The 230686-nt window shown below is 46.7% G+C and carries 193 protein-coding genes and 18 tRNA genes (2 of these 211 only partly in view); 101 read left to right on the forward strand and 110 right to left on the reverse strand.

What is annotated here, in order from left to right; translation table 11 throughout:
* Positions 1 to 279, reverse strand: partial view of a DUF6942 family protein gene (locus tag KDN34_RS07840; RefSeq protein WP_212596313.1) — the 5' portion only. Its footprint begins 168 nt before the window's first position; the window shows 279 of its 447 coding nt (coding positions 1-279); its start codon is at positions 277 to 279; the stop codon falls past the left edge of the window.
* Positions 280 to 463: 184 nt separating this feature from the next.
* Between KDN34_RS07840 and KDN34_RS07845 the strand changes: the two genes are divergently transcribed.
* On the forward strand, positions 464 to 721 hold the full coding sequence (locus KDN34_RS07845; protein WP_212596314.1) for a hypothetical protein: 258 nt from the start codon (positions 464 to 466) through the stop codon (positions 719 to 721).
* A 42-nt stretch (positions 722 to 763) separates the two neighbouring features.
* On the opposite strand, the gene KDN34_RS07850 is transcribed toward KDN34_RS07845, so the two are convergent.
* The 3 genes from KDN34_RS07850 to KDN34_RS07860 all read right to left on the reverse strand — a co-directional run bounded on the left by KDN34_RS07850 (position 764) and on the right by KDN34_RS07860 (position 3060).
* Positions 764 to 840: transfer RNA gene (locus tag KDN34_RS07850), tRNA-Pro, on the reverse strand.
* A 150-nt stretch (positions 841 to 990) separates the two neighbouring features.
* Positions 991 to 2772, reverse strand: coding sequence for a DUF3413 domain-containing protein (locus KDN34_RS07855; RefSeq protein WP_212596315.1), 1782 nt, complete (start codon positions 2770 to 2772; stop codon positions 991 to 993).
* A 75-nt stretch (positions 2773 to 2847) separates the two neighbouring features.
* On the reverse strand, positions 2848 to 3060 hold the full coding sequence (locus KDN34_RS07860; RefSeq protein WP_212596316.1) for a YejL family protein: 213 nt from the start codon (positions 3058 to 3060) through the stop codon (positions 2848 to 2850).
* A 78-nt stretch (positions 3061 to 3138) separates the two neighbouring features.
* Here KDN34_RS07860 and yejK point away from each other — a divergent pair, with 78 nt between their 5' ends.
* The 3 genes from yejK to KDN34_RS07875 all read left to right on the forward strand — a co-directional run bounded on the left by yejK (position 3139) and on the right by KDN34_RS07875 (position 6463).
* Positions 3139 to 4167, forward strand: coding sequence for a nucleoid-associated protein YejK (gene yejK / locus KDN34_RS07865; RefSeq protein ID WP_212596317.1), 1029 nt, complete (start codon positions 3139 to 3141; stop codon positions 4165 to 4167).
* Between the two features lie 524 nt (positions 4168 to 4691).
* Positions 4692 to 5576, forward strand: a complete 885-nt coding sequence (locus KDN34_RS07870) for a 6-pyruvoyl trahydropterin synthase family protein (protein WP_212596318.1) — start codon at positions 4692 to 4694, stop codon at positions 5574 to 5576.
* 8 nt (positions 5577 to 5584) lie between these two features.
* Positions 5585 to 6463: a M23 family metallopeptidase gene (locus tag KDN34_RS07875; protein WP_212596319.1), complete on the forward strand. Its 879-nt coding sequence runs from the start codon at positions 5585 to 5587 to the stop codon at positions 6461 to 6463.
* An 86-nt stretch (positions 6464 to 6549) separates the two neighbouring features.
* On the opposite strand, the gene KDN34_RS07880 is transcribed toward KDN34_RS07875, so the two are convergent.
* From KDN34_RS07880 to KDN34_RS07890, 3 genes are all read right to left on the reverse strand, one after another.
* Complete coding sequence (locus tag KDN34_RS07880; protein WP_212596320.1) at positions 6550 to 7830, reverse strand: NAD(P)/FAD-dependent oxidoreductase; 1281 nt, start codon at positions 7828 to 7830, stop codon at positions 6550 to 6552.
* 266 nt (positions 7831 to 8096) lie between these two features.
* Positions 8097 to 8675 carry a VOC family protein gene (locus KDN34_RS07885; protein WP_212596321.1) on the reverse strand — a complete coding sequence of 193 codons (579 nt, stop codon included), beginning with the start codon at positions 8673 to 8675 and terminating at the stop codon, positions 8097 to 8099.
* Positions 8675 to 9169 carry a L,D-transpeptidase family protein gene (locus KDN34_RS07890; RefSeq protein ID WP_212596322.1) on the reverse strand — a complete coding sequence of 165 codons (495 nt, stop codon included), beginning with the start codon at positions 9167 to 9169 and terminating at the stop codon, positions 8675 to 8677. Before KDN34_RS07890 ends, KDN34_RS07885 begins: the two co-directional genes overlap by 1 nt.
* 134 nt (positions 9170 to 9303) lie before the next feature.
* Between KDN34_RS07890 and KDN34_RS07895 the strand changes: the two genes are divergently transcribed.
* Positions 9304 to 10164, forward strand: coding sequence for an ion transporter (locus KDN34_RS07895; RefSeq protein ID WP_212596575.1), 861 nt, complete (start codon positions 9304 to 9306; stop codon positions 10162 to 10164).
* 67 nt (positions 10165 to 10231) lie between these two features.
* Positions 10232 to 11644, forward strand: a complete 1413-nt coding sequence (locus tag KDN34_RS07900; protein ID WP_212596323.1) for an MATE family efflux transporter — start codon at positions 10232 to 10234, stop codon at positions 11642 to 11644.
* Between the two features lie 9 nt (positions 11645 to 11653).
* Here the strand turns inward: KDN34_RS07900 and KDN34_RS07905 are convergent, their stop codons facing one another.
* Genes KDN34_RS07905 through KDN34_RS07920 form a run of 4 tightly spaced genes read right to left on the reverse strand, consistent with a single transcriptional unit; the run spans position 11654 to position 14917 of the window.
* Positions 11654 to 12553 carry an ABC transporter ATP-binding protein gene (locus KDN34_RS07905; RefSeq protein WP_212596324.1) on the reverse strand — a complete coding sequence of 300 codons (900 nt, stop codon included), beginning with the start codon at positions 12551 to 12553 and terminating at the stop codon, positions 11654 to 11656.
* Positions 12550 to 13389, reverse strand: coding sequence for an ABC transporter permease subunit (locus tag KDN34_RS07910; RefSeq protein ID WP_212596325.1), 840 nt, complete (start codon positions 13387 to 13389; stop codon positions 12550 to 12552). The genes KDN34_RS07905 and KDN34_RS07910 overlap by 4 nt, the downstream gene beginning before the upstream one ends.
* A 35-nt stretch (positions 13390 to 13424) precedes the next feature.
* Positions 13425 to 14051 (reverse strand): YceH family protein, encoded by a 627-nt coding sequence (locus KDN34_RS07915; RefSeq protein ID WP_212596326.1) that lies wholly within the window; start codon positions 14049 to 14051, stop codon positions 13425 to 13427.
* A 35-nt stretch (positions 14052 to 14086) separates the two neighbouring features.
* Positions 14087 to 14917, reverse strand: a complete 831-nt coding sequence (locus KDN34_RS07920) for a CvfB family protein (protein WP_212596327.1) — start codon at positions 14915 to 14917, stop codon at positions 14087 to 14089.
* Between the two features lie 672 nt (positions 14918 to 15589).
* Between KDN34_RS07920 and speE the strand changes: the two genes are divergently transcribed.
* The 5 genes from speE (at position 15590) to KDN34_RS07945 (ending at position 20540) form a co-directional block, all read left to right on the forward strand.
* Complete coding sequence (gene speE, locus KDN34_RS07925; protein WP_212596328.1) at positions 15590 to 16465, forward strand: polyamine aminopropyltransferase; 876 nt, start codon at positions 15590 to 15592, stop codon at positions 16463 to 16465.
* A 26-nt stretch (positions 16466 to 16491) separates the two neighbouring features.
* Positions 16492 to 18402, forward strand: a complete 1911-nt coding sequence (gene speA / locus KDN34_RS07930) for a biosynthetic arginine decarboxylase (RefSeq protein WP_212596329.1) — start codon at positions 16492 to 16494, stop codon at positions 18400 to 18402.
* 48 nt (positions 18403 to 18450) lie between these two features.
* A complete protein-coding gene (locus tag KDN34_RS07935) occupies positions 18451 to 19380 on the forward strand; it encodes an adenosylmethionine decarboxylase (protein WP_212596576.1) in 930 nt (309 codons plus the stop codon).
* Between the two features lie 11 nt (positions 19381 to 19391).
* Positions 19392 to 20030 carry a pyridoxamine 5'-phosphate oxidase gene (gene pdxH, locus KDN34_RS07940; RefSeq protein ID WP_212596330.1) on the forward strand — a complete coding sequence of 213 codons (639 nt, stop codon included), beginning with the start codon at positions 19392 to 19394 and terminating at the stop codon, positions 20028 to 20030.
* Between the two features lie 162 nt (positions 20031 to 20192).
* Positions 20193 to 20540 (forward strand): DUF3802 family protein, encoded by a 348-nt coding sequence (locus tag KDN34_RS07945; protein ID WP_212596331.1) that lies wholly within the window; start codon positions 20193 to 20195, stop codon positions 20538 to 20540.
* Between the two features lie 15 nt (positions 20541 to 20555).
* Here the strand turns inward: KDN34_RS07945 and KDN34_RS07950 are convergent, their stop codons facing one another.
* Both KDN34_RS07950 and acs read right to left on the reverse strand, forming a co-directional pair.
* Positions 20556 to 23159 carry a PAS domain-containing protein gene (locus tag KDN34_RS07950; protein WP_212596332.1) on the reverse strand — a complete coding sequence of 868 codons (2604 nt, stop codon included), beginning with the start codon at positions 23157 to 23159 and terminating at the stop codon, positions 20556 to 20558.
* Positions 23160 to 23301: 142 nt separating this feature from the next.
* A complete protein-coding gene (gene acs, locus KDN34_RS07955) occupies positions 23302 to 25257 on the reverse strand; it encodes an acetate--CoA ligase (RefSeq protein WP_212596333.1) in 1956 nt (651 codons plus the stop codon).
* Between the two features lie 303 nt (positions 25258 to 25560).
* Here acs and KDN34_RS07960 point away from each other — a divergent pair, with 303 nt between their 5' ends.
* A complete protein-coding gene (locus tag KDN34_RS07960; RefSeq protein ID WP_212596334.1) occupies positions 25561 to 28989 on the forward strand; it encodes a hybrid sensor histidine kinase/response regulator in 3429 nt (1142 codons plus the stop codon).
* Here KDN34_RS07960 and KDN34_RS07965 read toward each other — a convergent pair.
* Both KDN34_RS07965 and KDN34_RS07970 read right to left on the reverse strand, forming a co-directional pair.
* On the reverse strand, positions 28976 to 29728 hold the full coding sequence (locus tag KDN34_RS07965; protein WP_212596335.1) for a phosphatase PAP2 family protein: 753 nt from the start codon (positions 29726 to 29728) through the stop codon (positions 28976 to 28978). The genes KDN34_RS07960 and KDN34_RS07965 overlap by 14 nt on opposite strands.
* 445 nt (positions 29729 to 30173) lie before the next feature.
* On the reverse strand, positions 30174 to 31073 hold the full coding sequence (locus tag KDN34_RS07970) for a LysR substrate-binding domain-containing protein (RefSeq protein WP_212596336.1): 900 nt from the start codon (positions 31071 to 31073) through the stop codon (positions 30174 to 30176).
* Positions 31074 to 31184: 111 nt separating this feature from the next.
* Between KDN34_RS07970 and KDN34_RS07975 the strand changes: the two genes are divergently transcribed.
* Both KDN34_RS07975 and fghA read left to right on the forward strand, forming a co-directional pair.
* Positions 31185 to 32309 (forward strand): S-(hydroxymethyl)glutathione dehydrogenase/class III alcohol dehydrogenase, encoded by a 1125-nt coding sequence (locus tag KDN34_RS07975; protein ID WP_212596577.1) that lies wholly within the window; start codon positions 31185 to 31187, stop codon positions 32307 to 32309.
* A gap of 10 nt (positions 32310 to 32319) precedes the next feature.
* Positions 32320 to 33162 (forward strand): S-formylglutathione hydrolase, encoded by an 843-nt coding sequence (gene fghA, locus KDN34_RS07980; RefSeq protein WP_324033598.1) that lies wholly within the window; start codon positions 32320 to 32322, stop codon positions 33160 to 33162.
* A gap of 56 nt (positions 33163 to 33218) precedes the next feature.
* Here fghA and KDN34_RS07985 read toward each other — a convergent pair whose 3' ends face one another.
* The 3 genes from KDN34_RS07985 to ppsR form a co-directional block, all read right to left on the reverse strand.
* Positions 33219 to 33884 (reverse strand): response regulator transcription factor, encoded by a 666-nt coding sequence (locus KDN34_RS07985; protein ID WP_212596337.1) that lies wholly within the window; start codon positions 33882 to 33884, stop codon positions 33219 to 33221.
* Between the two features lie 380 nt (positions 33885 to 34264).
* Positions 34265 to 35329, reverse strand: a complete 1065-nt coding sequence (locus tag KDN34_RS07990; RefSeq protein WP_212596338.1) for a 3-deoxy-7-phosphoheptulonate synthase — start codon at positions 35327 to 35329, stop codon at positions 34265 to 34267.
* A gap of 186 nt (positions 35330 to 35515) precedes the next feature.
* Positions 35516 to 36328: a posphoenolpyruvate synthetase regulatory kinase/phosphorylase PpsR gene (gene ppsR / locus KDN34_RS07995; RefSeq protein ID WP_212596339.1), complete on the reverse strand. Its 813-nt coding sequence runs from the start codon at positions 36326 to 36328 to the stop codon at positions 35516 to 35518.
* Positions 36329 to 36451: 123 nt separating this feature from the next.
* On the opposite strand from ppsR, the gene ppsA reads away from it, so the two are divergent.
* The 3 genes from ppsA to KDN34_RS08010 all read left to right on the forward strand — a co-directional run bounded on the left by ppsA (position 36452) and on the right by KDN34_RS08010 (position 42586).
* Entirely contained in the window at positions 36452 to 38821 is a 2370-nt protein-coding gene (ppsA, locus tag KDN34_RS08000; RefSeq protein ID WP_212596340.1) for a phosphoenolpyruvate synthase, read from the forward strand.
* A gap of 98 nt (positions 38822 to 38919) precedes the next feature.
* On the forward strand, positions 38920 to 41967 hold the full coding sequence (gene ydiJ, locus KDN34_RS08005; protein WP_212596341.1) for a D-2-hydroxyglutarate dehydrogenase YdiJ: 3048 nt from the start codon (positions 38920 to 38922) through the stop codon (positions 41965 to 41967).
* Between the two features lie 202 nt (positions 41968 to 42169).
* On the forward strand, positions 42170 to 42586 hold the full coding sequence (locus KDN34_RS08010; protein WP_212596342.1) for a MarR family winged helix-turn-helix transcriptional regulator: 417 nt from the start codon (positions 42170 to 42172) through the stop codon (positions 42584 to 42586).
* Between the two features lie 38 nt (positions 42587 to 42624).
* Here KDN34_RS08010 and KDN34_RS08015 read toward each other — a convergent pair whose 3' ends face one another.
* Entirely contained in the window at positions 42625 to 42957 is a 333-nt protein-coding gene (locus tag KDN34_RS08015; RefSeq protein WP_212596343.1) for a hypothetical protein, read from the reverse strand.
* Positions 42958 to 43142: 185 nt separating this feature from the next.
* Positions 43143 to 44180, reverse strand: a complete 1038-nt coding sequence (locus tag KDN34_RS08020; RefSeq protein ID WP_212596344.1) for a Glu/Leu/Phe/Val dehydrogenase dimerization domain-containing protein — start codon at positions 44178 to 44180, stop codon at positions 43143 to 43145.
* Positions 44181 to 44409: 229 nt separating this feature from the next.
* On the opposite strand from KDN34_RS08020, the gene KDN34_RS08025 reads away from it, so the two are divergent.
* Positions 44410 to 44844 carry a DUF4826 family protein gene (locus tag KDN34_RS08025; protein ID WP_212596345.1) on the forward strand — a complete coding sequence of 145 codons (435 nt, stop codon included), beginning with the start codon at positions 44410 to 44412 and terminating at the stop codon, positions 44842 to 44844.
* A gap of 54 nt (positions 44845 to 44898) precedes the next feature.
* Here KDN34_RS08025 and rnt read toward each other — a convergent pair whose 3' ends face one another.
* Positions 44899 to 45567 (reverse strand): ribonuclease T, encoded by a 669-nt coding sequence (gene rnt, locus KDN34_RS08030; RefSeq protein WP_212596346.1) that lies wholly within the window; start codon positions 45565 to 45567, stop codon positions 44899 to 44901.
* A gap of 144 nt (positions 45568 to 45711) precedes the next feature.
* Between rnt and KDN34_RS08035 the strand changes: the two genes are divergently transcribed.
* The 15 genes from KDN34_RS08035 to KDN34_RS08105 all read left to right on the forward strand — a co-directional run bounded on the left by KDN34_RS08035 (position 45712) and on the right by KDN34_RS08105 (position 53558).
* Positions 45712 to 46587, forward strand: a complete 876-nt coding sequence (locus KDN34_RS08035) for a flagellar protein MotY (RefSeq protein WP_212596347.1) — start codon at positions 45712 to 45714, stop codon at positions 46585 to 46587.
* Between the two features lie 985 nt (positions 46588 to 47572).
* On the forward strand, positions 47573 to 47974 hold the full coding sequence (gene ybgC, locus KDN34_RS08040) for a tol-pal system-associated acyl-CoA thioesterase (protein WP_212596348.1): 402 nt from the start codon (positions 47573 to 47575) through the stop codon (positions 47972 to 47974).
* The gene (gene tolQ / locus KDN34_RS08045) at positions 47964 to 48653 is read left to right on the forward strand and encodes a protein TolQ (protein ID WP_212596349.1); all 690 of its coding nucleotides are present in this window, start codon (positions 47964 to 47966) and stop codon (positions 48651 to 48653) included. Before ybgC ends, tolQ begins: the two co-directional genes overlap by 11 nt.
* Positions 48650 to 49093 carry a protein TolR gene (tolR, locus tag KDN34_RS08050; RefSeq protein ID WP_189615354.1) on the forward strand — a complete coding sequence of 148 codons (444 nt, stop codon included), beginning with the start codon at positions 48650 to 48652 and terminating at the stop codon, positions 49091 to 49093. The genes tolQ and tolR overlap by 4 nt, the downstream gene beginning before the upstream one ends.
* Positions 49094 to 50056, forward strand: a complete 963-nt coding sequence (gene tolA / locus KDN34_RS08055; protein WP_212596350.1) for a cell envelope integrity protein TolA — start codon at positions 49094 to 49096, stop codon at positions 50054 to 50056.
* A gap of 9 nt (positions 50057 to 50065) precedes the next feature.
* Entirely contained in the window at positions 50066 to 51391 is a 1326-nt protein-coding gene (gene tolB, locus KDN34_RS08060) for a Tol-Pal system beta propeller repeat protein TolB (RefSeq protein ID WP_212596351.1), read from the forward strand.
* Positions 51392 to 51414: 23 nt separating this feature from the next.
* Positions 51415 to 51954, forward strand: a complete 540-nt coding sequence (pal, locus tag KDN34_RS08065; RefSeq protein ID WP_212596352.1) for a peptidoglycan-associated lipoprotein Pal — start codon at positions 51415 to 51417, stop codon at positions 51952 to 51954.
* 12 nt (positions 51955 to 51966) lie between these two features.
* Entirely contained in the window at positions 51967 to 52719 is a 753-nt protein-coding gene (gene ybgF / locus KDN34_RS08070) for a tol-pal system protein YbgF (protein ID WP_212596353.1), read from the forward strand.
* 150 nt (positions 52720 to 52869) lie between these two features.
* Positions 52870 to 52945, forward strand: a tRNA-Lys gene (locus tag KDN34_RS08075).
* Between the two features lie 25 nt (positions 52946 to 52970).
* A tRNA-Lys gene (locus KDN34_RS08080) sits at positions 52971 to 53046 on the forward strand.
* 31 nt (positions 53047 to 53077) lie between these two features.
* A tRNA-Lys gene (locus KDN34_RS08085) sits at positions 53078 to 53153 on the forward strand.
* Between the two features lie 36 nt (positions 53154 to 53189).
* Positions 53190 to 53265, forward strand: a tRNA-Lys gene (locus KDN34_RS08090).
* Positions 53266 to 53294: 29 nt separating this feature from the next.
* Positions 53295 to 53370, forward strand: a tRNA-Lys gene (locus KDN34_RS08095).
* 15 nt (positions 53371 to 53385) lie between these two features.
* A tRNA-Lys gene (locus KDN34_RS08100) sits at positions 53386 to 53461 on the forward strand.
* A gap of 21 nt (positions 53462 to 53482) precedes the next feature.
* Positions 53483 to 53558: transfer RNA gene (locus KDN34_RS08105), tRNA-Lys, on the forward strand.
* A 95-nt stretch (positions 53559 to 53653) separates the two neighbouring features.
* On the opposite strand, the gene KDN34_RS08110 is transcribed toward KDN34_RS08105, so the two are convergent.
* Both KDN34_RS08110 and KDN34_RS08115 read right to left on the reverse strand, forming a co-directional pair.
* Positions 53654 to 53911: a GrxA family glutaredoxin gene (locus tag KDN34_RS08110; RefSeq protein ID WP_212596354.1), complete on the reverse strand. Its 258-nt coding sequence runs from the start codon at positions 53909 to 53911 to the stop codon at positions 53654 to 53656.
* A gap of 78 nt (positions 53912 to 53989) precedes the next feature.
* Positions 53990 to 55744 carry a DEAD/DEAH box helicase gene (locus KDN34_RS08115; protein WP_212596355.1) on the reverse strand — a complete coding sequence of 585 codons (1755 nt, stop codon included), beginning with the start codon at positions 55742 to 55744 and terminating at the stop codon, positions 53990 to 53992.
* A 249-nt stretch (positions 55745 to 55993) separates the two neighbouring features.
* Between KDN34_RS08115 and pheS the strand changes: the two genes are divergently transcribed.
* The 3 genes from pheS to ihfA are packed head-to-tail and all read left to right on the forward strand — an operon-like array spanning position 55994 to position 59671.
* Positions 55994 to 56974 (forward strand): phenylalanine--tRNA ligase subunit alpha, encoded by a 981-nt coding sequence (gene pheS, locus KDN34_RS08120; protein ID WP_212596356.1) that lies wholly within the window; start codon positions 55994 to 55996, stop codon positions 56972 to 56974.
* Between the two features lie 15 nt (positions 56975 to 56989).
* On the forward strand, positions 56990 to 59377 hold the full coding sequence (gene pheT / locus KDN34_RS08125; protein ID WP_212596357.1) for a phenylalanine--tRNA ligase subunit beta: 2388 nt from the start codon (positions 56990 to 56992) through the stop codon (positions 59375 to 59377).
* Between the two features lie 3 nt (positions 59378 to 59380).
* The gene (ihfA, locus tag KDN34_RS08130; protein ID WP_212596358.1) at positions 59381 to 59671 is read left to right on the forward strand and encodes an integration host factor subunit alpha; all 291 of its coding nucleotides are present in this window, start codon (positions 59381 to 59383) and stop codon (positions 59669 to 59671) included.
* A gap of 495 nt (positions 59672 to 60166) precedes the next feature.
* Here the strand turns inward: ihfA and KDN34_RS08135 are convergent.
* The 3 genes from KDN34_RS08135 to KDN34_RS08145 all read right to left on the reverse strand — a co-directional run bounded on the left by KDN34_RS08135 (position 60167) and on the right by KDN34_RS08145 (position 60455).
* A tRNA-Met gene (locus KDN34_RS08135) sits at positions 60167 to 60243 on the reverse strand.
* A gap of 28 nt (positions 60244 to 60271) precedes the next feature.
* A tRNA-Met gene (locus KDN34_RS08140) sits at positions 60272 to 60348 on the reverse strand.
* A gap of 30 nt (positions 60349 to 60378) precedes the next feature.
* Positions 60379 to 60455 (reverse strand) — tRNA-Met (locus KDN34_RS08145).
* A 239-nt stretch (positions 60456 to 60694) separates the two neighbouring features.
* On the opposite strand from KDN34_RS08145, the gene rlmKL reads away from it, so the two are divergent.
* The 4 genes from rlmKL (at position 60695) to rmf (ending at position 67029) form a co-directional block, all read left to right on the forward strand.
* Entirely contained in the window at positions 60695 to 62872 is a 2178-nt protein-coding gene (rlmKL, locus tag KDN34_RS08150) for a bifunctional 23S rRNA (guanine(2069)-N(7))-methyltransferase RlmK/23S rRNA (guanine(2445)-N(2))-methyltransferase RlmL (protein WP_212596359.1), read from the forward strand.
* 14 nt (positions 62873 to 62886) lie between these two features.
* Positions 62887 to 64806 carry an ABC transporter ATP-binding protein gene (locus KDN34_RS08155; RefSeq protein ID WP_212596360.1) on the forward strand — a complete coding sequence of 640 codons (1920 nt, stop codon included), beginning with the start codon at positions 62887 to 62889 and terminating at the stop codon, positions 64804 to 64806.
* A 29-nt stretch (positions 64807 to 64835) separates the two neighbouring features.
* Positions 64836 to 66674, forward strand: a complete 1839-nt coding sequence (locus KDN34_RS08160) for a DUF3466 family protein (RefSeq protein ID WP_212596361.1) — start codon at positions 64836 to 64838, stop codon at positions 66672 to 66674.
* A 178-nt stretch (positions 66675 to 66852) separates the two neighbouring features.
* Positions 66853 to 67029: a ribosome modulation factor gene (gene rmf / locus KDN34_RS08165; protein WP_212596362.1), complete on the forward strand. Its 177-nt coding sequence runs from the start codon at positions 66853 to 66855 to the stop codon at positions 67027 to 67029.
* 57 nt (positions 67030 to 67086) lie between these two features.
* On the opposite strand, the gene fabA is transcribed toward rmf, so the two are convergent.
* Both fabA and KDN34_RS08175 read right to left on the reverse strand, forming a co-directional pair.
* A complete protein-coding gene (fabA, locus tag KDN34_RS08170) occupies positions 67087 to 67602 on the reverse strand; it encodes a bifunctional 3-hydroxydecanoyl-ACP dehydratase/trans-2-decenoyl-ACP isomerase (RefSeq protein ID WP_212596363.1) in 516 nt (171 codons plus the stop codon).
* Between the two features lie 73 nt (positions 67603 to 67675).
* A complete protein-coding gene (locus tag KDN34_RS08175) occupies positions 67676 to 69265 on the reverse strand; it encodes a Lon-insertion domain-containing protein (protein WP_212596364.1) in 1590 nt (529 codons plus the stop codon).
* A 215-nt stretch (positions 69266 to 69480) separates the two neighbouring features.
* Between KDN34_RS08175 and KDN34_RS08180 the strand changes: the two genes are divergently transcribed.
* The 9 genes from KDN34_RS08180 to rplY all read left to right on the forward strand — a co-directional run bounded on the left by KDN34_RS08180 (position 69481) and on the right by rplY (position 75911).
* A tRNA-Ser gene (locus KDN34_RS08180) sits at positions 69481 to 69570 on the forward strand.
* 262 nt (positions 69571 to 69832) lie between these two features.
* A complete protein-coding gene (uvrY, locus tag KDN34_RS08185; RefSeq protein ID WP_212596365.1) occupies positions 69833 to 70477 on the forward strand; it encodes a UvrY/SirA/GacA family response regulator transcription factor in 645 nt (214 codons plus the stop codon).
* Positions 70478 to 70576: 99 nt separating this feature from the next.
* Entirely contained in the window at positions 70577 to 72406 is a 1830-nt protein-coding gene (uvrC, locus tag KDN34_RS08190) for an excinuclease ABC subunit UvrC (RefSeq protein ID WP_212596366.1), read from the forward strand.
* Positions 72407 to 72453: 47 nt separating this feature from the next.
* Positions 72454 to 73002 (forward strand): CDP-diacylglycerol--glycerol-3-phosphate 3-phosphatidyltransferase, encoded by a 549-nt coding sequence (pgsA, locus tag KDN34_RS08195; RefSeq protein ID WP_212596367.1) that lies wholly within the window; start codon positions 72454 to 72456, stop codon positions 73000 to 73002.
* Positions 73003 to 73143: 141 nt separating this feature from the next.
* Positions 73144 to 73219 (forward strand) — tRNA-Gly (locus KDN34_RS08200).
* A gap of 6 nt (positions 73220 to 73225) precedes the next feature.
* Positions 73226 to 73299 (forward strand) — tRNA-Cys (locus KDN34_RS08205).
* 129 nt (positions 73300 to 73428) lie between these two features.
* Positions 73429 to 74802 (forward strand): L,D-transpeptidase family protein, encoded by a 1374-nt coding sequence (locus tag KDN34_RS08210; RefSeq protein WP_212596368.1) that lies wholly within the window; start codon positions 73429 to 73431, stop codon positions 74800 to 74802.
* 151 nt (positions 74803 to 74953) lie between these two features.
* A complete protein-coding gene (locus KDN34_RS08215; protein ID WP_212596369.1) occupies positions 74954 to 75502 on the forward strand; it encodes a DUF882 domain-containing protein in 549 nt (182 codons plus the stop codon).
* A gap of 121 nt (positions 75503 to 75623) precedes the next feature.
* Positions 75624 to 75911, forward strand: coding sequence for a 50S ribosomal protein L25 (rplY, locus tag KDN34_RS08220; RefSeq protein WP_212596370.1), 288 nt, complete (start codon positions 75624 to 75626; stop codon positions 75909 to 75911).
* Between the two features lie 67 nt (positions 75912 to 75978).
* On the opposite strand, the gene tamB is transcribed toward rplY, so the two are convergent.
* Both tamB and KDN34_RS08230 read right to left on the reverse strand, forming a co-directional pair.
* Complete coding sequence (gene tamB, locus KDN34_RS08225; RefSeq protein WP_212596371.1) at positions 75979 to 79794, reverse strand: autotransporter assembly complex protein TamB; 3816 nt, start codon at positions 79792 to 79794, stop codon at positions 75979 to 75981.
* Positions 79791 to 81596 carry an autotransporter assembly complex protein TamA gene (locus KDN34_RS08230; protein WP_228730457.1) on the reverse strand — a complete coding sequence of 602 codons (1806 nt, stop codon included), beginning with the start codon at positions 81594 to 81596 and terminating at the stop codon, positions 79791 to 79793. The genes tamB and KDN34_RS08230 overlap by 4 nt, the downstream gene beginning before the upstream one ends.
* Before the next feature lie 246 nt (positions 81597 to 81842).
* Here KDN34_RS08230 and KDN34_RS08235 point away from each other — a divergent pair, with 246 nt between their 5' ends.
* The 3 genes from KDN34_RS08235 to hrpA all read left to right on the forward strand — a co-directional run bounded on the left by KDN34_RS08235 (position 81843) and on the right by hrpA (position 87295).
* Positions 81843 to 82808 (forward strand): isoaspartyl peptidase/L-asparaginase family protein, encoded by a 966-nt coding sequence (locus KDN34_RS08235; protein ID WP_228730478.1) that lies wholly within the window; start codon positions 81843 to 81845, stop codon positions 82806 to 82808.
* A 94-nt stretch (positions 82809 to 82902) separates the two neighbouring features.
* Positions 82903 to 83316: a CBS domain-containing protein gene (locus KDN34_RS08240; RefSeq protein WP_212596373.1), complete on the forward strand. Its 414-nt coding sequence runs from the start codon at positions 82903 to 82905 to the stop codon at positions 83314 to 83316.
* Between the two features lie 97 nt (positions 83317 to 83413).
* Positions 83414 to 87295 (forward strand): ATP-dependent RNA helicase HrpA, encoded by a 3882-nt coding sequence (gene hrpA / locus KDN34_RS08245; protein WP_212596580.1) that lies wholly within the window; start codon positions 83414 to 83416, stop codon positions 87293 to 87295.
* 28 nt (positions 87296 to 87323) lie between these two features.
* On the opposite strand, the gene KDN34_RS08250 is transcribed toward hrpA, so the two are convergent.
* Both KDN34_RS08250 and KDN34_RS08255 read right to left on the reverse strand, forming a co-directional pair.
* The gene (locus KDN34_RS08250; RefSeq protein ID WP_212596374.1) at positions 87324 to 87707 is read right to left on the reverse strand and encodes a VOC family protein; all 384 of its coding nucleotides are present in this window, start codon (positions 87705 to 87707) and stop codon (positions 87324 to 87326) included.
* 120 nt (positions 87708 to 87827) lie between these two features.
* Positions 87828 to 89555, reverse strand: a complete 1728-nt coding sequence (locus tag KDN34_RS08255; RefSeq protein WP_212596375.1) for a DUF885 domain-containing protein — start codon at positions 89553 to 89555, stop codon at positions 87828 to 87830.
* Between the two features lie 174 nt (positions 89556 to 89729).
* On the opposite strand from KDN34_RS08255, the gene KDN34_RS08260 reads away from it, so the two are divergent.
* The 3 genes from KDN34_RS08260 (at position 89730) to KDN34_RS08270 (ending at position 93724) form a co-directional block, all read left to right on the forward strand.
* Positions 89730 to 90362, forward strand: coding sequence for a glutathione S-transferase (locus KDN34_RS08260; protein WP_212596376.1), 633 nt, complete (start codon positions 89730 to 89732; stop codon positions 90360 to 90362).
* Positions 90363 to 90540: 178 nt separating this feature from the next.
* Positions 90541 to 91572: a GGDEF domain-containing protein gene (locus KDN34_RS08265; RefSeq protein WP_212596377.1), complete on the forward strand. Its 1032-nt coding sequence runs from the start codon at positions 90541 to 90543 to the stop codon at positions 91570 to 91572.
* Between the two features lie 514 nt (positions 91573 to 92086).
* Positions 92087 to 93724, forward strand: coding sequence for a lactate permease LctP family transporter (locus KDN34_RS08270; protein ID WP_212596378.1), 1638 nt, complete (start codon positions 92087 to 92089; stop codon positions 93722 to 93724).
* A 342-nt stretch (positions 93725 to 94066) separates the two neighbouring features.
* Here the strand turns inward: KDN34_RS08270 and KDN34_RS08275 are convergent, their stop codons facing one another.
* From KDN34_RS08275 to rmuC, 12 genes are all read right to left on the reverse strand, one after another.
* The gene (locus KDN34_RS08275) at positions 94067 to 94225 is read right to left on the reverse strand and encodes a YqaE/Pmp3 family membrane protein (protein ID WP_212596379.1); all 159 of its coding nucleotides are present in this window, start codon (positions 94223 to 94225) and stop codon (positions 94067 to 94069) included.
* Positions 94226 to 94339: 114 nt separating this feature from the next.
* Positions 94340 to 94867 carry a hypothetical protein gene (locus KDN34_RS08280; RefSeq protein ID WP_212596380.1) on the reverse strand — a complete coding sequence of 176 codons (528 nt, stop codon included), beginning with the start codon at positions 94865 to 94867 and terminating at the stop codon, positions 94340 to 94342.
* Between the two features lie 271 nt (positions 94868 to 95138).
* Complete coding sequence (locus KDN34_RS08285) at positions 95139 to 95963, reverse strand: mechanosensitive ion channel family protein (RefSeq protein WP_212596381.1); 825 nt, start codon at positions 95961 to 95963, stop codon at positions 95139 to 95141.
* A 311-nt stretch (positions 95964 to 96274) separates the two neighbouring features.
* Positions 96275 to 97279, reverse strand: coding sequence for a D-alanine--D-alanine ligase (locus KDN34_RS08290; RefSeq protein ID WP_212596382.1), 1005 nt, complete (start codon positions 97277 to 97279; stop codon positions 96275 to 96277).
* 199 nt (positions 97280 to 97478) lie between these two features.
* Positions 97479 to 99482, reverse strand: coding sequence for an exodeoxyribonuclease V subunit alpha (recD, locus tag KDN34_RS08295; protein WP_228730458.1), 2004 nt, complete (start codon positions 99480 to 99482; stop codon positions 97479 to 97481).
* A complete protein-coding gene (recB, locus tag KDN34_RS08300; RefSeq protein ID WP_212596383.1) occupies positions 99482 to 103186 on the reverse strand; it encodes an exodeoxyribonuclease V subunit beta in 3705 nt (1234 codons plus the stop codon). Before recB ends, recD begins: the two co-directional genes overlap by 1 nt.
* Positions 103179 to 106658, reverse strand: a complete 3480-nt coding sequence (gene recC, locus KDN34_RS08305; protein ID WP_212596384.1) for an exodeoxyribonuclease V subunit gamma — start codon at positions 106656 to 106658, stop codon at positions 103179 to 103181. Before recC ends, recB begins: the two co-directional genes overlap by 8 nt.
* A gap of 111 nt (positions 106659 to 106769) precedes the next feature.
* A complete protein-coding gene (locus tag KDN34_RS08310; protein ID WP_212596385.1) occupies positions 106770 to 108818 on the reverse strand; it encodes a transglutaminase family protein in 2049 nt (682 codons plus the stop codon).
* On the reverse strand, positions 108805 to 109794 hold the full coding sequence (locus KDN34_RS08315) for a DUF58 domain-containing protein (RefSeq protein WP_212596386.1): 990 nt from the start codon (positions 109792 to 109794) through the stop codon (positions 108805 to 108807). Before KDN34_RS08315 ends, KDN34_RS08310 begins: the two co-directional genes overlap by 14 nt.
* A gap of 6 nt (positions 109795 to 109800) precedes the next feature.
* Positions 109801 to 110706 (reverse strand): AAA family ATPase, encoded by a 906-nt coding sequence (locus KDN34_RS08320; protein WP_212596387.1) that lies wholly within the window; start codon positions 110704 to 110706, stop codon positions 109801 to 109803.
* Positions 110707 to 110816: 110 nt separating this feature from the next.
* On the reverse strand, positions 110817 to 112715 hold the full coding sequence (locus tag KDN34_RS08325; RefSeq protein WP_228730459.1) for a transglycosylase SLT domain-containing protein: 1899 nt from the start codon (positions 112713 to 112715) through the stop codon (positions 110817 to 110819).
* Between the two features lie 65 nt (positions 112716 to 112780).
* Positions 112781 to 114265 (reverse strand): DNA recombination protein RmuC, encoded by a 1485-nt coding sequence (gene rmuC / locus KDN34_RS08330; protein ID WP_212596389.1) that lies wholly within the window; start codon positions 114263 to 114265, stop codon positions 112781 to 112783.
* Positions 114266 to 114473: 208 nt separating this feature from the next.
* Here rmuC and msrP point away from each other — a divergent pair, with 208 nt between their 5' ends.
* Complete coding sequence (gene msrP, locus KDN34_RS08335) at positions 114474 to 115499, forward strand: protein-methionine-sulfoxide reductase catalytic subunit MsrP (RefSeq protein WP_212596390.1); 1026 nt, start codon at positions 114474 to 114476, stop codon at positions 115497 to 115499.
* The gene (msrQ, locus tag KDN34_RS08340; RefSeq protein ID WP_212596391.1) at positions 115499 to 116095 is read left to right on the forward strand and encodes a protein-methionine-sulfoxide reductase heme-binding subunit MsrQ; all 597 of its coding nucleotides are present in this window, start codon (positions 115499 to 115501) and stop codon (positions 116093 to 116095) included. Before msrP ends, msrQ begins: the two co-directional genes overlap by 1 nt.
* A 3-nt stretch (positions 116096 to 116098) precedes the next feature.
* On the opposite strand, the gene KDN34_RS08345 is transcribed toward msrQ, so the two are convergent.
* From KDN34_RS08345 to KDN34_RS08355, 3 genes are all read right to left on the reverse strand, one after another.
* A complete protein-coding gene (locus KDN34_RS08345) occupies positions 116099 to 117415 on the reverse strand; it encodes a diguanylate cyclase (RefSeq protein WP_212596392.1) in 1317 nt (438 codons plus the stop codon).
* Between the two features lie 176 nt (positions 117416 to 117591).
* Positions 117592 to 118413: an ABC transporter substrate-binding protein gene (locus tag KDN34_RS08350; RefSeq protein ID WP_212596393.1), complete on the reverse strand. Its 822-nt coding sequence runs from the start codon at positions 118411 to 118413 to the stop codon at positions 117592 to 117594.
* A gap of 279 nt (positions 118414 to 118692) precedes the next feature.
* Positions 118693 to 119007, reverse strand: a complete 315-nt coding sequence (locus tag KDN34_RS08355) for a hypothetical protein (protein ID WP_212596394.1) — start codon at positions 119005 to 119007, stop codon at positions 118693 to 118695.
* A 191-nt stretch (positions 119008 to 119198) separates the two neighbouring features.
* On the opposite strand from KDN34_RS08355, the gene KDN34_RS08360 reads away from it, so the two are divergent.
* Together KDN34_RS08360 and KDN34_RS08365 are read left to right on the forward strand one after the other, a co-directional pair.
* Positions 119199 to 119693, forward strand: a complete 495-nt coding sequence (locus KDN34_RS08360) for a putative 4-hydroxy-4-methyl-2-oxoglutarate aldolase (RefSeq protein ID WP_212596395.1) — start codon at positions 119199 to 119201, stop codon at positions 119691 to 119693.
* A 35-nt stretch (positions 119694 to 119728) separates the two neighbouring features.
* Positions 119729 to 121567, forward strand: a complete 1839-nt coding sequence (locus tag KDN34_RS08365; protein WP_212596396.1) for an AsmA family protein — start codon at positions 119729 to 119731, stop codon at positions 121565 to 121567.
* Between the two features lie 130 nt (positions 121568 to 121697).
* On the opposite strand, the gene KDN34_RS08370 is transcribed toward KDN34_RS08365, so the two are convergent.
* The 13 genes from KDN34_RS08370 to KDN34_RS08430 form a co-directional block, all read right to left on the reverse strand.
* Entirely contained in the window at positions 121698 to 121889 is a 192-nt protein-coding gene (locus tag KDN34_RS08370; protein ID WP_212596397.1) for a DUF2897 family protein, read from the reverse strand.
* A gap of 14 nt (positions 121890 to 121903) precedes the next feature.
* The gene (gene kdsB, locus KDN34_RS08375) at positions 121904 to 122641 is read right to left on the reverse strand and encodes a 3-deoxy-manno-octulosonate cytidylyltransferase (protein WP_212596398.1); all 738 of its coding nucleotides are present in this window, start codon (positions 122639 to 122641) and stop codon (positions 121904 to 121906) included.
* 71 nt (positions 122642 to 122712) lie between these two features.
* On the reverse strand, positions 122713 to 123783 hold the full coding sequence (kdnB, locus tag KDN34_RS08380; RefSeq protein ID WP_212596399.1) for a 3-deoxy-alpha-D-manno-octulosonate 8-oxidase KdnB: 1071 nt from the start codon (positions 123781 to 123783) through the stop codon (positions 122713 to 122715).
* A gap of 20 nt (positions 123784 to 123803) precedes the next feature.
* Positions 123804 to 124991, reverse strand: coding sequence for an 8-amino-3,8-dideoxy-alpha-D-manno-octulosonate transaminase KdnA (gene kdnA / locus KDN34_RS08385; RefSeq protein ID WP_212596400.1), 1188 nt, complete (start codon positions 124989 to 124991; stop codon positions 123804 to 123806).
* A 268-nt stretch (positions 124992 to 125259) separates the two neighbouring features.
* Positions 125260 to 125886 (reverse strand): carbonate dehydratase, encoded by a 627-nt coding sequence (gene can, locus KDN34_RS08390; RefSeq protein ID WP_212596401.1) that lies wholly within the window; start codon positions 125884 to 125886, stop codon positions 125260 to 125262.
* A gap of 122 nt (positions 125887 to 126008) precedes the next feature.
* Complete coding sequence (locus tag KDN34_RS08395; protein ID WP_228730460.1) at positions 126009 to 126725, reverse strand: M15 family metallopeptidase; 717 nt, start codon at positions 126723 to 126725, stop codon at positions 126009 to 126011.
* Positions 126719 to 127849, reverse strand: a complete 1131-nt coding sequence (dapE, locus tag KDN34_RS08400; protein ID WP_212596402.1) for a succinyl-diaminopimelate desuccinylase — start codon at positions 127847 to 127849, stop codon at positions 126719 to 126721. The genes KDN34_RS08395 and dapE overlap by 7 nt, the downstream gene beginning before the upstream one ends.
* Positions 127846 to 128202, reverse strand: a complete 357-nt coding sequence (locus KDN34_RS08405) for an arsenate reductase (protein ID WP_212596403.1) — start codon at positions 128200 to 128202, stop codon at positions 127846 to 127848. The genes dapE and KDN34_RS08405 overlap by 4 nt, the downstream gene beginning before the upstream one ends.
* 115 nt (positions 128203 to 128317) lie before the next feature.
* Complete coding sequence (gene crr, locus KDN34_RS08410) at positions 128318 to 128827, reverse strand: PTS glucose transporter subunit IIA (RefSeq protein ID WP_212596404.1); 510 nt, start codon at positions 128825 to 128827, stop codon at positions 128318 to 128320.
* A gap of 91 nt (positions 128828 to 128918) precedes the next feature.
* Positions 128919 to 130628: a phosphoenolpyruvate--protein phosphotransferase gene (ptsP, locus tag KDN34_RS08415; protein WP_212596405.1), complete on the reverse strand. Its 1710-nt coding sequence runs from the start codon at positions 130626 to 130628 to the stop codon at positions 128919 to 128921.
* Positions 130629 to 130637: 9 nt separating this feature from the next.
* Positions 130638 to 130895: an HPr family phosphocarrier protein gene (locus tag KDN34_RS08420; RefSeq protein WP_212596583.1), complete on the reverse strand. Its 258-nt coding sequence runs from the start codon at positions 130893 to 130895 to the stop codon at positions 130638 to 130640.
* 55 nt (positions 130896 to 130950) lie between these two features.
* A complete protein-coding gene (locus KDN34_RS17490; protein ID WP_324033600.1) occupies positions 130951 to 131151 on the reverse strand; it encodes an ACT domain-containing protein in 201 nt (66 codons plus the stop codon).
* A gap of 273 nt (positions 131152 to 131424) precedes the next feature.
* Positions 131425 to 133059 carry a methyl-accepting chemotaxis protein gene (locus KDN34_RS08430; RefSeq protein WP_212596406.1) on the reverse strand — a complete coding sequence of 545 codons (1635 nt, stop codon included), beginning with the start codon at positions 133057 to 133059 and terminating at the stop codon, positions 131425 to 131427.
* Positions 133060 to 133321: 262 nt separating this feature from the next.
* Between KDN34_RS08430 and KDN34_RS08435 the strand changes: the two genes are divergently transcribed.
* From KDN34_RS08435 to KDN34_RS08450, 4 genes are all read left to right on the forward strand, one after another.
* Positions 133322 to 133981 carry a DUF3334 family protein gene (locus KDN34_RS08435; protein ID WP_212596407.1) on the forward strand — a complete coding sequence of 220 codons (660 nt, stop codon included), beginning with the start codon at positions 133322 to 133324 and terminating at the stop codon, positions 133979 to 133981.
* Positions 133982 to 134056: 75 nt separating this feature from the next.
* Complete coding sequence (locus KDN34_RS08440; protein ID WP_212596408.1) at positions 134057 to 135271, forward strand: RsmB/NOP family class I SAM-dependent RNA methyltransferase; 1215 nt, start codon at positions 134057 to 134059, stop codon at positions 135269 to 135271.
* Positions 135272 to 135384: 113 nt separating this feature from the next.
* A complete protein-coding gene (locus tag KDN34_RS08445; protein WP_212596409.1) occupies positions 135385 to 136215 on the forward strand; it encodes an AraC family transcriptional regulator in 831 nt (276 codons plus the stop codon).
* 84 nt (positions 136216 to 136299) lie between these two features.
* Positions 136300 to 136953: a LysE family translocator gene (locus KDN34_RS08450; protein WP_212596410.1), complete on the forward strand. Its 654-nt coding sequence runs from the start codon at positions 136300 to 136302 to the stop codon at positions 136951 to 136953.
* Here KDN34_RS08450 and KDN34_RS08455 read toward each other — a convergent pair.
* Entirely contained in the window at positions 136950 to 137369 is a 420-nt protein-coding gene (locus tag KDN34_RS08455; RefSeq protein WP_212596411.1) for a secondary thiamine-phosphate synthase enzyme YjbQ, read from the reverse strand. The two genes, KDN34_RS08450 and KDN34_RS08455, sit on opposite strands and share 4 nt — an antisense overlap.
* A gap of 157 nt (positions 137370 to 137526) precedes the next feature.
* Here KDN34_RS08455 and KDN34_RS08460 point away from each other — a divergent pair, with 157 nt between their 5' ends.
* The 5 genes from KDN34_RS08460 (at position 137527) to KDN34_RS08480 (ending at position 141992) form a co-directional block, all read left to right on the forward strand.
* Complete coding sequence (locus KDN34_RS08460; protein ID WP_212596412.1) at positions 137527 to 137805, forward strand: peptidylprolyl isomerase; 279 nt, start codon at positions 137527 to 137529, stop codon at positions 137803 to 137805.
* A complete protein-coding gene (locus KDN34_RS08465) occupies positions 137805 to 139490 on the forward strand; it encodes a VRR-NUC domain-containing protein (RefSeq protein WP_212596413.1) in 1686 nt (561 codons plus the stop codon). Before KDN34_RS08460 ends, KDN34_RS08465 begins: the two co-directional genes overlap by 1 nt.
* A gap of 144 nt (positions 139491 to 139634) precedes the next feature.
* Entirely contained in the window at positions 139635 to 140243 is a 609-nt protein-coding gene (locus tag KDN34_RS08470; protein ID WP_212596414.1) for a hypothetical protein, read from the forward strand.
* A gap of 126 nt (positions 140244 to 140369) precedes the next feature.
* The gene (locus KDN34_RS08475) at positions 140370 to 140756 is read left to right on the forward strand and encodes a DUF302 domain-containing protein (protein WP_212596415.1); all 387 of its coding nucleotides are present in this window, start codon (positions 140370 to 140372) and stop codon (positions 140754 to 140756) included.
* A 243-nt stretch (positions 140757 to 140999) separates the two neighbouring features.
* A complete protein-coding gene (locus KDN34_RS08480; RefSeq protein ID WP_212596416.1) occupies positions 141000 to 141992 on the forward strand; it encodes a D-cysteine desulfhydrase family protein in 993 nt (330 codons plus the stop codon).
* 163 nt (positions 141993 to 142155) lie between these two features.
* Here the strand turns inward: KDN34_RS08480 and hypA are convergent, their stop codons facing one another.
* From hypA to hyaA (KDN34_RS08550), 14 genes are all read right to left on the reverse strand, one after another.
* Positions 142156 to 142503, reverse strand: coding sequence for a hydrogenase/urease nickel incorporation protein HypA (gene hypA, locus KDN34_RS08485; RefSeq protein WP_212596417.1), 348 nt, complete (start codon positions 142501 to 142503; stop codon positions 142156 to 142158).
* Entirely contained in the window at positions 142503 to 143510 is a 1008-nt protein-coding gene (gene hypE, locus KDN34_RS08490) for a hydrogenase expression/formation protein HypE (RefSeq protein ID WP_212596418.1), read from the reverse strand. The genes hypA and hypE overlap by 1 nt, the downstream gene beginning before the upstream one ends.
* A 2-nt stretch (positions 143511 to 143512) precedes the next feature.
* Positions 143513 to 144637 carry a hydrogenase formation protein HypD gene (gene hypD, locus KDN34_RS08495; RefSeq protein ID WP_212596419.1) on the reverse strand — a complete coding sequence of 375 codons (1125 nt, stop codon included), beginning with the start codon at positions 144635 to 144637 and terminating at the stop codon, positions 143513 to 143515.
* Positions 144630 to 144872 (reverse strand): HypC/HybG/HupF family hydrogenase formation chaperone, encoded by a 243-nt coding sequence (locus KDN34_RS08500; RefSeq protein WP_212596420.1) that lies wholly within the window; start codon positions 144870 to 144872, stop codon positions 144630 to 144632. Before KDN34_RS08500 ends, hypD begins: the two co-directional genes overlap by 8 nt.
* Positions 144872 to 145633: a hydrogenase nickel incorporation protein HypB gene (hypB, locus tag KDN34_RS08505; protein ID WP_212596421.1), complete on the reverse strand. Its 762-nt coding sequence runs from the start codon at positions 145631 to 145633 to the stop codon at positions 144872 to 144874. The genes KDN34_RS08500 and hypB overlap by 1 nt, the downstream gene beginning before the upstream one ends.
* A 53-nt stretch (positions 145634 to 145686) precedes the next feature.
* On the reverse strand, positions 145687 to 148083 hold the full coding sequence (gene hypF / locus KDN34_RS08510) for a carbamoyltransferase HypF (protein ID WP_212596422.1): 2397 nt from the start codon (positions 148081 to 148083) through the stop codon (positions 145687 to 145689).
* Between the two features lie 3 nt (positions 148084 to 148086).
* Positions 148087 to 149886: a NiFe hydrogenase gene (locus tag KDN34_RS08515; protein WP_212596423.1), complete on the reverse strand. Its 1800-nt coding sequence runs from the start codon at positions 149884 to 149886 to the stop codon at positions 148087 to 148089.
* 2 nt (positions 149887 to 149888) lie between these two features.
* The gene (locus KDN34_RS08520) at positions 149889 to 150488 is read right to left on the reverse strand and encodes a HyaD/HybD family hydrogenase maturation endopeptidase (RefSeq protein ID WP_212596424.1); all 600 of its coding nucleotides are present in this window, start codon (positions 150486 to 150488) and stop codon (positions 149889 to 149891) included.
* Between the two features lie 16 nt (positions 150489 to 150504).
* The gene (gene cybH, locus KDN34_RS08525) at positions 150505 to 151173 is read right to left on the reverse strand and encodes a Ni/Fe-hydrogenase, b-type cytochrome subunit (protein ID WP_212596425.1); all 669 of its coding nucleotides are present in this window, start codon (positions 151171 to 151173) and stop codon (positions 150505 to 150507) included.
* A gap of 12 nt (positions 151174 to 151185) precedes the next feature.
* Positions 151186 to 152889: a nickel-dependent hydrogenase large subunit gene (gene hyaB / locus KDN34_RS08530; protein WP_212596426.1), complete on the reverse strand. Its 1704-nt coding sequence runs from the start codon at positions 152887 to 152889 to the stop codon at positions 151186 to 151188.
* A gap of 3 nt (positions 152890 to 152892) precedes the next feature.
* Entirely contained in the window at positions 152893 to 154032 is a 1140-nt protein-coding gene (gene hyaA / locus KDN34_RS08535; RefSeq protein ID WP_212596427.1) for a hydrogenase small subunit, read from the reverse strand.
* Between the two features lie 467 nt (positions 154033 to 154499).
* On the reverse strand, positions 154500 to 155171 hold the full coding sequence (gene cybH, locus KDN34_RS08540; protein ID WP_212596428.1) for a Ni/Fe-hydrogenase, b-type cytochrome subunit: 672 nt from the start codon (positions 155169 to 155171) through the stop codon (positions 154500 to 154502).
* Between the two features lie 12 nt (positions 155172 to 155183).
* Positions 155184 to 156887, reverse strand: a complete 1704-nt coding sequence (locus tag KDN34_RS08545) for a nickel-dependent hydrogenase large subunit (protein ID WP_212596429.1) — start codon at positions 156885 to 156887, stop codon at positions 155184 to 155186.
* A gap of 3 nt (positions 156888 to 156890) precedes the next feature.
* Positions 156891 to 158027, reverse strand: a complete 1137-nt coding sequence (gene hyaA / locus KDN34_RS08550) for a hydrogenase small subunit (RefSeq protein ID WP_212596430.1) — start codon at positions 158025 to 158027, stop codon at positions 156891 to 156893.
* 389 nt (positions 158028 to 158416) lie between these two features.
* Here hyaA (KDN34_RS08550) and KDN34_RS08555 point away from each other — a divergent pair, with 389 nt between their 5' ends.
* Together KDN34_RS08555 and KDN34_RS08560 are read left to right on the forward strand one after the other, a co-directional pair.
* Positions 158417 to 159076, forward strand: a complete 660-nt coding sequence (locus tag KDN34_RS08555; RefSeq protein ID WP_212596431.1) for a response regulator — start codon at positions 158417 to 158419, stop codon at positions 159074 to 159076.
* 3 nt (positions 159077 to 159079) lie between these two features.
* Positions 159080 to 160471, forward strand: a complete 1392-nt coding sequence (locus KDN34_RS08560; RefSeq protein ID WP_212596432.1) for an ATP-binding protein — start codon at positions 159080 to 159082, stop codon at positions 160469 to 160471.
* 7 nt (positions 160472 to 160478) lie between these two features.
* Here KDN34_RS08560 and nikR read toward each other — a convergent pair whose 3' ends face one another.
* Entirely contained in the window at positions 160479 to 160892 is a 414-nt protein-coding gene (nikR, locus tag KDN34_RS08565) for a nickel-responsive transcriptional regulator NikR (RefSeq protein ID WP_212596433.1), read from the reverse strand.
* Between the two features lie 331 nt (positions 160893 to 161223).
* A complete protein-coding gene (gene asnS / locus KDN34_RS08570) occupies positions 161224 to 162624 on the reverse strand; it encodes an asparagine--tRNA ligase (protein WP_212596434.1) in 1401 nt (466 codons plus the stop codon).
* Positions 162625 to 162828: 204 nt separating this feature from the next.
* On the opposite strand from asnS, the gene KDN34_RS08575 reads away from it, so the two are divergent.
* Complete coding sequence (locus KDN34_RS08575; protein WP_212596435.1) at positions 162829 to 163167, forward strand: hypothetical protein; 339 nt, start codon at positions 162829 to 162831, stop codon at positions 163165 to 163167.
* On the opposite strand, the gene KDN34_RS08580 is transcribed toward KDN34_RS08575, so the two are convergent.
* Complete coding sequence (locus KDN34_RS08580; RefSeq protein ID WP_212596436.1) at positions 163143 to 163742, reverse strand: CoA pyrophosphatase; 600 nt, start codon at positions 163740 to 163742, stop codon at positions 163143 to 163145. The genes KDN34_RS08575 and KDN34_RS08580 overlap by 25 nt on opposite strands.
* Before the next feature lie 3 nt (positions 163743 to 163745).
* Positions 163746 to 165149, reverse strand: coding sequence for an aminodeoxychorismate synthase component I (pabB, locus tag KDN34_RS08585; RefSeq protein ID WP_212596437.1), 1404 nt, complete (start codon positions 165147 to 165149; stop codon positions 163746 to 163748).
* Positions 165150 to 165343: 194 nt separating this feature from the next.
* Between pabB and KDN34_RS08590 the strand changes: the two genes are divergently transcribed.
* The 5 genes from KDN34_RS08590 (at position 165344) to KDN34_RS08610 (ending at position 175420) form a co-directional block, all read left to right on the forward strand.
* On the forward strand, positions 165344 to 166864 hold the full coding sequence (locus tag KDN34_RS08590) for a fumarate hydratase (protein WP_212596438.1): 1521 nt from the start codon (positions 165344 to 165346) through the stop codon (positions 166862 to 166864).
* Positions 166865 to 166946: 82 nt separating this feature from the next.
* Entirely contained in the window at positions 166947 to 169007 is a 2061-nt protein-coding gene (locus KDN34_RS08595) for a S9 family peptidase (RefSeq protein WP_212596439.1), read from the forward strand.
* Between the two features lie 596 nt (positions 169008 to 169603).
* Positions 169604 to 171268: a glucan biosynthesis protein G gene (locus KDN34_RS08600; RefSeq protein WP_212596440.1), complete on the forward strand. Its 1665-nt coding sequence runs from the start codon at positions 169604 to 169606 to the stop codon at positions 171266 to 171268.
* 20 nt (positions 171269 to 171288) lie between these two features.
* Entirely contained in the window at positions 171289 to 173490 is a 2202-nt protein-coding gene (mdoH, locus tag KDN34_RS08605) for a glucans biosynthesis glucosyltransferase MdoH (protein ID WP_212596441.1), read from the forward strand.
* 163 nt (positions 173491 to 173653) lie between these two features.
* Complete coding sequence (locus tag KDN34_RS08610) at positions 173654 to 175420, forward strand: acyl-CoA dehydrogenase C-terminal domain-containing protein (RefSeq protein ID WP_212596442.1); 1767 nt, start codon at positions 173654 to 173656, stop codon at positions 175418 to 175420.
* Positions 175421 to 175453: 33 nt separating this feature from the next.
* On the opposite strand, the gene dacB is transcribed toward KDN34_RS08610, so the two are convergent.
* On the reverse strand, positions 175454 to 176941 hold the full coding sequence (gene dacB / locus KDN34_RS08615; RefSeq protein ID WP_212596443.1) for a D-alanyl-D-alanine carboxypeptidase/D-alanyl-D-alanine endopeptidase: 1488 nt from the start codon (positions 176939 to 176941) through the stop codon (positions 175454 to 175456).
* Complete coding sequence (locus KDN34_RS08620; RefSeq protein WP_212596444.1) at positions 176931 to 177095, reverse strand: hypothetical protein; 165 nt, start codon at positions 177093 to 177095, stop codon at positions 176931 to 176933. Before KDN34_RS08620 ends, dacB begins: the two co-directional genes overlap by 11 nt.
* Before the next feature lie 321 nt (positions 177096 to 177416).
* Between KDN34_RS08620 and pssA the strand changes: the two genes are divergently transcribed.
* Both pssA and KDN34_RS08630 read left to right on the forward strand, forming a co-directional pair.
* Positions 177417 to 178724 (forward strand): CDP-diacylglycerol--serine O-phosphatidyltransferase, encoded by a 1308-nt coding sequence (gene pssA, locus KDN34_RS08625; protein WP_212596445.1) that lies wholly within the window; start codon positions 177417 to 177419, stop codon positions 178722 to 178724.
* Between the two features lies 1 nt (position 178725).
* On the forward strand, positions 178726 to 179529 hold the full coding sequence (locus tag KDN34_RS08630; RefSeq protein ID WP_212596446.1) for a tRNA-uridine aminocarboxypropyltransferase: 804 nt from the start codon (positions 178726 to 178728) through the stop codon (positions 179527 to 179529).
* A 4-nt stretch (positions 179530 to 179533) separates the two neighbouring features.
* Here the strand turns inward: KDN34_RS08630 and KDN34_RS08635 are convergent, their stop codons facing one another.
* Positions 179534 to 180229 carry a tRNA/rRNA methyltransferase gene (locus tag KDN34_RS08635; RefSeq protein ID WP_212596447.1) on the reverse strand — a complete coding sequence of 232 codons (696 nt, stop codon included), beginning with the start codon at positions 180227 to 180229 and terminating at the stop codon, positions 179534 to 179536.
* A 207-nt stretch (positions 180230 to 180436) separates the two neighbouring features.
* On the opposite strand from KDN34_RS08635, the gene dmeF reads away from it, so the two are divergent.
* The 3 genes from dmeF to KDN34_RS08650 all read left to right on the forward strand — a co-directional run bounded on the left by dmeF (position 180437) and on the right by KDN34_RS08650 (position 183724).
* Positions 180437 to 181510, forward strand: a complete 1074-nt coding sequence (dmeF, locus tag KDN34_RS08640; protein WP_212596448.1) for a CDF family Co(II)/Ni(II) efflux transporter DmeF — start codon at positions 180437 to 180439, stop codon at positions 181508 to 181510.
* A gap of 18 nt (positions 181511 to 181528) precedes the next feature.
* On the forward strand, positions 181529 to 181957 hold the full coding sequence (locus KDN34_RS08645; protein WP_212596449.1) for a MarR family winged helix-turn-helix transcriptional regulator: 429 nt from the start codon (positions 181529 to 181531) through the stop codon (positions 181955 to 181957).
* 141 nt (positions 181958 to 182098) lie between these two features.
* Positions 182099 to 183724, forward strand: a complete 1626-nt coding sequence (locus tag KDN34_RS08650) for a phosphoethanolamine transferase (protein ID WP_228730461.1) — start codon at positions 182099 to 182101, stop codon at positions 183722 to 183724.
* 60 nt (positions 183725 to 183784) lie between these two features.
* On the opposite strand, the gene KDN34_RS08655 is transcribed toward KDN34_RS08650, so the two are convergent.
* The 4 genes from KDN34_RS08655 to KDN34_RS08670 all read right to left on the reverse strand — a co-directional run bounded on the left by KDN34_RS08655 (position 183785) and on the right by KDN34_RS08670 (position 188947).
* Positions 183785 to 186475 carry a bifunctional acetate--CoA ligase family protein/GNAT family N-acetyltransferase gene (locus tag KDN34_RS08655; RefSeq protein WP_212596451.1) on the reverse strand — a complete coding sequence of 897 codons (2691 nt, stop codon included), beginning with the start codon at positions 186473 to 186475 and terminating at the stop codon, positions 183785 to 183787.
* A 777-nt stretch (positions 186476 to 187252) separates the two neighbouring features.
* Positions 187253 to 187329 (reverse strand) — tRNA-Val (locus KDN34_RS08660).
* An 18-nt stretch (positions 187330 to 187347) separates the two neighbouring features.
* Positions 187348 to 187424, reverse strand: a tRNA-Val gene (locus KDN34_RS08665).
* A 158-nt stretch (positions 187425 to 187582) separates the two neighbouring features.
* A complete protein-coding gene (locus KDN34_RS08670; RefSeq protein WP_212596452.1) occupies positions 187583 to 188947 on the reverse strand; it encodes an MATE family efflux transporter in 1365 nt (454 codons plus the stop codon).
* A gap of 28 nt (positions 188948 to 188975) precedes the next feature.
* On the opposite strand from KDN34_RS08670, the gene KDN34_RS08675 reads away from it, so the two are divergent.
* Positions 188976 to 189596 carry a riboflavin synthase subunit alpha gene (locus KDN34_RS08675; protein WP_212596453.1) on the forward strand — a complete coding sequence of 207 codons (621 nt, stop codon included), beginning with the start codon at positions 188976 to 188978 and terminating at the stop codon, positions 189594 to 189596.
* 11 nt (positions 189597 to 189607) lie between these two features.
* Here the strand turns inward: KDN34_RS08675 and KDN34_RS08680 are convergent, their stop codons facing one another.
* The gene (locus KDN34_RS08680; protein ID WP_212596454.1) at positions 189608 to 189808 is read right to left on the reverse strand and encodes a CPXCG motif-containing cysteine-rich protein; all 201 of its coding nucleotides are present in this window, start codon (positions 189806 to 189808) and stop codon (positions 189608 to 189610) included.
* A 395-nt stretch (positions 189809 to 190203) separates the two neighbouring features.
* Here KDN34_RS08680 and thrS point away from each other — a divergent pair, with 395 nt between their 5' ends.
* The 4 genes from thrS (at position 190204) to rplT (ending at position 193325) form a co-directional block, all read left to right on the forward strand.
* Positions 190204 to 192132, forward strand: a complete 1929-nt coding sequence (thrS, locus tag KDN34_RS08685; protein ID WP_212596455.1) for a threonine--tRNA ligase — start codon at positions 190204 to 190206, stop codon at positions 192130 to 192132.
* 3 nt (positions 192133 to 192135) lie between these two features.
* Positions 192136 to 192678: a translation initiation factor IF-3 gene (infC, locus tag KDN34_RS08690; RefSeq protein WP_212596584.1), complete on the forward strand. Its 543-nt coding sequence runs from the start codon at positions 192136 to 192138 to the stop codon at positions 192676 to 192678.
* A gap of 77 nt (positions 192679 to 192755) precedes the next feature.
* Positions 192756 to 192950: a 50S ribosomal protein L35 gene (gene rpmI / locus KDN34_RS08695; protein WP_011759880.1), complete on the forward strand. Its 195-nt coding sequence runs from the start codon at positions 192756 to 192758 to the stop codon at positions 192948 to 192950.
* Positions 192951 to 192965: 15 nt separating this feature from the next.
* Positions 192966 to 193325 (forward strand): 50S ribosomal protein L20, encoded by a 360-nt coding sequence (gene rplT / locus KDN34_RS08700; RefSeq protein WP_133039520.1) that lies wholly within the window; start codon positions 192966 to 192968, stop codon positions 193323 to 193325.
* Positions 193326 to 193437: 112 nt separating this feature from the next.
* Here rplT and ttcA read toward each other — a convergent pair whose 3' ends face one another.
* The 4 genes from ttcA to KDN34_RS08720 all read right to left on the reverse strand — a co-directional run bounded on the left by ttcA (position 193438) and on the right by KDN34_RS08720 (position 197803).
* Positions 193438 to 194385 (reverse strand): tRNA 2-thiocytidine(32) synthetase TtcA, encoded by a 948-nt coding sequence (gene ttcA / locus KDN34_RS08705; RefSeq protein WP_212596456.1) that lies wholly within the window; start codon positions 194383 to 194385, stop codon positions 193438 to 193440.
* A 70-nt stretch (positions 194386 to 194455) separates the two neighbouring features.
* On the reverse strand, positions 194456 to 195385 hold the full coding sequence (uspE, locus tag KDN34_RS08710; protein WP_212596457.1) for a universal stress protein UspE: 930 nt from the start codon (positions 195383 to 195385) through the stop codon (positions 194456 to 194458).
* Between the two features lie 97 nt (positions 195386 to 195482).
* Entirely contained in the window at positions 195483 to 196226 is a 744-nt protein-coding gene (etrA, locus tag KDN34_RS08715; protein WP_212596458.1) for an FNR family transcription factor, read from the reverse strand.
* Positions 196227 to 196586: 360 nt separating this feature from the next.
* Positions 196587 to 197803 (reverse strand): IS3 family transposase gene (locus KDN34_RS08720; protein WP_407695771.1). Its coding sequence is split into 2 segments (ribosomal slippage): positions 196587 to 197488 and positions 197488 to 197803, totalling 1218 coding nucleotides; the frame shifts between segments, so codons are not numbered across the junction.
* Positions 197804 to 197961: 158 nt separating this feature from the next.
* On the opposite strand from KDN34_RS08720, the gene KDN34_RS08725 reads away from it, so the two are divergent.
* On the forward strand, positions 197962 to 198174 hold the full coding sequence (locus KDN34_RS08725; RefSeq protein WP_212596459.1) for a hypothetical protein: 213 nt from the start codon (positions 197962 to 197964) through the stop codon (positions 198172 to 198174).
* Between the two features lie 373 nt (positions 198175 to 198547).
* On the opposite strand, the gene KDN34_RS08730 is transcribed toward KDN34_RS08725, so the two are convergent.
* Positions 198548 to 198637, reverse strand: a tRNA-Ser gene (locus KDN34_RS08730).
* A 196-nt stretch (positions 198638 to 198833) separates the two neighbouring features.
* Here KDN34_RS08730 and punR point away from each other — a divergent pair.
* The 6 genes from punR to KDN34_RS08760 all read left to right on the forward strand — a co-directional run bounded on the left by punR (position 198834) and on the right by KDN34_RS08760 (position 201946).
* Positions 198834 to 199736 (forward strand): DNA-binding transcriptional activator PunR, encoded by a 903-nt coding sequence (punR, locus tag KDN34_RS08735; RefSeq protein WP_212593436.1) that lies wholly within the window; start codon positions 198834 to 198836, stop codon positions 199734 to 199736.
* Between the two features lie 129 nt (positions 199737 to 199865).
* Positions 199866 to 200525 carry a Bax inhibitor-1/YccA family protein gene (locus KDN34_RS08740; RefSeq protein ID WP_212593437.1) on the forward strand — a complete coding sequence of 220 codons (660 nt, stop codon included), beginning with the start codon at positions 199866 to 199868 and terminating at the stop codon, positions 200523 to 200525.
* Positions 200526 to 200586: 61 nt separating this feature from the next.
* Positions 200587 to 200976, forward strand: a complete 390-nt coding sequence (tusD, locus tag KDN34_RS08745; protein WP_212593438.1) for a sulfurtransferase complex subunit TusD — start codon at positions 200587 to 200589, stop codon at positions 200974 to 200976.
* The gene (gene tusC, locus KDN34_RS08750; protein ID WP_212593439.1) at positions 200976 to 201332 is read left to right on the forward strand and encodes a sulfurtransferase complex subunit TusC; all 357 of its coding nucleotides are present in this window, start codon (positions 200976 to 200978) and stop codon (positions 201330 to 201332) included. The genes tusD and tusC overlap by 1 nt, the downstream gene beginning before the upstream one ends.
* On the forward strand, positions 201329 to 201613 hold the full coding sequence (gene tusB / locus KDN34_RS08755) for a sulfurtransferase complex subunit TusB (RefSeq protein WP_212593440.1): 285 nt from the start codon (positions 201329 to 201331) through the stop codon (positions 201611 to 201613). The genes tusC and tusB overlap by 4 nt, the downstream gene beginning before the upstream one ends.
* Before the next feature lie 3 nt (positions 201614 to 201616).
* Positions 201617 to 201946, forward strand: coding sequence for a TusE/DsrC/DsvC family sulfur relay protein (locus KDN34_RS08760; protein ID WP_212593441.1), 330 nt, complete (start codon positions 201617 to 201619; stop codon positions 201944 to 201946).
* 181 nt (positions 201947 to 202127) lie between these two features.
* Here the strand turns inward: KDN34_RS08760 and serS are convergent, their stop codons facing one another.
* The 6 genes from serS to lrp all read right to left on the reverse strand — a co-directional run bounded on the left by serS (position 202128) and on the right by lrp (position 208952).
* Positions 202128 to 203414, reverse strand: a complete 1287-nt coding sequence (gene serS / locus KDN34_RS08765) for a serine--tRNA ligase (protein ID WP_212593442.1) — start codon at positions 203412 to 203414, stop codon at positions 202128 to 202130.
* Between the two features lie 18 nt (positions 203415 to 203432).
* Positions 203433 to 203807 (reverse strand): fluoride efflux transporter CrcB, encoded by a 375-nt coding sequence (gene crcB, locus KDN34_RS08770; protein WP_212593443.1) that lies wholly within the window; start codon positions 203805 to 203807, stop codon positions 203433 to 203435.
* Positions 203800 to 205131: a replication-associated recombination protein A gene (locus tag KDN34_RS08775; RefSeq protein ID WP_212593444.1), complete on the reverse strand. Its 1332-nt coding sequence runs from the start codon at positions 205129 to 205131 to the stop codon at positions 203800 to 203802. Before KDN34_RS08775 ends, crcB begins: the two co-directional genes overlap by 8 nt.
* Before the next feature lie 3 nt (positions 205132 to 205134).
* A complete protein-coding gene (gene lolA, locus KDN34_RS08780; RefSeq protein WP_212593445.1) occupies positions 205135 to 205752 on the reverse strand; it encodes an outer membrane lipoprotein chaperone LolA in 618 nt (205 codons plus the stop codon).
* Positions 205753 to 205771: 19 nt separating this feature from the next.
* Positions 205772 to 208276, reverse strand: coding sequence for a DNA translocase FtsK (locus tag KDN34_RS08785; RefSeq protein ID WP_212596585.1), 2505 nt, complete (start codon positions 208274 to 208276; stop codon positions 205772 to 205774).
* A gap of 184 nt (positions 208277 to 208460) precedes the next feature.
* On the reverse strand, positions 208461 to 208952 hold the full coding sequence (gene lrp / locus KDN34_RS08790; protein ID WP_212593446.1) for a leucine-responsive transcriptional regulator Lrp: 492 nt from the start codon (positions 208950 to 208952) through the stop codon (positions 208461 to 208463).
* 179 nt (positions 208953 to 209131) lie between these two features.
* Here lrp and ald point away from each other — a divergent pair, with 179 nt between their 5' ends.
* Complete coding sequence (gene ald / locus KDN34_RS08795) at positions 209132 to 210247, forward strand: alanine dehydrogenase (RefSeq protein WP_212593447.1); 1116 nt, start codon at positions 209132 to 209134, stop codon at positions 210245 to 210247.
* A 149-nt stretch (positions 210248 to 210396) separates the two neighbouring features.
* A complete protein-coding gene (trxB, locus tag KDN34_RS08800) occupies positions 210397 to 211350 on the forward strand; it encodes a thioredoxin-disulfide reductase (RefSeq protein WP_212593448.1) in 954 nt (317 codons plus the stop codon).
* Positions 211351 to 211403: 53 nt separating this feature from the next.
* Here the strand turns inward: trxB and KDN34_RS08805 are convergent, their stop codons facing one another.
* From KDN34_RS08805 to astE, 9 genes are all read right to left on the reverse strand, one after another.
* Positions 211404 to 212231, reverse strand: coding sequence for a glucosaminidase domain-containing protein (locus KDN34_RS08805; RefSeq protein ID WP_212593449.1), 828 nt, complete (start codon positions 212229 to 212231; stop codon positions 211404 to 211406).
* Between the two features lie 151 nt (positions 212232 to 212382).
* Positions 212383 to 213576 (reverse strand): amino acid aminotransferase, encoded by a 1194-nt coding sequence (locus KDN34_RS08810; RefSeq protein WP_212593450.1) that lies wholly within the window; start codon positions 213574 to 213576, stop codon positions 212383 to 212385.
* Positions 213577 to 213845: 269 nt separating this feature from the next.
* Positions 213846 to 213933 (reverse strand) — tRNA-Ser (locus KDN34_RS08815).
* Between the two features lie 166 nt (positions 213934 to 214099).
* Positions 214100 to 216079 carry a methyl-accepting chemotaxis protein gene (locus tag KDN34_RS08820; RefSeq protein WP_212596586.1) on the reverse strand — a complete coding sequence of 660 codons (1980 nt, stop codon included), beginning with the start codon at positions 216077 to 216079 and terminating at the stop codon, positions 214100 to 214102.
* Between the two features lie 139 nt (positions 216080 to 216218).
* Positions 216219 to 217286 carry a quinolinate synthase NadA gene (gene nadA / locus KDN34_RS08825; protein WP_212593451.1) on the reverse strand — a complete coding sequence of 356 codons (1068 nt, stop codon included), beginning with the start codon at positions 217284 to 217286 and terminating at the stop codon, positions 216219 to 216221.
* A 144-nt stretch (positions 217287 to 217430) separates the two neighbouring features.
* The gene (locus KDN34_RS08830; RefSeq protein WP_212593452.1) at positions 217431 to 218972 is read right to left on the reverse strand and encodes a dihydrolipoyllysine-residue acetyltransferase; all 1542 of its coding nucleotides are present in this window, start codon (positions 218970 to 218972) and stop codon (positions 217431 to 217433) included.
* Positions 218973 to 218981: 9 nt separating this feature from the next.
* Positions 218982 to 219959, reverse strand: a complete 978-nt coding sequence (locus KDN34_RS08835) for an alpha-ketoacid dehydrogenase subunit beta (protein ID WP_212593453.1) — start codon at positions 219957 to 219959, stop codon at positions 218982 to 218984.
* Positions 219960 to 219961: 2 nt separating this feature from the next.
* The gene (locus KDN34_RS08840; RefSeq protein ID WP_212593454.1) at positions 219962 to 221140 is read right to left on the reverse strand and encodes a thiamine pyrophosphate-dependent dehydrogenase E1 component subunit alpha; all 1179 of its coding nucleotides are present in this window, start codon (positions 221138 to 221140) and stop codon (positions 219962 to 219964) included.
* Positions 221141 to 221294: 154 nt separating this feature from the next.
* Positions 221295 to 222323 carry a succinylglutamate desuccinylase gene (astE, locus tag KDN34_RS08845; protein WP_212593455.1) on the reverse strand — a complete coding sequence of 343 codons (1029 nt, stop codon included), beginning with the start codon at positions 222321 to 222323 and terminating at the stop codon, positions 221295 to 221297.
* 151 nt (positions 222324 to 222474) lie between these two features.
* Between astE and msrA the strand changes: the two genes are divergently transcribed.
* Positions 222475 to 222954 carry a peptide-methionine (S)-S-oxide reductase MsrA gene (gene msrA / locus KDN34_RS08850; protein WP_212593456.1) on the forward strand — a complete coding sequence of 160 codons (480 nt, stop codon included), beginning with the start codon at positions 222475 to 222477 and terminating at the stop codon, positions 222952 to 222954.
* An 87-nt stretch (positions 222955 to 223041) separates the two neighbouring features.
* On the opposite strand, the gene pgm is transcribed toward msrA, so the two are convergent.
* On the reverse strand, positions 223042 to 224694 hold the full coding sequence (gene pgm / locus KDN34_RS08855; protein WP_212593457.1) for a phosphoglucomutase (alpha-D-glucose-1,6-bisphosphate-dependent): 1653 nt from the start codon (positions 224692 to 224694) through the stop codon (positions 223042 to 223044).
* A gap of 36 nt (positions 224695 to 224730) precedes the next feature.
* Positions 224731 to 225285, reverse strand: a complete 555-nt coding sequence (gene seqA, locus KDN34_RS08860) for a replication initiation negative regulator SeqA (protein ID WP_212593458.1) — start codon at positions 225283 to 225285, stop codon at positions 224731 to 224733.
* A 292-nt stretch (positions 225286 to 225577) separates the two neighbouring features.
* Here seqA and KDN34_RS08865 point away from each other — a divergent pair, with 292 nt between their 5' ends.
* The 5 genes from KDN34_RS08865 (at position 225578) to efp (ending at position 229281) form a co-directional block, all read left to right on the forward strand.
* Entirely contained in the window at positions 225578 to 226360 is a 783-nt protein-coding gene (locus KDN34_RS08865; protein WP_212593459.1) for an alpha/beta fold hydrolase, read from the forward strand.
* 227 nt (positions 226361 to 226587) lie between these two features.
* Positions 226588 to 226866 (forward strand): LexA regulated protein, encoded by a 279-nt coding sequence (gene ybfE, locus KDN34_RS08870; RefSeq protein ID WP_212593460.1) that lies wholly within the window; start codon positions 226588 to 226590, stop codon positions 226864 to 226866.
* 56 nt (positions 226867 to 226922) lie between these two features.
* Positions 226923 to 227450: a flavodoxin FldA gene (gene fldA / locus KDN34_RS08875; RefSeq protein WP_212593461.1), complete on the forward strand. Its 528-nt coding sequence runs from the start codon at positions 226923 to 226925 to the stop codon at positions 227448 to 227450.
* Positions 227451 to 227510: 60 nt separating this feature from the next.
* A complete protein-coding gene (gene earP, locus KDN34_RS08880; RefSeq protein ID WP_212593462.1) occupies positions 227511 to 228671 on the forward strand; it encodes an elongation factor P maturation arginine rhamnosyltransferase EarP in 1161 nt (386 codons plus the stop codon).
* A gap of 46 nt (positions 228672 to 228717) precedes the next feature.
* Positions 228718 to 229281, forward strand: a complete 564-nt coding sequence (gene efp, locus KDN34_RS08885) for an elongation factor P (RefSeq protein ID WP_212593463.1) — start codon at positions 228718 to 228720, stop codon at positions 229279 to 229281.
* Between the two features lie 92 nt (positions 229282 to 229373).
* On the opposite strand, the gene KDN34_RS08890 is transcribed toward efp, so the two are convergent.
* A protein-coding gene (locus KDN34_RS08890; RefSeq protein ID WP_212593464.1) for a Na+/H+ antiporter NhaC family protein crosses the window boundary here: on the reverse strand, positions 229374 to 230686 show its 3' portion. Its footprint extends 70 nt past the window's final position; only the last 1313 of its 1383 coding nucleotides appear in the window; its start codon lies beyond the right edge, outside the window; its stop codon occupies positions 229374 to 229376.

Consider the following 230686-nt stretch of genomic DNA (forward strand, 5'->3'; position numbering starts at 1 on the left):
CTTGCCACTTATTAACTGGGTCCCAGTCGATGGATACCAGGCGATAGGTTCAGTTACCAGACACACAATGTTAAACAGGTTGTTCTGTAAAAATGACTTCCAGTCATCAGTCGGCGCAAAAATTTTAGCGGCTATCACCAGGATTTTACGCCAGTGATTCGAATTAACACCGATAATCTCCGTGGCAGCATCCCGTTGTTGCCAGTGCCACTGTTCCGGCACAACAGGAGAGTGTGGTAAATAGATGATGTTGGGGGCTTGTGGATCACCAAGTAACATGTGAATTAACTCAGTTATAATTTGCGGTCACGTCTTATAAGACAGAAACCCAATTAAACATTGCATCATTTCTACCACATTTTCTGATAGAAAAGTTTCATAAAAGCGCAACCATTACTCCTTAATCTAGATGTTCCGGCTAAGCTTGATTGGGGGAAGCTTGGCAAAGATAAGGAGCATTTTTATGAAGCGCAACATCAAATACGGTTTGATGGCTAAAGGTTGTAAGGTGCCGCTGGGGTATTTTCTTAACGGGTTATTTTATGAACGTGCCGCTAACCATGGAACCGCTCAAGGCTTTGTTGATGAAAAAGGCTATTTTTATGCAGCTACCAACGGACTCCTTGCTAAACACACTCGTCCAACCGCCAAAATAGAAGGTTTGACCTATATTCGCTTAGCCGATATTGCAGAGTTTGAACTAGTAATGTTTGATGCTTAAAAAAACGAAAACCCAATCAAAATGATTGGGTTTTGTTGTATTTGGTCGGTATGAGAGGATTCGAACCTCCGACCCCTGACACCCCATGACAGTGCGCTACCGGGCTGCGCTACATACCGAATGTGTTGTTTTTACCGCGAACAGCGCAAGGGTCGCGTCAACGAGGCAGAACTTTACCAAGAGCCAAGTGACAGTGCAAGCAACAAATTGGTAGCGAGGATTCAACTGCCTAGTTTGTGCACTTTATTGTTACAGAACCGAAAATGACGCTAGTGGCTATATAGCCTGCGGCCTTCTCGCATAACTTCAATCATCTCTGGAACGCTCATTTTTTTACGCAATCGATGACGGTAATTCTCGTCATAAATACGATACTTACCATGCCGGTCTATCACGGTAATTTCATGTTGCTGATAGATCGCGAATACTCGGTTATCCCCAATATAGAGCCAAGTCTGGTCATCGGGTTGGAGTAGGTGTCGGCCAGCACTGTAGTCTGTTGCTGGGTTAGTACAACCCAGTACCTGAGTCATTAATGTGGGTACTATCCCGTAATGGCTAGTACGGTAATTAACTTTAGTGCTGATAGTCACTGGCCAATGAATCACCAAGGGTACCTGCACATTTTCTGGAGATACGTTGCGCCGGGCTTCATCTGTATTGCTGGTGAATAACTTGCCACTGACACCTGTCACCACAATGATGGTATTAGTTGGCAGTGTTTGCAGTAATGCTTGTAACTGTTGATCCACAAAATTTAAAGACTGACGATACTGGTTGAATAGCACTTTTTCAGCAGGTTTCAGTGGTTCTGCCGGTTTAACGGTTTGGATGCCAAGAAATCCAACTGGAGTATCGTAGTCCTCAGGTGATTTCAGATTCAATAGCGCAAACCAAGGCCCTTGCTGCTGAGTGCGCCATTTTTCGAAGCTACTGATAGTCTTAATGTCACTCTGTGCTTTGCCGGTATCATCCGCCGCCAGATAGGGTTGGAAATCATTAAAAATTGCTTTAGGTTTTGCGTCATTCATTCCTGAGATAGTGGTAAACAACCCTAATTGATATCCTTGTTGTTTCAGCGTTTGGGTGAGTAGTGGGCTGGTGAAATTCAGATCCACTGCATCAATGTAGCTACCCTGTAATCCATACAGCAATGAAAACATACCGCTACTATATTGATTCCCGCCACTAAGATGATGGGTAAACAATTGATTCTGCTGACTATAGTGATAGAAAAATGGCATTGTCTGCTCATCTACTAAGTCGGCACGGAAGCTATCAATTGCGACTAACAAAACATTAGGATGCTGATCAATATGGCACTGTAATGGTTGTTGTGGGTAATTCAGATTACGTTCTACCTTGATATCAGGCGTATTACTGCCATCAATACCATGGCTTTCCATAAACGTTCTGGCCGTTGCTGGATAGGATATTGGATAAGTATCATCAAAGCGGGTAATTTCAGTGACATCAGCCGCGTCTGCCCAGATATGGATCAGATGACTGCTCACAAAGCAAAGCCCGATAAACATCACTAATTTATTACCCCAATTCCGGCGCTGGATACGTTCAATGCGCTTCCATAACCAGTTCGCGGCAATCAATTCCACTACCAGAATCACGATCGGAGTAACTACAAAATATGGGCCCTGTAACAACCCATTGAGATCGGCCCATGCTAAATCAAAAGCAAACGGATTGAGATGCATACCGTAGTCCTGGTAGACAACGGTATCATAAAGTAAGGTGCATAAACCGATGCTGGCAATAACCGCCGCATAACCACGCAAAATCCTGGAATAAGGCAACAATAGTGTTATTGGGAACAACAACACCAGATAAACGATAAATGCCAGAAAACTGAAGTGGCCGATGGTACTAATGGTCAAATAGCCCCACCCAATCAAGGAGTCGGGGAAACCGGGAGACTGTAAATAACGGATCCCGACGATCATCGCCAAGATACCGTTGAAGAAAGCAAACCAGTGTCCCCAGTTGATTAAGCGGGATACCCGATCTCTTCCACGTTGTATTTTCTGCTCCACCATTCAGCTTCCGCTTGTTTCGAGTTGCTTGTATATCTTACGTTTTTTTGAGTAAAAGATACCAGTATTTACCGTAAGTTACCGTAGGGATTGTGTTAATGCCTTGGCAAATTGTTCAGCAAGTGGCTGACGGGACTCTTTGCTGACCTGAGTTGACAGCAAATGGGAAACGGCATTGCCCAACGCCATAAGGCTTAAATCTGTGGGGGCCTGATGTTTTTCCAGCACTGCCAGCAGTTCGGCAATTAGGGTTTCAACTTCGGCATTGCTGTATTTGGATTGAATAGGCATATTAAAAAATGTTTCACTCAAGGATAGAATAGCGGCATATAATACCGGATTTACCACAGAGTAGCACTACGAAGCCCCATGAGTATTCACGTCGAACAAGCCATTATTCACGCTATCACCCAGAATAAAGAAGGCCAGTTAAGCTGCCGATTACGGCCTCAGCCCTTGTTAAACGGTACTGCAGTAGAAGCCATGGTGGATGAGTTGCACCAGACTTACTCATCAAAAGCCGGCAAGGGATTTGGTTTTTTCGGCGTTAATGGCGATGACGGCGAGGCGAATCCCGCATTCAAGGATGCCTTGCAGTCTTATCTGAGCAATGAGTTGGGCTTTGTCGAATTCTCGGCATCTGCTGGTAAGTTACTGCAAGAAGAGTTATCTAAATATGACTTCAGTCAAGGCGGTTTTCTATTATTGGCGCTGTATCAGCACATGGCGACTGATTATCTGTTTGTGGCGTTGCTAAATGCTAAATCGTCGATGACCGTGCTGGATGATATGGAACTTACGCAAAATGACCATCTGGATCTGGCGAATTTGCAGTTGGCTGCCCGTATTGATTTAACTGAATGGCAGCGCGATAGTGAGTCCCGCAAATATATCTCATTTGTTCGCGGTCGCGCCGGCCGTAAAGTTGCGGATTTCTTCCTGGATTTTATGGGATGTGTTGAGGGGATAAATGCCAAGCAGCAAAGCAAGCAATTGATGCAGGCAGTAGAAGATTATGTTGCTGAAGGTGATTTGACCAAGGATGAACGTCAGGAATGTCGCAATCGGGTCTTTGAATATTGTCAGGAACAGGTGGAAACCGGCATTGATGTGCAACTGAAAGATCTGGCAGACGAATTGGCCGAATCCGGGATGGAGTCGTTCTATGACTTTGCCGTGCAAGGCGAATATGAGCTGGAAGAGAATTTCCCGGCAGATAAGTCAACGTTGCGTCAACTGAAGAAGTTTTCCGGGACTGGCGGTGGGGTATCATTGAGTTTTGATAGCACCCATCTCGGTGAGCGAGTGATATACGATCCGGTATCTGACACCATTTTGATAAAAGGTGTGCCAGCAAACTTGAAAGATCAGCTCGACCGTCGTTTGAAAAGTAATTAACAGACTGAAAAATAAAGCGCTGTGAAGGCGCTTTATTTTTACCTAGTGGGCGGCAACTTAATGGCCGCAATTAAACGGCAAGCGATCACCCATGTGTTTTCGATAATATGATCTCCACCCAATCGCTGGATGTCGTTGGCCGATGGCTGTCATGCACGTTGGTTCATGCAAGTTTTGATGGTCAGATGACATGTGAATTGACTTGCAAGGTGTTCATCATCACTGTCATTTACGCGCCGATGATGTGAACAGACTTGCGTGTTAATATTGGTGCCTTTTTGAGTCAGTCGGCTGTTTAGTTCGCTAGCTAACCAATTGTGTAAGCATATAAAGGGTTTCATCGGGTACCGAGATACGTTAATAATGGTCATCGATGAAATAGACGTAATAACGGCTGATAAATTCAGCGGCTGTTGGCTTAAAACATCGAGAAACATGTGGGCAAGGCAGACGCTAGCGTTGCGGTCTGCCGCGACTATATTCTTTAAAATCAGGGTGGACTGTATTTCTGCTCGGGAGAATCAATGCAACTCTTTGTAAAAGATTTAACGGTGATCGATTTTTCTTATCTATGTCCTTTGCGTGGCATGGTCGGAGAAAGTTGGATCGTCGATGTTTTGCTGGAAGGCGTGCTAGATCAGCAAAATATGGTACTCGATTTCGGCAAGGTAAAACGCACAATTAAACAAGTGATTGATCAAGTAGCAGATCACCGGCTGCTCATTCCTACTGCTTGCGGTGATTTACGTTGGCAGCAACAGAATGATACCGTTTGGATCGATTTTGCCAGTCGTAAAGGGACTATTCATCTGGGATGTCCTGCGGAAGCGTTCGCGTTGGTCCCAAATGAACTGATTGACTTTGATAGTGTGAATGATTTTCTTATCAATGCATTACGTGATGTACTGCCAGAAAACGTCGATAACATCAGCCTCACATTACGTAGCGAATTGCTTGACGGCCCATTTTATCATTACAGCCATGGCTTAAAAAAACACGACGGTAATTGTCAGCGTATTGCCCATGGGCATCGCAGCCCGGTAAAGGTATTTGAAGATGGTGTTGCTGCACCAGAATGGGATCGGTACTGGGCTGAGCGTTGGAAAGATGTGTATCTCGGCAGCGAGTCCGATATGGTGCCGATTGAACAATTGACTATGTCTCCGCAGTGTCGTGTGACTGATGATTCCCATTATGGATTTTGTTACACCGCACCTCAGGGAGAGTTTCAACTGGCGATGCCGAAGGGCTGTTGTGATCTGATCCCGCATGACACTACCATAGAGCTGCTAGCACAATTTATGGCTGATACGCTTTCGGCAAAAATGCCTGGTCGGCAGTACCGTGTCATGGCATTTGAAGGTATCGGTAAAGGTGCTATCGCGGTCGCGGGAACTGAAAAACATTAAAAGACAGTATGGGGTTTCGAGTGCAGGTTTTATCAACAATACGTCGCGGCTTAGTTAGCGCAATCATACTAAGTCTGCCGGTTCTGGCTCAGGCTCAAAACATCTCACAGCCTGCTATCAAATTGATAGGAAAAATGGAGCAGGGGGCACTGCTCCGGGGATCGGTAACGCCTGGTAGTCAACTGATGCTGGATGGTCGTGCGATTCAGGTGAGTGCTGAGGGAAATTTTGCCTTTGGCTTTGAACGAGAATCGCCGCTCAATCATACGCTGAGCGTCACGTATCCAGATGGCCATGTTGCGACCCAGCAGCTCAATATCGCTGAGAGACAATACCGTATCTCCTCAGTGAATGGGATCAGCAAGAAAATTATGGAGCCAGATCCCAAAGATGTGGCTCGTGCGGCTGAAGATAGCAAGATGGTCAAGGCGGCGAGGGCAAGGACTTCAGAGGAAAGTGGCTTTGCTTCCGATTTTATCTGGCCGCTTACGGGCAGAATTTCGGGTGTGTATGGCAGTCAGCGAATTTATAATGGTAAGGCAGGTAACCCGCATTATGGGGTTGATATTGCAGCAAAAACAGGCACAGTTGTCGTTGCTCCGGCTGCTGGCGTGGTATCGCTAGCAGTACCTGATATGTTTTACTCTGGGGGTACCATGATTATCGATCATGGCTATGGTGTCAGTTCTACCTTTTTACATTTAAGTAAACTTTACTTGAAACCCGGTACTCGCGTGAAGCAGGGCCAGCCTGTCGCAGAAGTCGGTGCTACAGGGCGTGCCAACGGCCCTCATCTTGACTGGCGAATTAACTGGTACCAAATGCGTTTAGATGCTGCCACGGTAGTGCCAGCGATGAAGGATGCATTGAAAACCGCGCAAAACTGAAAGACTTCATCCACTGAACATTTAAGTCTCTTGATGAAAAAGGCCCATTGCGATTTAACCGTCACTGTGGGCCTTAGGTGCTTCAATCAGTCTTCGTGCTTATCGGTGCGGTGAATACCAACGGCACCTAACACATATTTCTCATAAATCGGTTCGCTAGTACCTCGGCGTACTTTGTACATAAAGTACTTCTCAAAAGCGATTTTGGCCAGGTGTACCCATTTACCCATAGAGGTCCAGTTGGCGTTTCGCGGTGGGTTTTGCGGCAGTGCGACGAATGCGGCACCTTTGTCTCCCATGTCTGCCAGGCAGATAGCATTCAGCGTTGGAATGGTGGAGGGCTCTTCGCCTTTAATGGCCGACAACATGTTATCGACAATGGCTGTTGTCATGGATTCAATCATAAAGCCAGTTTTTGGGACGCCAACAGGGACAGGGGTTGACTCCATCGGAGGCAATGCCACGCAAACGCCAGCAGCATAGATTTCAGGGTAGGCCACAGAACGTTGGAATTTATCAGTTAACACAAACCCTTTGTCGTTACATAGTTTAGGTACCGCCGCAATGGCTGGGCTACCTTTAAACGGTGGCAACATCATGGACATTTTAAAGGGTAGTTCGTGAGTAAATTCCACTTCCCCTTTGCGGTTCAATTCTTCAACATGCATCAGACCATCTTCAACACTGACGGTTTTAGCATTACAAATCCACTTAATGTCACGTTTGCGGCATTCATGTTCCATTAAGCCCTTGGAGTCACCAACCCCGCCAAGCCCCATGTGACCAATGTAAGGTTCACTGGTGACGAACAGCAGCGGTACTTTTTGTCGGATTTTGGCCGCGCGCAGAGCACTGTCTAACGAGAACAGGTACTCATAGGCCGGGCCAAAACAACTGGCCCCCTGAAAAGCACCGACGATTACCTGTCCAGGTTCTTGCTGTAATTTTTGGTAGGCATCAAAGGCTTTTTCAGCATGTTCAGCAGTACAGATTGATTGAGTAAATTTATGCGGACCGCTGCCGGGAATGGCATCAAAGTTCAGTTTAGGACCCGTACATATCACCAGGTAATCGTAGGATTGCTGAGAACCATCGCCCAAGGTTAGCTGTTTATTCTCAGGATCAATTTCAGACACTCCGGCGGCTGAAAAGGCGATTTTGCGCTTGCCGAGATAAGTCTCCAAAGGCAGGCAAATATCCTTGGTTTTACGTTCACCCAGCGCAACCCATGGATTCGATGGTACAAATTGAAAATCTGGTCTTTCATTGATCACCATCACTTCACTATTGGCAGGGAGCCGCTGTTTAAGTTCAAACGCTGCCGATACGCCCCCGAGCCCGGCACCAATTACCACGACTTTGGTCATTATTATCCTCTCTTTTTTATTGCCCTGAGGGTATAGCGACAGGGCTGGATGACTTATCCATAAGATAAATCTAATGGATTAGATACAGATTAGCGGATGGATGACGCTATGCAAGTCATTTTGTTAGTTTGTTGTACTAAAGTCGTAGGCTGAATGGGAGAAATGCGTCTTTGAATGCCAGCATCGGCGGGACTATTCGCTGGCACTGCATTGGAAAGGTGAATACTGGTAATTAGCAATGTGCTTGGTATCGAGCTGGGAGCAGATCAGTCGATATCTGCTTTTTCGCTGTTAATGATCGTTTCAATGCTGTGTGGATGCACCTTGACACATAGATGCTTGAACTTAAAGGCAATAGTTGGATTCGCTAGCCGTTCATCTGCCCCGGCAGGACTGCTGAATTTTATCGAAATTTGCGGATTCTTATTGAGTGACGTTTCTAGGTTCGGTACTGTCGCGAACAGTACCTGTTGTAATGCTTCGCAGGTTTCGGCGTGACAAGGCAACACCAGCTCTATGTGTTCCCAGCCTTGATTACGATCATTTGTCTCTTTGGGATAGGGCAGTTCCAGGTAGGGAATTTGATAATGACCTATCGACATTGGCTGTTGCAGACGGATGAGCAGGATAGGACGGCCATTAATCTGCTTATCTGATATCAAGGTGCCATGTTGGAGAAAATGGTCCCGCAATTCATCAGCCAAAGCTACTGAGTTGACCCGTAACGCGAGGTGATCACATTCATGCAAAACATTAAGCCCCAGTTGCTTGACGAAGCTCAGAATGTCACGGGAAAAGTCCGAATATGACGCCATTAGTGTCTTATAGTCGATGACCTTGTCCATTATGGCCAAATCTCGATCGGTGTTCCTGGTTCAACTAACTTCCAGATCTCATCCATGTCTTTGTTAGTAACCGCAATACAACCGTTGGTCCAGTTATACTGCTGCGCTTCTTCGGGCGTTAAATCGGTATGCGGATTCTGGCCATGGATCATGATCTGGCCTCCGGGATTTATGCCGAGTGCTTTGGCGCGGAACAGATCTTCATCGTTAGGATAAGAGATATGGATAGCGCGGTAGTAACTACTGTTCGGCTTTTTGTAATCGAGAATATAACGGCCCTCGGGGGTACGCTGATCGCCTTCTTTTAGCTTATGTCCCCGTGGCATATCACCCATGGCAATATGGTATTCGTGAAGGATTTTTCCATGACTCATCAACCGTAGTTGTGATAATGATTTTTTGACAACGACCAGGTCGACCTGTGGTTGGGCTAACAACGAGAAACTACAGAAACTGAGTGCTGCAATTAACAGCAATTGAATGCGCTTTACCATGGATTAATTGTTATTTTTAACGGCTTCGAACTAATGTTCGCATCATAACCGAAAACTCGGTAACTATTGAAGCACTGGCTGAAGAATGTATGATCCGCTGGCGTGTGTTGGACGATAACCTAGGGAGTTTGTGGATGACTCAGGAACATCAGGATAGTACTTCTCCATTACGACTAAAGCTGCGTACTATCATTTTTGGCACAGATACCCCGGCTGGCAGGGCATTTGATATTGCACTGATTGTCTGCATTATCCTTAGCGTTGCGTTGGTGTTTTTGGATACTGTGCAGCCAGTCCATCGGCAATACGGACAAATCATTCTTGGATTTGAATGGTTTTTTACCATAGTGTTTACCATTGAATATGGTGTTCGACTCTACAGCTCCGCTAACCCTCTGAAATATGCCTACAGTTTTTATGGGCTGGTGGATCTGCTCAGTGTCTTACCCAGTTATTTAGCGTTGTTCGTGCCCGGCGCCAATTTAACGCTGGTTATCCGTGTGTTGCGGCTATTCCGTATATTTCGAGTGCTGAAGCTGTTGCGTTATCTCAGCGAAGGCAACATGTTGTTGCGGGCAATGATGCAGTCTAGTCGCAAGGTATTCATTTTTTTCTTTTCTGTTAGCCTGATTATTATGGTACTCAGCGCAGTGATGTATGTTGTTGAGGGCCCTGCTAACGGCTTTAGCTCCATTCCTAAATCGGTGTACTGGACCATCGTGACAATAACCACTGTGGGTTATGGCGATATCACGCCAAAAACTCCACTTGGTCAGGCCATCGCCGCTTTTACCATGTTACTGGGTTACTCAATTATTGCGATTCCCACAGGCATTTTAACTGCCGAAATCGGCCAGGAAATAGGGCGGGTACGCGACTTACGCCGTTGTGCTAACTGCTTGAAAACTGGTCATGATCATTATGCTAATTATTGCAGCCATTGCGGAAGTGAACTGGAAGCTTCCACGGTCGTAAAAAAGGATTCTCGTGAGTAAAGCTGCTTCGATACCCACCACTCGGGCCAAGTTTGTTGAGGGGAACATCCTCAGGCATATCCTCGTAATGAGTTCCACTGCGGCTATTGGCGTGTCAGCGCTGTTCTTAGTGGATCTGCTGGATATGTTTTTCCTCAGTATGCTTGGCGAGCAGGAGTTGGCTGCTGCCGTTGGCTACGCTGGGACAATTTCATTCTTTACCACGTCGATTGGTATCGGGCTCTCTATCGCCTTAGGAGCATTAGTCTCCAGAGCAATTGGTGCCCGCGAGATTGACAAAGCCAAGCGACTTCTGATTAATGCGGCGGCGGTGACATTGGTGATGTCGGCACTGACCGCGGCGATAGTCACCAGTTTTATCCCTGAATTACTCTCGTTGGTAGGGGCAAGCGGCCATACCGCAGAACTCGCCGCAAGTTATTTGTATATTTTGGTACCGTCGTTACCCATCATCTGTTTAGCCATGGCATTTGGCGGCGCATTACGCGCGGTCGGCGATGCCAAACTCTCTATGTGGTCAACCCTGGCGGGCGGCGCTGTCAATGCGGCGCTAGATCCTCTGTTCATTTTTGTGTTGGGATTAAATATCGAAGGGGCGGCCTTTGCATCGGTACTGGCGCGCCTGACTGCGTTGGTTATTGCTGCCAGAGGCGTATTTGGCAAACACCAGTTATGGGGCGGATTTGAATGGCACGCACTGCGACAGGATTTACCTGTTATCTTCGCCATTGCCGGGCCGGCGATGTTGACCAATGTGGCGACGCCGATCGGTAACGCATTCGTAACCCGAGCGGTGGCAGATTTTGGCGACAGTTTTGTGGCGGGATGGGCCGTCATAGGCCGCTTGATCCCGGTGACTTTTGGTATGATCTTCGCGCTCAGCGGGGCAATCGGTCCCATTGTGGGACAAAATTTTGGTGCCGGCGCCTATGAGCGTTTGCGCGAAAGTCTGACGCGGGCGCTGCAGTTTTGCTGTAGTTATGTGGTAATCATGTCCCTGATATTGCTGCTGCTGAAAGATTGGATTGTTTCCCTGTTCGCTATGGAAGGCCAGGCTGCCGATCTTATCCGCTTTTTTTGCCAATACATGGCCGTATTTTTCTTGTTTAATGGCGCCTTATTTGTTGCGAATGCGTCGTTCAATAATCTCGGAAAAGCCAAATATTCGACCGTATTTAATATTGGCAAGGCGACACTTGGCACCATCCCTTTTGTTTGGTTGGGGGGGAGTTGGGGCGGTGTATACGGTGTGTTGATTGGTCAGGCTGTTGGCGCAGTGCTGTTTGGCGTCTTGGGGGTAATAACCGCCTACAAATTAGTGGCGAAAGTGACTGCAGCAGGTAGAAAACAACTGGGGACCATTTTAGACGAAGCTGGATTAGCGCCTGTCGCGGCAACCCCAATGTCTTCATCGCGTGTGCCAATGGCATTATTGGCAGAAGAAGCTGAAGTTGCCGCTGAGGAGCGGCGAAATGAATGAGCAGATCGGTTAAGAGAACAGCTGATCTTCGAGCGTTCTGCCATTGAGCAACATACGATATTGTAGACGCTGCTGCTTAAGTAACTGCAGTAGCTGAATGTCCAGTTCAGTCGCTTTTTCCGGTAAATATTGCAATACCAGAGTGTGTTTGCCGCTGAATTGGATGGCCTCTACTCCAGGTAAATGCTGCAAATGAGCCTGAAGCGCTGACATATCGCACGGGTGCATCTGTAATGTCAGGTAAGCTTGTTGATCTGGCGCGCTAAGATCCACAGCTTGGCTGAGTTTACCGTGGTCCAGATATAACACTTTGCCACAGAGTTTTTCCAGTTCTTCCAGATTATGGGAACTGATTAGGAAGGTGATATCAGGTGATAGATCCGCGACCAGTTCCCGAATATTCCGGGCGTTGACTGGGTCTAGTCCTGCGGTAGGCTCGTCTAACAACACCAGTTTAGGGTTACCGATAAGCGCTTGTGCAATGGCTGCACGTTTGCCCATGCCATGGCTTAAGGCTTTGGGCAGTGAATTAATGGCGTCACTTAACCCCACCAGCGCCAGAACGCGTAGCGCTTCTGCGTCGGCCGATTTACCAGAAAACCCATGTAACCGCGCATATAAAGCCAGTTGAGTTAATAAACTGAAATCTGGATCCAGTACTGCATCCTGAGTCAATGCTGCCACTTTACCTAATAAGGTGGAACTACCGGGTTGTTCACCAAAAACACTAATCTTGCCACTGGAGGGCTTAATAAACCCAAGTAACAGGCTCATAAGTGTGGTTTTCCCCGCGCCGTTGGGACCAACCAGTGCAATAGGACTACCCGTCTCTAAGGTCAGATCAACATTATCCAGTGCGAGTTTATTACCGTAACGTTTACTCAGGCCACTACATCGCAACAGGTTCATAAATCGCTCCGCTTGATAATCAGTAAACCCAATGCCAGATATGCAACACATTGAATAACCGGTAATGGTGCACTGCTGCTGGCTGCCATTGGGCTTGCGGTGACTAAACCATCAGTTTGCATGCCCGGAACTAAATACTGCAGAAACCCTAAGGCGGGCATAGCGTAATCCAGTAGCGGAAGAACAATCGCTGACACCGTAAAAAACAGCACTGCATAGATGGTCGCTTGGCGGTTCGAGGTTGCTACCAGCGACAATACTGACATCAAGGCGGTATATGGCAGCAAAATAATCAACAAGTTGACAGAAACCCAGAACGCATCGGTCATGGAGTTCGCTGCAAGCGTCGGGTCACGTAAAGACGCCAGCACAATGGTGGCAACGACTGTCAACAACACTAATAACAATTGGATGAGCATCATTCCGAGAAAACGTCCGAAGAACAATGCTTCACGGCTACAGTGCAGTGTTAGAAAGCGCAGTGTGCCCCGTTGACGATCTGCGGCAAATTGACCTGCCGCCAGTAAAATGCAGAACATAGGAAAGAGATAGAGCGATGCACTCCAATATACTGCCAGTTCTGGGACCGACCAGTTAAATAGCTGCGTTAAAATTTTGCTGTCAATTGAAGCGGCGAGATTGCGGATATTGGGATCGGTAATCCATTGTGCCGCGCTTTTTACTGGATAGGCCAGGATTAACAACCACAACAATGCAAACGTTAGCAGCGCCATCAGTCCGCGACGTTGTAACAGTAATCTTTGTAACTCAAACACTGCCAGCTGACGGGTATTATGCCATTGTCCTGGATGTGTATGTTGCGAGGTGCGCGCCATGAGAACCCTTAAAATTAGGTTGGAAGCGAGTTGGCTCAGCTGATAGCTTGTTGCAGCTGTGCAACCAGTTGTTCGAGTGACGCGACTTGTTGTTCCAGTTGCCGCACCCGGAGCTCAAGTGGATCACCACTTGCCGCACTGGTTACCGCTTGGGGTAAAGCTTCGACTGTATCACTGAACAGTTCGGTAAATCGTACTTCACGCTTACCAGCTTCCCGCGGCAGTTGCTGCAATAGCGACTTGTCGAGTAACGATTGCAGATTAGCTTCAACTTCTTCGATATCCCGAAATTCATACAAGCGCTGAGCGCGAGCTCTTAGCTCGCCTGCGGTTTGCGGCCCTCGCAGCAACAGCAGACATACAATGGCAAGCTGTGATGCGGGAAATTGCAGTTCCGAAAATTCAGTATTACAAAAACGGTGGCGATATTTGCTGACTCTGCTGCCAAAACCACTTTCTTCGGTGATGAGTCGTTTTTGTTGCAAGCGCACCAATCCGTCCAATACCTCACTATCGGCGAGGTTCATCACCGGCTCTCTAGACGTTTTCTGGTTGCAGGCGAGTGTCAGTGCGTTCAGTGATAACGGGTACTGCTCTGGTGTGGTAATCTCTTTTTCCAATAAGCACCCAATAATACGCGCTTCAATACTATCCAACGTCATTCGCTATCCTTGATTAATTGGCTAAGTGAAGAAATTCAGACTGACCGAATACCGTCATCATCGATTGTTAGTTTGCCAGCCTTGAATAAACCACCGATCGATTTTTTAAAGGCCTTTTTGCTCATTCCCAGTTCAGCGTATATCACTTCGGGGGCAGTTTTATCACCAAATGGCAGATATCCGCCAGCGGCTTCGAGTTTGCGCAGGATTACCTGTGCTTGTTTGTCGAGCTCTTGACGATCACCTTTTTGTAGCGTCAGATCCAGCTTGTTATCGGCGCGTACCCGTTTAATAAAACCTTTCAGCTTTTGGCCAAACCGTAATTTACGAAAGACTTCATTTTGATATATCACCCCCCAGTGGCGGTTATTCACTATCGCCTTATAACCCAAATCTGAGGTTCCGGCGATAATCAGATCAACTTCCTGACCTTCTTTATATCGTGCCGGAGCTTGATCAATAAACTTATCCACTTTTGCAGAAGCGACAATCCGCTCATCAGCATGATTAAGATGCACATATACCAGATAACTGTGGCCTTCTTCCGCCGGTTTTCGTTGCTCGCCAAAAGGCAGTAACAGATCTTTATCTAGCCCCCAATCAAGGAAGGCACCATAGCGTCCGGTCGCGACTGTTTTGAGGTAGGCAAATTCTCCAACCTGCGCGAACGGGATTTGGGTGGTCGCAATCGGGGTGTCATCAGAGTCTAGGTAAAGAAATACTTCCAACTGGTCGTCGACTTGACAATCTTTAGGCACATATTTTCTCGGGAGCAGCACTTGGCCTAGCTCTCCTGCATTTAAATACACCCCAAAATCTACCTGCTTGATTACTTGTAGCGTGCAGCGCTTTCCTAACTCGGCCATGAATTTTGTCATCTAGTTGGCAATAAACGGCAGAATTATACCGTAAGCCAGTGCATTGTGCGCGGATGTATCACTGCGTTGGCGAATTCGTCAGCAGATAATCGTTGGTAACCCTCTGACGAACCGTCATATTTGGGTAATTGTTTGACGGTGAATAAACATGTAACATTATGAATTCAAATAGAAATTATAATCTGATTTAGTTGAACCATCAGCCGTAAATTGTTACTGTGTTAAAAATCGAGCAAGAAACTGATATTCCTGCTTGCATTCTCATACGTAGCAGGGTTTAATTGCGCCGTTTTGCAGGTATGAACCATTCATGCATTTGCACAGCGTGGGTAGTTAGGTTTTATGGTTTATGAGTCATTAACCGTGACTTAGTGTTTCGACTAACACGGGGTTAAGAGGGTCTTTAGCTAATGCACAACCATTTACTTGCCGCATCTTTCCGGAAGGTGCCGGAGAACCTGTTTCCAATTAGCTTCAATTATGATGATTTGGGGCTGAAACACCTTACGCTTATCCGCATTAATTCTGGCCGTGAAGAGGCCAACAATCCCAACTGATTTCGTCGCTTAGTCTGCGACTGGATTTACCCGGCATTCCACGGCGGAAGTGGCTGGGAAAGCTTATTTGTCTCATTAAACCCGTTGTGCTGGATTAGGTTAGATGCAAGGGAAACAACAATATTTTGAAACACTGCATACCGCTTATGGTCAATATTTTGAGATCGATAAAGTGCTGTATGAACAGAAAACACCACAGTGGCATCTGAGTATTTTTGAAAACCGTCAGATGGGACGGGTGATGGCGCTTAATGGCGTGATTCAGACTACCGAACGAGATGAGTTTGTCTACCATGAGATGATGACCCATGTGCCAATACTGGCTCATGGCGATGCCAAAAAAGTGCTGATTATCGGTGGCGGTGATGGCGGGATGCTTCGGGAAGTAGTGAAGCATCACAGCCTGGAATCGATAACCATGGTCGAAATTGATGGCGATGTGGTGGAGATGTGCCGTCAATATTTACCGAAGCATTCTTCCGGGGCATTTGACGATCCGCGCGTGCAATTAATCATCGGTGATGGTTTGGCTTTTGTGCGGGATTGTCAGGAATTATTTGATGTGATTATTTCTGATTGCACTGATCCTGTGGGGCCGGGTGAAGTGTTGTTCAGTTCGGAATTTTATAAGAATTGTAAACGCTGTCTTGCGGATAAAGGCATATTTGTCGCGCAAAACGGCGTGCCGTTCATGCAGTTAGCGGAAGTACAAAATACTGTGCGCCGCATGAGCGCATATGTGAAAGACTGTTGGTTCTATCAAGCCGCTGTGCCTACTTATGTCGGCGGCAATATGGCATTTGCCTGGGCCACAGATGATCAGGAAGCCCGTCAGTTACCGCTGGCGGTATTGCAGGAGCGTTTTCAACGGGCCGCGATCAGCACTCGTTATTACACCCCAGCACTACATCAGGCAAGTTTCGCCTTGCCTGCGTATGTTGAACAGGCGGTGGCGTCAGCAATGACGGTTGCCCGATAACCCATTTTTGTAAGGCTGATAATAGAATGAGTGATTGGTCCATTGATGATGCTCGTAACGGTTATAACGTTGCGTACTGGAGCCAAGGTTTCTACGGTGTGAATGATCAGGGTGAAGTGACAGTTTCCCCTGATCCGGCAAGTGGCAACCGTATTAGTCTTAATGAACTGGCGAAAGACATGGTCAAGGCGGGTGTAAGCCTGCCAGTACTGGTTCGTTTCCCGCAAATTCTCTGCCATCGGGTGGATAACCTGTGTCAGGCGTTCAATCAGGCTATTGAGCGTTACGAATATAGTGCTGACTACCTGTTGGTCTATCCGATTAAGGTGAATCAGCAACAGGCGGTGGTGGAAGAGATCCTCGCCAGTCAGGTGAGCAAAACTGTACCGCAACTTGGTCTAGAAGCGGGTAGTAAACCTGAGTTGATGGCGGTACTGGCAATGGCACAGAAGGCCAGTTCTGTGATTATTTGTAATGGATATAAAGACAAAGAATATATCCGGCTAGCATTGATTGGTGAAAAACTTGGCCACAAAGTTTACATCGTGCTAGAAAAGATGTCTGAGCTGAAAATTGTACTGCGGGAATCAAAAGAACTGGGCGTAAAGCCTCGTCTCGGGCTGCGTGCTCGTTTGGCATTTCAGGGCAAAGGCAAATGGCAGGCTAGTGGTGGCGAAAAATCTAAATTCGGCTTGTCCGCCGCACAGGTGCTGAAAGTTGTGGATGAGCTGCAACAAAATGAGATGCTCGATTCACTGCAGTTATTGCATTTCCATCTCGGTTCGCAGATCGCCAATATCCGTGATATTCGCCATGGTGTCGGTGAAGCCGCACGTTTTTACTGTGAATTAAGACAGTTAGGTTGTGGTATCAACTGCTTTGACGTCGGTGGCGGCCTGGCGGTGGATTATGACGGTACTCGTAGTCAGAGTAATAACTCCATGAACTACGGCTTAACCGAGTACGCAAACAATATTGTCAGTGCGCTTAACGATGTGTGCCAGGAATATGATCAGCCCGTACCGCGGATTATTTCTGAATCTGGTCGTTACTTAACTGCACACCATGCGGTGCTGATCTCCGACGTAATCGGTACAGAAGCTTACGTACCAGAAGAAATCGTTGAGCCAGAAGAAGATGCGCCGCAACTGTTGCTAAACATGTGGCAATCCTGGTGTGAGATCAGCGAACGTGGCGATTCCCGAGCCTTAATCGAAATTTTCCACGATACACAGTCGGATTTGGCAGAGGCACATTCATTGTTTGCCCTGGGACAGCTGAGCCTTGAGCAGCGTGCCTGGGCGGAACAAACCAATCTGCGTGTTTGCTATGAGTTACAGGGAATGATGAGTGCTAAAAATCGCTATCATCGCCCGATTATTGATGAACTCAACGAGAAATTGGCCGACAAGTTCTTCGTTAACTTTTCTCTTTTCCAGTCATTGCCCGATGCTTGGGGGATTGATCAGGTTTTCCCAGTCTTGCCGTTGAGTGGTTTAGACAAACAACCTGAACGTCGAGCCATTATGCTCGACATTACCTGTGACTCGGACGGGACAGTGGATCAGTATGTGGATGGACAGGGGATTGAAACTACGTTGCCTGTGCCTGCCTGGAGTGCTGAGAGTCCTTATCTGATCGGTTTCTTTTTGGTCGGCGCCTATCAGGAGATCCTGGGCGACCTGCATAATCTGTTTGGTGACACCAATTCTGCGGTGGTGCGAGTTGATGAAAATGGTTTGCCAAATATTGAAACCGTTTTAGCCGGTGATACAGTAGCGGACGTATTACGCTACGTGAATTTGGATGCGGTTTCCTTTATGCGTACTTACGAAGAACTGGTAAATACCCATATCGACGAAGATGAGCGTGCTTCTATTTTGGAAGAACTACAGTTGGGGATTAAAGGGTATACCTATCTGGAAGATTTCTCATAAGCAGGACGAATGACAGCAGGCCTGAGTGCCTGCATCAGGTTAGCAAAGATGTTTTTTGAAGGTTCAGAAAAAAAAATCGAAGTCATAGTGACGCCAGCTACGCCTTCGCTGCGATCACTGGGCCGGCCGTTCTGGGAAGGAATGGTTGCTAAGGCTCATGCGGAAATTCTGTCATCAGTCAGTAATGATTATTGTGATGCGTATCTGTTGAGCGAATCCAGCCTGTTTGTTTGGGATAATCGATTTCTGATGTTAACTTGCGGCACCACAACTCTAGTGAATGCCGCAACACATTTTATTGATGAGCTTGGTGAACAAGCGATTGCTTTTGCCAGTTATCAACGTAAGAACGAATATCTGTCTCATCTGCAAGCCACCAGTTTTACAGATGATCTGCAGCTATTGCGTAAAAAAATATCGGGTAAAGCGTTTCGAATTGGCCATCTTGATTCTCATCACCATTATATTTTTTACACCGACAAACCCTATGAAGCCGACACCTCAGATATCACCAACGAACTGCTGATGTATCATATTAGTGGTGATGCTGCAGATTACTTGCGTTCAGATAAACAAGATATTGCTGGTGTGCGGGCCACCTTGGCGTTAGCAGAGATGTTGCCTGGGTTCAGCTTTGACGATTTTCTGTTTGAACCGTTTGGCTACTCAGTTAACGGTATTCGTGGGCGTGAATATATCACTATTCATGTAACGCCTCAGGAAAACAGCTCTTATGTGAGTTTTGAGACTAATTTGGATATGTCACAGCAACCACTGGATATTTTCGCCCGCTTATTGGGAACGCTTGATCCCGGTAGTTGGGATGTCATCCATTTTAATGCACCTCATAGCAGTTGTGGTTTTCCGGCACATATCTGCCTCGGAAGTGCCAATATTCAGTTAGAACATGGTTATCAGTTGCACTTCAGCCATTATCAACAGCTATATCATGAAAAGCTGTTGCCAGAAGCCATCTAAGGAGAATTTGCGTGTCTGATTTAAGCGATATCCGTCGTGAATACACATTAGGTGGACTCCGCCGGGCTGATCTTGCTGCCGATCCGATGGTTCAGTTTGAATTGTGGATGCAGCAAGCCAAAGACGCCCAGTTAACGGATCCGACTGCGATGGTTGTTGCAACCGTTGATGAAAACGGTCAGCCGTTTCAACGAATTGTGCTATTGAAACGTTTTGATGAAAAAGGTTTTGTATTTTTTACCAACCTAGAAAGCCGTAAAGCTACGCAGATAGCGGGTAATGCCCACGTGAGTCTGTTATTTCCGTGGCATCCATTGGAGCGTCAGGTCGCAGTTACCGGCAACGCAGAACCATTGTCAGCCGCTGAAGTATTAAAGTATTTCCTGACGCGTCCGAAAGAAAGCCAGATTGCTGCGTGGGTTTCTCAACAATCCAGTAAAATTTCCGCCAGGCAGGCACTGGAGTCAAAGTTTGCTGAGATGAAAGCTAAATTTTCACGTGGAGAGGTACCACTGCCAAAGTTTTGGGGGGGATACCGCGTAACACCTTCCAGCGTGGAGTTTTGGCAAGGTGGTGAACACAGATTGCATGACCGCTTTTTATACACAAGAAATGGGCTAGGTTGGGATATTGATCGACTTGCACCATAAGCAAAACTACCAGTAAGGTTGTTGCAAAATGGTTATAATGAAGCGGAAATAACATTTAGCGCAAATTCTTAGCAGCTGACAGTTTCATAATCGGCTAGCTATGGTTAATCTTAGCGCTGCTAATAATAATTATACATCTGAGTAGCAACAGCAGGTAGTTCAATGGTAACCGACAAAGAAGGCTATGCTCAGCTTATTCAATACCTGACAGAACATCTTGGACTGTTTGAAAACGCCGGTAGCGGTGTTGATGGCAGCACAGTGATGGAACTGTTTGAAGATTTACTTGCTGCGCAAATCATTGTGGTCTGTGGTCAAAATCCAGAGTTATCGTTCTCACAGCGTAATACCATCATTCGCGAAGTGGATGCCATTATGTATGATTTGGAAGAGATCCTTGCAGGTTGTGGGCGTCAGCAGGTAAATCGCGAACAAAGTTATTTCATTACAGAGTTTACCGGATTGGTTAAAAATCTGTTTGATCATGAGATTGCTCAATTAGTCCGTTAAGCATCCGGCTGGTGGTTATTCAGGTTGGATTGCTGGCAATTGAATAGTGATACAGCATCCTTTCGTTGGCGCACATGCAAGAGAGAGCGCGCCGTTCAGTTGGGTGTTAAGATAGTGATATACGGTCGCTAGCGTACCGTTGGTCGAATGCTGTTGCCACTGTTGCTGGATGGCCGCAACTTGTGATTGCGTCATCCCGTTGCCATTGTCTGTCAGACGGATAAGCACGTGACCATTGTTTTCTGTCAGCGCAATACGTAATTGTTTATCATGTTGCGAAGTGGGGAAGGCGTCGTTAGCTATATTGCTGATTAGTCTATAAAAAACAATTAAATGTTGCCAACTCTTGCCTGCTGCCAGTAGGCGCAAATCTTTATCAACTTCAATAAGAACCTCCACAGTCGCCAGTTCTGGCGCCATAAAGATCAGTAAATCATCAAAAAATTCGGCTATTGCTAAAGATTGAATTTCATTTCGTTGATAATTTACCAATGGCAAAAGATGCCGCAAGGCTTCTGCTTGTTGCAATGCCAATGGGATCGCTTCGTCTGAAGCGTGATGGTATAGCGCAGCAGAAAGTTGATCTAAACGTTTACTCAAGGTCGATATTAATAAAGTCAGTAAACGTGGCAGGGGTTGCTCGAGATGATGTAATCGCTCAATTTCTTGTTGTAACTGGTGCTCCTGCTGATTTGCCAGCTGTTTCTCTTTGGCAAAATAGCGCTGTTGCATTTTTTGCTGTTGTATTTGTTGGAGCAAAGCGTCTAACTGCTGCTGTAGTTTATCGATTTCTCCTTGTAGCTGTACTTCGCTACGCTTGACGCCACTGAGATCAAAACCGATAGCGCCAATTCCATTAATTTCACCCAACTCATTTTTAAGCGGAAAACGGGTAACAAAAAATGGTCGGTTGCCGCCATGATGTATATGCAAAGGTTCTTCGGCGCTAAACGGTGCTCGTGATTGTAATACGCGTTGTTCGTGTTGTACTGTTAGCGGAAATTCTAATGCGGGAAATATCTGCTGATCGGTGTGACCTAACAACTGTTCACGCTCACGCCCCAATAATTCACAATATTTATCATTTACCCAGATGTAGCCACCATTCAGGTCTTTCATATGAATAATATGCTGCGAGAATTTCTGCAGGGCACCAAGCTGTTCGGTAAGATTCAGTAACTTAATTTGTGCTGATTCTTGTACTTGCAACTGTTGTTCTAAGGCAAGGTTCTCGGCATAGAGGCCGGACATTTCGGTTTCTAATTGCCTCACTCTCTCCAGAAAACTACCGGCTAATTCACCAAATTCATCATGCCGTGTGTTTTGTAATAACTCCAGTTCCGCTAAGTTCTGCATTTTTAGGGTACTGGCCATTTTGGTGATGGGGGCAATGAAGATGCGTTTTTGTATCAGGGATAATAACAGCATTGCTAATAACTGAATGATAACCAGAAACAAACCGACTTTACCGGCTAACAGATAGGCGTTGTGATGTAGTTGTGATAACGGCGTGACCACGAGAATTTTCCAGAAAGTATCTGGCATCAAAAATACCGATACTAAGGCATCTTCGCCGAGTAATGGATCATGTTGGATCTCGACTAAATCCACTAATTCTGCCGCTTTAGGCCAGTGCTGAGGTCCATTCTGCACAATCGCTTGCATCAGCTTATTCGGATCATTGATCAGCGACGGCAATTTTCGTAGTTGTTGCTCAGTGAACAAAGGATGCTTTTGTGCTTGTACTATGATGGCATCGTCTGCAGTTTGTAATGCCGATTTAAATACAGAAAATGCGGGAATTTTAGCACTCAGGATTTGGATATCATTTACCTGTGACGGAGTGATTTGGAGGTGCTGCTGCAAACCCTGAGGCAGCGATAACAATTGGTTACGGTAATCTAACGCAATAATATAGCCACTGAGATCTCGCGAAAGGCCATGAAAGAGTTCGTTGATGCCGGCAAGACTGATATCAATGGTGGCTGCACCAATAAATCTGTGGTCTGCGCGGATGGGAACTGATGCAGTCACCATCGCAGTACCGGTCACCGGGTCTCTGTAGGCAGGGGACCAGAACGCCACATTGGCAGGATATAGGTGAGTAGGGCGATACCATTCTTCATTATGGTAGGGAGTTACCGCATTGCGGTTGTAATCTGTGGTTTGTATTAACGTGTTATTGGTATCGCGAAACCAGAACAAACTTTTTGATGACAGCGTATTTTCATCTCGAGGTTCTGGCCAGATCCCGCCACCGGCTAACAGGTCGTTAGGGTGTTTTCTATCGAGTAATGCTGGAATGACTTTTTGTAATTCCTGCAGCTGTTGTGGTTGTTGCAAATACTGTCCGGCGACGCCTGCCATCGAAACCGCAATAGCTTCATATATTCCACTGATCTCTTGCAGACGGGATATCACTACCTGCCCGTAGGTTCGGTTTAATTCTTGCTGTTGCTGTAATAATTGATCTCTTTGGATAAGCCAAAATACGCCTATAGTGCTGGCAATAATGATGAAGGCGATAAACAACTGTACCCAAACAAATTTGGCAGACAAGCTGTTACGCCAGAGGTGTCTGGTATTCCCACTAAATTTGAAGGTAGGCAGCTGTGTCATGTAAAAATCCGTTTTAGCGGCAGCAACAATCGACATATTCATCATAGCGCTTGACCAATTGAATTGTCATTATTTGAACAAATTCAATTTGTTTGCACAGAAAAAAGCCCCTCACTAGGAGGGGCTAAAACAGGAAGAAGAATTACTCGGGTCGATTGAGTCGGGTTTCAATCAGAGTATCAATCACGGCTGGGTCAGCCAAGGTTGAAGCATCACCAAGGTTGGTAATTTCGTTTGCAGCAATTTTACGCAGGAATCGCCGCATAATTTTTCCTGAACGCGTTTTTGGCAAGCCTGTTGCCCACTGGATCAAATCTGGTGTGGCTAACGCGCCAATCTCTTTGCGTACCCATTGACGGAGTTCCTGACGTAGCGCCTCGGAAGGTTCGGTATCTTTGGTAAGCGTTACGTAGGCATAGATACCTTGACCTTTAATATCATGGGGATAACCAACTACCGCAGCCTCAGCCACTAAATCATGAGCCACTAACGCACTTTCGATTTCAGCGGTTCCCAGTCTGTGACCTGAAACGTTGATCACATCGTCAACCCGGCCAGTAATCCAGTAATAACCATCCTCATCACGACGAGCGCCGTCGCCGGTAAAGTACATGCCGCGGAAAGTTTTAAAGTAAGTCAGAACAAAACGTTCGTGATCTCCATAGACGGTGCGCATCTGACCTGGCCATGAATCGAGTATCACTAGGTTTCCTTCGGTCGCCCCTTCCAGGATTGTGCCATTGTTATCTACCAATGCTGGCTGCACGCCGAAGAATGGACGAGTGGCTGAACCGGGTTTGGTATCTGTTGCACCAGGCAACGGCGTAATCAAAACACCGCCAGTTTCCGTCTGCCACCAGGTATCGACGATAGGGCAGTGCTCATGACCAATAACTTCATGATACCAGCGCCATGCTTCTGGATTGATAGGTTCACCCACAGAACCCATGATGCGCAAGGAATCGCCTTTATAACCATCAAACTGTTCTTTCCCTTCAGCCATTAACGCACGAATGAGGGTCGGCGCAGTGTAAAGAATATTAACTTTATGCCGATCAATAATTTCGCCGAGTCTGGCAGGAGACGGCCAGTTGGGGACGCCTTCATGGATAAGCACTGTGGCGCAGTTTGCCAGAGGACCGTAAACCATGTAGCTGTGGCCCGTAATCCAACCTACGTCAGCAGTACACCAATAGATTTCACCCGGTTTATAGTCAAACACGTATTCATGGGTCATCGAAGCGTACACCAGATAGCCACCCGTGGTGTGCAACACACCTTTCGGATTGCCCGTTGAACCTGAGGTGTACAGCAAGAATAACGGATCTTCTGCCCCCATCTCTTCGGGTTCGCTAAATTCAGATGCGGTTTCGGTCAGTGAATGCCACCAGACGTCACGTCCTTCCTGCCACGCAACATCTTTGCCTGTGCGCTTTAATACAATAACTTTTTCAACAGTCGTCACGTCAGGTTTTGCTAATGCTTCATCAATGTTGCGCTTAAGCGGGATGGTGCGGCCCGCTCTGACACCTTCGTCGGCAGTAAGTATCACTTTGGAGCGGCCATCTTTAATTCGTGATGCAATGGAATCCGGTGAAAATCCGCCGAAAACTACCGAATGAACCGCACCAATTCGGGCACAGGCGAGCATCGCAATTGCCGCTTCGGGTACCATAGGCATGTACATGGTAACGACATCACCGCGGCGTACGCCTTGGCTACGTAACGCGTTAGCAAATTTACAGACTTCGACATGCAATTGTGCATAGGTCAGTGTTTTCTGCTGTTTGGCATCATCACCTTCCCAGATAATGGCAATGCGGTCGGCGTTCTGCTCCAGATGACGATCAACGCAGTTGACACAAGCATTCAGCGTGCCGTCATAGAACCAATTGATGGATAAATTGTGATCATCAAAAGAGGTTTGCTTAATTTGGGTGTAGGGCTTTATCCAGTCGATACGCTTTCCGTGTTCACGCCAAAATCCATCTGGATTAACGACGGATTCCTGATACATCTTTTTATACTGCTCATCATTGACCAGCGCACTGGAAGCAATTGCTGCGGGCACTTTATAAATGGCTTGTTGATTGCTCATGGATACTTCCCGTTGTTTTTGTGACTTGACGCAAAGTATGGGATGCAACCTTGTTACGCCTCTATTAGACATTGGTCTAGATAAATAAAAATGTTAAAAATCATCATGTTAATCATCTAATTAAAACGCGGTTAGTCTGTTACGTAACATTTTTAGATGTTGTCTTCATGACTTCTGAATGACGAGGCAAATATAAAAGTAAACAAGCAGTTGTAGCAATGTTGGTGTTTTTGAGGGACTGGGGTAGGCTAGTGCAGGCTGAATGTATCAAGGTCTGTAGTTAACGGCCGTAAGAGAACTACCATGAATCTGACAATGTTAGTGGCGGTTATCGCCATTTGTTACGTGTGCCTGCTGTGTGTGCTGGCGTGGGGGGCTGAACGCTGGTTTAGTAACCTCACTAAAAAATTACAAAACTGGATTTACGCTTTCAGTTTGGCAGTTTATTGCTCTTCATGGAGTTTTTTAGGCACAGTCGGTCAATCAGCTAAAGATTTTTGGTCTTTCTTACCGATTTTTCTGGGTCCCATATTGGTGTTTATTCTGGGGTTCGGCTTATTGCGTAAAATGGTGATGGTTTCAAAAGAACAAAATATCACCTCTGTGGCCGACTTTATCGCCGCGCGATATGGCAAATCTCAGCCACTCGCGGTTGTTGTCACCTTGATTGCCTTATTCGGCATCATGCCTTATATCGCTCTGCAACTAAAAGCCATGGTTTATGGCCTGAACCTGTTTCAACCCAAACAAGCGGAATTTGATGGTACCTGGTTGGCATTGCTGATCAGTTGCTGGCTAGCGTTATTCGCGATTTTGTTCGGTACTCGTAAGCTGGATGCGACAGAACATAATCCCGGCATGATGTTGGCGATCGCCTTTGAGTCGTTTGTAAAATTAACCGCATTTCTGATCATCGGTGGTGTAGTCGTCTTTGGCGTATTCGGCGGTTTTGGTCCGTTGTGGGAAAAAGCCAGCCTAGCGGGCGTGATCCAACAGCCCAACATGAGGCTTGAGTATATTGTGCCGGAGTTGTTGGTCGGGATGGCGGCTTTTTTGTGTATGCCTCGGCAATTTCACGTAATGGTCGTTGAAGCTCACGGTGATAAGAGTCTGCGTCGTGCCCGCTGGGTATTTCCATTATATCTGTTGGTGTTTGGCCTATTTGTTGGCCCGATGGCGTTGGCGGGTAAGTTAATGCTGGGCGATTCGGTCGCGCCCGATACCTATGTGATCAATCTGCCTTTATCCATGGGAAGTGATTGGTTAGCCGTGATCGCCATGTTGGGCACAATGTCAGCTGCTACCGGTATGGTGATCGTGGCTGTCGTCACCATCAGTGTGATGATCTCTAATGAATGGTTGGTGCCAGTATTGTTGCGCACCGGGCAGATAAAACGGAGTAACTTCAGTAAGTTTTCCACCCAGCTATTGTACGTCAGGCGTATTGCCATCGTATTAATTGTCGCTTTCGGTTATACCGCATACTTAAGCTTCTCCGACAACGAATCTCTGTCACATATGGGAATGCTGGCTTTTGGCGCTTTTGCGCAATTGGCACCAGCATTAGTGGGGGGGCTTTACTGGAAGCGCGGTAATCGTTCTGGGGTGATGTTGGGCATGGCGGTTGGCTTCGGTGTTTGGGGCGTTCTGTTATTCCGAGATGCAGCTATTACCGGCGATTTATTTACTACCGGCTTACATGCATTTACTAACGTTTCTCCAGACGTAGTGGATATTCTTATCGCCTTAGCAGCTAATCTGGCCTGTTATGTCTTGGGTTCTATGTGGTTTCGCGCCGGGGTGGTTGAGCGTATCCAGGCCAGTGCATTTGTTACCCCCGGACTGATGCGGAGCAGTGGTAATCGACGTGCAGTGCAGATAAGTCAACAGGATCTGTTAATTCTGGCCAGTCGCTTTGTTAGTCCCACCCGTGCCTATGAAAGTTTTTCCCGGTTTTCTCCCGAGGCGGTGCGCAGCGATAGCTGGAATAAATCGGCATCGACCAACTTAATCAACCATACCGAACATCTGTTGGCAGGGGTGCTGGGGGCGTCTAGTGCTTCGGTGGTTATGGATTCAGTGCTGGAAGGTCGAGACTTGGCCTTGGATGAAGTGTTCAGCTTGGTGGACGATGCCTCATCACAGGTGCTGCTTAGCCAGGATATGTTGCGGGCCGCAATTGAGCATGCCAATGAAGGAATGAGTGTTGTTGATAAAGACCTCAATCTAGTGGCCTGGAACCATCGTTATGAGGATTTATATCGTTACCCGCAGGATTTCCTGCAGCCAGGAATGTCAATTGCGAAAGTGATCCGGTTTAATGCGGCGCGCGGTTATTGCGGCCCAGGCAATATTGATGAACATGTTGAACGACGTATGCAGCATATGCGCAATGGAACAGCGCATATGTCGGAACGTCAGCGCAAAGATGGCAAAGTGATCAAAATTCAAGGCAACCCGATGCCCGATGGCGGTTTCGTTATGACATTCACCGACATCACCCAATATCGACAACAGCAAAAAGCCTTACAGGAAGCCAACGAAAATCTTGAGGCGAGAGTCCGGGAACGTACTTACGAGCTGGCATTGCTGAATAGCCAGCTGCTGGAAGCAAAAGCACATGAAGAGATGGCCAATGCGTCAAAAAGCCGATTCTTAGCGGCGGTGGGCCATGACTTGATGCAGCCACTCAATGCTGCGCGGTTATTTACCGCATCGCTGAGCCAGCATCCGAAACTGGAGCAGGATGTGAGCATGACGTTGGAACACATCAATAGCTCTCTGAAAACAGCCGGGGAATTGCTCACCGATCTGCTGGATATCTCTCGTCTGGACTCAGGCAAGGTGGATGTTAATCGTAAGGATTTTGCGATATCCGAAATTTTGAATGGTTTGGCGGTAGAATTTGACGCCATGTCCAAAGATAGTCATATCCGGTTTGCGGCTGTAGCCAGTAATGTGACAGTTAATTCCGATCCAGCACTGCTGAGACGAATTATTCAAAATTTCCTGACCAATGCATTTCGATATGCGAAAGGTGGCAAAGTCTTGCTCGGTTGCCGCCACCGTGCGCAAAATCTGGAAATCCAAGTGCTCGACACCGGGTGTGGTATCGAGGCGAGCCAGTTAAGGGAAATTTTTCACGAATTTAAACGACTCAATAATCCACAGAGTAAGAGTGTTAACGGGCTAGGTTTAGGTTTAGCGATTGCTGATCGTATCAGTAAAGTGTTGCAGCATGAGATTAAAGTATTCTCCATTCAGGGCAAAGGATCGGTATTCTCTATTTTGGTGCCATTAGGTAATAGCCGCAGCATTCCTAAACCTCGCAGTATTACTAACGCCTTTCGCACTCTCACCGGGGTTAAGGTTCTCTGCATCGATAATGAAGAAAGTATTCTGGCCGGACTGGAAAGTTTGTTGACCCGTTGGCAATGTGAAGTCGTTTGTGCCAGTGATATCAGCGATGCGCGCATCAAGTTAGGACTGAAAGGGATGGCGCCTGATATCGTGCTGGCCGATTATCATCTGGATAATGACCGCAATGGTGTCGATGCTATGGATGAAATTCGGACGCTATATGGTGACAAGTTGCCGGGTATTCTGATCACTGCCAATACCAACAAAGCGCTGATTGAAGATGTGGAGCGCCGCGGTTATCACTATATGTCGAAGATGATCAAACCGGCAGCGCTAAGAGCATTGATCTCGGGACTGGTTAAACGTTCATAGAGATGGCATCTGCTGTGTTGCTCTGAGATGCTTGGCGATGGCGCCAAGGTTTATAAACTAAACCGTAACTAATGGTACAGATCATCCAGCACAGTAAAAGACTGGTGAGATCATGGGTCAGAAAGTGGGCTCCACGCAGCTCCTGGCAGATGGCAAAAAGGGTGCCCAGGATGATGGCAAAACTCAGGAATTTCATTTTCATTCTGGGCATATGCTGCACAGCAAAATAGTACAAAGCTACCCAAGCAAAAGCGCCACTACTATGACCGCCAGGGAAACATTGTCCTAAGTCCAGTGACGAAAACACGCTGTCCGGAAATGGGATCCAAGGTTTGCTTCCACCAAACTGCAGCACATCCCATGGACAGCTGACATTACTGTATTCTTTGCCAAAGCGTACCAACAGAATTGAAATGGCAACATTGGCGAACAACAGTATCAAGTCTTTGCGCCATGGCTTGATCGACGCTTTAAAAAAGCTGGCGATCAATGTCACTATCAGCGTTAACGACAAAAGCGTAACCACATGTCGTCCACCGTTATGCAAGATATGTTCTAAAAAGAAGTTATGTCTTAATGCCCAACCGGGTTGACTTCCTTCCTCACGAAACAGCCATTCCGCGATATATAAATCTGCTTTGGTGAGATGTAACACAATCAACACCAACAAACCGCAGGCTAAAGGCAGTAAAAGATGTCGGTATAACCAGCTATGAAAAGGCAGAGCATATGGAGGCATATTTTCAACAGATTGGAGTGATAAAGCGCTGACGATTATTAGTGTTATAGCTTAACAATTGCTTAAGACTAGGTTACAAAAGCGTCAGCGTTATAATTACGTCGAATACGCATGCCTCGCTACATTCACGCCGAGATTATTTAAGGTTGTTGAAATTATTCTCAATCAGTCATGTTTCCAAGTCGTGCCCAATGACATTGCACAATCGAGTAGTCTTGCGGAAACGGATTTATTTGCCGTGGGTATGAATGGTAAATATTTAAGTATCAAACAGTTAAAATTTATGCGGTATCCGGGTTAAAAAATTACCCTTGCATTTGAAGCACATTAATTAGGCGGTGACATCAGTTTTCATTAGATAGAAAGTGGTGGAACGATAAATAAACCATATTAACAATGGGTCAAGTAATGTCGGAGTTATTCAGTTATTAACCCCCGCTTTAGCTTAGGCAAACGTCGCTGGAGTAGCTGTATCCTTACTCAAGCCTTGTTGCAACCAATCGAGCAACAAACTCACTTTTGGCGAAAGATGACGATTTTGCGGATAGAGCCCCCAGACACCCTCAGGTTCGGCCCGATAATGTTCTAAAACAGTCACGAGCGTACCGTGTTGCAGATCAGCATGCACATAATAATCCGGCAATTGCACCAGTCCGAGGCCTTTACGGGCTGCATCACGCAACCCAATCCCGGAATTGCATTGTAATCGTCCATTTACCCGCCAGGTACGTTCTTGTCCCTGTTCTTTAAAGCGCCAATATGGATGATTTCCCACCAGACATTGATGTTGTTGCAGCTCGGATAAACTGTGCGGGACACCATACTGAGACAAATAGTTGGGACTTGCGCAGACATAATTACAGCGAGTGGCGAGTTTTCGTGCCATTAAGCTGGAGTCGGTCAAGTTTCCTAACCGAATCGCCAGATCAAAACCTCCCTCAATGAGATCTAAGGTCTTGTTGGTTAACTCTAAATCTAATTGTAATTTATGATATTTCAACAAAAAATCATTGAGTAGCGGTAACACAAATTGCTCGCCGTATGTGACCGGCGCGGTGAGCCGTAACAAGCCTTGCGGTTCCTGTTTTAAGCTTCCTAAGGTGCGTTCAGCTTCTTCAATGCCATCTTGCAATGCACGGCAATGGCGATAGTAAAGTGTTCCTTCTTCGCTCAGCGTCACTTTACGGGTGGTACGATAAAACAGTTTTGTTGCTAATCGCTTTTCGAGCGCGCTTACCTGACGACTGACCTGTGCCGTTGAAACATTTAGCCGGGTCGCTGCCTGAGTAAAACTCTGACTTTCTGCGACGGCGATGAATTCGCAGATACCTTCCCAATGATTCATTATTACGTATATGTAAAAGTGATTTGTAGTTTGACTAGATTATCTTGTTATCTGAAATAAATAAAATCAAAAACCACTACGGAAATTTGGTGCAACAACAGAGGAGCAATGATGAGCGCGCAATTTATCAAATCTAAAGCAGCAGTCGCGTGGGGGCCTGGCGAACCGTTAAAAATCGAAGAAATAGACGTGATGTTGCCCAAAAAAGGTGAAGTGTTAGTGCGGATTGTCGCCACAGGTGTCTGCCATACCGATGCTTTTACATTAAGTGGTGACGACCCAGAGGGGGTTTTCCCGGCGATCCTCGGCCACGAAGGTGGCGGTATTGTGGAAATGGTGGGTGAAGGGGTTACTAGTGTAGCTGTCGGAGATCATGTCATCCCGTTGTACACTGCCGAATGTGGTGAATGTAAGTTCTGTAAATCCGGTAAAACGAATTTGTGTCAGGCGGTAAGGGAAACGCAGGGCAAAGGCTTGATGCCTGATGGTACGACTCGCTTTTATAAAGACGGAAAGCCAATTTTCCACTATATGGGTTGTTCAACGTTCTCTGAATATACCGTGCTACCGGAAATTTCCTTGGCCAAAGTGAATAAGACTGCGCCACTGGAAGAGATCTGTTTGCTCGGTTGTGGTGTCACCACGGGCATGGGGGCGGTGATGAACACCGCAAAAGTGGAAGCGGGGGCAACTGTTGCCATTTTTGGCCTGGGTGGTATCGGTCTGTCAGCCATTATTGGCGCTACGATGGCGAAAGCCAGCAGGATCATTGGTATTGATATCAATGAAAGTAAATTTGAACTGGCGAAAAAGCTCGGGGCAACCGATTGCATTAACCCGAAAAACTACGACAAACCCATTCAGCAAGTGATTGTAGAACTGACTGATGGGGGTGTTGATTACTCTTTTGAATGTATTGGTAACGTTAACGTGATGCGTTCCGCTTTAGAGTGTTGTCATAAAGGTTGGGGGCAGTCAGTGATCATCGGTGTCGCCGGGGCTGGCCAGGAAATTTCGACCCGACCGTTTCAACTGGTTACTGGTCGTGTCTGGAAAGGCTCGGCATTTGGCGGCGTAAAAGGGCGTTCAGAACTGCCTGGTATAGTTGAAAGATATCTTGCTGGTGAGTTTAAGTTGGATGACTTTATCACTCATACCATGCCACTTGAGCAGATCAACGATGCATTTGACTTGATGCATGAGGGTAAGAGTATCCGCAGCGTCATCCACTACTGATATCGGAGGCATTATGCTGGAACATATCAGCAGTAATAAGTCGTTTTCAGGGTGGCACAAACAATATCGCCATCATTCGCGCGCGTTAAATTGTGACATGCGCTTTGCGATCTACTTACCACCTCAGGCGAATGAAAAGTCCGTTCCGGTATTGTATTGGCTTTCTGGACTCACCTGTACGGATGAGAACTTCATGCAGAAAGCGGGGGCACAGCGTGTTGCAGCGAGCTTGGGTATTGCAATTGTTTGTCCAGATACCAGTCCCAGAGGTGAAGCTGTCGCAGATGCTAAGGATGGCGCATATGATTTAGGACTTGGGGCGGGTTTTTATGTCAATGCCACACAATTGCCTTGGTCCAGTCATTATCGCATGTACGATTATGTGGTGTCGGAGTTACCGGAACTGATTGAACAACACTTCCCTGTAAGTGACAAACGGGCAATCGCCGGACACTCTATGGGGGGCCACGGTGCACTGACTATCGCCTTGAAAAATCCGCAACGTTACACCAGTGCCAGCGCATTTGCGCCGATTTGTCATCCGATTGCTTGCCCTTGGGGACAAAAAGCATTTACCGCTTATCTTGGTGACGATCGTGAACTGTGGAAGCAGTACGATACTGTCGAATTGCTTAAACAAAGCACCGCAGAATTGCCGTTAAAAGTTGATCAAGGCGAAAATGATAGCTTCTTAGCCGAGCAGTTATTGCCAGAAAGTTTGGTGATGGCAGCCCAAAAGGCTGGAATTGTCCTCGATTATCAGAGCCATGCGGGGTACGACCATAGCTACTACTTTATTGCGACCTTTATAGAGTCACATTTGCAATTTCACGCACAATATCTTGCTAAGTAGCGAATATTAATTGCAAAAAGGCTCCCCAAGGGAGCCTTTTTTACTGAAATGGATTACTAATTTAACTCAACTTTTTCCATATCTAGCTGCTGCAGCGCAATAACGGCTTGGGTGCGATTACGTACCCCAAGCTTACGGAAAATTGCCGTGGCATGTGCTTTGATAGTCGCTTCTGACACCCCCAGATCGTAGGCAATCTGTTTATTCAACAGACCTTCAGCAAACATCTGTAGCACGCGGTATTGCTGCGGCGTCAATTCAGACAACTTGCCGGCCATTTTTTCTGTATCGTTGTCGTCGTTAATTTCTATCAGCTCGATACCAGCAGGTAACCAGATATCTCCCATCATTACATCAGTAATGGCGGCCGTGAATGTTTCCATAGAGGCTGACTTGGGAATAAATCCGGCACTTCCATAATGCAACGCCCGACTAATCGTCGCGTTATCTTCGTGCGCAGAAATAATAATGACGGGGAGTTCAGGGTAGTGAGATCGTAAATGAATCAGTGTGGAATAGCCGTGTGAACCTGGCATCTGCAAATCCAGCAATACCAGATCGTAATTGGGCTGTTCGGCATCTAATAGTTGTTGTAATGCATCGGCACTGTCGGCTTCAAACCATTGAGTATTGTTGAATCCTGGAGTCAGTGCTTGTCTTAATGCGTTACGAAATAACGGATGATCGTCGGCAATGATGATGTTCAGATTTTCTGGCTTCATGGCAGTTATTCTTTAGTGTGCGCACATGTAAGTGCAACCACTGTAACAGAAAACGAAAAGTATTTCCTATTGCTTTATCAAGCAGTAAGAGTCTGTAATAACAACTTAGACTTTAGTTGAGTTTGTTCTTTAAAGAAAGGTTTTTATGAATTGAGCACACTGTTTGAGGATGACTGAAATATCGCGATAACGGTTGCTGAAGAAAAATACCTTTGAAACCGGGTTCAGTAATCGACAACCGCATCATCATGGCTATGCAATTAATCGATGCGATTGATAAACAGATGAATTAACCTGAGTTGCAGCATTATTTCGAAATTGAAAAATAAAGATAAAAGCCTGACATTAACGCTAGGCTCTTGGTGAAACGCGGTATTCTATTATTTCTGCAACTTTAAACGCCGGGTTCTGGCTGCATCGGCTAACGCCATTATCAAGCGCTCCGAATCTTCCCAGTTGAGACAAGCATCGGTGATACTTTTGCCATAAACTAATGCCTGGCCAGGTATTACCTGTTGACTGCCTTCTTCAATAAAGCTTTCGATCATCACGCCTGCAATGGCCGTTGAACCTGAACACAACTGCTGCATGATATTATCAGCCACTTCAAGTTGTTTACGGTACTGCTTTTGGCTGTTGCCATGACTGAAATCGATAATAATACCTGAGTGGATCCCCACTTCTTCAAGCTTAGCTTTGGCTTCGTTAACGTACTCTTCAGTATAATTGGGCGACTTGCCACCCCGTAAAATGAGATGGCCATATGGATTACCGTGGGTGCGGTATACCGACATATAACCATCTTTATCGGGTGAGTAAAATATATGTGGAACTCTTGATGCACGTACTGCATCTACCGCTATTTTAACATTACCATCGGTGCCGTTTTTAAAACCCACAGGACAGGAGAGGGCTGATGCCATCTCACGATGGATTTGACTCTCGGTGGTTCTGGCACCAATGGCACCCCAGGTAATAAGATCGGCAATATATTGCCCGTTCACCATATCAAGAAACTCGGTAGCGATAGGTAGTTTCAATTCAGTGATACGCTGCAGTATCTGTCGGGCCATGCGTAGCCCTTTATTAGGACTAAAACTGCCATCCAGGTCTGGGTCGGAGATAAGCCCTTTCCAGCCTACAATTGTTCTGGGTTTTTCAAAATATACTCGCATCAGGATACAAAGATCCTCTTTGAGTTCGTGATGTAATTTCGCTAAACGCTGAGCATAATCCAGGGCGGCATCGGTATCATGGATTGAACAAGGTCCAATAATTACCAATAACCGAGGGTCATTACCTTCAATGATGGCGGCAACTTCATTGCGTTGTTGTAAAAGGTAATCCGCGGCTTCCTGAGTGAGAGGGTACTCAGAGGCGAGTTGCGAAGGTGAAATCACCTTACATAATAAGGATGAGCGTAATTCGTCTGTTTTAATTGTCATAGGTACTACCACAGAACTAAAAGTGATTATGGATCTTATTATTGGACGTTAACGACTTGTAAGTCGTTAACGTCTATTTTTTGCATAATGACAGATAAATTCAAAGTTGTAACTAAATAACAGTTATAAAAGATGGCTAGTTTTTAACAATATCCAGATCATTTTGGCCAAATTTATGATAAATCCTTAAAACATATGGCGTTCTAATCCTATCGTATCGAGGATCTTTGTCGCAATTTCTTCAACGGACTGGTGGGTGGTATCAATGTAAGGAATTTTCTCTTTACGAAACAACATTTCGACTTCCTTGACTTCTACACGACATTGTCTCAACGAAGCATAACGGCTGTTTTCTAGTCGACTTTCACGGATTTCATGTAAGCGAGCGGGATCTATGGTTAATCCAAATAGCTTATGTTTATTTCTTTTTAGCACTTCTGGTAACTTAAGATTATCCATATCCTCTTGAATAAAAGGATAATTTGCTGCTTTAACCCCAAACTGCATAGAGAGATATAAGCTAGAGGGTGTTTTCCCACAGCGTGACACTCCCACCAGAATAATATCGGCCTCATCCATATGTTTCAGCGTTTGGCCGTCATCGTTCTCCATAGCGAAATTAATTGCCTCAATACGGGCATCATAACTTGCATTTAACATACTATGAGTTCGGTGCATGCTTGGCATGGCCTGCACTCCTAGCTGACTTTCCAGTGGCGCCACAAAGGTATTCAAAAAATCATAATCCAGCCCCTCGCTGGAATAAATGATGTCGCGGATCTCCGATTTAACAATTGAATGGAAGACTAAAGGACGCTGTCCTGTTGTAATAAAACTATCATTAATAAGTTTTTTTACAGCCTCAGCTTTGACAATTGTTTCCACAAATGGAATCGTAACTGAATCAAATTTAAGGGGAAATTGGGAAAGCACCGCATGTCCAAACACCTCTGCCGTGATGGCAGTACCATCCGAAATATAATACACTTTTGGTGCCATACCTACCTCATGTAGTAATTAAATTACAAACAAAATTATACATTTACGCTCTTTTCTGTGAAGTGTAAAATGCTTGGGCCCCATTTTGAAGGGCCACTTAAATAAACTTGCGGAGATAGAACTGTGCAGCAATATGTACTCTGGTATCAGGAATTAGGCATGGAGGATGTCAGCAAGGTTGGCGGTAAAAACGCTTCCCTTGGTGAAATGATAAGTAACCTGGCCAACGCCGGTGTTCAGGTACCCGGCGGCTTTGCGACCACCTCTTACGCTTTCAATCAATTTCTCGAGCAAAGCGGAGTCAACCAAAAGATATATGACATTCTGGACACATTGGACGTTGATGATGTCAATGCATTGGCAAAAGTTGGTGCACAAATAAGACAATGGGTCATAGAAACACCTTTCCAACCTGAGTTGGAACAGGCTATCCGGGATGCCTATGACAAATTGGCCGCTGAAACAACTGAAGCGTCTTTTGCCGTTCGTTCATCAGCTACTGCAGAAGACATGCCCGACGCATCTTTTGCTGGTCAGCAGGAAACCTTCCTGAACGTTAAAGGTTTTGATGCTGTACTGGTAGCAATTAAACACGTTTATGCTTCTTTATTTAACGATCGTGCAATTTCTTACCGTGTGCATCAGGGCTATGACCATCGCGGTGTTGCTCTGTCAGCTGGCGTACAGCGCATGGTGCGTTCTGACAAAGCAGCTTCAGGTGTAATGTTTACCATCGATACCGAATCCGGTAACGATGATGTGGTATTTGTGACCTCCGCATTTGGTCTGGGTGAAATGGTAGTACAGGGCGCGGTTAACCCTGATGAGTTTTATGTTCACAAGCCAACTTTGAAGGCCGGTCATCAGGCGGTGGTTCGCCGTAATATTGGTAGCAAACTGATCCAGATGGTTTACTCCGATGACCAGTCTCATGGTAAGCAGGTGAAAATCGAAGATGTTGCGCCAGAAAAACGCCGTCAGTTCTCTATCACCGATGAAGAAGTGATGGAGTTAGCTAAACAAGCACTGATTATCGGCGATCACTATGGCCGTCCAATGGACATCGAATGGGCGAAAGATGGTAACGATGGCAAGCTATATATTGTGCAAGCTCGCCCCGAAACTGTTCGTTCTCGTGAAGATGTGCAGACCATTGAGCGCTACCACCTGAAGACTCGTGGTGAAGTGATCTGTGAAGGTCGCGCTATCGGTCACAAGGTCGGTGCCGGTGTCGCTAAAGTGCTGCATTCACTGGACGAGATGGATAAAATCCAGCCTGGCGATGTTTTGGTAACCGACATGACTGACCCAGATTGGGAACCAATCATGAAACGCGCCAGTGCGATTGTGACTAACCGTGGTGGCCGTACTTGTCACGCAGCAATTATCGCTCGTGAACTTGGCGTGCCTGCTGTTGTTGGTTGTGGTGATGTAACTGACAGAATCAAAAATGGTGAAGAAGTCACTGTCTCCTGTGCTGAAGGTGATACCGGTTACATCTACAAAGGCAAACTGGAATTTGACATGGTTTCTAGTCGTGTAGATGCCATGCCTGAACTGCCAATGAAGATTATGATGAACGTAGGTAACCCCGACCGTGCATTTGATTTTGCGCGCTTGCCTAACGCAGGGGTTGGCTTGGCACGTTTGGAATTTATCATCAACCGTATGATTGGTATCCATCCAAAAGCATTGTTGGAATTCGATCAGCAAGATGCTGCACTGAAAGCCGAAATCGAAGAGATGATTGCCGGTTATGGTTCTCCGGTTGAATATTATGTGGCCCGTCTGACTGAAGGTATCGCTTCTATTGCTGCAGCGTTCTATCCGAAGAAAGTGATTGTGCGTATGTCTGACTTCAAGTCTAACGAATATGCCAACTTGATCGGTGGTGACCTTTATGAACCTGACGAAGAAAACCCAATGTTAGGTTTCCGTGGTGCTAGCCGTTACGTGTCAGAATCTTTCCGCGATTGTTTTGCACTGGAATGTGACGCCATCAAGCGTGTTCGTAACGATATGGGATTGAAAAACGTAGAAGTGATGATCCCATTTGTTCGTACACTGGATGAAGGCCGCAAGGTTGTTGAACTGTTGAAAGAACAAGGTTTGGAACGTGGTAAAGATGGTTTGCGCGTTATTATGATGTGTGAAGTACCATCAAATGCGATTCTGGCTGACCAATTCCTGGAAATTTTTGACGGTTTCTCAATTGGTTCTAATGACTTGACTCAGTTGACTCTGGGTCTGGATCGTGACTCCGGCATCATCAGTCATCTGTTTGATGAACGTAACGAAGCTGTGAAAGCCTTACTGGCACTGGCAATAAAAGCCGCGAAGAAGAAAGGTGCTTATGTTGGTATTTGTGGTCAGGGTCCTTCAGACCATGCCGATTTTGCTGCTTGGCTGGTAGAGCAGGGTATTGATACCGTATCTCTGAACCCCGATACAGTAATCGATACTTGGTTATATCTGGCTGAAGCTCAAAGTTAACCGCTTCACAAATCTATAACAGCCTAGAAGAAGCCGCTTTTTAGCGGCTTCTTTTTGTTTATAATGGCTCGAAAACACATAAAAAAGTGAGAGAAGGAATGTTACCCCTGTTATCCCACCAGCAAGCACTGGAACCTGTTTATCTGGATTATCTGGCAGCACTGGAACAAGCCGGTTTTACCGGTGATATTGATAAACGATACAGTGCACGACTGGCGCAGGCGACAGACAACTCTGTATACCAGTTTTTGCCGCAAGCTGTGATATATCCACGGCACACAGTAGATGTGCAATTGGCGTTAAAAGTTGCATCAAAACCGGAATTTCAACAGGTGGTATTCAGTGCTCGTGGGGGCGGAACCGGGACCAACGGCCAGGCGCTCACTCATGGCATTGTGATGGATCTGTCTCGTTATATGAACCGCATTCTGGAAGTGAATGCTGAAGAAGGCTGGGTACGTGTCGAGGCGGGTGTCATAAAAGATGCACTCAATGATGCATTACGACCACATGGGTTGTTTTTTAGTCCGGATCTATCTACGTCCAATCGTGCAACCTTAGGCGGAATGATCAGCACTGACGCTTCAGGGGCAGGTTCATTAGTGTACGGAAAGACCTCAGACCATGTGCTCTCTCTCAAAAGCGTGTTGATTGACGGTAGTTTGTTGGAAACTGATCCGCTAAATGCCGAAGACATTCCTGAAGTTACTGATACGGCTTCATTAGGTGAAAAAGTCATTGCCGAAGTCGCTCATCGTTGCCGTGCAAAGCGCTCATTGATTGAAGCGCGTTTTCCCAAGTTGAATCGCTTCCTGACTGGCTATGATCTGAAAAATGTCTGGAATGAAGATCTTACACAATTCAATCTGTCTCGTATTCTTACTGGTGCCGAAGGCACTTTAGCGGTCGTCACCGAAGCTAAGCTTGACGTAACCCCGTTGCCGTCCAGTCGGTTACTGGTAAATGTAAAGTACGATAGTTTTCAATCAGCTTTGCGGCATGCCCCTGATCTGGTGAAGGCAAACGCAACAGTTGTAGAAACAGTCGATTCCAAAGTATTAAATCTGGCTCGCGAAGACATTATCTGGCACTCAGTTTCATCTCTCATTCAGGACGTTCCTGGAAAGGTGATTGACGGTCTGAATATGGTGGAGTTCGCTGGTGATGAAGCTAGCGTTCAGCAGCGGGCAGATGCCCTGACTCAAATCCTTGAACAACAAATTGCATCTGGTGAAAAAGGGGTCTTAGGGTTCCAGTTAACCAAAGATCTGCCGTCAATTAATAAGGTTTACGCGATGCGTAAAAAGGCTGTCGGCTTGTTAGGTGCGACTAAAGGTCGCCGTAAGCCAATCGCCTTTGCTGAAGATACGGCGGTCCCTCCGGAAAAGCTCGCGGATTACATTATGGAATTCCGTGCATTGCTAGACAGTCACCATCTGCAATATGGCATGTTTGGCCATGTTGATGCCGGTGTGCTGCATGTGCGGCCAGCGTTAGATATGTGCGATCCACATGATGAGCAACTGCTGCGACAAGTTTCTGATGAAGTCGCTGCACTGACGCGCAAGTATGGCGGCTTGATGTGGGGCGAACACGGTAAGGGGGTGCGCGGTGAATATGGGCCAGCGGTATTTGGTGACGAATTGTATGGTGAGTTGCAGGATATTAAGGGACTCTTTGATCCGCATAATCGCCTTAATCCAGGCAAATTAGTGGCTCCCAAAGATAGTGGCCCTATGCTGTATAACGTTGATAGTACTAAGCGCGGGAGTTTTGATCGGCAGATCCCGGTTAACGTACGTGACGCTTTTCCCGATGTGATGGATTGCAATGGTAACGGCTTGTGCTTCAACTACAGTCGTTTTTCACCTATGTGTCCTTCATTCAAAGTTACAGGTGACCGTATTCATTCACCAAAGGGCCGCTCAAGTTTGATGCGGGAGTGGTTACGATTGCTGGAAGCGGAAGGTGTTGATATTCCTGCGCTGGTCAAGGCTAAACCGCAGAGTGTGCTACAACGGTTGCAAAACACCTTGTCAAAAGATCGCGAATATGATTATTCCCACGAAGTTATGGAATCAATGAAAGGCTGCTTGGCATGTAAAGCTTGTTCCGGCCAGTGCCCCGTGAAAGTGGATGTCCCCAAGTTCCGTGCGCAGTTTTTTAGTATTTATTACCAGCGCTATATGCGCCCAGCAAAAGATTATTTAGTGGGCAGCATAGAAGACTCTGTGCAATTAATGGCGAAGGTACCTAAATTATCGAACTTCGCAGCGCAGAATCCGCTTAGCAAGTGGGTGATAAAAAAGGCGTTGGGTTATGTGGATGCGCCTGCATTATCGGTCCCTACGCTGAAAGAGCTGCTGGACGCGCATTCTTGCCGGGGTTATGACCTTAATGCGTTGTCGGCTATTCCTCATGAGCAAAGACAAAACTATGTGTTAGTTGTGCAGGATCCTTTTACGACATTCTATGATGCTGAATTGGTCTACCACTTTATTCGGTTAGTTGAACAATTGGGATTCAAGCCAGTGTTGTTGCCATTTAAACCGAACGGCAAGCCAGCTCACATAAAAGGTTTCTTAGACAAATTTGCGAAAACAGCACAGTCTGCTGCGGATTTTCTTAATCAGTTAGCGTCGTTGGGCATTCCAATGGTGGGAGTTGATCCAGCATTGGTGTTGGTTTACCGCGACGAATATAAAGTAGAATTGGGTAAAAATCGCGGAGACTTCCAGGTGTTGCTGTCTAATGAATGGCTGCTGCAACAGCTGGAAAAATTGCCAAAATTGCCTGAAACTAGCAAAAGCTATACGTGGTTCAGCCACTGTACTGAATCCAGTGCGAAACCCGCGACCCCGAAGGATTGGCAGACATTATTCGCCAGATTTGGTGCCAAGATGGATAGTATCAATCTTGGGTGCTGTGGTATGGCGGGTACTTACGGCCATGAAATCGAAAACCTGGAACGTTCAAAGGCCTTGTATGAAATGTCATGGGAAGAGGCGATTAACAGTATTCCGCATGAACAGATCTTGATTTCTGGCTACTCATGTCGCAGTCAGGTGAAGCGTTTGTCCGGATTCCGCGCTAAACATCCGGTAGAAGCGTTACTGGAACTGCTTATTCAACAGAAAGCACAGTAATATCAAAACATTAAAGCCGGACTGATGAAGCATTTGCTTTCTCCGTCCGGTTTTTTATTGGAATATCATCAAAATTTTTCTTTTGTATATAAAACAAAGTGCTTTGCTGTTCATGACATCGAATTAATCTGTACCCCTAGTGAAATATGTCGCGGATGGTAGTATTAATAAAGTACCGACCCCGAAGTACAGGAGGTGTTGTTTGAACCGCAATGAAAGTTTGGCCTATCTGGTATCGCACCTTAACCTTGACTTGCAGAACGAACTGGATAGCCGCCTGAAGTATTATCAGATTGATATCAAGCTCTGGCCTGTGTTGTTTGCGCTGTGGCAGGAAGAAGGGATAAGTCAGACAGAGTTGTCACGGCGATGCGACGTGGCAAACTACACTATGACACGATTACTTGACCAACTGCAGGGGCTTGGCTTGATTGTTCGTCATCAGGAGGAGGATAACCGTCGCACCTTTCTGATCTATCTGACCGATCAGGCTAAGGCGATGGAACAGGATTTAATCCGTGAAGCGGAGCGGGTTAATGAGCGTTTTTTGGAAAAGCTGGACGAGCAGGAAAGAGCGATGTTGATGGCATTGCTTAACAAAATCAATCACCGGGAATGACACTTATCATCCCGGTCTGTTCCGAGCTGTGTTGACACTTAGATATAAGCAAATAACAAACAAGATAGTCCCGCTAGTAACAACAACTGATAACCGTAGAGATACTTGTTCGCTTCAGAGTGTTTAAGGCTGGCAATCAGCTGCTCTTGCCGATAGATACGACATAATGTTTGATTGCAGGTCGGATCAGAAATCAACTGACAACGGCAACACTCACCATTACTGAGTTGAAATCGGTGTTCGCTTTGGGGCGAAAAACTGAACTTTCGTGATACCACCTGGCCATCTACACATAACTGCTCCAATCCAGTCCAGTCGCTGGCTTGTAGCTCGACCAAATGTTGGTTCACATCGTAGCTGAAACGTACCATCCTCATAGCTCCGTCAGGGGGACGATAGTGTTAAGTGAAGCAGACGACAAACAGCTTTGCCATTAACAGCAAATGAACTTTATATTGCATGGTGTTATCTGGTTGGAACGGATAGGAAAATTTTCTGGTCAAACCAGCATCCGGCACCGTGCGTGGAACGTGTGCCGGGATCTAAGAAAGTGACATTAACCTGCAGCGTGATTGATGATATTGCGCGCCATTTCATCCGCTATTTCAGCTGTCGGGCGGTTTTGTTCGTCCGCCTTTTGAAAAATAGTCAATAAAGTATCGTAAATCTGTTCGACTTTAGCGGTGGCCTGCTTAACATCATAATTGCTTTCAAATGAAACGTTAATTATTCCGCCGGCATTGATCACATAGTCCGGAGCGTAAAGAATGCCCTGTTGCTTAAGTTGCTCGCCGTGCCGCGGTTCTGCCAACTGATTATTGGCACATCCAGCGACTATTTTGGCCTTCAGTAATCGCAACGTAGCGTCATTGATGGTGGCACCTAAGGCGCAGGGGGCATAAATATCCACATCTTGATCATAGATTTCTTGCGGAACAACGCTGATAGCATTGAACTCTTGAGCCACTTTCTCCAAAGCTTGTTGGTGAATATCAGTAATGATAAGTTCTGCGCCTTCCTGATAAAGATGTCGGCACAGATGATATCCAACATGACCTATCCCTTGAACCGCCACCTTTAGCCCTTTAACATTGTCGCGTTTGAACTGATGCTTAACCGCGGCTTTAATGCCAAGAAATGTCCCTAATGCCGTAAAGGGAGATGGGTCTCCGCTTTTCCCCTCCAATCCAGCGACATAAGGCGTTTCTTCACTGGCAATTTTAATATCGGCTGGTGATGTACCCACATCTTCTGCAGAGTAGTAACTGCCGCCAAGCTTGTTAACAAACTTTCCGAACGCACGAAACAACGCTTCTCGGTTATCCGTACGACTGGGATCCGCAATAATAACGGCTTTGCCACCCCCCATAGCTAATCCGGCGAGCGCATTTTTATAAGTCATGCCTTTCGAAAGCCTTAATACGTCGGTAAGGGCTTCGTCATCAGAGTGATAGTTCCACATACGACAGCCACCGAAGGCTGCGCCAAGGTGGGTGTTGTGTACGGCGATAATGGCCTTTAGACCACTAGCTTCATCATGACAGAACACCACCTGTTCATGTCCGTCATAAGCGGGATGATTAAATACAGCCAAGGTGCTTCTCCAAAGTGATATTTGAATATATGCCCCATCGTTGCAGGGCTTTTGTTGTGATATTGCATTCAGAACGATAGCATCCACTACTTAAGCCAACAAAGTAGGCGAGCAGAACACTATATCAGTGACTGGAAATATACCTTTCCAAGTTGGTACTTAAAATGGACTGTCACCTTATGGCATGATCCGTTCTTTGAACTGCAACAGAAAAAGTTAAGGAAGAAGTATGACTGAGCCATCCGCCACACCAGATGCTGCTGCCCAAGAAGCTATGCGCACGCAGTGGGTCCGCGAGCAGTTTCAGAAAGCTAATCGCTTTTTAGCGGAAAAAGGTATTGTCCCGTCTAAAGTGATTGCGGAAGAATGCCGCTATTTAGCGCCATTGGTGGCCTTGTGGAAACTGGAATCAAGCATCCCCAGTAAAAAAACATACTGGGTGATAGGCGGCGATTTACCGGCTGACTTCATCGAAGTTACTGCGGCAAAGGACGCCAGAGAAGCAATGCGGCATTTCTCATTCAGGTGGCAGATGCAAGCTGAAGGTCTGCTACAGAGCTCTACTGTAGATGCGACGCAGGAAAAATTTGCACAACTATTAATCTCCCGCGCTGAAAGTTTGTATCAATTACAAAATGACGATAGTTTCTGGCAACAAAACTGATTAGCCAAATAAAACACCCGCAATTGCGGGTGTTTTCACTTTATTGAACTGATGTTATGCCGCGTGTTCGTCTTCGTCACTCTGTTCATCATTTTCGACCGGCCAGCCACCAAGGGCTTTCCAGCGATTTACGATATAACAAAATAATTCAGCAGTACGTTCAGTATCATACAATGCTGAATGTGCTTCTTTATTGTCAAAAGCTATTCCTGCAAGAGAACATGCTTTAGCCAATACCGTATGGCCTAATGCCAATCCAGCAAGAGTTGCAGTATCGAATGTTGCAAACGGATGGAAGGGGGAACGTTTGATCCCGGTGCGTTCGATGGCTTTACTGACAAAGCCATGATCAAATGCTGCATTATGCCCGACTAATATTGCGCGATGGCAACCTGTGTCTTTCAACCCTTTACGGATTGCCTTGAAAATTTCTTTAAAAGCTTCTGCTTCATCGACAGCGCCGCGGAGCGGGTTGTATGGGTCGATACCGTTAAACGCCAGTGCTTCTGGCTCAAGATTTGCGCCCTCAAATGGCGCTATATGGAAATGTACAGTTTTATCCACGACTAACTGCCCATTTTCGTCCATTTTTAATAAGGTGGCTGCAATTTCCAGTAGGGCATCAGTTGCGGCATTAAATCCCGCCGTTTCGACGTCTACCACAACCGGATAATACCCTCGAAATCGATATTTGAGCTGGTTACTCGAGGTAGGGTGACTCATGATATATCTCTATACAAATGCAAGGCGGGTATTATGCGCAATCGTGACAGGCGTGTCATGTCTGATTGCTGAATTTATCGCCTAAAGGTTTCTGATTCTTCACCGATAACATCAGTATGACCAAAGAACTGACGAGTTTTTTCCATGTGGTATAGAGTGCTTTTGCTATCATCACTTTCGATATTGCCGCTGACGACTTCTGCTGAATTGCGGCATTATGTGGCGTCATTGGATCAATCCCAGTGGAAGTTACTAAAGAATTCGCCCGTGGCCTGCACTTTAGAGCACGACATTCCATCCTATGGCCGCGCAGTATTTAGTAGCCGAGCCGGTAAAGAACTGAATTTACAATTTACTTTGGATATGTGGCAAAAGCCGGACGCGGTTACCGATGCCCGTTTATTGAGTAAAGCGCCTATGTGGCGACCAGGGGTAATGTCTCGTACAATCACTGACTTGCATTATCAGAAGTATTTTAATGGTGAAGTACCCAAAAGAGCAGCATGGACTATGCTCAATGAACTTGAGCGAGGTATGGAACCAACATTTTATTACACCGACTGGAACGATAAAGACAGTACTGTAGCTGTCGGCTTGTCATCGGTGAACTTTCGCGGAGAGTATGCAGACTTTAAACAATGTCTGGCTAACTTGTTGCCCTACAGTTTTGATGATATCGCCTTTACTGTATTGACGTATGAATCCGGTGGCGCAGAGCTTACCCGCAGTTCAAAAGCCCAATTAGCCAGAGTGCAACAGTATCTGAAATATGACCAAGAGGTCGAGCTGGTGTTGATAGATGGATACACAGACAGTTTTGGTGGGCGTAGCATCAACCAGAAGGTTTCTGAAAAACGCGCGGATGCAGTAAAGCAACTGTTTGTCTCAGAGGGGATCGCGGCCAATCGAATTAAAGCTGAAGGGCATGGTGAACGACGGCATGTTGCATTGAATACCTCAGATAGTGAGCGTGAACGTAACCGTCGGGTAGTTATCAGAATAACTAAGCCAGAAGAATAATGGTCAATTTATATGAATAAAAAATCTGGCTAAATGCCGGATTTTTTATTTGGAGTGACAATAAAAAATAAAAAGCCCATTCGTAATGAATGGGCAAAAAAAATACAGTATTGCAATCAACAAATTGAAGGAAGGAAGTCAAGCATAAGAACCAAACTGATATCACTGAAAACACACCAGTTTGAAAACTCCTTTTGTCCGGTAACTCAATAAACAAGCTTCCAGAACATGTGAATTATTCTAGGGGTAAGTCGAAATTTCGGCAAGCGAGAAAAATTGCTGTTTAAGATAAAAAAAACTAATAACCAGAAGGTGATACCTGTCACTAAATCATAATGGAAACCATAAAAATGGTGTTTTAATCATAACTGATGCATATATTTTCACTGAAATTCCCTTGCCCACAAATTATCGGAAGACACGAGTTAGCAGAGTGATGTTATATAACCTGTAAATATGCGGCAATTAACTTTGAAAGATATCATTTACAATTTTGTAACTTTTTTGGCATCAGAAAATATATTCAATTTAAAAATCAATATCAGGATAAAAATTAGGGTTGGTTTCTATTTCAATGGAGTTAATTTACATAAATGTTAATGTTTAGCAATAAACTGTGAGCGATGGCTCAATGAATTAGCGGCGCTAGGCTAAGCATCATCTAAATTGCTCTCCAATAAAAAACATAATCTCCTTGCCATTTTATCGTTACGGTCATCTGCCGATCTCTGTTTACTTTTTTGGTAATAAAGACTTACGGAAACCGGGGACTATGCCTGGATCGTTGCAGCTGATGCGATTTTTTCTTAGCGGTTTGTCAAGTTCTTCCGCGTCAATTGGGGCAACAAAAGCAACTGATTAAGCTGCGGTTAAGTTACCAAAAATTAAATTGAGATGTCGAAGCCGTTTGCTTTGCCGGCCATTCACAAGCGTGAGCCGGATCGGTATAGTAGTGGGCATTTGTGGCAGGAAATCAGTAGGATCTATGTTTCGCTGGCCTATTACCGTCTATTACGAAGACACCGATGCTGGTGGGGTGGTTTATCACTCCAATTACCTCAAATTTTTTGAGCGCGCACGCAGTGAATGGCTGCGGGCAATGGGAATTTGTCAGAGTGAGTTGCTGAAGCAGGATTTAGCATTTGTTGTACGTAAAGCAGAACTCGATTTCTGCCATGCTGCTCGTTTTGAACAACAACTTTGCGTAGAGAGCTGGATCTCGGAGTTGAAACGGGCATCGCTGGTGTTTGAACAGCAACTTGTTGATGAAAATGGTATCTGTTATTGCAAGGCTTCAATTAAAATAGCTTCAGTTTCGTTGAGCAAGATGAAACCACAAGCTATTCCCGAACCGATTTTGCAGGAGTTTAAAATAGGTGAACGCTGATATTTCTTTTATAGGGTTGTTTTTACAGGCAAGTTTGTTAGTCAAACTGGTCATGCTCACCTTGTTATCGCTATCAATCGTTTCTTGGGCCGTTATCATACAGCGTCGAAAAGTGTTGAGTGATGCAAAGCATAGGGCCGAACAATTTGAAGAAAAATTCTGGTCAGGTGTAGATCTCAACCGCTTATATCATGATTTGGCCGCCCGCCAAGACAGCAATACTGGGCTGGAAATCATGTTTGTGTCAGGGTTCAAAGAATACGCACGTCTTAGCAAAATCAGTAGCCGAGCGCCAGAAGCAGTGATGGATGGCAGCTATCGCGCCATGCGGATTGCGTTATCAAAAGAACTGGAAGAGCTGGAAACACATCTGCCATTACTGGCAACCATTGGCTCTACGAGCCCTTATATCGGCTTGTTTGGCACCGTTTGGGGGATCATGAATGCCTTCATTGCACTTGGTGCCGTTCAAAACGCTACGTTAGCAATGGTCGCCCCCGGGATTGCAGAAGCCTTGATTGCGACTGCCATGGGCTTGTTTGCCGCGATCCCCGCGGTCATCGCCTATAACCGTTTTTCCACCAAGGTAGAAAAGTTGGAATCTCATTACGCCAACTTTATGGAGGAATTTTCTAATATTCTCCATCGCCAGGCATATACCGAGAAGGACCCCGCATGAATCAGGGATATCAGCGTAAACGCCGGCGCCCGGTAGCTGAAATCAACGTGGTTCCCTACATCGACGTGATGTTGGTGTTGCTAATCATTTTCATGGTGACCGCGCCGATTGTGTCACAGGGTGTAAAAGTAGACTTGCCCCAAGCGACTTCAGAGCCATTGCCTGCCGATAGCAAACCGCCGGTGATCGCCTCGATTGATGCTGAGGGTGAATACTTTCTGGATGTCGGTGGTGCGCCAAGTAACGAACCGCTAGATTTGGATGATGTTGCGACTCGGGTGGCGGCAATCATTCAGCTGGAACCAGATCGACCTGTTGTCGTCAAAGGTGATAGAGCCATTCCGTATGAGAAGGTTATCCAGCTAATGGTCACGTTGCAGAAGGCTGGCGTGCCTTCAGTGGGTCTGATGACAGATTCACCGGACGAGGAGAAGAAGTAAGTGGCCGGGCAAGCTGATTTTAAACTACCGCTGATTATTTCTGCGGTATTGCATATCGGTGTGATTGCTGCACTGGCATTGAATGTAGACTTCAACAAGAAGCCAACAGATACCATGATGTCAGAGTCCAAAGCCCCGCCGGTACAAGCGGTAGTGGTCGATCAACAAAAAGTTGATGATTATGTGCAGAAATTGAAGGCGGATAAAGCAGCGGCTGTGCGTAAAGAACACGAACGACAGGCTGAACTCGAACGCCAGGCAGATTTGGCTAAACAAGCCCGTGAGCAAGAGCAGGCGCGTATTCAGAAATTGGCTGAAGAGCGTAAACAGCAAGAAATTGAAGCCAAACAAGCTGCCGATATGGCAAAAGCGGCACAGCTAAAAGCGCAACAAGAGCAAAAGCGGGCTCAACAGGCTGAAGCTGATCGTAAGCTCAAGGAACAACAACGTCAGCAGGCAGAAGCAGCCGCCAAAGCCGCTGAAGAAAAACGTAAAGCGGAAGAAGTCGCGGCGAAAAAGGCCGAAGCCGACCGCAAGGCTCGTGAAGACGCTGCCAGAAAGGCTAAAGCAGAAGCGGATCGTAAAGCAAAGGCCGAAGCAGAACGTCGGCGTCAAGAACAGGAACTGGCTGACGCTATGGCTGCCGAACAATCTGCCGTTTCTGCGGCGCGTAACAAGCAGTTACAAAGCGAGTTAAGTAAATATAAAGCCATGATTACATCTACTATTCAGCGCAATCTGGTACTTGATGAAGCAATGCGCGGCAAGAGTTGTCACGTCGAAATTAAGCTCGCGTCTGATGGCTTTGTGACCAGTGTGCAGACGACCGGTGGCGATCCAGTGGTTTGCCGTGCAGCCAAGGCTGCAATTAATAAAGCGGGGCGGTTGCCAGTTTCGCAAGAACCGGATGTCTATCAGTTGCTGAAAGATATTAACCTGGAAGTTAGACCGGAATTCAATTAGAGGAGTCCCATGAAATATTTTGCTCAAGGTCTGATGGTTGTAATAGCGCTGCTGACATTACCGGCAAGAGCGGCATTGGACATTGTGATTACTGAAGGGGTGGATGCTGCCAGGCCGATTGCGGTCGTCCCATTTGTATGGCAAGGCGTTACACCCCCACCGAGTTCAATATCTGACGTAGTTGAGTCTGATCTAACGCGAAGCGGTACCTTTAAGCCGTTGGATGAAACCGGGCTCGGACAACGAAGCATTGGGCAGATCGGTGATTTTAATATTGACGACTGGCGTAATGTTTCGGCAGAAGCGGTATTGATGGGAACCATCAAGCCTTATGGTCAGGATCAGTATCTGGTGAGCTTTGATCTGGTGGATTTAGTCAAAGCCCAAATGCAGGCCAAAGGGCCACAGCCTAAAAGCGAGTATCTGTTAGATAGCCGCCAGACGGTGATTAGTGCTGCACAATTCCGCCAATATGGGCATCGTATCAGCGATATCGTCTATGAAAAACTGACCGGTATTCGGGGTGCGTTTTTGACACGTATTGCTTATGTGGTAATAGACCGAAGCCAGCCAAATCCTTATCAACTGATGATTGCTGATTACGACGGTTACAATGAGCAGATGTTACTGCGTTCACCAGAACCGTTGATGTCACCGGCTTGGTCGCCTGATGGACGTAAATTGGCATATGTCAGCTTTGAAAACAAAAAAGCCGAGATCTTTATTCAGGATATCTACAATCGTACTCGTCAGAAGATCACCAGTTACCCTGGTATTAACGGTTCACCGAGTTTCTCACCTGATGGACGTAAGTTGGCGATCACCCTATCAAAAGATGGACAACCAGAAATTTACGTTGTCGATATCGCGACTGGGGCGTTAACCCGTATCACAAACCATTACGCGATTGATACCGAACCATCATGGTTTCCTGATGGTAAATCGCTGGTATTTACCTCAGAACGAGGTGGGCGGCCACAGCTATATCAGTTTGAATTAGCTTCTAAAAAAATTACTCGTTTAACATTTGATGGTGAATGGAATTTAGGCGGCGAGGTCACGCCAGATGGTCGCAGTTTGATTTTTGTCAATCGTACCAATGGTAAGTTCAACATCGCCAGAATGGATCTACAAACCCGTTTTATGCAGGTCCTAACCTCAACCCGATTGGATGAATCACCCAGTGTGGCTCCCAACGGGACTATGGTGATTTATGGCACAACTTATGGCAATAAACAGGTGCTAGCGGCTGTGTCAGTAGACGGACGATTTAAAGCTAGATTGCCGATGGGACAGGGGGAAGTTAAATCTCCAGCCTGGTCCCCATTTTTATAATTGAATGAGAGAAGGATTTAATCATGGAACTCCAAAAGTTGCTTAAGGCTATGGCAATATCTCTGCCCCTAATGGCATTGGGCGCCTGTAGCTCTACTTCTGATTCCGAAACAGCCGCCGGTACTGGTACTACTTCAGGTAGTGGCCAATATGGTGCTAATGGCGGCGTGGAAATGGGTGGCGCTTCTCAGATGTTAAGCCCTGAAGAGCAACAGCGTCAGAAATTTGAAGAATTGCGTAAAGATAGCATCATCTATTTTGACTTTGACCGTAGTGAAATCCGGGCAGACTTTGCCGATATACTGCAAGCTCATGCAGATTATCTAGTGAGTCATCCAAACGTAAAAGTGTTGATTGAAGGCCACACCGACGAACGTGGTACGCCTGAATACAATATCGCATTGGGTGAGCGCCGAGCTAAAGCCGTTGCCAAATATCTGCAAGGTCTGGGCGTATTGCCAAGTCAGATGAGCATTGTAAGCTATGGTGAAGAAAAACCTGCCGATATGAGTCACACCGAAGAGGGTGAAGCGAAGAATCGTCGCGCAGTATTGGTTTACTGAGGATAAGCGTAAATGAAGATCAGGCTAATTGCAGCAGCAACGCTGTTGCTTCCCTTCTGTGCCGCGACGGCTGCAACTCCTGCACCGGTACAAGATTTGGGAACCGGTGTTACTGGCAGTGACAGTGACCGCATTGCAAGATTGGAGCGCATTATCAAAGCGAGGCAGGAAGCTGAGATTGATATGCAACGACGGTTGGATGCACTGCAGCAAGAAGTGTTAGATCTGCATGGAACAACAGAGCAGCAAAACTATCAAATCAATCAAATGCTGCAACGTCAGCGGCAATTATATGATGAGATTAGCAAGCTTAGCAGTCAGCAGACGAGCAATGTAGCTAATGCAGTTCCAGCGCAACCAGCAGCGGCGAGCAGCGGCTCCTCTTTATCGGAAACCGACAGTTATCAACGTGCGGTCGATCTGGTGTTAAAAGCGCGGCAGTATGATGCCGCCATTCCGGCGTTTAAGGAATTTATCAGTCAGTATCCTAATTCCGGTTTTGCAGACAATGCAAATTACTGGCTTGGGCAACTCCTTTATAATAAAGGAGATTATGTGCAGGCCAAAACGGCCTTTGAAAATGTAGTCAATAATTTCAAAGCGTCTGATAAACGGCCTGACAGCCTAGTCAAACTGGGGCTGATTGCTGAAAAAAACAATGACAAAGCCACTGCAAAATCCCGTTACCAACAAGTGGTTAAAGAGTATGCAAACAGCGCTGCGGCAAGCATTGCAAAGCAGCAGTTGGCGGCAATTAAACCATGATTTAACTAAAAAACATTCACCCAGACTGTTTTTCAGGCAAACGGGAAAAAAAGCCGAATTTGGACTTGCATGAGAAACGGAAAGCGGTATTATAGGCGCCCACAGCGCGGGACAGCAGTTTTTGCTTACTGCGCTGTGTTTTAACTGAAAGGGTCGTTAGCTCAGTCGGTAGAGCAGTTGGCTTTTAACCAATTGGTCATAGGTTCAAATCCTATACGACCCACCATTCAGTTAACCAACAACAAAGCAGTGGGTCGTTAGCTCAGTTGGTAGAGCAGTTGACTCTTAATCAATTGGTCATAGGTTCGAGCCCTATACGACCCACCACTGATTTGATACATGCTGTAAATCCAGTAGCGGGTCGTTAGCTCAGTCGGTAGAGCAGTTGGCTTTTAACCAATTGGTCATAGGTTCGAATCCTATACGACCCACCATCAAATCAGCAGGTACACAGTTAATATTCCGAAGTTGGGTCGTTAGCTCAGTCGGTAGAGCAGTTGGCTTTTAACCAATTGGTCATAGGTTCGAATCCTATACGACCCACCAGCTAAATATTAATTGCGTATCGTATTTTTGGGTCGTTAGCTCAGTCGGTAGAGCAGTTGGCTTTTAACCAATTGGTCATAGGTTCGAATCCTATACGACCCACCAAAATCCCACAAGTGTGGGCCGTTAGCTCAGTTGGTAGAGCAGTTGACTCTTAATCAATTGGTCATAGGTTCGAGCCCTATACGGCCCACCAAATCTCCTTCATTCCTTATGCGGGTCGTTAGCTCAGTCGGTAGAGCAGTTGGCTTTTAACCAATTGGTCATAGGTTCGAATCCTATACGACCCACCATTTTCTGTCTGAATGCACTCAGTCGCTATCAAGATTCTTTTGCAAAATAAAAAAGCACCCGAAGGTGCTTTTAGAAGCCAATATGTGGAATTCGCTTAAAGCAAAGCATTCTCACGAACGTAGGCTTCGAAGTCGGTACAGCCGCCGATATGTTCCTTATCAATGAAGATCTGCGGTACAGTTTCTACTGGCTTGCCGACAGTTTTTTCTAAATCCGCTTTGGTAATACCTTCTTCATAGATATCAACATATTTGTAGCTAAAATCGTCACGCGCTTGAGTCAGCTGATCTGATAACTGTTTGGCTCTTACACAGTAAGGACAGCCGGGACGACCGAAAATAACAACGTGCATAATAACTCCCTTCACTAACAATGCTGCCGTTATAACACAGTGTTTAGGGTTGCAGAAGTGGTGTTACGCATACTTCTGTCAACAATATGTTTGTTCAGTCTGGTAACGCCCGTGGTAATCAAAATATTTTTCCAATAACACCCAGTGTTTCCCCTGCTTTTTTAATAACAAAAGATCCGGGGAACGCCATCTTGTTGAGTGCGCTAATAATTCTTCTGAGTTGCGAAAAGAAGGCAGGGGGAGCCCTGGGGTTTTATCGTGCGGGTATAGAAATACTGCACATAACGCTTTGCGTTGAGCCGCTGTTGTTAAGCGAAAATGTTCATTAAAGTGATTACCATCAAGATCAATATACTCAACGGTCAGCCCTGAGGTGGTTGCAACGAGTTGCATCTGCTGCACACGAAACAGATGATGATGTTTTTGTTCTAACACTTCTTTGAGGCGCTTGTCGGGGTCAACCAGCTGTGAATGACATTCAACGCAGGCTCTTGCCGCGATATCATTTTCTGCCCCGCAATCAGGGCATAAACGCGCCCTAAAACGATAACTACATTGTTGTGATTTTGAAGCCCTAGCCACAAGTCCCTGACAACGTCTGCCAAAATGCTCAAGGATTTCCCCTTGATTACTGGTCTTACCCCAGAAAATATTGGCAAAACCACATTCAGGGCACACCACTTGTACTGGCACGGTGTCGGCTGTTGGGCGCGGCTGACTGATCTGCGGACTATAGAGATCAAAACCGTTGGCCGCATAATCGATGATCAGGCAATCCTGCTTTCCTTCATATAGCCGCAGCCCCCGGCCGACCATTTGCTGGAAAAGTCCTACAGATGCCGTCGGCCTCATGATCGCAATCAGATCGACGTGAGGGGCGTCAAATCCCGTGGTAAGTACCGATACATTCACTAAAAATTGCAGCTGTTGCTGTTTAAACTTACCGATGAGCGTATCTCGTTCGGCACCCGGCGTGTCTGCCGTAATTAGCGCGGCGGTTTCCGGAAGTAGCGCGATTATTTCCTGGGCATGGCGCACTGTCGCCGCAAATATAATTACGCCGCGACGACTTTTCGCCAACTGCATTAGCTGCGTCACAATGGCTGAGGTTGCCCGACCACTATGATCGAGTAACGAGTCGACTTCGGCAGCATTATAATTGCCATGATTGTCCGGCTTTAATTGACTGAAATCATACTGTGCAGATAACCCATCCAATAATCTTGGCGGTGTCAAATATCCCTGTTTGATTAACGGGCGTAACGGTAATTCGAAAATGCAGTCGTCAAAAATGCCCGCATCAAGGTTGCCTACCCGACCATGATAATGACGTTTGTATATCCAGCCGCTGCCAAGTCGATAGGGGGTTGCGGTGAGCCCCAGAAGATGCAGTTTGGGATTATGCTGGCGCAACTGTTGTAATAATTGATGGTATTGACTCTGATCGTCGTCGCTGACTCGGTGGCATTCATCAATGATAACCAGTGAGAACGCTTGGCTGAATGCTTGTGGATTGCGCGCTGCTGACTGAATCCCCGCCACTACTACTTTACCGCTACTGAGTTTCTGATTTAACCCGGCTGAATAAACGCTAATATCGTCTGTTAGCAGTGATGCTTTATCAGCATTTTGTGCGACCAGTTCTTTGACGTGCGTTAATATCAACACTTTCCCGCGGGCAATTCGTGCAAGCTCAGCAATTACAATGCTTTTACCTGCTCCCGTTGGCAATACGATTACAGCACTGCCATGCTGATGGCGAAAGTAACTAATTGCCGCATCCACAGCGCCTTGTTGATAGTCACGTAACTTTATGGAATGACTGTCTGACATCGTTAAAAGATACACTTTGAGAGAACTGCAGCATACCACACTGCAGCCGGTTGCTTTGCTACATGTCGGTGATTGCACAAAATTTATCAAACTTTTTGGGCCGCAGTTGTTTCAGGCGTTTTTTACTTTGCTAAAATGGCATCCTCACTGGTCAAATTCCTGTGATTAAAGTAAAATTTGCCTCTTTTTTATGTGACAAACGAAGATACCTTACGCAGCCTAAAAGGCCGCCATGCACTGGAAGGGAAGATGCAGCAGTTAACAGAGATCGTACAACAGGCCTTAGCCGCCATCGATGGGGCCGATGATCTGAAAATTCTCGATGAAATCCGTGTCGATTACCTTGGTAAAAAAGGCAAAATTACCGACATGATGAAACTGATGGCTACTTTAAGTCCGGAAGAAAAACCGGCTTTTGGGCAGCAAGTGAACCTCGCTAAACAGCAGGTGCAGCAATATCTGTCTCAACGTCTCGAAAATCTCAAAGCCGCTGAGCTTGAAGCCAAACTTAGTGCTGAGAAAATCGATGTGACTTTGCCTGGAAGAACACTGGGCAATGGCGGATTGCACCCTGTGACTCGCACTATTGAACGTATTGAAGCCTTTTTTGGGGAATTGGGGTTCAGTGTGGTTCAAGGGCCAGAGATCGAAGATGGGTATCACAACTTTGATGCGTTGAATATTCCTGCACATCATCCAGCCCGTGCTGACCATGACACCTTTTATTTCAACCCTGAAATCGTATTGCGTACGCAGACTTCAGGGGTGCAAATTCGCACGATGGAAGTAGAAAAACCGCCATTGCGAATTATCTCTCCGGGACGTGTCTACCGTAATGACTACGATATGACTCACACCCCGATGTTCCATCAGGTTGAAGGCTTGATGGTTGATGAGAACGTCAGCTTTACTCAGTTGAAAGGTATTTTGCACGATTTCCTGCGCAACTTCTTTGAAGAAGACCTGGAGATCCGTTTCCGTCCATCTTATTTCCCATTTACTGAACCTTCTGCAGAAGTCGACGTTAAAGGTAAGAACGGTTGGTTGGAAGTGTTGGGATGCGGCATGGTACATCCTAATGTGCTGCGCGGTGTAGGTATTGATCCTGAAAAATACTCTGGTTTTGCTTTTGGTATGGGCGTTGAGCGTTTGACGATGCTGCGTTATGGCGTGACCGACTTACGTGCCTTCTTCGAAAACGATCTACGTTTCCTCAAGCAATTTAAATAACGGAGTTCAAGTATTATGAAATTCAGTGAATCCTGGCTTCGTGAGTGGGTTAATCCCGCGGTTAGCCGTGATCAGTTAGCTCAGCAAATCACTATGGCTGGGCTTGAAGTTGATGAAGTTGTTGCAGTCGCTGGCAGCTTTTCTGGCGTAGTCGTGGGGGAAGTCGTTGAATGCGCTCAGCATCCAGATGCTGACAAACTGCGCGTAACAAAAATAAACGTTGGCGGCGAAGAGCTGCTGGATATCGTTTGTGGTGCTCCAAACTGTCGTCAAGGGTTAAAAGTGTGTGTAGCCACTGTAGGTGCAGTGCTGCCAGGCGACTTTAAAATTAAAAAAGCCAAACTGCGCGGACAGCCATCCAACGGCATGCTGTGTTCTTACAGTGAGTTGGCGATTGATATTGAAAGTGACGGTATCATTGAGTTACCACTAGACGCGCCATTAGGTGTTGATGTTCGCAAATATCTTGACTTGGATGATGCGGTCATTGATGTGGATTTGACGGCTAACCGTGCGGACTGTCTCGGCATGGTCGGTATTGCCCGCGAAGTCGGTGTGCTCAATCGTATGGCTGTGACCGAGCCAAGTTGGCAATCAGCGGCGGCGACGATTGATGCTAGTGTCAGTGTTAAGGTGCTGGCCAAAGACGCTTGTCCTCGCTATCTCAGCCGTGTTGTGAAAAATGTTGATGTCAAAGCTGCCACTCCGGCATGGATGGTGGAAAAGTTGCGTCGTAGTGGTATTCGCTCCATCGATCCTATCGTGGATATCACCAATTTTGTGCTGGTGGAATATGGCCAGCCGATGCATGCGTTTGATTTGGAAAAGATTGATGGCGATCTGACTGTTCGCTTGGGTGATGGTAAAGAACAACTGACATTGCTTGATGGTAGTGAAATCACTGTGCCCGCTGACACACTGGTGATTGCCGATAACAATAAGGCCCTTGCACTCGCCGGGATTTTTGGCGGTGAGCATTCAGGCGTTTCCGCAGAAACCCAGGATATCGTGCTGGAATGCGCATTTTTTGCGCCTTTGGCAATCATGGGTAAGGCTCGTAACCTCGGCTTGCACACCGACGCCAGCCACCGTTTTGAACGTGGTGTCGATCCTCAGTTACAGCACAAAGTGATGGATCGCGCAACGCGTCTGATCCTAGATATTTGCGGTGGTGAAGCCGGCGTCATTGTTGAAGCGAAATCTGAGGAATATTTACCTCAACCGGTAGAAATCACATTGCGTCGCAGTAAGCTCGATAAGTTGCTGGGGCATCATGTGCCGGATAACGATGTGGCGGAAATTCTTGCGCGTTTGGGCTTCGTCGTTAAAACGATTGAATCCGGGTGGCAAGTCACTACGGCAACTTACCGGTTTGATATGGCGATTGAAGAAGATCTTATCGAAGAAGTTGCGCGAATTTACGGTTACAACAGTATTCCTAACGAAGCGCCTTTGGCACGTTTGAACATGACACGTCACAGTGAAGCCAATGTCAAATTAGCAAAAGTGCGAGATCTGTTGACGGCAAGAAGTTTTCAAGAAGCTATTACTTATAGTTTTGTTGACCCTAAATTGCAGCAATTGGTACATCCTCAGCAACAGGCATTGGTATTACCCAATCCGATCTCGAGTGAAATGTCAGCAATGCGGCTTTCACTGTTCACTGGATTGTTGGGAGCAGTGGGTTATAACCAAGCCAGACAACAAGGCCGAGTCAGGTTATTTGAAACTGGTTTGCGCTTTATTCCTGATGATTCAGCGGAAATGGGTGTGCAGCAGCAAGCGGTGTTAGCCGCAGTGATTGCCGGACCGCAGAGTGATGAACACTGGACGATTGAATCAAAATCGGTAGATTTTTTCGACTTAAAAGGTGATTTAGAAGCGCTTATTGGCTTGACAGCATCAGAGGCTGAATTTAGCTTTAGAAGTGCTTCGCACTCTGCGCTGCATCCAGGACAATGTGCTGAAATCCTGAGGAATAATCAGGTCGTTGGGGTCATCGGTGCCGTTCATCCTGCGTTAGAAAAGCCGTTCGGTCTGAATGGTAAAACTATCGTGTTTGAACTGCAGTTAGATGCCTTATTACAAGGCGCTGTACCGCAAGCAAAGGCCATTTCGAAGTATCCGGCTAACCGCCGAGATATCGCTGTTGTGGTCGATGAAGCCGTTATTGCTGAAAATATCCTGTCAACGATAAAAAAAGTTGGCGGAAATCAGTTGGTTGGCTTAAACTTGTTTGACGTATACCGAGGCAAGGGTGTTGAGCCTGGCAAGAAGAGTCTGGCGATAGCACTTACGTTACAAGATAACGCTCGTACCCTTGAGGAAAAAGAGATTGCAGCGACTGTTGAGTCGGTAGTTTCAGTCCTTAAGTCCGAGTTCAACGCATCGTTGAGGGATTAAAGTATGGCACTTACCAAAGCCGAAATGGCAGAGCATCTTTTCGAAACACTCGGAATTAATAAACGGGTCGCCAAAGATATGGTAGAAGCGTTTTTCGAGGAGATCCGGTTAGCGCTTGAAAATGGCGAACAGGTAAAATTGTCTGGTTTCGGTAATTTTGATCTGCGGGATAAAAACCAAAGACCTGGTCGTAATCCTAAGACCGGTGAGGATATCCCAATTTCTGCTCGTAGAGTCGTGACTTTCCGCCCAGGACAGAAATTGAAAAGCCGTGTAGAAGCTGCCAACAAATAAAACCATTCGGCGGCGGTTATAGCGCTAAATCTCTGGTAGACAAAGGCCACCATCGGGTGGCCTTTTCTTTTAAGAAGTTACTAATAGGGTCTTGGCACGTTTCATCTCAGTATGTTACCTAGAACGTCGGCTTATTATCGTGACATACCTGTGGCTGAGGCTTTCTGGAGACCTCTGGAAATGCCCTCGGTTCAAAGAGAAAGGGAACTTTAGCTTGTTCCAACAAATGAATTACCGTTCTATTTGTAGTGAACTCCGTTGCACTCCTCATCGTTTTTCACAACTCGAAGAAAGTACTGCGCCATGAGGGCTTTAAAACTCACCATTGTTATGCGCCTATGACGTCGGCATCCGCATAGTTACGGCTAATCTGAATCTGATTGTCTGCGGTATCGTCCATTGTTGTTTCTGCAGGGGGAAGTATTCGCAGAGTAAATATCAAAATATCTCGTTGATTTACAATGATATTGATTTCAATGGTGAGAAAATAAAGATTGGTTGCGGGAGCTGGATTTGAACCAACGACCTTCGGGTTATGAGCCCGACGAGCTACCAGACTGCTCCATCCCGCGACTGAGGATTATCGGTATGTCATATCATTGGTTGCGGGAGCTGGATTTGAACCAACGACCTTCGGGTTATGAGCCCGACGAGCTACCAGACTGCTCCATCCCGCGACTGATTTGATATAACACCTAGACAGAAACTGGTTGCGGGAGCTGGATTTGAACCAACGACCTTCGGGTTATGAGCCCGACGAGCTACCAGACTGCTCCATCCCGCGACTGTCTAAGTGGGGCGCACTATAGCCGTCTGCGATCCGCATTGCAAGGAGAGCTTTTGAAAAAAGTCACAAGCGTATAATTTTAATACGATTAAAGTACGCCTTTTGTGCAATTGTGGTTTATTTGCACGTCTGGGCATTTTTAGTATGTCGTCTACTTTCATCTGCCCTAACAACTTATCTTTTATGCCGGTGACAGGGTATAATAGCGGTTTTGTTGAAATTGCTTGGTTGATTGCATGTTGAATTGTTTTGCCGCTGTGCCTAAAGGGTTTGAATACACCCTGGCTCAGGAGATGCTGGCGCTGGGTGCGACGGATGTTAAAGAGTCTCAGGCCGGAGTCTACTTTACCGCCTCACTTGAACAAGTGTACCGCATTGTATTGTGGAGCCGTCTGGCGAGCCGGGTACTTATCCTGTTACATCAAGCCAGTTGCGAATCGGCTGAACAATTATATACAGCTGCCTATGCTATTGACTGGCCAGCACACTTCAGTAACCGCAGCACCTTTAGCATCGACTTTCACGGCATGGGCGGGTTTATTAATAATACCCAGTTCGGTGCCTTAAAGGTGAAAGATGCTGTGGTCGACCGTTTTCGCAATGCCGGTTTAAACCGGCCGGATGTAGAGCGAAATCAAGCGGATATTCGTATTGATGCGCATTATCGAAATAATCAGGTCACCATAGCGCTGAATGTTTCCGGGCCAGCATTGCATCAACGTGGTTATCGCCATGGTACTGGCGAAGCGCCCCTGAAGGAAAATCTTGCCGCAAATATGTTGCTGCGCACGCAGTGGGACAAACAGAGCCCCGTGGTCGATCCGTTCTGTGGTAGCGGTACCATCCTGATTGAAGCCGCCATGATGGCAGCAGACATGGCGCCAGGTTTGCTGCGTCAACGTTTCGGCTTTGAAGCCTGGTTACAACATGATCATGGCTTGTGGCAATCGATATCGGAAGAAGCGAAGGCCAGAGCGACTGTTGGTGTTCGCCGTTGTGAAGCTCGCTTTTTTGGTTCTGACATTGATTCCCGTATGGTAGCTTTGGCGAAACGCAATGCCGAGAATGCTGGTGTTGCCGAATTAATTCAATTTAACGTTGCCAACGCGCTGGACATTATGCCTCCGGCGACGGCGGGAATATTAGTGTCCAACCCACCATATGGTGAGCGATTGGGTAACGTTACCTCGTTACTGCAACTTTACTTTCAGTTCGGCGAACATCTGAAGAAGGATTTCGGTGGCTGGCAAGTGGCTCTGTTATGCAGTGAAGCCGAGCTATTATCAGCATTAAAGCTCAAAGCTGATAAACAGCTGAAGATGTACAACGGTGCATTGGAGTGTGCCTTTCATTTGTATACGCTGCATGTGAAAACTCCACAACGTGCTGCGGTAATGGCGCAACACTCAGGCGAAGCGCTCAGCGAAATTGCGGCTTCTTTTGCCAACCGGGTCAAGAAAAACCTGAAGCAGTTGGATAAGTGGGCCCAGAAAGAAAATATTGATTGTTACCGCGTTTATGACGCGGATATTCCAGAATACAATGTCGCCATTGATAAATATCAGGACTATCTGGTCATTCAGGAATATGCCGCGCCAGCCACTATCCCGGAAGCGGTAAGTAAACGTCGTCTGACTGACATTCTGTTGTCATTGCCGGGCGCCGCGAATATCCCCGCTGATAACATTATTCTAAAAACTCGCGAACGCCAGAAGGGCAGTAATCAGTATCAGAAATTGGACGGTGAAAGATTGGAGTTGGTGGCCAATGAATACGGTGCCCGATTCAAATTAAATCTGACAGATTATCTCGATACGGGGCTGTTTTTGGACCATCGACTCATTCGTAAGTTGGTGGGTAGCAAATCTCAAGGACGCGATGTGTTGAACTTGTTTGCCTATACCGGAACCGCGTCGGTGCATGCAGGTTTAGGCGGTGCCAAGTCAGTCACAACCGTTGATATGTCGAATACCTATCTGAACTGGGCCAAAGACAACTTTATGCTTAACAGTCTGACTGGGCGTCAGTATCGGTTTGAGCAAGGTGATTGTCTGCAGTGGATCCGCGATTGTCGGCAGAAGTTCGACCTGATTTTTATCGATCCGCCTACCTTCTCCAATTCCAAACGGATGGAGGATTCATTCGATGTGCAACGGGATCATGTGCAGCTGTTGCTATCTTTGGCGAAGTTGCTGAATCCCGGTGGCGAAATAGTATTTTCCAACAACAAACGTAAATTCAAAATGGATCTCGAAGCACTGCAAGCGACAGGATTGACTGTGGAGAATATGGATGAGCGTATGTTGCCACAGGATTTCCGTCGTAATCCGCATATTCATAATACCTGGCTGCTAACGAAACAGGATGAATCGGTATCAGTAGGTTTTGCTTGGCCTAAACAGGCTAAGCATTAAGACAGGAGCAAGTTTTGAGTCTGGTTCGTATTAATAATGGCTCGTTAGCCTATGGTTATATTCCGTTGTTGGAACATGCTGATTTCACCATAGAAGCCGGCGAGCGGGTATGTATTGTCGGCCGTAATGGTGCGGGTAAATCCAGTCTGCTGAAGATAATCAGCGGCGATGTATTGCTGGATGATGGCGAATTTAATATCGCGACAGATGTAAAAGTTAGTCGTTTGCAGCAAGACCCACCGAAAGCGGAAACGGGGACCGTTTATCGATATATCGCTGCGGGTTTGGCTGAGATAGGTGAACTTCTTGATCAGTATCATGAATTGTCGGTAGCCATCGCCACGATGAACGGTTCTGAGCAGGAGCAGGGGCTTGCTAGGATGGCTCGGCTGCAAGAACAACTAGATATTCATGATGGTTGGACGCTGGACAGCCGTATTCTGCAAACCTGCAAACTGTTGGGCCTAGATGATAAGACGCTTTTGTCAGAATTGTCCGGTGGCTGGCAACGAAAAGTGGCCTTAGCCAGAGCGTTGGTAAATGAGCCAGATCTGTTGTTGCTTGATGAGCCCACTAACCATCTGGATATCGATACCATTGAATGGCTTGAACAATTTTTGTTGAGCTTTAAAGGTGCAATAGCTTTTATCAGTCATGACCGTGGTTTTATTCAACGTATAGCGACCCGAATTGTCGATTTGGATCGTGGCGTTGCGACCTCTTGGCCAGGTAACTACCAGCAGTACCTCGACGGTAAGCAGGAATGGTTACGTGTTGAAGAAGAAAAAAACGCACAGTTTGATAAGAAACTTGCTGACGAAGAAACCTGGATCCGTCAGGGGGTTAAGGCTCGCCGTACCCGCAATGAAGGGCGTGTTCGTGCGTTAAAAGCGTTACGGATGGAACGTCTTGCGCGCATTGAACGTCAGGGCAACGCCACGATGAATGTCAGTGATGCAGAGCGCAGTGGCAAACTGGTGTTTGAAGTAAATGAATTAAACTATCGGTGGGCCGACAAGGATTTAGTGCGAGATTTCAGCACTCGTGTGATCCGGGGAGACCGTATTGCATTGATTGGCCCTAATGGCTGTGGCAAATCCACACTGATCAAATTGTTGATTGGTCAACTGCAACCTCAAAGCGGCTCCATTCGCACTGGGACAAAGCTTGATATTGCATATTTTGATCAGTATCGAGAAGCCTTGGATGAAGAAAAGACCGTAGAAGATAATGTGGGTGATGGCAAAAGCACCATCACCATTAATGGCAAAGATCGACATATTCTCAGCTATTTGCAGGATTTCTTATTCTCTCCTGCTCGAGCCAGAACACCAGTCAAAGCGCTGAGCGGTGGTGAGAAAAACCGCCTACTGTTAGCTCGTCTATTGTTGAAACCCGCGAATTTGATAATCCTCGATGAACCGACAAATGATCTTGATATTGAGACACTTGAATTGTTAGAGTCTCTGCTCACTGAATATCAAGGTACGTTGCTGCTGGTAAGCCATGACAGAGCGTTTATCGATAATACGGTAACCAGTTCCTGGTGGTATGCCGGTAATGGTCGATGGAGCGAGTATGTCGGCGGTTATCAGGATGCAGTTGCCCAAGGCGCGAGATTCTATCGGGAGTCTACGGAACCTGTTGCCGATAAGCCTGTCCAACAGAGCACGCAGGTGGCTAAAGCCGTGGAGGTAAAGCCGCAAACTGGGAAAAAATTATCCTATAAACTCCAGCGAGAGCTGGATGCGTTACCGGAGTTGATGGAGCAATTGGAGCAGGAGATCGCTGTATTACAGGAGCAGATTAACCTGCCGGATTTTTATGCTCAGGATCAGGCGGTAGTTGCCGATCAGTTGCAGCTGTTAGCTGACAAAGAACAGCAGTTGGATGCTTGCTTCAGTCGATGGGAAGAACTTGAATCACTGAAGTAAGCCACAATAACAAAACGGGAATAAATTGAATGAAGTTGAATAGTGCGCTGTCGTTGGTTGCGTTGAGTGTTGTCAGTGTGTTGCAAGTTGCTCAGGCTGCGTCAGTTTATGAAGTGGTCAACATTGAAGATGCAGATTTAAAAGGCACCCTCACTGATACTGCGAATGGTTACGGCCAGAGTGTTAATGCTAGTAATGAGCTTGTCGGTGTGTCTCGCGGCCGTACGAACCTCACGACTACCGATGCAGATGGCGCCACTACAATCACAGACGTACAGGACGCAATTAACGCCGATACCAGTATCACTTATTCGACTTTAACCGAAATTATTGGTAACAGCTTCACTTTTCATGCTTTAGAAAATGATGCTACAAGTCCTTGGCTGCCTACTTTTGAAAGTGTTAACGGAAGTATCGCACCTTCCGATGTCACAACCGATAACCCAAACAGCGTAGATTCCTACTTCTTTGATATCAATGATGCTGGTGTACGTGTTGGTTCCATGAGTGCTCCCGAAATAAAAATTGATTATGCCGGTAGCAGCACTAGTTACGATTATTGGTATTATCGCAACTATGAAAATCGCGGTTTTGTGAAGGCAAGTGCAGACGCAACCGAAGTGGAGTTACCGCCACCCTTTACTGAATACACCAATTCCAGCGATGTAACTGCTAATGTAGGTGGTGTGTCATCTGCCTCTGCGATCAACCAGAATAACCTGATTGCAGGTTATGGCAGCGTTGACTTAAGTACCTATGGCGCGAGTATCGTTTCTAGTTGTATCAGTAATGACAGTGATTCATCACCCGTCGATATTTGTATACAGAGTAATCAGTTTGATGGCTATTTGACCTATAAAACTCGCGCATTGGTATGGCAATACAACACTGATGGCAGTGTTACTCGCACCGAGTTACCGTTGGGGTTGGATCCCGGTACTAAAACTTATACCTTTTTGGCGCAAGGGATCGGTTTGAATGATAATGGGGTAGTTGTTGGACGTTCCCATGTCTATCGTAATGGCAATACTGATGACCTATATTACGATGCCGCTTATTGGACTAAAAATAGTGATGGTGAATACGAATACAACTGGATCCCAGTGGAGTCCAGTAGCGTATTAAGTTCAGTCGCATACGATATCAATAATTCCGGTATCGTGGTTGGTAGCTACACCAAATATATAGACGGTTACCAACGGACAAAATTCTTCGTTTATGACACTAATACTCCTGATACCAAGCCAGTAACGCCAAACGATTTCTATACCTATACTTCAGATCTTTCAAGTAAGGCTAAAGATATCAATAACCTTGGACAGGTAGTGGGTTATATTGAAACTTCTGAAGAAAAACAGTTGCCTCGACCTAAAGACGCGTTCCTCTATGATGTCAACACCCAGGAATTCGATGATTTAAATAACCTGTTAACTTGTGAATCGAAAGGTTATGAACAAGACAGTGATGGCAACTGGGCAAAACACCAATTTACTGTTACTGATGCATCTGGAAACACACTGACCTATGATGCTGATATCCGTATCGTTGAGGCTAACAAGATTAATGATGAGGGGGTCATTGCCGCCACCGCTTTTGTCAGAAAGCCGGTGTATGAAACTGATAGCAACGGTGATTTGGTACTAGATGACAATGGTAATCCTACCTTCTCATTGGATGGTAATGGTCAGCCAGTGACCAGTTATCTGCCGCGTATGGTAGTGCTTAAGCCAACATCCTCAGGTACTGCTTGTGCTATTGACAGCTCAACAAACTCGTCCAGTACCGCTTATAGCAGAAAAGGTGCGGCAGGTTTGGGCTGGTTATTGTTATTGCCTTTGGTATGGTTACGGCGTCAACGTACGCGCTAATCAATAAAAAATGAAGAAATCGGCACTTTTGTGCCGATTTTTTTTTACCTAATCTCAATTGGTTATTAAATATACGGCAATGGTTGCTGTTTTTTTGATTGATCTGCAGCCGGAAAAGTTCTATTCATGTACAGGAAGCCATAGGCTTTTTATGTCGAATAGAACAGAGGATACTTGCATGAAGAGACAAAAACGGGATCGTTTAGATCGTGCCTTTTCCAAAGGATTCCAAGCTGGTGTTGGGGGCCGCTCCAAGGAACTTTGTCCGTATTCAAATCTTGATTCCCGTTCGCAGTGGCTTGGAGGCTGGCGCGAGGGAATCGATGGCCGATTGAACGGTCTATTCAACAAATGACCCACTTGCCCTCAGATGAGGGCATTTTTATGGGCTAACCATCCTACTGTTTAAGGATCAGAAGCTTGAAGTGTCAGTGAAAACACCGACTTTCAGTTCTGTTGCCGCATAAATTTCGCGGCCATCTACTGACAGCGTTGCGTCAGCAATCCCCATGACCAGTTTACGGTTGATCGTGCGTTTCAGGTGCAGATGGTAGGTCACTTTTTTCGCATTTGGCAGGATCTGGCCGGTAAATTTAACTTCGCCTACACCTAGCGCGCGACCTTTACCTTTAGCCCCTTGCCACGCGAGGAAAAAACCAACCAACTGCCACATAGCATCCAAACCAAGGCAACCAGGCATTACCGGGTCATCAACAAAGTGACAGCCAAAGAACCACAGGTCAGGATTGATATCCAATTCAGCGATAATCTCGCCTTTGCCATAACGGCCGCCATCCTCATTGATTGTCACAACGCGATCAACCATCAACATATTGTTTATAGGGAGGCGAGGGGCATCTTTGCCAAAGATTTCACCGTAACCACAGGATACGAGTTCTTCTTTACTGAAACTGTTCGATTTTGTCATTGTTAAAACCACATCTCATACAAGTGCTGCAAGATTAGCGAACAGGTGTAAGCTAAACAACTCCGATCAGCACTTAATTCCGCATAAATACCAACTTACCCAGTAAACGCATGATAATGCCTGGTTGATCATCGGTATTCCCGGCTAATCCATCAAGCCTTAATTGCACCATTCCATAAAGTGAATCAGGGGGGAAATCGCCATCTTTATCCGGTTTCCCAGCAACTTTTCCCATCAACAAGGTCACCGCCTGGTCAACATGACTAATTTCATAGAGATGAAACTTGCCGGCAGCCACAGCATCAATGATTTCCTGAGGGAGATTCAATTGCTGCACGTTAGAGCGGGGCATAATAACACCTTGCTTACCGGTCAGTCCGTGGCGATTACAGAGGTTAAAGAAGCCTTCAATTTTTTCGTTTACACCACCAATAGCCTGAACATTGCCAAATTGGTCGAGGGCCCCTGTGACGGCTAATCCTTGTGCAATCGGCTGCTCAGCAATCGCGGATATTAGACTGCAATATTCAGCCAATGACGCGCTGTCGCCATCAATTTCCTGATATGACTGTTCAAAGACAATATTTGCATTTAGATGTAATGGCTCATCACGACCGAAGACACGATAGAGGCATCCTGAAAGGATCATCATCCCTTTAGCGTGGATATTGCCGCCCAGTTCTGATTTGCGTTCAATATCCGCCACTTCACCATCGCCGTAGTGCACGGAAGCTGTGATCCTGGCTGGTTCCCCATAGCAATAATCACCAGAGTCAATAACCGTCAAACCATTAATCTGGCCAATCATCTCGCCATCAGTTGGCAGGTAGATGAATTTATCGTCCACATTTTGTATCGACACCATCTCTTGGCTGTTGTGGCGTTGCTTCCGCTGTTGCAAGGCTCTATTGATGCTCACACCGTCTATTTCGGTTGAATTTGCATAGTGTGCCGCTTCAAGTAGCAATTGACAGATATCGTTAGAGGCCAGTGTGAGTCGTTGCTGATGTTCTGTTTGTTTACTGGCATATGTCAGTAGCGGAAACAAACTATCTTGCGTTAATGACAGTGACACCAATGCCGCAACTTGTATTAACCATTGCAAATAGTTTTGTTGATCACCTTGTTGACGATCCCATTCGAAGGCCATCTCGCCATATAACGTAACATTGTCTGAAAAATAACGTTCGCTGCTGAGTAAATCCCCATAATAAGCGGCCGGCCCGATTAAAACGATTTTCGCTTTTAATTCGCACCAACTACCTTGACGGGAATAGCCCCCTTGTTCTAATGCATCCAGCAGCATTTCCCAGAGACTATCTCGTTTCAATAACGACTCTATACAGATGAACAACAAGTGATGTTTCGCCAATTCACCTGCTTGTTTGCCATGACCAAACAACTGGGAGCGCAGAATGCGACCATGTAAATAGTTGCTGGGCAGCGTTGACATTGCTGTGAGTGCCGTGAACAAACCACGACGATGTATGCCGGGAAAATCGGCTAAATACATAGCGTGATGATGTTTCCCTAACAACAGAGAAAACGCATCAATCAATCGTTGTTGCTGAAAGAGTAAGTCACTGGAACCACTGGTTTCAGGCAGCATTGGATTAGCAAATACTGGTGCTAAATGATTGGCACTAATTAAACTTGGATTCATTATTGTCGGACTTCATGATGCCGGACGGATTGTTAATGGCGTAATTTTATCACATTGTGACTTAAGGCCGCAGCGTAAATCCCTGCAACCGGTTTGATAAAAAGCTGAAAAATAGTCAATCAGGTGCAAGCTGAACAGCTTTTGAGCGGGGAAACATAATATTTAAAAATAAAGGTTTACAAGGCTAAATGGAGCTTATAATATTTGCGCCGTTCGGAGGGGTGGCAGAGTGGTTGAATGCACCGGTCTTGAAAACCGGCGTGGGTTCGCGCCCACCCAGGGTTCAAATCCCTGCTCCTCCGCCATATTCCGAAAGCCCGCTGATTTCAGCGGGCTTTTTCTTTTTTAAATACGTGCTCAATTACCGGGTTTATCATTTTTGGTTTCTATATCATCAACATTGGGCGTGTTTTAAACAGCAGCATTCGTTGATTACATGTTGTTAACTTTCGTTATATATCATGAGGTTAACTTTAACTTTCTTTAATCTCTAATATCAGCTAAATTAATCCGGACAGTGCCTGGTTGGGCTTTCCCCGCAGCCAAAAATAATAAGGTGGGTTAACGTTGATTTCAGTGTATTTGGTGGATGACCACGAGTTGGTCAGAACCGGGATCCGCAAAATTTTGGAGGATGAAAAAGGGATCCGGGTGATCGGCGAAGCCAATGATGGTGAGAGCGCCGTTCAATGGTGTCGGCAGAACGAAGCTGATGTCATTCTGATGGATATGAATATGCCTGGTATTGGGGGCCTGGAAGCAACCAAAAAAATCCTGAGGTATCAACCTGAGGCCAAAATTATCGTGCTCACCATTCATAGTGAGGATCCGTTCCCGACAAAAGTCATGCAAGCCGGAGCCTCTGGTTATTTGACGAAGAGTGCGCGTCCTCCTGAGATGCTGCAGGCCATTCGTCAGGTGGCAATTGGCCAGCGTTATCTTTCGCCGGAAATCGCGCAGCAAATGGCGCTCAGTCAATTTAATCAGACAGACGATAATCCCTTTAAGTCATTATCAGAACGTGAGCTGCAGATCATGCTGATGATCACGAATGGCGAGAAGGTGAACGACATTTCCGAACAGTTGAGTCTTAGCCCTAAAACGGTAAATTCTTACCGCTATCGCTTATTTGCCAAATTGGGGATTAGCGGTGATGTCGAGCTGACCAAACTGGCAATACGTTATAAAATGCTTGATGCAGGTCAGTTTTAACGCTGCCTTTCTGTTTATCGTCCATATTGGTCCAATCGTGTCAGCACCTTGGACCATCGTGATAATAAGTTCATCACGTTATCACCATTGAGCTGAGTTATGCCGCAGTCGTTTAATGCCACAATGTTTCTCAAGAACCTGACATCTTCTCCCGGTGTGTACCGTATGTATGATGTCAGTGGTACAGTGATATACGTCGGCAAGGCGAAAGATCTAAAAAAACGGGTATCCTCCTACTTCCGCAAAAATTTACCCAATATAAAAACGCAGGCACTGGTGTCGCATATCGCTAATATTGATGTGACACTTACCCATAGCGAAACAGAAGCACTGATCCTCGAAAACGATTATATCAAGCGTTATCAACCTCGATATAACGTGTTATTACGGGATGATAAGTCCTATCCGTTTATTTTTCTCAGCCAACATCAACACCCACGTTTAGCCTACCACCGTGGTCCTCAACGAGAAAAGGGCCAGTACTTCGGGCCATATCCCAATGGTGGTGCCGTTAGGGAGAGTCTGCATCTAATGCAGAAGCTGTTTCCAATCCGCCAATGTGATGACTTGTATTACAAAGCGCGTTCTCGTCCTTGCCTGCAATATCAGTTAAAGCGCTGTAGTGCGCCTTGTGTCGGAAAGGTCTCCGATGACGAATATCAAGAACAGGTGAAATTAGCCACTTTGTTTTTGAAAGGCAAAGATCAACAGGTGATTGCCAGTTTGGTGGCAAAAATGGAACAAGCCGCAACCGAGCAGCGGTACGAAGCTGCGGCGCAATTTCGCGATCAGATCATGGCGCTGCGCCGGGTGGCCGAACAACAGCAAGTTTCATCCTCTCATGGCAATCTGGATGTCATTGGTGTGCATTACGGTTCTGGGATTGCTTGTTTTCATTTGCTGTTTATTCGTGAGGGTAAAATCTTTGGGAGCCGTAGTTACTATCCAACGGTACCTGCAGAAACTGAATTGGCAGAAGTCTTGCGCGCATTCATGCTGCAATTTTATCTCAATACCGAAGTACACCGGGCATTGCCACAAGAGATCCTTATCAGTGAACCTTATGAAGAACTGGAAGAATTAACGAGCGTATTGTTTGAGGCGCTGGGGAAAAAAGTGGTTGTTAAAACCAGTGTTCGCGGTGATAGGGCAGGATACCTGCGACTGGCCCAAACCAATGCTACTAATGCAGTGAATACCAAGTTGTCCCATCGTAATACCGTGGAACAACGTTTTCTGTTGTTGGAAGAAACGTTGGAATTGTCAAAGTCTATCGCCCGAATGGAGTGTTTCGACATCAGTCATACCATGGGGGAAAGTACTGTTGCTTCCTGTGTGGTGTTTAATCGTGAAGGTCCGCAAAAATCTGAGTATCGGCATTACAATATCAAAGGTATTACGCCCGGTGACGATTATGCCGCTATGAAGCAGGCCTTAGAAAGACGTTTTGATAAAATCACTGATGATTCCAGAATCCCGGATATTGTGTTTATCGATGGTGGATTGGGGCAGCTTCGCATGGCTCAAGAAGTGGTGAATCAAAAATTTAATGGCCACGATAACCCACCACTGCTGATCGGTGTTGCCAAAGGCGAGAGCCGTAAGCCAGGTCTGGAGACTTTAATCTTTGGCGATTCAGAAGAAAGCTTTAGCCTGCCTGATGACTCTGAAGCGCTACATCTTATCCAGCATATTCGCGATGAGTCACATCGATTTGCCATCACCGGACATCGAAATCGCCGCCAAAAAACACGGAATACCTCATCGTTAGAATCTATACCCGGTGTCGGGCCAAAGCGTCGCAAAGCCTTGCTGCAGTACCTCGGTGGCTTGCAAGAAGTCAAGGGGGCGAGCGTCAGTGAACTGGCTAAAGTGCCAGGGATTAGCCCAGAAATGGCGCAAACAATTCATGACGCATTGCGGGGTTAATGAAAATAGGGCAAGATTGTCGGTGCAGACAATAACGTGGTTTTATCATGCCTTTCAATCTCCCTATCGCCTTGACCTGGTTCAGGTTGTTCCTGTTACCAGTGTTTGTATTGGTGTTTTATTTGCCGTACCACTGGATGCATTTTTTGGCGGCATTTATCTTCTGGTTAGCAGCGATTACCGATGCACTTGATGGCTATGCCGCCAGAAAGTTACAGCAGTCAACGCGCTTTGGCGCATTCCTCGATCCGGTTGCCGATAAGCTGATGGTGACAACGGCGTTGGTGTTGTTAGTCGAAGAATACAATACCGCGTGGCTGACACTGCCGGCGTTATTCATGATAGGCCGAGAAATAGTGATTTCAGCTTTGCGTGAATGGATGGCTGAAATAGGTAAGCGCGGCATTGTTGCAGTTTCTTGGATTGGTAAATATAAGACTGCAGCGCAGATGGTGGCGATTATTGGATTGATTTGGCAGACTGGGCCGATTATGGTGACAACCGCTTATGTTCTGCTATATATCGCAGCCATACTCACTTTCTGGTCAATGATGAATTATATTCAGGCGGCTTGGAAGGATTTAACTGCCGCTTGATGTGAGCTATGACACGAAACTGCGCAGATAAGATTAATTAGTGCTCATACAGCCGCTTATCGCTGATTTCTGCGTTGACAGTCAAAGGTAAACCAGTAGAATGCCAACCCGTGAAAGCGCAAGGCTTTTACAGTATCTAGTGCGACATTAGCTCAGTTGGTAGAGCGATACCTTGCCAAGGTATAGGTCACCGGTTCGAACCCGGTATGTCGCTCCAAAAAAAGGCGCGATGGCAGAGTGGTCATGCAGCGGATTGCAAATCCGTGGACCTCGGTTCGACTCCGGGTCGCGCCTCCATTTAATTATACTTGCTCCGTTTTCTCCCTTTAAAAAGTTTTTCTGCAGTTGTCGTCTGCTGCAAATTTGCTTATTGCCACAAAATTTCATCAGGCTTTGCCATACTTTAGTAACACTGGAGGGCAAGTTATGAAGGAATATTGGTACTGGCCTTTATTGTTGTTATGCCTGATCACACAAAATGTTCGGGCCGGCAGTAGTAATGAAATGGCATTGCAAACCTTAACTGGTCAGTTGCAGATGCTTTCACTATTGCCAGATCAAGCTGCATTGCGACTTAGCTTGCAGCAGTTACAGCAGACATCGTCATCTGTGGTGCCCTCCGGACAATTATCTAACGCGGAGCAAGAGATTGCCGCTTTTTGGCAACAGCAGGGCGTCAGCTTACCGTTTGCGTCGTTGCCGGAAAGTGCAACTCCGCTGCAGCGTGCAATCGCATTGGAGCCTCAACGTCAAGAGTATCAACTGACGCTAAATCGCATTCAATATCTGTTGTGGTTAAAAAATCAACCTTGGCCAGAGATCGCACCTAAAGGATGGTTGCGTCCCGGTGATAACCACGCGGTTATTCCTCAGATAGCACAGCGCTTACTATGGCTTGGTGATCTACAAGAACCTCAAACCAATGTGTATGACTATTCGGAGGAACTGGCCATCGCAGTTAAACATTTTCAGGCACGACATGGTTTAAAGGTCGACGCGGTAATCGGGCCACAAACTCTGCGGTGGCTGAATGTTACGCCGCAACAACGAGCGACAGTCCTGGCACAACAATTTGTCTCAGAGACCATTTATCGTCAGCAATTACCCGATAGCTATATTCTGGTCAATGTTCCTGCCTATGAGTTGTCGCTGGTGGATGCGGGAAAATCCGTCATGCAATCAAAGGTAATCGTCGGCCTACCTTACCGACAGACACCGCTGTTGCAAAGCCGCATTTCCAGCATAGTGCTGAATCCGGGTTGGCACGTGCCTCGTAGCCTGTTGCGTAAAGATGTATTACCACATATTCGTAAAGATGGTAATTATCTGCGTGACAGAGATTTCCTGGCCTATGATGCTGAGGGCAAGGTGGTGAGTCAAACTGCTGCCGAGTGGCAACAATTAGCGCGAGGGCCTTTCCCTTATCGATTAGTTCAGCAACCGGGCCGTCATAGTGCGCTGGGCCGCTACAAGTTCCATTTTGATAACAGTTTTGATGTTTATCTGCATGATACCCCTGAAAAGCAGCTGTTTTCCAAAGCGGAAAGGGCTTTTTCATCGGGTTGTGTCCGGGTAGAGAAAGCCGACGAATTGGCACAGTGGCTAGCGCAGCACCGTGTGAAGGACCAACGTACCTGGCGCAATATGCAACAGGATTATCACACTACGCAGTGGTTCTCGCTCAAACAACCATTGGCGGTATATCTTGTCTACTGGACTGCTTGGGTTGACGCACAGGGAAGGGCGCAGTTTCGTGACGATATCTACCACAAATTTTCCTCAGTTGAAGAATTGAGATAAATATTTGCCAATAGGGGAAAAATGGTCTACTACCTTGGTCAGTATTGTGCAAAACATGCACAACCTCACGTAATCAATGGTTGACCCAACTATAGAAAGCGGTTAATTTTTGGACGTTTACCGTGCGTTTAAGAAAGATAAGGTGGTTAAATTGTCAGTAGTATGTCCTGCCCGCAGGCAGTTGTTGAAAGGCCTCGGAGGCGTGGCGTTGATGTCCCTTCTTCCCGCAAAAGCCATGGCTAGCCGTTCTACTAAAGGCAGCCGTTCTCTCAGTTTATATAATATTCATACCGGTGAGCGTCAGGATGGTGTTTATTGGGTAGATGGTCAGTATATAGGCGATACTTTATCCTCCTTTAATTATCTTCTAAGGGATTTTCGACAAGATCTTGAAGTCCCGATGGATAAGCGCTTGTTTGATTATTTGCATCAGTTACAGTCGAAACTGGGTACTTTTGAAGAGGTTCACGTAATATCCGGATACCGTTCACCTAAAACCAATGCGATGCTGCGGTCTCACAGTAGTGGCGTGGCTAAAAAGAGCTATCATATGTCGGGCATGGCAATGGATATCGCCATGCCAAGTGTGAAGCTCGCGCACATACGAGACGCTGCATTAAGCCTTAAGTTAGGTGGCGTAGGTTACTATCCAAAATCGGGATTTGTGCATATCGATTGTGGCCCAGTTCGTCACTGGTAATTTTACTGGTAATACTGACTTGTCGCTCTGCTATCGCTGTGGTAATATCCGCCCGCTTTATACGAGGCCGCCGTTGGTCGAAAATGGTGGCCGCTTATTTTTTAACTAGAGAGTAATTCTTATGTCTTACACTATTCCAGCTGCTACCCGCACAGAGATTGGGAAAGGTTCGAGCCGCCGCCTGCGTCGTGAGGGTAAAGTTCCGGGCGTTATCTACGGTACTGGTAAAGAACCCGTATCTATCATTTTTGATCACAAAGATATCATCAACGTCCAGGCTAATGACGATTTCTACACCAGCGAGCTGACTATTCTGCTTGACGGTAAAGAAGTGAAAGTGCGTGCTCAGGCAATGCAGCGTCACGTGTTCAAGCCAATCATCGAACACGTAGACTTTGTTTACGCTTAATACGTAACACTTCTGAGAAAAAGCGCCTGATGGCGCTTTTTTTATCGGTGCAATAAGCTGTTAGCAATTACAAATCGAAGCTGTAATAGATATCCAGCGACTGGCCGACCGTACTGGTAACTGACTCCAGATAGAGTTTTGATAACAGGTAATATCTGACGGTCATTTCATAGCCAGGCGTAAATACGCCAACACCATATTTCAGCATCAAGTCTTTACCCAAATATCCACTGATTGCGACTTTACCATCGTCATCGGTATCCAATTGCACGTTTGAAAAACCAAACTTTTCGACCAATCCCGCAGCAGTATTACCGATATTACTCAGCGCTTGTCCCCCGCCAGATACCTGACCACTAATAGCCATCGCAGCACTGAGCATCAAAGAGTTGTTCTGGCTAGCGTCATAACCTTTGCCTTGCACAATGTAGGATAATATCTCAGCCTGCTCTTTGGTGGGGTTGGAAAACAGCGTGACCACAGGTTTCCGAGGTGTTCCGGTGACGCGCACACCCGCGACGACATCCTCATCTTTGATTTCTCGTATAGCTTCGATATTAAGATTAGGTACCTGTGGCGGTCCGACAAACTGCAACTCACCGGTGGTGATGGTTAAAGTTTGTCCCATAAAGCGGTAACTACCATCTAAAACGCGGATGTTACCAAATAGCTGTGCAGGTTTGTTGGCGAGTTGCTGCAAACGAAGTGTGCCGCTCAATATCCCTTTCAGACCATAGCCATCAATGGCGACTTTATTGCCGACATTCACACTAAGGTCAGCATTGATGGCCATTGGCGGTGACCGCTTTTGTGCAGCCGCAATATTGTCATCAAACACCACATCTTGCGATACGTTGATGCCCCCATCAGGCAATTGCACTATGGTAATTGTGCCGGATGGCACACTTACATTACCCTTAACATCAAGTAATTGTGGTGTGAAATGCAGTTGCAGATTTGGCGATACTTTTAAGATTGCCAGTGGCGGTTGGATGATGGTCAGATCGTTACCCGTCACTGCCAAATCGCCAGTAAATCGACCATCAGTCCAACGGATTGTTCCTTGCATCTGACCTTTGCCTTCGCCCATTATCCAGTTGCTGGCAACCGTGGCTTGTTGTCCGGCAAATACCAGCTGTAGTTGCAGTTGTTTGATTGCGGTTGGGTTACTGGTGCTCACCAGTTCAGCATTATCAACCTGTAATTGACCACTAAATTGAGGTTCATTTAATGTCCCGCCAATGTTGACGTCTGCATTTACCAGTCCTGTGAGTGTTTGTAATTGGGGGAGCAATTTTTGCAAAGGCTGCAGATTGATCCGTTGCATTTTCACCGTCCCCTTTAATGCATGTTCAGGTGTAACCGCGATGGATAATTGACTGTGAAGTTGCAGAATATCTCCAGCGGTGAATGTCACTTGAGTTGTCAGTGATTGCTGGTTTAGTGAGGCTTTGATATAGCCACCATCAAAATCAATCGCAGTTTGCTTTCCCTTCCCGTCTGGAAGGGTGAGACGACCTGAACCAATATTAAACAGCAGTTCAGCGGTTGGCTTGGATTTCGGTTGCCAACTGATGCTGGCATCCATCTTGGCTTGCCCATGCCAAGTAATGCCTTCCGGCAAGACATTGGCTAATAAGGGGGCTGGCGTTCCGGCGTAATGAATAACGGCCTGGCCTTTATCTGTGAGATTTACGGGGTGTTGCAAACAGACAAGGTTATCCGTTGATTGCAGACACAAGGGTGACAATAATCCTCGGCGTTTGGATAAATCCCAGTCAAGAGAAGCGGTATGTTGTAATTGCCAATAACCAATCGGGGTATCCCAAGAAAATTCGGTTAGCTTGGCTTTTAATTGATGTTTCGACGGATCATATTGATTAGCCAGCTTAGCATTGACACTTTGGCTGCCTTTACCCTCAACCGTCACCTGTTGCTGATAGATATCGCCGTCAGTTTTTACTGTCAGAAGATCAAATTTCTGATTGTTTACGGTAAGAGCCTTCCCGATCAGCTGTAAGGCGAACGCATGTTGATCTAAAGGTAAGTAGTGACCGTTAATGCTAGCATTGTCCAACGCATACTCTTTAAAGCTGAGTTGGGCGGCATTGCCATTCAGTGTTAACTTCGGATGCAGCTCATCCCCACGCACGTTGATATCAGCATTAATACTGCCGTGTGCCAGCGGATAAAACATCGCCAGTTCTGGGATGGACAATTGACCGTTGAGATCCCATTTATCGCCTGCATTACCATCAAGGGAAAGATGAGAGTTGAAGGCGGTCAGTTGTAAGCCTTTACTGTGAATATGCCACTGTTGATCAACATCGGCACTTCCGGTTAATACAAACGGTGTTTTAGCGGCTGAACCTCTAACGTCGGCATTGCTAACCGCTACCCGCCAGCGCTTATCGTCAACATAACCTTCGGTGCTGAAGCTGCCGCTGATACTACTTTCTGGAATATCAAACGCATTGGCGGGCAGGGTAATTTTAGTGGCGTTCAGTTCTTCCAATCCGACCTGTGCCTGCCAGTTAATGCCTTTGGCATAATCCAAGTTTCCTTTCAGGGTGACTTGTCCGGCTGCAGACCACGCTTTAAATGCTGTCAGCGTTAACTGTTGTTGCCGATGAGTCAGATCACTGCTCAGTTCCACTCGTTGTACCCAAGGGGTATCAACGTTTCCGCTCACCTTGATGTGTTGTTGAGTAAGTGAGCCTTGGCTTTGCAAATCGAGGGCAGAGACTGAATATAGGGGTTGCGCAAGCGGCCAATGTAACTGGCCTTGTTTTACGGTAAGTTCGTAGGGCAGGGTGCTCTTGGATAAGGCTATTTTGCCAGTGATATCTGCCTGCTGATCTCCCTGGAGTTGGATATCCGCTTGCAGGGAATCGAAATCGCCACTCAATGTTGCGGTCACTTGTTGTTGCTGTAACCCAGGGAATTGCGGAATCTGTTGAATGTTCAGATGGCTATGGATGGTCAGCGGATAGGCACCAGACAACGCAAGCTCGCCTTGGAGAGTACCTTCACCATAATCGTGACGAACCGTAAGATGTTGTATAGAAATTTGATTTCCGATAAAACTGCCCTGCAAATCGATCCCTGGAAATTTATCCTGGCGCTTACCAAGACTCAGGGTTGAATCGCTTAGAACAGCAGACTGCACATTAAGCGGAAACGGCATTGATACCGTGGGCAACGCGGCTAAAGGCCAGGATTGCACGGTATTATGGGTTACATTAACCGCTTTATCTTCGCTATTTAACGGAATGTCGGCGGATAACCCTTGCGCTTTTAGCGTTTCTACCATCAGCCCGGTTCGCTGCCAAACGGCACTGAGGCTGATGTCAGTCGCTACAAAGTGCATATCATTGACTTGCACCGACACATCCTGTAACTGCCCATTCTTGAGCTGGATCCCGAATGGGAGTTGTAACTCCTTAATTGCGGGCGATTCGGCTACAGCATCTGCCGCTGACGCAATATCCGCTGTATTCACATTAACCTGGGTTTTACCGACATGCAGGTCATCCACGCACAGTTGTGCTTGTAGCAGGCAGGCGGGGCGCCACTGCAACACTAATTTTTCAGCATTAACATCGACACCCGCCATGCGCCAAGAGGCACTATTTAACGCCAATTTGTTATTAAGAGTTCCACTCTGGTAACTGATATTGAGTCCTGGCACTGACCAGTCTGCGAGTTTGACAAGCACATGCGTGCCAATACCGGTGCCAACCAGTAACGCCACTAATAACAATATCAATACTGGAAGATAAACCAGCAGCCGAATTAACCAAGCGATGGTTTTCGATAATGTCGTTCTGGGTCTTTTCTCCGGCCGCGGTGAACTCCTCGGCACATCATGTTCCGCCGTCATAGTTCACTCCCCATGGTCAGGTGGATACGCCAAGGGCGGTAGTCGATATCTGGGTCATGCACCCCAAATCCGATATCCAACTTAATTGGCCCCAAAGGTGAAATCCAGTGAACACCGCCACCAACCGATACGATAGGCGCCATTTGCCCGTTATCGTAGGCATTACCCGCGTCAACGAAGGTGGCAACACGCCATTGAGGTGTCAGGTAATACTGATATTCAACACTGCCAACAGCGAGGTAGCGGCCGCCAATCACTTCACGCGATAACACGCCGTCACTGTTAGTAAATTCGCGATATGGTCCGAGCTCTTGATAACTGTATCCCCGAATACTTTGATCGCCGCCTGCAAAATAACGCAAGGACGGAGGCACCAAGATAAGATCATTATCTGTCACCACATTCAGCCCCAGATCTAATCGGGCAACGAAGCGGTGTTTATCGAAGAAGGTGTCAATCCATTTGAAGCGTGCCTCAAACTTACTGAGGCGCGCATCTGAACCTAGCGTCGGGTCGGCATAAGCCACACTATAGAGTTGCCGGTAACCGGATTTAGGGTCGAGACTCGCATCCCCGCGCACCGTCTTACTGATGCTGGCACCAAACAGAAAGAACTGCGGATCATAGGTGACATCTGCTTGTGTATATTGCTCTCGCAGAGCATCTAACGAATAGTTAAATAACCAACCATGACCTAGTCGTTTATTGCGGCCGACACCAATCAAACGCTTGCGGGACTCCAATTGTCCGGTATTACTGAACTGTTGGGTGGCACTGTCGAGCTCTTGGGTCACACCATATTTATCCCATAGCAGACCAAAGCGCAGCTTTAGCTGATCATCTAAAGGATGACTTAATGGAATGGTATAGGTAAATAACATCTTGGGTCTGTCGGGCGACCACTCAATACTGGTTTCCTGAAAATGACCAAACCGATTGATCTGTGGTGTTCGCCAAATCAACTTTACCCGCGGTTCGATTTCGCTGCCCGCACTGTTACCAATATCTGCGCCTAAGCCCACTTGGAAGGAGTGATCGGGTTTGGGCGATAACTCCACTTTTACTGGGACTTGGTCATCACTTAATTTGTCCACCTGGGGCAGCACCTTTATGCTGTCAAAATAGCCGGTATCCACTAGCTGCTGATTTAGCGATGATAAGCGGCGGGCGCTGTAGGTGGCATTCGGCTCAAACGGGACTAACTTATCCAGAAAACCTGCTTCAAGAATCTGGCCTTCGAAACTGATGTGACCAAAGTGATAACGTTTCCCTGAGTCATAACGCAAATTAATTTTGGCCAGATTAAGCTCTCGATTAACGCGGATTTCTGCCACGCTATAGTGGCCATCAAAATAACCACGCGACAAAGCCAACGTTGCCAACTGCGCTTTTACACTTTCATAACTGCCGTGATTTAGATTATCACCAGGTCTGATAGATACTTGATCTAACCATTGATTGACCACCGGATCGTTGAGGATCTCTCCATCCAGCACGATATCGACCCATTGAATATGGGTAACATCACCGGGCGTCACGGTGAGTGTTAACTGCCAGGGGCCTTTGTCATTCTCTACCAGTTGCTGTTTAAGTTTACCATGGTAGTAGCCGAGGGACTGCAGCGCATCCTGAACACTGTTGCTGGCATCAAACAACCAGGCGCGGCGTTGAGCATCGTTTTCAGGGAGCGGTCCTAGATGCGCAAGAATATTGCGCTTTAGCGCACCGTCAACCCCGTCTATTTGTAGCTTCAATAGCTCTTTCGCTGCCGCAAAGGATGACAGCGGTAGTATTAGTGTCACAGCTGTTAACAGCCATAAATATATAAAAATAAGGCGTTTGACCGACAAAAATGCAATCCGTTTATCCACTATCCCTATAGGATATTGTTACCTTTGCTCCATTACCAAGCAAGCAGCAGATTGTTTTTAGCAGGCAAAACCGTTACAAAGGTTTGTAGTTGTTAACGTGGAAGCAAAATAATGAAAACCAAAATAAAAAAACTCTGGACAGCATTAGCTCTGCTGGCTGTCCCATCATTACCGGCGATGGCTGCTGAGCCACCTTTTGCCATCGTCATTCATGGCGGCGCGGGTACCATTTCAAAAGCGAAGTTAACCGATGATCAGCTTAAACAATACCGCGCCAAGCTTACCGAAGCCGTGAATGCCGGATATAAAGTTCTGGATGATGGCGGCAAGAGTATTGATGCAGTGCAAGCGGCGATCAATGTGTTGGAAGACAGTCCGCTCTTTAATGCCGGAAAAGGCGCCGTATATACTTGGGATGGCAAACATGAGATGGATGCCTCGATGATGGATGGCAGTACCATGAACGCGGGTGCTGTTGCTGGTGTGAGTCACATTGAACATCCTATCGATCTCGCCCGCGCGGTGATGGAAAAATCTGAGCATGTGATGCTTTCAGGCGCCGGGGCTGAAGAATTTGCATTGACGCAAGGTTTTACATTAGTGCCTGCTACCACCTTTGATACCGACTATCGCTACCAGCAACTGCTGGATGCCAAAGCCAAAATCACTGCGGCAGAAAAGAAGGATTATCAAGCCAAAGTCAATCCGCAGGACCTGGATTACAAGTTCGGTACTGTGGGGGCTGTTGCACTAGATAAACAGGGAAATCTCGCTGCGGCAACGTCTACGGGTGGGATGACCGCCAAACGTTATGGTCGTATTGGTGATTCTCCGATTATTGGTGCGGGCACCTATGCTGAAAATGGCGTATGCGCAGTATCCGCAACAGGTTGGGGAGAATATTTCATTCGTTACCATGTGACGGGCGATATCTGTGCCCGGGTGAAGTATCTGCATAAATCGATTATTGAAGCGGCAGACGAAGTGATTAACCAGCGACTGGTTAGCGCTGGTGGCACTGGCGGCGTTATTGCACTTGACCAACGAGGTAACATCGCCACGCCCTTCAACACTGAAGGCATGTACCGCGCCAGCCGTAAAAACGGTGAAGAGCCGTTAGTGATGATCTGGCGTGATCAGTAAAAACTAATTAAGGCAATCGACTATTCGCGTTTTCCCCGAGCTCTGAATCACTACTACACTTAAAAAGTAAACTTTCATCTTTGGGGAAAATGTAATGGATATCAAAGTCAGTGACCATATGGATCGTAAACCGGTGTTGTTATCGCCGGAGATGACCATAGCCGAAGCAGTAGATCATCTGCTCAACCAACATAAGGCCGGAGCACCGGTTGTGGCGGCAAATGGCCAGTTGGTGGGCTTCCTCTCACAACAAGATTGCATGGCGGCTATGCTGAAAAGCAGCTATTACTGTGATTTAGCTGACCTGGTGAAAGACCGTATGCGTACTGATGTGTTGTGGGTTAATCCTGACCACAGCGTATTGTTACTGGCAGAACAGATGCTGGGGCAGAAGCCTAAAATCTATCCTGTGGTCGAAAATGGGCAGGTGGTTGGGGTGATTGACCGTTTCAATGTGCTGTCAGCTATTCGCAGTTACACCGAACATTGTTATAAGACTCCCGCCTGATTGTCGATAAAGCCAGCAGTTACATAACGAGATTTACAAACCGTATCCAAAACGGCGTATCCTTGCTAGGATCGCCGTTTTCCATTTACTGGATGTTATTGTTTTGAATCGCAAGTTGTCCCCACTTTCCCGAGAATATCTGGCGCAGTGCTTTCAAGCCGATGCCGCGGGTATTCGTCGTGCCTTGGCTAAACTGCAACATCAGCAGGATGAAACAGTCAAAGCCGCCAAATTGGCAGCGTTAGCAGAACAGGCTCAGGCAGCCTTCGAACGGGTACAACAGCGTTTGCAACATCGGCCGAAAATCCACTATCCAGAGGAACTGCCGGTATCGCAAAAGCGTGATGAGATTGCGTCTGCCATCATCAATCATCAGGTGGTGATTGTCGCCGGAGAAACCGGTTCCGGTAAAACCACACAATTGCCGAAAATCTGCCTCGAATTGGGATTCGGTAGCCGTGGTATTATCGGACATACTCAGCCGAGGCGTCTGGCTGCCCGCAGCGTTGCGTCGCGGGTCGCGGAGGAGCTGCAAACGGAATTAGGGCAGGCCGTCGGCTTCAAAGTGCGGTTTGCTGATGCCGTGTCTAGTGATTCTTATATCAAGCTGATGACCGACGGTATCTTGCTGGCGGAACTGGCCTCCGATAAATGGCTGTCGCAGTACGACTGTTTAATCATCGATGAGGCGCATGAGCGCAGCCTTAATATCGATTTCATTCTCGGCTATATGAAACAGATCCTGCCTAAACGCCCGGATCTCAAGCTGATCATTACCTCCGCCACCATTGATGTGGAGCGTTTCTCGCGCCATTTTAATAACGCTCCCGTGGTAGAAGTGAGTGGCCGTACTTATCCCGTGGAAACTCGTTACCGGCCGCTGCTGCGTGATGAAGATGAAGATCTTGACCTGATGGAAGGGATTTTTCACGCAGTCGATGAACTTACCACTGAAGGTCCTGGCGACATTCTGGTATTCCTTAATGGTGAGCGCGAAATCCGTGATGTGGCGGATCAACTGAATAAGCGCAACTTGCGAGATACTGAGATTTTGCCGTTGTATGCACGTCTGTCTTACGGTGAGCAATCCAAAGTATTCAAATCGCATATTGGCCGTCGCATTGTGCTCGCCACTAACGTGGCAGAAACATCATTGACGGTGCCCGGCATCCGCTATGTTATCGATCCAGGTACTGCCAGAATTAGCCGCTACAGTTATCGCACCAAAGTACAGCGATTGCCAATTGAGCCGATTTCTCAGGCCAGTGCCAATCAACGTCAAGGGCGTTGTGGTCGTGTCGGCCCTGGTATCTGTATCCGGTTGTATGCGCAGGACGATTTTAATAACCGCCCCCAGTTTACCGATCCGGAAATTCTGCGAACCAATCTGGCGTCAGTCATCTTACAGATGTTAGCTATCGGCCTGGGGGATATTGGTGGCTTTCCATTCATCCAACCGCCGGATGAACGCAATATTCGTGATGGTTTCCTGCTGTTGGAAGAACTGCAAGCGGTCGAGCGCCACAAAGGTCATTTGCGGCTAACCCGACAGGGACATGAATTAGCGACAATTCCGGTCGATCCACGGCTGGCACGCATGGTGCTGGAAGCCAATAAGCTCGGTTGTTTGCAGGAAGTCATGGTGATTGTCGCTGCCTTGTCGATTCAGGATCCGCGCGAACGGCCAATGGACAAAAAACAGGCGGCTGATGAAGCGCATAATCGCTTTGTGGATAAGAAATCTGACTTTGTCGCATTACTCAATTTATGGAATTACCTTAAAGAGCAGCAACAGCAGTTGTCCGGTAATCAGTTCCGCAAGCAGATGAAGGACGAGTATCTGTCGTACTTGCGGATCCGCGAGTGGCAGGACCTGTATGCGCAGCTGCGGCAGAGCGTCCATGATTTAAAATGGCGGCTAAACAGTGAGCCCGCAAGTTATGATCCGTTGCATCAGGCGTTGCTGTCTGGGCTGCTGAGTCACATTGGTTTTAAAGATCAGAATAACGAGTATCAGGGCACCCGTAACCGTAAGTTCTATATTTTCCCCGGCTCACCATTAGCGAAAAAAGGCCCGAAATGGGTGATGGCCGCCGAACTCACCGAGACTTCACGCTTGTTCGCCCGTAGTTGTGCGGCGATAGAACCGGAATGGCTGGAATCGTTAGCTGCCCATCTGATTAAAAAACACTATGTAGAACCGCATTTTGAAGCCAAACAGGGTTCGGTCATTGCACTGGAAAACCAGGTGTTATATGGCCTGACAGTAGTCAACCGCCGTAAGGTGCAGTTTGGGCCCGTACAACCGATAGAAGCGCGGCAGATTTTTATCCGCAGCGGCCTAGCAGAAGGGCAGTTACATCTCACCGACGTCTTCTATAGACAGAATCTGGCACTGCTTGAAGAAGTGGAGTCGCTGGAACATAAATCACGGCGACGCGATATTCTGGTCGATGAAGATACCTTATTCGCTTTCTATGATGAGCGGATTCCGGCCGGGATCTTCAATCTGCCACTGTTCAATAAGTGGTGGCGTCAACAACAACAGCTTACTCCGGAGTTACTGAATTTCAGTCGCGAATTGCTGATGCAGCGTGACGATACCCATGTGTCGGCACTGGATTTCCCCGATAGCTGGCAGCAGGACAAGCTGACTTTACCTTTGAGTTATCGCTTTGAGCCGGGTGAAGAAGATGACGGTGTGTCGTTGCATATTCCAGTGGCGCTGCTGAATCAGATTGAAGATAAAGACTTTGGATGGCAGGTGCCTGGGCTGAGAGAAGAAAAATGCGTCGCCCTGATCAAATCTTTACCGAAACCACTCAGGCGCAATTTTGTGCCCGCGCCTGATTATGCTCGTGCCTGTGTGCAAGCCATGAAACCGCTAGCGCAGCCACTATTAGAGAGTTTGTGCCGGCAGTTACTACGCATGAGCGGCACCAAGGTCGCACCAGAAGATTTTGATGTTACAACGCTGCCGCCCCACCTGAATATCAATTTCAAAATTGAGAATGATCAGGGCAAACTCATTGCGCAAAGTCGCAGTCTCGATGAGTTAAAAGCTGCACTACAAGACCAGGTGAAACTGGCTATCCGTCAGGTAGCGGATAAAGGTATTGAACAACAGGCGCTGACCGAATGGAGTTTTGGTGAGCTGCCAAAAGAGTATCAACGCCGCCGCGGCAGTTATGAAGTGAAGGCGTTTCCGGCGCTGGTGGATGAAGGTGACAGCGTTGCTATCAAATTATTTGATGACGAACAGCAGGCGCAATCCCTGCATCGGCAAGGCGTGCGGAAACTGTTGCTGATCAATATCCCGTCACCAGTGAAGCACCTGCAACAGGCATTGCCGAACAAAGCTAAGCTGGCAATGTATTTTAATCCATTTGGTCAGGTGCAGTTACTGATAGATGACATTATCCATGCAGCCGTGCAGCAGATCCTGGATGAACAGGTATTGGATGTACGTTCACCTGCCGCGTTTGCGCAGGCAAGGGACATTGTGCGGCAGGAACTGAACAGTACTGCCGAAAGCATTGCGCTGAAGGTGGAAGAAATCCTTACTACCCATCAACGTATCCGAAAACGTCTCAAGGGCAAAATCAGCCTCAATATTGCCTTTGCCATGAGTGATATTCAAAGCCAGTTAGAGCAGTTGGTGTTTAAAGGTTTTGTGGAAGCGACCGGATGGAAACGGTTAGCGGATGTCATCCGATATCTGAAGGCGATTGAAATTCGACTGGATAAACTGCCGGTTGACCCAAATCGCGACAAACTGCATTTACTCAGCATTCATAATGCCACCGCGGAATACCAGGCGACACTGGCGAAATTACCTAAGTCACAGGCGGTGCCTGAGACGCTCGCTGAAGTCCGCTGGATGCTGGAAGAATATCGGGTCAGCTGTTTTGCACAGACGCTGGGCACTGCGTATCCAATCTCAGAAAAACGCATTCTCAATCAACTGAAAGCCGTATAGGGCGGGGATGCCAGGAATAGCGTCGAGGCTATTTCTGGCTGCCTGGCAGTATTTTTAATTCGATTTTGTTGTCTTCCGGATCATACATATATAGCGAACGACTGTAGCCGCGCGCGCCGTATTTTTCACTGAACGGCTCAAACATTACGCCTTGACGGTGTAAAAAATCCACCACCAATGATTCGTCAATCTCGGCAATGTTAAGACAAAAATGTTCGACATTAACACCTTTGTCAGCCTGGTCTCGGCGTTGTAAGTCTATCAGTACGTTGCCGAGTCGCAGTTGCCATAACGGTGGGTGTTGTGTCTGACGTTCTAGTTGTGCGCCAAGTACGCGTCCATAGAAATCGAGCATAATTTCAATATCACTGCACAGTAACACCAGATGATCTAAATCCATGACTCGTAACATAGTGCCTCCGCAGAAAGAGGTGATATTTCAAGTGTAGCGGAGTGGGGTGAGTTTGCTGTGACCAGCGTGTTAGGCAAATCGATGGGTAAGGCGCAGCCATGAAAGCTGCGCCGAACAGTTTTACTGAACGCTGGGAATGAATTCCTCTTCGACAGCCTTTTTCAGCAATTCCGGGGGTAATAGCCCTTGCTTAAGAATGAAATCGTGGAAGGCCTTTTGATTGAACTTGTCTTTTAACTTGATCTCAGTTACGACGCGTAATTCCCTGAGGTTCATATAACCATAAAAATAAGAAGTCGCTTGTCCTGGCATTTTAAAGGTGTAGCGATCAATCTCCTGCTGCGCAAAAGCATCAGATAACACTACGCCATCCGTCAGAACTTTTTTGGCATCTTCAGGACTGATCATGCCCAGATTTAACATCGGATCCAGAAATGCTCGAGCGGCACGTTGCTGGCGCGCTTGTAGCGAAAACAGCTGACCCTCTTTAGGCAGATATTGTTTCATGATCGCTTCAGCATACAGTGCCCAACCTTCAGCATTCGCGCTATTCATGGCGAAGATAGCGCGGGCCATCGAAACACCCTGTTCGACCATATTGGAAAACTGCAATTCATGACCCGGACGTGCTTCATGCACGGTCAGCGTCCAGGAAAAGGCTTTACTGGTAAAGTCGGTCACTTTGGGACCTTTGCCCGGCTCGATCATTGGCAAAACAAACTCGCCATATTCTCCGGTATTGCCGACTAATCTTGGCGGATTCATGTGTGCCGCGGGTAATGCTGCAGTTTCCGCAGCGGAAGCCACTCGAATATTGGCGGGGCGCTGAGGTAAAGTAACAATATCATGTGCTTTAACAATTTTTTCGATATCTGCCAGGCGTTGCTTAAAGAAAGGGAGCACCTCGTCACCGGTAACCTGTTCTTTTTGCAACTGATGGATCACATAGCGGTAATCGTCATTTTTAAAACCTCGTGCTTTGGCAACATCGGTCGCGACTGTCTGCATTTCATCACGAATTTCAGCGTATTCAAACAGTGCCCGTTGGATAAGCTCTCGAGGCGGCATATCCACACCGTCATTTTTCAACGCGTTACTGTATAACACTTCAGGCATGACGTTGGACTTGCGCGCAATCGGCAGAATCTTCGTTTGCAGCCATTGCTGATAGTCGGTTAGCTGCGCCGCCAATTTTTCAAATCCTGGTTGCCATCCTTCTAATTTGTGATCGTTAAATAGTTGCTTGATACCATCGATAAACTTAGGTGTATTGTCGATGGCTTGTTGTACTTCTCGATAATAAGGCGCGGTTAAATGCGGGTTCCCCAGCGCTTGCTCGGTACGTTCTTTGGCTTGTGCGGCGATATTTGCTGAACCCTCCAGCCCTGCGTAAGCGTTGAGACGAGCCACGGCTTTTTGCATGCGGGTTTGGCTGTTTCTGTCATCCAACAGGGTCTGAATACCGCCAAATACTTTTTCGCCCACATTGTAAAAAGGCAACTCATATTTGTCGGAAAGGGCTGTTGAATTCACTTCGCGCTGCAACGTATCGAGCATGATTTGTAAATCCTGCTGTACTCGGGTGTCGCTTTCCTTTTTCTCAGCAGCGTGGAGTTTTGTAATCTCTTGCTGTATGACTTCCATTGCGTGTTTTTCGGCAGTCAAACTGAGGTTAGAGGCCTTACTGTCATAGGTTTCAATGCCGATCTCGGAACCATTCTCAGGATTGACTTCGGCAAATTTTTGCAGCACCTCTATCGCATACTGATTGCTGGTCGTGACCCAGGCTGGTTCTGCAGCCATGACTGAAAAACTGGCGCAGAGCGCTAGAGGCAATATGGATTTCATTCGGTTCACCATGTGTTTGTTATTTTGTAAATCTTCCGTATTAAGAGTTAAACGGCATTATCGATTCAACGCCATTAAAAATAGGTAACATTTTATAACCTGTTGAAATCAGTCTTGACTGAAAATGTTGATGGCGCAGAATAACATCTCTATTTCTCAATCAGACGTTGACTTATGAAACTCATCGGAATGCTGGATTCACCTTTTGTACGGCGCGTGGCAATTTCTCTACAGCTATTGGGTATTAAGTTTGAACATCAGCCGTTATCCGTGTTCAGTACTTTCGAAGCGTTTGCTCAGCTCAACCCCGTGGTAAAAGCGCCGACGTTGATATGCGATGATGGCACTGCATTGATGGATTCGACGCTGATCCTGCAATATGCCACTGCCATCGCCCCGGCAAGGAAGCTTTTGGCTGAAGAACCAACACTGTTAAAACGACAATTGCAGCAATTGGGGCTGGCGTTGGCGGCCTGTGAAAAAAGCGTACAGCTGGTTTATGAGCGTAAGTTGCGGCCGGTGGAAAAACAGTACGATGCCTGGTCGCAACGCGTGATTAGTCAGCTGTTATCGGCGTACGAAGTGCTAGAGCAATTGCTGGCTGAACGCCCAATAACTATGACCAGTGACAATGCGGATTTAGCCGGCGTTTCAATTGCCGTCGCTTGGTATTTCAGTCAACAGATGTTACCTGACGTTGTTCTTGCGGCTGATTTTCCACATTTGGCCGCCTTATCTGCGCAAGCAGAAACATTACCGGAATTTCAGATGGCACCTTTCGGCAGTAGTGCTTGTCAGTTTGACTAATGAAAACGGTGAGCTTGGCAGTCTTGGCATTTGCAAATGGCAATAAGTCATGTACATTTGGCAAGTTACCGTCATCTGTAATGTAAACCGGGCGGCGCCGTTAGCATAACACCGGTCAGGACTCAGACATTTGTTGACACCCTCATCAGATAAACTTTGCTTGCTGGATCCGCATCAAATGGATTTTCAGCAGTGGCATTTACAATCCAAAACCCAGCAAATTCGTTATATTGCTTTTGTCACCGCGTTGCTTTATGGACTGTATGCGCTGCTGGAAAGCGATTTGACACTGTCTTATACCACTTTACGTTGGATGGTGCATGGTGTGCTGATTCCCGTATCATTATTAGTGATTGGTGGCTTGACCTATTATCCGAAATTGCATCAGGTTATGCGGACGTTATTGGTCATTGCACCAATTACCGCGCTTCTTTCCAATCTTTTGTTCAATATTGATTCACCTCGTTTCGCTTTTTTCTCACCAGAGATTTACTTGAATGTTGTCTGGACGTTCGCGATATCCGGATTAACACTACGCTATGCTGCAATTTCTGCGTCGATCTCGGTGTCGATTGTGGTGCTGATAACGCTGGTAAAAGGTGTTAATGGCGAGTTCTACGCATTGCATATGTTGTGGCTGATGTCGGCTTATTTGTTCGGGGTGGTAAATGCTGTGGTGCAGGAGCAGGCGAATAAAACCTTATATATGCAGCAACGAACACTGGCACATAGCGCGAGTAGTGATGGTTTGACTGCACTATGGAACCGCGCCAAAATTGCCGAACTTTACGAATGCGAAACCACATTGATTCGTCAGCATCATTATCCGATGTCACTGATCATGCTCGATATTGATCATTTTAAGACAGTAAATGATACGCACGGGCATGCTGTGGGTGACAGCGTATTAGTGAGCTTTGCTAATTTACTGCTCAATAATGTTCGACATCAGGATCATATCGGTCGTATCGGTGGCGAAGAGTTTGTCATCTTACTGCCTCATACCGATATCGCACAGGCCACTACCGTTGCGGCATTATTGCAGGAAAAGATTAATCATTTTGATTTTTCTGAAGTCGGTAATAAGACAGCGAGCTTTGGTCTAACACAGTACCGTAATGGTGAAAGTCTATCGGAATTACTTAGTCGGGCCGATAAAGCCTTGTATCTGGCAAAGGATAACGGCAGAAATCGTATCGAAGTGCTGTAATCTTTGGAACGTTAGCGTTTTATAAACGGCCACAATGGTTGTGAACATCAATGTATTTGTCGTTTAAGCGATGTGAGGTAAATCGCTAAATTTTAACTGTGACTAATTAAATCGCCTGCCTCTTAATCCTATTGCCCAGCTTACGACCCTATAAAACTCATAAACGGTCAAAAATTGACATTTAATACTGCTTTTATTGATGAATTAGCGAAAATAAAGCGGCTAAATTGAACTTAATCTTTAGCGCTAACTTTCTGAAAGACAATTGGTTGTTATAAAATATTTTGGTTAAATCTCGCTCTGACTGCTTTTTAATTCATTGTCAATAGTAATACAGATCACATTAGAAATTTATTTTATGAGACATTCGTCACTTAATTTGAACGTGAATATTACCTTAAAAAACCATCTCTCTAAGATAAATCCCGGTGTTTTATAAAAGTCATAGCGCTTAGCTAATAAATGACCGGCACCATTTATAACAAAATATATAAGCACTTGGAGACCTATTCGTATGACCTGGACACAAACCTATGCGCCATTAGGCAGCCTGTGGCTGTCTGCATTAGTGGCGCTGTTACCAATTGTCTTTTTCTTCCTGGCACTGACAGTGCTTAAATTAAAAGGACATCTCGCTGGCGCCTATACCTTATTGTTAGCTTTATTGGTGGCGGTGCTGGTATATAAAATGCCGGTGTCAATGGCATTAGCCTCTGCAATATATGGTTTTGCATATGGCTTATGGCCAATTGCGTGGATCATCATTACTGCAGTATTCCTCTATAAAGTTACTGTTAAAACCGGTCAGTTCGAGATCATTCGTGCTTCGGTAACATCTATTACAGAAGATCAGCGGCTACAGATGTTACTGGTGGGCTTTTCCTTCGGTGCATTTCTGGAAGGTGCTGCCGGTTTTGGTGCACCCGTCGCAATTACCGCAGCCCTGCTGGTTGGACTAGGGTTTAACCCGCTGTATGCCGCCGGATTGTGCTTAATTGCCAACACCGCGCCAGTAGCGTTCGGTGCCATGGGGATCCCAATTATCGTTGCTGGGCAAGTGTCATCACTGGATCCTTATCATATTGGTCAGATCGCCGGACGGCAGTTGCCAATGCTGTCGGTTATTGTGCCATTCTGGTTAATCGCAATGATGGATGGCATGAGAGGGATCCGCCAAACTTGGCCTGCGACTTTGGTTGCTGGTGGCTCTTTTGCGATTACCCAGTTCTTCACGTCAAACTTTGTCGGCCCTGAACTTCCAGATATTACCTCGGCGCTGGTGAGCTTGGTATGTCTGACGCTGTTCCTTAAGGTGTGGCAACCCAAAGAGATATTCACCTTTGCCGGGATGAAACCTCGGAGTGCCAAGCTGAAGTCTTCTTATTCTAGTGGACAGGTGATACGGGCGTGGATGCCATTTATCATTCTGACAGTGATGGTGACTTTGTGGAGTATTAAGGCCATCCAGGGTTATCTGAACAGCATTACCTTTGCAATCCAAGTGCCTGGACTTCACAATCTGGTGATCAAGACTGCCCCGATTGTGGCTAAAGATACTGCTTATGCCGCTGTATTCAAATTCAATCTCTTAAGCGCTGTCGGTACTGCGATATTAATTGCCGCCATTATCTCCATCTTCTTACTGAAGATGTCAGCTAAAGATGCGCTTAAGACTTTCGGGGAAACGCTACGTGAACTGAGATTCCCGGTATTGTCTATCGGACTGGTACTCGCATTTGCGTTCGTTGCTAACTACTCTGGATTATCTTCTACGCTGGCGTTGTTACTGGCAGGCAGTGGGGCAGCATTCCCATTCTTCTCTCCATTCCTTGGTTGGTTAGGGGTGTTCCTGACAGGTTCAGATACGTCATCGAATGCGCTATTTGCGTCATTGCAGGCAAACACTGCGCATCAGATTGGCGTAACACCAGATCTACTGGTCGCTGCCAATACGACAGGGGGGGTCACCGGTAAGATGATCTCGCCACAATCGATCGCAGTGGCCTGTGCGGCAACAGGGTTGGTTGGGCGTGAATCTGAACTGTTCCGCTTTACACTGAAGCACAGTCTGATTTTTTGCGCATTTGTTGGCTTTATCACCGTTATGCAGGCATATGTCCTGCCGTGGACGATGGTGTTTTTCCATAAGTAAGCAGCCCTAATACGAAAAAAACCACCGTCAATTGAGGGTGGTTTTTTATTTAAATTCATATGGATATTGAACTACACAGTAATATTATATTGTTCTAGTCACGGAGCGGCAATTTTCGATAAATTTGATAGAAAATAGCCAGAGTTAACGCGTAGGTGATGTGTTGCAACAACGCGGATGATGGACGCGAGTTCACCTACTCACGGAAACAATGTGGTGCTTTTATATGCAATAATTATTGAACACTTTCCGGTACTGAAGCATTAAAGTTTCAATATCAACATATACTCATGTAAGCATTATAACTGGTGTTACATGAATAGTGTGTCAGATCAGTTCTGCTTACTTCATATTCAGCCAAAGTGCATGGATAATCCCAGGAAGGTAAAAGAACAGGCAGAGAATAATGTTGATAAGTAGATGCTTTCCAACGCCTTCTTTTATAAAAACTGCGACAGGTGGTAAAAAGATGGATAGCAGAATCATGATGATTTTGTTCATGTTGTTTCCCTATTGAGTCGTTATATCTATTTGATATTGATTTAAATTAAAGAACATATTCCAAAAAATGTCGATTATTGCAGTATTCATGGTCAAACTGATGAATCAGTACTATTACACAAGATTGCTTTTAGCTGGCAGTCGAAGATGAAGCCACGCGAGTCCAAACAGCGTAAATACAAAGATTGGGTATGCGAAAAAGGGCAATGGCTTCGATAATGGATTTAATTCTGCACCGCCATAGATTTGTATTGCAGTAATTGCAAATAAAACTGAAGAAATTCCGGCTAACACTCTGATGACAATAGGAATGACAGAAGAAGTACAAATCAGTGCTAAGGAAGCGGCCCAAAGACCCGCTCCGGAAGCAAATAAAGGTGAACTCTCAGATAACTTCATTGCAGAACCGGAAACTACTAATGTTTGCCCGACAAGAAATATTAGAAATGCAGCAGCAAGATGTTGATTTCTATGTTTTATGTAATGAACTGATAATAGTGCTGAAGCAATAACCAATGAGGTGCCATCTACTCCCCAGGCAATTCCACGAAAAGACGGTGAGACAAAGGAGCCAATGATGCCTAATACGCCTCCTATTACGAGACAAATCGCTGCAATAATGCTTAATTTTTTCTCATTCATTTCAATTATCCGTAATCTATGTGGGACGTTATTGTAGTGTATAACACTGTAATACGTGTCGCCAAAGCTGGGAACATGACGTTGTCAATTCAAAGAACGAATGGTATACGTAATAAAAGACAACATTATTGCTGTAACAGATCGCTCAGCTAAATATTTTGAATATCCCATCAAATAAGATAACAACTGCAACGGGAACGAGTACTACACATTGGTTATCCTTGCAAATCCGCCAGTATCTGTGACAAATGCTGGCGGACTTATCAGACAATCACTGATTAACTAGAATAACTTTTCTGTGAGGAAGCGGAATTTCAATATTGGCTGCATCTAGCGCCTTTTTGATCCGCTCAGGAATAGAGTAGCGAATATCAAAATAATGCTGTCCTTCACAGAAAGGACGAACCAGGAAATCCACTGAACTGCTATTTAATGTTTCTACTTCAATAAAAGGGACGGGATCTTTGAGAACATGGGGATGATCCAGTAGCACTTTTTCGATTACCTTGTGGGCCTCATCAATACTTGCCCCATAGGCAATGCTAAAGTGCATATCTACACCACGGATAGCGTGATGAGAATGATTAATGATCTGGTCACCCCAAATTTTACCATTGGGAATAATAATCCGCTGATTATCAAATGTTTGCAAAATGGTGGTGAACATGTCTATTTCTGTGACTTTGCCAAATTTGCCGGCGACATCAATAAAGTCGTTTACTTTATATGGGCGGAAAATCAACAACATGACACCAGCGGCCAGATTGGTTAGCGTGCCTTGAAGAGCTAAGCCAACAGCTAAACCTGCTGCACCCAATAAAGCAATTATTGATGCTGTCTGTACTCCGAAACGGTTTAACACTGCAATGCCGACAAATGCCAGAATTACATATCGCGTAAGGCTACCAAAAAATCTGAATAGAGTATCATCGAGCTGTTTATGCTTATTAGAAAAGGCGATCACTGTTTGATAGGCCTTATTTGCAATCCAGATGCCAATAACTAGAATAAGCAACGCCAGCAAAATATTTGTGGTCCAATCGACTGCGGCAGGCAAGTATTGATTTATATCTAGCTTGTTGAATATTTCGTCCATTTTCAATCTCCATAAATAAAAAATCAGAACATTGATGTATTAACTATCATGCTGTCTTAATACTCGTATTATGTATCTGCAATGTTTTCATACAAACGATAGCAACAAACAGATAGTAAGCAAGGAAAGTTAAGCTAAGTGATTTATGAAGATTTCTTAAGGGCTCCACCGCTATTGCTTCTCAAAATTATCGAGCAACTGGCATATTGCGTTTCGGAATGTGCAAAATAAAGCCAGAAACGATTTCTGGCCTTAATTTTTTGTTGTGTCGTTGTGCTTAAATGACCATTGTTAATGTCGGTTAGCCATTTTTATTCAAGTTGCCGCTCAATATTGTCCAGCAGGTAACTTGTAAAATCCTCGCCGTGATTGGCGAGCATTTTAGGGAACATGGAGATTTTGGTGAGTCCCGGGAATGTGTTGATCTCGTTAAGCAGAATTTCACCCTCGTCGCTCAGGAAAAAGTCGATGCGTGACAGGTGGCGTAGCTTTAACCCTTTAAATGCCCGTACCGCATAATCGCGGATAGTAGCAATTTGCGTTTCGGTCAGGTTTTCAGCTTCCACTTTAGTGGTGGCATGGCTGTTGTCAGCGTACTTCTCTTCATAGGTGTAGAAGGTGTTAGCGGCGCAGACAATCTCCCCTGGGCGCGTAGCAATTACTTCTCCCTGATATTCATAGACAGCGACTTCCAGTTCCCGGGCATGAATGGTTTTTTCCACCACCACATATGGGGAATAGTTAAATGCCTCTTTAAGCGTTGCTGCAACTTTGGTGGCATCATCCACTTTGTAGCAGCCAACCGATGACCCCTGTGAAGCTGCTTTAATGAACAGTGAGCCCCAATTATTTAAGGCCTGTTGGCAACGGGTGATGGCTTCAGCATCAGGTTGGTTGACAAAAATATAGGGTGTATTGGGTATGCCCAAGGCAGTAAACCACATCTTGGCGGTGATCTTATTAAAGCAATTGCTGCTGCCTTCGGATTCACAGCCAAAATAGGGTAGGTTGATCAGGTTAAAGTACGACTGAATATCACCGGTTTCTCCGGGATAACCGTGAATGCATGGGATCACATAATTGACCGGCCAACTTGGGGTGTCGTCGTCAAAACGAATTTCGCGACGATTGGTCAACTCACATTTGCGACCATCTTTGGTGTGGTACTGACCTTTGCCATCTAATTCGAGCCACAGCAGATTGATCCCCGAGACTTTGCTAAGACAGGTTTCAAAATAACTGGCTGATAGTAGTGAAATCGCATGTTCTGCACCACCACCACCACACAAAAGCAAAAGGTTGATCCCGTTGGTCATGATTTCTCCCGTAACCTTCCGGCTCTGATTGTGAGCTTAATCGTATTAGTTGTTGGCCGACCCTGAGTGCGGCGGGCCATTATGGCGCATATTGGCTAGCGCAGTTAAGCGGATTCACTCAAATCTCGCGAACCTGACGAAAAACTCCTCAATTTGTTGCCACTATGCAACATTGTGGTTGCCGAAAAGGGTCTCTGCGTTAGTGCCATAACCGCTGTGCCAGGCCTGACGCGCGGCGAGTAAGGCGACTGCTCGCAGCTAAAAAGCCTCGAAGACTGCCCAAACACACAAACTGGTTCCTGGCACGGGTAATCGCGGTATACAGCAACTCCCGACATAATAATTGTTGTTGTGGGCCATGAGGTTTAGGCGGTAGTACCAATGCGACGGTGTTAAATTCACTGCCCTGACTTTTATGTACGGTCATGGCAAAGCAGGTGTCATGTCCGGGCAATCGTGCGGGTAACACTTTGAGCATGCTGCCATCCGCACGTTCGAACCAAGTCATAAGCCGATTATTCTGTGCTGGATCAGGCAGAATTAACCCGATATCGCCGTTAAATAATCCCAGATTGTAATCGTTGCTACGAATGATCACCGGACGCCCGGCATAAAATTCGGCCGTAGGTTTTAACCAGCCTTTGGCTGCAAGGTTGCGGATAATAGCGATGTTGATCCCATCCACACCAAACTCACCGGCGCGCATTGCACAAAGTACACGGAACTGGTGAAATGCAGCCAGGATCTGTTGTGGTGTTGCGTGCTGCTGTATGAGTTCAAGATAGGATTGATATCCTTGCTGACATTGCAACATCAAGGCTTTCATCCCACTACCATCATCAGTGTGCTCCAGCCACTGCAGTTCTTGATAAGATTTGTGCCAAATCTGTTGGATAGCATCGATATTGCCCTGATTGACGGCGGCAGCCAACAGCCCAATACCAGCATCACCTTTAAAGCGGTGGCTGTGTCGCAACATACATAGACTATCACCTAAATTTGTGGGTTTTGTGGATGTATCGCTAGCATCTAATAAAGTACTACACAATTCGCTCAGGCGATTGGCTTGGCGTTGGCTGTACTGCATCTCCCAGTGTTCACCCTGTTTAAGTCCTTGGCATATATCGGCCAGCACTGCGCCGGCTTCTACGGAAGCCAGTTGGTCCTGATCGCCAAGCAGGATCAGTCGAGCATTATCTGGCAGTGCATCCAACAGTTTTGCCATCAGTGGCAAATCGACCATTGAGGCTTCATCAACAATCAACAGGTCCAATAGCAGCGGATTATCATGATGATGACGAAAACGACTTTCTCCGGGCCGCACACCCAGTAACCGATGAATTGTGGCTGCGGTTTCTGGGATCTGTGGTAGTACGTGTTGTAACGCCGCAAGTTCTCCTGTGAGTGTACGCTGTAACTGCAATTTAGAATTTTTAACCGATTCGCTCAGCCGTGCGGCGGCTTTCCCCGTTGGTGCTACCATGCGGATTTTAAGTGTTGGTTGCAGGTGCAACAGCAATAGCAGCACTTTGGTGACTGTGGTGGTTTTACCGGTGCCGGGACCACCGGTGATCACTGCTAACTGGCGTGTGAGCGCGATAGCCGCCGCCACTTTTTGCCAGTCGGTATCAGCACCGTCGTGAGGAAATAATTGCGTCAGTAGCTCAGCTGTCTGCTTTAGCATTTGCACAGAACTGTCCAACTGGCTGGCAATAGTGGAATCAACACTCAGCAAGTTAATTTTTGTGGCAACAGTCTTCTCGTAGTGCCAGTAACGGCGCAAGTAAAGTCGCTCATTCTGCAAAACCAACGGCCGGTTATCAGGATCGATTGCAGCGTCAGCCGTTGGCACCCAAACCACCGCCGAATCATGTAAAAATGCGCTGATGTTCTCTGCTAATGCGGCTTGTGGACAGTCAATACGACACATAACCATGGTGTCAGCGTCGGCACTTCTTAAATCCAGCGGATTCCCTGCATCGATATGCGCTAATGGCAGACAACTATGTTGTGCAGATAAATGTTTGGAAAGCAGCGCTAAGAGCAATAACAACAAAGGCGAGCTATCAGCAACGAGGGCACTGAGTTGCAGCGCAAAATGACGATCCAGCGCAGTGAGTGAACCTTGCTGTTCTGCCAGTTTCAATATGTCAGGCAGGGACATTGAACAGTGCAGTTGCAGAGGGGAATTCAGGATGTCCATCAGTTAAGCTCCAGACTGAATTGACCAGCGGCATCAGCAGTTTGCTGCAGCTCGCCGTTAAACAGTGCATCCAGGGCGGTGATTAATGACAGTGGCGGTTTGTCATAATAGATGCCAGCTTGCGGATAATCCGGTGACATACCGCGCAGGAACAGGTAGTAACAGCCGCCAAAATCACGCTGATACTGATAATCTGCAAGCCTTTTACTGAGCAAGCGATGTAGTGCCAGGGTATATAGCAGGTATTGCAGATCGTAATGATGCTCCAGCATGGCGCGGTTTAGATCATCGCCATGATACTGGATGAAGTCATTTCCCAGGTGGTTGGATTTATAATCTGCAATATACCAGCGGCCCTGATAACAGAAGGTGAGGTCGATAAATCCCTTGAGCATCCCGCGTAAGGTATCGAAATCGTATCCGGCTGGGTACCCATGTTGTGCCAGTAACTGATTTAACGCCCGACAGTTAAGCTCACTGACAGGCAGATAAAATTCCATTTCAGCGACTATGTCGGGAGCCTTCAGTATTCCAAGTGACAGACCGTTATCGCGCTCAGCGGTACCGAGTGGTGCACTCAGGATCTGTTGATACCACTCCAGCAATAGCGGTTGCTGGTTGCTATCAATGCCGTATTGCAGCATGGCCGTTGGTAACACAGCAGTAAGTGCCGCCACTTTGTCTTCGGCGTCGAAATCCAAATCTTCCAGTACCTGATGCATAAAAGAACCGGCATTGGCACCTTTCTCAAACAGGAATCGCGGTGCTGGAGTTTGTTCCGGAGTTGGCATCAGCTCTGGTAGCGGCTCATACCGTTCATCATCCATCCCCGGTGTTTGTGGCGGCGCATCAAACTCATCAACGTTATCGCTAACTGCTACCGGATACGCCGCGGACTCCTTGACCAGTCCGCTATAACTACCTACGCGCCATGGTAAATAAGATGGCATTTCCAGTAACAGGGGGACAGGTTCTGAAGTGGTGGTATCTTCTACGGCAAGCGTGCCCGTTGGTTGCTCGACATCGATCACCGTCACTGATGCCGCGGCTGATTGCAGTGGTTCAATGGCTTGGCGCAATTTAGCAAAATCCGTTGCCGTGTCGGTGATCCCCAATAAGTAGCCGATGGCAGTTTGTGGAAGCTCACTCTTGATACCGGCTTTCAGAATGCGGCACTGATTGGTAATCGACAGGTAGCAACGATATACCGGACGGGTTAAGGCTACATACAATAGGCGCAGATCTTCTGCCAGTTGCTCCTGCTTTTGCTGCGCTTTACCTTGCTCCGATTTCTCCAAATCCCACAGCAGTTGGTTGTCTTGGTGATATAGCAACGGATCTGGTACGCGGCCACTGCGTGCCAGGCTGACAAAGGGCAGTAGACACACAGGGTATTCTAGTCCTTTACTCTTATGGATGGTCACGATCTGTACCAGATTCTGTTCGCTTTCCAAACGTAGTTGCTGCTCCTCACTATTACCTGAATCCAGCAATTGTTGCTCAAACCAATATCGTAATGCGGCCACGCCATCCAGTTCGGCGGATTTTTGTTGTAGCAGTTCACACAGATGCCGCAGGTCGGTAAGCCGCCGTTCACCACTGTTATCTGCCAGCAATCGCTGGATCATGCCGGTGTCGGCTGCCAGTTGCATAACTGCGGGCATGATGCCTCGTTGCAACCATAGTTGATGCCATTTATCAAAGCGTTCCAACCATAAGGCTCGGCTGTCCTCTTGTTGATTGAATTGGTGGATAGCACCGATGCTGAGCCCGAGTAACTGGGTTGCCATGGCACTACGCAAAGCCTTTTCATCACGAGGGTTAGCGAGCGCCTGCAGTAGCAATGCCAGTTCCCTGGCTTCAACGGTCCCAAACACGCTGTCGCGGCTTAGAAACACCGCGCCGATATAGCGTTTGGCCAGCGCGTCTTTCATGGTGGAGGCTTCGATATGGTCGCGTACCAAAACCGCGATATCGCGCGCTCGTAGTGGTCGTTGCTGTGTGCCGGAGATGATGTGTGCTTTATCGTTGAGCAGCGTAAGGATTTGCTCGGCGGCGTCTTCCGCTAATAGCATTCGCGCGGTTTCTTTATTCAGCCCTTGGGTAGGATTTTCACTGAGCAACCGGATTTGCAATGCGTGATTATCGACATTGCTTTGCAATCTTTTGCTGCTGGCGGAAGCGGGCACTTTGACCGTTTCAAAAGGGATATCTTCACCGGCGAACGGCGCATCATGCCCCTTAAATAACCTATTTACGGCATCGACCATCGCTTCGGCTGAGCGATAGTTGGTGCCAAGGGTGTATTGTCCGTCAGTTTGCGCTCGCGCTGCCAGATACGTGTGGATATCACCGCCACGAAACGCATAAATCGCTTGTTTGGGGTCGCCGATCATCAATAATCCACCGACAGTGGTCGAGTGGCTGTCGGTGACTGGCAGCTTTATGCTGCGAGCATAAATTTTTGAAAAAATGCCAAACTGCAGTGGATCGGTATCCTGAAATTCGTCGATCAATGCTATCGGGAAGCGACGGGCAATTTCTTGTGCCAGGGTATTACTAATGTCTGCCTCGTCAGTAGCCGATGGGTAGCCCAGCGCTGTGGCTAATGTTGATAACAGATCATCCGGGGTCAGGGTGTTACGTCGGGCCTTTTCCGCAGCAAAGCGTCGCCGGATGTGTTCCCGAGCCTGACACAGAAAGGCGGGGAGCAACTGCGCTTGCATTGCGATAATGCTATCCACCATAACTAATAGTGGCGCTTCATCGGCGTTCGGGATAGGCGCGCTGCCTTTGTTAACGCTGAGCTTTTCGAGTGACAGTTTATCCAGTGCAATGGCTGGCGGGAGGCCATAGTGTGAGGCAACCCAGCGATCCATTTGTTCAAAGGCGTCTGCCAGCAGTGGATAGCCGTCGTCTTTCTTGCCATACCGACGCCCGTTGAGCGACAACGCATACAATTGGTTGTGAATGCTTTCCCGAGCGCTAGGCCATTGCTTACGCAATTTGGCAATGGCCGGCATCAGTGCATGAGCAATCTGTTGAAAAGGTTTGAGTTCGGGGGTAGCAACCGCACTGCTGTTACCTAACAACGGCCGTAATTTTTTTTGAAGCGCATCTGGCCCTGGCAGCTTTTCAAAAATGATCTGTGCCACAACGCTGTCTAGTGGATAACAGGCTTCACGCCAGAAATCGCGCACAGCATGGTGCAAAAACTCGCTGTCATCTAAGGTAAATTCGGCATCAAACAGCAACGATGATTCAAAAGCCAAGTCGCTGAGGATGCGTTGACAAAAACCATGAATGGTAAAAATGGCCGCTTCATCGAGCGACTTCAGCGCCAGATCCAGTCGATTGAGCACCTGTGGCTTATCTTCGCCACTGATTTGTGCCAAAAGCTCCTGTAGAAACGGATCGTGTTCCGGTAAGCCTAAACAAGCGCGATATGCCTGCCGAATTCGGCTGCGAATACGTTCTCTGAGTTCCTCGGTAGCCGCATTGGTAAAGGTTACCACCAGGATCTGTTCGCAAGTCAGTGGTTGGCTGACGCCGATCCCTAATAACAGTCTCAGGTATAGCCCAGAAATCGTGTAGGTTTTGCCGGTGCCGGCACTGGCTTCAATCAACTGCGCGCCACTCAGCGGCAACTGCATCGGGTCCAGCAGTTTAGGTTGAGCCGTTTTATGGGTAGACATCTCAGTCATGAGCTTGCTCCAGCATGCCGCCGTTATTGATAAAATCCGCCAGCTCATGCAGTTGCCCAGTTTGGTAACGTGCCAGCATCGGCGAGAGTAATGTCATGGCGATATCACCGAAATTACTTTCAGAGAAATCATCTGGGAAACGGAAACAGCGCTGGTAATGAGGTTCACTGCCATCACCAGAGATGACGTTGCCATCATTACCAATTTTGTCGTTCCAGGCGGCACTGGCGGCCTCAAGTCGCTGTTCGTGTGTGTCAGCGTCACTCTTGGCATATTCCAGTGATGTTTTTGGGATAAATAGCAGGGGTTGCGTTTGCCCGATTAGGAAAAATTGCAGCCAGAGGCGGAGTTCCGCTTTAGCCACATCAGGGGTGAGCGGTGCGAACACGTGGTAGTCTGCCATATCCAGAATGTAGCTATGTTTATGACGGCCACTGGCGTTGAGCGCCAAATGACGCAAATACTGGCGGACCAAATCCTTAGCGTTAGCAGAACCCGGGCGGCAGATAAGCATCCCTTTGCCACAAATATCATCTAATCGGCCCTGCAACCTCATATCGAGTTCTGGAAACATCAAATCGACGGTCAATGATTCCTGCTGTTCACCTCGCAGATAGACGGTTCGATCCAGTAGTGGTGCTACATCCTGTTGATAACGTGACAATAGCAGTTCATCAAAAGGTTTGTTAGGGAGTTTACCGCTCGCCTTAAGTTTAACACTGAAGTCAGGACTGCTGACCCCTTGGTGTTTTAAGGCATCTTCAAGCAAAGACAGTCGAATGTCGTAACGTTGCAGTGCGTTCAGTGTAAATGGTTCGTCGTTGTCATCTTCGGTGAGATCTATTCCCAGTTCCAGCTTGAGGCTCCGGTTGCAAAAATATTGTGCCGGATTGCGGAAAAAACGTACCAACCCTTGTAATTCAATGACATTGTCTGAATCGGCATCGTTGTCTGCGACCAGCTGTAACGGCGTTCCTTGACGAAAATCAGTGAGTTCTACCGCTGAACCGGTGGGGCACCACTGTCTTGAAAATGACGGAGTAAATGGTGCTTCAGCAGGGGCCTTTAACAAATCAGCTTGATATAACACCGGATCAAAAGGTTGCAAGGGTTGCTGCTTCACTAGGCATTGTAATAATGATTGTTCCAGCAGCGTCAGCGCTTCAGCATCAAGTATGTCCGTAGAAAAAACATTGGCTAATGATTGTGGGATGCAACTTAGCTGGCAATATTCCAGTAACTCGGCAATTAGCATCGACGGGTTGCGCGGACTGTTATCACGTTCAGAACGACCGACATAACTGATATACAACTGTTGTCTGGCAGATAACAGTGCCTCCAGAAACAGATAACGATCATCAAGACGACGGGAACGGTCGCCTTTACGCGGTGGTTGCTGCGCTAACAGATCAAATCCCACCGGATGCTGCACGCGAGGATAGATACCATCATTCATCCCGAGCAGACAGACGATCTGGAACGGGATAGAACGCATTGGCATTAACGTACAGAAATTAACGGCGCCAGCAAGATAACGCTGACCGACACGAGAATCCTCAAGTTGCGAGCGGAACCACTGCAACAGGATTTGATGATCCAGTTCGCCAGCAAATCCTGCATTCAATAATTCTGAGCCTAATTTAGCAATGGCCTGGTTTACTGCCATCAAAGCTTGTGTATCTGTATCGTCAATGGGTTGATAAAACTGCTGGCAAATCTCTGTTATTTCAAGAATTCTTTGAGATGAAGCTTGTCCCTTTGCCAACCGGTCTGCGACCTGATCCAATGCCTCAATAAAATTCAATAATTTACCGAGAGCCAAGGCTGCCTGACCTTCAACCCCGGCCACTGGTAAATGACCATTAAATAGCTCACCATCATCTTCCAGCGCATAGCCCAAGATCAGTCGGCGTAATCCTTCCGCCCAGGAGTTTTGCTCGAATGCGGGAACTTGCTGTTGCTGACGTTGGCTTCCGCTGCGACCCCATCGCACCTTGGCTTGTTCTAACCACAGCCGGATTTGTTGTAATGACTCATCATCAAGGCCAAAAGCCTTGAGCGTTGCGGGTAATTCCAGCAGTGTCAGGACTTCCGTCAAGGCAAAGCGGCTGTTATTAATATCCAGCAGCGTTAAAAAGCTGCTGATCAACGGTGATTCCTGACTGGCACCCCGATCGGCGATAGCGTAAGGGATGAAATATTGGCCGTCACGTCGCGCGAATACCGCATCAATGTAGGGGGCATACGCTGCTACGTCCGGCATCATTACCACAATATCTTTAGGGGCGAGTTCTGGATGGCGCGCCAGCATCCATTGCAGATGATCATGTAGGGTTTCTACTTCACGCAGTGGTGAATGACAGCTACGCAAAGTCAGCGAGTCATCGTCAGTGGCGATGATGCGCCGACCAGCTAATGACAGATATATTTCACTGTCAGGACCGAGTAATTGTCCCCGGGTTTCCATTTCGAGAATGTCTTGCTGGATCCCTTGTAACAGACAGCCATCACCTACCGGATAAAACAGATCATCACCTAATTGAATATCTTCCGAAGGTAATTCGAGCAAGAGATCCAATAGATCGCGGCCCAATTTGCCGTTATTCGCCAAGAGGGGGTTACCCACAATTAAGCTATCTTGCCAGTTTTCGGGAAGTTGCCGTTTATCACCGTACGCAAGATTAATGCGGGCACGAGTTTTGGGATTCACAATATCACCCCAATAATGCTGGCAGGGGCTGAGATTAAATACGGTAACATCCAGGCGATGCCCGAGGGCCTGTAGCACGGATAACATCTGTGGCGGCATCGAAGAAATGCCGAATACAAATAATCTCGCCGGCAATTGTGGTAATGCGATGCTGTCGTCTTTAAGCGTAGATAACAACGCATGATGCAGATTGGCGCGGTGATAGCCACTAAGGCCTAGTTGTTGATTATGGGTTACCAGTTGTCGCCATAGTGCTGGTTGCCATTGTTGTTCTTCAGATAATGCAAAGGGGAGCTCGCCAGTTTCCCATGCTGCGATCCAGTCGGGTCGATATACCAGATATTGGTCAAAAATATCTGCGATACGCGCTGCTAGCTGGAACTGTTTTAATGGCAATAACTGGTGGTCATCACCCAAATAGCGTTGCAGTGGCAGGTATACAGGATCGGCAAGCAGGCGCGGCAACAAACTCAGTAATTTCCAGGTCATTGCTTCTTTGGTAAAGGCATTTTCTTTGGGAACATCAGGCAGTAGGGCGTGGCACAAATCCCAGATGAAGCTAGACGGTAGCGGAAATTTCAGCGCTGCAGCGATACCGTTATGCTTGGCGATCTCCAGTCGTAGCCAGGTTGACATACCGGGGCTTTGTACGAGGATCTGTTCTTGCTGTAGCGGCGATTGACCAGAGACGGGCATACGCAACTGATCGGCCAGTGCAGCCGACAGCAACTCCATTTTGTTAGATTGGATCAGTTTAAACATGCGATTCCTGATCAATAAGCCTTCAGTGGCGGATGGCACTATTCTAAATAGCGGATGTGTAATGTGCCACTATTGTTCTTTACGGTTGTTATCTCTGTGATCTGAACGTTGTCAGATAGTCCCCGTTTGTGGGGTACGCTCCTTTAGCTCAGGTGTCGTACGCAGTAACGCTAACCACAATTTATGGCTTTGCCGATGAAACTGTCGGCTGAGTTTTCGTTGTTTTTTAGTCGTTAATTCAGCGTACTTGAGTTGCAGATATAAATCGCCCCAAACAATTAATGGCTGGTGTAATGCGGGCCAGTGTTTGGTTAACAGGGTGATAAAATCCACCGGCCCACAACCTATTGGTCGTACAATACCTTTGCGAGCGGCAACGCGACAGATGCTGCTAAAGTCGCGATCTAATTGACTGCGCCGTTGTGGCAGATATAGCAGTCCGGCGCTGTAGCCAATTATCGTGAACAATGCTGTCATCACGCCTAATACCAACAAAGCGATTCGCGTGGCGGTAACTTCACCGAGCAATTGGTTTAGCACTTGTTGTTGCCGGTCGTTATCAAACCCCAGCACCCATACCGTCCAGTAATAATCGAGGCTGGCAAACTGCATGCGCAATTGATTAAACCAGGCACTGGCACGAATAGCTGGGAAAGTCGTATTCGCCAGGTAACTATCCTGAGGGGCAAACATGGCATCAAATCCATCCATGATCCGCTGCGGGGCAATCATCGCGGTTGGGTCGAATCGGCTCCACCCTCGATTAGGCAGCCATACTTCGCTCCAGGCATGAGCCATATATTGGTAGACACTCAGATATCCAGCTTCCGGATTAAACTCGCCGCCCTGATAGCCGGTCACTAATCGTGCTGGTAGGCCGCTGGCGCGAGCCATAAAAGTAAACGCCGAAGCATAATGCACACAAAAGCCTGCGCGCGTTTCAAACAAAAAATCGTCTAGCTGTTGAGGGCCTGTCGCTGGCGGTGTCAGCGTATAAAAAAATGGTTGCTGACGGAAGTATTGCATCATGGCGTTCAAACGCGGCAGCGCTTGCGGATATCTAAGGGTAAATTGCTGAGCCAAAGCGCGGGTGCGGGGGTTGATTTGTGCCGGCAGCGTTAGATTGCGTTGATATTCGGTCTCGCTGAGTTGTTCTTGCAAGGGGGCGTTCGGGTATTGTGTAACCTGATATTGAAATTTCTGCTCAAGCGATCGACTTGCATACAGACGATAGTCCGGCATGCTGAAAACGCCGGGCGTGTTGCTGAAAGCATTACCCATCGCAAATAACCAATGCTGGCCTGAGGGTTCGGCAATCACTTTATAGTTGCGACGGTTATCCCGCTCGACTGGTAACGTGCGCTCAGGTAGCAGGTGATTTACCCTGGACTGCAATGTTTTAATCGCCGACGATTGACGCCAGTGGTTTCCGTCATAATCGTCTAACACAATTGCGCGCCAATAGCGCTCTGCGGGTTTGGGAACGGCACCGTCAAAGGTGGCACGAAAAGCGAGTTCGGAAGACCGAGTCAACTGCGAAATATCGCCAAATCCCACTTCATCTGAAAGCCCGGTGCTGGCAGATTTCATCTGGGGTACCATCCACAGCGGCGCAAACCTGGGAACCACGATAAACAGCAGAAGGGTCAAAGGAATACTTTGAAGCAGTAATTTAATCGTTAACCAGCTTTGGGTGGCGGGTGAGCAGTTTTCACGGAAGAGACTAACCAATGTTAGGGTGTTGATGGCGGTGACGGGCAACAGTAGTAATACATTGCCTATCCCCTGGTGATCAATAAATGTCAGTGCGATGAGAAAATAACCCGCCAGAATGATGGCCAATACATCACGGCGTCTACGGGCCTCAATATATTTTAAGGCATAGCCAAGAATAAGCAGATTAATCAACGTATTGAGTAATCCTAACTCACGACTTACCAAGGCTAATGTCGCCGCTGATGCGACTGCCAATACCGTGACTAGCCAGCGTGGTGGGCGTGCGACCTTCCCAAGATAGATCCCTAAGCGCCAGACAAAACAGATGCCACATATTCCCAATGATGCAACTGTGATTTTGTCATGCAAAGGCAGCAATACGGCAATGTTGGTCAATAACAACCACAACAAGGTTCGGCGACTGAGATGCTCACTGCTGTTCATCGCTAGCCTCCGTCATGGTTAAGGGCTGATATACAGCCAATGCGCGTAAGCAGGCGATGCGCTGCGCTTCACCTGCGGCCGGTGGCAACTGTTGTTTATCCAGTTGTAATCCCCAGTTAACGCAATTTTGTTTGGCTAGTTGGTCGACCTGCCAGCAGAGTGTCTCAAGTGCCTGTTCCAACGCCTCACCGCACAGATTGGCCGGGAGTTGCAACCAGACGGGATCTCCGTGCGGATCGCTAAATTCTTTGGAAAGCATACCGCGGCCCTGAGCGAATTGTTTCCAGGCGACTTGCTTAAGTGATTCGCCTGGGTGCCAGGATTTTAGACCGCAAAATTCATCTATACCGAACTGGTACAGTGGTGAATCCTCTCCGCCTCCGGGTATGGAATGCAACCGCACTTTATCGGGGTGATAAGCGGGAAATACCAACAAGGGGTTATCCATATCGACCCATGACCATACGCGGCATAAACCCAATGGGTAATGTGATTCGACGAGCAGTCTTCCGGGCGATAAATAACCGCGGTGACGGGTGGGTAAAGGCAGCGCAGCGATTTGGCCTTGTGAGGCGACCTCTTTAACTGTCACCACGTCGCCAGCGGGATAGCTGAGATTAATTTGATACAGCTGGCTGTCAGCGGTCACCTTAAGCGGAATGGCTACCGTTTCCCCTGCGTATACATCTGGCGCCGGCAATGCGGACAATCGCAAACCCGCAAGATTACGGTAGCTATACAAAATAGCGCTAACGAAAATACTTCCCAACAATAAACTAAGCCCGATCACCAGATTGTTTTGATAATTGGTACCGAATAAAAAGAGTAACAAAGATAAAAGTAACCACATCAGACCAAAGCCGCTGGGTAATATAAAAATACTGCGGTGACTCAGACGCTGATGTTTTGCCGCCGGGATCCGTCGATTGAGCCAGCGGTGTAGCCACGGAGATAATTTGTAAGATGCGCTGGCCATGCGCAATTACCTGATAGGATTAATGGTGTTAAGCAGTCGTCGAGACAGTTGCTCTCCCTGTTGCTGGCTGGATTGCCGTAACCGGTGTTCAGCCACCGCCACAAATACCGCTTGTACATCCTCCGGTACCAGATACTGGCGGCCATGGATAAATGCCCAGGCTTTAGCCGCCGCCAGCAATGCTTTAGACGCACGAGGGGAAAGACCATAGCCTTCATTGAGTTCACGCGATCCTTCCACCAGCGCCAGTATGTAACTGAGCAATGCGTCAGATGCAGACACCTGATCGCATTGGCGTTGCAGTTGTGTCAGTTCCATGGCGCTGAGACATTGTGGTAAGTCGCCATGGTGGTCTTGACCACCTTTAAGCATTTTAAGTTCAGCGTCTGCGGATGGGTAACCGATGGATAAACGCATCATAAATCGATCCAGTTGCGATTCCGGTAACGGGAACGTGCCGGATTGTTCACTGGGGTTTTGTGTCGCCACCACAAAAAAGGGACGTGGTAACAAGTGGGTAATGCCATCGACCGTAATTTGCTGTTCCGCCATTGCTTCAAGTAACGCACTTTGGGTTTTGGGACTGGCACGGTTGATTTCATCAGCCAGGATCATTTGTCGGAAAATCGGCCCTTGATGAAATACAAATTCCGCTTGTTGCTTGTCGAAAATGGAGACCCCCAGGATATCGGCAGGCAGCATATCACTGGTGAACTGGATCCGTTGGTAACTGAGTCCGAGCGTTTGTGCCAGTGCCTGGGATAGGGTGGTTTTTCCCATCCCCGGCAGATCTTCAATCAGTAAATGTCCGCGGGCGAGAATACAGGCCAACGCCATGCGGATCACTCTCGGTTTACCAATCAGAACTTGCTGCAGTTGTTGTAGAACTTGTTCGATAACGCCTTGTTGCATAACATCCTCACTGAACGGCAGGTCTCAGTATTCAAGGTAATCGCTGTTCAACCAAGTGCCAAGCTTTTCAGCAGGTTAATTGCAATAAAGCCGCTATTAATGCTCCGGTATCAGTAACGATATTGTTTTTCAGCATTGCTGAAAAATGGTGGTGTCTGCTGCTGTTTCCTCTCGTAAATAGCCCGATAAGTAAACACTGCCTGCACATATTCTCGCGTTTCCTTAAAAGGCATTACCTCAACAAATGTCATTAAATCGAGTTTACCTTGGCTATCCTTTAGCCATTGCTTTACCCGGTATGGCCCAGCGTTATAAGCGGCGGTAGCGAGTATCCGATTACCATTAAAATCTTTGACTAACTGGCTGTAATAAGCACTACCCAGCGGAATATTAATTTCCGGCTGATATAAGCTTTTCACGCCTTGATAAGGAAGTTGATATTTCTTTGCTGTGAGCTCTGCGGTACTGGGCATCAACTGCATAAAACCCCGAGCACCTACGCCAGAGGTTGCATAAGTATTATAGGCACTTTCTCGGCGTGAGATTGCGCGCAATTCATTTACCGAAGTATTAAATTTTTTGCCAGCTTTATTAAAGCTTTCCTTTGCCGGGAAGGGGAAGCGCATCGTCATGTCATCCCATAGCTTGGCCGAAATACTGGCGTCTACTGCAAGCGCCTCCCAGCCTTGTTGTAACGCATACAAACCATATTGCGCCTGCATTTGCGGGTTATGACGTTGTAATAACATGATCCACTCTGGCTTGGCATCCAGCCATTTATCCATTGCCATCAATTCTTTTATTCGTGCAAGCCCAGGATCATCGGCTAAACGAGCTTGCAGATTGTCTTTATTGACGGTGGGATCATGGGCCAGGTTGAGCGGTTTCCCCAGCTCACTGGCAACAGCAAAACCATAGAAATTACGCTGGTCGGCAATTTTGTTATAAGCGACATCATCCAGCATGCCGAGACGATGTTGCCAATATTGCCAACGCGCATCGTGGCGCGCTTCATCGCTAAGTAACGGTATGAGCTTTTTGACCGTGTCAATGTCCTGATCGGCAAGCGCCCAGCGGATACGCCGTTCGGTCAGATCATCCGAGTGCAACTGTGGCAGCATAGTGTCGACGTTATCTTTCAGATCGTCTTCTCGTTTAAGCAGCGCATACCACACCAGATAACGGTTAAGTTTGTGCCTGTCGTCATCATTGAATCGACCGGCTTTCTGGTATTTTTCATACAACGAAAATGCTTGTTTGAGATCTTTCGTTGCCAATCGTTTCAAGCCAACGGCGACGATATCGGCATAAATGGGCGCTTTACCGTTAAACGAGCGGCTATGACGTAATGTGCGAGGATCGCGGTAGACATCCAGTAACAACTGAGCCTGTGTTTTATGACGAGTTATCTTCTGCGACAGAAAGGTAAGCAACCCGGTTTCAGCCTCGTCGAAACTCAACAGCATGCGCGACCAGATCAGTTCTTGGGTACGAAACCCGTCATGGGTCCACGCCCTTAGTAATGGATCGCAGCTTTTAGGCAGTGAATGGCCGGTTAACCAAAGATCCTCGGCACCTTTGTAGGCTTGCTTTTTATCGCCCAATGCCAATTTTGCGCGGTAGTAATAACATTGAAGCTCTGGTGCTCGTGGCAGGTCTGGTGAAATAATCAAAAAATCCTGCCAACGTTGGTCGTTTGCTGTCTGCAATAGATAGCGATGACGTGACATGTCATACAACGGAGAACTGGCAAATGGCTGGATTGCACGCAAGGCTTCTTTGCCATGCATTTTTAAAATCGCATCCAGATTTGCATTAAAGTCGAGATAGATAGCAAGTGGATAGTCGCTAAGCTGCTTACGCAGCTTTTGGTAGGTGTCTGTTTGATTATTTTTGAGTGCGTCTCTGGCATCCAGATAAAGTTGCCGTTGCTGTGAATAATCAATATCAGCAGCAACAGCCAAACAGGATGACAATAGCAGTAGTACGCTAACGCAAATTGTCAGCAAACTCCTTTTGCACCTGATCACAAACATTTCCCACTCCCTACCACATGGAATCGGTGATATTCACCTTAGGATTCATTTACCACTTTTTTCACAGCATCAAGGCGTTCAACAGTTTCATCATCTTCTGTGTCACTATTGAGGGCTTTATCCAGCAGTTTTTGATCGAGTTGTTTACTGGTTTCTGCACCCAACTGCTTAATCTGCTGTGCCTGCTGGATAAGATTACCGCGGCCTGAGGAAAATTTACTCATCGCCCCGCTGAAACATTTATCCGCACTGGAAATAGCGCGTCCGAGCTTATCCATATCCTCCAGGAATCCACAAAGTTTATCGTATATTTTCCCCGCCTGACGGGCGATTCTTTGTGCGTGCTGGTTCTGATATTCATAGCGCCAGATATTATTGATCGTTCTCAGCGCGACCAACAGATTTGTCGGGCTGACAAGCATAATATTATTTTCGAGGGCGTAGTTTACCAGTTGCGGATCCTGTTCTAAGGCCAGTAAGAACGCTGGCTCCAGCGGAATAAACATCAACACATAGTCGAGGCTTTTTAAGCCATGCAATTGTTGATAATCCTTTTGTCCCAAGCCTTTGATATGAGTGCGAATGGAGTTGACATGTTCTCTGGCGGCTAACTGCTTTTCTTCATCGGTATCAGCATTAAAATAACGTTCATAAGCCAGCAATGACATTTTGGAGTCAATGACGACATCTTTGCTATCGGGCAGATGCACAATCACGTCAGGTTTAAAGTGTTTGCCATTATCATTTTTAAGGTCCTGCTGGATCTCATATTCGTGCCCGGCGCGCAGTCCGCTCTCCGATAACACCCGTTCCAGGATCACTTCACCCCAATTGCCTTGTTGTTTATTGTCGCCTTTTAATGCACGAGTCAAATTAACGGCATCTTCACTCATGCGCTGGTTGAGGTGTTTCAGCTCTTCCAACTGATGTTTTAACGAATATCGCTCTGCTTGTTCCTTTGAATAAGATTCACTAATCTGTTGTCTGAATCCTTCAAGTTGCTGCTTTAATGGCGCAATAAAACCATCCATTTGCTGGGCATTCTGCGATTGCAATTTATGACTCTTGTCATCAAAAATTTTATTGGCAAGATTCTCAAATTGTACTTTTAACCGAGATTCACTGCTTTCTAACAAGGCCAGTTTATCGTTCAATGCTTGACGCTCTGCCTCGAAACGTGCGCTAAGCGTCTGTTGTACAGCATTGGATTTTGACAAGTTGAGCTGTGATTCCATCACCTTATGCTGAGCTTCTTTTAACTGCTGTTCCAGGAGTGGCACCCTTTCAGCATGGGCTTGAGCTTTACCCAGTACACTGATCTGTTGTTGTAATTGTTCCTGAGTGGATAGCAATTGTTGTGTTAGCTGTTGCAGTTGTGCCTGATACTGATTTTCTAATGCGTCTTGCGCCTGAGATCTGCCATGGCGCGACAACCAAAGCATGACTAGCGCAGTACAAAAGATAGCGACAAATAGCCAAATAACGGGAATTTGTGGGACCAGTAGTTCGTTGACCAAATCCATGGACCGATTCCTATAAAATGATAACTATTTACTAGGGTCGCATGGATAGGGGGCAGGCTTCAAGGCCTTGCTGCAATAGGGTTTCTTGGCTGCTTAAGGCTTGTACTTTGGCGTATGGTAAACGGTATTTACATGGTAGCGAATGCAACTGATTAGCGCTAAAGTTGTCAAACAGAATCAATACCAATGCATAAATATCGGATACGCCATGAACAGAAAATTCATCAGAGGCATCCGCCGCAAGCATCCTTGGGATATCGCCGAAAACGAGGTCACGCCTGAAGCGGTATTTCGCGATCGTCGGCGGATTACAGCGATGCTGGGACTGGGTGCGCTTAGTGCCAGTCTGCCAGGTTATGTGCAAGCCGGGATCTTCGATCTGTTTGGTGAAGATCAGCCATTATTTGCGACTCGGGCGTTAAACTTTACGGTAAATTCGCATTATCAGACCGCTGAACAGCAGACGCCATACGATAAAGTGATCCGGCATAATAACTTTTATGAATTTGGAACGGGTAAACAGGATCCATTTGAGAATGCACAAAAGCTAAAAGTTAACCCCTGGCAACTGAATATCGAGGGGCTGGTTGATAAACCGCTGACACTGGATTACGACGATTTGTATAAGTTAATCCCGCTGGAGCAGCGTATTTATCGCTTACGCTGTGTCGAAGCATGGTCTATGGTAATCCCTTGGGTAGGCTTTCCGTTAGCTGCACTATTGAAAAAAGTAGGGGTAAGTAGCAAAGCCTCTCATGTGGCATTTGAAACGCTGTTTGATCCTGAACAGATGCCCGGTCAACGTAATCCGTTAATGGGAGGGGGGATTCATTATCCTTATGTTGAAGGCTTGCGGCTTGATGAAGCGATGAATGAGCTGACGTTCCTGGCTGTAGGTTTGTATGATCAAACGTTATCGCCTCAGAGTGGCGCGCCTATCAGATTAGTTGTGCCCTGGAAATATGGCTTTAAGAGCATCAAGTCTGTTGTACGGATCCGTCTGGTAGATAAAGAACCGCCAAACAGCTGGCACCAACTCGTACCGCATGAGTATGGATTCTATGCCAATGTCAATCCTGAAGTAGATCATCCCCGCTGGTCTCAGGCGAGTGAACGACGTATCGCCGCTGGTGGGCTGTTCAACGCGAAACGTATAGCGACACTGCCTTTTAATGGCTATGGCGAGCAGGTGGCTGCGATGTATCAAGGAATGGATCTAAGGAAATACTTCTGATGTGGCGTATTTCTCGCCGAGCGTTATTTTGGGGAAAGGTGCTATTGCATGTCGCCGCTGCATTACCCATAGCACTATTGGTTCTGGCGGTTTACCGCGATGATGCCGGTGGCGATCCGGTGCAATACATCATCCATTTCTTAGGAAAGGGCGCGCTGAATCTTTTGCTGCTGACCTTATTGGTGTCACCTGTGGCCGCTTGGACCAAACAAGGAATGCTGGTGCAACTAAGGCGACCACTGGGTTTATGGACATTCTGCTACGCCTGTTTGCACTTGCTGGCATACATCAGTCTTGACCTGCTGTTCGCTTGGCAATTGCTGTTGCAGGAAGTCATTAAGCGTCCTTACATCGTGGTCGGAGCCTGTGCCTGGTTGATCCTTTTATCGTTAGCTTTAACCTCGTTTAAAGCCGCACAGCGGCGGATGGGTAAACGATGGCAGCAGCTGCACTATGGCATTTATCCCGCAGTACTGTTAGTGACGATACATTACTATTGGTCCGTTAAATCTGAAATCATTGAACCCAGTCTCTATATTTTGCTAGCGCTACTGTTGTTATCTTTTCGATTACGTAAATTTTCGCGAAAAGTATGAAGGTCATCTATGCACGGCATCGTGGGATGCTGATGTCGACGGCATTGTCGGGTGGCGTTGCTTTTTGGTTTCATACATGGCCGAATCTGCATGATTGAGTAATGCGGCGAGTGTGTGACCATCTGACGGATAAACGCTGATCCCGATGCTTAAGCCGACATCCAAGTGCTGCTCGTTCAGGGGAATTGCGACGCCAGTATTGCGAATTTTACTGGCAACTAATTCAATTTCTTCGTATTTATGCACAGGCTCCAGCCACACGATAAATTCATCACCGCCAAAACGGGCGATCATGTCAGATGCCCGCAAGCTATGTTGTAAACGTTTAGCGATTTCTTTCAGTACAGCGTCCCCCGCCGCATGACCAAGGCTATCATTAATTGGTTTAAACCGGTCTAAGTCGATGAACAACAGTGCCGCTTGTTGTTGCTGCCGTTTACATCTTTCAATGGCTAATTCAATTTGGACGTTGGCCGCTCCACGATTAAGGACACCGGTAAGATCATCATGTTCCGCCATATGCCGCAGTTTTTCCTGCTGGATCTGTAGCCGTTGAGTCTGATCTTCAACTTCCTTCTGCAGCTGATCGCGCTTGTGCGTGGCAGCCAATAATTCCTGTTTCATTCGATTAAACTCTTCGGCTACTTCTCCAAACTCCTCACCTTTTGGCATTTTGACTTTACTGAAAAGATCACCGGCCGCAAGGTCCTTGATCCCCTTTTTCAGGGTACTTAGATGCATTTTGAAACGGGCCAGTGTTTGCAACGAAAACAGCGTCACCAGAATAGCAATAAGTGACAGCAGGATGCCGTTGAAATACAGGTGTTGTACCTGCATGCGACGCGCCTTATTGACCACTTGGGTTTGTAATCGCAATAGATCTTCACTCATGGATTGGATAATAGCGCTGTATCTGGCGGTCAGTACCATCGTGCCATTAGCATCAACGGGTTGTTGATTAATGAAATTTTGACGGGAAAGATTAAGCAGCACGCCAATGTTATCTTCGTGACGTTTCAGGCTGTTCAACAATTTTAATTCGGTGCTATCCATGGGTAATGCTAAGGCTACATCAATGTGGTGGTGTAAATTCTCCAACGCTCTTGTGGTGTCGTTGATCGCCTTCTGATCTTGAAATTGCTGCAATAGCCAGAGATTGGAACGTAGCAGATCGACCCTTAGCTGAACTTCAGTGAGATGATTAATCAGTTCAAATGAACGGATCATCATCGTACGTTGATTGAGTAAGGCGATACCATGGGCCAAAGCCAATATCACGCACAACACCACCAGTAACTTTAACCGTTTAGATATTCTCATTCTTTACGTACCAGTGATTTGTGGATAACGCGATTAAGCGCTGATGGGTCAATATAGTTACGATAATCAGGGATGTTAGTGGTAGTCACTAACTGCGCTTCTATAGCCCAACGGGCCTGTGCTTGCAGATTACTTACGAGCGTATTGTCTAACGATAAACGAAATTGATAGTCTGGTCATAAGGCTGAAACCTCTGTTACAGGCACTTTGAGGTAGTCAGAGACAATCTGTTGCGATTGCTCAGGTTGTTCAATAATAAACTGAATCGCTTGATTTAGCGCTCTCAGTACCTGAATGTGTTGTTGCAGATTGGTCACAGTGCTATTGCGTAATGCCAAAAGATTAAATGACAGACTATAAATACCTTTGGTTTTGAACTGAAAAACCTGTGTGGGATATTGCTGTTGTAACTGAAAAGCAAAAGGTTCCCATACCGATATTGCGTCAACAGCACCGGCCATTAATGCGTCACCAATGTCATAAGGCGCAATATCCATGCGTTGTAATTGCTGTTGGGGATGTCCGGTCATAAGTAATATGGCATCCATAAAGTACTCACTGGCACTGCCTGATACGATTCCCACTTTATGAGAAAGTAAATCACCAGGTTGACGTATGCCGGACGATGCTTTAGCAATGATTTTTATATCATTATCAGATTCGGCAAAACTACTGATGATGCTAAAATCATTGCGTGCAAAGCTGTTAAACATCACCACCGTTTCCGAGCTTGTTGCCAGATCCGCATCGCCGCGTGTTAGCGCATTAAAACAGTCATAGCCACCTTTTATGGGCAGCAATTGCACGGTCAGTTGTTGCTCCCTGAAAAAGCCCATTCGTTCGGCAATAATCACCGGTGAAGAGAGTGGAGAGGTGGAAACCGCTATGCGTAACGGTTGCGTGGTAGGCAAAAGCACATAGGCAGGATTGGCAGAAACACCAATCCAAAGAAGCACACTGCCTAACACCAAAAACAGCAGCAAAAGGTACTTTTCCATTATTGATATGCCGACTTCCCAGAGATTAAGGGTAGTTAAGATCTTGGTTCTTATTGTGGTTTTAAGTCTAGCGTATGCTTCTGGTAACGCCAGTTTCCAATACGTTGTACTTAAAATTGATTAGTAGCGATTCTGTGGGAAAATGGTGAATAACAATGACGGCCCAATATTTTTCTAATATGAGCGGGTGAAAACAATATAATTTTAATATTGGTAGTGAAGATACAAAAGTCAAACAGTAGTTGTGGTTAATAGCAACTACCGTTTGGCTTTTATTTATTATTTTTGTAAGGTCGCCATATAATTGACAACCTCGTCATAACTCATATCGAGTTCTTTGGAGAGGTTTATTACTTTGGTTTTGAATGTTTGTACTTTTTCGTTCTTGAGTTGTTGATGTTGCATTTCATCAACGAGTTCATTAACTGCTTCCTGCAGTAACTGCATACGCTTAATACTATAATCCAATGACTTGAGATAACGAGTCATCTGTTGTTTGTTTCTCGCCTGTTCAAGATCCGTTGAATGCTTTTTTTCATATCCATATTCATCAAGCGCAGCTATCGCACTTTGCAGATCAAGCTCTTTGCTCATGTAATTCTCTTAATAGGGTAAACTTCAAAGAAACAGGGTGGAGTGCTACTTGATAAATTAGTGTAGCAAGCAAAGTGTATATTATTTTTCGCTATTATCTCAAGCACAATATATGAAGTTTATTATAACTTGAGCGCTATCAATAACACCGCTAATCTTAAAGTAAATTATTGTAAAAAGGCCCATAAATTATGTTGGATTTACTTCCGGATCTTTTCGACACATATCCTGAACAGATACAACTTTTATCACTGCCGTTGACGCAATATGGTGGTAAGCACGTTTTTTGGGGGGAAGTTGTCACCGTGTATTGTTTCGAGGACAACTCCATGGTGAAACAACTGCTGGCAAGACCGGGACAAGGGCGAGTATTAGTTGTTGATGGGGGTGGTTCGCTAGACAAAGCGCTGATGGGGGACTTGATCGGTCAAAGTGCCGCCGATAACGGTTGGGCTGGTGTCGTAATAAATGGCGCGATCCGCGATGCCGGAGCGTTGTCAACGATGCCAATAGGCATTAAGGCGCTCGGTACAAACCCTATAAAGACCGAACGTAAAGGGCTGGGCGATGTTAATTGCCCGTTAGTTTTCGGTAAGCAGACAGTTGCGCCAGGGATGTTTATTTATGCAGATGACAATGGTTTGGCCGTGAGTAATACGGCTTTGGATCTAAGTCTGTTAGGCTAGATGAATTGACTGGATGCAATCAAAAGGACTGAAAAATGAAAGCATTAAAGTGGATAATCGGCGTAGTGTTGCTGATTTTAGTGGGGTTTGTATTCTACTTGACGGTAGTCTTTGATCCGAATGATTTTAAGCCGCAAATCATTGCCGCTGTAGAAAAGCAAACTGGCAGAACCTTGGCCATTGATCAGGATTTAAGTTGGACCTTCTTTCCCACAATAGGCATTAAGGCCGGCGGTATATCACTCAGCAATCCAAAAAACTTCTCAGAAAAACAGATGGTTGCTGTTAATGAAATTGTCGCTAATGTCGATCTGTTACCCTTATTAAGCAAACAGGTAAAAATTTCACAACTGAAACTTGATGGTCTGCAGTTGAATTTGGAGACCACCAAAGATGGCCGAACCAGCTTTGAGGGGTTAATGGCCTCTGATGAAGGGCAAGGTGGCAAGACACCGGCTGACGCTTCAAGTCAGCGCGGAAATATTATGCTGGAAGGACTTAATATCGGTGGTATTGATATCAGTAACGCCCAGGTTAAATTGCTCGACAGCCAGCAAGCTACTGAAAATGTTTTTACGCTAGAATCGTTAACGGTAGGGGCTTTGGCTTTGGACAGTTTTGCACCAATTACATATAAATTTAACGGTAAGATGCCTGATATGACCGTGAGTAGTGAAGGGCAGGGACAGCTTAAAATTTCGAGTGATTTGAAACAGATATCCCTTAAAGATTTCACTATTCACAATAACCTTGCTGGGGTGAATCTTCCAAAAGGTGAGCTAAAAGCGGATCTGACGACCAATATTCAACTGAATACTGGCACACAAACAGTTGCCATGGTGCTGAATAAATTGGCATTGGCTGACATTAATGGTTCTGGTGAATTGAATCTTTCCTACGGAAGTAAAGTACCGCAAGTGAATGCGACATTGGCTTTAGGCACAGTTGACCTCGATAAGTTGATGCCAGCAGCAGAAGCCAATACGACTGAACAGCCAGCTGCTGCGACAAGTGTTGCAGCGACTTCAGTCGAGCCAGATTTGAATGGCATGAAAGCGGTTAATATGACCCTCAGGCTCACCATCGCTTCATTAAAAGCGGCCGGTGTGACTACCGATAACTGGGTTATCAATACCAAATTGCATAATGGACTCCTGGAGGTACAAAAACTAACGGCGGATCTTTATCAAGGCTCCCTAACTGCAAGTGCAAAAGTGGATGGTCGAAATAAGCTTGCGAGTTACAGCTTTGACAGTGAGCTGAAGCAAGTAAATTTGCGGCCTTTACTGAAAGATGCTGCGGACGTCGATATGTTGGCCGGCACCGCTAACATCAATGCCAAAGGCAGCGGGCGCAGTTTAATACCGGAGAACATTAAAAAGAATCTTGATGTCAGTGGTAATTTTAATATTGCGGATGGTGCGCTTTATGGCGTCAATATTCCATTAATGATCAGAAATGCGCAGGCAAAGCTCAAAGGTGATTTAAGTAGCCAGAGTGGTGAAGAAGAGAAAACCGATTTTACCAGTCTAACAGGTTCCTTTACGGTTAAAGACGGGCTCGCCAACAATCCTGATTTGCTAATGTCTTCTCCGTTAATTCGTCTATCTGGCGCCGGCGGGGCCAACCTGCTACAGGAGACCTTAGATTATCGGTTAAAGACTTCTTTGGTGAGCACCCTTAAAGGCCAGGGCGGCAAAACAACAGATCAGTTGGCTGGGGTAGAAATTCCCTTGTTGATCAGCGGTACATTCGCTAAACCCAAATATTCTTTAGATACTGATGCGTTGTTTAAAAATAAACTGAAGGACGAAACCGAAAAAGTTAAAGATAAATTGAAAGATAGCCTGTTGAAAAAACTCGGTGGCGGTTAATGGAGAACTAGCCGTCGCCATTGAAAGGTCAGGTTTAGAGCTAACTTTCTACCGGTATTGGATGTCGGCTGGGGTTGCAAAAGTTGTGAGTTATGAGATAGAAAAGCCCCCAATCATGGAGGCTTTTTTATTACTTTCGATGTTCTTCTTTGTCTGGTGGTTTTTGCGTTGAGTCTTGACTATCAGGCTTGTCGCTATCTTTCTGATGGGGTTGACCAAAAGGTGGCAATTTAAATTTTGCACTGTATTTCAATACCGCAATGTTGCTGAATACAACGCCTATTACCAGCAATATGATGAGCCAAACTTCCCAGCTAGACATGATAATAACCCGTATTAATCGACGGCTAATCGCTGTTCACAGCGTCGAATATCTTCCGGTGTATCGACTTCTGGCGAATCAAAGGCGCTGATGGCTATCTTGATCGGATGACCATATTCCAAGGCTCGCAATTGTTCGAGCTTTTCGAGACTCTCCAGTTTACCCATAGGTAACTTTGCAAAGGTTTCGACGAAACGACGAGTATATGCGTAAACGCCCAGATGTTTATATACCGGGTATTCCTTCACATCACGGCCGAATGGGATCCGTGCCCGAGAAAAATATAATGCAAAGTTATTGTTATCAAACACCATCTTAACGTGCTTAGGATCGTCTAGCTCACTTGGGTCGGTGATTTGATAGGCAAGGGTGGCCATTTCAAACTCACCTGGATGCAGTTTAAAAAGATCAACGATCTGCTCGATAGAAATGGGATCGATTAATGGCTGGTCACCCTGAAGGTTGACCACTAAATCGTCATCAGCAAGTCCAAGTTGTGCAATGGCATCATTAATGCGGTCTGTACCAGAAGCTGCATCAGGATCAGTCATTATCACCTGACCGTGAAAACTCTCTACAGCCTTTTTGATACGTTCGTCATCCGTTGCCACATAGATATTATCGATTCCTTTGGCCAGTAGTGCTCGTTCATAAACACGCTGGATCATCGGCTTGCCGTTAATCGGTGCCAGTGGCTTGCCAGCAAAGCGGCTAGAACCATAGCGTGCAGGGATTAACAGGGTAACTTTCATGGATATACCTATAAATAAATGTCAGGGTCCTTAACGGACCCTGACGAAGTTAAGAGTAACGATTACCAAGCTTAGATGCGACGGAATAGCTTGGTCAACATTTCATCGGTGACTTTTTCCTGCCAGCTATCACCGTATACGTTTGCCCACAATGGCCCCATGCTCTTGGTCACTTTTACCATGGCAGCAATGGTTTCATCTGGCAGGTCTTTACAGATGTTTTGCGGTAACTGAATGTTATGCTGTTTCATCATGCTGCGGAATTCTTCCATGTGAGATGGATAGAAATCGTCCAGTACGTTGAAGGCAATACAGTTACCAATACCGTGGTGGAAGCCTAAAACATAGGCCAGACCATAGGATACTGCGTGACAAGCACCCACCTGGCTGTAAGCAATGCTCATGCCGCCCATAAAGGATGCCATCATCAGTTTGTCATCTTTATTTGGATGACCTTCGATAAAGACTTCACGGCACAGATCTAACGATTTTTCAGCGTAAGCGCGAGAAAACTCATTAAGGAAGGTGCCTTCCAGCGATTCAATACAGTGGATCCAGCAATCCATACCAGTGTAGAACCATTGATCGGTTGGCACCCCGGCAATTAGTTCAGAGTCCATAATGATCTGATTGAACACCGTGTAATCTGAGTTCAGTCCCAGTTTACGTTCTGGGCCACACAGAACGGCAGTGCGAGAAGCTTCTGCACCAGTACCGGAAATGGTTGGAATACCAATATGATGTACAGCTGGGTTTTTGATCAGATCCCAACCCTGATATTTGGCTGAACCACCTTCGTTAGTTAGCATCAGAGACACAGCTTTGGCCAAGTCCATGGTCGCACCACCACCGATACCGACAACGCTCACTGGCAGTTTGGCAGAGAATTTCTGGACCTGCTCAGTCAAACCATCTACTTGCACAGTTGTGGGTTCGTCAGTGACATCTACCCATAACAGAATGTCTTGTGCTTTAAGCGGCAGACGGCTTTCTAAAGGTTTGCCCTGGTGTACGTTGTCCACAACGAAAACGACAAAATCGTCAGCGTGTTTGCGCTCGGCAGCCAGAACTTCGTCTAACTGAGCGAAAGAACCACGTCCGAAAATCATTTTAGGGACAACTTGGAAATTCTTAAATTTCATCGTTACCTGCTCCTGATAAATTATTGGGCAAACGCCTTTTTAATATTGGCAATGCGCTCGGCAATCTGTGCATCAGTCCAGGACAGTTTAATTGCCATGGAGATGGTCCGGCTCATGATGTCGTCGGATTTTGGCACAGATACTTTAGTGTAATCGGGCCGGTCTTTAATTAATGAGATCGGCAGGGCGGCAGCACTATGCATCTGCTGGATGTGCTGCCAGTTTTTCAGGTAGTGCCAGTTATTGACATACCAGTAGAAGCAACCGTCAACGCCATTGGCGGCCAGTTTTTTGCTGATTTCCTGAGTACGAGCTTCAGTTGGCAACATAAAGCTTAAAAAGCTGGCGTTATCGCCTTCAACATCAGGAATTTCGCGGAAAGTCACTTCGGCAATCTCGGCCATAGCATCTTTCAGTAATTTTTTATTTTTACGCTGGATATCAATGATGGTGTCCAGTTTGCGCAGCTGTGCCAGACCTAATGCAGCGTTCATTTCACTGATCCGGAAATTCAGGCCCATAATGGGATGAGTTTCAGCGCCGCGGTCATTTCCGATATGGTCATGACCATGATCGGAAAACATGTGGGCATTGTTATAGATATCATCGTTATTACTGATGACCGCACCGCCTTCACCGCAAGTGATGGTTTTTACAGAGTCAAAGGAATAACAACCAACATCGCCAATGGAACCTAGTGCTTGGCCGTGATAACTACCACCAATAGCTTGGCAAGCGTCTTCCAGCAGGATCAGGTTGTGCTTATCACAGATGGCTTTAATCTCATCAATCTTGCCCATGGAGCCACACATATGCACCAAGTTAACAGCTTTGGTACGGGGAGTAATGGCGGCTTCAATTCCTTCTGGTGACAAACACAGGGTTTCGTCAATTTCGGCAAATACTGGTATCGCACCGGCAATAGCGATCGCTTCGACAGAGGCCACAAAAGTGAATGGGGGAACAATGACTTCATCACCAGCACCAATACCCGCAGCATTTAAGGCAGTTTGCAGAGCAGCAGTACCGCTGGATAACAGATGTGCATGTTTAACGCCCATTTTTTCACACAGCAACTGCTCCATATCGCGGGTCTTCCAGCGACCATGACGCATCTGGTCAAAGTTGTAACGGAAGGTAAAACCATGTTCCATTACGTCTGCCACTTCCTGCTTTTCTTCAGGACCGAATAATTCAAAACCGGGCATGGGAAGTTATCTCCTAGGATATAAATTGTGCTCTTGGAATTGCCAGTGCTGACATGGGAGCCGGATTTTCGGACGGAGCCTTTTGGCGGCGGGCGGAAATGCCGGGGTGACCACTAAGAGCACCCGTTTAGATTGGCGAATTATACCGGCCACAACTTCAGACTGCGATGTTTTATTGAGGAAAATTCCGATCAGCTGCGTAAATAAACAGCAATATCCAAGACTGTTAAGTTAAAAGTAAGGGGACTAGCGTCCCCCATCACTTATGTTATTTTTTTGTGGCGTGTTCTGCTCGCCACAGTTCACCATCGCTAGTGACATCCAAATCGGTGATCAGACCGTTTTCAATGCTGTATAACCAACCATGTACCGCGAGTTCCTGACCGCGTTCCCAGGCATCTTGTACGATGGTTGTCCCCACAACGTTCGCTACCTGCTCAATGACATTTAGCTCACACAGACGATCATATTTTGCCTGACCTTCAAGGGCATCGAGTTCTTGTTGGTGTAACCGGTAGATATCACGAATGTGTCCGAGCCAGTTATCAATTAACCCGCGGCGTTCAGGCGATATCGCCGCTTTAACGCCACCACAGCCGTAATGGCCAACCACCATAATATGTTTCACTTTCAGAACATCGACAGCATATTGGATAACAGACAAACAGTTGAGATCGGTATGGATCACCAAGTTGGCGATATTACGATGCACAAATACTTCGCCAGGCATTAAGTCAATGATTTGATTTGAGGGAACGCGGCTATCGGCGCAGCCTATCCACAAATACTCTGGAGTCTGCTGTTTGGCCAGCGTCTCAAAGAAATGTGGATTTTCATTATTGATACGTTCTGCCCAGCGACGGTTATTGTCAAACAGCGGTTTAAGTAATCTCATTGGTATTATTAGCTCTTTGTAGAGGGCAAGGGCGAGCTGTCCTTGATAATTAGTGATATTAACAGAAGCATCGGCGACGCTGGTCGATCCATTGGTACATCGGACAGTCTAATGGCATGAGTTTAACGGGTAATTTGTGCAGCATCCGGTACCGGTGCAACAGTTTGCACATAATAGCGGACTAATTCAGCTAGTTGCTCAAGAATAGCAGGCTTCAGACTGATCTCTTGCTGAATCAGTATTGCAGCCAACTGCCTAACATCGTATGCCCGCAACATTTCGTTAGCGATTGGGTAGTAACTGTAATGCCACAATTCGGCACTGGTACCACTCAATGCAGCTTGAAATGGACGGTAAAAACCAAAAATAGCCGCGTGCTGATCAAGCCATTGGTGCATGGTATGACAAGGTCCACCCGGCTGATATTCGTCATTGATGAGTTGTAGCTTATCGCGCGTTAATGCCTGAGAATCAAACAGATCGATATCGGTTCCCCAGTGATGACGCGAGGTGCCGGGCAGCGCTGACCATAACAGCAGGGTTTGTAGCAGTTCTTGATCGCTCAGGGTTTCAATATGCATTATCGGCTTGGAGTGCACATCTAACAAGGGGCGTTGGCCGCTGGCCTTGGCATTCCAAATTTGTCGTTGTCGTTCAAAACTCCGGTGGGCAGAACAGATATCGACTGTTATACCGTCAGCGGCTGCGGCTTGTTGTAATTTTTGTAAGGCAGCGGCAGCTTGTGGTTCCATTAAAAATCGCCGTTGGTCATGACTCTGCACCATTATCAGTCCCGAGTCATCAAGGCCATACAGGCGATTTTTAGGAAATATCAGCACAATAATTTTTCCAGTATCCGTTGGTAACACTGGGCCAGAAGTTCAAGATCTGCGACACTGACGCATTCATTCACTTTATGAATGGTGGCGTTAACCGGACCTAGCTCAATCACTTGGGCTCCGGTAGGCGCAATAAAGCGCCCGTCAGAAGTACCACCGGAGGTTTGTGCATCGGTTTGTAAACCGGTGGTTTCCAGAATGGCAGCTTGAGTGGCCTCAAGCAACGGACCTTCACCGGTCAGGAAGGGTAATCCGTTGTATATCCAACCGATGTCATAATCCAGCCCATGGACATCGAGGATATGTTGTACTTTGGCAATTAGCTCATCAGCGGTCACTTCTGTGGAATAGCGGAAATTAAACATCACCTGTAATTCTCCAGGGATCACATTAGATGCACCGGTGCCGCCGTTGATATTGGCAATCTGAAAACTGGTTGGTGGGAAAAAAGCATTGCCATTATCCCATTGGGTTGCAGCAAGTTCTGCAAGCGCAGGGGCTGCTTTATGAATGGGGTTATCGGCCAGGTGAGGGTAGGCGACATGGCCTTGAATACCTTTCACTGTGAGATTCCCAGTTAAACTGCCGCGGCGACCATTTTTGACAATATCGCCAAGCTTATGCGTGCTGGAAGGCTCTCCCACTAAAGCCCAGGTGATTTTTTCATTACGGGCTTCCAGCGTATCGATAACACGCGTGGTCCCGTTGATGAACGGGCCTTCTTCATCGCTGGTAATCAGGTAGGCGATTGAGCCTTTGTGATCTGGATGCTCAGCCACAAATCGTTCGGTGGCGACAATCATAGCTGCCAGCGAGCCTTTCATATCGGCCGCACCACGACCATGCAGATATCCATCAATGACCACCGGGTCGAACGGTAGTGTGTGCCAACGATTGACATCACCAACAGGCACCACATCAGTATGACCGGCAAAACAAAACACGGGACTTTCTGTGCCGCGACGTGACCATAAATTCGTGGTGTCCTCAAACACCATCGACTCATTCATAAAGCCGAGTTTATCCAAACGCTCCGCCAATAATTGCTGGCACCCTTCATCTAAAGGCGTGACCGATGGCCGCGCTATCAGCTGTTGCGCCAGTAACAACACATCATTACTCATAAACCGAACCACTCCCGATATGCAACTTCATTGAAACCTGCCATGACTTTATCACCTTGTTGTAATACCGGGCGTTTGATTAGCGTAGTATTTGCCAGCATAAGTTGTTTAGCTTTTGCCGCAGTTAAGTCTTGTTTGTCCAACTCAGACAACGCTCGGAAACTGGTGGAACGCTTATTCAGTAACGCTTCCCAGCCGATAGCGGCAATCCAACTGTCGATGGTCGCTTCTGGCAGTGGTTGCTCTCGGTAATCAAAAAATTTTACTTGCTGATGGTTGGCATCAAGCCATGTAACGGCTTTTTTTACCGTGTCGCATATCTTAGGTGATATGCCATAAAGCGTGGATGTCATAATGAGCCAAAGATTCTGAATGGCGGACTATTGCCGATGAGTATAAAAAATTGTGATGCTGTTCACCAGACTGACTACACCGAAAAACCATTCAGGTTACGGCATATGTCTGGAGTCAGAGTTCCACGGTGAAGATAACGTCTTTTCCGGCAGTTACCGGACCTTGACGTTTTTCCATAAAACGGATGTCTTCCATGTTGGCTAACACCACAGGCGTCAGCAGGCTGCTGACCTGGCCTTGTAAATAATCTAGGTCAAATTCAAGAATATGATCGCCAGCTTTGACCTGTTGCCCTTCCTGTGCCAAGCGTTTAAAGCCTTTACCACGTAGTTCAATAGTACCAACGCCAAAGTGCACAAATAACTCTAACCCCTGCGGGGATTCAATGCTAAATGCATGATTGGTTTCGAAAATTTTACCAACAGTACCATCTATTGGTGCCAACATATATTGGCCTGCTGGTGAAATAGCGACACCGTCACCAACAATTTTCTCGGAAAACACCACATCGGGAACTTTTTCTATAGGGACTATTTCACCAGAAATAGGGGCATAGACTTTAATACCGCCTTCAATGTTGGGTTGACCTGATACCAGGCGCCGAATACGGCTTAAAAATCCCATGGATTAATTGTCCTTAGTAAGGGTTATGGCTGTCATTGCTTCCTGTGCCACCATTCTCAGGAAGATATAACCTTAGCATACTGAATTATTTCTATATTTGACAACCGGATAACAGTGTTTCGAGTTCAGAAATTCGCTGACATTGCAGTGCATTGTCTGCCAATTGCTTAAAGTCACTAAATCGCCCCTGGCAAATGGCGGCCTTAATCTCGGCGATCGCGGCGGCATTGGCACTCAATTCATCAAATCCCATGCCCATCAACAGCGGGGCAATACAGGGATCGCTTGCCAATTCTCCACATAACGATGTGGTGACGCCAACGGCTTTAGCTGTGTGCAGTGTCTGCGATATCAATTGTAATACCGCTGGGCAAAAAGCGGGATAACTGGCAGTTAATTGCGGATTACCGCGATCTGCTGCCAAGGTGTATTGCGCTAAATCATTGGTGCCAATGCTGATAAAACTCAGTCTGGGTAACATTGCTTTAAGATTGATCACTGCTGCGGGGGTCTCCACCACAATACCGTACTCGGGCTCGGCAAAAGCTTTTTGCTCCAATAGGAGTTGCTGGCGGCAGATTTCGATTTCAGTAAACAGTTCATCTAATTCTTCGGGTTGACTGACCATAGGAAACATTAATCGCACGTTACCAAATGCCGCCGCGCGTAATACAGCACGTAGTTGGGTGTGCAGCACATCTTTATGGTGCAGTGTATAACGTAATCCACGTACTCCCAGCGCTGGGTTTTCTTCGGCAGATTGGGGATTGATACAGGAAAATTCCTTATCTGCACCCACATCCAAGGTTCTGATGGTCAGACATTGACCTGCGAGCAGTTGTAATGCTTCACAGTACAAATTGAACTGCTCTTTTTCATCGGGCATGGCGACGGCATCCATGAGCATGAATTCTGTACGGAACAGGCCAATACCATCAGCACCAGATTGCGGTAATCTGGCGATGTCATTCAAATTGCCAACGTTAGCCATTAGCTTGAGACTGTGGCCATCAACCGTAGTGCAGGGGACATCGCGATAGCGTTCAAGCGCGCCACGGCGGAGTTGATCCTCAGCTAACTGCTGTTGCAGTGTCGAAAATTGTTGTTGATTAGGTTCAACGTATAAACGTCCTTGGTAGCCATCAAGGAACAACTGCGTGCCGTTCTGAATATTGGCGATATCGAAGTCACAGGAAAGTAACGCGGGTATCCCCGCGGCTCGCGCCAAAATGGCGGTGTGACTGGTAATGCCACCCGTTTTCAGAACGATGCCTTTGATGTATGCCTGGGGTAATAACGCAAATTCTGCAGGTGTCAGATCTTCAGCAAGCAAGATACTGTCTTCTTGCAGTTGCTGTAGTCGCTCCCCACCCGCACCATTGATAGTGCCAATCAGTCGCTTAGACAAACACAATACATCCTGGGCGCGGCGGCTAAGATATGGGTCATCGAGGGCTTCCATCTCGCTGGCTTGATGGAAGAATACACGTTGTACCGCCGCCCCGGCGGATAACTGTAATGTATTGATTGAACTACTAATCTGACTGGTTAATTCAGTATCTTCCAGTAGCAGCAAGTCGGCCTCTACCAGTTGGTAGTTAGCGCTGCCGGGTTCGAGGGAGGAAAGACTGCTTTTGAGCTGTCGGCACAGCTTATTAATGGCACGGGTTGCCTTGGCTTTTTCGGACGGGATACTGGACAGCGGTAACAGGCGATAATCAAGACTGTTATCAAACGGCTCAAACAGAATGGCCTTACCTTGGGCAATTCCGGAGGATACCGCGATTCCTTTCATGTCCATTTGCCGTCCTTAATTTAGCGTCATTAACAACTCGGCGATTCGATCAACTGCTTGCTCAGCTTGGGCACCCTGAGCATAAATCCGCACCTGCATACCATGATATAAACCTAACGTCTGCAATTTAAACAGACTTTTGGCACTGGCTTGCTTACCTTGGCATTCCACAATGACATCGCACAAAAATTGTTTGGCTTCCTTTACCAATAACGCTGCCGGTCGGGTATGAATGCCATGAGGCGCAGTAATGGTAACGGTTTTCTCATACATAGACTTCAGACTCATGTTTAAAATTTCGCCGTTATCAGGCGTTAGCATGCCGCAGTTAGCGGTCATATTCAATGACCTTATAGCCTTTACTGCGGAGTGCTTGTAGCGCGGCGTCCAGCTTATCCCATTTCAGCAAAATATAGTCAGTATCAAATGTCGAAATTGCGAAAATACTGACATGAGCATTCGCTAGGGTTGTGACCACGTTAGCATGGATGCCGGTTGCCGAATAAACTGATGCACCAACTATCTCAATGCAACGCCAGTTAGTGTCATTCTCAGGACTATCGAGTGTTAACTTAGCGTCGACCTCTACCGCTAACTCCTCGCGGGTTTTCGCGAGGAATAATGCTGTTGAGCGAACACTTCCGGCGGAACAACGGGTCCTGCGGCAAAACTGTGGACGCTATAAAGTATGGGATGTATAGCCAGTGTCGGGCGCAAAAAGCGGGTTCCTCAGGGGCATCGAATATCTAGGTATAAACTTCATTACGGTAAACGACACCCCTGTACATCCCCATCATAACGTTCAGGTTTTAAACTGTCCAAGTGCTAATGCCATCTGCTGGCTAATGTCACCCATGTCGGTTGCGGCCTGACGGTTGCTGATATTGGCTTGTACTGAGACTTCAGTCTGCTCTGAAATATTGCTGACATTGCGATTTATTTCTTCAGTGACCAGTGATTGTTCCTCTGTCGCACTCGCCAATTGGGTATTCATATCCGAAATCGCTGCAACCAGTTGCAGAATTTTTTCCATCGCAGCATCTGCATGTTGGGCATTCTGCTGCAGTTCTTCTGACTCAGTTTGCGTGATTTGATTACTCTTCATCACGTTGTTCACGCCGGTTTGGATCTCAGCAATGATAGTGTTAATTTCATTGGTGGACTGCTGGGTTCGCGTTGCAAGGGCTCGAACTTCGTCGGCGACGACAGCAAACCCGCGGCCGTGCTCGCCGGCGCGGGCAGCTTCAATGGCTGCATTTAATGCCAGTAAATTGGTTTGATCGGCAATAGAACGGATGACTTCGAGGATGCTGCCAATCTTTTCAGAAGCATGTCCGAGCGACATCGTTAAATTGGCGGAAGATTGCAGTTCATTGACCAGGGTCTGGCAACCTTGAAGCGTACTTTCCATGGTCTGTTTACCCTGTAACGCCTGCTGTTTGACACTCGTCGCTGAATCTGCCGCCTGTTGTGTATTACTTGCCATCTCTTTTGTGGTGCTTAGCATCTGATTGATGGCGGTTGCGACATTGGCGATTTCTTTATGAATATGATCCGCACTCTGATTTGATTCCTGTACAGCATTCAGTAGCTGTCCCGCATCGACATTGAGATTTTCCCCCAGCGGCTTCATCTGCTCAAGGGCATTGGCGATTTTGGCAACAAACTCATTAAAGGCATCCGCCAGCAGTGATACTTCATCCTTCCCTGGGCTGTTGAGTCTTTTTCTCAGATCCCCGTCACCTTGAGCAATATCTTTCATGGCGTTTATTGCTTCATTAATCGGTGTAGTGATCGACTTATTGAGCACCAGAAAGAATCCAAAAATCGGCAGCGAAATGATCAACATGATCACCAGATAGTGCAGCGATACCGTGACCATAGTGTCATTGATATCACTGACGTAGGTGCCGGTCAGCACAGTCCAGTCCCAGGTTTTATCGTAGCGCGCTTCAGTAAGCTTTTTTTCTTCCTGTCCGGAAGCTGGGTTGCGGTAGTTATAGGTAACGGTGGCCTTAGCGTTGGCTTTAGCATTGCTGATAAGCGCTGCAAACGGGCGATCGCCATCCGCCGTTTTCAGTTCCGAAATGTGGGTTCCTACCAGATTGGGATATTGACTGTCTGACAAGATATCGCCATTACTGCCTATGACGATGTAATAACCGTCTTTACCAAACCGCATGCCATCAAACAGGTGAATGGCCTGTTGTTGTGCTGCCTGCTGCGACATATTCGCCATACTGGCCTGTAGCCTGCTGGCTTCAAGAATTGATAACGCCGAATTTAACAAAGCGTCGTTTTGCGCCCATTTTTGGGTGATGAGATTGCTATATTGTTCTTTGATAGAGAAGCTGGCGAAACACAAGGTTCCGATAGCGGCCATCACTAACATCAGAATCAATCTTTGCAAAATGGTCAATTGCCGCAGCAGATTCATCGATGTGGTCCTTTTTATTATATTTCTATAAGTTGCGACGAATATACCGCATAGTTTCAGGCTTTAAAAAGGAATTTAACAAGTGGTATTTCAATAGGTGATCCTGCTCATTTTTCGGCCATAAACGTGCCCTAATGAGCAAATTGCTTTGCCTTTGTCAAAGGTCGCAGCTTAGAATGCAATCTATAAACATAATTAGTTGTTTTATAATCGGATATTTATAAGGATAGCCGAGTCTGGTAGCGATGCAGGAGCAGCAAAAATGCAGCCATCACAAGTGATTAATTCGGACGATATATTATTAAAATTGTGTCGTTCGGTAGCGCAGGTCTTATCAACAACAACTGCCAGTGAAATCAGCCACGCCGGCATGGTTCAACGCATTAATCAAACCCGTTTAAGACCTGATCTCGGCTGCTTTTCTATTTTTGACGGTGGTTTTTCCGGATTGGTGGTCATCAACTTTTCCGCTGACGCGGCGATGGAAATCTATCGTCGTTATTTATTGAGCATGGGCATGCCGGAAGATGAACTCGCCATTAAATACACATCGGATGAAGTTGCCAATGTGATGGGTGAGTTGATGAACCAGATGCTGGGCCATTTCATCAATTTGGTGTCTAAAGAGTTGCAGACTTCCATTAGTCAGAGTCAACCCAAGATGCTGACCATCAATCGGGAAATCACGCTTTCAATTAACGCCAATCTGGATGAACCAATTACTCGACGGGTCAGTTTCCGCACAGAAAACAATAATATTTTCTATCTGGAATTCGCCATGGATAACACAGATTTCATCGGGCTGGCAGCTGTAGAGGCCGACGATGACCTCGATCCTGACGATATTTTGGCGATGCATTCTGCCGGCGCCAGTCACAGTGGCGAAGTGACTGAAGACTTGTTTGATAAACTCGGTATCTAATCTGCTGCATCCGGGCTTGCCAAGGCCCGGACATCCTCCTATGATCCCCCGGTTTTTTGTTGCCGAGGCTGTTTTATGTCTGAATTCTCATTGTCCGTTCGTGCCTGTGAACTCGCAGAGCAAATTATCTGCGAGGTTGTCGGCGAAGGTGCGCCTTTGGACCGTGCTTATTCCCGGCAGTTCGCAGGTCAGAAATTAGCCCCAGCCCAACAAGCCCAAATTACGCGGGTGGTGGGTGAGATTATCCGGCGGCTGAATTTTTACTGCTATCTGGCACATGTATCGCTGGCGGAATCGGGCAAACATGCCGCCGATTTACTAATGGCCTGGCATGCATATCAGCAACTACAACCTCCTCGTTGGTCACAAGCGGCACCCCTTAATGCAGAGGTGCTGACGCAGCGGCTACAACATGCCAACAATGTCGCGGCATTACGCGATGGCTGTCCGGCTTGGTTAGATGTACTAGGACAACGTTTACTGGGGGATGACTGGACTGCGGAACGGGCCGCGTTGGCACAAGCGCCCAAGCGTTATCTACGCACCAATCTACTTAAATGTGATCGTAGCCAGCTGCAATCCCGGCTGGCAAAAGAGGGCATCACAACCGCAGTTGTCGATGGGGTGGCTACCGCACTGGAAGTAACATCAGATGCGGCGCTATTTCGTACAGAAGCTTTTAAAGATGGTTGGTTTGAACAGCAGGATGCCGGTTCACAACATGTTGCTGATGCGCTGGATGTGACACCGGGAATGCGCGTCATTGATGCGTGTGCAGGCGCGGGTGGTAAAACACTGCATCTGGCCGCCAAAATGCAGGGCAAGGGCCGCTTGTTGGCGATGGATGTTGAGCAATGGAAGCTCGATAATCTCAAAGATCGCGCCCGTCGAGCTGGCGCGCACAATGTTGAGACCAGGCTGATCAGTTCCAGTAAAACCATCAAACGTCTGAAGTTGTCCGCTGATAGATTGTTGCTGGATGTCCCATGTTCCGGTCTGGGTGTGTTGAAACGTAACCCCGATACCAAATGGCATGATACTGAGATGCGTTTGCCGGTGTTGCAGGCGTTGCAAGCACAAATTCTCGACAGTTATAGCCGGATGCTAAAAGTAGACGGCATTCTGGTGTATGCCACCTGTTCCATAATGCCCGATGAAAATCGACAACAAGTGGATAATTTCCTGGCCAACCATAGTAATTTCCAATTGCTGGATGATGAAACCATTAGCCCGGCAAAGAGTGGGTTCGATGGCTTTTATTTGGCAAGATTGCAACGTACTGCAGAATAACGGTGCTGAATAGCGGAAGTTTTTGTGCAGAGTTTGGTGCAGTTTTTTACAAGCTTTTGCAAGTTCTCATAGTTACACTGGTTTAATTGTCATATTTAAGCGCGGTACTGAACTTGTCGGAACCTGCCATCGAACATCAATTATTAACACCGGTTGCCGGTATTGAACTGGTTCGAGCCCGTTATCAGGGATTTGCCTTCGACCGGCATGTGCATACTGATTTTCATATTGGGATAGTGGATGCTGGTGCGCAGCGTTTTATGCATCGGGGCAATCAATATTTGCTGGCCCCAGGACGTATTTCGCTGATTAATCCAGATGAAGTCCATGATGGGGAAGGACTCGACAAAGGTCTTTATCAAGTGCGCTTGTTACGAGTCAGTGCTACCGCTTTGGAGCAGTTCGGGAAACAGTTGGGATATCGGCACCGCGAGTTATTCTTCAAGGGCCCGGAAATCTTTGACCAGCCTCTCTACAGTGGTTTATTACAACTGCACCAATTAGTAAATCAGTCGCGTTTGTCGCCATTGGCCGTCGATAGCTTGCTGCTGGATCTTATGTCAACACTTATCCAACGCTATGGTGACGTTGAGGGACAGTCAATGACAGCTGAAGGTGGACTAACGACAAGTCAGCTAACTCAGTTGAAGGATTTTCTATACGCCGATATAGCGAAAAATCATAGATTACGGACCTTGGCGCAACTGTTTCAGCTCAATGAATACCAGTTTTTACGCAGGTTTCGTCGCAGTTTTGGCATGACACCGCATGCTTATATCTTAGCATTACGAGTAGATCTTGCCCGCCAGTTACTGGCCGCTGGCAAGGATGTGGTCACTGCGGCAACTACCGTCGGATTTTATGATCAAAGCCATCTGCATCATTGCTTTAAACGGCGCTACAATCTGACACCGGCGGCGTATCGGCGCCAGCTGGCGGGATAACTGCAATTTTTCCCAATACTTGAGTTATGCGGTTTCGATACATTGGCACTGGTCTTAGATTAATTGAGTTTTTAAAAACACACTATGTCCTGGATATCGTTGTTACTTACCTTGGGAACTGTACATATTGCGGCACTGGTTGCACCAGGTCCTGATTTTGCTTTGATGTTGCGTGCCAGTGTAGTCGGGGGCCGCCGCTACGCGTTTTTTTTGGCGTTAGGTCTGGCGTCCGCCATTATGTTACATACCATTACGGTGACTTTTGCCGCCGCCTTATTACAACATTGGTTGCCGGGACTGATGTTATGGTTGCCCTGGTGTGCCGCGCTGTGGTTGGGTTATCTGGGATATGGCTGTTTACAGGGCGCATTTGCGGCTTCTCCAGCCGGTGAAAGTAATGAAACGGTGCAAAAGCCGCGTGTATATTCTCGTCGTCACGGCTGGTGGACCGGGTTTGCCACTAATGCGCTTAATCCCAAAGCCTATGTGTATTTTTTCAGTGTCATTGCCGGGATGCTGCCGTTGCAAAGTCCATTACAATTCAAGTTAGCATTAGTCACGTTGTTTTTTAGTCTGGCATTATTGTGGTTCGCATTTCTTGGGTGGGCATTAAATATTCCACGCTTTAGCAAATGGTTGCAGCGTAATAATCGCGGGATATTGGTGTTTAGTGGCATGATTTTGCTGTTGTTTGCGCTGTTATTGCTTTTACAGGGCTATCAACGGTTGTTGGGCTAATCGCCTTGTAATGTCAATAAAATTCGACGATTACCTCCCTGATTTCTGTGCTCACCAAGGTAAATACCTTGCCATGTACCTAAAGCCAGTTGCCCATCTTGTATGGGCAACAGCAAACTAGTGCCGAGCAAACTCGATTTAATGTGTGCTGGCATATCATCGGTTCCTTCATAGGTATGGCGAAAATAACGGGTATCTTCCGCGACGCTATGGTTAAACCACGCTTCAAAATCCGTGCGCACTGTTGGGTCAGCATTTTCGTTGAGTGTCAGTGATGCTGAGGTATGCTGCAGTTGCAGATGCAATAAACCGATGCTTATCGGGCTAAACTGCGCCAATGCAGCTTCAATCTCTGCGGTGATCAGATGAAAACCGCGAGCTTTGGCTCGTAATTGTATCTGCTGTTGTTGCCACATATGGCTTCTCCGCGTTGTCTTTGTTGCAATTATATCGAGGCCATTAGTTAACCCCAAACGTCAAGCTGACTTTCCATAACGGAATGCTCAAGGGAAGAGCACTCATCTGTGGTAAACTGCTCAATGTCGGTTTCGACTGATTTAAAGAGGAAACATCATGGCTCGTGCCTGTGCTCGCCATATTTTGGTAAAGACCCGTGAAGAAGCGGAAAAATTGAAACAGCGTTTGGAAAAAGGCGAGGATTTTGCGGTATTAGCGAAAAAATATTCTGAATGTCCCTCAAAAAAACGTGGTGGTGATCTGGGCGAGTTTGGTCCAGGGCAGATGGTCAAAGCCTTTGATGATGTTGTTTTTAAAAAGCCTTTGCTCACTATACACGGTCCGGTGAAAACTCGATTTGGTTTTCATCTGATCCAGACCCTTTATCGCAACTGATGACTGAAACAGCTGCCACGCCGTCGTTGTTACCTGCAGACTATTATCTGCATAACTTTGAGCAGATGTTGGCAAGTGTGACAACGCGCTACCTGGATATTTTCCCAGCTGAGCAACAACTGGCGTTACAGCGTTACCAATCGTTACCGGACAGCAGTAAAATGCTGTTGGTGCGATTGTTATCCCGCAAAGGTGAGTGGTTCCGTCTGGATAAACTGCAATATCAAGAAATTGGCGATATCAATGCAGCAATGCAGCCGCTGCTGCAAAGCGAACTGTTACAACAGGCGCTACCACCTCTGGAGATCTGGTTTACCTCGGTCACGTTGCCAGAACTAAAAACACTGTTCGATGACATTGGCGTTCCTTGGTTTAAACGCGACCTCAGCAAACAGCAATTGTGGGAACTGCTGCGAACTATGCCGCCGTCGCAAGCAGAGCTATCGTTGTGGCAGCAGCGACAAGGATTATGCTGGTTACAACTCCATTGTCAGCCTTTGCTGGAGTTGCTGTTACTGCTGTATTTTGGCAATCGCTATCAGGATCTCAGCCAGTTTGTACTGAGCGATCTGGGGTTACAACGGTTTGAGTGTTATCCGTTAGTTCGAGAAGGACGCGCTTATCATTCCTCATCAGAATTACAAACCGTCTTGTCGTTGGCGACGTTGGCGGATAGGTGGGAGCAACTAACCCAACAAAAATTGCCAATAAATTTAGCCGAGTGGTTGGCACAGGTTCCGTCACCACAAGACAACCCCATTGTTGAGCGACGACGGCAGAAGTTACTGTTGAAATTGGCTCGAGAAGCTGAACGTCAGCAACAACTGGTGCTAGCCATTTCGCTCTATCCGCAATGTCAGGACTGGACCGCAAGCGAGCGGTTATGCCGCTGTCTGATAAAGCTCAAGCATCCGCAGGCGCTTAGCGCTGTAACCGCACTTGGACAACACGCGCAAAACGAAGCACAGCAACAAACGGTTATCAGGATTTATAAACAGTTAACTAAGCATTTCGCTGTTCAGGTGCCTTTGCTCCCGTACTCGGCCCCATTCGATATGTTAAAGCCATTTAAGCCCGCTGAACTCAGGCTGGAATTGCCGCAAACATCGAATCTGCGGGTAGAGTTTGTCACCAGGGATTATTATTCCGCACAAGGTTTTGATGCTTGGTATAGTGAAAACAGCGTGCTGTGCGGACTGTTCGGGCTGGCTTTCTGGGACATCATCTTTGCCCCTGTTGTGGGCGTATTTGATAACCCTTATCAGAGCGCTCCACGTGACATGTATCAGCCAGGTTTTAGTTCGCAACGTCGAACATTGATCGCCAGGCGAATGGCACAATTGGCCAGCGGTGACCGGAGCATGCTGCACCAGCACTTCATTAACAAACAGGGGCTGGTGAATGATTGGGTGAATTGGCAGATTTTCACTGAGCCGTTATTCAAACGTTGTATGGCGTCCTTTCCCTCAGCTTTTCTGTTGGCAGTATTTCAACGTATCTTGCGTGATCCAGCCCATTACCGCAGTGGACACCCGGATCTGTTGTTGTTTGACGCTGATGGTGCGCCGCATTTTGTTGAGGTTAAAGGGCCAGGCGATAAGCTGGCCGATCACCAAATTTATTGGCTGCGTTTTTTGGCTGACTTTTATCCTGCAAAAGTTTGCTACGTAACTTGGCAGCATTAACTCATCTGCCGGTGTTTGTCCTTGCTGCTCTGAGGTTGCAGAACACTTCATTAACTGTGCAGTTAATATCCTTTCTCTGGGACTTGCTAATCTCTATTTTTCGCACCATAACTTGCAATAGGGTCGATAAACCTTCATGTTGTCTTGAGTTTGAAAGGAATATACGAGGGATTGACAGTGAAAAAATCATTATTGTGTACAGCAATCACAGCATTGATGTTAAATGGCTACTACATCAATGTGGCAAATGCAGAACCCCAGCCACCTCAGAAGCAGGAGCAGCAAAACAAAGCGAATAATGCTGAAAAAAACAAGGCATCAAAATCTGATGCCAATGCAAAATCTAATCAGATGAAGCATCAGGATAAAAATCAGCAGTCTCATCAAAATCAATCACAGCAAAGCAGTCATGGTAATGCCAGCAGTAATGCCCATCAACCGAAGGGCATCGAACGTTCAAATCCAAATTCTAATGCAGCTTATGCGATATCTACCCACAACAAACATGTGATAAAACAACATTATCAACGAATTTTGAGCAAGGTGGATCGCAACCGCCGTCCGAAATGGGAAAAAGGTGAGGTGATCCCAGATAGGTATCGTTCATACATCACCCCGGCCCCCAGTTCGCTGATACGGCGTTTAAATGATGTTCCGAAAGGATGTGATGTTGGTTATTACCAAGGCTATACCGTAGTTTATGATCCGACGACTTTTATGATTTTAACGTTAGTCGATCTGTTGGTGGATTAGTCATTACAGGTGAGGGCACCTCAGTCCCTCACCTTTACGCATGGTTGATAAATACTTTTTAACTAGATTATCGCTTGGCAAATACCACTAAGATCATGTGATAAATGGAATTCAGGGGGAGGATTTATGTATACCATCGTTGAAAGCACTAAGTCCTTTGACGTTACCGCTAACGCGCTTGAAGAGTCAGTGAAGAAAAATGGGTTTGGCGTGTTGCATATTCATAACCTAGGTGCAACTCTTCGAAGCAAAGGGATTGATTATGCAGAGGAATGTAAAGTCTTTGAGGTTTGTAATCCGCAACAAGCATCTAAAGTTTTGGCCATTGATGTGCGTCTGAACATGGCCTTGCCTTGTCGAATATCCGTTTACACCGAGGGCGGGAAAGTGAAAGTTGGTTATATCAAACCCGTTGAAATGCTGAGCGCATTATCTAACGATGCCGCATTGGTTAACATTGCAAGGGAAGTGGAATCGGCGATGATCAATATCTTGAATGCAGCCATAGCTTAATCATAGCCATTGTGGTTGTCATGAATAATTAGCCCTTAGTTAGTGATGAGTTGGCACTTGTTGTGTCGCTCGGACTGTTTAACATAGTAAATTAAACCAACCATTTAGTGCTTCCTTGTTGACCAATTTTAGGGGATATAGCAGAGTGTTTATACGTCGAAGTCACCCCGAATAAGTCAATAAACATCTTAAAACCGGCACCTAATCAATGATGCAATGTATTGAGTTAACTGAATAAAAGATATGGAAAATTTCAAATTAATCCCTCGTGTGCAAATTAGCCACACCCCTACACCATTAGAGTTTCTGCCCCGACTATCGCAGGCGTTGGGTTGTGATTTATACATAAAGCGTGATGATTGTACTGGCTTAGCCGGTGGTGGAAATAAAGCGCGTAAGCTTGAATATCTGATTGCTGATGCACAACAAAAACATGCCGATGTGATTGTCACTGTCGGCGGATTCCAGTCCAATCATGCCAGGCAAACCGCAGCGGCCGCCGCTAAGTTTGGTTTCGATTGTGAATTGGTGCTGGAGGATGTCAACGGCACCCCGAAGACCGACTATTACAACAACGGCAATATGCTGCTGGATCATCTCCTTGGTGCCAATGTTCATTCACTCAAACAGCACGAAAACTGTCATAAATATGCACAAGCGTTAGTGGCCAAGCTCGTCGAGCAAGGACGTAAACCATATTTTGTGCCAATGGGTGGTTCAAACGTGATTGGCAGTTTGGGGTACGTACGTTGTGCTTATGAACTATTGGCTCAAATTGAAAATCAACAACTTAACATCGATCAAATTGTAGTTGCGACCGGTAGTGCTGGCACCCAGGCAGGATTATTAGCGGGTCTGATCGCCGCGAAATCAGATATTCCCGTCCTGGGCATTGCGGTGAGTCGCTCAACAGAAGAGCAGACAATACTGGTTGAAAAGCTACTCAAAGAGGTCCTGTCTTATCTTGGCCTGGACCCAAACCTAGCCAAGGGCAGAGTGGTTACCAACGGCAACTACTATGGTGAGGGGTATGGTATCCCCACCGCGGCAATGATCAGCGCGGTAACGCGCTGTGCACAGCTTGAAGGGCTGCTACTCGATCCGGTATACACCGGTAAAGCAATGTCGGGGCTAATCGATTTGCTTGCTAAAGGAGTGATAAAGAACGGCAGTAAGCCGCTATTTCTGCATACCGGCGGCAGCCAGGGATTATTTGCTTACCGCGAAACGTTTTAAGTGCAATCAAGTGATGGCGTCGACAACGTGATAATTCACCTAAGTAACAGCAAATTGGTATTTTAAATAGCCCCGTGGTTCGGCGACATCTACTAACGGGCTGTAGACGGGTGTCTACAGCCAATGTTGGCGGGATTTTTAGCTGTTTCAACGTCGTATGACGTCAATCAAAAATCAATTCCAGCTGCATCAGCAGCATCTCTTCGCCACCGCTGATTTTGATATCACGGCTATTGCAAACCGGGCAGAGGTAGGCAATTTCATCTGGGATCGAGTGGGCGCCACAAGCTTTACAGTCCAGCTCTAGTGGTGCAACGTCCATCTCCAATTCTGCACCTTTACACATACCATCTTCGCGGAAGGTATCAAAAGCAGTCTTCACCAGTTGCGGTTCGACGCCACTAAGTGCTCCGATTTTAACTGCAACTCTGGCGATGCCTTTGGCCTGATGTTCAATAGCAAGCTGCTCACATTGATCGATTAAGGCGCTGACAATGGAAAATTCATGCATCAGCAGATCCTCGGTAACAATTCACCCGCTGGCAGTTCCAGATAGCGTTTGCTGCCCCATGGGGAATGCAGAATAACCTTGCCAGCATTGGTGTCGGTGACAGTACCGACAATCCGCGCCTGATCGCAATTGCAGAATTGATGCATGACGGTGATGGCATCGGCCGCGATTTCCTGTGGCAGGGCAATCACAAAGGTGCCTTCGTTAGCCAAGTCCCAGGGCTCAAAACCGTAAAGTTCACAGACACCGCGTACTTCATCACGCACCGGGATCACTTCCTCGCTGAGTTCAATACCAACATTTGCCGCTTTGGCCCATTCGTTCAACACTGCAGCAATCCCGCCACGTGTGGCATCGCGCATGGCATGCAGTTCAAGGTTGGCCGCGATCAGCTGCTCTACCATCGGCCACAGCGTGGCACAATCGGATTGCAGCTCAGTTTCCAATTCCAGTCCTTCACGGGCTGCCAGAATTGCGGCGCCATGGCATCCAATGTCACGAGACAGAATGATGGCATCGCCTGGGCGTACTGAGTGCACTGAGATCCCCGGCTTGATAATGCGACCAACGCCGGAGGTGTTGATAAACACCCCATCAGCGCAGCCTTTGGGCACGACCTTGGTATCGCCACAGACAATTTTGGCTCCGCTTTTATGCAGCTCTGCGGCCATGGTCTCTACAATCTCTTTGAGTTTGGCGATTTCAAAGCCTTCTTCAATGATAAAACCACAACTCAGGTACTGCGGTGCCGCGCCCATCATTGCCAAATCGTTTACTGTGCCGGCAATTGCCAGCTTGCCAATATTGCCGCCTTTGAAAAACAATGGAGAAACCACAAAAGAATCTGTGGTGAACGCAATTGGGCCCGTCATATTAAGACAGGCAGCGTCTTCTTCCTGACGTAGGATTTGGTTATCAAACGCTTCAAAGAACAGTTTGCCAATTAACTCAGCCATTTCGCGGCCACCACCACCATGACTGAGCTGGATCTGTTTCGGGGTAGACATGTTTATTTTACTCCTGCGTAACGGTAGTAGGCGTTACACGCGCCTTCGGAACTTACCATGCAGCTGCCAAGTGGCGTTTGTGGGGTACAGCCACGGCCAAACACTTTGCAGTCTTGTGGTTTGGCTTTGCCTCTAAGAATATCGCCACACTGGCAGGCTTTGTGATCGTCAATCTCTTTTACCGGTAACCGTTCGCCATATTTAAGTTCAGCATCGCGGTGGCGGTATTCCGGTTTGAGCATCAAGGCTGAGTTGGGGATCGGTCCCAGGCCACGCCAGCGGAAGCTGGGGCGAACTGTAAAAAAGTGATTCACTTTTTGCTGTGCGGCTTCATTACCTTTGTAGCTCACGGCACGTTCGTACTGGTTTTCCAGCGCGCAACGACCCTCCACTTTCTGTTTCACAATCGACAGGATTGATTGCATCACATCCACGGGCTCAAACCCGGAGACCACCACCGGAGTGTGATAGTTATCAACCGTGGGTTGATAAATCTGGCTGCCGGTGATCACACTGACATGTGACGGGCCGATAAAGGCATTTACCCGCGTGTCAGGATCGGCCATAACCGCATCTATTGCTGGCGGTACCAGCACATGGTTGATGTGGAATAACAGGTTGGGAATGCCGAGCTTTTCAGCCTGTTCTAACAGTACGGCAGTCATCGGCGTTGAAGTTTCAAAACCGATAGCGAAATAAACGACGGTTTTATCGGGATTTTCCTGCGCGATTTTCAATGCATCCAGTGGCATATAGATCGGGCGAATATCACAGCCTTTGGCGCGGAACTGCGCCAGCGACCCTTCAGAACCCGGCACCCGGATCATGTCACCTAAAGTCACCAGGATCACATCCGGTATTTGTGCCAATGCTGCCGCTTGATCGATACGCTCCTTCGGCATGATACATACCGGGCATCCAGGACCGTGTATAAATTCGATATTATCGGGCAGCAGCTGTAACAGGCCATATTTCATGATGGTATGCGTATGCCCGCCACACACTTCCATGACATTTACTGGCTCGTCCAGCTTGGCCGCTAGCTGCTTGATTTGTGATGCCAGCTCTGCAACGGTACGGGGGTCGCGAAAACCATCATAGAGCTGCTTGAGTTGCAACTCAGGCATCAGCGGCCTCCATCTTGTCGACGATTTCTTTATATAGCGCCAAACTTTCAGCCGCCGATGCAGCATCGATTTTATTCATCACAAAACCGATGTGGATTAACACATAATCACCGACAGCCAAAGGTTCTTCCATAAGATGACAACTTACAGTGCGCTTTACACCTAAGGTGTCAACCGTAACGCTTTGTATTTCTGGGTGTAGTTCAACAACTTGTGAGGGAATAGAGAGACACATCAGACAGCCTCCGCAGTAGTGTTGAAGGTGGCGAGTTCATTTTCAAACCAATGTGCTACTTCCAACATGCTTTCTTTTTCTTTCACAGAAACACAGATCACTTTGGCATTTGGATTTAGTTTGAGTACATGGCTTTTGGCGACTTCGGTATCAAAATCGAAGTAGGGCAGCAGGTCACATTTAGTGATTAAAACCACATCCGCTTTACGGAACATGACAGGATATTTTTCAATTTTGTCTTCACCTTCCGGGACGGAAACCAACACTACGTTTTTGTGGGCTCCGACATCATAGCTGGCTGGGCAGACCAAATTGCCCACATTTTCCACAAAGCAGATATCCATGTTATCCAATGGCTGCTGATGCAGCGCACCATGCACCATAAAAGCATCCAGATGGCAGGCACTACCGGTCTGGATCTGTACTGCACTGATGCCTTTGGCTTTTAGCCGATCGGCATCGCGAGAAGTTTCCAAGTCGCCTTCAATGACACAGAATTTTTTGTTGGTATAGTCACCGAGATGTTCCAGCAGGGTGGTTTTACCTGAACCTGGGCTGCTCATTAGATTGAATGCCATTACCCCGTGTTCTTCAAAGTGTTCACGGTTATGGGCGGCTTCAACATCGTTCTTGTCGAGTATTTTATGGATCACTGACAAGGTCTTCTTATCGTTGAGTTGTGGATTGGTTGACAGCTCGTGATGATGGTGATCATGGCTGTGATCATGTCCTGCAATAGAACAACCGCAATCTTTACACATAGCAAACTCCGGTTTGACTGTGGGCTGACATATCAGCGTCAGCCGGTTTAAATTTAGTCAGACAGGTGGGTGGCCTGTCGCAGGCCATACCACAACTGTCCTAACGCAATACCGCCATCGTTAACAGGCACTAGCCGCTGCGGCAAACGCTGGATGCCGCGATTATGCAGTTGTTGATAGCAGTACTCTGCTAAAAATCGATTCTGGAAGACCCCCCCCGTTAACACGACAGGCAGGTGGTTGCCTAATTTTTGCTGCGCTGCTACCGCGCTGTGGCAAATCGCATCTCCGAGCGCCTGTATAAACGCCATCGCAATAACGTCTTTATCAATTTGCTGCAGCGTGGCCTGTAACAACTGATTAAACAAGGTCGCGGTATCCCATTGTCCTAGTAATAATCCGGCGTATGGCCGCAGTGGTAACTGCAATTTAAGCGCTTGTGCCTCAGTAGTTTTCCCGGCAGCTTCAGCACGCCGAGCCAGGGTTTCAATGATAATTCCCGCCTGACCTTCATACTGGGTGTCCTGCATTTCGTCCAACAATACCGCCAGTGCATCGAAAAGTCTGCCAACTGAGTGGGACTTTGGCATTTTGTCTGCGGCAAAAATCTTTGCCAGATTACGCAGTAACGAGGGCGAGTAATAGCGAAACGCCGGCAAGTTCATCGCGACGATATCATTGATACTGAATTGCTGTAGTAATAACGCTAGAGTTAAGCGAAACGGTGATTTGATGGCAAGTTCGCTACCAAGCAATGAGAATGAGCGGATACTGGCAAGTCGCTCGTAACTATTGCTGTCAGCCAGCAACAACTCACCGCCCCATAATTCGCCATCGTCACCAAGGCCGGTGCCATCAAAGCTGAAGCCCAACACTTTGCCGTCATAATCGTTGGCCGCGAGCGTTGCCAGAACATGGGCGTAATGGTGTTGTACGGCAGTTATCGGCTGAGATTGCTCCATAGCCCATCGACTCGACGCATAATCAGGGTGTAGATCGCGCACAATCGAGTCTGCATTGAAGTGGTACATCCGTTTAAAGCTGGCAAGCGTACGCTGGAAATAACCTTCCGCTCCCAGGCTAAAAAGGTCACCAATATGAGGACTAAGATATAGCGTATTGCCGATATTCAGTGCCAACGTGTTCTTTTGTTGTGGGCCTACCGCCAACACGGATGGCAGTGTTGGCTTGGCTAATAACTTGCTTGGCAGGCTCAGCGGTGCATAACCACGCGCTAAGCGCATGACCTGCAATTCACCACCACACATTTGCACCACCGAATCATCGCAACCATTGAGGATTGGGCGATTATGATCCAGCATGGCATCGATCACCATAAAGTGCTCATTGGCAAGCTGTGCCAAGATAGTCTCACCATCGGTAATAATGGGTTCGCCGGAAAGGTTGGCACTGGTGGCCACTAACGGCTTTTGCACGGCATCCAGCAATAACGTGTGCAGCGGAGTATAGGGCATAAACAGCCCAATACGGTCGATATTCGGGGCCACTGCGGCACTTAGTAGAATGTCAGCAGTGGCCGATTTTTGTAGCAGTACAATCGGCCGTTCCTGACTACACAGCAGTTGCCACTCGGCGTCACTCGCCACCGCATATTGCTGCGCCATCTCTAAATCTGCCACTATCACCGCCAACGGCTTAGCGGGCCGTTGCTTGCGTAGCCGCAATCTAGTGACAGCTTGATGGTTAGTGGCGTCACAAACCAGATGAAAGCCGCCTAATCCTTTAATGGCAAGAATCTTACCGGCGAGAAGGGCGGCTACAGCTAATGAGAACGCCTGCTCTCGCGACGCTAATTCATGGCCCTGATTGTCCACATAGCGCAGATGCGGCCCGCATTTTGGACAACTCACCGGCTGCGCGTGATAACGACGATCCATGGGATCTTCATAGGCCTTACGACAATCATCACACATCGCAAACGCCGCCATCGAAGTATTATGACGGTCGTAGGGCAGGTTATTGATAATGGTGTAACGTGGACCGCAGTGAGTGCAGTTGGTAAAAGGGTAATGATAATGGCGATTATTGGGATCGCGGATCTCTTGCAAACACGCCGGGCAACTGCTTTTATCGGTACCCACAGCCACTAATGCCTGATGGCTACTGCGACTCTTATGAATGCTGAAATCTTTAAGTGTGGCATCCTCGGGCACGATTTCGTAACACAGACTGTCGATACGTGCCAGTGGCGGTTGCTCGGTATACAGTGCATTATCAAAAGCTTGCAGCATAGCCAAATTGGCTTGAACAACAATGGTGACGCCTTCGCCGTTGTTCAGCACATGACCACAAAGTTGATAGCGCTTGGCAAGCTGATAGATCCAGGGGCGGAATCCCACGCCCTGGACTATCCCTGTCACATGGTAGCACCGAGCCTGCAATTTACTGCTGGCGCAATGTTGCGGTGCAAAGGTGACAGCTTCGCTCATGCATTATCTCCGGCGTTGGCGCAAGTAAAGCGCACCGGTAGCTAGCAATGCACCATCAAGATCCTGCATCTGGCTGACGCCGAGCGGGAAATTCTTGCCCAGGCGCAACGCAATACGGCGGCCAAGCACCGGATTGGCAAAGCTACTGCCGGCCAGATAGACACGACGGATGCCGGTATTAAGATCCAACCGTTCAATCCAGTTAGCGATAAAATCTGCCAGTGAATCATTCATGGCGAAGGCCAACTTGGCCGCATCATCGTCGCCAGCAAGCCGGAAGCTAATGAGTGTGCCGAAGGTTTTACACCAATCAAAAGTTGCGTATTCACCTGAAATCAATGGGTAATCGATACGAGGAGAATTCGCACTGGTGTTGCTCATGGCGGCAGCCACAAAGGCATCGGCAAGCTGTTCGTTGCTATCAGCCTCAATACCGATGATTACCGCAGCAACTATCCACAAAGATTTCAAACTCTGCTTTGAACAACCGCTGAGGTCCAACTTTTGTAGTCGTTGATACAGTGCCGGATATTGCTCGGTGAATTTAGCAAACACATCTTGTTGTGGGCTAGATTGCAGTTGGCTGATGATATCGGCACCTGTTGCGGGCAGTTCTGGTACTTGCATAAAGCATTTGATATCGCCATCGTCATTCGATGTCATTAACTGACTGACATAACGATCGCTGAAATACAGCATACCGAGATTGCTGGCACTGCCAACTTCCGCCGCAATACCCAACAGTGCACATTGCGCGGCACTCGTGGCGTCGGTGGAATCCCAGACGTCTGCATCATCATTAGCCAGTGATGCAACAAGCTGTTGTTGTTTGCGTTTACCCGTTGCTTTAGCAACGTATGCACCAAATCGAGCACTTTCATGCAGGGTTTCTGGTAGTGCTTGACCGAGCAATAGGTTATCTAATTGCACTGTTGAAACAGCGACTGGCACATCTATGCCTAGCGTATGGGCAAATACCGCCTGCTGATGTTCCCGATGACAATAGATGGCATCAATCCCTTTAACACGCAGATATTCAGCCAGCACCAGCTGCAGACGTGAGGCGGCAAAACCGACTTCATATAATGGCGCGGCTAATTTACTGTCAGTCACCGGTTGCAGCCGCAATAGTGGCTTTTCAATGGAAGATAATGCCAGCACCTCGTTGTCAGTCACTTGAAACAGACTATTGAGATTATTAGGGTTACATACCAGCATTTGCTGCCGTCCCTGACCAATAGGCTGCCGGCTCAGTACCAGTTTACCGGACACATCGTCAAGGAACAGGGTTTCACCTTCCAGCAGTCTTACCGCCAACTGCTGTAAATCCTGTCGTTGCAATGCAGCAACTGTGTCCAGGGTTAATATCGCTTGTTCGCCATGACAGTGGTCACAGGCAACTACCAGATTGGCAAACTCCCCATGTTGGTTGTCACCAAAACGTGGCTGACAATGCTGGCAGAAGGGCACGTTCGCAGCACTGACCTCAATCGGCTTTTTATCACCCTGACGGTCTGTCGCCAGCAACATACGAGAGTCCAGCAAATGGACACTCAGCAGAAAGTCAGCAGCAACTTGTTCTGCCAAGCATTCTAGTTCCGCCTGTTCACCTTCTGCTTCCAGCAGATAGCGCCAGGTCACAACCGGTTTTTTCTGTTGTTCCAAATGTTCATTGGCCTGGTGGCGAATGGCCAACAAACCCACTGTTAAATTCAGCTTCTGGTAATTAAGGTATTGATTGCATAAGTAACCATACCAAGGTACCTGTTTAGAACAGTCAAACTCGAATCTCAGCAATTTCATTATTAATCGGTGTCCTGCGTTTCCTGTCGGCGCGGGGCGTGGCCGCTGGTTCTGTCGCCCATGGACAGACGGGGTTTGTAGGATTGCGGGATAAGATCAGCGATGTCGGTATGGGAAATACGCTCAGTTTGCCATCCCAGAGATTCAAGATGGTTGATGAGAGTTTTTTCCATCAAAGGTACGGCGGCGGCAATACGCTCGGTCAATCCCAGAGTCATGGGTTCAATAACGGTAGGGGTAACGCCAAGCACCATAGTGTGTGGACGGTCGCCCAGCATTTCCATCATTGTTAGTGTTTGCAGCATCTCCACTTCATGGGCGCTGCCTTGCCAGTCAACTTCAGGCGGAGCCTGATCAAAATCAAAAAAGTAAACTTCGCCCGGACCACAACCAGCGGCATTGATGGTGTCCACTACTATCAATGAATCATATTGACTGATGATAGGTGTGAGGCCTTGGGCTAAGGTACCGCCATCAAGCATAACCAGCTCATGTTCGGGATGAGAGAAATGGTAGTTCTCATGAATATAATTGACAAAATGTACGCCGATACCCTCATCGGCGTACAGTACATTGCCAATTCCCAATAACAGTAGTTTCATTGGGCGCATTGGACTCCTAGTGTTTTTCTGGACGGTAATCGTATCCTGATACTATCGCATCAACAGCATTGTGCTTGAAGCGAATGCCGTACCATACTGCCATGTACACGTGAATCACCACGAAGATAATGAATACCCACGTCATATAGTGGTGCCAAATACGCACCATGGCCAGGCCACCCAATGCTTCAGTCAGCCAGGATGCAGTGCTCCAAAGCGCACCACCTAAACCTTCGTGATAAACGTTGGCATACAATATCAGTCCAGTAACACAGATCAAAGCAGCTACGATGGAAATCGCAAAATAGGTCATAAACTGCAAAGGTCCGTATATCCCGGCTTTATCCAGATGGCCCATCCATAAATAGGACTTGATTTGAGCTATCCAGCTTCTAAAGCTCATCACGTCCTTGAAAGACCGTCTTTCAATGTCGCTTTTGCTAAAGAAGAACAGATAGGCCCGTGCCAGCGTTACCGCACATAACACAAATCCGAAAATCAGATGAGCAAAGCGGATCCACCCCTGAACCAATACGTCTGTAGAATCAGCACCTACAACATAAGGCCAGGAGATGTAAAGACCGGTTGCCACCAGCATTACAATCGCCAGCGCTCTGAGCCAGTGAAAGATACGTATTGCGGCACTAAAGATCTTTACCTGTTTATAGGCAATACTTGCTGCCATAACACTTCCTCCTTACAGGCTGTTAGCGTCAACGCGAAATTCACCCAGTGATTGACCTTTGTAATCCATCACATGTACAGCACAGGCCATACATGGGTCAAATGAGTGGATAATACGGATGACTTCCAGCGGTTTAGTTGGGTCTTCCAGTTTCAGACCCACCAGTGATGCTTCGTACGGACCGACTTTGCCATTGGCATCAACAGGACCGGCGTTCCAAGTGGTTGGAACTACTGCCTGATAGTTTTCTACCAGACCGCCTTTAATGCGGATCCAGTGGCTCAACATGCCGCGAGGCGCTTCAATCATGCCGTGACCTACGTATTCTTTGTTAGGGTCAACAACAGGTTTTACGTAAGTGGATTCGTCACTCAGCATGTTAGTCAGCAAAGCATTGAAGGTCTTAACACCTTCCTGGGCTACGATAGAAGTCTGTAGCATACGTGCTGCAGTACGGCCCAAGGTAGTAAACAATGCTTGAATTGGCAGGCCAGTGCGTTTCAGCAGACCATCAACAGCTTCAACTACCACTTTATTGCCTTTGGCATAGTTCACCAACAAGCAGGACAATGGACCTACTTCAACTGGTTCGCCATTGTAACGTGGTGACTTCACCCAGCTATATTTGTTGTCGCCATCCAGTGTTGGCAGCTTGCCATATACGGTGTCACGTTCAACCATGCCGGTGTAATCAGGGATTGTTGTGCCATCGTAAGGATGCTGTGGTTTATCCGCTTTATACCAAGCATGGGTGACGTCTTCTGCGATCAGGTCCGGATTGATATCGGTAACATTCTTCAGGTCACCGTTCATGATGACACCCTGCTGGAAGATGTACTCGCCATCAGCAGTCGCAAAATCGTTGGTTGCCAGGAAGTTTGGTACGTTAACGCCACCTAAAACCGACGCTTCACCACCGAAGGCTTCGGCGGCCATAATAACGTCAGCTTTATACCCACGTTCAATGAAATCAGCCACGATATCGTGTTTCTGTTTCCATTCCTGCAGACGGGCAGGGCTCAGCATATCGCGTACGGAAGTAACACCGCCTACAACCAATGATTGTGGATGCGGTTGTTTACCACCGAAGATCGCCAGCATTTCTGCGGCAATACGCTGAATTTCCAATGCTTTCAGGTAGTGAGACAGGGCGATCAGGTTCTGCTCGGGAGTGAACTTATAAGTACCATTGCCCCAGTAAGCATTAGCGAATGGGCCAAGTTTACCGGTTGCGACAAAACCTTTCACACGCTCTTGCACTGCACGCAGCTCACCTTCACCCGCCGCAATTGGAGCGTCAGTGTATTTCAGTGCAACTTGCGCTGCTTTTGCTGGATCGGCGCTCAATGCGGATACTACGTCTACCCAATCCATCCCATGCAGGTGATAGAAATGTACGACGTGGTCATGCATGAAGAGAGAAGTGTGCATCAATGAACGCAGATAACGGGCATTTAATGGGATTTTGATCCCCAAGGCATTTTCTACTGCTTCAGTACCACAGCGGTAATGGGAATAGGTACATACACCGCAGATACGTTGCACGATCAAACCTACATCCATTGGGGTCCGGCCTTTCAGGATCACTTCGATACCGCGCCACAGTGTGGAGGCTGACCAGGCTTTTTTAACTACATTGTTTTCATCCACTTCCACCTCAATGCGGAGGTGACCCTCAATACGGGTAATGGGATCGATAACGACACGTTGGTTCATTGATTAGTCCTCCTTGGAAGAACCGGCAAACAGACTAGCGACAGCGTGGGCACCGATACCTACGACAGTGGCACCGAGAATAACAGCACCGATGGTGTCAGCGGTGGCATCCAGACCATGCAATAACTGGCGGCCAAGAGGTTTTTCAAAGTCAGCCATATCGTCCCAGAAGTTGGGTTCAGAGCAACCCATGCAGCCATGACCTGCCAAAACTGGCCAGCTTACATGATGGTTGAAACGTTCAGTGGGGCAGTTGTTATAGGTGTATGGGCCTTTACAACCCACTTTGTACAGGCAATAGCCCTGTTTAGCACCTTCATCACCAAACTGTTCAACGAATTCACCAGAGTCAAAACGACCACGACGTTCGCAGTTATCGTGTACACGTGCACCATAGGCCCATTTCGGACGGTTATACATATCCAGTGCGGGCAAGCGACCGAACATGATGAAGTACATCAATGTACCAACAATATTTTTTTCACTTGGTGGGCAGCCACCTAAGTTAACTACGGCTTTATCTACCACTTCGTAGACGCCTTTGGCGCCGGTTGGGTTAGGCGCAGCAGCCTGAATACCACCGAAGGAAGCACAAGTACCAACCGAAATGATGGCTGCAGCACCTTCAGCAGCTTCTTTAACAATTTGCAGACCAGTGTGGCCTTTACAGCCAACAGTCAAAAATGCACCGTTGTTAGCAGTAGGCACACCGCCTTCAACTGCCAGCAGATACTTACCTTTGTAAGCTTCCAGCGCGTGTTCCAGATTTTCTTCTGCCTGCCAGCCAGCAGCGGCCATCAGGGTTTCATGATATTCCAGAGAAATATGATCAAAGATCAGTGAATCGAGATTAGGGGTATCGGCCCGAACCAGAGACTCGGAACAGCCGGTACATTCGGCCAGGTGCAACCAAATCAGTGGTACCCGGTCAGCCAGCTCAGCAGCTTCTGCAACCAGATTGCTGAATGGCAGTGGTAATGCCAGCAATGCAGTAACTGAAGCGCTCCACTTCATGAAGTCACGACGGGAGATCCCGAGTTCCAACATGCGTTCCTGCAGTGATTTTTCCTGACGGGGGGGAAGTTGGCGCAGTTCCTCCAACCGTTTCCGTCCCTGTTCATAGAGGGCTGAATGTGTGTCCATGGGTTTACCTTAATGTTGTTTTTAAAAGGCGATTTGCGTTAAAGCTCACACAGTTAACAGCGTTATAGTAGGGAGATAAAGAAGGTAAAATCTTGAGGTGCATCAATTTTCTATGAAAGATGAGACGCATGAGTTAATTAGTTTTTCACAATATGATGTTGATCAAATATTGGATTTCTTAATGAGACAAATTGTCTAATTGACCTGTTTTTTCTAATTGAAACCGATTTTAGGTAATTATAACGGTTTTGAAAGCTTGAATTTTGTTAATGTTTTAACCTGGTGGCATAACTTTTAACGTATTTGTTGGTTTGGGTTGCTTTAGATATTAACAATTGACTCACGTAGCAAAAAATATGAGCAATATGCAGAATTGATATGGTGTAAAAGTAGATGAAAGTCACAAAAGTCGGGTACTTGCTAGCACTATTGAGTACTATTGAGCACTAGTAAGCACCCGCGATGGGTCAATTTTTCTCTGGGTGATAATCATATCCAGAGACGATGGCGTCTACCGCATTATGTTTGAAACGGATGCCGTACCAAACCGCCATGTAGATGTGGATTACTAGAAAAATAATGAAACACCAGGTGATGTCATGATGCCAGATGCGCACCATAGCCAAACCACCCATAGCTTCCGTAATCCAACTGGCAGTACTCCATAATGCGCCACCTAGTCCCTGGTGATAAACGTTGGCGTAAAGCACTAGACCAGTGATGCACATAAACGCGGCTAACACTGAAACCGCAAAGTATGTCATAAACTGTAATGGTCCATAGACTCCGGCTTTGTCCAGATGTCCCATCCATAAATAGGATTTGATCTGGGCGAGCCAGCTTTTTGGACTCATCACATCCTTAAACGAACGCCGTTCAATGTCACTTTTACTGAAAAAGAACAGATAAGCTCGTGAACCGGTTATCGCACACAAGGTAAAACCGAAAATCAAGTGCCCAAAACGGATCCAGCCTTGTACCAATACGTCCGTTGAGTCGGCACCAATGACATAGGGCCAAGCGATATAAAATCCGGTTGCTACCAGCGCCACGATAGACAACGCTCTTAACCAGTGAAATACACGGATTGCGGCACTAAAGATTTTTTCCTGCTTATACGCCACGTTTGTAGTTGTCATCGTTTTCCCTCCTTAACAGGCTGTGGGGCCTACGCGGAATTCACCCAATGACTGACCTTTGTAATCAATCATATGTACGGAGCAAGCCATACAAGGATCGAAAGAGTGAATAATTCGCAGAACCTCTAGGGGCTTAGTTGGATCTTCCAGCTTTAGTCCTACTAATGAGGCTTCATAGGGACCAATCTTACCGTTGGCATCCATTGGCCCGGCGTTCCAGGTCGTAGGAACCACCGCCTGATAGTTTTCCACTAAGCCGCCTTTGATTCTTATCCAGTGACTCAGCATACCGCGAGGCGCCTCAATAATAGCGTGGCCCACATATTCTTTATCCGGGTCGATTTCAGGCTTGCGGTACAGCGATTCATCGCTTTTCAGGTTAGTTACCAGCGCATCGAAGATTTTATTACTTTCCTTGGCAACGATGGACGTTTGAATCATGCGCGCAGCAGTGCGACCGAGAGTGGTATATAACGCATCGAGTGGCAATCCGGTACGTTTGAGAAAATCATCGACGGCTTCGACGACCAGTGGATTCCCCTTGGCGTAGTTCACGAGTAAACATGCTAGCGGGCCAACTTCCATCGGGTGACTGTTGTAACGCGGCGATTTCACCCAGCTGTATTTGTTATCGCCATCAACAGTAGGCAATTTACCGTAAACGGTATCGCGTTCGATGAAACCGGTATATTCAGGAATCGTGGTGCCATCATAAGGATGTTGTGGCTTTTCTGCTTTATACCAAGAGTGGGTGACATCTTCAGCAATGAGGTCCGGATTGATATCGCTGACGTTTTTCAGATCGCCATTCAGGATCACGCCCTGTTTAAAGATATGTTGACCGTCAGCGCCAACAAATTCATCACAGCAGATAAAGTTATGGACATTGACGCCACCGAGCACAGAGGCTTCGGCACCAAAGGCATCCGCCGCCATGATGATGTCGGCTTTATACGCACGTTCTACAAAGTCAGCCACAATGTCATGTTTGGCTTGCCACTCCTGTAACCGGGCCGGGTTGATCAGATCGCGTACGGACGTCATCCCCCCAACTACGACGGACTGGGGATGCGGTTGTTTTCCGCCGAAAATCGCCATCATTTCGGCGGCCACCCGCTGTACTTCCAGAGCTTTTAGATAATGCGACAGGGCGATGAGGTTCTGCTCTGGCGAGAATCGGTAAGTCTTGTTGCCCCAATAGGCATTGGCAAACGGCCCAAGTTTTCCCTTATTAACAAACCCCTGGACGCGTTCCTGCACAGCACGAAGATCACCTTCACCGGCTGCCAATGGTTTGTCGCTATATTTCATCGCGACTTGGGCAGCTTTGGCCGGATCGGCACTCAAGGCTGAGACAACGTCGACCCAGTCTAGCGCGTGCAGGTGATAAAAATGCACGATATGGTCGTGGTAATGTAACGCGGTCATCATCAGTGACCGCAAATATTGCGCATTGAGTGGGATCTTTACGCCCAGTGCTTTTTCAACGGCTTCGGTGCCACAACGATAATGAGAGAATGTGCAGACGCCACAGATACGCTGTACCAGCAACCCGACATCCATTGGTGTGCGACCTTTCAGGATGACTTCAATGCCACGCCATAAGGTAGACGATGCCCAGGCTTTCTGGATCACATTCTGCTCATCTACCTCCACTTCGATACGTAGATGGCCTTCAATACGGGTAATAGGATCAATAACAACACGTTGGTTCATGGATTACTCCTCCTTGGAACCGGCAAACAGACTGGCAACCGCATGCGCACCAATGCCAATAGCAGCGGCGCCAAGAATCACTGCACCGACGGTATCGGCGGTGGCATCAAGCCCATGCAGTAATTGACGGCCAAGAGGTTTTTCAAAATCCGCCATATCATCCCAGAAGTTCGGTTCAGAGCAGCCAATACAGCCGTGACCCGCCAGTACCGGCCAGCTGGTGTGGCTGTTGAACCGTTCGGTAGGGCAATTGTTATAGGTGTAGGGACCTTTACAGCCCATTTTATAGAGGCAATAGCCATTCTTGGCGTTATCGTCACTGAATTGTTCAACAAACTCGCCAGAATCAAAGTGACCACGGCGTTCGCAGTTATCATGAACACGAGCGCCGTAGGCCCATTTCGGCCGGTTATACATGTCCAGTGCTGGCAAGCGGCCAAACATAACAAAGTACATCAGCGTACCAACAATGTTCTTTTCACTCGGAGGACAGCCCCCCAGATTGATAACCGTTCTATCAATCACTTCATGGACGCCCTTAGCACCAGTAGGGTTAGGCGCTGCGGCCTGAACCCCACCGAATGAAGCACAGGTGCCAACCGAAATGATGGCCGCCGCGCCTTCTGCGGCTTCACGCACAGATTGCAAGCCGGTGTGGCCTTTACAACCAACGGTTAAAAATGCGCCATTGTTTGCTGTAGGCACGGCGCCTTCAATCGCGAGCAGGTAATTGCCTTTATAATGTTCTAATGCGTGTTCCAGGTTCTCGTCGGCTTGCCAACCGGCCGCTGCCATCAGCGTTTCATGATATTCCAGCGAAATGTGGTCGAAAATTAGGGTGTCAAGGTCCGGGGTATCAGCACGGGTAAGGGATTCGGAACAACCGGTACATTCCGCCATGTGTAACCAAACCAGTGGCACTCTGTCTGCGAGTTCTGCAGCTTCTGCCACAAGGTTGCTAAAGGGTAAGGGTAAGGCCAGAAGGGCAGTGACAGAGGCACTCCACTTCATAAAGTCACGGCGACTAATACCATATTCCTGCATGCGTTCTAGCAAAGATTGATCTTGGCGTGGCGGTAATTGGCGCAAAGCGGCCAGCCGCTCCCGTCCCTGTTGATAAAGAGCTGAATGAGTATCCATTGATTCACCTTGTTGTTCTTAATGGAATAAACGTTGGAACACGCCAGTGATGAGTCACCACCGTTAGGAATGTGCGCTGGTGCTTAAAATCACTAAAAAAATTGACGTACGTCATTAAACATTCAAATATGCGCGCTAGCACGCAGATAAATGACGATAAAATTGATCTAAATCAATATATGACGGTGAGCGAACAAAAATTGATCATTGATAATGTTAAAGCTCAATGATTTAGTGACACAGGGAACTGCAAACAGCAGCGTATTGTCAGAACACTGGCGGGTTCATGTAAAGACACGTTATTATCGGGAAAAGTGATTTAAGATCCCGTGGTTATCTCACACTACTGAATCTGAATTTCATCAGCTGTCTGAAGAATTGATATCGATATGCGCATACTTTTAATTGAAGATAATGATCTTCTGGCTCAGGGCATAATGCTCAGCCTCGGCAAACTGGATATTCAGGTCGATCACGTTACCACCGTGAAACAGGCTGAGGCTGCAATTCATAATGAAGCCATTAGTGCCATTGTATTAGATTTGGGCTTACCTGATGGCAATGGTCGTAGTTTATTGCAGCAGTGGCGTCAACGCGGCATCGACATTCCGACTATTGTGCTGACGGCTAACACCGATTTTGATACTAAGCTTGCTTGTCTGGATCTCGGCGCGGATGACTATCTTGCCAAACCGTTTGATGTCAGGGAACTCGTTGCCAGATTAAAAGCCATTGTGCGCCGTCACCATGGACTGAATCAGAATTTGCTGGTGGTAGGGGCGCTCACCATGGATTTGAATGTGCATGAGGTTAGTTTTCGTGGCGAGCCGGTGAACTTATCACGGCGGGAATTTCAGCTATTGCTGGAGTTAGCGCAATCCAACGGGCGAGTGCTTACCCGCGGTCAATTGGAACAGCTCACCTATGGTTGGGACGAAGTCGGCAGCAATTCCATTGAAGTGCATATTCATCACTTGCGTCGCAAAACCTCACCTGAATTGATTAAAACGGTGCGTGGCATTGGTTACACGCTTGCAGAAGTGGAGTAACTCATGTCATTACGGGTGTTGATGATGGGGGTGATGCTGTTGGGCATCTCACTTTCTATTGGGATCTCCAGTTGGTTGAGTACCCATGATTCTCACCGGCAAATTGAAGAGTTATTTGATGCCCAGATGCTACAAAGTGCCAAAATACTCGAAATGTTTTATGGATCGCAGACCCTAATCGGACAGGATTCGCTGGTAAATCATCCGTTACTGTTGTCAATAAAACCGACAAAAGTTGAAACCTTTAATGAAGACGCCAATGCGCAGCAATTGGCTTACGAACAAAAGCTAGCGTTTCAAATTTGGACTCCTGAAGGCCAGCTGTTGGTCCGTTCTGCAAATACCGCTGAGCAACCCATGGCAGAATTTGTGGTGGGCTACCATCGCAAGATGTACATGGGCTCGTTGTGGCACATGTACAGTTATTTTTCGCCGCGTAACAATGTCTGGATTATTGCGGGTCAGCGCGATGATGTGCGAAAGGAACTGGTAGACCAGATCATGGGCAACAGCTTGATTGCCCCTGCAATTGTATTCCCGCTAGTGTCATTGTTAATGATTTTTCTGTCTTATCTGCTGCTGGAACCGTTACAGACGTTAGCGGATAAATTAAAACGGCGCGATCCCAGTGATTTAACACCGTTGCACATGCGCTTACCGTCGGAATTAGTCACAGTCCGTGATGCCATGAATGCTTATATTGCGAGGGTCGCTGCCGCTATGAGTCGCGAGCGCAAGTTCAGTGGTGATGCTGCTCATGAGCTAAAAACCCCGTTGGCCGTGATCAAATTGCATCATCAGGGGTTACTGGAATCTGATAATCCCGAAGAGCTGTTGTTACACCATCAGGCAATAGACAAAGGGATTGAGCAGATCGCACACACGGTAGAGCAAATGCTGCTGTTATCGCGTGTTGAATCGCTGGAACAGTTGAATGTAACCGAGGTCGGAATAAGTGAGTTGGTGCAGCAAGTTCTGAACGATATGCTGCCGATCATTGCTGACTATCAATGGGAGCTTCATCTGCCTGAAAAGATCATGGTCATAGCCGATCCGTTTTATCTTAAATTGGTATTGAAGAACCTGATAGATAATGCCTGTAAATATTCAGATAAAGCCGGCCCCATTAAAATTAATGCCTGGGAAGACAAACAGCATGGCACTGCAGTTTTGCAAATTCACGACTCAGGTCCAGGGCTTGATGAGGAAAGTTGTCGACAGATCACTGAACGCTTCTTTCGTGTGGCCAACGAAAACGTTGCAGGTTCAGGGCTGGGATTGTCAATTTGCGCGCAGATTGTTGGGCTACATAAGGGAAAATTGACAATTAAGCCGGGTGTACCTGACGGGCTGGATGTCAGAGTCATTTTGCCCAAACCGGTTAAGCAACGTTAAGTGACGATTAGACAATTCCGGCGCGGCTCAAACGAGCTAAATTAACCCCTTTTAACGCGGCGATTTTGTTTACCAGCTGATTTACTTGAGATGCCTGCCCCTTGAGGATGATGGTTTCCAGACAGCGATGATGGTCAATATGCACATGTGTACTACATAAAATGTGCACCATATGGTCATGTTGAATTTCGATCAGCTTTTCTGACAGGCCGCGCTGATGATGATCGAAAATCAACGTCAGTACCCCGACAACGTCTTCAACACTGCTGTTCCATTGCTTATCAACAATACGGTCTCGAAACAGATCACGAATGTATTCTGAGCGAGATTGATAGCCTCGGGTCTCAATATCCGTTTCAATTTCTTCAAACAGGGATTGTGGCAGGGAAACGGTAAAACGCAGAGTTTCATCATTACTCATGATGCGACCTCAGTAGGCAATTACAAAAAATAAATGTTCTTATACATTAACCTGTTACAAATTGTCCATGTGAGGACATCTGGGCGTGATCCACCGCAGGTTTTACAGATTTTATTGCTTGTCGGATTTTATATCATCTATGGTTAATCATACAGGGAGGATTGACCTGTTTCTTGTGTTTGTGTCTATGAAAGTGGGGGCCGGTATCGTCATGCTTAACACCGGCATTTAATGGGAGATGGCATTGCGTCCACTCCCATTTTTTTGCGCCTAATCCAAAGAAAAAACGCGCTAATGCAGCGCGTTTTTGGGAATGTTGTAACGCCTGACGTTAGAAGTTGGCAGAGCGTGGTGAACGTGGGAACGGAATAACGTCACGGATGTTAGACACACCTGTCACATAAGACACCAGACGTTCAAAGCCCAGACCGAAACCTGAGTGCGGGACAGTGCCATAACGACGCAGATCGCGATACCACCAGTAATCTTCCTTAACCAGACCCATTTCATCCATGCGTTGATCCAACACATCCAAACGCTCTTCACGCTGTGAGCCGCCGATGATCTCACCAATGCCGGGAGCTAATACATCCATTGCCGCTACAGTTTTACCGTCTTGGTTCAGACGCATGTAGAAGGCTTTGATATCTTTTGGATAATTTTTTACCACGACTGGCGAATTAAAGTGTTCTTCTGCCAGATAGCGTTCATGTTCAGATTGCAAGTCAGTTCCCCATTCCACAGGGAACTCGAACTCTTTATCGCAGTTTTTGAGGATTTCAACCGCATCGGTGTAATCAACCTGGGCAAAGTCACTGCTGACAAAACGTTGCAACCGATCGATGACGGTGCTATCAACGCGTTGTGCAAAGAACTGCATATCATCCATACGTTCTTCCAGTACCGCTTTAAAGGCGTACTTGAGCATAGATTCAGCCAGCCCCGCAATGTCGTTGAGATCTGCAAACGCCACTTCCGGTTCGACCATCCAGAATTCGGCCAAATGACGGCTGGTATTTGAGTTTTCAGCGCGGAAGGTCGGCCCAAAGGTATAAATCTTAGATAACGCACAGGCGTAGGTTTCACCGTTTAACTGGCCCGATACGGTTAAGAAAGCCTCTTTACCAAAGAAATCTTTGTCATAGTCGACGTTACCTGCTTCAGTACGTGGCAGGTTTTCCAGATCCAGGGTGGAAACGCGGAACATTTCGCCAGCGCCTTCAGTATCTGAGGCAGTGATCAACGGTGTAGATACCCAGACAAAGCCGTTTTCATGATAGAAGCGGTGGATTGCCTGAGATAGACAGTTACGAACTCGCGCAACAGCACCAATCAGGTTGGTCCGAGGACGTAAGTGAGCCAATTCCCGCAGATGCTCGACTGAATGGCGTTTTGCCGCCATCGGATAGGTATCTGGGTCCTCTACCCAACCGGTCACTTCAACTTTGGTGACCTGCAATTCGTAATCTTGGCCAGATCCAGGGCTTTCTACCACTTCACCCGTTACAATTACAGAACAGCCAGTGGTCAGTTTGAGCACTTCATCGTCATAATTTGGCAGATTATTAGGCACAACGCCTTGAATAGGGTCAAAACAGGAACCGTCATAGATGGCAAGGAACGAGATGCCGGCTTTGGAATCCCGGCGGGTTCTGACCCAGCCGCGGACGGTAACTTCAGAACCGACCGCATATTCGCCTTTAAATACAGATGCGACTGATGCAATGCTCATTATTGCTATGTTCTCCAGTGAAACGTCTTTTTACCGTTATCCAAGACCGTCGGTAACGGTTATTTGTCGGCCAACGTAAGGCAGACACTGTTGATCGTACAGAAAAATTGGACGTTTATATTACCTTGCTGGTGGCTTTTCTCAAGTTGAAAAAGGTATTCTGGAATCATTCTCCATTTTCGGCTTCGTAAAGGTGGCAGGAAAATGAAAAAACTGCGTTTTTTACAGATAATTTTAGCAATTATGTCGATCGCAGGGTGGGCATTGGCCGTATATGCCCTGACAGTTTTTCATGATGCCAGGCCGGACCGCGCTGTAGGGTATTTTTTCAGTCATGGGGTGCCAGTGCGGCTTTACTGGGATCTCAAAGAAACGACGTTGCTGGAGCACATTATCTGGGTGTGTGCCGGACTGAGCTTCACCAGTATGGCATTGAACTGGTATCTGGCAAGTCATTACCGCATGGGGTATTGGTTCAATATTCCGTTGTTACTCTTGAGTTCTGTGACCGCCGGGCTTTATTTACGTTTCGTGATCCTTTGAATGTCATGACTGACGATGGCGCAAAACGTATCGATGATAGCGGCTGTCGCGCCCCAAATGAGCCTATCGCCATAGGGAATAAATGTCACCGGATGGGGTTGTTGCCGACGCTGAATCAACATCACATGGCGATTATTCGGTTGCAACAGATAATCCAGCGGTACCGTAAATAATGCGCTGACCTCGCCTGGATTAAGACAAATATTGAAGGGGCGTTGAACAATGCCGACGACTGGTGTGATATTAAAACCGGTAATTGTGTGATGTTGGGGCAGGGTGCCCAGCAGTTCAACATTATTAGCGGGCAGTCCAATCTCTTCTTCCGCTTCTCTTAATGCCGTTTCCAGTAAACTTTTATCTTGTCGTTCCTGTTTGCCTCCGGGAAAACTGACTTGTCCTGGATGTGCTTTCAGATGTCTGGGGCGCTGCGTTAATAGTAATTCAACACCTTTGGGGCCGGTCTGAAACGCCATTAGTACGGCGGCATTTCGTAATTTTAGAGGTATTCCCGGAGGTTGGCGTAATGGCGCGGCTATACCTAATCCAAAACGCCAACGCAGCTCAGTAAGATCCACGGTTTACTCCTTGAAGTCAGTCAGAACTGGCAAGATACGGCTGACCTTGTCATAACATTCCTGATATTCCGCAGCGCCATCAGAATCTGCCACGATGCCGCCACCGGCCCAACAATGCAATTGTCCGTTAGCCGCCACCAGTGTTCTTATCGCAATATTGGTATCCATTACGCCGTGTTGGCTGATATAACCCATCGCACCACAATAGAGGTTTCGTCTCGAAGGCTCCAGCGATTCAATGATTTCCATGGCACGCACTTTCGGCGCGCCGGTGATAGACCCTCCTGGAAAGGCAGCACGCAACAATGTTAAAGCGTGGACTTTGGGTGGCAGTTGTCCTGTCACCGTACTCACCAGATGATGTACGGCGGGAAAGCTTTCTAACGCAAATAATTCGGGCACTTTGACGCTACCTGAGGTGGCAACCTTGCCAATATCATTGCGCAGTAAATCGACAATCATCAGATTTTCGGCGCGGTTTTTCTCTGATTGCAGTAGTGCTTCAGCTAACTGTCGATCTTCATCAGGATTGTTGCTTCTTGGTGCTGTCCCTTTGATCGGTTTGGTCTGGATTTTCCCCTCAGCCGAGATGGCAATAAATCGCTCTGGTGAAATTGACAAAGCACAGCCCTGGGGCAGCCGCATAAAGGCAGAAAATGGCGCGGCGTTAGCTTGTCTCAAAGCACAATAAGCTTGCCATTCATTACCGCGATAAGTAGCGGAAAAGCGTTGTGTCAGATTGATTTGATAACAATCACCGCTGTGCAAATAGCGTTGAACTTGTTCAAATTTTGCAAGGTAATCTGCCTGAGTTATTTGCGCTTTCCAGCCGCTAGTCATGGTGAATGCAGGCGATTCGACCCCGGTGGAATTTTCACGTAATGACATCAACCGCGGTAGTAACTCAGTTAAGGCGGTTTGACCCGCGTAATGAACCAAGTGCCAGACCTGTGTTTTATTGTCGTGAATTAATGCCCAATCATATAGACCAACAGCCATTTGCGGAAACGCAATGTCGTCCGCAGCGCAATCGGGGATCTGCTCAACGCTGCGACCTAAGTCATAACCAAAGCAGCCGATTGCGCCACCAGCGAACGGAAGGTTTGTCGTTTTGACTGTTGGAAAGTACTGCGCCAGAACGTGTTGTAATTGCTTAAAAGGATCGCCAGTGGATGACCCTATAAGCTGTCCATTGGCATCGTGAACCTGCGTGCAATTACCGGTAGTCGTCACTGTGGCCACTGGCCATGCACTGATCACATCATAACGGGCATCCGGATGCTTAGCCGCCGCAGAATCCAATAACACCGCCCAAGGCAGTGCTGAAAGCATTGAAAATACGTCACAAACTGAATATTGCCAGGGCAATTGGCATTCAGCGATAGCATTGCTGTTTGTGGTGTGCATCTAACTTTAAAATCCAAAAAATGTGATGTAGCCCAAAAAGCTGAGAGAGGTTATCATAATCGCCACCAAAAATGACCATAACAGCCTGACCTTAGGTGAAATCGTGCGGTATGGCGGCTTTACTGCAGTGCGACTGGGGGCACTGACACTGTGGCAACACCACAGCGAGGACAGGGAGCAATTGGAGCGCAAACATGTCCGTAATCAAGCAAGCTGATTTTATCGATAGTATTGCAGATGCTTTGCAGTACATCTCTTATTATCACCCAAAAGATTTTGTAGACGCTATGGCAGAAGCCTATGCGCGTGAACAAAGTCCGGCCGCCAAAGATGCCATCGCGCAAATCCTGATTAACTCCCGTATGTCGGCCGAAGGGCACCGTCCTTTGTGTCAGGACACCGGCATTGTCACCTGTTTCGTTTATGTCGGGATGGGCGTGCAGTGGGATAAGACCGATATGACCATCCAACAGATGGTTGATGAAGGTACCCGCCGGGCGTACACCAATCATGATAATACCTTGCGGGCATCGATTGTGGCAGACCCTGCCGGTGCTCGTAAGAACACCCGTGATAACAGCCCGGCTGTGGTGCATATCGTCTCTGTGCCAGGGGATAAAGTGGATGTTGCCATTGCGGCAAAAGGCGGCGGCTCAGAAAACAAATCCAAGATGGTCATGCTTAATCCCTCTGATGATATCGCTGCCTGGGTCGAAAAGACCTTGCCGACTATGGGCGCCGGGTGGTGTCCACCTGGGATGCTCGGTATCGGTATTGGGGGAACTGCCGAGAAAGCTGCAGTGATGGCAAAAGAAGCTTTGATGGACAGTGTCGATATCCATGAGTTGATGGCTCGCGGTGCTGAAACTGCGGAAGAAAAACTGCGTCTGGATATCTTCGAACGTGCGAATAATCTCGGAATCGGTGCTCAGGGGTTAGGTGGCCTGACGACGGTACTGGACGTGAAAATTAAAACAGCGCCAACACATGCGGCGTCTAAACCCGTGGTGATGATCCCCAATTGCGCCGCCACTCGCCACGTGCATTTCCATCTTGATGGAACCGGTCCAGCGGATTTAACCCCACCATCATTGGACGACTGGCCAGAAATTACCCGTGAAGTAGGTGAAAATACCCATCGGGTGAATCTGGACACCGTGACTCAGGCAGAAATTGAAACCTGGAATAGTGGTGACACCTTGTTATTGTCAGGCAAGATGCTGACTGGGCGTGATGCTGCCCATAAGCGTATCCAGAGCTTGCTGGAAAGTGGTGAAGGATTACCAGCTGGCGTTGATTTCAAAGGGAAATTTATTTACTACGTTGGCCCAGTTGATCCTGTCCGGGATGAAGTCGTGGGGCCAGCCGGTCCAACAACTTCCACTCGTATGGATAAGTTCACCGGTATGATGCTGGAAAAGACTGGCTTGATGGGCATGATTGGTAAGGCCGAACGTGGTCCGGCAGCGGTCGAATCTATCAAGCAACATAAAGCAGTGTATTTGATGGCTGTCGGCGGTGCGGCCTATCTGGTTTCTAAGGCCATTAAAAAGGCGCGAGTGATCGCATTCGAAGATTTGGGCATGGAAGCAATTTATGAGTTTGAAGTTAAGGACATGCCTGTTACTGTAGCGGTTGACTCCAAAGGGGTGAACGCCCACGAAACTGGACCGGCTATCTGGAAAGTGAAGATCCAGCAAGCAAAAGAAGCGTGAGCGTAAATGAAAAAGGGGCCTAAATGGCCCTTTTTGACGTTTAAATCCTGAACCATCGAACAATAAATAAGAAGATCTACCCATGAAAATGAATACATTATGTATGGCGTTGTTAGCCACCGGTATTGCATTGCCAGCAATCGCCGCTGAAAAGCAGCCTTTTACGGTGCAAGATCTGGTGAAGCTCAACAAATTGCATTCTGCGGCAGTATCAAATGACGGCACCAAATTGGTGTATGGACTAAAAACCGTTGGTGCAGATGGTAAAGCTGATTCAGATCTATACCTGTTGGATTTGTCGAATAAAGATGCCAAGCCATTACAGTTAACCACGGCTAAAGGGACTGAACACGACGTTACTTTTAGTGCCGATGATAGCAGTATCTACTTCATCGCCGCGCGCGATGGTAGCAGTCAATTGTACCGGCTGCCCCTTAGCGGCGGCGAGGCGCAGCAAGTGTCTCATCTGCCGTTAGATATTGATGGCTATAAATTATCTGCTGATGGTAAGCAGGTCGTCATGAGCATTCGGGTATTCCCGGAATGTGACACCTTAGCATGCTCCAAAGACAAGTTTGACGCCGAAAAGGCGCGTAAAAGTACTGGACGGGATTATACCCAACTGATGATCCGCCATTGGGATACCTGGTTTGATCATGCACGTAATCACCTGATTGTCGCACCAATCGAAAACGGGCAATTAGGCAAGACTGTCGACGTCACAAAAGGTTTGGATACCGAAACACCACCGAAGCCATTTTCCGGCATGGAAGAAGTGACCTTTACGCCAGATGGCAAGTATGTGGTATACAGTGCCAAAGCGCCGGCAAAAGACCAAGCATGGACCACAAATTTTGACTTGTGGCAGGTGCCGGTAAGCGGCGGTGATACTGTTAATTTGACCGCTGAAAACAAAGCGTGGGACGGTCAGCCCGTGTTTTCTGCAGATGGCCGTTATCTCGCGTATCTAGCGATGAAAAAGCCAGGATTTGAAGCAGACCGTTTCCGCATTATGTTACGTGATACGGTTACCGGTCAAACTAAAGAAGTAGCGCCATTATGGGATCGTAGTCCTTCCTCCTTGAGCTTTGGTAAAGACAACAACACCCTTTATGTAACCGCACAGGATGTTGGACAGGTTTCCGTATTTGCGGTCAACACACAATTCGGTGATGTTCGTACACTTTACAACGATGGCAGCAACAGTTTAGTCGGCCTCGCCGGGGATCGACTGATTGTTAAACACGCATCGTTGGTTGAACCTGGCGATCTTTGGTCTATGAATACCGATGGTCAGGATCTGCAGCGCCTGACCGATATTAACCGCGCCAAACTGGATACGATTAAATTTGGTGACTTCCAACAGTTCAGCTTCAAAGGCTGGAATAATGAAGAAGTTTTTGGCTATTGGTTAAAACCGGCAAACTATGAAGAAGGCAAAAAGTATCCTGTGGCCTTTCTGGTACATGGTGGCCCACAAGGTTCATTTGGCAACGCTTTCAGCTTCCGTTGGAACCCAGAACTGTGGGCGGGAGCGGGTTATGCAGTGGTGATGGTCGATTTCCATGGTTCTACAGGTTACGGTCAGGCGTTCACTGATTCCATCAGCATGGATTGGGGTGGAAAGCCATTAGAGGACTTACAAAAAGGTCTGGACGCTGTAGCGAAACAGCAGCCTTGGATTGATGCGTCAAATGCCTGTGCTTTAGGGGGGTCCTATGGCGGCTACATGATGAACTGGATCCAGGGTAACTGGAATGATGGCTTTAAGTGCTTGGTTGACCATGCTGGTCTGTTTGATTTGCGCTCTATGTATCATGTTACCGAAGAACTGTGGTTCCCGGAACATGAGTTTGGCGGTACCTATGAGCAGGCCAAAGATCTTTATGAAAAGTTCAATCCTGCTAACTACGTGCAAAATTGGAAAACGCCAATGCTGGTGATCCATGGCGAGAAGGACTTTCGAGTGCCATACGATCAGGGCTTAGCGGCATTTTCCTATATGCAGCGCAATAATATTCCTTCCGAATTGCTGGTGTTCCCAGATGAGAACCACTGGATCCTGAATCCTGATAATTTGCAGCAATGGTATGGCAAAGTGTTAGGTTGGATGGATCGTTGGACAGGTAAAAGCCGTCAATAGCGTGATTCATCGTTCATGAGAAAGCCGGCACAGTGTTGCCGGTTTTTTTTATCGCCAAATCTTAGATAATTTTCTGATTTATAATCACTTATAAAAGCTATCCTAGTACTTAAAGGCCCCGAGAGCGTTACCGTATCAGCCTTTGCCAAGACGTCATTAAAGTTTCATTAAGGTTTAGTTTTATAAAGTAGCTTTCAAACTAACGTATATCTTTGCCAGAATTCACAAGTAACCGTATGCTTTGTATTATGATTTCCATAGCAGCGTGAGTTACTTTCATTAATCTGAAGCCCAGTTGTGTGGAGTTATCTGAACGTCTCGGTGATTAGCGGTTATTTTTTCCGAAAGCAACCCAGGTTTTGATTATCTAGCGGTGTTTAGGGGGACTAGTGAGCAGTTTTCATTCGAGACGAGATACAGCTAACAATGGCAGCAAAAACAGTAGACCGGGTGGCTTTCTTTGTCCTGAAATTAGGAGTAATTTATTGCCCGCATTCTACAAGCTAGCCCACCAGAGACGTTTTATATAGCGGCACTCAGATTTGAATTACAAACCCTGCTTTTCTTGATTTAATGATTAATAAGGTTGTTTCTACATGCTTAGTCGATTTGGAAAAACGCTTAGCCTAACAGTGTTGTTGGTCGTTGTATTGTTGCAATCAACAGTGGTGTGGGCTGATCCTAAGACACCTCTCAACCAAGAGAACAAGGTTGAAGCGTTATTATCCGATAAGAATACTCCTGCACCGGCAAAGACCGCGGATGCCGCTTTCGCTGTGAGCAATGCGAAATATGCGACAAGTGGCATTTTCGATCAAGACACCGTGATTAAGCTGGCTAAACAACTTGCGAGTAAACCCTATGTTGCTCCCGATGAAGCATTGCCCGATTCCCTGAAAAATCTGACGCAGGAACAATATCAAGATATCCATTTTCGCCAGGATGCGGCGATCTGGAAAAACCAGAATTTACCGTACCAATTACAACTATTTCATCGCGGGTTTTATTTTAAACAGTTGGTCGAACTGGCATTGGTTCGTGGTAATCAGGCATCACATCTTGCCTATAACTCAGACTATTTTGAAACTGGCACGGCTTTCAACCAAGCGTTGCCGAAAAACGATATAGGCTACTCCGGCTTCCGATTGCATTACCCGATTAATCGTAAAGATTATTATGATGAGTTGCTGGTATTTCAGGGGGCCACCTATTTTAAAGCGCTGGGCAAGGGTGACAATTATGGGGTTTCTGCTCGGGGACTGGCGCTGAGAACTGCTGATCCGATGGGCGAGGAGTTTCCATTTTTTAAGGCTTTTTGGATTGAAGAACCTCATGCGGATTCTAATCTGCTGGTCATTCATGCGCTGTTAGACAGCCCGAGTGTGACTGGCGCTTACCGCTTTTCTGTACGCCCTGGTGACAATACTCAGATGGATGTAGAAGCTACACTGTTCCCTCGTGTTGACCTTGATAAAGTCGGTCTGGCACCTGGCACCAGCATGTATATGCATTCACTCAATGGCCGTCAGAACGTCGATGATTTTCGACCAGAAGTTCATGACTCAGATGGGTTATTAATGCTTAATGGGAGAAGTGAACGTTTGTGGCGCCCCTTGGCAAATCCTAAAACATTGCAGATTAGCGCTTTCATGGATAATGCGCCCCAAGGATTTGGTTTGATCCAACGCCAGCGTAATTATGGTGCCTATCAGGATCTGCGCGCCCAATTTGAAACACATCCTAGTTTATGGGTTGAACCAGTTGGCAACTGGGGGCAGGGGTCAGTGATCCTGACAGAGATCCCAACACAATCGGAAATTCACGATAATATTGTGGTGTTCTGGCGTCCGATGGACCCCATTCGTGCTGGAAGCGAATACCGATTTGCCTATCGTCTGAGCTGGGGCGATGAGCCATCGGTAAAACCAGGCACTATCACAGTTGCCCGTACCGCCAGTGGTCGCGCTGATATTTCAAAACCGACGGCAAAACGGTTGTTTGTTATCGATTATCAACTTAATGGTGGGCAACGTCCTGCCACTATGCCTGAGCCTAAAGTGCAAGCCTCAAGTGGCAGTATCGATAATGTGGTGATCCGCGAGAACCCGCATAACGGTGGTTACCGCTTGACCTTCCAATTCGACCCTAAAGATGCTCAAGTCGCTGAGCTTAGAGCCGAACTTCAATTCGATGCAGTCGCTGGCGCTGAAGCCGTGACTTCTGGAAAGACTGAAACCTGGTTGTACCGGTGGTCTCGTTAATGGATACCATGGATCAAAAGATGTTGCAGGATAATTTGCTGACCGAAACTGCCCCCAAGTTGCAGGGGGACAGTGCAATGCCACCGGAAAGACCGGCGCCTATGCCAGAGCAGAGTCTGAAATCATTGTCCGTCGGTTTCCCGCGGCAAAGCACCACTGCTGGCGGTGTGACCTCAAAAGTGTCGCGGCGAGTCATGGTTGTAGGTTCTGCATTATTGCTGTCAACTTTTGCGATATATGAAATGTTGCAAGTATTCAGCGTCGCGGCAGTGACACCGCTGGAATACTTGGTACTGCTGCTGTTTGCCATCAATTTCTGTTGGATCGCTTTAGCTTTCTGTAGTGGTGTGGCTGGTTTTGTAGCATTGATTAAACGACGTTTTGTTAAAGCAAAAACTCAGTCTGTAAAAGTGCTCACCGATAATGTCGCTATCTTAATGCCGACCTATAACGAACAGCCTGATCGCGTGTTTTCTGCTGTTGAAACAATGGCGTTGGATCTCCGCGAATATACGAAAGACACTCAGGAGTTTCAGTGCTTTTCGTGGTTTATTCTTTCTGATACTACGGATCCTACGATTGCACTTGCAGAGGAACAGGCCTTTTGGTTACTCCGGAAAAGACTTGATGGCCGCGCGAACGTTTACTATCGTCGGCGCCGCAAAAATACCGCGCGTAAATCAGGAAATGTTGAAGATTTTTGTACACGGTGGGGTAGCGCATACACCAGTCTGTTGGTGCTAGATGCCGACAGCTTAATGCAAAGTCAATGTATTGTGGAACTGGGCCGGCGGATGCAAGCCGATCCCGATGCCGGACTCATCCAGACTATTCCCTATTTAGTAAAAGGGGTAACGCTGCTAGCGCGTCTGCAACAGTTTGCTGCGCGTTTCTATGGCCCAGTGATTGGTACTGGTCTCGCATGGTGGGTGCAGAAAGAGGGCAACTTCTGGGGTCACAATGCGATTATCCGCACTGAAGCCTTCATGCAGGCCGCTGGTTTGCCGGTGTTAAAAGGTAAACCACCGTTTGGTGGCCATATCCTCAGCCACGATTTTGTTGAGGCAGCGTTAATCAGACGTGCTGGCTGGAGCGTTAAAATTGCCGCCGATCTCCCTGGTTCCTTTGAAGAATGTCCGCCTTCGATTATCGATATGGCAGTACGAGACCGTCGTTGGTGCCAGGGGAACTTGCAACATACGCGAGTGTTACCCGCTAAAGGACTGCACTGGATCAGTCGGTTACATTTGGTGACCGGGATCATGTCCTATTTATCGTCACCATTTTGGTTGTTACTGATCCTTTCTGGGTTATTGCTGGCCTTGCAGGCACACTATATCCGTCCGGAATATTTTACCGACCAGTTCTCATTGTTCCCTAAATGGCCAGTGATGGACTCAGACCGCGCATTACGCTTGTTTTATATCACCATGGGTATTCTGTTTGGGCCAAAAATCTTTGGTACCTTGTTATTGCTGACCGATCGTCAATATGTCAGCGTTTTGGGTGGCCGATTACGCATTATGACCAGCATCCTATTGGAAATTCTGGTGTCAGCATTAATTGCCCCCATTATGATGTTTATTCATTGTGGGGCAGTGTTTGCCATTATTTCCGGGAAAGACAGTGGCTGGGCACCGCAACGTCGTGATGATGGCAGCTTGCCCTGGTCTGATGTGATTTATCGTCACCGATATCATGTGCTGGCAGGGATCTTACTGGGTTATGCCGCATATCTTGATTCCTGGACACTGTTGGCATGGATGTCACCAGCGCTTATCGGGTTATGGATTGCCATTCCATTATCAGCATTTACCGCCTCACAAAAAGTCGGTAAATGGTTTATGGCTAAACATCTGTTAGCCACACCTGAAGAGGTTGAGCCGCCGAAGATCCTATTAGCGGCGGCAAACGCCCGCGATGAGTATGAGGCTTCTCTGAAAGAAATCTGGAATGTCAGGATGTTACTCGATAAACCAGAACTGATGGAGTTGCACATGCAAATTATGGATAAGCTGCCAACTCATGTCCCAGGTGGGAAGATTGAATCCATGGACGCGATAGCCCGCGTAAAAGTGCAAGAAGCACAAACTCAGGATGCGCTGTTAGCCAATTTGGATAACAAGGAGATGGGTTATATTTTGGGTAATCCATTGCTACTGCAGACGATGCAACGCTTGCCTAAATCTATTACTGAAAGTGACCTTGTCAGCATTTGTTAAATAGAAAAATTTCAAAGAGCCGGCATATTGCCGGCTTTTTGTTATCGGAGTGACTGTTCTGTTTGTGAGCAACCTTGTTGTTTTTATCGTTGCTGTTTGCCAAATCCAAGAGTTCAGGATAAATTAAAACACTTGTTTAAATTTTAATACAGGCCGTGGAACGATGATCCCATTTCAAGCACCTACCGAAGAAATGAACTTTTTGTTGCGACAAGTTTTTGATGCTGCAGCAGTTTGGCAGGGGTTGCCTGCTATCGCCGAATTATTGGATCTCGACACGGCCACCGCCATTTTAGAAGAAGGGGCTAAGTTTTGTGCTGAGCAGATCCAGCCGCTGAATCAACCCGGTGATACGCAGGGCGTAAGCTTTAATGGTTTAAGTGTAAAAACCCCAGACGGTTATGCAGCGGTATTCCGTCAGTACGCTGAAGGCGGTTGGGTAGGGCTTTGCGGCGAGCCCGAATATGGTGGCATGGGAATGCCTAAAATGCTTGGCGTTCTGCTAGATGAAATGGGCTATAGTGCCAGTAACGCTTTTACCTTGTATGCCGCACTCACCGCTGGTGCGGCATTGTGTATTCATGCCCATGGCTCGGAAGCACTTAAAGCGCTCTACCTTCCTAAATTGTATTCTGGAGAGTGGGCCGGGGCGATGGATATGACAGAACCTCAATCCGGTTCTGATCTGCGTACAATTGCTACTCGCGCAGTGCCGCAGTCTGACGGCAGTTATCGGATCAGTGGTAGTAAGATGTTTATTACCGGCGGTGATCATGATCTAACCAGCAACGTAATCCATTTGGTACTCGCAAAAATTCAAGGAAGCGACGGGATCTCCCTGTTTCTGGTGCCCAAATTCAAAGTAACTGCAGACGGAGAGATTGGCGATGCCAATGGCGTAACTGTCGGTGCGGTTGAACACAAGATGGGCCTTAAAGGTTCTGCTACCTGTGTTATGAATTATGACGATGCAGAAGGGTATCTCATAGGCCGTGCGAACCGGGGATTAGTTTGTATGTTCACCATGATGAACTACGAACGTCTGTCTATTGGTATTCAGGGCTTGGGAAGTGCACAGATGGCTTATCAACTATCAGCCAGCTATGCCAAAGAGCGCTTGCAGGGATTAGCCGCGGGTGGTTCGCCAACTGGCGCTAAAGCTGACCCCATCATAGTTCATGGTGATGTTCGTCGTATGCTACTGAATATAAGAGCATTAACGGATGCCGGACGCGCACTTGCTGTCATGACGGGAATGCAACTGGATAAAGCAAAATATGCGGCAGATAGCGAAGAGCAGCAGCAAGCAACCCGCTTTGCCGCACTGTTAACTCCAGTCGCAAAAGCTTTTTTAAGTGATAGAGGTTTTGACGCATGCGTTACCGCTCAGCAGGTATTTGGCGGTCATGGTTATATTGGTGAAACTGGCATCGAGCAATTAGTACGAGACGCTCGGATCGCGCAGATATATGAAGGCACCAATGGCATTCAGGCGATAGATTTTCTGGGAAGAAAGCTGGTAGGTGATAACTTAGCCACGGTAACCGAGTTTTTCAGCTGGCTGCAACAGCAGCAATCCTGTGACGAGGTGTTTGCCAGTCAAAAACAACAATTGCAACAATTACAGCAACGTTTTGTAGATGTTATCGCCGCAGTTAATCAACAGAAACATGATCAACCTGCACTGATTAATGCGGTAGCCGTGGATGCCTTAGATGCTTTCGGTTATCTGCTCTATGGTCATTTCTGGTTGATGATGGCGGATAAGTCACTAAAAGCGGCAGCTCAATTGCCTGTTGCCTTCGTGCAACGCAAGCAACAACTGATGCAGTATTACTTCGCAAAATTACTGCCACGAGTTTCACTACATCTGGATGTAGTGACTGCCGGGGATGAGACCATAATGCAGCTCAGCGCTGACGATTTCTAACCGCACAAGATTATACAACAGGTGGTGCTTGCATCAGCGAGCACTACTTTGTTGCCCCATGGAGGTGTGCACTCCATCTTCAATAATCTGATGCTGAAGGGAAGGCATCACCACGGTAATAAAATTGTGTTTGGCCTTTTCTTCTTTTGGGCTGAGGCCGTTTTCCATAACCACAATCAGATAGCGATTTTTATCCTGTGGTGCATCACCCGATAAAAATCCGGCAAGATTTTGTACACCACTCATACTGCCAGTTTTGGCCACCACGGCACCGCGTAAAGGCTTTTGGGTGAATGGGCGTTTATATTGCAATGTACCGCTGATCCCGGCTTTAGGTAACACCTCTGTCAACCATTGCAAAGATGGCCGAGTTTTGATTTGTATCAGTAAGCTGGCTAACTGTCTGGCACTTAAGAGGTTGTAACGCGATAACCCTGAACCGTCGGCAATACTACTGCTGTCTAACACGACATCTAATTGCGCCAGGGTTTCCTTTACGACTCGAGTACCCGCCGCAAAACCGGCGTGTTTGCCAAAACGTTGTTGCCCGACTTGTTTCAACAGGGTATCGGCAATCAGATTGTCTGAATCCAATAGCATTTCACTAATAAGTTCACTTAATGGCGCGGATTGATGGTCACTCAATAACGTAGCGGTTGCTGGAACGTTATCGGCAGCGTTGACCGTCCCGGTAAGCTTGAATTGGTGTGTATAGATATCAGTCACGACATCACGTGCATATTGTAGTGGGTTATTAACGGCTATTGCTAATGGAGCAGGGGCCGTCCCGGCATAACAACCACCTAACAGGTAATGGTTATCGGGTAGTCGTTCCAGTGATAGCTGGCAAAATGACTGTTGATGGTCCGCATCAAAACGGGCACTGGAGCTAACGGTGATGGGCGCAGGCAGAAGCGGTTTTACCTTGGTAAGACCGTCCGGTTGCTGAACCAACATCGCCTTAATACAGTTTTGATCAACGATAAAACTGGATACCGGCGCAGCGTAACAGATCCCCAAATCATCCCAGACCCAACCTGGCGCTTGCCATTGGCTGTCATTACTGCCGATCAGCACAACATTGCCGTCAATTTCATTAATGCCGGACGCAGCAAGCTGATGTGCCATTTGCGCAAGTTGTGCACGGGTAAGCCTCGGGTCGCCCTCAAAACGGAGATACAGATCCCCTTTAATGACGGATTTTTCGACCTTGCCATCTGTCAATAGGGTGGTGTGAAAGGTGAAATCTTCCCCCAATACTTGCCAGGCAGTTACCGCCGTCAGCAACTTTTGGGTACTTGCTGGCAGCATGAGCACATCAGCATTATGACTGACCAGCACTTCACCGTTATGGGTATCCTGTACCCACAATGCTGTCTGAGAGTCTTTCGGAAGTAATGGCTGTAACCAAGCTGAAAGCGGGGCGGCTAAGGCTGTATTAAAGGTTGTGGCCGATAAAATCGACCACAATACTAGCGCTTTGAAGTGCCAGCGGCGTGCTGGATGATTATTAAGAGTCATCCTTTTCCATTAATCGATAAAATTTGAGTGTGACAAAGATAACTAAAGCGATATAGAGCGGTAGCACTAGAGGCCCGAGCCAATCTTTGAAATGAAAGATCCCCCAGGCGGCAACTAACGTAAGTAAAAGAGGTACCCAAATCTGTCGCTTCATAATAAATCCTGTTTTACAGCTATAAACATAATGGCTTAACTAGAATCAAATCTCTAGCTACGAATCTTTGGTGTGATTTGACCTCGTTGCAATCATTTTACTGTGATCGGTAACGCAAGCGCACACTAATTGTACAAAACAGGAGCAATTCTGCCGCATCTGCTTCTCGTTCCGGGAGAAAACGCTTGCTCCGTTGGTCACAAGTGAGTAAGTTCTATTGCCTTAAATCCGCCGTCGTTACATTAACGGCTTTTTTATTGTGGTCTCCCTGAAAGGTAAAGGGATCATACGGTTCGGGATAGATTGTTGTAGGAGGATGCCTTGCTGGATCAGCTGGGTGGAATTGCCATAGCTGCTGATGATATTCAGTGGTTGATGACCCCAAAAAATTTCAAGGATACCCTTATTGACAGAATCCTTGCTGCGCAGCAAGTCATTTATATTGCAGCATTGTATCTTGAAGATGATGAGGCCGGACGTGAGGTGTTAGAAGCGTTACTTACTGCTAAGGCACGTCGTCCACAACTTGATATCAAGGTATTGGTTGATTTTCACCGTGCCCGTCGTGGTCTGATTGGCCATAAAGGCGATGGCGGTAATTATCGTCTATACCGGCAGTTGATGAGTAAAGCAGCGCAACCATTCACAATTTATGGGGTGCCGGTAAAGTCTCGAGAATTCCTTGGGGTTCTGCATCTCAAAGGTTTCGTCATTGATGACGCGGTTATCTATAGTGGTGCCAGCCTCAATAATGTCTACCTGCAACAACATGAGCGTTACCGTTTAGATCGTTATTACTTGCTTGAGTCTAAAGAACTCGCTTGCAGTATGCGTAACATGATTGACGAATTTATCTTGTCGCATAGCGCTGTGGTAAGTTTGAGTGACAATAATGATCGCGTGCCTGAGCGCCATGAACTGCGAAGTTTTAAACAGCAGCTTAGCAGTGGCTATTATCGGTTTAATGCACAGTATTCTCCATTACGTATTACGCCGATGGTTGGTCTGGGGCGTAAACAAAACCCGTTGAATAACACTGTGTTACAAATGGTCAAAGAGTCTCGTCATTCATTGTTTGTTTGCACCCCATATTTCAATCCACCGTATCTATTGATGCGCGCCATCGCTAAACATTTACATGATGGTAAGCGTCTGGATATTGTGGTGGGCGATAAAACGGCAAACGACTTTTTTATTCCAGATGATCAACCGTTCTCCACCATTGGGGCATTACCCTATCTCTATGAGCAATCATTGAGAAAGTTTGCGAAGCGCCAGCAATGGGCGATTGATAAAGGATTGCTGAAGATTCATTTGTGGAGTCATGAGCGCAATAGCTTCCACCTCAAAGGCATCAGCATGGATGAACGCAAACACTTGCTGACCGGAAGTAATCTCAATCCACGCGCATGGGCGCTCGACCTGGAAAATGGTTTGCTGCTGCATGATGAACAGCAGACTCTGGCGTCAAAATTTCAGGAAGAACAGCAACAGCTACTGCGATACACCCGCCAGATTAAGCATTACAGTCAACTGGAAACGCTGCAGAATTATCCGGCTGCAGTAAAAAAAATCCTGACACGTATTCGGCGTTTACGTGCGGACTTTTTCTTAAGACGCATTCTGTAACATGACGATATCGTTACTTGCCTCTGTGCCAACTGAGACTGCAGTAGCGATGCACGCAGTGCACCGACTGCATGCTTATCGGCAGGCGATTGCGACTAAGCCTTATGCATCACGCGGTATGAAAGTGAAACGTTGTCCGTTCTGCCTGCTGCCTGCTGAGGTGTGTACCTGTGCCAGTCGTAAGCTTCTGGCCACTGATTCAGCGTTTGCGCTAGTAATGTATGACACAGAAGTACTGAAGCCAAGCAACAGCGGTAGATTGATTGCGGACCTGATCCTCGACACTCATGCATTTTTATGGTCTCGGACTCAGCCTGACCGTCACCTGTTACAGTTATTAACGGATCCTACGTATCAGCCATTTGTGGTCTTTCCTGGCGATTATGCATTACCTGGACAGCAAGTTATTGAAGTATCGCCGACGACATCTTCACTAAAAAATTCGTTTCCGGACGGTAAAAAACCTTTGTTTGTGTTACTTGATGGCTGCTGGCGTGAAGCGGTGAAAATGTTCAGGAAAAGCCCTTATCTGCAGCAATTGCCAGTGTTGTCATTTCATCCTGATACATTGGCAGACTATCAATTGCGTAAAGGCCAACGAGACTTTCAACTTGGCACCGCGGAAGTTGCGTCACTAGTTTTAGAGGTGTGGGGCGAATCGAACAATGCGCGGGCAATGCAATTGTGGTTTCGGGTATTTGTTGAATCTTCAATGTGGAGTCGCAGCGCTCGTTCTCCTGAGTGTTTAGCGCGAAGACAAACGCTGCTTGAAGAATTCAATCAGTTATTCACTGCGAGCAAATAATTCGCTAGGTTAATTTTTTCAAAATATCACTAAATAGCTGATGTGCCATCTTGATATCCCGATCACCAAATTGACAGAGTGTCTCCTCCAGCCAACGTTTCAGCTTGGTATCTTCCTCTATCTGCAACTGAGCGAATAATCGTGCAGATTTTTCAACAAGCGCACTCAACTGGGGTTGCTCGGCATCGTGCTGATGTATTCCGGGCGTAATTTTTGATGTTAAAAATGCCTGCCCCAATTCATAAGCGTACACCATGACTGCTTGTGCCAGGTTGAGTGAAGGGTACTCCTGTGCTAACGGGATATAACTCAATAGATCACAGAGTTCCAGATCACTATTACTTAAGCCGCTGGCCTCACAGCCGAAAACAATGCCGACATTGGTCAACGATTGCTGTTGCTGACTTAATGCATTAACCATTTTTTGTGGTGTCAGATATTCCCGCAAATTACCGCGTTCCCGCGCGGTGGTCGCGATTAACAGATCAAACTCATCGGCAATTGAAGCTAATGACGGCGCTTCTCGAATATTTTCTAGAATATCGACTGCACCACAGGCGACCCATCCAGCTTCATCTTCTCTGTGTGCCAATGAATGCACGACAACTAAGTCATTAAATCCCTGAGTTTTGATAGCTCGTGCGGCAGCGCCAATATTCGCTGCACGGGCAGGGGACACTAATATAAAACTGATGTACATCAGCTAAATCCGTCGTTTTCTGATAGGAATAATTATACGCTTTTTGGGCGGTTAAGCCCATTTTCGATAACATAAACGACTACAACTCAAAATGTGCGTTATGCCGGCTTTTATCAAACAAATCGAACAATTGCTTGCAATTAGCCTCCAGAAAAAAGATAGTTCGTATATCAAGTTATTTGATCATCAAACTAATAGGCGAATTTTATGACTGCCGAATTTCACACTACGGCTCGTTGGCAACAAGCGCATGATTTTAACAAAGAAAATCTAAGCGGCGAGCGCAGTACAAAATGGGTATTAGCGTTAACAGTGGTGACGATGTTGGCGGAAATCATTGCCGGAACGGTTTACGGTTCGATGGCGTTATTAGCTGACGGCTGGCATATGGGAACCCACGCTGCGGCGTTCATGTTGACCCTATTTGCGTATACCTACGCCAGAAAAAATGCAACTAATCCGAGATTTGCTTTTGGTACTGGCAAAGTAAGCGTGTTGGGAGGCTTTACTAGTGCTGTTGCATTGGGATTGGTCGCGTTGGTTATGGTGATTGAATCGGTTTATCGATTGTTTGCGCCGGAGGCTATTCATTTTAATCAGGCAATATTGGTGGCGGTTATCGGCTTGACAGTGAACATTGTCAGTGTGTTTTTGTTAAAGGATCACCAAGGACATGACCATGGGCACGATCACGGCCATAGCCATCACCACGATGACCACAATCTTAAAGCCGCTTATTTTCATGTATTGGCCGATGCGCTGACGTCACTGATGGCTATCGCGGCGCTATTAGCGGGTAAATATATGGGGGCGAATTGGCTCGACCCGGTAATGGGAATCGTCGGTGCCGTCATTATCAGCCGTTGGGCTTGGGGATTAATTAAACAAACTAGCCCTATTTTACTTGATGCCAGTACAGAACCTGATTACGCCTCGCAGTTGGTAAGACGTATCGAGGCAGAAGGTGACCACAAAGTCACTGATCTTCATCTCTGGAAAGTCAGCGCTGACCACCATGCCGCTATGATTTCCTTAGTGAGTCATAAGCCTAAAGATACCGACTATTATCATGATTTACTGGCTGATTTTTCTCAGATTGACCATTTGACGATTGAGGTTAACCGTTGCGATGATTGCACCGAAGCAGAACATCCTCGTAATAGTTGCAACGGTAGTGGTTGCTGTCATCATGCTACTGACCATGACCATGACCATGACCATGACCATGACCATGACCATGACCATGACCATGACCATGACCATGACCACCATCATCATTAACCCATAGTGGAGCTACTAATGAGCGCTGAGTACCAACTGGATCAGGATATCAACCACGCCATTATTGAGTTTTACGAGCGTTTGTCATCTTGGGAACAAAGTGTCGTGAGGGATCAAGGGGTGTCGCTCGCGCAGGTACACACAGTTGAGATACTCGGTGCCAATGGCTCCATGCGGATGAAAGAGTTAGCCGATAAGCTCGGCATCACTACGGGAACGTTGACAGTGCAGATTGATCGACTAGTAAAACTCGGACTAGTTGAGCGTCAACCCTCTGTCAAGGATCGACGCTCGGTTGAGGTTTTGCTGACAGAAAAAGGCCAGCAAATGTTTGCTGAGCACGACCAACTGCACTTGCAGTTAACCCGTGAAATGACTGCAGTATTTGATGATACAGAGTGCCATCAGTTATTGACGTTTTTGACCCGCCTGAATGGTACATTCTGAAACATACAACCATAGCTATTTGTTGTTATCCTAACTCACTTAAGTATTTCTTAAGTCGTGATTGTTATAAATCGCACTTAATATCTGTAAGCTTGCTTGTCTGAAAATTAAGACAAATTTCTCGTCGTTGTGGGAGCCAAGGTGCTTAAATCGTTATCCGTAAACCGCGTTACTTTCTTGTTGGCGCTGTTTTTCGTCATGATCTTCAACATTCCATTCTTTTCTGTGGTTAAAAAAGGACTTGAACATCAATCTCACATTGATCCGGTATTTGTTGCCACAATCCCGGTCTTTTTGGTCGCAGCGCTCGGCTTTCTGTTTTCATTTTTTAGCTTTAAGTATCTGCTTAAACCCTTTTTTATTGCGTTGATATTGTTGTCTTCCGGGGTGTTTTTTGCCGCTTACAAATACGGTGTTGTATTTGATACAGGAATGATTGAAAACACCTTTCAGACTAACAGCGCAGAAGCCTTAACCTATGTGAACTGGGCATCGTTTACCAATTTTGCCTTAACCGGGTTGGTACCTGCATTTTTACTGTATAAGGCAGATATTGAGTACCGCCCGTTCACCAAAGAAATGTTGCGAAAGCTAGTATTTATGCTGGCTAATTTGACGGTAGTGGTGGCTATTGCCTTTGTTTATATGCAGAATTATGCGTCCTTTGTTCGCAATAATGATCAGATTAAACACTATATCGTCCCAACCTATTTCATTGGTTCTGCATCTAAATACATTTATCAGAACTACCTGCAAGCGCCCATCACCTATCAAGAGCTGGGACTGGATGCCAAAGTCATCAAACCTGCGGCAATGAAGGAAGAGAAACCCAAATTATTGGTGTTAGTCGTTGGTGAAACTGCCCGGGCGATGAATTATCAGTATTACGGCTATAATCGACCAACAAATCAGTATACGAAAGATTTAGGCCTGATTGCATTTAACAATGTCCAGTCATGTGGAACCGCAACAGCTGTATCGCTGCCATGTATGTTCTCTCGTATGAATCGCAAAGACTATGAGGCTCGTCAAGCGCGGTCTCAGGATACCGCTGTGGATGTACTGCATCATGCCGGTGTCAACGTATTTTGGGTAGACAATGACAGCGGTTGTAAAGGGGTCTGTGATCGCGTACCAAATTACACCATTGATGTGAATATGGATAAGAAGTTGTGCGATGGTGAATTTTGCAAAGATCAAGTAATGGTCGATAAACTTGATGAATTGCTAACGACCAAAGAGCAACCAAATCAAGATAGATTGATCGTGTTGCACATTGTTGGTAGCCACGGCCCGACCTATTATTTACGTTATCCTGACGATCACAAGCAGTTCACTCCAGACTGCCCGCGTAGCGATATTCAGAATTGTAGCCACAATGAATTGGTCAATACCTACGACAATACCATTCTCTATACTGATTATATTTTGTCGGAGATTGTAAAACGGCTGCAGCAGCAACATATGTATGCCCCAGCAATGATGTATTTGTCAGATCATGGGGAGTCACTGGGTGAGAAAGGGCTGTATTTGCATGGCACACCGTATGGTATCGCGCCAGCCGAACAGACTACCGTGCCTTGGTTATCTTGGATTTCTGCTGGGTATGCTCAGGAAAATGGCCTGAGCGAAAGTTGCCTCAGTGGGTTGCAACAGCGCAGCGGCTATTCGCAGGATAACTTGTTTGATACGCTGTTAGGCTTATTTAATGTCAGCACGCAGGTCTATCGACCGAAAGAAGACATCTTTAAGCAGTGTCGCACTTAAGGTTTTGTGATCGGAATCGAAAAGGCTGCTAATGCAGCCTTTTTTGTTGTCATCGACAGTCTACGATTTTGAGAGATCCATATGCATATGGATCAATCGCTCTTCCATATCAAACGTTACTGCAAACCCGAGGCTTTTCGCCAGACTTGCCATATTACGATTCTCAAACATGGTATATCCCGTGAGCACCGGCGTGCCTGCGGCGCGAAAATAACGAATGAGTTTTTCCAGTAACAATTTTCCGATACCAATACCCTGATGAGAACTACGTACCGCCATCGCAAACTCGGCTTCTGTATTATCAGGATCAATCGAGGCGCGCACAGCACCGAGGGTGATATCGTCACCAGAATCATCTTTAATGGTGGCAATAAACGCCATTTCTCTGGCGTAATCAATCTGCGTAAGCACTGCCATCTCTTCGTGCGTCATCTGTGAGCGTACACCGAAGTAACGTTTATACCGATCCTCATCTGATAATGAATTATCAAAGGCCAGGTGTTTGGGTTCATCCTCGGGTAAGATGGGGCGTAACATTACTTGCAGACCATTACGCAATGTCGCCGTTTCTTCAAGATCTTTAGGGTAGGGCAAGATGGATAATCGAGCGCTATTGTCTTTGATATCTTCCGTTAACCGCAAATTAATATCCAGCAGGGTGATAGTGTCCCCTGATGCCAAAACGGGGTTTAAATCAAGACCTTCAATTTGTGGACAATCAATCACCAAGCTGGAGATCTGCGTTAACATTCGGCAAATCGCTGCCATATCTAAGCCATTTGGCAAATGTCTGTCGTGGATTTTTCCGGTTTTTAGTGCCTGAATCACCATATAGCGGGACAATGCCATATTGAGCGGGGGTAGGGCCACTGCCGCATCCCGAGTTGGCTCCCATTCAGAGCCTCCTTCACCGAGCATAATGGCAGGGCCGAAGACCGGATCATTAAGCACTGCTACACGTAACTCTTGCGTGCCAGCCGTCAGTGCCATTTTTTGAACGATCATCCCTTCAATGCGCGCGTCCGGATTTGCCGCCCTTACGCGACTAGTAATGGCTGCGGCTGCATGGCGAACCTCTTCGGCATCCGCCAAATTCAACATAACGCCGTGAACATCAGATTTATGTAAAATATCGGGAGACTGAATTTTAAGGGCGACCGGATAGCCTGCACGTTCTGCAATCACAACCGCTTCATCCGCATCATTGGCAAACCAGGTATCGATAGTCTTTAGCCCATAAGCACTGAAAACCGCCCGTGCATCATGGGTTTCGAGCACTTTTCGGCCACTTTGTAAGGCTTGCTGCAGAATTCTCCGTGCGGTTGCAGTATCAGAATTGTTGGTTAGCGACTGCGGTACTTCCTGCAACAGTTTCTGGTTACGACGAAATTCCACCATATGCATAAAAGCGCGAACAGCACCTTCTGGGGTACGATATGTTGGAATTCCCGCCTTAGAAAAGCGTCGACGAGCTTCATATGCGGAATCTTCACCACTCCAGTTAGTCAGCACGTTAACGCGATGCTTTCGAGGATGTTTGCTGGCGGCTGCAATGACGGCATCCGCGATGTTGTTGCCATTGCCTAACGCTGAAGGCGAGTGCAGTACTAATACGGCATCTAGTTCATCACTATCCATTAAAATGTTTAGGGCATTGGCATAACGTTCGCCATCTGCATCGCCAATAATATCGACCGGATTTTGCTTCGACCAAGTTGGTGGCAATACCGCAGCGAGTTTGCTTTTAGTCTCTTCAGATAGCTGGGCGAGTTTACCGCCTTTGATGATCAGTTCGTCCACAGAGAGTACGGCCGGCCCACCACCATTACTAAGAATACATAAACGCTCACCATGCAGCGGATTAAGGTGCGCCAGACTTTCAAGAGCGGCAAATAGTTCAACTAAGTCGTTTACTCGCAGCATACCTGCACGTCGAAACGCGGCTTCATACACAGCATCGTTACCTGAGCTAGCACCGGTATGATGGCGGGCAGCGTTACCGCCTTCGGCACTGCGGCCGGATTTAATCACCAGTATGGGTTTGTGTCTGGATGCTGCACGTGCAGCGGAAAGAAACCGTAATCGCTCATTGATGGAATCAATGTAAAGCATGATGGCTGAGGTTTTTGAATCACGTCCGAGGTAATCCAGCAGTTCATCAAAATCGATATCACCGGCATCACCCAGTGAAATAAAAGAGGAAAAACCAATACCTTTGTTATTGGCCCAATCGAGTACTGTGGTGCATACCGCCGCGGATTGTGAAACGAAGGCAATTTTCCCGGGCTGGGCGCTGGTGTGGGCCAAACTGGCGTTCAAACCAAGGTTGGGCAGGATCATTCCTAAACTGTTGGGGCCCAGTATCCTCATGCCATAACGTTTACCACTTTCCGTAAGCTTTTGCGCCAAGGTTTGGCCGTCGTCTGCCACACATTGATTCATACCCGATGCAATAATCACCGCCGTTTTGCAACCAAATTGCGCTAACGTTTCTGCTATCTGAGGAACTCGCTCGGCTTTGGTACAGATAATGGCTAAGTCGGGTTTGACTGGTAGTGATTCAATATTGGGGTAGGCCAGCACCCCCATTACGGAGGTGGCATGCGGATTCACCGGCATAATCGGGCCATCAAAGCCGCTACTGAGCAAATTTTTCATCATGATGCAGCCGGCTCTGGCAGGCGAGTTAGACGCCCCAATAACGGCAATAGATTTTGGGGTAAACAGACTGCGGATGCTGCGCTGACTCATAGGGTGTTAGCTCCGTATGCTTGGGAGTTTCGAGCCTATGATTTCATAGCTACCAAACACTAACAATACACCAAAAGTCAAAAAGTTATCTTTTGCTAAATAGGACTACTGAAAGCCCAAGGAAAATAAAAAATGTGGCATGACCGACTTCACGTTAGTTATGTCATGTCCGACAATACCTAAAGATTGTCTGAACAGTCGCTGCTTTCTTCGGGTAGTGTGCTTCACCTCATAATCCCACATCCTAAAAATAAAGATTAGGTTTCGGCCTTATTAAACAAAAAACGATGGATCTCATTTCAACTTTTAGGGCGCAGTTAATCTGGACACTGCATTGTCTGTCGGTAACTATCGTGTAATAAGACCGTTAGCCCGAGAGTGTCGTGAAGGGCTTTATCTTGCATAAGACACAAAAAAGTATCGTTTAGTCGTGCTGAAGCTATCACCCGCGCTTAACGCCGAAACCCGCTCCAATCTACAGCAATTAAGGGATGAAATATGAGCTTAAAGCAGCTGAGATTAAATCATACCAGCCTGTTGTGATTCGAGATTGTGGTGCTGTCGCTCAAAATGGGATTACCGATCATTATTACGCAATCCGCTTAAATCCAGACAATCGTTATAAGATCTCGAAACTGGGTCTGTCATTTGAAAATGTTTTACCGCTTTCGTCCGACTCAAGAATCCAATGTCGAACCTACCGAGCATGCGATGCGATGTGCATCAACAGAGATATGCAGTAAATAAAAAACCACAGAACCAACGATGAATTGCAGATGGTACACCCGAGTGGACTCGAACCACCGACCCCTACCATGTCAAGGTAGTGCTCTAACCAGCTGAGCTACGGGTGTATAGAAGGACAAATTTATTGGTACACCCGAGTGGACTCGAACCACCGACCCCTACCATGTCAAGGTAGTGCTCTAACCAGCTGAGCTACGGGTGTACACTTAACTTCCGAAGGCTAAACTATTCACCAACGGAACGGACGCTATATTAAAGTCCAGCCACTGATCCTGGCAAGTGAAAAAACCTTTTTTTAACGTCGGATGGTGATTTGCTGTGCAACTGCCGGTGTTTTATCAATCAATAGATAATATAGTGTCAGAATTCAATAACATCACTGTGACGTATTCGGCGTTGAATCACTTTAAGACGAACTGCATAAAGCATTGCTGCAGTAGTTAAACCGGCAATTAAACCGCACCAGAAGCCGTAAGCGCCAAGTTTGGGTATGATTAAATCCGTATATGCCAACAGATATCCCAGTGGCATGCCGACACCCCAATAGGCAAAAAGAGTAATGTAAAAAGCACTGCGAGTGTCTTTGTACCCCCGCAATGCGCCCGCTGAAATTACCTGCACTGAATCTGACAGTTGATAAAGCGCTGCCATTAACATCAACCCAGACGCTAATGCAACCACTTGAGGATTTTTGTTGTAGAGCAATGCGATATTTTCTCTTAACAATACCGTCAGTAGTGCAGTACATGCCGCGAGCGAGAACCCTAGAAGTAATCCAGTTTTGCTGACAATTGCGGATTGTTCTGGTTCATTGCGTCCCAAGTAATAGCCGACGCGAATCGACACGGCGATACCAATAGACAATGGCACCATGAACACCATTGATGAAAAGTTGAGTGCTATTTGATGGCTCGCCACTACGTTTGCGCCCAACGGTGCCAGCAGCAGCGCTATGATAGAAAATAAGCTCACCTCAAAAAACAACGCGAGCGCTACGGGCATCCCCAGTTTGCTCATTTGCAGTATTGTTTGCCATTGTGGCCGGACAAACTCGTCGGGTAAGCGTGCCGCTTTAAATTTCGGATGCCATTGCATGTAAATGAGCATACTTAAACACATTGCCCAAAAGACCAATGAGGTAGCAACACCGCATCCTGCCCCCCCCATAGCGGGCAAACCCAAATGCCCATAGATAAATATATAATTTGCAGGAATATTTACTGCGAGTCCTACAAAACCGATGATCATTGCCGGCATCGTGTAAGAAATACCTTCACTACAACTGCGCAGTACTTGGTAAATGAGAAACGCTGGCGCGCCCCACAAGATGCCGTGAATATAATTTTCTGTGACGACATAAAGCGCTGGATCTAAGTTCATGTGATCCAGAACAAAACTGGCAGAATTGAGAAACAGCATCACACCGATGGCACCAAATGTGGCAATATAAACCCCTTGATAAGCCAAGGGACGGATCTTGTCACTTTGTCCGGCGCCAAAATGATGTGCAATCATCGGCGTAAAGGTTAGCAATAAGCCATTAACAAACAGTATTGCCGGTAGCCACAGACTAGTACCGATAGCGACGGCAGCCATATCTTTGGCACTCACGCGGCCAGCCATCATGGTGTCAATAAACCCCATCATGGTTTGCGTAACCTGAGCTACCAACACTGGCAAGGCTAATTGAATAATACGTTTGGCATGAAAAGCTAACTGCGCCATGTCTGTCCTTTGAACCAGAGAGTAGAGAATGTTTACAGGTATTGTTCAGGCCTGCTGTAAAGTGCTGGCAATTGAGAAAAAGCCAGGATTGCATACGTTGCAGATCGCGTTACCACCAGAATTACTGGAGGGATTGCAAACGGGAGCCAGTGTAGCCAATAACGGAGTATGTCTCACAGTTACGCGAGTGGGGCATGATAGGGCGTTTTTTGACGTAATGGAAGAGACGCTTAACCTGACTAATCTCGGTAATTTACAAGTTCATGATGACGTAAATATTGAGCGTTCATTGCAATTTGGCAAAGAGATCGGTGGCCATATTCTATCTGGACATATTCATACCCAAGCGAAATTGGTGACCGTTGATCAAACCGATACCCACTATGATCTAACGTTAGAACTGCCGTCGGTTTGGATGAAGTATGTGCTTTACAAAGGCTTTATTGGTATTAATGGATGTAGTCTAACCATCGGAAATATAAAGAACAATTGTTTTGTTCTGCACCTTATTCCAGAAACCTTAAGACTCACTAATCTTGGTCGTTATCAACCGGGTATGTTTTTTAATATTGAGATCGATAGCCAAACCCAAACGATAGTTGATACCGTTGAGCGAGTATTGGCTCAAAAAGATGTAGCCCAGCGTTAACCCGTAATCCACTAATAAAATTGTTCATCGTCAGCATCAACATGCAATTCAATGCGTTGATGCTGATGATCGATATGCATACGGATGTGGATAGGATTGCAGCAAATTCGGCAATCACTGTAAAACTCTTGATCACCACCGCTGGAGTCAAGTTGCAGTGTCTGTTGGTGCCCACAATATGGGCAGCAGATAGTTTGCTGTTTCATTGACATTACCTCGGTTGATTAACTCTCTTAGAGTATAGATGAGCGGCATCTAATGTGCTGTAGCCGCATCAATGCTCAATTCATTTAAGTGTTATAAATTTCTTGCGCCATAACCTGAAATAATCTTTATGTTTTTCAATGAAATGTTACGAGTACGTCTTTCTCAGAGGATATTTTCAAAAGGTGTAAGGTAACTTTACGAAGGCATCACATTAATGTGAATTAGTGTTAGATTTGGTTGCGTCTACAAAGGCTTATCCATTAAAATCGTCAGCTCGTTTTACCGATGCCAAGGCTCTTGTATTGTCTTTCTCAGTAAAACGCACACGTTTTTTAATTCTGTTTATTTGAATCAGCCAAGTGGCCCTGCGTGTGGGTCACCACTGGACTAAGGATTATTCATGCCTGTTATTACTCTGCCGGATGGAAGCAAACGCGAATTTGCCAATCCTGTCTCGACTCTGGATGTTGCCGCCGATATCGGTCCAGGCCTCGCAAAAGCCTGTGTAGCCGGACGTGTTAATGGTCAGTTGAAAGATGCTTGCGATCGGATCACTGAAGACGCCGAACTCTCCATTATTACCGCTAAAGATCAGGAAGGACTGGAAATTATTCGTCACTCCTGTGCCCACCTTTTGGGGCATGCCATTAAGCAATTGTGGCCAGAGACCAAAATGGCGATCGGACCAGTGATCGATAATGGCTTCTACTACGATGTTGATTTAGAACATAAGTTAACACAAGAAGATCTCGATAAACTGGAAGCTCGGATGTTAGAGCTGGCTAAGACTGATTACGACGTAGTAAAACGTGTCGTCAGTTGGCAGGAAGCGCGCGATGCTTTTGCACAGCGCGGTGAACCATACAAAATGGCAATCCTTGATGAAAACATCAGTAAGGATGATCATCCGGCACTTTATCATCATCAAGAATATACAGACATGTGTCGTGGTCCACACGTGCCTAACATGCGCTTATGCCACTACTTCAAACTGATGAATATTGCGGGCGCATACTGGCGCGGTAACTCCGATAATAAGATGTTGCAGCGTATTTATGGTACGGCTTGGGGTGATAAAAAAGCGCTTAAAGCCTACCTGCAACGCTTGGAAGAAGCCGCAAAACGTGACCATCGAAAAATTGGTAAGCAGCTCGATCTCTACCATATGCAAGAAGAAGCACCCGGTATGGTGTTCTGGCATCATGATGGCTGGAGTATTTTCCGTGAACTTGAGCGTTTCGTTCGCACAAAGTTAGATGCGTACGACTATCAGGAAGTGAAAGGTCCGTTCATGATGGACCGGGTACTGTGGGAACGCTCAGGCCACTGGGATAAATATTCTGAAGCGATGTTCACCACTTCCAGCGAAAACCGTGAATATGCGATTAAGCCAATGAACTGCCCTGGGCATGTTCAGATCTTTAACCAGGGGCTTAAATCCTATCGTGATTTGCCGCTGCGTATGGCTGAATTTGGTAGTTGTCACCGTAACGAACCATCAGGCTCCTTGCACGGTCTGATGCGTGTTCGTGGTTTCACTCAGGATGATGCACATATTTTCTGTGCGGAAGACCAGGTTCAACAAGAAGTTAGTAGTTGTATCAAGATGGTTTATGACATCTATTCAACTTTTGGCTTTCAAAATATCGTCGTTAAGTTGTCCACTCGTCCTGAAAAACGTATTGGTGATGATGCCATGTGGGATCGTGCTGAAGCTGCACTAAAAGAAGCGCTGACCCATAACAATATCGAATACGAAATTTTGCCAGGTGAAGGTGCTTTCTACGGGCCTAAGATTGAGTTTACACTGCATGACTGTTTGGACCGTGCTTGGCAATGCGGCACAGTGCAATTGGATTATGCGTTACCTGGACGTTTAGGTGCTACCTACGTGGCTGAAGATAACAGCCGACAGGTACCGGTGATGATCCACCGTGCAATTTTAGGTTCGTTAGAACGCTTTATCGGTATTTTGATTGAAGAATACGCCGGTAAATTCCCAGTATGGCTGGCTCCATCTCAGGTTGTGGTAATGAATATTACCGATAAGCAGTCTGATTATGTTGAAGAAGTCGTCAGTCTTTTCAAGTCTCAAGGCATCCGTGCGTGTAAGGACTTGAGGAATGAGAAAATTGGCTTTAAAATACGCGAGCACACATTGCAACGGGTTCCTTATTTGCTGGTCGTAGGCGATCAGGAAATGGAGAATAGGGAAGTTGCAGTACGCACCCGGGACGGGGTCGACTTAGGCAAGATGAGCATCGATGCTTTTGCAGCCAAAGTAACTAAACAGATTTCGCTCCGTAGTCTTGAATTGTTGGAGGAATAGGTCATAAAGATCAAAAAAACAGCAGGCCGTCAGGCGGCCCCTAATAGAATCAATGATGAAATTACCGGCGTATCTGAAGTACGTTTGGTAGGAGTTGAAGGAGAGGCAATCGGGGTTGTTGGTATCAGACAAGCCCAAGAGCAGGCTGATGACGCAGGTTTAGACCTGGTAGAGATCAGTCCTAATGCCGAGCCGCCTGTATGCCGTATCATGGACTACGGTAAGTTTCTGTTCGATAAGGCTAAAGCCCAGAAAGAACAGAAGAAGAAGCAGAAACAGGTCCAGGTGAAGGAAATTAAATTCCGCCCTGGTACTGACGAAAACGACTATCAGGTAAAACTACGCAACCTGATTCGTTTTCTGGAAGACGGAGACAAAGCGAAAGTTACGTTGCGTTTCCGCGGGCGCGAATTAGCGCATCAAGGGCTAGGTATGGAACTGATGAACCGTATCAAAGCCGATCTTGATGATGTCGCAGTGGTTGAAGCTTTCCCGAAAATGGAAGGCCGTCAAGCTGTGATGGTGCTAGCGCCGAAGAAAAAATAGTAGGGCTATCAAAGTAGTGCGGGATATTCCCAAACTCGCCTTACGTTTTATTAATTATCCCAATGCGGAGTTTTTAAATGCCAAAAATGAAAACTGACCGCGGTGTGGCTAAGCGTTTTAAGAAAACCGCTAATGGTTTCAAACGCAAGCAAGCCCATCTGCGTCACATCCTGACCAAGAAGAGCACCAAGCGTAAGCGTCACCTGCGCGCTAAGTGTTTAGTTGCTAAAGTAGACGTGCCAGCAATTGCACGCCAACTGCCATACGCTTAGTAGGAGGATTGAAAGATGCCAAGAGTTAAGCGTGGTGTAACTGCACGTGCTCGTCACAAGAAAGTTCTGAAACTTGCCAAAGGTTACTACGGTGCCCGTTCACGTACTTATCGCGTAGCGGTACAGGCAGTAACTAAAGCTGGTCAGTATGCTTATCGTGACCGTCGCCAGAAAAAACGTCAATTCCGTCAACTGTGGATTGCACGTATCAATGCGGCTTCACGTCAGAATGGTCTGTCTTACAGCCGTTTCATCAACGGTCTGAAGAAAGCGTCTATCGAAATCGATCGTAAGATTTTGGCAGACATCGCTGTATTCGACAAAGTTGTATTTGCAACTTTGGTAGAAAAAGCAAAAGAAGCACTGGCAAACTAATTAACCAATAATTAGTTGTTGTTGCATTAAAAAGGGGCCATATGGTCCCTTTTTTATTATTTACCCAAAAAAGTCCGTCTCATACGGACATTATTCTAAAGGTTACGCCTTTCTATGGCGTGTAAATTCCTACCACCTCGATTCGCTGATGTGGCGCTGCTTTATCAAGATCGATATGCCCACGATTTTCCACATCCATAAAATCAAATGCTGGCAAATCCGCGTCGGCTACCTCACCTGACACCTCTGCATGCGGATCCTGTTTTAGCGATACAAAGTCAAATGCGTTTCGGTCTACACCTTGTGAAGGCGCCGTATTTTGCATAGCGGTGAAGATCGTTTCTATGCGACCAGGAAATTGTTTGTCCCAACCTTTAAGCATACTTTTAATTTCTGCGCGTTTGAGATTTTCCTGGGAGCCACAGAGATTACAAGGAATGATAGGAAACTGTTTAAGTTTAGCGTATTCGGCAATGTCTTTTTCACGGGAATAGGCAAGGGGACGGATCACCACATTTGCGCCATCATCAGATAACAACTTAGGTGGCATTGCTTTCAATTTGCCGCCATAAAACATATTCAGAAACAGCGTTTCAATAATGTCATCCCGATGGTGACCCAACGCTATTTTGGTAGCACCGATGCGATGGGCAAAGCCGTAGAGTGTGCCTCTGCGTAAACGTGAGCATAACGAACAGGTGGTTTTTCCCTCAGGGACCTTTTCCTTAACAATGGAATAGGTGTCCTTTTCCAAAATATGGTAGGGAATATTCAGACTGTCTAAATAGGCTGGCAATACATCTTCAGGAAATCCAGGTTGCTTCTGATCCAGATTCACCGCAACAATTTCAAATTTCACCGGCGCACGTTGCTGTAGGTTAAGCAGAATATCCAGCATGGCATAACTGTCTTTACCACCAGACAGGCAACACATTACCCGATCACCTTCTTCAATCATATTGTAATCGGCGATTGCGCTGCCCATTTCTCTACGCAAACGTTTTTGTAATTTGTTCAGACGAGTGATCTGCTTTTTATCGAGTTCAGCTATTTCAACCATAAAAAACGCGCCCTGTTGCTGCTTAGGTCAGGGCGCGTATTATTCCAGCTAATGTTTTTAGCGTAAAGCACTAATCTTCTAACGGTGACTTGTAGCCATCGGGTTTAATCGCCAGTAAATCACAGTTAATTGCATCAATTACATGTTCAGCTGTGTTACCAATCAATGCAGCGGAAAATCCTGTCCTACCGACGGTTCCCAGGATCACGAGTTCAGCGTCAATCTTTTCCGCGACTTCAGGAATGACATCTTCAGGCAGACCTTCTTTCACATGGCAGTTATTACAGTCAACACCATAGTTATTGGCTAAATAATTTACGCGTTGCTCGTGCTGCATCCGGATGGTTTCATTGTATGTGTGGGCATCAAAATCTGGCAGCTCAATAGCCAAATTCACTGGCGTACCAGGATACCCATTTACCAAATGGATTTCGGCATTGAATTTGGAAGCAATGGCCTGTGCATGCTCAATAATTCTACCGTTGAGCGATTGATGATCTTCATCTTCTGAAGCCACATTCACTGCACAGAGGATTTTACCGTTTAGTGGCCAGGATTTTTCTTTAACCAGCAAAACGGGGAGGGGAGCTTTACGCAACAAATGCCAGTCCGTAGGCGTAAAAATCACGGCCTTAAGCTTATCGTGCTCATGAGTGCCTTTAACTAGAAGGTCAAATTTACCGTCGATAGCGAATTTAATAATGCTTTCAAATGGGCGGTTATGCCATACCACCTCATATTTCATGTCAATATCTCTTTCTAGATATGGCTTAATCATATCTGCTAGCCAGGCTTTGCGCTGGTTGATAACACCCAGTCTCATGGCTTCCCGCTCTTGATTAGACAAGATCGAAGTCATTTCATAAGAGAGGTCAAAGATAGACAAAAATGCGGTAACTGAAGCGTTATTGCGGCTAGCAAGTTCAGCAGCTCTTGCGAGTGCTGATTGCACATCAGAGGTAGGATCGACAACAACCAATAACTTTTTATAGTCCATCATGGCAGTTTTTCCTTTTTCCAGATGACATAACTATATCATGTGCCATCACTGGCAATTTGTCTTGTTGGAGATCAAAAAATTAATGCTAAATGCAGGGTTACCGCGCAATACCTCCCAATTGGTATAGTGCGGCGGTATCGACAATGGTAATGTACTTGCCGTTTACTTCGATTAAACCTGACTTCTGAAATCTACCTAATAGACGGCTGATAGTCTCGACTGTAAGACCCAGATAATTCCCGATATCGCCTCGCGTCATACTGAGACGAAATTCCCGCGGAGAAAAGCCGCGATTACCATATCTGACAGCGAGATTGCCGATAAATGCAGCTAGGCGTTCTTCCGCATTCTTTTTACTCAGCAGTAGGATCATGCTTTGATCTGTCATAATCTCACTGCTCATCATGCGCAGAATTTGCTGCCGAAGTTTTGGCATTGTGCCGGACAATTCATCCAGAGTATTGAACGGAATTTCGCACACCATGGATGTTTCAAGTGCTTGCGCAAAACTTTGATGCTGCTGAGAGTGAATGCCATCAAAGCCGATAACGTCACCGGCAAGGTGAAACCCCGTAATTTGCTCATCGCCTTGTTCGGTAATGGTATAACTCTTAATGGTGCCAGAACGTATAGCATAAAGAGACTTGAGAGAGTCTCCAGATTTAAATAATTGCTCGCCTTTTTGGATAGGCTTTTTACGCTCGATAATGTTATCGAGTTGGTCTAACTCATTGTTATTTAGAGTGAAAGGAATACATAGCGTACCCATACTGCAGTCATGACAATGAATCGCACAACCTCCCGTAGCAGGACGGCGGAGTTTATTATTATCAATAGCCATAGTCGTTCTCAAATGAAACTGCTGGTGTCATGTTAACTAAAATCCTGCAGTACTACCAGTCGGCGGATAAAATCGTTGTAGAAAAACCGAAGGCCAGCCCAAAAGCGATTAGAATTGGTTGCTTTTTAGCCAGATTGGAGGAGTTTATAGTCCAAAGGTTATTTAGATAATCAGGATTGATTATATTTATATATTAATGGCTTACTTGGCATGAACGGGAATATACAAGGTGTTATTCGGAACTTTTAAACCAGAGTTCATAACGATAATCTCAGCGGCTAAACCTAGGACTTTCCACATGAAGACCTTCATAGAGATAACATCGCATTTAGTGTAGTTGCCCCCACCAAAACGGACAGCTTAACTCGCCACTTTAAGAGCTCGATACTCTCTAGGTGACATCATTTTCAATCCACTGTGTGGGTGGTAATTGTTGTAATCGTCAAACCATTCAGCGAGCTTTGCAAGCACCGTGGCTGCGTCTGGACGGTCGTTCAGGTATACATAATCTCGTTTAAACGTCTTCACGAAAGCTTCTGCCATGCCATTGCTTTGCGGGCTTCTAACTGGCGTCGTGCACACCTTAAAACCGAGTGACTTGGCGAACTGCCGTGTTTCTTCGGCGATATAACAACTGCCATTATCGGTTAACCATTCGACGGTATGTGGCAACTCTCGGACATCTCCGAAGCGCTGTTCCATGCTTTCAACCAAAATGTCTTGAACCATGTCAGCGCGGATACCCGTCGTTGTGGCTACATAACTCATAATTTCACGATCACAGCAATCTAAGCTAAATGCCACGCGCACTTTTTCTTTGTTCCAGCACGTTATTTCAAAGCCATCTGAGCACCAGCGAGTGTTTGGGTGCAACGTAATAACCTGACCGTCATGAGCGCGGTGCTCACTTACACGACCGGTATGTTTGCGTAACAGCAAGTTGTTTTGTTGCATCAGGCGATAGACGCGTTTTGGATTCACTCGCGTAATTACATGCTGCTCTGCTTTCAACTGGCGATTTAAATGCGCAGTAATCCGGCGATAGCCGTTGCTTTCACGCTCCTCGCAGATGTCGATTATTAACGGCAATAACAGCGCATCATCAGCCTTGTTGTAGCGTACTGAGCGGCCTTCTCGGCGCACGGACAAACGTTGGTATAAGTTCGAACGCGACACGCCAAGAGCCGCAGCTACTCGGAGGACAGGGAATCGTCCGGTGGTAGCAATGGCATGCGCGATATCAACTTTTTTGACTGGGCTATCTCCAGCGCCTCTTTTAGAATTTCGGTTTCCATCGTTTTACGGCCGAGCAACTGCTCAAGCTGTTTCACTTTCTTTTGAAGCGCCTTATGGTCTGCAGCACTGACGACTTCGTCACCAGACTGGATAGCAGACATACCACCATCTTGCATGAGCTTTTTCCACTTAAACAATAGACTCGGGGTTATGCCGTTTTGCCTGGCAACCAGCGAAACCGAATAGCCCGGCTGCATAGTCATGGCAACGAACTTTGCTTTTTCTTGCGGAGTATAACGACGGCGACGTTGTTCGCCAGTAATAATTTCAATACGTTCCATAGACACTCCTTAAAGATAGGTCTAAGCCTATCGCTTAACTAATGAGTGTCCGTTTTAATTGGGGGCTATTACATTTAGCAATTTCAGTTGTGCTATATGAAAATGGCGATTATCTCCTTGAATAACTAAAATCACTACATCATCAAGGAGGTAACGAGATGCAAGAATTCTACTTTGTTCACACCAAGACTGATGCACAGGGTGATTATGAAGTGCATACAGAAAATTGTAATAAGTTGCCTACAGAAGAAAATCGAGAATATCTCGGGACTTTTGATAACTGTGCCGATGCCGTCAGAGAAGCTAAGCATCTGGGTTATGCAGCTGCCAATGGATGCTATTTTTGCTGTACGTCATGCCATACGAGTTAAATGCTAGTAAAACTAAGCACGTTATAAAAATTGAATTCATGGTTACAAAGACGCATCAATTCACGCGATGTTATAAACCTCGGCGAGCTAATGATTTACGGCCAGTGTTCAGCGAGAGCTGTCCCAAAGCCGAGCCGCTGGTGACTGATTAGGACAATGACACGGCCAGAACCCCAAGCGCGCAAATAGCGTCACCCATAATTGCGCACAATGTATATTATGTTAAATTAGCTACAGATGGAATTTAATGAGTGTTATCTCGCTATGGTGATTTTTGCCTTTGTGATTGATACCCTACCGAATAGTGATTCAAGCGATAGAAACAGAATTCACAAAAGAAAAAGCCCGCTGATTTCAGCGGGCTTTCGGAATATGGCGGAGGAGCAGGGATTTGAACCCTGGGTGGGCGCGAACCCACGCCGGTTTTCAAGACCGGTGCATTCAACCACTCTGCCACCCCTCCGAACGGCAGGAATAATAGCGTTTGGATAGGGTTGCTGTAAATATCCTTATGCATTTTTCTGTTTCGTTTGCTTATTCGCTGCACAAGCTGCTTTATTTGCAGCCAATAACTATGAAATTTTGTCTTTAAGCTTGTACATGCCAATGATAATCTTTACCTTGATTGGGTATCAAATAGACTCAAAGGAAAGGTCTTTATGCTCTCAGAACAATCGCTGGAATTGATCGATCTGGTAGCGCAGTTAGGCAGCTTTACTGCGGCCGCGACCCATCTAAACAAAGTGCCATCCGCTGTTAGTTATGCTATCAAACAAATTGAAGACGAAATTGGTGTTGTCCTTTTTGAACGGCACCACCGCAGCGTATCTTTAACGCCCGCGGGTGTCCATTTTGTCGAGGAATCGCGTGAGTTACTGAAATCGATATTCCGTCTGAAACGCAGGACTTTGCAAGCAGCCAACGGGTGGCAACCTTCATTAGCTATAGCACTTGATTGTGTTGTCAGAGCGGACCGAGTGGCCTACCTCATCCGAGATTTCTATCAACGATTTGATGACGTGGAGCTCAAGATAAGAAAAGAAAATTTTAACGGCGTTTGGGAGGCTTTGGTAAATGGACGATGCGATGTTGCCATTGGCGCTACATCAACCATACCTGTCGGCGGGCCTTTTTTATCAAAGTCTATGGGTAAAGTTGTATGGAGTCTGGTGATGTCACCAGCACATCCATTAGCGCACATTTCGGAACCGATAACTGATCAGGCACTTCTGCCCTATCCTGCTGTTTGTTTAAGTGACACCAGTTGGCAATTTGTTCCACGGAGCTTTGCGGCTGCGCCTAATCAACGTCAAATCCAGGTGCCAGATTGGGTTCAGGCAATTAATGTGTTGCGAAGCGGACTCGGTATTGGCTGGGTCCCTCGGCATTTGGCGAAAAGTTTTATTGAATCTGGCAGCCTCATCGAAAAGGAAATGGTCTCCCCTTTGCCTGCCAGTGATTGCGCATTGTTGTGGAATTCTCGCCAACAATCCCCCGCCCAACAATGGGTACTTGAATATCTTGGTGATGGACTCCAGCTTAGAACACACTGGATCGATTAATATTAAGCATTGATTAATATAGCTATGTGATAAGATAGCTATCATTGGAACTTGTTAACACCTGACCGCGTCAAATGCTGTAGAAGAAAATTTCAAGCCTCTGACGATGTTAAGCATTTGGAGATGTATATGAATCAGGAAACCCTATATTCCACAAGCACATCCGGCATTGTTGTCAATAAGATGTTGCGTAATACCTATATGTTACTGGCGATGACACTGGCATTTTCTGCTGTTTGTGCTGGTCTCGCCATGGCATTACAAATTACACCTTTGATGTCTCTCGGACTTTCGATTGGTGGTTTAATCCTGCTTTTTGTAACACTACGCAAGGCGGATTCAGCCGCCGGGCTATTATGGGTATTTGCCTTTACCGGTATGGAAGGCGCATCTCTGGGCTACATGCTCAATCACTACGCCGGTATGACAAATGGCCCAATGTTAATTATGCAGGCGCTCGGTCTTACTGCAGCAATATTTGTGGCATTATCAGCTTATGCCTTGACCACAAAAAAAGATTTTTCTTTTATGCGTGGCTTCCTAATCGCTGGTTTGGTCGTCGTGGTACTTGCTGCGATTGTGAATATTTTCTTGGGTAGCAGCGTTGTTTTTATGGCATTGAATGCGGGTGTCGCATTATTGATGACCGGTTTTATTCTTTTTGATACCAGTCGTATCGTGAATGGCGGCGAAACTAACTACATTCGCGCAACGATTTCACTCTACCTGGACTTTCTAAATCTGTTTGTTAGCATCCTGAACCTCCTGGGTGCAGGCAAAGATGATTAAATAGCGCTAAAACTTCTCGTTTTAGGTAAAATGGCCCTGTTTATCAGGGTCATTTTTATTTATGAGTAAATTTATTATTTTAGTGACCGGGCAGGTCTATGGTCCTGCGAGCGGTTGGCATGCCTATCAATTTACTAAAACAGCGCTTGAGACAGGGCACGATATTCATTGTGTGTTCTTTTTTCGTGATGGCGTCACACAATCTAATGCGTTGGTCTCGCCTGCATCAGATGAAACAGATCTCGTACGCCTTTGGCAATCACTGGCTGAACAATATCAATTGTCGTTAGTGAACTGTGTATCTGCAGCTTGGCGCCGAGGTGTGATATCACTAGAAGATGCGCAAGAAAATGGCATTAGTAATTCGAATCTTGCTGCGGGCTTTATCATGGGCGGATTAGGTGAACTGGTGGCCGGTATTGAACAATCAACACGAATGGTGCGTTTCTGATGAAATCAATAGCAATCATCTTTCGTCAGGGGCCACACGGAAACGAAGCAGGCAGAGAAGCGCTCGATTTGGCGTTGATGGCAGCAACTTATGAACAACAAGTACATTTGGTGTTTATAGACAGCGGGGTGCTGAATCTCCTTTCCGGACAACAACCCGAGTTGATTGGTTGTAAGGATTACATTGCCACGTTCAAAGCTTTGGATATCTATGACGTGGCCTCTGTCAGTGTCAGTGAAAGTGCCATTTTAAATTTCGGTTTAGCTAATCTGCCTCTAATATATCCCGCGGAATTAGTTGATGATGAACAGATCCGTAAACTGCTCGAACAAGTGGATGAGGTCTTGGTATTTTGAATATATTACATCACATCACAAAGTCACCGAATGAAAGTAATGCCCTCGCCTGTGCATTACACTTTGCCAAAGACCAAGACTCGTTAGTGTTAGCCGGAAATGCCATCGAGGCAATGCTGCAACCGCAATGGATCGCAGCATTGAAAATCTGCAATGTATTTTTAATGAGACCTGATGTTGATGCGCGAGGACTGGCTAAATGTTTCGCCAATTATCAACAAATCGAATACAAGGATTTTATTGCACTGACCTTAACTCACGCCAAAGTGATATCGTGGTAAATAATGATTGAATTTAATGGAAAGCAGATAGCGACGGACTCCCAGGGTTATCTTAAAAATATTGAAGACTGGGACCCTTCATTGGCGTCGTTAATTGCGAGCACAGAAGACATCGTGTTAACCGATGCACATTGGGAAGTGATAAATTTTGTCAGGGATTTTTATCTCGAGTATAAAACTAGCCCAGCCATCAGGGTGCTGGTAAAGGCGATTGGACAAAAACTTGGCCCAGACAAAGGAAACTCAAAGTATCTGTATAAACTGTTTCCTGTTGGCCCCGCTAAACAAGCCACTAAAATTGCTGGACTGCCAAAACCAGCAAAATGCATTTAACCCAAGCCAATAAAAAAGGTCCATTAATGGACCTTTTTTATTGCTATACCAAATTTTCGTAAAACAAAATGGCTGCTTTAGCTATTGTGGCCAACGCCAACACCGAAAATACGGTAACTACGGCCACATAAGTCAGCCAGCGCAAATTGCGCCCGCCATTATCCATACATGACCTTTTGTGTTAACCGATTTGTTCTAGTCCACCCATATAAGGGCGTAATATTTCTGGGACAGTAATACTGCCATCAGCGTTTTGATAATTTTCCAAAACGGCAACCAACGTACGACCTACGGCCAATCCTGAACCATTAAGGGTATGTAACAGTTTTGGCTTTTTGTCATCATTGCTGCGATAACGTGCTTGCATGCGCCGAGCCTGGAAATCTTTCATATTGGAGCATGAAGAAATTTCCCGGTAGGTATTCTGCGCTGGTAACCATACTTCGATATCGTACGTTTTAGCAGAGCTAAATCCCATATCTCCAGTACAAAGTACGATGACACGATATGGCAAGCCTAGTTTTTGCAGTACAGTTTCAGCGTCTTTGGTCAGACTTTCCAATTCGTCCATTGAAGTTTCTGGTTTTACCAATTTCACCAATTCGACTTTTTCGAATTGATGTTGACGGATTAGGCCACGGGTATCTTTACCGTATGAACCAGCTTCGCTACGGAAACAGGCAGTTTGCGCTGTAAGCTTAACCGGCAAATCATCTTCTTCGATAATCGTGTCGCGCGCCAAGTTCGTTAGTGGGACTTCAGCCGTCGGGATCAGATGCAGACTCTGTCCTTCTTCTGTTGCTGGCTTGGTGTGGAACAGATCTTCAGCAAATTTGGGTAACTGGCCAGTTCCCAATAAGCTGGCATCGTTCACCAACAATGGCACATAAGCTTCAGTATATCCGTGTTGCTGAGTATGCAAGTCCAGCATGAACTGCGCCAAAGCACGATGCATGCGGGCAATCTGTCCTCGCATTACCACAAAGCGTGCGCCTGTTAATTTAACGGCATTTTTAAAGTCTAGACCTTTAACTTGTTCCCCCAAATCCACATGGTCTTTGATAGGAAAGTCAAATGTTTTAGGCGTGCCCCAACGGCGGATTTCGACGTTCTGAGATTCATCTGGACCTACCGGAACTGATTCATCTGGCAGGTTGGGCATGCTCATCGCTATGGCGTTCAATTCATCCAGTAACTGGGACAGCTCTTGCTTTTTGGTCTCCAATTTACCACCGAGATCATTGACTTGAGCCATAATCTCGGAAACATCTTCACCTTTGGCTTTCGCTTGTCCGATAGACTTAGACATAGCGTTACGACTAGCCTGCAACTCTTCAGTTTCTACCTGCAGAGCTTTGCGTTTTTCTTCAAGCTTGGTGAGCCGGTCAACATCAAGAATAAAACCACGGGTAGCCAGCCGCTCGGCGGTGGTGGCAAGTTCATTACGCAGATATTTAGGATCTAACATCTTTTTTGTCTTTGGTTATTAAACGCGTGAAAAAATTAGTTGCTGACCTAAGAATACCATCAAAAGACAGATCCCCAGATTCAGCACCACATTTAAAAATGCCTTGAGCCAATCTCCAGCTTGCATAAGCAGCAAGGTTTCATTTGAGAAAGTTGAAAAGGTGGTCAGTGCTCCCAGAAAACCCACACCAATCAGCGCCTTTATCTCCGGACTGACATGACTCAACTGCCCCAGTGCGAAGACGACTCCCATCAAAAAAGAGCCCAGTACATTAACAGTCAGTGTACCAAAAGGAAAACTACTGCCAAATAGCTGGATCATAAATAACGAAATAAGATTGCGCAAAACTGCACCGGTCGCACCACCAAGGGCCACCCATAAAAGATTATTCATAACGTTTTCGCTCGCTTTGCGAATCGAGTTGTTCGAGTTGCTTAAGTTTTTCTGCCATACGTTTTTCAAAGCCACGTTCGGTAGGGAAATAAAATTTGCTGTTTTTTAGTGGTTCTGGGAAATAATTTTCACCAGCAGCGTAAGCATTCGTTTCGTCATGGGCATAACGGTACTCTTTCCCTGCCCCCATCTCTTCAAGCAATTTTGTCGGTGCATTACGTAGATGCATAGGCACCGCTTCACCACCGGTTTCTCTTGCCAACTGCCGCGCGGCCTTAAAGGCTGTATACACTGCATTAGATTTTGGCGCTAACGCTAGGTAGACAATCGCTTGCGCTATGGCTCTTTCTCCTTCAGCAGGCCCTACACGATGAAAACATTCCCAAGCATTCAATGCTACGGTCATCGCCGTCGGGTCCGCATTGCCCACATCTTCCGAGGCGATGGCTAAAAGTCGACGACCAACATATAGGGGGTCACATCCGCCTTCCAGCATCCTGCAATACCAATACAGTGCGGCATCAGGCGCAGAACCCCTTATCGATTTATGGACGGCGGAGATCAAGTCATAATATTGGTCGCCATTTTTGTCGAATCGCGCTAATTGCTGGCCGGAAACCTGAACGAGTAGTTCTTCTGAAAATTCCTGCCCATCTGCCAGCATATCGCTCATCAGCTCCAGCAGATTCAACGCCTTACGACCATCGCCATCAGCAACATTTGCCAACTGTGACAACACCCGTTCAGGCATCTTTAATTGGCGTTTGCCAAGCCCTCGCTCGTTATCCTGTAGCGCTCGTTGGACTAACTCTGCGATTTCAGATTCTGCCAACTTATTGATGAGATAAACCCTTACGCGAGATAACAAGGCGTTGTTAATCTCAAACGAGGGATTTTCGGTTGTCGCCCCGACAAAAATTACCGTACCATCCTCAATAAAAGGTAAAAAGGCATCCTGCTGACTTTTGTTGAAGCGATGTACTTCATCAACAAACAACAAGGTGCGCTGCCCACGCGATTGTGCAACATTTTGAGCATGCTCAATCGCTGCTCGTATATCCTTTACACCTGAGGACACGGCAGAAATTCTTTCGACATGCGCATTGGCATAATGTGCGATTAATTCTGCCAGCGTTGTTTTCCCAGTACCTGGCGGCCCCCAAAACATCATAGAGTGGGCCTTACCTGCTTCAAGCGCTTTCCGTAAAGGTTGGCCTACCCCTAACAGATGTTTTTGACCGATATATTCTGCCAAATTAATTGGCCGCATTCTTGCCGCCAATGGCCGAAAATCTGGAGCAAAATCAAAGCTCAGGCTGGACATAAATTATTGTCCGTCATGAGGACGCTGATCATCAACGGAAACACCATCTGGCGGCGTAAACGAAAACATCTCATTATCTTCTTTTGCCAAAGGTAATTGTGCTGACAGCGCAAAATGACTCTTGTTTCCTTGGGTATCATCGAGGCTGAGACTGGCCAGCTTATTGCCGTTAAAACAGACTTGCACCTGTTGTACACCGGTGTCTGCTGTTTTAGGGATGATATTAAAGCACTGATCCTTTTCACTGATGGTAAATTTTGACCAGGTTGATTTGTCTCGGTGTACCAGCAATGTGATGGGCGATGCAGCGATGGCATCTTTAAGTCCCAATACACTGACCTCTTCAGCAAACGGGTTATAGATCCAGACATCTTTGCCATCCGCGACAATCAAAGATTCGTCAGGTGCGGTCAGATGCCAATAAAAGCGATTAGGCTGCGCCAACGCAAGAGTTCCGGTACCGGACTGAATTTGCTTGCCGTTGATATCAGTCACTGTTTGCGAAAAATCAGCCCTGATTGCAGGATTTGCATCCAATTTAGCCTTTAAAGCTTGCTCTGGTGTCTGTGCATATGCCTGCATACAACTCAACAGCAATGCAGACAGTAATAATATTTTCATCAATACCTCTTAAATGCGGTTATCTTGGCGATGGCGGAGCAAGAACTTCACGATTACCATTATGCCCTTGAGCGCTGACAACGCCCTGCATCTCCATCTGCTCAATAATTCTGGCCGCGCGGTTATAACCTATCTTGAATTTACGTTGGACGCTGGAGATAGACCCACGACGGGTTTCGGTAACAAACGCAACCGCTTCGTCATAAAGTTCATCAAATTCTTCGTCACCACCTTCCGGCGCTTCACCTGGCAGTAATACCTGCTCGCCGTCGCTGGAACCTTGAAGAATATCCTCAATATACTGTGGCTTACCACGAGCATGCCAGTCAGCAACGACATTGTGGACTTCATCATCTCCGATAAATGCGCCATGGACACGAATTGGCACGCCAGTGCCTGGAGGCAGATACAACATATCCCCCATCCCTAGTAGGGTTTCGGCCCCTTGCTGATCTAAGATGGTGCGTGAATCAATCCGCGAAGACACCTGAAAGGCGATTCGCGTCGGAATATTGGCCTTGATCAGACCGGTAATCACATCGACAGAAGGTCGTTGTGTAGCCAGGATCAGATGGATACCTGCAGCACGGGCTTTTTGCGCGATACGAGCGATAAGCTCTTCCACCTTTTTACCAACAATCATCATCATGTCGGCAAATTCATCCACGACGACGACAATTGACGGTAGCTTGTCTAACTCACTTGGCGCATCTTCCATGCTCTGCCCTTCGCGCCATAGCGGATCAAGCAGCGGTTCGCCTGCGGCCTTAGCGTCAGCCACTTTGGCGTTATAACCTTTTAAGTTACGTACACCTACTGCCGACATCAATTTGTAGCGTCGTTCCATTTCGCCAACACACCAACGTAAGGCATTAGCGGCTTCTTTCATGTCGGTCACGACTTCACACAACAGATGTGGAATGCCTTCGTAAACTGAAAGCTCCAGCATTTTGGGGTCAATCATAATAAAGCGGACGTCGTCGGGCCCAGACTTATACAGCAAGCTGGTAATCATGACGTTAACACCAACGGACTTACCTGAACCGGTAGTACCCGCGACTAGCAGATGGGGCATCTTAGCCAAATCAACGACGACAGGTTCCCCAGCAATGTCCTGTCCCAGTACCATAGAGAGCGTAGATTTATTGTCTTTAAACGCCTGAGAATCGAGTACGTCGCGTAAGAAAACCGTTTCACGGAATTTGTTGGGCAGTTCGAGACCGACATAGGCTTTTCCAGGTATCACCTCAACAACGCGAACACTTTCGGCTAACAACGATCGAGCCAAATCTTTTGAAAGGTTGGAGATTTTCGATGCCTTGATCCCGGGAGCCAACTCTAATTCAAAACGGGTAATCACTGGTCCGGGGAAAACGCCCACAACCTTTGCTTCAATATTAAAATCGGCGAGTTTTACTTCTACCAGTCGCGCAACCTGCTGCAGTTCATCCTCTGAAATGGGATTTTTTTTGCGGTCGGGCACATTCAACAAAGCGATACTTGGTAGCGGTTCCAAAGGACGACTAGGCGCACCACTTTCTTGCCCTGGTAATATGATAATGCCATTTTCTACTCTTGCGCCCTGGGATTTGAGCTTCTGACGTTTTGCCTGAACCACACTCGCATTGTCATTAGCGGGCGCTTCTGTGGTGAAAATATCCTCTTCGTCATCCTGATTATGCTCAACAAAATGAATCACCGGTTCCACCCGATCACTGGCGTCTTCCGCAATAACATCCGGCTGAGTCTTTCTACGAAAACGCGATAATAACTTTTTCGGTTCGGTATAAGGTTCATCGTCATTATCTTCAGCGTCATCGACATCGCTAACATCAGCGGTTTCTTGCTGGCGCCGCTGCCGATATTTATCCACTACCGACATAAATCCCTGAGTGTCTGCCGTCTCAGTGGGACGCTGGAATAATTTCGGTAAATGCCAAACTTTTTTAAGAAACCACAAGGTGCCGAGGCCCAGCATTTCAGCAATGGTAATCCAGCTGATGCCCGTCATTAGTGTAAAGCCCGCGCCGACGAAGCAAAGTAACAGTAACGTAGTACCCAATTGATTGAAGTAAGGCAGCATTCCTTGCCAAATGACATCGCCAGCCACGCCGCCGGCAGAAAACTCATAGATATCGTTGGCATTCATGCTGACGAGAGCCGCCATGCTAAGTAGCATCAGAATAAAGCCGACCAATCGTAACCCGACTGAAAAGTAGTCAACATCACTTAAGCGGTGTGCCCGTTTAAACAATAACCATCCGGTAGCGGCAATGACGATCGGCAGAATAAACGCCGTATAACCAAAGAAATAAAAAAGAATGTCGGCAACCCACGCGCCGACTTTGCCAGTGAGATTCGTTACCGTGCCTTGAAAATTAGTCTGGCTCCAGCCTGGATCGCTCGGGCTGAAACTGCTGAGGGCTAATAACACATACACAGCCATCATGCAGCATAGGATGAGTCCTCCTTCCTGCAATCGTTGTAAGCCGCTGAGTGTCCTGATGCTTTTTCCCTGAGACAAGTTAAACATCCATCGTTACATATGTGAATGGCAAATAAGATACCAGAAACTGCTTAAATGTGCAGTGTCGTCAACAAGATAAGCGGGAGTCGATAACACTTTGGTACAGCAACTATTAAGCAAAAAGCTACGGTTCGATTTGACGGGTAAAAAAACCGGGTTGCCCCGGCTTTTTCTATTATCTTCATCCGTTAATTGCGATGCGGTTGGTATGCTTAACTTCCTCCATTACCACATACGTCCTGGTATCGGATACAGATGGCAATTTTAGTAGCGTTTCCCCCAATAACTTGCGATATGCCGACATATCCGATACTCGTGTTTTTAACAAATAGTCAAAATCACCGGACACCAGATGACATTCCTGAATGTCGTCCAATAATTGTACTGCACGATTGAACTTGTCGAACACCTCAGGGGTATCACGGGTCAATGTAATTTCAACAAAAATCAACAGTGATGCGTCCAAATAATGGGGGTTCACAAGTGCCGTATATCCATTTATAAAGCCTTGTTTTTCAAGTCTTTTAACCCTCTCAAGACAAGGGGTTGGACTAAGCCCTACGCGTTTGGATAATTCTACGTTAGAAATGCGGCCATCGTTCTGAAGTTCTACTAATATGTTACGATCAATACGATCGAGATCTTTGATGGATATTTTTTTATTATCAGCCATTTTTTTAACCTTGTTTTATTTCTAAAACAGTTTTTTATGTTGCGTATGTTAAAAGTTTAGCAGCATAAACTGCACAAGCCAGTCTATACTAGATATTCCTGACTATTTAATAGCAGGTAAGCAATTATAACAAATATCCTACGCCCGTATTCGGGAAAAATTTATGTTGAGGCTCAAAAATGAAGATTGGTGTTCCAAAAGAGATAAAAAACCATGAATACCGTGTTGGCATGGTACCGTCCTCCGTACGCGAACTGACGATGCAAGGTCATGAAGTCTACGTTGAAACAAATGCGGGTCTCGGCATTGGGTTTAGTAACGATGACTATACAGCTGCTGGTGCTGCCATCCTGGACACTGCCGCAGAGGTATTTGCTATCGCTGAAATGATTGTCAAAGTAAAAGAACCTTTAGCCGTTGAACGGGAAATGTTGCGTCATGACCAAATCCTGTTCACATATCTGCATTTAGCACCAGATCTCGCACAGACTCAGGATCTATTAAAGAGTGGTGCTGTATGCATCGCCTATGAAACAGTGACTGATGCCAAAGGTGGTCTACCATTATTGGCACCGATGTCTGAAGTTGCAGGCCGCATGTCCATTCAAGCTGGCGCGATGGCGCTTGAAAAATCACATGGCGGCCGAGGCATGCTGTTGGGGGGGGTACCTGGTGTAGAACCTGCCAAAGTCGTGATTATCGGTGGCGGTATGGTAGGAACTAATGCTGCACAGATCGCTGTGGGTATGGGTGCTGATGTGGTTGTATTGGATCGTTCAGTTGACGCATTGCGTCGCCTTAACATGCAATTTGGCTCTGCGGTGAAAGCTGTATACTCCACAGCAGACGCTATTGAACGCCATGTTCTGGAAGCTGACTTGGTTATTGGTGGCGTGTTAATTCCTGGCGCCCAAACACCAAAATTGGTTACCAAAGAAATGGTTAAAAATATGAAACCTGGTAGTGCCATCGTTGACGTGGCCATTGACCAAGGTGGTTGTGTTGAAACTTCGCATGCAACCACGCATCAGGATCCTACCTACATTGTCGATGATGTTGTGCATTATTGTGTTGCCAACATGCCTGGCGCGGTGGCCAGAACCTCAACATTTGCACTGAATAATGCCACCCTGCCCTACATTCTCAAATTGGCGAGAATGGGCTATAAGGAAGCCCTGCTGGATGACAAGCACTTATTAGCTGGCCTCAACGTGATGCATGGTAAGCTGACTTGTAAAGAAGTCTCTGAATCTCATGGTTTGGAATACACTGCGCCTGCCAGCCTGTTACAATAGTCAGGCAGTCTCGAAATAACCTTATTAAGGAGCCTGCTGGCTCCTTTTTTTCGATTGAGGCAATCTTGAATATTCAGGGAGGGATGCTTTACCACTCTCGTCAAATTACCTACAATCGCTGACAATTTTTAAAAGGCATGGAGAAATATATGAGCCAAGCTAAACATTGTCATCTGCTTATTCTGGGTTCCGGTCCAGCCGGATACACCGCTGCGGTTTACGCTGCTCGTGCCAACCTGAAGCCTGTGATGATTACTGGGATGCAACAAGGTGGTCAGTTAACAACAACGACTGAAGTTGAAAACTGGCCGGGTGATGCCGATGATCTTACCGGTCCGTTATTGATGGAACGTATGCAAAAGCATGCCGAGAAATTCAACACTGAAATTGTCTTTGACCATATCAATTCGGTGGATCTGCAACAACGACCTTTCCGCTTGATTGGTGATAACGCCGAATATACCTGTGATGCGCTAATCATTGCTACCGGTGCTTCTGCACGTTACCTGGGACTACCTTCAGAAGACGCATTTAAGGGTCGAGGTGTATCAGCCTGTGCTACCTGTGATGGTTTCTTCTATCGTAACCAAAAGGTTGCAGTCATCGGTGGTGGTAATACTGCCGTTGAAGAAGCGCTGTATTTGTCCAATATTGCTGCTGAAGTTCATGTTATTCATCGTCGCGATAGTTTCCGCTCTGAAAAGATCCTGATTGACCGCATGATGGACAAAGTGGCAAACGGTAACATTGTATTGCACTTAGACAGCACCCTTGATGAAGTTGTTGGCGATGAAATGGGTGTTACTGGCGTTAAATTGAAAAACGTTAAAGATGGCTCTGTGAGTAATCTAGAGGTCGCGGGTGTTTTTGTTGCTATTGGCCATAGTCCCAATACTTCGATTTTCGAGGGGCAACTAGAGATGAACCACGGCTATCTGAAAGTGAACAGTGGAATAAATGGCAATGCAACACAGACCAGTATCCCAGGTGTGTTTGCGGCTGGTGACGTTATGGATCAATATTACCGTCAGGCAATTACATCAGCGGGTACGGGTTGCATGGCAGCACTTGACGCTGAACGCTATCTAGACGCCCAGAAATAGAGTTACAACCCAGATAAAAAACCGGCCAAAGCCGGTTTTTTATCTGATACCAATCATGCTGCGGAAGCCACAATTTGATTATCATCCAAATATTCCTGATTGTGTCTCAGCATATCCAGCAATTCGTCAATATAGTCATCTTGGCGTTCGGAATAATTGACCAAACCGTAGACCAGCTTTTCAGCACTTAGTGGTTCCTTTTGTGCTCGTAAATCCGCTCTGATAGATCGGAATAAGCCATAAGCCGCATTGGAATTCAAATTTCGCATATAGGAAGCTACAGAGTCTTCAACACTACTGAATACCGCGACCTCATGAACTTGTCCCTGGCCGCGGGATTGTGGCACTAAGCCACAGCCTTCTTTAAAGCACCACTGACCAAAAAAGTTAAATCCTTCTTTGGCAAAACGAGAAGCTCCCCACCCAGATTCATTTGCAGCCTGGATCAACACCATGGACTCGGGGATCACATCAACCCGTCTAAGTAAACTTCTCAAACTAGCAGCATCTATATTACGAATTGCATATTCATATTTGTCTGCCAGTTGGTGCACTCGATATACCTCAGCATCATCAAGTGTGACATTGTTTTTTAGGTGATTTTGCACCTGCAACAGAAAACGTCTCTCTTCAGCAATAATGCGGTTTTGCTTTTTGACTGAAGGACGTAAAAAATCAAAAAATGCCTGCTTTTTGGCACTGACATCGTCAAAGGAACTAAAGTCCGGAATAAAGTTTACGCCCAACCGATTTTTTTTAATCAGTGGCGTACTACTATCAGTTTGGTTTGCAATGGGGATAAAGATGACCCTAAGTGCTATAACGGCAAGGATCACCACCGTCATCGCTAACATGGACGAACCTAATCTACCTGTTCTCAAACAGCCTCCTTTGAGGGATTCCTCTCAATGAATTCGGGCTGATTATAAAACAGGCATACGGTTTCACAAAATTTAGCGTCACTTTGGTGGCTTTTTAAACATTAAAAAAGGACGGTTTATACCGTCCTTTAACATATTGAATTGGATTTAATTACAATACTTTGGCAATTGCTTTACAGATAACCGGAATATTGCTCTTCGTCATACCGGCGACACTGATGCGGCCAGATCCGACAATATAGATACCAAATTCTTCCCGAAGTCTTTCCACTTGAGCTTTATTGAGGCCGGAAAAACTAAACATCCCTTTTTGACCACAGATGAAACTGAAATCTTGTTCAACCCCTTCAGCCTTTAAGGTATCAACGAACAGCTGCCGCATTTCTGCAATGCGTTGCCGCATGCCGGTAACTTCATTCACCCATAACGCCTTTAACTCTGGGTCGGAAAGTACGGTGCTAACAATTAACCCACCATGAGCCGGTGGATTTGAGTAATTGGCACGAATAGTACGTTTGACTTGGCTGAATGCCTTTTGTACGGTTGCAGCGTCTTGAGCAACAACGGTTACTGCGCCAATACGCTCGTTATAAAGACCGAAATTTTTAGAAAATGAGTTCGCGACGATAAGTTCAGGCACGACGGCGGCAACGGTGCGCAGACCTTGTGCATCTTCTTCTATGCCATCACCGAACCCTTGATAGGCAAAGTCGAACAAAGGTAATAATTGCTTGGATAAACAAAGATCCGCAACAACAGCCCACTGCTCCGCTGATAAATCGATCCCGCTTGGGTTGTGGCAGCAACCATGTAGCAACACCAACTCACCGGCTTCTGCGCTTTGCAGATCAGCCATCATTGCATCAAAATTCAATGACTGAGTTGCAGCATCGTAGTAGCCATATTCTTTAATGCTAAGCCCTGCAGCGCTGAAAATGTTTTGATGATTGGCCCAAGTAGGTTTGCTGACCCAAATAGTTTTACTTGCAGTGTTATTAACCACAAATTCAGCGGCAACTCTGAGAGAACCGGTACCACCTGGAGCCTGTGCAGTAGCGGCCAATCCTTCTTTTACTATCTTGCTGTCGGCGCCAAACAGCAATTCCTGAACGACCTTGTTATAGAGCTGAACACCTTCGATACCTAAATAGGTTTTGGAGGTTTCCGTTTCTAGCATTTTTGCTTCTGCCAACTTCACGGATTTCAATACGGGCGTTTGACCCGACTCGTCTTTGTATACCCCAACACCGAGGTTAACTTTGTCTTGACGAGGATCTTTCTTAAACGCATCAGTAAGACCTAAGATGGGGTCTGCCGGGGCCTGGCTTATCTGAGAGAAAATCATGTTTGGTACCTGTGCAGTTGCTGAATTCTGGGCAATAATCGAAGACACTTATACCACTGTGTGGGTAACCGCGACAGTCCTCTCAACAAATTCTGTGAACACTTTGGGATATGAATATTCATTAGCGAAAAGCCAATGCTTCGTATTGAAGAAAATGTAGAACGAGCAATCCATTAGTCACATTTGTGCACTGTGGGGGAAATGAATTAGTTGGCGCAATAAAAAACAAAACGGGAACCAGTAAGCTACTGATTCCCGTCTATTAAATATGGCGGTGAAGGAGGGAGTCGAACCCTCGATACGTTTCCGTATACACACTTTCCAGGCGTGCTCCTTCGGCCACTCGGACACCTCACCACAGGATGTTTTATAGATGTTCATCCAACATCGCATTGGCAAATAGTCACGGCTGACTAGCTTGCCAACGGAGCGGTACTTTACGCAAAAGCATTTCGAGGGTCAAGCGAAAATCTAAAGCATAGTGTTATCTGGGCAATTGCTGAGCAAGTAGCTGATTTTAATCTTATGACACCTTAAATCTGCTAACTTCTTTACTCATTTTTTCGGCTTCATCAACCAGCATAACGTTAAGTTCTCGAAACTCTTCAGCGATCTGTTGCGTGTTCCGATAGATATCACTGATTTTCATTGCATTACGATTCACTTCTTCGGCTACCACTGATTGTTGATGGGTCGCAGCAGCAATTTGCTCATTCATACTTTCAATCAAATCGACATGGGTTACGATCTTATGTAACTCCCTCCCCGCCTGTTGCGCTTCGAGCACACTATCGCTAGCCATTGTCTGACCTTTAGAAATTGCATTAAGTGCTTTAACCGCACCAACTTTGAGGCGTTCAATCATTCCGCGAATATCTTCGGTTGAAGATTGGGAACGCTGAGCGAGATTTCTGACTTCATCGGCAACTACCGCAAAGCCACGCCCCATATCCCCGGCTCTGGCCGCTTCAATTGCTGCATTAAGTGCCAACAAGTTAGTTTGTTCCGCAATGCCGTTAATGACCTCCAGCACACTTACAATACCATGGATATCACCATCTAGCTGCCTGAAAGCCGAGGCGGCGTCTTCAATTTCTTCCGCTAAATCTGACATCGCTTTGGCGGTTTTGAGTACTTCCTCATTACCCTTTTTAGCTTCTTGTGAAGCATTACGGCTGGCGTCTGATACCTGTACGGCATTGTTGGCAATCTCTTGAACGGTAGAACTCATCTGCGTCATAGCAGACGCGACTTGTTCAGTTTCACTGGAGCCGGCGGCGACATCTCCATTAATCTGCGTAGAATGCTCGTCAAGTTTATCCACTACATGTCGTAGTGTTTTACTACTTGCCCGCACATTCGTAATAATTCGTTCGAAATCTGACATCATTTCGTTAAATGCGACAGCTACGGTGCCTAATTCATCGGTGCTTTTAAGATGGATACGCAACCTAAGATCAAAATCTTTTCTTGCCGTTGTCATTCCTTGATGGATTTTGCTCAGTCCTGAGCTAATTGCTTTTTGTATTGAAAAGGAAATGAATCCTGCGGTAATGACACCGGAGATAATCACGATAGCCAATATCCAACTTTCATTGAGTAATTTTTGATGTAATGCTTCTGTATTGCTGATCATCTTGTCCGATAGCATTTTTTCAAAATTACGCATGAGTTCGATACGTTTTGTCGAAGCGGTAAACCATGCTTCGGGCGATTGTGTACTGATTTCCTGCTTATTCTGGCTAAGGGCTATTGCTCGGAATTTATCTACTTCAGCGATAGCCGGTTGTTGTAGCAACGTTTGATAATCTGCCAAGGTGGAACTGTCTGTAAGTGCCATAAAACGCTTTTGGAAACTATTCTGTTCTGCAACTAACGTGACAAATCGGGTAAAAGCACTTTCTTTAAACCCCGGTTGACCAAAAGTAGAACTGAGGATTGCCCGCTCAATACCCGCGCGCTCTTTCATTTGCAGGTATGCCGAGAATGCGGCCACATCCACTGCGATTTTTTTATCACTTCCCGCTTTCACCGTGTCATCAACGATAGAAAGCAGTAGTGCATTTAGCTGTGTGTAATAGGCAACTTCATCGGCGACACTGATGGTGAGGGAGGATACGTCACGGCGAATACTGGATAATTTATCCAATTGTGAGGTCGCTTTGCGAAGTTCATCAACAAAACTTGGTGGCAGACTGTGCTCTCTGACGAATGTACGAAAAACACTCAATTGGCTATCAGTCAGTTTTTGTTGCGAAGGTAAAGTATCTGAGAACGCCTGACCTTTTGCGCCAATAAACCCAGCGCTCATGCCGCGTTCTTTTTGCAGCTCATGAACCAGATCGCTGTTCACTTTGGCCAGTTTGCTGAGTGCAATCACATCGCTTGCACTCGCTGCCTGAGACAAAAACTGATAAACCAAGACGCAACCGAATATGGTCGCAAATAAAAACGAAGGAATAATGACGAGAAGAAATTTCAGTCGAAGCGGAAGGTTGCCAATCCATTGCCAAACATAAACGTTCCTCTGGGCTTTTTATACTGTCACAGTGACATTAAATTCAGTATAGCCAGCTTTAGCTTTATACAAGTTCATTTGTAAAAATACCCGGATTATCCGGGTATTATGTCATTTCTTAATTTCAGGCATTACCCTTAACTTGCAACTTTAGTTGGGTCGCAAATTCGAGCATACGCGTCAGTGGTATTAATGCTTTTTCCCGTAACGTTTCATCAACGTAAATTTGGTGTTGTGCTGGTTGTATATTTTCTAGCGCGTTTGCAATTGCCTTAAGACCGTTCATCGCCATCCAAGGGCAATGTGCGCAACTGCGGCAAGTGGCCCCTTGACCGCCGGTGGGCGCCTCAATCAGCAGTTTTCCAGGCACTGCCTGCTGCATTTTGTAAAATATGCCCTTGTCGGTAGCTACGATGAAAGTTGAATTTGGCAGGGACTGTGAGGCTTTGATTAACTGACTGGTTGAGCCAACTGCGTCAGCCAGTTCGACCACACTGGCCGGAGACTCTGGATGCACCAGAATAGCGGCGTCAGGATATTGTATTTTCAGTTCCCGCAACGCTTTGGCCTTAAATTCATCGTGCACCACACACTCACCTTGCCACAATAGCATGTCAGCGCCGGTCTGCTTTTGAATGTAGCTACCAAGATGACGATCCGGTCCCCAGATGATCTTTTTACCCAGGCTATCCAGATGCTCAACGACTTCCAGCGCAATGCTTGATGTCACCACCCAATCTGCCCGAGCTTTTACCGCAGCAGAGGTGTTCGCATAAACGACTACCGTGTGTTCAGGATGCGCATCGCAAAAGGCACTGAAATCATTGACCGGACACCCCACATCTAATGAGCACGTGGCGTCTAGTGTCGGCATCAACACAGTCTTCTCCGGGCTGAGGATCTTTGCTGTCTCCCCCATGAATTTGACCCCGGCCACAATCAAGGTTTTGGCCTGATGTTCTTTGCCAAAGCGCGCCATTTCCAACGAGTCAGCAACGCAACCACCGGTTTCTTCCGCCAGCGCCTGAATTTCAGGGTCGGTGTAATAATGGGCAACCAACACTGCATCTTTTTGCTTTAATAACTGTTTGATATGTGCGCGAAAACTCGACTTTTCTGCGTCAGTCAAGGCCACAGGCTTAGGAGGAAATGGATATTGATATGAAACGGTATTTACGGCTGACCTTTGCATAACAGACAACTGGACGACAAATCGTTTGGTAAGTATACGGAAAATGACAGCATTTCGTAACTATTTTGTGACATTACGCGGGATATCCAGACCAAAGTTGTCACTATACACCAGTAAAAAGCCCCTAAAAGGGGCTTTAATCGCTTACTTCATCGCTAACAACATTTCCTGAGGTTGCTCAAGATACTGCTTCCATAAATTACAGAAGCGCGCAATAGTCCCACCATCGATTACACGGTGATCGCCAGACCAACTCACCTGCATAATCTTGCGGGCTTCGACCTCGCTTTTAGCATTAAAACGCGGCAGGATCTGCAACTTACCGAGCGCAACAATAGCCACCTCTGGCTTGTTGATTAGCGGCGTTGCGACGGTACCGCCAAGCGCACCGATATTAGAAATTGAGATGGTGCCATCTTTCAGATCTGCCGGCGCGACTCGACCACTTCTGGCAGCATCTGTGAGTCGGGTAATTTCGGCAGCGATTTCTAATATGGATTTAGCCTGCACATCCTTAACATTCGGCACCAATAAGCCCACTTTAGAATCCACCGCCATCCCAATATTGTGGCGCGCAAGATACGTGAGCTCCGTGCAATCCGCATTTACCCGACTGTTGACTACCGGGAATTGCGTCAATGCCAACGACAAGGCTTTCATAAAAAATGGCATCATGGTCAGTTTCAGCGTATCAGAAGCGTATTTCTGCTTTAGCTGCTCTCTTAACGCAACTAAATCGGTGATATCCAGTTCTTCACAATACGTAAAATGGGGAATAGTTGATACTGAGTCCATCATCTGTCGTGCCATCACCGCCTGTACGCCTTTGATTGGGACAACCTTATCCGCTACTGATGTTGACACGGTAACCGGCGTCACGACCGGGGCAGGCTCAATAACCGCTGACGGGCTCGATACTGAAGCATTTTTTACATAGCGTTCAATATCTTCTTTATATACTCGACCATGCTTACCGCTGCCGGGGACATCGGCGATATTTACATCAAGACTGCGAGCCAAGCGGCGGACTGCTGGGCTGGCCAGCGCTTTGCCCTGTTCTACTGGCGTCGTGACCACATTGCTCGCCTCGTTGGCGGTAGACGCTGCCTCAACAACCGTTTCTGCAACAGCACCTTCCGCATCAGTTTCAATAGCAAACAACGGGGCGTGTACCTTAGCCACTTGCCCTTTGTCATAATAAAGTTTTACGACTTTCCCTGCCTTGATTGACGGGATCTGGACCAGCGCTTTATCGGTCATCACATCGCAGATCGGTTGATCTTCTTCAATCAGATCCCCTTCTGCGACTAACCAATCCACCAGTTCACATTCGACGATTCCTTCACCAATATCAGGTAACAGAAAATCTTCTACGAGCTTACCGCGACTTGCGGGCATGGCTTTTGGTTCTGAGGGTTTTGTCGCCACTGCCTCAGTAAAACCTCCTTCATCCATCGTTACCGCATACAACGGTGAATGTACTTTGGCGACTTCGCCCTTAGCGTAATAAAGCTTAGCGATTACACCAGAAAATGGCGCAGGGATCTGCACCAAAGCCTTATCGGTCATGACTTCGCAAACCGGCTGATCTTCTTCGACCCGCTCGCCTTCGGCTACGAGCCATTCCATCAGTTCACACTCAACGACACCTTCGCCGATATCTGGCAGAATAAAATCCTTAATCATGCGCGACTCCTAGAAATTCACCGAGGCTTTGATAGCTTCAAAGGTTTTTAGCGCATCCGGCATATATTCCTTCTCATGGATCAATGGGTATGGCGTATCCAGACCACAGACACGGGCGATTGGGGATTCCAGATACAAGAAACATTCCTGTTGGATAATGGCCGCAATTTCACCAGCGAATCCGCCGGTCAGTGGCGCTTCATGGTTTACGAGCAGTCGACCAGTCTTCCGTACCGATAATGCCACGGTTTCTACATCCCAGGGAGCTAAGGTGCGTAAATCAATCACTTCGCAATCTATACCTTCTTCCGCGGCCATGTCGGCTGCCTTTTCGATAGCGTCCATCTGGGCACCCCATGCCAGCAAGGTAATGTCCTTACCTTCGCGAACAACTTCCGCCTGACCTAGTGGTAGTTCATAGGCATCTTCTGGCACATCATTTACTGACGCCCGATACAATCGTTTCGGTTCAAAAAACACTACGGGATTAGGATCGTGAATGGCCGATAACAATAAGCCTTTAGCCTGATAAGCATTGCGAGGCACCACCACTTTAAGACCGGCAACCTGAGTAAAATACGCTTCTGGCGATTGTGAATGGTAATGACCACCGGCAATACCGCCACCATACGGGGTACGAAATGTCAGTCCGGCCACGTTGAATTGGTTACCACTGCGATAGCGAAACTTGGCGGATTCATTCACGATCTGGTCAAATGCTGGGAAAATGTAATCAGCAAATTGGATTTCGGCTACTGGTGTCATGCCATTAGATGCCAGACCGTTGGCAAAACCGGCGATCCCCTGTTCGGTTAAAGGCGTATTGAAACAGCGTTCTTTGCCAAATTTATCCTGCAACCCTGATGTAGCACGGAATACGCCACCAAAATGACCAACGTCTTCACCAAACACCAGCATCTTGTCATCGGCTGTCATTGCCAGCATCAGCGCGTTATTAATGGCTTGCAACATATTCATTTTAGCCATGCTTATAACCTCCCAGAGGTCTTGGGATAAGCTTTGGGATATTTGGCAACATGTGCTTTCAATTCTGCCAGTTGTTTTTTGAGGTTTGTGGTTGGCACATCGTAAACATCCTCAATCATCTCATCGAGCTTGGGTGATGGTACTTTTTCTGCCACTTTCAGCGCATCTAGCACTTCCTGTCTGTAACGGCTGTGAAGTTCTGTATCATCCTCTTCGGTGAGCCAGCCTTTGTTGATCAGCCACAATTTGAAACGTTTAACCGGATCGTGCTGCTGCCAACGTGCTTCTTCATCTTTAGAACGATAGCCTGACGGATCATCTGAAGAAGAGTGCGCCCCAAGGCGGTATGTCATAGCTTCGATTAATACCGGTTCACTATGTTCTATCGCCCAAGCTCGGGCTTGCTGGGTGGCAGCCAAAACCGCCAACATATCATTGCCATCAACCCGAATGGTATGCATGCCATAACCCAAACCGCGACTGGCAATACCATTGCCGGCATATTGCTCTTCGGTAGGGGTAGAAATGGCGTAACCATTGTTTCGACAGAAAAAGATTACCGGCACTTTATGGACAGAAGCCATATTCAAACCGGCGTGGAAATCGCCCTCTGATGCCGCACCCTCACCAAAATAACAGATGGCAACATTGCGTTTTCCCTGCATTTTTAACGAGTAACCGACACCGGATGCCTGGGGGATCTGCGTTGCTAATGGGGATGAAATGGTCTGAAAATGCAGTTGATTACTGCCGTAATGGATCGGCATTTGCCGACCTTTGCCCAGATCTTTTTCATTGCTGAACATCTGGTGCATAAACTGCTCAGTGGTGAACCCACGGTAACGTAATGCTGCATGTTCTCGGTATTGGGCCAGGATGATGTCTTCAGGATCGAGTGCTGCCGCACTGCCAATGACAGCAGCTTCTTCACCAGTACAAGTCATATAAAAACTGATACGTCCCTGACGCTGTGCAGCCAACATGCGTTCATCCAGCGTTCTGATAAATACACAGGCATCAAAAATTTTCCGCGACAGCGCTTCATCAATCTGGGGAAGCACGGCGTTTTCGAAGGTGGTGCCATCTGCTTGCAGTAGTTTCAGGATCGGAATAGTTAGTGAGTCCCGTTCGAGAAATGTTGCACGATGGACAACCTGTTGGGTAAACGTTGCGTTGCTCATGATGTGCTCTTTTATTTTGATTAGGCGGGCTTACTCCCGCCATTGATTTCTATGCTCGTCCAGCACACTAGGGTAACTTTAAGCGGCTGGCAATCTCTGTGATCTGGCTATCATCAACTTTGATTATTATGACGCGTATATCTAGCTTTACATATTACGCAAGCGTGATGGCATCATCGGCGATAACGCACAACGCGGCACGTTGGCCGATCGGTACCTGTGCATTAGGAAAGACTATCGCTTCGCCGGCATATTCTGCCGTTATTGGTTGATTGTTTTCGTAAGCTAACACCTCACCTTTGGCAAACTGAGTAAAATTTGGCAGATCGTTACTGAAGGCAAACGTAAAATCCGCAAAATGCTTGTTTAAAGAACGGCAAACGCGATATAGCACCAGGTTCTCAGGTTGATAGGTCAATGCCGGAAACTCACTCTCAGAAATCACCCGAATCAACATCTCACGGGTGGCGGCGAGCTGAGACAAATCGTTCTGCCCAAAAGGCATCACTTTACCCAGTTCGACCGTAAAGGCTTCAGCCTGATATTTCACAGATGAGGCATAACTGAAAGTGGTTGTGGCTTCATGATGCATTAAAAAAGCATCAACTCCGGCAGCATTTAAAAATGCGAGCTGCTGCTTTAAATGGGGTTTTTCGGGGCGAAACGGACAAATGGCAAATCGTTGATGGTGTGAACGACGAATCGCCGTATGCAGATCATAATGAAATCTTGAACGCCCACCAGACTGAAAGAAGCGTTGGACATAAGATTCTAACTTTGCGGCGCGTTGTCTTTCTTCATTAGTGGCAACACTTGGATTTGCATATTCGCCGTTAAACAACCGATTCAGGTTTTCGGTAACAAAACGCGTCCCCTCAATCATGGCGGGTGGATTGCCAAAAATAAACATCAGCCGTTGTTGCAGCACTATCTTCTGCTGGAGAATATCGTGAATTAATTGGTTACAGAGTTCAATCGGAGCGGTTTCATTTCCATGAATGCCACTTGAGAGCACGATATCTTCAGTCGGCACCGTTTGCAGCGGCGTAAACACCAATACCCCCGTATCCCAAAGTTCTACTCCGGTATGATCAGCTATAGCAGCTCGTTCCTCGGCCATAAATGCAGGGTTAGCAAGGGTCAGTTCCAGAAAATTCGCCTGTTGCAGAAGTTGCTGCAGCACGGTTTACTCCTTATTTAATGAAACCTTACGTACTGATAGTAACACAGCGACTAATCGCGAGTCGTTATGGCTTATTCTTAAAAGGCTATTGCAAGCTATTGCGTCATAGTAGATAATTTTTAGCCATCTAGACATCTAATAGAGTGTTATAATGGCGATTGCAACTTTTGGCGCTGGCTGCTTCTGGGGCGTCGAATATTTTTTCCGGCAAGTGCCCGGTGTACTCAATGCCACCAGTGGCTACATGGGCGGTGGTGATAAAGCAGTCACCTATGAGCAAGTGAAAAAAGGGACTACCGGTCATGCAGAGGTAGTTCAGGTCGAATATGACGCATCACAAGTCAGTTACGATGAGTTATTGCAGGTCTTCTGGAAAAACCACAACCCCACCAGCCTCAATAAGCAAGGTGCGGATATGGGGACACAGTATCGCAGTGTGGTGTTTTTCCATGATAAAGAACAGAAACAACTGGCAGAAGCCTCCAAATTGGCGCTGATGCGCAGTGGCAAATGGGGCATGCGTCAGATTGTCACCGAAATTGTGCCAGCACAAACCTTCCATAAAGCGGAAGACTATCATCAGGACTACATTCGCAAAAATGACCTGCCCAGTTGCCATATTGAATATTGATTATAAGATCAAATATTAATTGATATCCGGACATAAAAACGCACTCTAATGAGTGCGTTTTATGTTGCGATGGTTGAGCAGCAAGCATTAACCTTTTAACGCCTCTTTTATGATTTGTTGTGCTTCTGCCATTAAGCGATCCAGATGTTGCTCACTGACAAAACTTTCGGCATAAATTTTAAATAATGCTTCAGTGCCGGACGGCCTGGCCGCAAACCAACCATTGGCAGTCGTCACCTTAATACCGCCAATAGCCGCATTATTGCCAGGAGCATGGGTCAGTACCGCGGCTATTTTATCGCCAACGATAGTGTCTGCGCCCAGTGTATCTGCGTTCAAACTGCCAAACCGGGCTTTTTGTTTGGCATTAATCGGACTGTCAATGCGCCGGTAATAACAGCGACCGAATTCTGCCACTAACTCTTCATAGCGTTCGGCGGGCGTTTTGCCGGTAACCGCTATGATCTCCGCAGCAAGCAACCCTAAAATAATGCCGTCTTTGTCGGTACACCAGGTAGTGCCATCGCGTTTGAGGAAGGCTGCGCCAGCACTCTCTTCACCGCCAAAGGCGAAACTGGCATCTGCCAACCCATCAACGAACCATTTAAAGCCCACGGGAACTTCACATAACTGTCGTTGGTGTGACGCTACGATTTTGTCAATGAGCGCGCTGGATACCAGTGTCTTGCCTATCTTCAATGCTTCAGACCACTGCGGACGATGACTCAGAAGATAGTCGATGGCCACCGCTAGGTAATGGTTGGGATTCATCAAACCACTGCGCGGGCACACAATACCATGGCGGTCGTAGTCAGGGTCATTACCAATACACACATCAAATTCATCCTGATGTTTCAGCAACCCAGCCATCGCGTAGGGTGACGAACAATCCATACGGATTTTGCCGTCCTTGTCCAGCGGCATAAAGCCGAACGTCGGATCGACCTTATCGTTTACCAGGGTAATCTTTAAGCCGTAAGTTTTAGCGATATTTTCCCAATAAAAGATACCGGAACCACCTAAAGGATCGACACCGATATTCACCCCAGCTTTGGCGATGGCCTCCATATCAATTACTTCTTCCAACGCGGAAACATAAGGCGTGATCAGATCCTGTTGTTTGACCAACCCAATGGCGACTGCCGTGCCATAGTTAAGCTTTTTCACCCCTTCCAACTGGCACTTGAGATATTCATTCGCGCGTGACTCAATCCAACTGGTGACGGAACCTTCGGCCGGTCCGCCATGTGGCGGATTGTATTTAATGCCACCATCTTGGGGCGGATTGTGCGAAGGAGTGATGATGATACCATCACTCAGGGTCGGATCATCTTTGGCTTTGCCGAGATTTGCTGCCACGATTGCCTGGGAGACAACCGGCGTTGGCGTAAAACTTTCGTTTTGTTGCACTACCACTTGTACATCATTGGCCAGCAATACTTCCAGTGCTGAAATATAAGCGGCCTGCGATAGCGCATGCGTATCCATCCCCAAGAATAACGTGCCATTAATCTGTTGCTGCTGTCGATAATCAACCACAGCTTGGGTAATGGCCCAGATATGATTCTGATTGAAACTGCTGGCAAACGCTGAGCCTCTGTGGCCAGACGTACCGAAACTCACGCGTTGAGCTGGATTTTCAACATCAGGTATAAGCCGATAATAAAAACTCATCAGCTTGGGAATATTGACCAGATCATGCTGTTGTGCCGGTTTGCCCGCGCGTTCATGAATAGCCACGTTGCTCTCCTTGTCCGATTATCTTTGCTGCTAACTTTAAGCCTGGGGTAACGCTTCATCGGCAATGGTTTTAGCGCGAATAGCACCACAACCGAGTTTTTGCAGTGCTTCGAGTAAAATTGCGTGCTTCTTGCCAGTGTTATTATTAGTGGTTACCCAATAACCACTATTGCCAATCTCTTTGGGATTGGCAGACTGACTGGCGGCCAGTAAAGCTTCTTTTGATGTCGCAAAATACAGGCGGTCGCGCCCCTGTACCTGCAGTACCTTTTCAAACTGTTGCGGCATTTGCTGATAGAGTGCTTCAAGTACAAACAGAAACCGCCCAACGGCACCTTTCTGCGCTTCCAACATACTCGATGCGTAGAGCTGTTCAAAATTAATGGCTTCATTAACAGGTGGCAAATTATTGGGAATATATGACGATTCCATGCCTGGATGACTCACGGCTACTGGAGGTACCTCAGTCTCGAGACTCAGCGCATCCAATCCCAACAACCGTCGTAAGATATCTGATGCACTTTCACCGATACGTTCTGTTTTCCCGGCAATAAAGCGATAGAGTTCTTCGTCAACTTCAATGTATTTCATGCCTTAATTCCTGTGACTTATTAAAGATCGTGGCACTTAAGGCCGCGATCCACAGCGATCGTATGGTTCAAAAGTATGCCACAATCCCGATTTTGTAACACAGCAAATCGATGAAAAAACGTCGAAATACACATAGTTTTTATAGGGTAAGAATTTTCTGTTTGAAAAGCAGACAACTGTTGTTGTAAAAGTCATCAGCACTTGTATTGATGTGAGCTTTGCCGCAAAATTTTTGCTCCAAGATTAGCTTATTTCGGCAGGTTTTATTGAGTTCGCCGAAATCGGAGAAACAATGTTTTTTACAGAAAGTGGTAGCGGTGTTCCGGTAATTCTTATTCACGGTTTATTTGGTGATGGTGACAACCTCAAAGCGTTAGGACACGATCTGGAATCCAATTACCGGGTGCTTCGCGTAGACTGTCCCAATCATGGCCGCAGTGAACATCTGCCCGATATGAGTTATTCGGCTGTCGCCAAGATGCTGGTCGCATTACTTGATCAACTTCAGATTGAAAAGGCACACATAGTGGGCCATTCGATGGGCGGCAAGATTGCAATGGCTACGGCGCTATTGTTTCCGGAGAAGGTTTTATCCGTAGTCGCTGCAGATATCGCCCCTGTTGGCTATTCCAATCGACATGATACCGTGTTTGCCGCGATGAAAAGTTTGCCGCTTGATGCCAAAGATCGCCGAGTCGCGCTGCAACATTTATTAGATCACGGTGTTGATGAAGCCACTGCGCAATTTTTGCTGAAAAGTCTGCGGCGCAATGAAAGTGGCTTTGAGTGGAAACTGAATTTATCAGGACTTATTGATAATTACCCGTATATCATCGGCTGGTTTAACGATACAGCAAGTAAAGACTACCTTACCTTTGGCGGCCCGATCCTGTTTTTGCACAGTGCTGACCCAACATATGTTAACGCCAACTACCGGGAAGCGATTGTTAAACAGTTCCCACGCGCTGAATCGAAAGCCATAGAAGGCACCGGACATTGGTTACATGCGCAGAAACCAACGATATTCAACCGTCTGGTGCATGAGTTCCTTGATAAGCATGTTTCGGGACAGTAAAGCAAACGTCCTTATATAGCGACTGCGGGACCAATGTGCTATAGTCGCGCCTCTTTTATGCCCGATAGAGCATTCCTGTGATCTTAATGGAACCTCTGGCGACATTCATGGTCATTTCGGGTGACGAGATGCACATTTCGGTACCGGGCGACGGAATACAGGTTTTAGCAATAACTTCCAGCAAGTGGGTACGCGGACAGCGACGTCCGGTGAAAAGAACAATATAAATGGCAAAAGAATCATCTGACAGAACGACCATCGACCTTTTTGCCAGCGAGAAGCGTCGGGGCCGTCCGAGAAGTAATCCTCTTCCCAGAGAACAGCAATTACGGGTAAATAAACGTAATCAGGTGAAACGGGATAAGGAAAAAGGATTAAAACGAATTGAGTTAAAGGTGTCACAAGATTTATATGACGCCTTGAACGAAAAGGCTTCGGCCAGTAACATCAGCCGCAGTCAACTGATCGAACAAGTTTTGCAGCAAAGCATTGAAGATATTTGCTAACGGTACTCGGTCGGGATTGTATAACAAAATTAGATAGTTGAATTAAAGGAAAGACGATGGCAACTGTAGGTCTTTTTTTCGGAAGCGACACCGGTAACACCGAAGCTGTAGCCAAAATGATCCAGAAAAAACTGGGTGAAAAAATGGTTGAGGTGAAAGACATCGCCAAAAGTACCAAAGACGATATCGCCGCTTATGATCTGCTGATCCTCGGCATTCCCACCTGGTATTACGGTGAATCACAGTGTGACTGGGACGATTTTTTCCCAGAGTTGGAAAAAATCGATTTCACTGACAAACTGGTTGCGATCTTTGGTTGTGGCGATCAGGAAGACTACGCAGAATATTTTCTGGATGCCATGGGCACTTTGCGTGACATTATTGAACCCCGTGGCGCGATTATCATCGGCAACTGGCCCACTGAAGGTTATGAATTTGAAGCCTCGAAAGCATTAGTGGACGATAAACACTTTGTTGGCCTGGGTATTGATGAAGATCGTCAGCCAGAATTGACCGAAGAACGTGTAGATACTTGGGTTAAGCAGATTTACGACGAAATGTGTCTGGCCGAGTTAGAAGACTGATTCATCCCCTATTTAGAGAAAGGCGGCGACAATGCCGCCTTTTTTATAGGTAAATTACACATGCAATCCATTCAACGTCATTGGGATATCTTTTGTACCGTCGTCGATAACTATGGCGATATCGGTGTCACCTGGCGTCTGGCAAGACAACTGGCACACGAGTACAACTTGGATATCAATCTGTGGGTTGATGACCTGTTGAGCTTTGCCCATATTTTACCGGAACTCGATCCAACGGCACTGACTCAACAATTTTACGGGGTCACCGTCATTCATTGGACGCAACCATTACAGCAGCATTGGACTGCTGGCGCTGTGCTTATTGAGGCGTTTGCGTGTAAATTGCCTGATGAAATACAGCAACTATTGCCGCGACTGCCCTCGCCGCCTGTCTGGTTTAATCTCGAATATCTCAGTGCTGAATCCTGGATTGATGACTGTCACGGCCTTGGTTCGTCAGCGCTTCCCGGCGTAAAAAAGATTTTCTACTTTCCTGGCTTCACCGCGAAATCAGGTGGTTTGATTTGCGAGCAAGGGCTGTTTGATAAACGTGAACATTGGCAGCGACAGCCACAAACCAAGTTATCGTTGTCGCAATCTTATGGGCTGACCAACATCAACGCCGATGACATGGTGATCAGTCTATTTTGCTACGAAAACGCCGCACTGAATCATTTATTAGCACTATGGAGTGATAGCCCCGCCAAGCTACATCTGCTGGTTCCTCGTGGTAAGGGCTTGGCAACAGTAAAAACATGGCTTAGCACTCAAAGTGATGTATCGACATCAGAGCCCCGTAGTTATTTGGTCAAAAATCTTCATATTCATGAATTGCCCATGACAGATCAGCAGGGATATGACCAACTGCTTTGGAGTTGCGACTTCAATATCGTCCGTGGAGAAGATTCGTTTCTGCGAGCACAGTGGGCGGCGAAACCGTTTATCTGGCACATATATCCGCAGGAAGAAGATACCCATTTGATAAAATTGGATGCTTTTATGCGTCGTTATTGCCATAATCTCGCTCCAGCCGTGGCAGAAGATTGGCAACAGCTCAATCTCGCGTTTAATCAACAAGATGGCCCGGCAGTTTGCCGATACTGGCAAAAATTGGGTCTTGTCAATGGGGTGCTGTCGCAACATGCAAAACAATGGCCCGTTGACGCAATAAATGACGCAGATCTTGCAAACAGGCTAGTGAAAATGGCTAAAAACCGCTAAGATGCTGCGCTGAACTGAAAAACCGTGAAATATAGGAATCTACGTAATGAAAACTGCTCAGGAAATCCGCGCAGGTAACGTGATCATGGTTGATGGCAACCCTATGGTTGTACTGAAGACCGAATACAACAAATCTGGCCGTAACTCGGCAGTTTGTAAAATGAAACTGAAGAACCTGCTGTTAGGTTCAGGTACCGAAACTGTATTCAAAGCGGATGACAAACTGGATGATATCCAGTTAGAACGTCTGGAATGTACCTATTCTTACTTTGCCGACCCAATGTATGTTTTCATGGATGCTGAGTACAACCAGTACGACGTAGAAGCTGAGAACATGGGCGATGCTATCAACTTTATCGTCGACGGTATGGAAGAAGTTTGTCAGGTAACTTTCTATAACGGTAAAGCTATCTCTGTTGAACTGCCTACCACTATCGTACGTGAAGTTGGTTACACTGAACCTTCTGCCCGTGGTGATACTACTGGTAAAGTAATGAAGCCAGCCAAACTGATCGGTACCGACATGGAGATCATGGTTGCAGACTTCGTTAAAGAAGGCGACAAAATCGAAATCGATACCCGTACCGGCGAATTCAAGAAGCGCGTGTAATCGGTATTGAAAATAAAAAAGCCAGCAATTTGCTGGCTTTTTTATTTGGTGAATCCGGAGAGGTCCAAGTGAACCGCTCGACTGAATTCAAATCAGGCGATTAGAATAAATCCGAAAAACGCGATTACCGCGGCTATTAATGCATAAGGCAACTGGGTGACAGCATGGCTCACCAAATTACAGCCAGAACCTTGTGCAGCAAGCACAGTCGAATCTGAATAGAAACACGCCTGACTGCCAAATGAAGCTGCCGATAGCAATGCCCCTACTACAAGCGGAATATCTGCGCCAACAGATTTTGCCAGTGGCATAACAATCGGAATCGTTACTGCAAAAATTCCCCAACTCGACCCCGTTGCGAAGGCCAGGATCGCCATGGCAACAAACACCAGAGCAGGCAACATCTGCGCCGTCATGTAAGGACTCAGCACCTCAATGACATACTGTGGCAACATCAACTGATCGCAGACGTCTTTAAAAACAAAAGCCGCGATCACTGTGCCTATGGCTGGTAGCATACTTTTAAAACCATCAATCATCTGATCCATCATCTCTGCGAAAGGCATCAGGCGTTGAATGGCATAATAAGGAATGGTAACCACCAATGTTGCCAGCAACCCTTTCCAGACATCAATATCGAAATAAACAGTAAATGCGACCAACAGCAGCATCGGCACTAAAAAGTTGTGCAATTGTCCCTGTTTATCCGCATGTTTGAATTCCGCTTCCAGTGCTCTCACCGCATAATCGTCTGAAGTTAAAACTTCATCGACTTTCGCTTGTTCTTGGGTCGGCATTCCGGTTTTGGCAGCAAGTTCTGCTTTTTTCATTGGACCAATAGCAGGCACAATGCCGGCGGACACCAATAACACCATCAACACCGCCAGCCAGGCGTAAAGCATGTAGGGAATAGCTTGCATATACACATTTATCCCCTCACCTTTGGCCGCGACACCATTGTCAACCAACAAGCCGCCAAAGAATACGGCCCAGGTAGACACAGGGACAATCACACACACTGGCGCTGCGGTTGAGTCAACAATATACGCCAGCATTTCGCGGGATATTTTAAACCTGTCGGTTACTCGCTTCATGGTCTCACCCACAGTTAACGCATTCAGGTAATCATCAATAAAGATGACAATCCCTAATACAAACGTCATCAGCAAGGATGAGCGTGGACCTTTGGCAAAACGCATGGCATTTCTTCCGAAGGCCAAAGCGCCACCGGTACGCACAAGTAACGCGATTAAAGCACCGAAACTACCACATACTAATATCAGCCAACCGATGGTTTCATCGGCCATGACTTTGAGTGATGCATCTGCAAAGCTGTTTAGCACCTCTGCCGGGTTAATTAGTACTAAGCCGGTTACCGCTCCGATAATTAACGCCAAAATTGGAC

It is taken from the genome of Shewanella yunxiaonensis (assembly GCF_018223345.1).
GTDB classification, from domain to species: domain Bacteria; phylum Pseudomonadota; class Gammaproteobacteria; order Enterobacterales; family Shewanellaceae; genus Shewanella; species Shewanella yunxiaonensis.

Excerpts from the sequence above, each read along its gene's own strand:
- KDN34_RS07845 (WP_212596314.1), top strand. The coding sequence starts at position 464 with ATGAAGCGCAACATCAAATACGGTTTGATGGCTAAAGGTTGTAAGGTG.
- ybfE (WP_212593460.1), top strand. The coding sequence starts at position 226,588 with ATGGCAAAAGAATCATCTGACAGAACGACCATCGACCTTTTTGCCAGC.
- KDN34_RS07855 (WP_212596315.1), bottom strand. The coding sequence starts at position 2,772 with ATGGTGGAGCAGAAAATACAACGTGGAAGAGATCGGGTATCCCGCTTA.
- KDN34_RS08315 (WP_212596386.1), bottom strand. The coding sequence starts at position 109,794 with ATGGCCAGCGCATCTTACAAATTATCTCCGTGGCTACACCGCTGGCTC.
- KDN34_RS07880 (WP_212596320.1), bottom strand. The coding sequence starts at position 7,830 with ATGACCAAAGTCGTGGTAATTGGTGCCGGGCTCGGGGGCGTATCGGCA.
- pheS (WP_212596356.1), top strand. The coding sequence starts at position 55,994 with ATGCAGCAGTTAACAGAGATCGTACAACAGGCCTTAGCCGCCATCGAT.
- KDN34_RS08630 (WP_212596446.1), top strand. The coding sequence starts at position 178,726 with ATGACGATATCGTTACTTGCCTCTGTGCCAACTGAGACTGCAGTAGCG.
- ydiJ (WP_212596341.1), top strand. The coding sequence starts at position 38,920 with ATGTTACCCCTGTTATCCCACCAGCAAGCACTGGAACCTGTTTATCTG.
- dmeF (WP_212596448.1), top strand. The coding sequence starts at position 180,437 with ATGACTGCCGAATTTCACACTACGGCTCGTTGGCAACAAGCGCATGAT.
- speA (WP_212596329.1), top strand. The coding sequence starts at position 16,492 with ATGAGTGATTGGTCCATTGATGATGCTCGTAACGGTTATAACGTTGCG.
- KDN34_RS07960 (WP_212596334.1), top strand. The coding sequence starts at position 25,561 with ATGAATCTGACAATGTTAGTGGCGGTTATCGCCATTTGTTACGTGTGC.
- KDN34_RS08455 (WP_212596411.1), bottom strand. The coding sequence starts at position 137,369 with ATGTGGCAACAACAGCAGATACAATTACGAGCCAAAGCTCGCGGTTTT.
- nadA (WP_212593451.1), bottom strand. The coding sequence starts at position 217,286 with ATGCAAAGGTCAGCCGTAAATACCGTTTCATATCAATATCCATTTCCT.
- serS (WP_212593442.1), bottom strand. The coding sequence starts at position 203,414 with ATGTTAGATCCTAAATATCTGCGTAATGAACTTGCCACCACCGCCGAG.
- KDN34_RS08365 (WP_212596396.1), top strand. The coding sequence starts at position 119,729 with ATGAAAGCATTAAAGTGGATAATCGGCGTAGTGTTGCTGATTTTAGTG.
- ptsP (WP_212596405.1), bottom strand. The coding sequence starts at position 130,628 with ATGGACATGAAAGGAATCGCGGTATCCTCCGGAATTGCCCAAGGTAAG.
- KDN34_RS07910 (WP_212596325.1), bottom strand. The coding sequence starts at position 13,389 with ATGGCGCGCACCTCGCAACATACACATCCAGGACAATGGCATAATACC.
- speE (WP_212596328.1), top strand. The coding sequence starts at position 15,590 with ATGCAAGGGAAACAACAATATTTTGAAACACTGCATACCGCTTATGGT.
- yejK (WP_212596317.1), top strand. The coding sequence starts at position 3,139 with ATGAGTATTCACGTCGAACAAGCCATTATTCACGCTATCACCCAGAAT.
- hypB (WP_212596421.1), bottom strand. The coding sequence starts at position 145,633 with ATGTGTAAAGATTGCGGTTGTTCTATTGCAGGACATGATCACAGCCAT.
- KDN34_RS08760 (WP_212593441.1), top strand. The coding sequence starts at position 201,617 with ATGATTGAATTTAATGGAAAGCAGATAGCGACGGACTCCCAGGGTTAT.
- uvrC (WP_212596366.1), top strand. The coding sequence starts at position 70,577 with ATGCCGCAGTCGTTTAATGCCACAATGTTTCTCAAGAACCTGACATCT.
- KDN34_RS08250 (WP_212596374.1), bottom strand. The coding sequence starts at position 87,707 with ATGTTACGAGTCATGGATTTAGATCATCTGGTGTTACTGTGCAGTGAT.
- KDN34_RS08575 (WP_212596435.1), top strand. The coding sequence starts at position 162,829 with ATGAAAAAACTGCGTTTTTTACAGATAATTTTAGCAATTATGTCGATC.
- KDN34_RS08435 (WP_212596407.1), top strand. The coding sequence starts at position 133,322 with ATGCAGCCATCACAAGTGATTAATTCGGACGATATATTATTAAAATTG.
- KDN34_RS08450 (WP_212596410.1), top strand. The coding sequence starts at position 136,300 with ATGTCCTGGATATCGTTGTTACTTACCTTGGGAACTGTACATATTGCG.
- dacB (WP_212596443.1), bottom strand. The coding sequence starts at position 176,941 with ATGACTCTTAATAATCATCCAGCACGCCGCTGGCACTTCAAAGCGCTA.
- lrp (WP_212593446.1), bottom strand. The coding sequence starts at position 208,952 with ATGGCTGATAATAAAAAAATATCCATCAAAGATCTCGATCGTATTGAT.
- KDN34_RS08280 (WP_212596380.1), bottom strand. The coding sequence starts at position 94,867 with ATGAATGAGAAAAAATTAAGCATTATTGCAGCGATTTGTCTCGTAATA.
- pgsA (WP_212596367.1), top strand. The coding sequence starts at position 72,454 with ATGCCTTTCAATCTCCCTATCGCCTTGACCTGGTTCAGGTTGTTCCTG.
- KDN34_RS08835 (WP_212593453.1), bottom strand. The coding sequence starts at position 219,959 with ATGGCTAAAATGAATATGTTGCAAGCCATTAATAACGCGCTGATGCTG.
- KDN34_RS08110 (WP_212596354.1), bottom strand. The coding sequence starts at position 53,911 with ATGCACGTTGTTATTTTCGGTCGTCCCGGCTGTCCTTACTGTGTAAGA.
- KDN34_RS08430 (WP_212596406.1), bottom strand. The coding sequence starts at position 133,059 with ATGAATCTGCTGCGGCAATTGACCATTTTGCAAAGATTGATTCTGATG.
- tolB (WP_212596351.1), top strand. The coding sequence starts at position 50,066 with ATGAAATATTTTGCTCAAGGTCTGATGGTTGTAATAGCGCTGCTGACA.
- KDN34_RS08610 (WP_212596442.1), top strand. The coding sequence starts at position 173,654 with ATGATCCCATTTCAAGCACCTACCGAAGAAATGAACTTTTTGTTGCGA.
- KDN34_RS08545 (WP_212596429.1), bottom strand. The coding sequence starts at position 156,887 with ATGAACCAACGTGTTGTTATTGATCCTATTACCCGTATTGAAGGCCAT.
- ald (WP_212593447.1), top strand. The coding sequence starts at position 209,132 with ATGAAGATTGGTGTTCCAAAAGAGATAAAAAACCATGAATACCGTGTT.
- ppsR (WP_212596339.1), bottom strand. The coding sequence starts at position 36,328 with ATGGCACCAAAAGTGTATTATATTTCGGATGGTACTGCCATCACGGCA.
- KDN34_RS08635 (WP_212596447.1), bottom strand. The coding sequence starts at position 180,229 with ATGTACATCAGTTTTATATTAGTGTCCCCTGCCCGTGCAGCGAATATT.
- KDN34_RS07905 (WP_212596324.1), bottom strand. The coding sequence starts at position 12,553 with ATGAACCTGTTGCGATGTAGTGGCCTGAGTAAACGTTACGGTAATAAA.
- msrQ (WP_212596391.1), top strand. The coding sequence starts at position 115,499 with ATGTGGCGTATTTCTCGCCGAGCGTTATTTTGGGGAAAGGTGCTATTG.
- KDN34_RS07965 (WP_212596335.1), bottom strand. The coding sequence starts at position 29,728 with ATGCCTCCATATGCTCTGCCTTTTCATAGCTGGTTATACCGACATCTT.
- crcB (WP_212593443.1), bottom strand. The coding sequence starts at position 203,807 with ATGAATAATCTTTTATGGGTGGCCCTTGGTGGTGCGACCGGTGCAGTT.
- KDN34_RS08265 (WP_212596377.1), top strand. The coding sequence starts at position 90,541 with ATGGATTTTCAGCAGTGGCATTTACAATCCAAAACCCAGCAAATTCGT.
- rmuC (WP_212596389.1), bottom strand. The coding sequence starts at position 114,265 with ATGGATTTGGTCAACGAACTACTGGTCCCACAAATTCCCGTTATTTGG.
- hypF (WP_212596422.1), bottom strand. The coding sequence starts at position 148,083 with ATGAGCGAAGCTGTCACCTTTGCACCGCAACATTGCGCCAGCAGTAAA.
- KDN34_RS08310 (WP_212596385.1), bottom strand. The coding sequence starts at position 108,818 with ATGAACAGCAGTGAGCATCTCAGTCGCCGAACCTTGTTGTGGTTGTTA.
- rlmKL (WP_212596359.1), top strand. The coding sequence starts at position 60,695 with ATGTTGAATTGTTTTGCCGCTGTGCCTAAAGGGTTTGAATACACCCTG.
- acs (WP_212596333.1), bottom strand. The coding sequence starts at position 25,257 with ATGAGCAATCAACAAGCCATTTATAAAGTGCCCGCAGCAATTGCTTCC.
- hyaA (WP_212596427.1), bottom strand. The coding sequence starts at position 154,032 with ATGGACACACATTCAGCCCTCTATGAACAGGGACGGAAACGGTTGGAG.
- tusD (WP_212593438.1), top strand. The coding sequence starts at position 200,587 with ATGAGTAAATTTATTATTTTAGTGACCGGGCAGGTCTATGGTCCTGCG.
- KDN34_RS08160 (WP_212596361.1), top strand. The coding sequence starts at position 64,836 with ATGAAGTTGAATAGTGCGCTGTCGTTGGTTGCGTTGAGTGTTGTCAGT.
- KDN34_RS08370 (WP_212596397.1), bottom strand. The coding sequence starts at position 121,889 with ATGTCTAGCTGGGAAGTTTGGCTCATCATATTGCTGGTAATAGGCGTT.
- KDN34_RS07990 (WP_212596338.1), bottom strand. The coding sequence starts at position 35,329 with ATGACAATTAAAACAGACGAATTACGCTCATCCTTATTATGTAAGGTG.
- tusC (WP_212593439.1), top strand. The coding sequence starts at position 200,976 with ATGAAATCAATAGCAATCATCTTTCGTCAGGGGCCACACGGAAACGAA.
- pabB (WP_212596437.1), bottom strand. The coding sequence starts at position 165,149 with ATGCACACCACAAACAGCAATGCTATCGCTGAATGCCAATTGCCCTGG.
- KDN34_RS08440 (WP_212596408.1), top strand. The coding sequence starts at position 134,057 with ATGTCTGAATTCTCATTGTCCGTTCGTGCCTGTGAACTCGCAGAGCAA.
- trxB (WP_212593448.1), top strand. The coding sequence starts at position 210,397 with ATGAGCCAAGCTAAACATTGTCATCTGCTTATTCTGGGTTCCGGTCCA.
- KDN34_RS07945 (WP_212596331.1), top strand. The coding sequence starts at position 20,193 with ATGGTAACCGACAAAGAAGGCTATGCTCAGCTTATTCAATACCTGACA.
- crr (WP_212596404.1), bottom strand. The coding sequence starts at position 128,827 with ATGGGATTTTTAAGCCGTATTCGGCGCCTGGTATCAGGTCAACCCAAC.
- rpmI (WP_011759880.1), top strand. The coding sequence starts at position 192,756 with ATGCCAAAAATGAAAACTGACCGCGGTGTGGCTAAGCGTTTTAAGAAA.
- KDN34_RS07870 (WP_212596318.1), top strand. The coding sequence starts at position 4,692 with ATGCAACTCTTTGTAAAAGATTTAACGGTGATCGATTTTTCTTATCTA.
- KDN34_RS08405 (WP_212596403.1), bottom strand. The coding sequence starts at position 128,202 with ATGACATCCACGCTTTATGGCATATCACCTAAGATATGCGACACGGTA.
- KDN34_RS07985 (WP_212596337.1), bottom strand. The coding sequence starts at position 33,884 with ATGAAGCCAGAAAATCTGAACATCATCATTGCCGACGATCATCCGTTA.
- KDN34_RS08810 (WP_212593450.1), bottom strand. The coding sequence starts at position 213,576 with ATGATTTTCTCTCAGATAAGCCAGGCCCCGGCAGACCCCATCTTAGGT.
- KDN34_RS08460 (WP_212596412.1), top strand. The coding sequence starts at position 137,527 with ATGGCTCGTGCCTGTGCTCGCCATATTTTGGTAAAGACCCGTGAAGAA.
- recD (WP_228730458.1), bottom strand. The coding sequence starts at position 99,482 with ATGGACATCCTGAATTCCCCTCTGCAACTGCACTGTTCAATGTCCCTG.
- KDN34_RS08420 (WP_212596583.1), bottom strand. The coding sequence starts at position 130,895 with ATGTATGAGAAAACCGTTACCATTACTGCGCCTCATGGCATTCATACC.
- rplT (WP_133039520.1), top strand. The coding sequence starts at position 192,966 with ATGCCAAGAGTTAAGCGTGGTGTAACTGCACGTGCTCGTCACAAGAAA.
- rmf (WP_212596362.1), top strand. The coding sequence starts at position 66,853 with ATGAAGAGACAAAAACGGGATCGTTTAGATCGTGCCTTTTCCAAAGGA.
- hyaB (WP_212596426.1), bottom strand. The coding sequence starts at position 152,889 with ATGAACCAACGTGTCGTTATCGATCCCATTACCCGTATTGAGGGTCAC.
- tamB (WP_212596371.1), bottom strand. The coding sequence starts at position 79,794 with ATGACGGCGGAACATGATGTGCCGAGGAGTTCACCGCGGCCGGAGAAA.
- KDN34_RS07950 (WP_212596332.1), bottom strand. The coding sequence starts at position 23,159 with ATGACACAGCTGCCTACCTTCAAATTTAGTGGGAATACCAGACACCTC.
- KDN34_RS07970 (WP_212596336.1), bottom strand. The coding sequence starts at position 31,073 with ATGAATCATTGGGAAGGTATCTGCGAATTCATCGCCGTCGCAGAAAGT.
- KDN34_RS08210 (WP_212596368.1), top strand. The coding sequence starts at position 73,429 with ATGAAGGAATATTGGTACTGGCCTTTATTGTTGTTATGCCTGATCACA.
- hypA (WP_212596417.1), bottom strand. The coding sequence starts at position 142,503 with ATGCATGAATTTTCCATTGTCAGCGCCTTAATCGATCAATGTGAGCAG.
- hypD (WP_212596419.1), bottom strand. The coding sequence starts at position 144,637 with ATGCCTGAGTTGCAACTCAAGCAGCTCTATGATGGTTTTCGCGACCCC.
- KDN34_RS08475 (WP_212596415.1), top strand. The coding sequence starts at position 140,370 with ATGTATACCATCGTTGAAAGCACTAAGTCCTTTGACGTTACCGCTAAC.
- seqA (WP_212593458.1), bottom strand. The coding sequence starts at position 225,285 with ATGAAATACATTGAAGTTGACGAAGAACTCTATCGCTTTATTGCCGGG.
- KDN34_RS07920 (WP_212596327.1), bottom strand. The coding sequence starts at position 14,917 with ATGGCCGAGTTAGGAAAGCGCTGCACGCTACAAGTAATCAAGCAGGTA.
- KDN34_RS08025 (WP_212596345.1), top strand. The coding sequence starts at position 44,410 with ATGACTGAGCCATCCGCCACACCAGATGCTGCTGCCCAAGAAGCTATG.
- msrA (WP_212593456.1), top strand. The coding sequence starts at position 222,475 with ATGGCGATTGCAACTTTTGGCGCTGGCTGCTTCTGGGGCGTCGAATAT.
- KDN34_RS08285 (WP_212596381.1), bottom strand. The coding sequence starts at position 95,963 with ATGGACGAAATATTCAACAAGCTAGATATAAATCAATACTTGCCTGCC.
- KDN34_RS08240 (WP_212596373.1), top strand. The coding sequence starts at position 82,903 with ATGGATATCAAAGTCAGTGACCATATGGATCGTAAACCGGTGTTGTTA.
- punR (WP_212593436.1), top strand. The coding sequence starts at position 198,834 with ATGCTCTCAGAACAATCGCTGGAATTGATCGATCTGGTAGCGCAGTTA.
- KDN34_RS08255 (WP_212596375.1), bottom strand. The coding sequence starts at position 89,555 with ATGAAATCCATATTGCCTCTAGCGCTCTGCGCCAGTTTTTCAGTCATG.
- pheT (WP_212596357.1), top strand. The coding sequence starts at position 56,990 with ATGAAATTCAGTGAATCCTGGCTTCGTGAGTGGGTTAATCCCGCGGTT.
- KDN34_RS08740 (WP_212593437.1), top strand. The coding sequence starts at position 199,866 with ATGAATCAGGAAACCCTATATTCCACAAGCACATCCGGCATTGTTGTC.
- rnt (WP_212596346.1), bottom strand. The coding sequence starts at position 45,567 with ATGAGTCACCCTACCTCGAGTAACCAGCTCAAATATCGATTTCGAGGG.
- KDN34_RS08515 (WP_212596423.1), bottom strand. The coding sequence starts at position 149,886 with ATGAAATTGCTGAGATTCGAGTTTGACTGTTCTAAACAGGTACCTTGG.
- KDN34_RS08275 (WP_212596379.1), bottom strand. The coding sequence starts at position 94,225 with ATGAACAAAATCATCATGATTCTGCTATCCATCTTTTTACCACCTGTC.
- KDN34_RS07935 (WP_212596576.1), top strand. The coding sequence starts at position 18,451 with ATGTTTTTTGAAGGTTCAGAAAAAAAAATCGAAGTCATAGTGACGCCA.
- dapE (WP_212596402.1), bottom strand. The coding sequence starts at position 127,849 with ATGAGTAATGATGTGTTGTTACTGGCGCAACAGCTGATAGCGCGGCCA.
- KDN34_RS07890 (WP_212596322.1), bottom strand. The coding sequence starts at position 9,169 with ATGGTAAAGCGCATTCAATTGCTGTTAATTGCAGCACTCAGTTTCTGT.
- asnS (WP_212596434.1), bottom strand. The coding sequence starts at position 162,624 with ATGAGCATTGCATCAGTCGCATCTGTATTTAAAGGCGAATATGCGGTC.
- KDN34_RS08480 (WP_212596416.1), top strand. The coding sequence starts at position 141,000 with ATGGAAAATTTCAAATTAATCCCTCGTGTGCAAATTAGCCACACCCCT.
- KDN34_RS08840 (WP_212593454.1), bottom strand. The coding sequence starts at position 221,140 with ATGAGCAACGCAACGTTTACCCAACAGGTTGTCCATCGTGCAACATTT.
- KDN34_RS08865 (WP_212593459.1), top strand. The coding sequence starts at position 225,578 with ATGTTTTTTACAGAAAGTGGTAGCGGTGTTCCGGTAATTCTTATTCAC.
- KDN34_RS08035 (WP_212596347.1), top strand. The coding sequence starts at position 45,712 with ATGTGGTATAGAGTGCTTTTGCTATCATCACTTTCGATATTGCCGCTG.
- KDN34_RS08830 (WP_212593452.1), bottom strand. The coding sequence starts at position 218,972 with ATGATTAAGGATTTTATTCTGCCAGATATCGGCGAAGGTGTCGTTGAG.
- KDN34_RS07915 (WP_212596326.1), bottom strand. The coding sequence starts at position 14,051 with ATGACGTTGGATAGTATTGAAGCGCGTATTATTGGGTGCTTATTGGAA.
- KDN34_RS08500 (WP_212596420.1), bottom strand. The coding sequence starts at position 144,872 with ATGTGTCTCTCTATTCCCTCACAAGTTGTTGAACTACACCCAGAAATA.
- KDN34_RS08350 (WP_212596393.1), bottom strand. The coding sequence starts at position 118,413 with ATGGAAAAGTACCTTTTGCTGCTGTTTTTGGTGTTAGGCAGTGTGCTT.
- KDN34_RS08290 (WP_212596382.1), bottom strand. The coding sequence starts at position 97,279 with ATGACCAACGGGATCAACCTTTTGCTTTTGTGTGGTGGTGGTGGTGCA.
- recB (WP_212596383.1), bottom strand. The coding sequence starts at position 103,186 with ATGACTGAGATGTCTACCCATAAAACGGCTCAACCTAAACTGCTGGAC.
- rplY (WP_212596370.1), top strand. The coding sequence starts at position 75,624 with ATGTCTTACACTATTCCAGCTGCTACCCGCACAGAGATTGGGAAAGGT.
- KDN34_RS07885 (WP_212596321.1), bottom strand. The coding sequence starts at position 8,675 with ATGGACAAGGTCATCGACTATAAGACACTAATGGCGTCATATTCGGAC.
- KDN34_RS08320 (WP_212596387.1), bottom strand. The coding sequence starts at position 110,706 with ATGCAACAAGGCGTTATCGAACAAGTTCTACAACAACTGCAGCAAGTT.
- ybgC (WP_212596348.1), top strand. The coding sequence starts at position 47,573 with ATGTTTCGCTGGCCTATTACCGTCTATTACGAAGACACCGATGCTGGT.
- KDN34_RS08175 (WP_212596364.1), bottom strand. The coding sequence starts at position 69,265 with ATGAATCCAAGTTTAATTAGTGCCAATCATTTAGCACCAGTATTTGCT.
- cybH (WP_212596425.1), bottom strand. The coding sequence starts at position 151,173 with ATGGCAGCAAGTATTGCCTATAAACAGGTAAAGATCTTTAGTGCCGCA.
- KDN34_RS08655 (WP_212596451.1), bottom strand. The coding sequence starts at position 186,475 with ATGAGTCAGCGCAGCATCCGCAGTCTGTTTACCCCAAAATCTATTGCC.
- KDN34_RS08235 (WP_228730478.1), top strand. The coding sequence starts at position 81,843 with ATGGCTGCTGAGCCACCTTTTGCCATCGTCATTCATGGCGGCGCGGGT.
- ihfA (WP_212596358.1), top strand. The coding sequence starts at position 59,381 with ATGGCACTTACCAAAGCCGAAATGGCAGAGCATCTTTTCGAAACACTC.
- can (WP_212596401.1), bottom strand. The coding sequence starts at position 125,886 with ATGAGATTACTTAAACCGCTGTTTGACAATAACCGTCGCTGGGCAGAA.
- KDN34_RS07975 (WP_212596577.1), top strand. The coding sequence starts at position 31,185 with ATGAGCGCGCAATTTATCAAATCTAAAGCAGCAGTCGCGTGGGGGCCT.
- fabA (WP_212596363.1), bottom strand. The coding sequence starts at position 67,602 with ATGACAAAATCGAACAGTTTCAGTAAAGAAGAACTCGTATCCTGTGGT.
- pal (WP_212596352.1), top strand. The coding sequence starts at position 51,415 with ATGGAACTCCAAAAGTTGCTTAAGGCTATGGCAATATCTCTGCCCCTA.
- KDN34_RS07900 (WP_212596323.1), top strand. The coding sequence starts at position 10,232 with ATGAGTTCCACTGCGGCTATTGGCGTGTCAGCGCTGTTCTTAGTGGAT.
- KDN34_RS08345 (WP_212596392.1), bottom strand. The coding sequence starts at position 117,415 with ATGAGAATATCTAAACGGTTAAAGTTACTGGTGGTGTTGTGCGTGATA.
- KDN34_RS08675 (WP_212596453.1), top strand. The coding sequence starts at position 188,976 with ATGTTTACAGGTATTGTTCAGGCCTGCTGTAAAGTGCTGGCAATTGAG.
- uspE (WP_212596457.1), bottom strand. The coding sequence starts at position 195,385 with ATGATGGACTATAAAAAGTTATTGGTTGTTGTCGATCCTACCTCTGAT.
- KDN34_RS08015 (WP_212596343.1), bottom strand. The coding sequence starts at position 42,957 with ATGGTACGTTTCAGCTACGATGTGAACCAACATTTGGTCGAGCTACAA.
- cybH (WP_212596428.1), bottom strand. The coding sequence starts at position 155,171 with ATGACAACTACAAACGTGGCGTATAAGCAGGAAAAAATCTTTAGTGCC.
- hypE (WP_212596418.1), bottom strand. The coding sequence starts at position 143,510 with ATGTCTACCCCGAAACAGATCCAGCTCAGTCATGGTGGTGGTGGCCGC.
- KDN34_RS08555 (WP_212596431.1), top strand. The coding sequence starts at position 158,417 with ATGCGCATACTTTTAATTGAAGATAATGATCTTCTGGCTCAGGGCATA.
- KDN34_RS08620 (WP_212596444.1), bottom strand. The coding sequence starts at position 177,095 with ATGAAGCGACAGATTTGGGTACCTCTTTTACTTACGTTAGTTGCCGCC.
- nikR (WP_212596433.1), bottom strand. The coding sequence starts at position 160,892 with ATGAGTAATGATGAAACTCTGCGTTTTACCGTTTCCCTGCCACAATCC.
- KDN34_RS08595 (WP_212596439.1), top strand. The coding sequence starts at position 166,947 with ATGAAAATGAATACATTATGTATGGCGTTGTTAGCCACCGGTATTGCA.
- tolR (WP_189615354.1), top strand. The coding sequence starts at position 48,650 with ATGAATCAGGGATATCAGCGTAAACGCCGGCGCCCGGTAGCTGAAATC.
- KDN34_RS08725 (WP_212596459.1), top strand. The coding sequence starts at position 197,962 with ATGCAAGAATTCTACTTTGTTCACACCAAGACTGATGCACAGGGTGAT.
- KDN34_RS08260 (WP_212596376.1), top strand. The coding sequence starts at position 89,730 with ATGAAACTCATCGGAATGCTGGATTCACCTTTTGTACGGCGCGTGGCA.
- ttcA (WP_212596456.1), bottom strand. The coding sequence starts at position 194,385 with ATGGTTGAAATAGCTGAACTCGATAAAAAGCAGATCACTCGTCTGAAC.
- KDN34_RS08560 (WP_212596432.1), top strand. The coding sequence starts at position 159,080 with ATGTCATTACGGGTGTTGATGATGGGGGTGATGCTGTTGGGCATCTCA.
- KDN34_RS08360 (WP_212596395.1), top strand. The coding sequence starts at position 119,199 with ATGTTGGATTTACTTCCGGATCTTTTCGACACATATCCTGAACAGATA.
- efp (WP_212593463.1), top strand. The coding sequence starts at position 228,718 with ATGAAAACTGCTCAGGAAATCCGCGCAGGTAACGTGATCATGGTTGAT.
- ybgF (WP_212596353.1), top strand. The coding sequence starts at position 51,967 with ATGAAGATCAGGCTAATTGCAGCAGCAACGCTGTTGCTTCCCTTCTGT.
- KDN34_RS07895 (WP_212596575.1), top strand. The coding sequence starts at position 9,304 with ATGACTCAGGAACATCAGGATAGTACTTCTCCATTACGACTAAAGCTG.
- KDN34_RS08680 (WP_212596454.1), bottom strand. The coding sequence starts at position 189,808 with ATGTCAATGAAACAGCAAACTATCTGCTGCCCATATTGTGGGCACCAA.
- etrA (WP_212596458.1), bottom strand. The coding sequence starts at position 196,226 with ATGGCTATTGATAATAATAAACTCCGCCGTCCTGCTACGGGAGGTTGT.
- thrS (WP_212596455.1), top strand. The coding sequence starts at position 190,204 with ATGCCTGTTATTACTCTGCCGGATGGAAGCAAACGCGAATTTGCCAAT.
- hyaA (WP_212596430.1), bottom strand. The coding sequence starts at position 158,027 with ATGGATACTCATTCAGCTCTTTATCAACAGGGACGGGAGCGGCTGGCC.
- KDN34_RS08600 (WP_212596440.1), top strand. The coding sequence starts at position 169,604 with ATGCTTAGTCGATTTGGAAAAACGCTTAGCCTAACAGTGTTGTTGGTC.
- KDN34_RS08670 (WP_212596452.1), bottom strand. The coding sequence starts at position 188,947 with ATGGCGCAGTTAGCTTTTCATGCCAAACGTATTATTCAATTAGCCTTG.
- fldA (WP_212593461.1), top strand. The coding sequence starts at position 226,923 with ATGGCAACTGTAGGTCTTTTTTTCGGAAGCGACACCGGTAACACCGAA.
- lolA (WP_212593445.1), bottom strand. The coding sequence starts at position 205,752 with ATGAAAATATTATTACTGTCTGCATTGCTGTTGAGTTGTATGCAGGCA.
- KDN34_RS08355 (WP_212596394.1), bottom strand. The coding sequence starts at position 119,007 with ATGAGCAAAGAGCTTGATCTGCAAAGTGCGATAGCTGCGCTTGATGAA.
- KDN34_RS08465 (WP_212596413.1), top strand. The coding sequence starts at position 137,805 with ATGACTGAAACAGCTGCCACGCCGTCGTTGTTACCTGCAGACTATTAT.
- earP (WP_212593462.1), top strand. The coding sequence starts at position 227,511 with ATGCAATCCATTCAACGTCATTGGGATATCTTTTGTACCGTCGTCGAT.
- KDN34_RS08270 (WP_212596378.1), top strand. The coding sequence starts at position 92,087 with ATGACCTGGACACAAACCTATGCGCCATTAGGCAGCCTGTGGCTGTCT.
- kdnA (WP_212596400.1), bottom strand. The coding sequence starts at position 124,991 with ATGCCCGGTTTTGAATTATTCGGTCCTGAAGAAAAGCAGGAAGTGGCA.
- KDN34_RS07875 (WP_212596319.1), top strand. The coding sequence starts at position 5,585 with ATGGGGTTTCGAGTGCAGGTTTTATCAACAATACGTCGCGGCTTAGTT.
- msrP (WP_212596390.1), top strand. The coding sequence starts at position 114,474 with ATGAACAGAAAATTCATCAGAGGCATCCGCCGCAAGCATCCTTGGGAT.
- KDN34_RS08590 (WP_212596438.1), top strand. The coding sequence starts at position 165,344 with ATGTCCGTAATCAAGCAAGCTGATTTTATCGATAGTATTGCAGATGCT.
- KDN34_RS08520 (WP_212596424.1), bottom strand. The coding sequence starts at position 150,488 with ATGAAACTACTGTTATTGGGAATTGGCAATGTACTGTACGCCGATGAG.
- KDN34_RS07860 (WP_212596316.1), bottom strand. The coding sequence starts at position 3,060 with ATGCCTATTCAATCCAAATACAGCAATGCCGAAGTTGAAACCCTAATT.
- kdnB (WP_212596399.1), bottom strand. The coding sequence starts at position 123,783 with ATGAAATTTAAGAATTTCCAAGTTGTCCCTAAAATGATTTTCGGACGT.
- KDN34_RS08775 (WP_212593444.1), bottom strand. The coding sequence starts at position 205,131 with ATGTCCAGCCTGAGCTTTGATTTTGCTCCAGATTTTCGGCCATTGGCG.
- KDN34_RS08115 (WP_212596355.1), bottom strand. The coding sequence starts at position 55,744 with ATGTCAGACAGTCATTCCATAAAGTTACGTGACTATCAACAAGGCGCT.
- kdsB (WP_212596398.1), bottom strand. The coding sequence starts at position 122,641 with ATGAAAGTTACCCTGTTAATCCCTGCACGCTATGGTTCTAGCCGCTTT.
- mdoH (WP_212596441.1), top strand. The coding sequence starts at position 171,289 with ATGTTGCAGGATAATTTGCTGACCGAAACTGCCCCCAAGTTGCAGGGG.
- recC (WP_212596384.1), bottom strand. The coding sequence starts at position 106,658 with ATGTTTAAACTGATCCAATCTAACAAAATGGAGTTGCTGTCGGCTGCA.
- KDN34_RS08645 (WP_212596449.1), top strand. The coding sequence starts at position 181,529 with ATGAGCGCTGAGTACCAACTGGATCAGGATATCAACCACGCCATTATT.